Below are 230,686 nucleotides of genomic sequence, written 5' to 3'. Positions count from 1 at the left end.
CAAAACAGTTATTTCCGGCATGATTCCAACACGTCCGGCATAGGCATGGAACCCAAATCCACGGTTTACATAAATATATCGTTTGCCTTTTTCGTATAATCCTGCCCATTGTTTGTAGATGTATTGGATAGGGCTCCATTTGACAACATCAGGAATTTCGATACCAAACTGCATGCCGTGCGTGTGTCCGGCAAGCATCAGATGATAGTTATTCGGGTGGGTGTTCACTTCAGCGTCCCAATGCGACGGGTCGTGGCTGAGCAATACTTTAAAATCTTTCCCGGACAAACCTTCCGATGCTTTTTGTAAATCTCCGGCTTTCTTGAAATTCAATCCCCAGTTTTCGACTCCGACCAAAGCGATTTGCTGTCCGTTTTTTTCTATCCGTACATTTTGGTTCAGCAATAAATTGAAATCAATATTTTGGTGCTGATTTTTAATGGCTACAAAATTAGCCTCTTTTTCTGCCTCGCTGTTAAATTTGATATATTCTCCGTAATCGTGATTGCCTAATATGGAATATTTTCCAAACTGCGGGGTTTTGATATTTTTGAGTTCTTCTGTCCACGGATTGACCTCTTCAGCAACGCTGTTGACCAAATCTCCGGTAAAAACAAACAAATCATAATCTTGCTGATTAATCAAATCAATGCCATAAGCGATTTTTTCTTTATCGTCGAAACTACCACAATGCAAATCGGAAATCTGCAATATTTTAAACCCATCAAAAGCATCGGGTAAATCATCAAAATATACCGGCTGTTTAATCACGTGAAAGTTGTATTTGCCTTTGACCATTCCGTACAGAATCGAAAAAAACGGAATTGCTGCCAGACCCAAAGCTACTTGTGTAACAAATTTTCTGCGTCCCGGAAGCTGTGTTTGCTGAGCAGGGCGCCTTATTTTATGCCACAATGCCTTTATTCCCCGGAAAACATCTTGTATCAGAAAAATAATCGTAATCAACAATTTCGGAAAAAAAACAAACATCAATACGCCCATAAGAAACATAGAATAATGCGTTTGTCCTGTGTGCCGGTCATAGTTCAGGAAAAAATAAGCAACGTAAATTATAAACGAGAAATTGATTATCAGATAAGTGATAACTGCTTTTTTATTACGCATTAATGTTTTCACAAAAACGTAAGTGTACCATTCCACGATTACCAATGAAATCAATAAAAGAATTACGCTCATAGACTTTTTTTGACAAAATTACTTGTTTTCCAACACAATGACTTGTTGATTTGTTTTATTTAACAGTTAGGTAAGAGTTAAAAAAAGCTATTGGCTAATCACTATGGTTTTGCGTAATTCACGATAATTTCCGTCTAATTTCGTTGAGTTTCATCAGGGCTTCGACCGGTGTCAGTGTGTTGATATCCAGACTCATCACATCTTCTTTGATTTCTTCCATCAACGGGTCGTCTAAAGTAAAAAAGCTGAGTTGAACGTCTTCTTCCGGAACTTTCGTATGGGTTTTACTGTCGTTATTTTTTTCTAAACTGTTTAATATTTTTTCTGCTTTTGACACGACAAGCTGCGGCATTCCTGCCATTTTTGCCACGTGAATTCCAAAGCTGTGAGCACTTCCGCCCGGTACGAGTTTACGAAGAAACAAAACCGTATCTTTCAGTTCCTTTACCGATACATTAAAATTTTTGATTCTTTCAAATCGAGATTGCATATCGTTGAGCTCATGATAATGCGTAGCAAAAAGTGTTTTCGGTCTGGACGGGTGTTCATGCAGATATTCTGCAATCGCCCAGGCAATCGAAATTCCGTCGTAAGTGGAAGTTCCGCGACCGATTTCGTCCAATAAAACCAAACTTCGGTCGGAAAGGTTATTCAAAATAGAAGCTGTTTCATTCATTTCGACCATAAAAGTTGATTCACCCATCGAGATATTATCCGAGGCTCCTACACGGGTAAAAATCTTATCCACAACACCCATTCTCACGCTTTTTGCCGGAACAAACGAACCCATCTGAGCCATTAGCACAATCAAAGCTGTCTGACGCAAAATAGCCGATTTACCCGACATATTGGGTCCGGTAATCATAATAATCTGCTGGCTTTCGTTATCCAGATACACATCGTTAGCAATAAACGGTGTATCGGCAGCGAGCTGTTTTTCAATTACAGGGTGGCGACCATCTTTGATATTAAGTCCAAAATCATCTTTGAATTCCGGTTTCACATATTGATTATCTATCGCTATTCGGGCAAATGATTGCAGGCAATCCAGCTGGGCAATAATCATCGCATTAAACTGTACCGGCTGAATATACTGGGCACTCCACATCAAAAACTGTTCATAAACCTCCTGTTCGATCTGCTGAATGCGTTCCTCGGCACCGAGAATTTTGGCTTCGTAAGCCTTGAGTTCTTCAGTAATATATCTCTCAGCATTAACGAGTGTCTGCTTCCGAATCCAGCCTTCAGGCACTTTGTCTTTGTGGGTATTTCGCACTTCGATATAATAACCGAAAACATTATTAAAAGAAATTTTTAACGACGGAATACCTGTTTTTTCGGATTCACGCTGAGCAAGTTCGTCCAAAAAGCCTTTTCCTTCCCGGGATATTTTCCGGAGTTCATCTAACTCTTCATGTACACCTGTGGCAATGGCATTTCCTTTTTGTACAGCAACCGGTGCATCGGTATGTATGGTTGTTGCAATTTTTTCACGTAGCAAATCACAGGAATGCAAACGGTCGCCCAGAGATTTCAATGCTTCATTGTCTGATTCCAAAGCCAGATTTTTTATCGGAATAATGGCATTCAGCGAATCTTTGAGATAAATGAATTCTCTCGGATTGATTTTTCCCGTTGCCAGCTTGGATATCAATCTTTCCAAATCGGAAATCTGTTTGATTTGGTATTGAATTTTGGTCAAAAGTTCATTATCATTCAGCAAATATGCCACAATATCCTGCCTTTGTTTGATTTGCTTAATATCTTTTAACGGCAGTGCCAGCCAACGTTTGAGCAATCGCCCTCCCATTGGCGAAAGCGTCTGGTCGATAATATCCAGTAATGTAATGGCGTTGTGATGCGGACTGTTATATAACTCCAGGTTCCGCACCGTGAATCTATCCATCCAAACATAGGCATCTTCGGCAATACGCTGGATATTGGAAATATGCTGAATGCGGCTGTGCTGTGTTTCCGACAAATAATGCAACACAGCTCCGGCAGCAATTACTCCTTCCGGCAAATCTTCTACACCAAAGCCTTTGAGTGATTTGGTTTCAAAATGTTGGGTAAGATTGTCATAGGCAAAATCCTGCTTGAACACCCAATCGTCTAACAAAAATAGATTATAGTCGCCTTTGAATGTGCTTAAAAAATCTTTCTTATGGTTTTTCTGCACGAGGATTTCACTCGGGTTGAAATTCTGCAAGAGTTTGTCAATATATTCCTCATCGCCTTGAGCCAGTAAAAACTCGCCCGTAGATACGTCTAAAAAAGAAATCCCGATTTGTTTTTTGCCAAAATGTAATGCAGATAAAAAGTTGTTGCTTTTCGATTGTAAAACTTCATCATTGAGTGCCACACCGGGCGTTACCAACTCTGTTACTCCCCTTTTTACAATAGTTTTTGTTTTTTTCGGGTCTTCCAGCTGGTCACAAATCGCTACCCGTAAGCCTGCTTTGACCAATTTCGGCAGATAAACATTCAATGCGTGGTGCGGAAAGCCTGCCAATTCGATTTCGCTTGAGCTTCCTGCTCCTCTTTTTGTCAATGTGATGTCCAGAATGTTAGCTGTACGCACGGCATCTTCACCAAATGTCTCGTAAAAATCACCTACCCGAAACAATAAACAAGCGTCTGGATATTTCGCTTTTATCTGGTTATATTGTTTCATCAAAGGGGTTTCCTTTGTTTCTGTTTTACTGGATTTAGCTTTTGCACACATAGACTTCAACTTGACCAACAAAGATAGAAAAAGTTTGGGTATATCAAGCCGTGAAGCATATTAACAGCCAATAAAAAAACCTGCAAAGTTTAGATACAACAATCGCAGGTTGACAATATTAGTTTCATTTAACCACCTATTTATCAAACAGTTTCTTCCAACTCGCTATAGTGTTGCGGCTCATATTAAAATGATTTGCCACTTCGGTGTTCTTGAGCTTATGTTTCTTCTGGTATTCTAATATTTCTAAAATTGTGGATTTATCATACGAACGATATTTTTGATCCATTTCTTTCATTTCTCTGGATTTTTTTTCAAAAATCAGCTCATCTAATTCTAATACATCAAAAAAAGTTAATTGATCTTTCTCTAATATTCTTTTGCATTTTTTTTTCTTATGTGGGTATTTTCTATTAATAATATCACTATAAATATTCTTATAATTAGGTGTCATATTTTTTTATGTTTTTTGACCCATTTATACAAAGTCGTTCTAGGAATATTATATTTTTTAGTGATTTCACTTATTGTCATTTCTTCTTTCTCAACAAGTTCCAAAATGAATTCAACTATTTCTGTTGTATAGAGGTTTTTCCTGAATTGCGGAATGGGTGATTTTTGAGTAGGTGATTTCTTTTCATTTGTTGAGGCCGATGGTGCATATAATAATAGATGCTGAGAATAAATTCTAAAAAAATCGTATTCCAAAAGTTTGCTCCAAAGCAAAAGTTGCTCAGAGTCAATACTCTTTTTGTGATAAACTTCATGTACTTTTTCAACAGAAATTTTCAAAAATTGAGTAATACGATCCATCTCTACCTGCCTGTCTTTTACTAGTTCTTCAATTAGTTTTCCTATATGAATGTTTTTATATCGAAATTCCACTTTCTGCTTTATTAATTCATTAAGAGAGAAAAGGAGGCTACTTCTTTAATAAATAGTTTTCTTTTCTCTCTTAAGATTACAACTCCACTACAATGAATTCAGATCTTCTGTTTGCTTGATGTGCTTCTTCACTACAGTTTACACCATCGGCACATTCATTGATTAGCTCGCGTTCGCCATAGCCTTTGGCTGTTAACCTGCTCGCATCAATGCCCTGGTCGATGAGCCATTGACGGGTCGATTTAGCACGACGCTCTGACAAACGGTCGTTGTATGCATGTGAGGCTCTGCTGTCGGTATGCGAACGAATATCAATCTTCATCGCTGGATATTCTTCCAGCACAGCTAGTATTTTGGTCAGCTCCTCTGCCGCGTCAGGGCGGATGTTAGACTTGTCTAAATCAAAATATATCGGGTTGAGATCAAACTTCTCGAACAAATCATCGCCTAACTCTACTTTTACTTTTGCTGGCTCCAGAGCAATTTCCAATTGTGTTACGCCACCGATTTCTTCTTGCAATGTTACACCGGCTTCGCTCGTCTGATAGTTCTCTGCCGAGGCTTGGACACGGTAGAAGATACCGCACTCCTCATCGGTCAGTATAGTCATGTAGTTGACTCCTGACTGGGTAGCTTCGTTGGTCAAATTGCGGTGACCGTCAAACAAGCTGATTAAGGACCCTTCAATTACTGCTCCTGTTTCGGCATCGACTACTTTCACTTCCAGATTTTGTAAACATTCCAACAATAAGGCACGGGTTTCCGTAAAACGGTAGATGTCGTCATTACCTTGACCTTCTGGGCGGTTGCTACTGAAAAAACCTTGCTGGGTGTCGGTATCAATCATATAAGCAAAATCGTCCCAGTTGGAGTTGACAGGCTCGCCTACATTCTGGATGTCTGTCCAGGTGCCGTCTGCTTTGATTTTTGTCGCAAAGACATCTAAGCCTCCCAAGCCCGGACGTCCGTCTGAGGAAAAATACAAGGTATTATCTGCCGACATGAATGGAAATGTTTCACGTCCTTCGGTGTTGATGTTGGCTCCAAGGTTTTGTGGCGTACCAAATCCATCTGCCGTGATGGCTACTTTCCACAAATCTGAACCGCCGAATCCGCCCGGACGGTCGCTGGCAAAATACAACTCCGTTTCTTCTGCATTGAGCATCGGGTGGGCTGTACTGAACTCATCACTGTTGATAGCCAACTCTTCTACATTTGTCCATTTGCCTTTGTCGTTTTTCGTGGCACGGTATATCTTCAGCAGGGTGCTGCGGTTTCTGTCATAGCCACGGCTACCGTCGTAGTTGTTACGCGTAAAGTACATCGTGTTACCGTCTTTGGTTAGCACAGGCGTGGATTCGTTGACCTTACTGTTTATCTTACTACTGAATTTCCTGGCATTGGACAGCGTACCATCTTCGTTGATGTCTGCCGCAAAGATGCTCGTGTGATAATCGCCTGTCCACGTATGGATTCGCTTGGCGAAGTTACCCGTATCTCTTGCTGTGGCAAACAACAACTGGTTATTGTAGATCGTACTGCCGTAATCCGAACTCTCGCTATTCACCTCTATAAGATTGACGTTATGGTAACGTCCGGAATTAGCCCGGATTTCCTCCATATAATCTTTCTGCTCTTTTATCAGCATAGTTCTTCTGCCGGATACTGTGCTGGCATAGCGATTGAAATATTCGTCTGATTTGCTGCTTTCGCCTACGTTTTTCAGCGTTTCCGCATAGCGGTAGTAATATTCCGCATCAATAGGCTCACTGCTGTGGTCTTCAAACAATCTGGTGTACCATTTATTCGCCTGATCATACTTCCCGTTGAAGTAATACGAATTGGCTAACTTACGGTAAATATCTGCATTGCCCTTGCCTTTCTCAGCTATGCGTTCGTATATTCTTATCGCATCGATATAGGCGTATTGCTCATAAGAATCTTCGGCGCTCTGCAACCCGCTTTGTGCTATCGATGACATGCCGGTCATGCAAAAAAACATAAGGGCTATTTGTGTAGTTATCTTTTTCATCTCTATCAGGTTTTTTTTAGAAGAAGCGTGGGGAGTTCATACGCTTGTGTCGGTTAAACAATTCAAATCGAACAAATAGCTCGTGGGATCCATGGTTGTAATGGCGTAGTGCCTGTACATCGTTGTCGTAGGCATAACCTATCATCAAACCATCGGTAATCTGGAAGGCTGCCAAAGCACTCCACGCTGCGTCCAGGCGGTAAGCTCCCCCAAGGGTCAGCTTGTCGAAAAGCAGGAAGTTACCTGTCAAATCTACCTGAACCGGAGCGCCTTCTACTGCCTTGATTAAAAATGCAGGTTTGAACTTCAGGTTAGGGTTTACATCAAAAACATAACCTCCGATTAAGTGAAAGTGCATTTTCTGACGCATCATACTATAACTCGTGTTACGCTCGTTGTCGTTGTACCTGTCTGTGGTTAGGAAATTCGGTATCGAAAAGCCTAAATAAGCCTTGTCGCTGTGGTAGTAAACACCCGCTCCGAAGTTTGGCGTAAACTGGTTGTTGATTTGTCCGGACAAATTCGGGTCGTCTTCGTTGAATCTTCTCAATAGCTCATAGTCCACACTGAGCAGGTTGGCTGACCCTTTGATTCCAAACGATAACTTGTGGTTGTTATCCCCACCAAAGTCTAACGTATAGGATACATCTACCGACAAGGTGTTTTCGTCCATAATCCCCAAACGGTCATTGATAAGGGATACGCCGAGTCCTAATTTAGAATTCTTTATCGGCGTATTCACCGACAAGGTGTTCGTAACCGGGGCCCTGTCCAAGCCAACCCATTGCGTACGGTGCAGACCGAAAATGCTCATCGCTCCGCGACTGCCCGCATAAGCCGGGTTGATATTTACCGTATTGTACATATAGTTCGTATATTGCGGGTCTTGCTGGGCATGCAACTGCATACTTCCCAACATGAATGCTCCCAGCAATAAATGTGTGATATTTAGTCTTATTTTCATCATTCCTGCGGATATTAGTTGTTTTCTAAATGTAGGGAGCCGGCTTTTCTGATTCTCCGTGCCTGGCCGCTATTGTTTTCATACGTGTACTCTACGATATAATAGTAGGTACCTGTCGGTAATTTCTCTCCGTTTTTGAACGTTTTTACACCTTCTGCATAACCGGAAAAGTGGTTGCCACGGCTGTCGTAGTTCGTCGTATGATAAACCTCACGGCCCCAACGGTTGAATATCGTTACAGTGTTATCAGGGTAATCTGTGATATTTTCGATATAGAAATAATCATTTTTACCGTCGCCGTCTGGAGAAACCCCGTCATAAATAACCACATCGCCCGGATTAACCCAGTCTCCTTTTACTTTTCCTAAAGTAAATACGCCATATTTGTCAATTTGTGTCGGGGTGGTAACCGTTTTCTCTACGGGGTTTACCGTTCCGCCTTCATTCAACCACATTTGCGTGTCTTCGTCCCAGCGAACGATACGTAACTCTCTCGGGTCGCCATACATGTTGAACGGTGTAGTCCGCTCGTCCCATGACAAGGTCAGAATTAATGTACCATCGGTGTTTTGAGAGGGATTAACAATCCAGTATTCCGCATCATCAATTAACTCTATTACGCCAGCTTTTTGGGCATGGTTATAGCTGTTGTTGCTATTTTCCAGAAAATATTCTCCCGTATAGTAGCTCTCTTGCACATTACCGCTAACTGCTGCCACTGAAGATATGCCCGCAAAACGGTAGTAACCGCCTTTGCCTATCGGGTAAATGAAGTTTTCTTCACCTTCCTTATCCACCTGACCCATGGCATGGCTATCATCAGAGGTGTTCTCGTGAACCGCTCCCCGAAGGAAGGTAAAAACACCACCTTCGTTCTTGTTCACGAACACAACGCCTTCGTAGAAATCTACCAGATTATTCACCAAGATCTCATTGGTCAGGTTGAAAGAATAATCTCCTCCTGCCTTGTTGAACAACACATTGGAAAAATCACTCGGCGCTGAACCCGATATGTTCTGAACACTATTACTTTTTCCTTCAAATATCACATAACCCGTAGCAGAATCAACACTGTGGGCAAAAATACCTTCATTGTTATAATCATCGTAAAAGTAAAAATCCCCATCGTTCAATACCCGACCTGTAGATCGGTTATCAAAATCAAAATAAGTCGATACTTCCGTGCTTGGACGTACTGAAAGGTTACCCGTATTTACCGTCTGGGAAGTCGTAATGATTGGAATCCCTAAAAATAGGTATAGTATCTTTTTTTTCATCTCTTTTTTGTTTTAGTGATTAGGTATTATCCAATTACCTATTGCTTGAATTGCTAATTATTTTTTATCCAGCCACCTTCAGTGATCCTGTTCCTGCACTGCTTGCATAGCCCTGAACTTCAATATTTGTCAGCTCAACACCAAGACAATTGGTTAGGAGGATATTCACGTCGACAAATTCGCCGTCGTTATTGTACACTCGGGTGACAGCATCGATCCAATCCTCGTAAAAAGGATATTTCCGGGAGAGCGGACATATAGTGTACCGCTACCACTGGCCTTCGCCGTGGGCGAGATCCAGATATTGCGGCTGTAGACATATACCTCCCCGTCGATCTCCCAATCTGCATCCGACCCCAGATACGGGCTCTCCGAGTAAACAAACTTATAGTGCCCGAACCAATATACTCTGAGCCGTTACTTGCCTCATAACTACCTGATCCGGTTCGTGACATAACACAGGATCCAGAAAAAAGTAGTGCTATTATCGCAATTAATTTCTTCATATATTTCATTATTCGAGTTCCCTGTAGCATCGCATGAATTTATACTAACTGCATCGAATTATTTACCCTTTCAGGTTCGGGTCATTGTTTTAAACGATATTAACAAACACACTCGTTTCAATCCGCTACTCCTCCATTCGATTTTTCAAGTCCAAAGAATATCGCTCCTTCCTATTGTTTACCACTCGGCAAAGATGGATTACTTATAGTATTACAAAATTTAACATCTACTTTTATAGTTGTGGTAGCAGATCTATAAATATCTTGACCAAAAGGTCCACCGTTTGTATTAAATCCTTTTATAGAATAATTCACAGAAGCAATCCCTGTATAGCCTTTTACAGGAGTAAAAACTACTTGCCCATTACTAGAATTATAAGTCCAAGTACCTACATTAGGTTGTGTGTAAGAAGTAGAGGTTCCTACTTGGTTTCCTAATTCATTTTCAAATCTAAAACTATTAAAATCAATGTATGTATTTGTATTTCCTCCTTCAGGAGTACCTGTTAATGCACCATTATAAACAATATCATTCACAAATGGTTGAATTGTCACAGAAGGATGATAATTTACACACATAGACATTTCATCATCTTCCATTTCGGGTAAATACGGAATACTTACTTCTAAATCACGTATTATATGGGTTTGTGAAGCACCACCTGTAGAAGCTGCAAATCCTATTTTAAAAGAGTCGGGAACAGAAGCATTTAAGGTATGAGTGCTTTCTGCATAAGGCCCCCCGCTTTGCTCTGTACTTCCTGAAGTATTTCCATTTGCATTTTCCGTATAGGTAAATGATGTTCTGTAATGATAGTTATCAATAACCGTAGTTATTGTTGTTCCGTGTTGTATACGCACGGTCACTCTAAAACCACCATCAATATGAGGCAATAACGTAATAAATGCTTTTCTATAGTTAGCGGCTCCTTCTGTAGTTGCCAAACTTCCTGGTCGTAAATCAAATGCATTTCCACTACCTATTGAAGTTAATGCAGAATATCCCCCACCTGTAGCATTTAACACAGCTCCCAAATTTCCACTAGAAGCATGTTTTGTAGATCGGGTAATCAAAACCGGGTATCCGGAAAAACCTACCCCTCTTATACCCCCTCCAGATAAACCTGTAGGATGCATGGCACCTCTTAATGTTATGTGACTATTTGTAGCCCACGACATATTGATACCGTTTACTCTGGAATCTCCTTGATATCTACGCCCTTTGAAATTTCCAAATTCATCTAACCCAATTCCTAAATACCCTCCTGATAAACCAGACGCCCTTGCTGAAGTTGGTGAATATGTCCGATTATAAGAATATCCTAAACCAGCACCTCTCGCTCCAATATTAAGTGGTACTGAAGCATCATACAAAAACACGGAAAGCCCATCTCCATAAGATCCATCAAATGTAGTACCCCCAAACATTGAATACTCAAACTCTATCTCTATACCATTAGTAGAATTAAATGATACCCCGTCTAATGCTACCGCACCAAATTGTGAAGTAGTGTTTGTTAATCGTAAACCATCGTTTGTAAACGCTGCACTATTCGTTCCTGCGTTAGGACGCACAATTCCTGTTGGCTGTATAGTGCTTCGGAAAGATATATTATATGGAAAACGGGTTATATCTTGTGCATATAATGATACACTGTTAAAAAGAAAGGCTATCAAAACTGCAAAAATTGTGTTGCAATACCCTTTCTTTACTATTTTAACCAGATTTTTCATTAGTCTCTTACTTTAAATACGATGTTCATAAATGTCTTCGGTGTCACGACGGCATCGGATTTTACGCTGTATGTTAATACTCCTTCAGTAGAAACTGCTACATTTTGAAAAACATCTGTATCAAAATAAGTTATGAAATAATCCAATTCATCTGCCGGTATCGTTGGTATAGTCGAAGCGTTGTTACTTCTAGCCTGACCTACCCCTCCTGTAAAACCAAACTGCTCGGTATATGATGCATACAAATCAATGGTCTGCGTGCCTGTAAGCAATATTCCTGTAGAAGTGTTATGTGTAGGTATTTCTACCGACGGCATATAGAAAAATTTAGGCATGGCTGCTTTGACTAAATCCGAAACATCTGCCCAAGAAAGCTGAGCTGTTTCCGCTGCCGGATTTACTCCGTTAGTTATTAACACCTGGCCAGGCTGACCATTGTCTCTTGGAAATATGTAATCTCCTACATTGTTTCCAACTGTGCTATTATCTCTATATCTGAACCTAACACCTGTCGTGCCTATATCCATCACAGTGTTCTCATTGCCTGCATCTCTTGTTTCAAACATCAAGTTTGAAGAACTACCAGCAATGGAGGAATAATTGACCCCGTTTCTTGATGCTATTAAAGAGAAGTCTGCCTCATTTGTGTCATCCGCTGCAGTTGAAATGGTTGAAGCATATTGACCAGATACAGAGCTCAATATTGACCCTCCGAAAGAAGAGACAGATAGTGCATCATATTCCGTTGCTGACAAAATATCATCATTATTGGATACATACATTAACGCTCCATTGAATCCATTTATATTAGTTTCCATTCCCACATATTCACCTCCATTTTCTATTTGTGTTTTGAAATCTCCTTTTACTTCTAATTGCTTTTCCGAAACGGCATCAGCATCCGTAAAGCCAACAGCTACTTTACCTTGTTGGTAGATGTCGTCGGTATTGTCGGTAGCTTCGTTTGAAGTGTTTTGGATTTTCCAAGGTTCAGTCACTGTTACCAATTCGCTCAGGTCTTTCCATTCCAAGTGTCTGCCGACAAAAGCTGTCCCTGTAGTAGCTCCACCCACTAAGACCTGACCTTCTGTTGGTGTATTTTTTGGAAATGTATAGCTTCCGTAACCTGTAACACCAGAATGGTTGAATATTATCCCTGTTTTTGGGCGGACATGCAAATTCATCTGTACATTATCTCCTTCTACTGTTTGCCTGGTCTGGATAGCCCCATCTACATCATCGGTCCAGGTAAGACCTCCAACATTAACGTATTTGCCATCAGAAGTTTCACTCGCTAGACCTACAACCCCCCCACTTCCACTTGGAATATTCGCCGCTGTTATTATCGCAGCCTTATCCTGGGCACCGGTTTTATCCATAGTTATGAAAGTGGCGTTGTTCTTGTTTACCCCAAGAAATGAAAAATGATTTGCCGCTGATAAATCTTCGTTATCCGTAACATACATCAAATTCTCTTTTGTAGAGGGATCTAAGCCCGACATTGCAGTCTGAAAACCGTAGATATAGTCATCGGTATCGACAAATTCGGTCTTTACGTCTCCTTTTACTTCAAACTGCTTATCAGAAACAGCATCTTCATCCGTAAAACCTACGGCGACTCTACCTTGCTGGTAGATATCGTCGGTATTGGCGGTGGCTTCGTTTGAAGTGTTTTGCACAAACCAAGGTTCGGTTTTAGCATCTGCACCAGTGGCTACGCGTACCCATTTGGTACCATCATTGTAATAATACCCTGGGGTTACGGCAGTTGCTCCTGTACCTGCTGTGGCAGTATTATAAATAGTCATACCCTCTACGTGGGCTGTAAGCGGTGCGAAATTATCTGTTGCCGTGAGCTCCAATCGTGGCAATAAAAGTCCTCTGTTAGTACTTTCGATTTCCAAGACCGCGTTTTGATTCATAATCAAATTGTTGTCGCCTACTTTTTGTTCAACGACCTGTGCTGTAGCTACGGTTGTACCTGCAACGGTAAGCACCATTAATGTTGCTATATTTCGAGTTATTTTTTTCATAACTTTAATCTTTTATTTATATTATTTCAGTAGAATTCTCTCCCGACCCTTCCTCTCCCCGGCCCTCTCCTTTGGAGAGGGAGCTCGTTCCGTTAGGGGTTGTAGGGGTTAGAAGTTGTTTTACAATTTTTTCAATAACTGTATTAGTTTATTCTATGCCAGTTTGTCCCGTCGCTTTGAATGGTTATCGTCGCTTGTGTATTAAACTGGGTAAAGCTCATAGCTCCGTCTTGAATCGTTTGTGAAAGCGTTACCATCTGACCGCCGCCATTTGTTTTACGCAAAACGATTATTCTACCGTCATTTGCTGCTGCTGCCGGAATTGTGATTGTAACCGGGTTCACAGCGGTATCGATGATTACCGTATTCACGCCATCTGCCAAAGTATGGTTGTTGTTAATTGACACCAAATCGTTGATGGCTTTTTTGTAATAAGCACCACCGTCTGCTCCTACTGTGATTTCGTTATCTGCATCGGTGCTAACTACATTAGCAGTACTTTCCTCGCCTTCTTCATCTGTGTATGTAATGACACCTGTAGTATTGTCCTGAACCAATGTAGTTACCGTTTCGTTGGTTTCAACGATATGTTGGATATATTCCTCAATAGTCGTATATTCCTCTCCTTCAATAGTAACTGGTCCGCCGTTTACAATCTCTTCAAACTGGTTGATTACACTTGCCGGTACATCTACAGTAGTAATTGTTCCGTCTTCTGACGTATAAGTATAAGTTCCGTCAGCGTTGTCAACTAAGGTGGTTACACTTTCGTTGGTTTCAACGATATGTTGGATGTACTCCTCAATAGTCGTGTATTCCTCTCCTTCAATAGTAACTGGTCCGCCGTTTACAATCTCTTCAAACTGGTTGATTACACTTGCCGGTACATCTACAGTAGTTACTGTTCCGTCTTCTGACGTATAAGTATAAGTTCCGTCAGCATTGTCAACCAAGGTGGTTACACTTTCGTTGGTTTCAACGATATGTTGGATATATTCCTCAATAGTTGTGTATTCCTCTCCTTCAATAGTAACTGGTCCGCCGTTTACAATCTCTTCAAACTGGTTGATTACACTTGCCGGTACATCTACAGTAGTNTTTCATTATTTGCAAAATCCGAACATTCCTAACACAACAAACGGTATTGAAGGGTACTTTAGTCATCTCAAAAACCACTTGGATTTACACAGGGGTTTAACCATTAAAAACAGGATAAATTTCATTAAATGGTATGTTTTCTTTTCTAACGAAAAGTGAGTTTTTTTAGCCATTCTGCTTACCAAAGAATGTAAAAAAGGACGACTTTGAAGGTCGTCCTCATTCTTAGTATAAGCATTAATCTTATTGCTGGTTGGTTGCTCTCCAGCAGCGCCAACTTCCTCTTCAGATTAACTGGCGGAATATAACAACTATTTTGATAAAATCCACCAACTATTTTTCAGTACATTACCATTTTTTTTATATATCAAACCCAATATTTACGCCCAATTTCATCGAAATCAGTTTTTGTAATTTCAGTTGTAAATCCGGAATGGCTACCGACGATATTACTTCATCTGTAAACGCATACATCAACAACGCTTTGGCTTCTTTTTTCGGGATTCCGCGTTGCTGCATATAAAACATTGCTGATTCGTCTAACTGACCAATGGTGCATCCGTGTGAACATTTCACATCATCAGCAAAAATTTCTAATTGCGGTTTGGTGTTTAATGTAGCTTTATCGGTTAACAAAATATTATTGTTCTGCTGGAAAGCATCAGTTTTTTGAGCAATTTTATTTACGTAAATCTTACCGTTGAAAACCCCGGTAGAGCGTTCGTCATAAATTCCTTTATAGTTCTGATGCGATTCGCAATTTGGTTCTTCATGATTAACCAACGTATAATGATCTACATGTTGCTTTTCGCCAATAATGGTGATTCCTTTTAACGTAGAATCGATGCGTTCACCTTTTTGATAGAAGTTCAAGTTGTTTCTCGTGATATTTCCACCAAAAGAAAAAGTATGAACCGATACTCTGCTTTCCTGTTTTTGTTCAATATAAGTGTTATCAACCAAATTGGTAGTCAGCAAATCGTTTTGTAATTTGTAATAATCAACAATGGCACGTTTTGCAGCATAAATTTCGGTTACACTGTTGGTAAACATTGCTGTATCTGTTAGCGACTGGTGACGCTCAATGATTTGAACGTGTGCGTTTTCGCCTACGATTACCAAGTTTCTCGGCTGAACAAAGTTTGATGACGTTCCGGTTGTAAAATACAAAATCTCGATTGGTTTTTGTACTACCGTTGATTTCGGAATGTTGATATACGCTCCTTCAAAAGCATATGCCGTATTTAAATTAGTTAAACTGTCTTCTTTGTTGGCTACCTGGTTAAAATAGGTGTCAATAACCATTTTGTATTTAGGTTTTGTTAATGCCGACGACATTAAACAAACATCAAGTCCATCGTGCGTGGTTGACGACAAATGTGATGAAAACACTCCGTTGATGAAAACCACTTTATAGGTATCTACATCGTTCAGGAAGTACTTTTGAACGTCTTTCCATTCTACGTCCGATTCGTTTTTAGGCAGAATGTTGTAGTCGGTTGCCAAAACAGCATTCAGCGAAGTATATTTCCATGCTTCTTCTTTTTTGGTCGGAAAACCTTTATTTTCAAACACTTTCAAGGCATCGGTACGTACATCGTGCAAAGCAGCGTTAATGTCTACTTTTTGTTCAAATGCCAAAAAAGATGATAGTAATTTTTCTTTTAATTCCATTGTTATTTGGTTTAAAGTCTAAAGTTTAAAGTTTAAAAGTTGAGAACTTTGAACGTTAAACCTGAAACTTTTCAAACTAATTTTATTTAACCCAATCGTATCCTTTTTCTTCTAATTCCAGAGCGAGCTCTTTACCGCCTGTTTTCACGATTTTTCCGTCGTGAAGTACGTGTACGAAATCAGGAACGATATAATCCAATAAACGCTGATAGTGTGTAATTACAATAACTGCGTTGTTTTCGTTTTTCAGCTTATTGACGCCGTTTGCCACAATACGCAACGCGTCGATATCCAAACCTGAATCGGTTTCGTCCAAGATAGCTACTTTTGGATTCAGCATTGCCATCTGGAAGATTTCGTTACGTTTTTTCTCTCCACCCGAAAAACCTTCGTTTAACGAACGGGACAAGAATTTGCGGTCAATTTCCAACAATTCAGATTTTTCTTTGATCAACTTCAGCATTTCGTTAGCAGGCATTTCTTCCTGTCCGTTAGCTTTGCGAGTTTCGTTAATAGCCGTTTTGATAAAATTGGTTACCGATACACCTGGAATTTCTACGGGATACTGAAACGACATGAAGATGCCTTTATGTGCTCGTTCTTCAGGTGCCAAATCGCCTAAATCTTCTCCCTCCAAAACGATTTCGCCTTCTGTAACTTCAAAGTTTTCGTTACCGGCAATAACCGATGACAAGGTAGATTTTCCGGCTCCGTTTGGTCCCATAATTGCGTGAACCTCTCCTGCTTTTACTTCAAGATTGATTCCTTTTAATATTTCTTTGTCCTCAACAGAGGCGTGTAGATTTTTTATGTTTAACATGTTTTGACAATTAGATGATTTGAAAATTTTTCAATTTGAAAATGTGTCTTAAATCTTAATTATTTTAGTAATTGGTTGAATTTGAGTTTTTAAATGAGAACAATCAGGGTAGCTTTTGCTAAAATGACATAAGTCTAACCAATAAATTGTCTCTTCAATTTCTTTTGCCGCAATTTTAAATTTATGAATGAAATCTTTTTTACTTTCTGCATTTTGGGCTTCGCGTACATTAGTTCCTATGGAGGTTCCTGATTTTAATAATTGATTCGCAATCACAAATCGTTTATTGGCTTCCAAAGTTTCGCAATAATTAATTATTTCTAATGCAAAATCAAAAGTTAGCTTAACAATTATATTTTCCGAACCCTTCATTTACAAATTTTCAAATTAAATCATTCTCAAATTAATTTACCCCACGCTTCCTTCCAATGAAATCTCTAACAATTTCTTGGCTTCTACGGCAAATTCCATTGGTAGTTTATCTAAAACTTCGCGTGAAAATCCGTTTACGATTAAGGCAATTGCCGTTTCTGTCGGAATTCCCCGTTGGTTGCAGTAGAAGATTTGATCTTCTCCGATTTTACTTGTCGTGGCTTCGTGTTCTAATTTCGCTGATGAATTTTTTGATTCGATGTATGGAAACGTGTGTGCTCCGCATTCATTACCCATCAACAAAGAATCACACTGTGAAAAGTTACGTGCATTTTCGGCTCTTGCACCAATCTGTACTAGTCCGCGGTAAGAATTCTGTGATTTTCCTGCTGAAATTCCTTTGGAAATAATGGTTGATTTGGTGTTTTTACCCAAATGAACCATTTTCGTTCCTGTATCGGCTTGCTGAAAATTATTGGTTACGGCAATCGAATAAAATTCGCCTACTGAATTGTCGCCTTTCAGGATACAAGATGGATATTTCCAGGTAACTGCCGAACCTGTTTCCACCTGTGTCCACGAGATTTTGGCATTTTTTTCTGCTAAACCACGCTTGGTTACAAAGTTAAAAACACCTCCTTTTCCTTCTTTATCGCCTGGAAACCAGTTTTGAACGGTCGAATATTTAATCTCGGCATCGTTCATCGCAATTAATTCCACCACAGCGGCGTGCAGTTGGTTTTCATCACGACTTGGTGCGGTACAGCCCTCTAAATAAGAAACATACGAACCTTCGTCGGCAATTAACAAAGTACGCTCAAATTGACCTGTACCTGCCTGATTGATGCGGAAATAGGTTGATAATTCCATTGGGCAGCGAACACCTTTTGGAATATAACAGAACGAACCGTCTGAAAAAACAGCCGAGTTTAATGCGGCGTAGAAATTATCCGTTCTCGGAACAACCGTTCCTATGTATTTTTTTACCAGTTCCGGGTGTTCTTTAATCGCTTCGGAAATCGAACAGAAAATGATGCCTTTTTCGTTCAGCGTTTCTTTAAAGGTGGTCGCAACGGAAATGGAATCCACCACAATATCCATTGCTACATTGTTCAAACGCTTTTGTTCTTCCACGGAAATCCCCAACTTTTTATACATTTCCAAAAGTTCCGGGTCAACATCGTCCAATGATTTTTTGGAATCCGCTTTTTTAGGTGCCGAATAATAGGATATTGCCTGAAAATCAGGTTTTTCATAATGTACGTTTGCCCATTCCGGCTCGGTCATTTCTTTCCAAACGCGAAAAGCCTCCAAACGCCATTCGGTCATCCATTCTGGCTCTCCTTTCTTTTGAGAAATCGCACGAACTATATCTTCATTCAGACCCACGGGAAATGTTTCAGATTCTAAATCAGTATAAAATCCGTATTCATATTCTTTATTTTCTAATTCGACTTTTAAGTCGTCTTCGGTGTATTTGCTCATATCTTTTCTATTTAAAAAATCTAAAAATCTAAAAAATCAAAAGTATGCCGTCACGACATTTTATTTTGCTTTTCCAAGTTTTTTAAATACTTAATATAACTTCCTAATTGTTTTGAAATCTCTAAAATATCATTTCTGTGATTATGAAAATTTTCTTCATTAATATAATCTATCTGTTGTAAAAAATTAAGCATATTTCTACATTCACCTGCGGAACCTTTGGAAAAATATAAAAATCTAATTAATTCTTTTTTTGTTTCTCTTTCAAATCCCTCTGCAATATTATTTGATATTGACAATGCAGCTCTTTGTAATTGATCTTTTAAGCCAAAGTCTTTAGCTATATGCTCATTTGTTAGTGTAAGATTGTACACTTTAATCCCAAATTGTAAGGCTTTTTGATAGACCTCCATTTCTTCAAATGAACTGTATTTTGCCATAATTTGTTTAATGAACAAAAAATTGATTTATTAACTTCATCACTTTTTTTGATTATTTAGATATTTCTTTTTTTAGATTAATTACAAAGAAAATGATTCCCCACAACCACAGGTTCTCGCAGCGTTTGGGTTGTTAAAAACGAACCCTTTTCCGTTTAATCCTCCGGAATATTCCAAAATTGTTCCTACTAAATAGAGAAAACTTTTTTTGTCCACAACGATTTTTACGCCGTTGTCTTCAAACATTTTATCGCTTTCGTTGGTCTGATTGTCAAATTTCAATTCGTATTCCAAACCGGAACATCCTCCGCTTTTCACGCCTACTCTGATAAAGTCTGTTTCAGGATTAAAACCGTCATCTTCCATCATCATTTGGGCTCTTTTAGCTGCTGATTCTGATACTTTTATCATGCTTATACAATTTACCCTGCAAAGGTACCAATAATTTATTAATTTTGAACTCTTGCAGGGTAAAGAAAGTAGGCTTTAACTTATGTATAACTTTTGAGATTAGTCGAGAAATTCGATATTGGAATCTACTAACTTTTTGATGGGTATCATAATCACAGTGCCATCTGTTTTTTTGATTTTGGCATTGATATTATCGATAGAAATGACGTTACCTTCGATGTTTTCGCTGGTAATTCGGACTTTTCTGTCGCTGCTGAGGTTTTTTCTCAGGTAATAAGCAAACATGATTTCTTTTACCACGTCTTTAGCACCAAGCCCGAATGCCAAGGCAATTGCTGCGACAAATCCACCGATGATTACGCTGATATTGCTTGTAATGAGTGTGGTGTCTATGCCTGCCTGATTGAGTCCCATCAGTACAAAAAAGAGAATCAATCCTGTTACAATGACGTTTATTAATATAGTTATTGCACTAGTGTTTTCAACAAATGACAGGGCGGTCGTCATTTTTTGTTTTATCCAGTTGGCGATGAACACGCCGGCAAGTATAATCAGCACGCCGCTTGCTAATTTTGGTAAATATGCCAATAATTCATTGACCATATTGGTCACGCCGTTCATACCGAACAAATCGGCACCGATGATAACAAAAATTAAAAATAAAAAGGCTTTGAATAGCACCAGTATGATGTTGCCGACTTTGATTTGTATATTGTTCTTCCTCAGAAAATCAATTTTTTCGTACATGTGGTCAAGTTTCTCAACCTTTGAAAGTTTGATGATTTTCTTGGCGAAAAGAACCAAAATTTTGAATAAGAAATAGCAAATTATCAGATACACGAGCAGCAACAGGCAGTCCCATGCGAAATCTTTGAGTTTGATGAGCCATTCGTTGATTGTTGATGTTGAATTGGCTAAATGTTCTTGGTAAAGTTCTTCCATAGCGTGTAATTATTTATTGTTTTTTTTATTTTCTTTCGGATTATCTCTGAAAAAACTGAGTGCTGAATCGGGAAGATTCACAAAGAATAGTTCCGAAAGGTCTAAAGTCAGTTTGATGATATTGATATCATCAAGCACCTTTTCCTTCAGATAAGCCGGCAACTCTTTTTCTTCAATTACTTTTTTGAATGGATTTTCCATAATTATCTTAGCTCTAAAACTCTTTTCTTTGCCCTTTGCAATCTCATTTTCACAGCACTTTCTTTGATGTCCAGCATCTCAGCAATATCTTTTACAGACATATCGTCTTTGTATTTCATGAGCAGAATAGCCTTGTCTTCAAGGGCTAATTTGTTCAGAATTTCCTGCAATTTGGCATAGTTAATCTCGAACAGTTCACTGTCGCTTATTTCTTCTTCTTCGAAAGATTGCCCGATATTCTCGACGTCTTCATATAAATCTTTGTTTTCTTCCGGTTTTCTTCTGTTTTGTTTGACGTGATTCAAGCAATAATGATAGACGACAGAATAAATCCATGTTGACAGTTTAGATTGATTTTTGAAGGTCTTCAGGTTCAGGTAGATTTTGATAAAAATATCATGTGTCAAATCCTGAGCTTCTTCTTCGGAGCCGACAAAAGCATAACTTTGGTTGTAAACAAAGGAAGCATACCTGTCGTACAAAATGGCAAAAAGCCGGTCGTCTTTGGTAGCTAAAATTCTCTCTACCAAATCATTATCAGACAAATCTTCCTCGATGTGATTGCTCATTGACTAACGTCGAATTTTTCTTTTGTGCAAATATATAAAAAATATATGGAACAGCTATAGGTTTGTAAATCAGTGTTTTTGCTTTTTTGTAATCAAAGACCAGATGATTGATACTACCAAAACGGAACCGATAATTGCCAGAGAAATTGTCGATTCAAAGTGGTAAAACGGCATGATAATCATTTTTATCCCAATGAATACCAGAATTACAGCCAGCCCGTAATGTAGTTTAGAGAATAAATCCATAGAATTTGCCAAAAGGAAATACATAGAACGTAATCCTAAAATCGCAAATATGTTGGAAGTATATAAAATAAAAGGGTCGTCCGGGGCAATGGCGAATATTGCCGGAATACTGTCCACGGCAAATACTAAATCAGTAATTTCGATTACTGCCAAAGCCACAAACATCGGTGTTACCATTTTCACACCGTTTTGTACCGTGAAAAATTTACTTCCGTCAAACGAATTGCTCACTTTGAAGAATTTATTGACCAACCGAACGCCAATATTTTTTGACATATCGACTTCTTCCTCTTTTTCAGGCATTCCGGATTTGACACCCGCAAATAAAAGAAAAATACCGAAAATGAATAAAACTACATTGAGCTGACGAGGGTCGCCGGCAGAATCAACACCCAGAAAAGGCAAAGTAACATAGGTGTGTTTAATCAATTCAACCCCGGCAAAAATAAATATTGCACGGAAAAACAAAGCTCCTAAAATTCCCCAAAACAGCACTTTATGCTGATAATCTTTCGGGATTTTGAAAAACTTAAAAACCAGAATAAACACGAAAAGGTTGTCGACCGAAAGTGCTTTTTCTATCCAGTAAGCTGCCTGATATTTCGAGAAATTATCTGTGATGCCATACGGTTTGTCCAGAATCCACCAGACCACGCCGCTGAATACCATCGACAAGGAAATCCAAACCAAAGTCCAGACGAGAGCTTCTTTGTTAGAAATTGTGTGGTTTTTTTTGTTGAAAACACCCAAATCCAGCAACAGCATAATGATTACTGCAATGCCAAATCCCCATATCAGCCAAGGGTGGTTAATCATGTGGTCTTCCGGAAGATTATTCATAGTTAGTTGAGTTTATCAGTCAGTTTTTTGAATACTTTTTTTGGTTCTTTGTTGTTGTACAAAATGTCGTAAACTGCATTAATAATCGGTGTTTTGGCTCCGAGTTTTTCATTCATCAGATAGGCACTTTTGGTGGCATAATATCCTTCGGCAACCATGTTCATTTCCATTTGTGCCGATTTAACGGTATATCCTTTACCGACCATATTTCCGAACATTCTGTTTCGTGAAAAAAGCGAATAGCCGGTAACGAGCAAATCGCCCAGGTATTCCGAACCGGTAATTGTTCTTTTCATTTTGTGTACTTTTTTGATGAATTTCTTCATCTCGCGAATGGCGTTGCTCATCAGCACGGCCTGAAAATTATCGCCATAGCCCAATCCGTGTGCCATTCCGCAAGCCACGGCATAAATATTTTTCAGCATAGAAGTGTATTCCACGCCCAATACATCATCGGTGGTTTTGACTTTGATGTAATGACTTTTCAAGCAATCGGCAATTTGTTGTGCGTTGGTTTCGCTGGCACTCGCAATAGTCAGATAAGAAAGTCTTTCCAATGCCACTTCTTCGGCATGACAAGGCCCGGCGATAACGGCTATTTGTTCTCTGTCCAGCTGATAAGTCTGGCAAAAGTGTTCCCCGACAATTAAACCGGTTTCGGGAATAATTCCTTTAACAGCCGACACAACTATTTTGTCGGAAATGTCTGCTGTCAGTTTGTCTAATTCTCTCGACAAAAACGCTGAAGGAATCGCGAATATCACAAAATCGGCATATTCGACGGCTTCGTTAATATTGTTGGTCAGGAATAGCTGTTCGACATCAAACTCTACTGAACTTAGATAATTCGGGTTATGTGCATTTTCTCTGATTTCTTCAAGGGCGACTTCATTACGCATATACCACGCTATCTGCTCTTGGTTTTCGCAAAGCATTTTTGCGATAGCCGTTGCCCAGCTTCCTCCTCCGATTACTGCAAATTTTGGTTTATTGTGGGTCATCTTTGTAATGATTAATAGACAAAAGTAACTATTTTAATACAGAATGATAAAAAAATATTTTTTATCGAGGATTCTTAACGGTAAAATAAGTTATGGTCAATGTATTCCCAAACCTTTTTGTTCAGCATCGGACGGATGTTTTTTCCTTCTTTGATGCTGTTGCGGATAAAGGTGGAAGAAATTTCTACAATCGGGGCATCAACTTTTCGGATATTCGGGTGACCGACCAGTTCTTCCGGAATAGTTGTTGAGGTTAATCTGGGATAAACAACTATTTGATAATCAGAAAGAATTGTCTGGTAATTTTTCCATTTGTTGAGTGTGTTCAGGTTGTCCTCGCCCATGATTAGGGTAAACTCGTGATTCGGAAATTTTTCCGATAAATGAATCAACGTACGTGTGGTGTAATTGGGTTGGGGCAGACTAAATTCGACATCTGACGGTTTGATTTTTTCATAAGACTCCGTTGCCAGAAAAGCCATTTCCAACCGATGATAATCGGGCAGTAAACTGCTTTTTTGCTTGTGTGGATTGTGCGGAGTAATAACCAGCCAGATTTCGTCCAAACCACCATATTCCGCTATGTGATTGGCTATAATCAAATGTCCGACGTGAATCGGGTTGAATGTGCCGAAAAACAAACCTATCTTTTTCATGATTTATGAATAAAGTCCAATACCAGCTGATAAACTTCTTGTTTGGTTTTTTCCAGATCATTGTTTTCTATAACCACATCGAATAATTTTGCTTTTGACAATTCTTCTTCGGCTTTTGCCAAACGCATTTGTATTTTTTCTTCCGATTCGGTTTTTCGGCTACGCAAACGTTGCTCCAATATCTCTTTGGACGGCGGTTTAACAAAAACAGCCAAAGTCTGTTCCGGAAATTGTCGTTTGATATTCAATCCGCCAATCACGTCGATGTCAAATATAACGTGCTTGCCTTGTTGCCAGATTCGATATAATTCCGATTTTAATGTACCGTAAAAATTATCTTTATATACTTCTTCATATTCCAGAAATTCTTCTTTATGAATATGATTCTTAAAGTCATCTATTGACAGAAAATAGTAATCTTTTCCGTGAACTTCTTCACCTCTCGCTTCGCGAGATGTCGCCGAAACAGAAAAATCCAGATTCAAATCGGGTTGATGCAAAAGATGCTTGACTAAAGTGGTTTTGCCTGAGCCCGATGGTGCCGAAAAAACGATTAATTTACCTGCGTTTTCCATTACAAAATATTAAGTACCTGTTCTTTGATTTTCTCGAGTTCTTCTTTCATTTGCACAACCAACTTTTGCATCGGGGCGTGGTTCGATTTGGAACCGATGGTGTTTATTTCGCGACCCATTTCTTGGGAAATAAAGCCTAATTTTCGTCCGTTTGACTGGTTGTCGTTAAGTGTTTCTGTGAAATAATCTAAGTGTTTGTTCAGGCGAACCTCTTCTTCGTTGATGTCTAATTTTTCGATATAAAAAACGATTTCCTGAGCAAATCGGGTTTCGTCTACGGTTTGTTTCAACTCTTCCAGTCCGTTCATTAAACGTTCTTTGACGGCTTTAGTCCGTTCGTCTTTGAGGGAAGAAATTTCGTTCAATTTTTGTCTGATTGTTCCTACATTGTTCGCCATGTCTTGCTGTAAATGAGCACCTTCTGAAGCTCTGAATTCATTGATGTGAACCAATGCTTCTGAAGTAGTTTTTATGATTTCCTGCCATTCGGTTTCGTCGATTTCTGCTTTTTCGGTTTTTAAAGCATCGGGCATTCTTACCGCCATTTTCATCAATTCGGTTTCGTCGGCATCGGGTAAGATGTCTTTCATCTGACGAATGTAATCTTTAACAATCGGAGGGTTGAGCGTAGTGTTGTTTTGCTCTATAACATTCTCGATATAAAGAGAATAGTCTATTTTTCCTCTTTGTAGGCTATCCGATAGTAATTTTCGTAATTCGAGCTCTTTTTCCCGATACACTTGCGGAAGTCTGACATTCAAATCCAACGATTTGCTGTTGAGTGATTTTATTTCGACAATAATTTTTTTGTTTGACAACTGGTTAACCGCCTTGCCAAAACCGGTCATGGAATAAATCATATAAAATTGTATATAAAAGGCAAATTTACGAAAATAACGGAAACGTATGATGAATTGATGAAAAGAGGTTTGTGTTTATGTATTTTTATTCAGCACAGGAAACAATAAGAAAGAAATTCCTCCGGCAATGACCAAAATGATGGTTTGTGATGTCCACAGAATCCAGCCAAATGTTGTTCCGGCAGTTTCCGCAATGCCATATAGTAGCAGAATTTCGGCAATCATCAAAGGAAAAGCACCCAGACCTCCGTTGGTAAATGAAACCGCCAGACTACCGACCACAAAAGTGACTAATATAACGCCTAGTGATAAATCGGCAGTGGCTTCAAGAGCTTTTGTGCCGAAATAAAAAGTCGCTACATAGGCTCCCCAAATAATCAGTGTGTGCAACAAAAACGGACCTCTGTTGGGCATTTTAAACAAGCTGAGTAAACCTTCTATCAGACCCTTTGCTTTTTGTTTTATGGTTACAAAAAACCGGGATTTGGAATAGTAAACCAAGCTAAAAAAACCAATCATGATAACGGCAAAAAGAGTCCCGGCTATCAATAATTTTTCAAAAGGAATAAGCTGTTCCAGAAAACCATACAACTGTTGAAATTGTAATAATAAAACCAACCCTACCATCAACAACAAACAAACCAAATCTACCAATCTTTCGGATATGATACTGCCGAAACCTTTGTCAAACGGTACTTTCTCATACTTTTGCAAAAGTACGGCACGTGATATTTCGCCTGAACGGGGAATGGTAAAATTCAGCAGATATGATACCGAAACAGCCATTAGTCGGTTATAGCCTTTCGGGTTATAGCCCATGTGGTTTAGTGGATATTTCCAGCGGTAAGCTCTTGAAAATAAAGAAACGATTGTGAACAACCCTGACAATGAAATGTATGTCCAGTCGGCTTGTTTGAGGTGATTTTTCATCTCGTCGAGTTGCTCAGGAGTAAATTTATTGTAGGCGTATATAACCAAAAAAACTCCCAGCAAAAGCGGGAGCAGGGTGGTAAATATTTTTTTTACCTTTTTCAATTATTTCAAAGAGTTATTTTCTTCATTCGGGAAAATAACCCATGGCTTGAATTCTTTTGCTGCTTCAAAATCCATCAAGGCATAGCTGATAATGATGATAACATCGTCTTTTTGCACGCGACGTGCGGCAGGCCCGTTTAGTGTGATTTCGCCACTATCTTTCGGCCCCGGAATAATGTATGTTTCAAAACGTTCGCCATTGTTGATGTTTACAATAGTTACTTTTTCGCCCTCAATCATATTGGCGGCTTCCATCAAAGCAATATCTATGGTAATACTGCCGATATAGTTCAAATCGGCACCTGTTACTTTAACCCGGTGGATTTTTGATTTTAAAACTTCTATTTGCATGGGGCAAAGGTATAAATTATTAAATTAATTAGTGACAAGGCAATAGCCAAAAGTTGGTTTGCACAATCTTTAATTCGCTAATTGCCTTAAACAAAAGCAAGATTATCAATCAACCTCACATTCTCAATATGAGCCACAATAAATCCGCGGTATTTTTTGCCGGATTGTTTTGTTTTGGCAGATTGCAACGTGTCTTCATCGGCAATTTCAAAATATTCCAATGTCAGACTCGGGTGGTTCTCAAACTGTTTTTCTACAAATGTTTTTATCTCGTCAATGCTTTTTCGTTCAAAATTTTCTTGTGCCTGCAATAATGTCTGATGGATAAAAGCAGCTTCATTTTTTGCTTTTTCAGACAACCGTTCGTTGCGTGAACTCATCGCCAAACCGTTTTCTTCACGGAAAATCGGACAGCCGACAATAATTACAGAAAACCCTTTCTTTTCGACCATTTTACGGATAATTTGCAGTTGCTGAAAATCCTTTTCGCCGAAATATGCCCGGTTTGGGTTAACGATTTCAAAGAGTTTGCCCACAATTGTCCCCACGCCATCAAAGTGTCCGGGGCGGTTGGCACCTTCCATTTCACTTTCCAATCCGTCAAATTCGTGATTTTCGGATTGAATGTTTTCGTCATAAATATCTTCGGCAGATGGGGTGTAAACAATTATTTTGTCTTCAAAAACTTTCAGCAGTTCCAAATCACGCTCCAATGTACGCGGATATTTTTTCAAATCTTCGGCATTGTCAAACTGCGTAGGGTTCACAAAAATACTGACCACCACATAATCATTTTCTTCAAAAGCGCGATGTATCAAAGACAGATGTCCGCGGTGCAAAGCCCCCATTGTAGGTACTAAACCAACCTGTAATGAGCTGTATTTTAGCTCATTGATTCGGGCAGATAATAATTTTTTTGTTTCAAAAATCTCCATGCAAAAATCCTTAATATCGGCAAAATTAGCATTTTAGACAAAAAAGTGGTTATTTTTTTGTATTTTTGCATGTTTTTATTTCAATAAATGAATATCGTATGATGATGAAAGATAAGAGGATATTATATGTATCGTCTGAAGTAGTACCCTATTTGCCGGAAAATGAAGTTTCCAAATCGTCTTTTGACTTACCCAAGATGATTAATGATATTGGCGGGCAGATACGGATTTTTATGCCACGCTATGGCAATGTTAATGAACGAAGACACCAGTTGCATGAAGTGATTCGTTTGTCTGGAATGAATCTGGTGGTCAACGACATGGATATGCCTTTGATTATCAAGGTGGCGTCTATTCCGAAAGAAAGAATTCAGGTGTATTTTATAGATAATGATGAATATTTCAAACGCAAATCAACTTTTGTTGATGAAGACAACAAGCTGTTTGACGACAATGACGAGCGGGCGATATTTTTTACGAAAGGCGTTATCGAAACGGTGAAAAAACTCAACTGGGTGCCCGATGTTATTCATGTTCATGGCTGGCTAGCTTCGTTGGTGCCGATGTACATGAAAAAATATTACAAAGACGAAAATATCTTTGAAGATACCAAGATCGTAACGTCGATTTATAACGATACGTTTGAAGGTGGATTGACAGAAAATATGTTTGACAAAGTAGCGTATGACGGTTTTGATAAAGCCGATTTGGATAAACTTAAAGAGCCGACTTTTGTCAACCTGATGAAAAATGCTATTGACTATTCAGATGCGGTGTTTGTAGGGTCGGAAAATATCGGTTCAGATTTAACAGAATATATAGAGAGTTCAAAGAAACCTTTTATACCTTTCCTCCCAAAAGAAAAACGGTCAGAGGGTTATCTGGAATTTTATAAAAAAGAGGTTTTATAAATAAATATGAGAAAAAAATCTTTATTTACAGCAATGACTGTCATGGCAGGTTTGTTGTTTGTTTCGTGCGAAAAAGACGCGGTTGAGTTGAATTCCAATGTTTTTGGGGACGACCCATTTGGATTTAAAAAATACGAATCTGAAACAGTAGATACAAAAATCGTATCTACACAGCAGGTAAGCACGCTTAATTTACCGGTCAATACTTTTGGTGTTTTTGACCACGCTGTTTTCGGCAAAACGAAAGCTCATTTTGTTTCTCAGGTTGAGTTGATGAGCGGTGCGTTGTCTGATATTGGCGAAAATCCGGTGTTGGATTCCGTATATGTATATCTGCCATATAACAGCAAGCTTGATGTGACCGATTCCAACGGAAATTCTTCCTATACACTTAATAATATATATGGGGAAGGTTCGTTTGATTTGGCGGTTTATGAAAACGGTTATTTCCTGAGAAACCAAAATCCGGGCAATGATTTTGAAGACCAGCAATATTATTCTGACCAGTTCAGTTTATTTACTCAGAATAAAAAAGGAGTGAACGGAACAGGAAGACTGAATGATGCCGCAGATACCGAACAAAATACCGAATTTGTGGTCAGCGATGACGAAATCAAACTTTACAAAGAAAATGAAGAAGGCGAACAAGTTGTTAGCGAAAGAAAAAAACCAGGTATCTGGCTGGACTTGAACAAAGAATATTTCCAACAAAGGTTTTTTGACAGTAACGAATACAAAACTATCAGCAATAACAACCGTTTGAAAGAATTTTTCAGAGGATTGTTGTTTACCGTCGAGAATGAAGGAACAGCTAATCTGATGATGCAACTGGATTTGTCGCAGGCAGAAATGGTTTTTGTATATCATCAGGATACTAATGACGGCGAGAGAGAACGAAAAACGATGGCTTTTGCTTTGGGTTACTCTACAGCGTCCGGAAATACAAGAAATAACAATACAGTTAATCTTTTTGAAAACACACCGACAACCGATTATACAAACGCATTGTCGGGAGCAAGCCAGCAACTTTGGCTGAAAGGTAATGAAGGTTCTCTGGCAGAAATCACTTTGCTCAGCCAATCAGAAATTGAACATATTAAATCACAGGATTGGTTGATTAACCAGGCAGTTTTGACGGTGTATGTTGACGGAGAGATTATGCAAAATCAGGAAGATTACAGTCCGAGTCGTTTATATTTATATGATTTGACCAACAATAAACCTTTGGTAGATTATACCAATGACCAAACGACTTTGCCTTATAAGAATATTTATAATGGATTTTTTGACTCATCTGAAGAACCGAATAAATACAGATTCAGAATTACCGACTATATCGTAGATTTAATCAGTAAAGATTCGACCAATTTTAAACTCGGGCTGGCAGTTGCCAACGACATCAGCAATTCGAGTTTCAAATTACTGAAAAACCCTGTTGCGGAAACGGAAAAAGTACCTGCATCTATGGTGTCTTTTCCTTTCGGAACAGTTTTGTATAATGGCGATGACAGCCATGGATCAAACAGAATGAAATTAGAAATTTTTTATACCCAAAAACAAAACTGATTATGTGTGGAATAGTTGGATATATAGGTACTCGAAAAGCCTATCCTGTTATATTGAAAGGCTTAAAGAGATTGGAGTACAGAGGCTACGACAGTGCAGGAATTGTACTGTATGACGGACACAATTTTATACATGAAAAAACAGCTGGAAAAGTAGCTGATTTAGAGACCAAATCTCAGGACGAGCTTAAAGACAGTAAGAGCACAATGGGTATCGGACATACGCGTTGGGCAACACACGGCGTGCCGAATGATGTGAACTCACACCCGCATTTTTCCAATTCAGGAAATTTAGTTATTGTCCATAACGGAATTATAGAAAACTACGAATCACTCAGAACAGAACTGACCACCAGAGGATATACTTTTCAGTCCGAAACCGATACTGAGGTTTTGGTCAATCTGATTGAAGATATTCAGAAAAGCAAAAACATTAAATTAGGTAAAGCAGTTCAGATTGCTTTGAATCAGGTTATTGGTGCGTATGCAATTTGTGTGATGGACCTCAAAAAACCCAACGAAATAGTTGCGGCTCGCTTAGGAAGTCCGTTAGCAGTAGGAATTGGCGATGGCGAATTTTTCATTGCTTCCGACGCAACACCTTTTATTGAATATACCAATAATGCGGTGTATCTGGAAGATGAAGAAATGGCGATTGTAAGATTGCACAAGCCGCTGAAAATAAGAAAAATAAGAGACGATAAAGAAGTAAGTCCGTATGTTCAGGAATTACAACTTAATCTCGAACAAATAGAAAAAGGAGGTTACGACCACTTTATGCTCAAAGAGATTTATGAACAACCACAAGCTATCAAAGATACTTTCAGAGGTCGTTTGCATAGTGATAAAGGAATGATTCGCATGGCGGGTATTGAGGATAATCTTAATCGGTTTCTGAATGCCAAACGTATTATTATTGCCGCATGCGGAACTTCATGGCACGCAGGTTTGGTTGCTGAATATATGATTGAAGAATTCGCTCGGATTCCGGTTGAGGTAGAATATGCCTCCGAATTCCGATACAGAAATCCTATCATCAACGCCGATGATGTGGTTATTTCCATCTCACAGTCCGGGGAAACAGCAGATACTTTGGCAGCGATTAAACTGGCAAAAGAAAAAGGAGCTTTCGTATTTGGCGTTTGTAATGTGGTGGGTTCGTCCATTGCCAGAGAAACTGATGCCGGAGCATATACCCATGCGGGACCGGAAATCGGAGTGGCATCGACCAAAGCGTTTACTACCCAAATAACCGTATTGTCGCTGATTGCATTACGATTGGCACATGCCAAAGGAACCATTTCCCAATCAGATTATCTCAGACATTTAGTTGAGCTGGAAGCTATTCCGGAAAAAGTGGAAGAAGCACTCAAAGAAGACCAGAAAATCATGGATATATCGACCATCTACAAAGACGCAAGCAATTGTTTGTTTCTTGGTAGAGGAGTGAATTTCCCGGTAGCTTTGGAAGGAGCATTGAAGCTGAAAGAAATATCTTACATTCATGCAGAAGGTTATCCGGCGGCAGAGATGAAGCACGGACCGATTGCTTTGATTGACGAAAATATGCCGGTGATTGTTGTGGCGCCACAACAGCAACACTATGAAAAAATTGTCAGCAATATTCAAGAAATAAAAGCCAGAAGCGGAAAGATAATCGCTATCGTAACCAAAGGCGACAAACAAGTTAAGGAAATGGCGGACCACGTCATTGAAATTCCGGACAGCGTTGAAGCGTTTACCTCAATTTTGGCAACAATTCCGTTACAGTTACTGTCCTATCACATCGCATTGATGCGAGGTGCGAATGTTGACCAGCCAAGAAACTTAGCGAAAGCAGTTACGGTGGAGTAAAGTAACCATTCAGACAGAATAAAAATTGTAAATTGCCTGAAAAATACTTTCAGGCAATTTTTGTTTTATGAAAAAATTAATGTAACCCGTAATGCATTATAAAAAGCCACAGATACACGGATTTTTCTTGTTTACTGATTATAGATGGTTACTAATCATCGAATGCTTTGCGTTCAATATCTGTAAAAATTATTTTCTTGCAGGTATTTACCTATCTGTGCATCTGTGGTGTAAAATAAATCATTAATTATCAATGAGTTATTTTTTTGATAGATAATGTACTACAGGTTAATGTAATTAGCGACTAATTTAATGTTGTAATTACTACCATGTTTATAAGGATTAATTTACCACAAAGACTACTCCGAAGAAATCAAAAATTCTTTTTTCACAGAAATTTTTAATAACGCTTTAAAATTCAGAGAAAAAAACTATCTTTGCACTCGGAAAAGCTATAGGCTGATTCACGAATAGATAATAAGCTGTTAATTAAATACATACGCAATGTCTAAAGTTACTGGAAAAGTTGCACAAGTTATCGGGCCGGTTGTGGACGTAGCATTCGATACGACACAAGCCGAGTTGCCAAAAATCTATGATTCATTAGAAATCACAAAAGCAGATGGTACTATTTTAGTACTTGAAGTTCAATCCCATATCGGTGAAGACACTGTGAGAACCATTTCGATGGATTCTACCGACGGTTTGAGCCGCGGGTATGAGGTGGTTTCTAAAGGGACACCAATTCAAATGCCTGTCGGTAAAGAGGTTTTCGGACGCTTGTTTAACGTAGTAGGCGAGCCGATTGACGGAATGGAAGCCCTTCCGAAAGACGGGAAAAACGGATTACCAATCCACCGTCCGGCACCAAAATTTGAAAACTTATCCACTTCAACAGAAGTTTTATATACTGGTATCAAAGTAATCGACTTGATTGAGCCTTATGCAAAAGGAGGTAAAATTGGTCTTTTCGGAGGTGCGGGTGTAGGAAAAACCGTATTGATTCAGGAATTGATTAACAACATCGCCAAAGGTCACGGAGGTTTGTCTGTATTTGCCGGAGTAGGAGAGCGTACTCGTGAGGGTAATGACTTGTTGAGAGAGATGTTGGAGTCAGGAATTATCAAATACGGAGATGATTTCATGCACTCTATGGAAGAAGGCGGCTGGGATTTGTCTAAAGTAGATAAAGAAGGAATGTTGGATTCCAAAGCGACTTTCGTATTCGGACAGATGAACGAACCACCAGGAGCACGTGCACGTGTAGCTTTGTCAGGGTTGACCATTGCTGAGTATTTCCGTGACGGAGCAGGCGACGGACAAGGTAAAGACGTACTTTTCTTCGTTGATAACATTTTCCGTTTTACACAAGCAGGTTCTGAGGTATCGGCATTGTTAGGGCGTATGCCTTCTGCGGTAGGGTATCAGCCTACGTTAGCAACCGAAATGGGTGCGATGCAAGAGCGTATTACATCAACCAAAACAGGTTCAATTACTTCCGTACAGGCGGTATATGTACCTGCAGATGACTTAACGGATCCGGCACCGGCAACAACATTTGCCCACTTGGACGCTACTACCGTATTGTCACGTAAAATTGCGGAGTTGGGTATCTATCCTGCAGTTGACCCGTTAGATTCAACTTCTCGTATTCTAACACCTGAAACTTTAGGAAAAGAGCATTATGCTTGTGCACAACGTGTAAAAGAAATCCTACAGAAATATAAAGAATTACAAGATATTATTGCGATTTTGGGTATGGAAGAATTATCTGAAGAAGATAAGCTGTCAGTATCCAGAGCTCGTCGTGTACAACGTTTCTTGTCACAACCGTTCCACGTAGCTGAACAATTTACCGGTATTCCTGGAGTATTGGTAGATATCAAAGAAACCATTAAAGGCTTCAATATGATTATGGACGGAGAGTTAGACCATTTGCCAGAGGCAGCGTTTAACTTGAAAGGAACTATCGAAGAGGTAATCGAAGCCGGAGAGAAAATGTTGGCTGAGGCTTAATCTAAAAACCAGTTATTATGTTATTAGAAATCGTTTCGCCCGAGGCAACATTATTCAAAGGACAGGTAGATGCCGTATCGGTACCCGGAGTGGACGGAGAGTTTCAAATGCTCAACAACCACGCAGCCATTGTTTCTATGTTGACAAAAGGAAACATCAGAATCGTAGGGAAAAACCTAAAGTTTGACGAAAAGTTTGCCAACCGGTTTGAAAAACTGTCAGACCAGGAATATTACCTGCCGATTGAAACCGGAACAATAGAGCTGAAAGATAACCGAATCAATATCTTAGCAAGCTAAGTTAAGTATAATCAATACAAAATCCGACTTATTATTAGGTCGGATTTTTTTGTGTTTGTTTCCGTATATCAATTAAAGTTTATTCCGACGAAAGAGAAATATCTGCTGTAACACTAAATCTTAAACAAAAAAATTAATCGACCTTCTTTATCCTCAGTCCCATAATCTGCGGCATTCCGGTAGGCGTAATAATATGGTGGAATTTGGCATTGGAATTAATATCAAAAGTGCCAAAATCTTTGGTAATGCAAAGGCAAATTTCATCATCTCTGCGGAGTGTTGCATTAAACGGACGGATAGGAAACCCTGCGGCTACATCAAAATTGCCATAACGGTACGTATAAGCCGTTTCAGAAAGGATTTTTTCCGAAGGAGTATTCAGGTTTTTAACCACCGAAAAACGGAGTTGTAAGCTATCATTTCTGGTAGCGTGTGACCCCAGATTAATATTCACAAACGCATTGATTTCGTATAATCCGTCTTGCTGAGTGAGAATTTTATGTTCGTCAAACCGGATAATTTTATTGTAAACAATATCCCGGTCGGTAAAAGAAACACATTGCCGGTTGGTTTCCGAAAAGCTGAGCGGCATACTTCGGTTGATTCGTGCATAGAAAACCGGTTCCTGAGCCGACATTTCGCCAAATATCATAAGTATCATCAAGCTAAAAAAAGTCCGTATTCCCATCTTCTACACTGATTAATCTGATTTTAAAAGAAAACGACACACAATCATCTGTTTTTTTAGGGCAGCCGATATGGGCATAAAATAAATGTGTGTTGATATATCCGCTGCTGATTGCCGGAGCAATAATATCTCCTTGTTCCAGATAAACGATAGTCGGCAGGATGTAAACAGCGGTGTATTCGCCCTGATTAGTTTTGTCGAAAGTATAGCGGGTTGCCGCCATATATTGTTGTTTGCCGTCACGGATATGCACCAATCCGAAATTAATTCCGCCCCGGTTATCTTTGATAGATGCTGTGTCGGGATTGAAATTAAAAAAAGCTTCCGTTTCATAATAACCGCTGAACGGAATGATAAAATGCCGGGTGTTTTCGTCAATATCAAAAAGGGAGTTGTGCTTAAAATCTGCCCGGTTTACCATCATGTACTGAAATTGAGTATGATGTCCCGGTCTGAGTTTGAAAGATTGCTTGTCGGAAGTTTCATAAACAAAAGACTGTGCGGTTGCGTTTATAATAAAGAAAAAGGAAAATAAAACAGGCAAAATCCTCATGACAAATCAAGATTTATTCGCCAGCTGACCGCAGGCGGCATCAATATCTTTTCCTCGCGAACGTCGCACTTTCACAACAATTCCGGCTTCTTCCAAAGCTCGGATATAATTCTCAATCGCTTGTTCATCGGCTTGCTGAAAATCGCCGTCGTCAATAGCGTTGTATTCAATCAGGTTTACTTTACACGGAACGTGCTTGCAGAATTTTACCAGGGCTTTGATAGATTTTTCATCATCATTAATCCCTTTCCAAACCACATATTCATAAGTGATTTTGTTTCGGGTTTTCTGATACCAGTATTGTAGTGCGTCCCGAAGTTCTGTAAGCGGAAAATTGGTGGTAAAAGGCATGATTTTGTTACGAATTTCTTCCACTGCCGAATGCAGCGACACTGCCAGCTTGAATTTTACACCGTCGTCAGCCATTTTTCGGACCATTTTAGATACGCCGGAAGTAGAGATAGTAATCCGTTTCGGGGACATGCCCAAACCTTCATCAGAAGTGATTTTTTCTACAGCTTGCAGCACATTATTATAATTCATCAGCGGTTCGCCCATACCCATAAATACGATATTTGAAAGTGGGCGGTCGTGATACAAACGGCTTTGTTTGTCGATGGTTACCACCTGGTCGTAGATTTCGTCCGGCGATAAATTCCGCATTCGTTTCAGCCGGGCTGTGGCACAAAACTCACAGTTCAGGCTGCACCCAACCTGGCTGGACACACAAGCCGTTGTCCGGGTTGCTGTCGGAATCAATACCGATTCAACAACTAAACCATCGTGTAATTTTACTGCGTTTTTTACCGTTCCGTCAGCACTTTGTTGCATATTATCCACCATGATGTGGTTAATCACAAAATGTTGATTGAGCATTTCTCGTGCAGACAGAGAAAGATTGGTCATGTCGTCAAAAGAATGTGCTCCTTTTTTCCACAACCATTCATACACCTGATTACCCCGGAATGCTTTGTCGCCGTTGGAAACAAAAAAATCACGAATATCATCTTTGCTCAGTTTACGTATGTCTTTCTTCTCAGCTATCATTTTGCAAAGTTATTAAATAAATGTGGAATGTTTCGGCTTTCTTTTATTGTAGGGAAATTGAATATTTAAACTTAATCAGAGACGAAACTAAAAACTTATCAAAAAACTAAAGGCTCTACGAAATTTCATAAAGCCTTAGTTTTTTTGAAAACAAATGTTGTTTTATCTTCTGCCCATATAAATCATAATATAGTAAAGCAATGTTCCGATAGAAGAAATTGCAGCGACTAAATAGGTTCTTGCTGCCCATTTGAGCGAATCTTTTGCTCCAGCAAATTCTTCCTGAGAAACCATATTTTTGGTTTGCAGCCATTTTAACGCTCTGTTGCTGGCATCATATTCAACCGGCAGAGTAACTACAGAAAACAAGGTAGTTAACCCGAAAAGAATGATTCCAATGAGTAATAACTGTGGAAATGTCTGCAATAACAAGATTCCTCCGATTAATACAAACGGCATAAATCTGGAAGAAACACTAACTATCGGTACTAATTTACTTCGCATTTGCAACCAGCTGTAGGCTGTGGCATGCTGCACAGCGTGTCCCACTTCGTGAGCGGCAACGGCTGCGGCTGCGGCATTTCGCTGATTGTAAACAGCTTCACTCAGATTTACCGTTTTGTTTGCCGGATTGTAATGGTCGGTAAGTCTCCCTGGTGTCGAAATTACTTTTACATCGTAAATACCGTGGTCGTGAAGCATTTTGGTTGCAATTTCTGCACCACTCATTCCGTTTCTTAAATGTACTTTAGAGTATTTTTCAAATTTGGTTTGCAGCCGGTGTCCAACAAACCAACTTGCTCCCATAATTATTACCATTAAAATAATATACATAATTTCTTTGTTTTTGAGTTTAGTTAGAATCTATCAAATTTAAGACCAAAAGTCATAAGTATGACAAAATTTCTTATCTGAGATAACTTTAAACAGTTTTTTAATAGTGACCAACGTGGCTTTTGACAAAAAACCTGCGAGAAAGTACATGGTACAACTCCCGCAGGTTTTTTTACGCTTTGCTATTTTTTACTTCCTGCTTAGAGTTTCTTTTTCACTTCCACTTCATGGAAAGCTTCTATCGTATCTCCAATCTGGATATCGTTATAATTTTTAATCTGCATACCGCAATCATATCCTTTCGCAACTTCTTTTACGTCGTCTTTGAAACGTTTCAATGCAGCGAGTTCTCCGGTGTAAATAACGATTCCTTCGCGGATTAACCTGATTCTGGAATTTCTGAAAATCTTTCCGTCCATAACCATACACCCGGCAATCGTACCCACTTTCGATATTTTGAAAGTTTCACGGATTTCAGCAGTACCGGTAACTTCTTCTTTGAGTTCCGGCGAAAGCATACCTTCCATGGCATCTTTTACATCGTCGATAGCGTCATAGATGATAGAATAGGTTTTGATATCGATTTCTTCCTTGTCTGCCAATGCTTTGGTACTTGCCATTGGTCTCACGTTGAAACCAATGATAATCGCGTCAGAGGCAGATGCTAGTAACACGTCCGATTCGGTAATTGCTCCCACGCCTTTGTGGATAATATTAACTTGTATCTCTTCTGTGGACAGTTTAGAGAATGAATCGGATAACGCCTCAACAGAACCGTCCACATCTCCTTTAAGGATAATGTTAAGTTCTTTGAAATCTCCCAATGCAATTCGACGACCGATTTCTGCCAAAGTAACGTGTTTCTGCGTTCGGACAGATTGTTCACGCAACAACTGCGTTCTTTTCGCCGCAATTTGTTTGGCTTCTCTTTCGTCTTCAAAAACATTGAATTTATCTCCGGCTGCCGGTGCCCCGTCCAATCCGAGAATAGAAATCGGGATTGACGGACCTGCTTCTTTCACGCTATTACCGCGTTCGTCGTGCATTGCCCGTACTTTACCGTGATTTTTACCGGCTAATATATAATCGCCGACACGCAAAGTTCCGCCTTGTACCAAAACAGTGGAAACATACCCGCGACCTTTGTCAAGATAAGCTTCTACTACTGTTCCGGAAGCAGATTTATCCGGGTTGGCTTTGAGCTCAAGCATTTCTGCTTCGAGCAATACTTTTTCTAATAATTCATTAACTCCCTGCCCGAATTTTGCTGAAATATCATGTGATTGGTAGGAACCTCCCCAACTTTCTACCAAGAAATTCATCGAAGCTAATTTTTCTTTGATTTTATCCGGGTTTGCTGTTGGTTTATCCACCTTGTTAATGGCAAATACAATCGGCACACCTGCTGCCTGAGCATGTGAAATTGCTTCTTTGGTTTGCGGCATGATGTCGTCGTCGGCAGCTACCACAATGATAGCGATATCAGTTACCTGAGTACCTCTGGCACGCATCGCAGTAAATGCCTCGTGACCTGGTGTATCTAAGAAAGTAATTCGTTGCCCGCCGTCCAGAACTACGCTATATGCACCGATGTGTTGCGTGATTCCTCCTGATTCGCCGGCAATTACGTTAGCCTTACGGATATAATCCAAAAGGGACGTTTTACCGTGGTCAACATGTCCCATTACTGTTACAATCGGAGCTCTCGGAACCAGACTTGCCGGGTCATCTTCTTCTTCAACCATAGCTTCCTCAATATCAGAAGTGGTAAATTCTACTTCGTAGCCGAATTCATCAGCAACGATTGTCAGCGTTTCTGCATCAAGTCGCTGGTTCATGGTTACCATGATTCCTAAAGACATACAAGCCGCAATTACCTGTGTGATAGGTACATTCATCATAGTAGCTACTTCACTTACAGTAACAAACTCGGTTACTTTCAGCACTTTGTTGTCTTCTTCTGCCCGGGCTTCTTCCTCTTTTTTACGATGAAGTTCTCGTTTATCTTTTCTGTATTTTGCCGCTTTGGATTTATTTTGCTTACCTTGAAGTCTTTCCAGCGTTTCTTTAATCTGGTTTTTAACTTCTTCTTCTGTAGGCTCTACTTTCGGAGCAGCTTTTTTCGGACGGGCGTTTTTACCCTTATTATTATTGTTGTTTCTCTTGTTATTGTTGTTGCCGGTTGCATTTTTGTCTGCAGGAGTATCTTTAACAATCCTCTTGCGTTTTTTGTTGCGTTTTTTGTCCGCACTGTCTGACGCCGAATTAGTTTCTTTTTTCTTTTTCGGTTTGTTGAATTGGGAAAGGTCTATGGTTTGCCCGGTAAATGTGGTACCGGACAGTTTTTGGTATTGCGTTTTGATAACAGCCGGCTCTTCCTCTGATTTTTCTTGTTTTTCAGTAGTTTGAGGTTTAGCATTTTCCTCTTTTTGAGGCTGTTTATCTTCTTTCGGTTTAGGTGCTGACTTAGGTTGAGGCGATTTTTTTTCCTCTTTTTGTACCGGTACAGATTTGGTGTTCTTCTCTGTTTTTTCGGTCTTTTTGCTTTCGGAAGTTTTCTTGTTTTCTTCGGCTTTTTCTTTGTTGTCACCCAAATCTATTTTACCAACAGGTTTGATGGTGTCAATTTTTGTTGCTTTGGCTTTAATAACCTCTTCTTCCTCACGCTTTTTGGCAGCAGCTTCCTCTTCGCGTTTTTTGGCTTCTTCTTTTTTACGTTTTTCCTCCAGCTCTTTTTCTCTTTCCAAACGTATGGCTTCTTTCTCTTTTTTCTTTTCTTCGCTCACTTCCAAAGAAGCTTCTTTTTTGTTTTTATCTGTAGAGAACTCCTTATTAAGAGCATCGAGTTCCTCTTGTGAAATCTTGGCGTTTGGAGACGCCTCGATTTCATGACCTTTGGATTTCAGAAAATCCACGGCCCTGTCAAGAGAAATATTAAGTTCTCTCAGCACTTTGTTAATTCTTATAGATCTTTTGTCAGACATATATCCTTTCCCTTTATTTTATTTTTGTTTTTAATCTTCGTCTTCAAACTCGGCTTTCAGAATTTCAACGATTTCACGAATGGTTTCTATTTCCAAATCGGTTCTTCTTTCTAATTCTTCTATCGAGTTTTTCAGTACGCTTTTGGCTGTATCCAACCCTATTTTTTCAAATTCTTCGATAATCCATGGTTCGATTTCGTCAGAGAATTCTTTCAATTCAACGTCGTCTTCCAAAACTTGTGAACCATCTCTGATTACGTCTATCTCATATCCGGTAAGCATGCTTGCCAGACGAATGTTTTGCCCGCCTCGTCCGATAGCTTTTGATACTTCATCTACATCAAGGAAAACTTCCGCTTTCTTCTCGTCTTCATATATCTTTACATTGTTTACTTTTGCTGGACTCAATGCTCTGGATATGTACAATGACTGATTGGTTGTGAAGTTAATCACATCGATATTCTCGTTGCCCAATTCTCTTACGATACCGTGAATCCGGCTTCCTTTCATTCCCACACATGCACCTACCGGGTCAATGTTGTCACTGTAACTATCTACGGCAACTTTGGCTTTTTCGCCCGGAATTCTCGCGGCTTTTTTGATGGTAATCAATCCGTCTGCAATTTCCGGAATTTCCTGCTCAAACAATCTTTCAAGGAACAATGTTGATGTTCTGCTCATGATAATCTGAGGTTTGTTGCCTTTAAGCTCAACCGATTCAATAATTCCACGAACCTGCTCGCCTTTTTTATAGAAATCGGAAGGAATTTGTTTGTCTTTCGGTAAAATGATTTCGTTGCCTTCGTCGTCCATCAGAATCACGGCTTTGTGTCGGATATGATGTACTTCGGCAGAATAAATTTCATCAATCAAATCTTTAAACTGTTTGTAAAGATTTGTGCTGTCATGCTCATGAATCTTCGTAATCAGGTTTTGTCGAAGTGCCAAAATCGCTCTTCGCCCTAAATCAGTAAGTTTAACTGGTTCAGATACTTCTTCTCCTACCTCAAAGTCAGGTTCAATTTTCTGAGCTTCTTTCAAAGCAATTTCCGAATTGTCATCTTCCACTTCTCCGTTTTCCACCACGATTCTGTTGCGCCAGATTTCCATATCTCCCTTGTCAGGATTGATGATAATGTCGAAGTTTTCGTCTGTCCCGAATCTCTTTTTCAGGGCGTTTCTGAAAACGTCTTCCATGATAGCCATCAGCGTAATTCTGTCGATGTGTTTAATCTCTTTAAATTCAGAGAAAGATTCTATTAGCTCTATATTTTCCATGACATGTTTTTTAAAATGATATTACCACAACTGCTTTTTCTATATCTTCAAAATTAAATTTTTCTGTTCGGTTTACGGTTGTTTTTCCTTTTCCGATTTCTTTTGGTTCTCTGGATTTCCATTCGATTTCGATGGTATTTTCCTGAACGTCAATTAATTTTCCTGCAAATTTACCATTCTGCGTTTGTATTTCCAGTGTTCTGCCTAAGTTTTTTTTGTATTGTCTTGGCAATTTTAACGGAGATAATGCCCCGGCAGAGGTTACTTCGAGCGAAAAATCGTGTTCTTCTCTATCAAGCTGATGCTCCACCGCACGGCTGATTGTGATGCAATCGTCGAGCGTAACACTGTTGTCTCCGTCGATGACAACGGTAATATTGTCTTCGGGAGTGATAGAAAGGTCTATTAAAAACAGCTCGGGAGACTTCTCAAAAGCCTCGTCCAGCAGTTCTTTTACTCTGTTTAATAAACTCATATTGCTATAAAAAGAGGGGACTCTTCCGTCCCCTCACATTTTAATTTTGGGCAAATATACGAATTTTTTATGCAAATCATTTAAAAATGACTATATTTATCGTCGTAATCATATATGAAACTTATTAAATACCGTATTTATGAAAAAAATATTAGTCCCAACAGATTTTTCTGAGCAAGCCGGCAGAGCACTAAAAACGGCAGCAAACATTGCAAAAAAGACAGGCAGCGAACTCATTTTGTTACATATTATCGACCTGCCTCAGGAGGCTATGGACGCTGTACAACCCGGATTTGATGTGCCTGAAATTATCTTTTTCAAAAACAGTGCCGAGGCAAGATTGTCTCAAACTTCGCTGTCTCCGGAACTAAACGGTTTGTCTGTTTCTCAGATATTGAGGCTCGGAAGAACATTTGATTTGGTCAATGAAGTGGCGATATCTAACGATGTAGATTTAATCGTGATGGGGTCGCACGGAGCCAGCGGTTTCAAGGAAGTGTTTATCGGGTCAAATACGGAAAAAGTGGTAAGAACATCTGAAATTCCTGTTTTGGTTATCAAAAATGAAGAAACCCATACATTTTTTGAAAATGTTGTTTTCGCTATTGATTTGGGTGCAGAAGTAAAAGAATCTACTAAAAAGATGATAAATTTCTTTACATCTAATGAGATAAAACCTAGCTTTTTGTATGTGAATACGCCGAATAACTTTAAATCTACACATGTGGCGAAGGAAATGGCGGAAGAATATATCCAGCAGCTCAATATTGCGAAATACGAATTTGCGATTTACAACGATACCGATATCGAAAAAGGAATTTTGAATTATGCCGACAGCATCAATGCGGATTTAATCGCTATGGGCACACACGGACGAACTGGTTTTGCCCGCTTGCTGAACGGAAGTATCAGTGAAGATTTGGTCAACCATTCTTCCAAGTCGGTATTGACTTTTAAATTATAATCTTTTTCTTTTCTGATGACTAAATAAAAGGTCTGAAAAGTAATATTTTGCGACAAAGTCACAAAGTTCACAAGTAAAATCTCTGTGTTCTCTGTGACTTTGTGTTATTTTACAAATTCGGCTTGTTTTTAATCTGCATACGCAAAACAATCTGCAACGTGGTCATTGACCAAACCGACTGCCTGCATATAAGCATAAACCGTTGTAGAGCCCATGAATTTGAAGCCTCTTTTTTTGAGGTCTTTCGCAATCTGGTCAGATAAAGTGGTTTTGGCGGGAATTTCGCTCAACGATTTGAATCTGTTTTTTATGGGAGTATGATTTACATATTTCCACAGATAATCAGAAAAGCTACCGAACTCATCTTGAATTTCGATGAATTTTTGGGCGTTGTTGATGGCAGCTTCAATTTTTCCACGATGACGAATAATGCCCGCATTGTTGACCAACTCTTCTGTTTTTGAATCATCATATTTTGCGATTTTTTTATAATCAAATTGGTCAAATGCTTTTCTGAAATTTTCTCGTTTTCGTAAAATTGTTATCCAACTCAATCCTGCTTGGAACGATTCCAGAACCATAAATTCAAACAATACATTATCGTCAAAAACAGGTTTTCCCCATTCGTTATCGTGATAGTCAGTATAAAGCTGATCGCTCGCCGGAGCCCAGCCACAACGTGTTTTTTTCATACAATTTTGTGGTTTAAAGAAAAAGCCGAATATCAATCCGGCTTATTATAAAAATTATTTTTGCTGTAATTTGGCTTCCATGCTCAAGGTTGCGTGCGGAACCAGTTTCAATCGTTCTTTTTCGATGAGTTTTCCAGTTACGCGACAAATACCATAGGTTTTATTTTCGATTCGGATTAAAGCATTTTTTAAATCACGAATGAATTTTTCCTGACGGATTGCCAAAGCTGAGTTGGCTTCTTTCGACATAGTTTCACTTCCTTCTTCAAAAGCTTTGAAGGTAGGAGAGGTGTCGTCTGTGCCGTTGTTGGAGTCGTTGGTGTAAGCACTTTTTATCAGCTCTAAATCTGTTTGTGCTTTCTCTATTTTTTGTAATATCAGCTCTTTAAATTCTGCCAAATCAGTATCTGAATAGCGTACTTTAGTGTTTTCTGTTTCTGTCATAATGATCAAATTTTTTGCACTGCAATCAGTGTAGTTAAATTATCAAATTCAATACTTGTACTGTTTTCTATCTCTGTAACAAACGAAATGTTTTCCGTTAGCGTTTCTGCTTTAATATATGTCTCATTTGCCTGTACGGCATCTTCTATTTCAGATTGTGAAACAAGGGTAACATTTACTTTGTCGGTCACTTCAAAACCGGAATCTTTCCTGATGTTCTGAATGCGATTTACCAACTCTCGGGCAATACCTTCTTTTTTCAAACTATCCGTTATGGTAATGTCTAAAGCTACGGTAATTCCGTTTGCATTAGCCACTAACCAACCTTCTATGTCCTGCGAAGAAATCTCTACGTCTTCGAGGTTTAATATAATACTTTTTCCTGAAACATCAACGGTTATTTCACCATTTTTTTCCAGCTCATTAATTTGTTCCTGTCCGAAAGACTGAATGGTTTTGGCTATCAATCCCATTTCTTTTCCGAAGCGAGGACCTAATGTTTTGAAATTAGGCTTGATTTGCTTAACCAAGATATCTGAGGCATCGTCGAGCAACTCTACTTCTTTGACGTTGACTTCTGCTTTGATTAAATCTTCAACCAGCTTAATTTCAGTTCGTTGCTTTTCATCTAATACCGGAATGATGATTTTTTGCAACGGCTGACGTACTTTAATCATTTCCCGTTTACGCAATGATAATACGAGCGAAGAAATGGTTTGTGCCTTTTGCATTCGGCTTTCCAAATCTTTATCTGCTCGGTTTTCATCGTAGGTTGGAAAATCGGCCAAATGTACAGATTCAAATTGTTCTTTCTGTGTTACTTGTGTTAAATCTTTATAAAGTTTGTCCATAAAAAACGGAGCAACCGGTGCTGATAATTTTGCTACGGTTTCCAGACAGGTGTAAAGTGTCTGATAGGCAGCGATTTTATCTTGTCCGTATTCGCCTTTCCAGAAACGTCTTCTGCATAGGCGAACGTACCAGTTCGACAGATTTTCCTGCACAAAATCAGAAATGGCTCTCGTTGCACGGGTTGGTTCGTAAGCAGCAAAACTTTCATCAACTTCTTTGGTCAATGTGTTGAGTTCAGACAATATCCAGCGGTCTATTTCCGGTCGGTCTGTCAACGGAATTTCTTCTTCACTGTACGTGAATCCGTCAATATTGGCATACAGGGCAAAGAAAGAATAAGTGTTGTACAAAGTGCCGAAAAACTTACGACGAACTTCTGTAATTCCTTCTAAATCAAATTTTAAGTTATCCCACGGATTGGCATTGCTAATCATATACCAGCGTGTTGCGTCCGGACCGTGTTCGCCTAACGTTTCAAACGGATCGATAGCGTTGCCCAAACGCTTGGACATTTTGTGTCCGTTTTTGTCCAGAACCAAACCGTTGGAAACCACATTTTTATATGCTTTCGTATCGAAAACCAAAGTGGCAATCGCATGAAGTGTATAGAACCAACCTCTGGTCTGGTCAACACCTTCGGCGATAAAATCTGCCGGATAAGCCAGGTTTTTATCTATAAGCTCTTTGTTTTCAAAAGGATAATGCCATTGTGCATAAGGCATCGAACCGGAATCAAACCATACGTCGATGAGATCCGTTTCTCTTTTCATCGGTTTGGCTGACGGAGAAACCAATATGATTTCATCTACCACATTTTTGTGTAAATCGATGCAGTCGTAGTTTTCTTCCGACATATCACCGATAACGAAATCAGCAAACGGATTGATTTTCTGATGACCTGCCCGGATAGATTTTTCGATTTCCTGAATCAATTCTTCTGCCGAACCGATGACGATTTCTTCGTTTTTATCTTCCGTACGCCAGATAGGTAGAGGGATTCCCCAATATCTCGAGCGGGACAAATTCCAGTCGTTCGCATTTTGCAGCCAGTTGCCGAAACGCCCTTCGCCGGTAGCTTTAGGTTTCCAGTTGATTTCCTGATTGAGTTCAAACATTCGTTCTTTAACTGCTGTAACTTTGATGAACCACGAATCCAGTGGATAATACAAAATTGGTTTGTCTGTCCGCCAGCAATGCGGATAGCTGTGTGTATATTTTTCTACTTTAAATGCCAATCCTTTTTCTTTCAGGCTGATAGCGATTTCAACATCTACCGATTTTTCCGGGGTATCGCTTTCGTCATAATATTCATTCTTGACATATTTGCCAGCTAAATCGCCCATTTGCGAAACGAACCTTCCTTGCAAATCTACTAACGGAACAGGGTTTCCTTCGTTGTTCAAAACAAGCATTGGCGGCACACCGGCATCTTTGGCAACCTTGGCATCGTCTGCCCCGAACGTAGGAGCGGTGTGTACAATACCAGTACCATCTTCGGTGGTTACGAAATCGCCCGGAATTACCTGAAAGGCATTTTCTGCATTTTCATACGGTTGTGCATAAGGTAGTAACTGTTCATATCTGGTGCCGATAAGCTCTGAACCGGTAAAGGTTTTCATTACCCAATATGGTATGGTTTTGTCGCCGACTTTGTAAGCGGAAATTCCGTCCAAATCTTTTACCTCTACATATTTTCCTGACAATTGTTTGCCGATAAGCGGTTTTGCCAGGATAATATTAATCGGTTCAAAAGTATATTGGTTGTAGGTTTTTACTAAAGCATATTCTATTTTTGGCCCGACAGTCAAAGCGGTATTGCTCGGCAGTGTCCACGGTGTTGTTGTCCATGCTATAAAATGAATGATTCCTAAACCTTGCAAAAATTTAGGTAGGGTGTTTTCGACAGCTCTGAACTGGGCAACAATCGAGGTGTCTGACACATCGCGGTAGGAGCCGGGTTGGTTGACCTCGTGTGAAGACAATCCGGTTCCTGCTTTGGGCGAATAAGGCTGAATTGTATAGCCTTTGTACATATAGCCTTTGTCATAAATTTGCTTGAGCAGCCACCAAACCGATTCCATATATTTTGGTTTGTAGGTAATATAGGGGTCGTTCATATCTACCCAATAACCCATTTTTTCGGTCAGGTCGTTCCACAAATCGGTATATCTCATCACGGTTTTTTTACAAGCCTCGTTGTATTCGGCGATGGAGATTTTCGTTCCGATATCTTCTTTGGTAATGCCAAGCTCTTTTTCTGTGCCAAGTTCTACGGGCAAACCGTGGGTGTCCCAGCCGGCTTTTCGTTTTACCTGAAAGCCTTTTTGGGTTTTATAACGACAAAAAATATCTTTAATTGCACGAGCCATTACGTGATGAATACCGGGCTTTCCGTTGGCAGATGGAGGTCCTTCGAAAAAGACAAAAGGCTGATTTCCTTCTTTTTCGCTGATGGATTTCTCGAATATATTGTTGTTTTTCCAGAATGCCAGTGTTTCCGAAGCTACTGCCGGCAAGTCTAATCCTTTGTATTCATTAAATTTCTGACTCATGATGATGATTTTCTAATCGAACTGCGAATTTACACAAAAAAGCAAAAAATTAATAATCAGAGCTTGTTTAAAATTTATCTAATAATTTGTTTATGCTTCTTTTTGGTCATAACTGCGTTAAATTTTAAAACGATAGCTCTGCTATCCTTTAAAAATTTGCCTTGTTCTGCCTCAAAAATAACCTATAAACATTTTTACAATACAAATTTAAACAGGCTCTCAATTTGATAGATTATGTTTTTTCAATAAAAAATCCCTGCCGGAATGCCGGCAGGGATTTGTATCTACAAGCTATTATTGCTTATTTACCTCCTTTGGCTACTTTGGCTGCTTCTTGAGCGGCTTTCATTGCAGCACGTGACATTCTTACCTGAGCAACAACAGTGTTGTCTGCGTGTAAAAGTTTGAAATTGTCGGCTTCTACTTCTGTAACATACAATTTGTTACCCATATCTAAATTGGATACGTTTACTTCAACAAAATCAGGAAGGTTAGAAGGTAATGCACGAACTTTCAGTTTACGTTGGTTTAATCTTAACACACCACCTGCCAATACACCTTTCGCTGTTCCGCTGATTTTTACAGGAACCTCCATAGTGATTTCTTTGTCTTGGTGCAATTGGAAGAAGTCGATGTGCAAGATACGGTCAGATACCGGGTGGAATTGAATGTCTTGCAAGACAGCATCAACAGTCTGACTTCCTAAATCAATAGCAACAGTGTGCACGTTTGGAGTGTAAACCAAATTTCTGAATGATTTTTCTTCAGCTGTAAAATGCACTGGCTTGTCTCCTCCGTATATCACGCAAGGTACCAATCCAGCATTACGTGCGGCTTTAGTCGCTGACTTACCTACGCTTTCTCTTTCTTGTCCTTTAATTGAAATTGATTTCATTTTAAAATATATAAAAATTAATAAAAAGTTACATAATAAATTTGTTGCTGATTGAGGTGTTGTTGTGTACCATGTGCATCACATCGGCAAACAATTCGGCACAGCTAATCACGCGAATTTTTTCGCTGGGTTGTTTCAACGGGATAGAATCGGTCACGATTAACTCCGTCAAAGCAGATTTTTCTATTTTCTCATAGGCATTGCCCGACAAAATAGCGTGAGTACAAATTGCCCGTACGCTCAACGCTCCGCGTTCCATCATCACATCGGCTGCTTTGGCTAATGTGCCTCCGGTGTCAATCATATCGTCCACTAATATGACGTGTCTTCCTTGTACATCGCCAATGAGTTCCATGGTGTCAATCACATTAGCTTTTTTGCGTTGTTTGTAACAAACTACTACTTCAGAACTCAAGTATTTGGAATAGGCATAAGCTCTTTTTGAGCCACCCATATCCGGCGAGGCAATCGTCAGATTTTCCAGATTCAATGACTGAACATACGGCAAGAAAATAGTAGATGCAAACAAATGATCTACTGGTTTCTCGAAAAATCCCTGGATTTGATCGGCGTGTAAATCCATGGTCATTACACGAGTTGCTCCGGCTGTTTCCAACATTTTAGCAACCAATTTAGCTCCTATCGGAACACGTGGTTTGTCTTTCCGGTCCTGTCTTGCCCACCCAAAATAAGGAATTACTGCGGTAATATGTCTGGCAGATGCTCTTTTGGCAGCGTCCAGCATCAACAACAATTCCATTAAATTGTCTGCACTCGGGAATGTAGAACATACAATAAATACCCTTAATCCCCTGATAGACTCCTCAAACGAAGGCTGAAATTCGCCGTCGCTGTAGTGTGACAAAGTCACTTCACCTAAAGGTACACCGTACTTTTTGGCAATTTCTTCTGCTAAACCTAAGCTGCCTGAACAGGCAAATATCTTGGCTTCTGGTTTACGTGGAGTCATGGTTGATTTTTGGTTTTTCTTGTTCGACAATTAACGTGGGGCAAATTTAGAAATATTTTTTTGTAATAAACTTCTTTTTTTAAAAAAAGTATTTATATTTGCACTCACAATTGCACACCGTATGCCTGAGTGGCGGAATTGGTAGACGCGCACGACTCAAACTCGTGTTCTTCGGAGTGCGGGTTCGATTCCCGCCTCAGGTACTAGACAGGAAAAGTGATTAAAATGATCATTTTTCCTGTTTTTATTTTTATGTAATTCGTTGTTTATTTGGAAGATACGGGCAAAGACAGAATTAATTCGAGCGGTTCGATATTGCGTTCCGTCAAATTCTAATTTTTCTGGAAATATCGAACCAATTAAAGTTCGTTTCTTCTCAATATCACCATTAGTATAGAGGCTTGATATGTTTTGAACAATATCTAAAGCCTTATTCAGTTTACGTTGAATATCTTGTTCGCTTGGATTAGATGTATTGTTTTTGGATAATTGTTCTTCTAATTTTTCAATCTTCTGTTTGTATTCCTTTTTTAGTTCTAAATATTCATCATCATCCATAATATTAGAAAGTAACTTCTCTCTTGCAACAGATAGTTTTTCGTTCAATTTATCTATTTCTTTAGCAATTCTCCTTTTATCCATTTGAGGATTTTCTTTTATGAATTGATTGTAGTTTAGAAGAACCATTTTTTTGAGAATATCTTTATTACCTTCATTTAAACCAAATTGAATAAGTCCTTCTTCAAAAATTTGGTTAGCTTTTTTGGCTCTTTGACGAAAACCGCAGGATGCAATACAATGATAATAGTAGTAACGGGTATTTCTCCCTTTAGATGCACTTCCTGTCAAATTGCGTCCACATTCGGGACAGACCAAGTAACCACGGAGCGGTAAATTTACATCCGAGAGAACTTTAGTATTATAGACACTTTGACGTTTATTTCCGTCCAATATCTGTTGAACTTTATCAAATAACTCTTCACTTATCAAGGCTTCGTGTTGTCCTTTAACAATGGTGGCTTCTTCATCGCCGTATTTAGGTATAAATACTTTCCCACAATATACGGGATTTCGTACCGCTACGTGAAACGCATTTCTACTTACTATTTTCTTTCCTGCACGTGAAATTTTCTGTCTGATTTGATCCGGAGCATATATACCTTTAGCTATTTCATCAAACGCCAAACGCATGGTTGATGCTTCCGGTTCTTTTATGGCAATGTATTTACTTCCATCTTCACGACTTCGATTAATATATCCAAATGGAGCATTTCCCATAACCCGCCCTTCTTTTTTTGCTCTACGCATACCATAGAAAGTGTTCAATGCTCTTCTATCGTTCTCTACTTCCGGTGCAGCTAGATAAATTGCCAGCATCATTTTATTTTCAGGAATCGAAAGGTCTAAAGGTTGTTCTACAGCTTGCGGATCAACTCCTAATTTTGTGAGGGTATTAATCATCTGATAGGCATCTCCTGCGTTACGGCTAAAGCGATCCCATTTAGTAAAAAGAACAAGATTTGTTTTGGAGCTTTTCTTTTTCAGTGAGGTAAGTAATTTTACCCATTCCGGTCGGTTAAATGATTTTGCTGAATGATCTTCATAAATTATTTGTCCCACCCTAATATTATGAGAGGAACAATACCTTCTTAGTCGTTCCTCCTGATCTCTTTGGGAATATCCTTTGTCTGCTTGCTCATCGGTAGAAACTCTGACGTATAAATCTGCTATTTTCATTGGTATAATATTGATTAGTTCGTGAATTTGAGAAGGATTAGCAATTTACAAATAATTCACTCGCCATCAAAACACTCTGACAAAATAAGTTCTGTTAAGAGATATAAAAAATCAAGAATCTTTTCGGTTTCCTCTTTGCTTACATTTATCCCATTATTATGCAGAATCTGCATAGCTTCATCAATCGGAATTTTCCTTATTTCTCGCCTCTCCATCATTTACTTCTTTTTGTTGTTCCAACTAAATTAGTGGAGTAAACGAGGAGGGCTACTGATGTTGCAGTCAAAGGTAGCATTTGGCGTTCAGATGCTAAATTGTATATTTAAAGTGTACAAAAAAAGAACAAAAACACAGCAAAGGTAAGGCGGAGACCCACCGCACCGCCCACCAAAAGCTTACGGCATAATGGCAGGGCAAAGAGCGGCTTCGCGGAGTTGTTGTGTTGCCCTGCCACCCTTCGGGACTTATTCCGTTTCCTTTCGGTTTTTCCACCTGTCCGCCTTGATGGAACGGCTTTCTTTTTTTTCTGTTTTGAAAACAATTTTAAGGAGAAGAAACGTACTTACTTAAATTCCTACGTATCTACATATATCACTTTTCTTTTTCTCATTTTAGATTTTCGTAGCCTTTAATTTTTTTCATCTACGTGTGGCTTCATTTGGCGTTCAAAGGTAGTATTTGGCGTGTTATCGTATGTCAATTATTTCATAAACAAGACTTTAATTTGTAAATAGAATTTCAGCAAACAAAATACAGCAACAATGAGAATATTTAAGGAACATACTAATGTTTTGAAAAAAGCAAGCGGGAGTTGGGCAGAGCCCTACTCGCTTGCCTCTTTACTGGCGTTGCAGAGGGTTTTAGTATACCACAGGTATACTTGTAGTCTTTCAGACTACATATAACAAGGAAAACGGTATACCGTAGGGTATATCAGTATTTAGAAGATAAGATATTATGAAGCAGCGAGATACCAACAGTATCCGTTATCCCAAAGAAACGGACGAAAAGATAGAGAAACTGGCTAAAAGTTTTAGACGTAGCAAAAAGGAACTTTTTTGCCAGATGGTGGATTATTTTTACCGTAGTAAAAAAGATCCAGCAGACCCTGATGATGAAATACTGAAACGAGAACTTTCTTCAGGCGTCAACCGTATTTTATCTTTTATTCGTCAACAGGAAAAAGACTTTCTTCTTCCATTGTTTACGGATTCCGGTATCTTGAAGAAAGCTTCTTTAAAACAAAAAGAACTTTTGGAAGGAATAGGCAGACATCTTTTAATAGAAAGTGAACAAACAGCCGTACTTACCAAAAGAAGTGAACAGGTTATAAACGGATTGAAACATCTGATTTCAAAACAAAAAGAGAAAGAACTGCTCAAAGAACAGTTTGGCAGATTACTGGATTATTATATTACCCAACGGGAAGATATGGGCTGGACTACATCCAATGTGAAAAAAGAAGAACTTATCGTTCACGTAAAACAATCACTCAAAAATCTGTAAGATTATGTACATTAATATAACGGATTCTGAAACAGGAAACAATAAAGGAAGTTCAGGACAACTGGTAAACTATCTGGAAAAAGAAAATCGTACAGCATTTGAAGAAAAAATAGAAAATGAATTATGGTTTAATAACGTGAACAGAGATATTACCCCGCAGGAAGTACGGGTAAAAATTGACAACAATGTAGCCAAATTAAGCAGAACCGATGCAAAGTTTTTTCTGATAAATCAGTCCCAGCCAAAAAGAAATTATTTATCTCAAAGAACAGTTTGGAGAAAAAGGTGCAGAGGAAGAATTAAAAAAATACGCTTCTTCTGTAATGGATACCTATGCCCGTAATTTTAAACGTCCCGGTATAGAAAGTGGTAAAGATTTGTTATGGTACGGCAAATTGGAACGTTATCGTTATCATCATCATACCGATGAAGAAGTAAAAAAAGGAATTGCTCAGGTGGGACAACCGAAAGAAGGAGAGCAAATGCACATACAGATTATTGTCAGCCGTAAGGATATTACAAACAAAATCAAGCTTAGCCCGATGAATAATTCACGAGGCAAAAATGAGAAACATTCTGCTAAATTAGGACAATTCAATCGCATAGCATTCAAAGAATCAGGCGAACTGCTTTTTGATCAAATGGTTGATTTTGACCGAATGTTAAAAGATTCTATGAATTATGCACTGACGATGAAAAACGGTAATGCAGAACAAAAAAGAGCTATTCATTTGTTGAATCAGCTTGAAAACAAACTGATTGATGCAGACCAGCAAAATGCTCTTGATACAGCAAAGGATATTTACCGAAATAACCATTCGGATTTGGAACAACTCATTGACAGCATTGGTAATTCTGCGGTAAGCATTTTGGGTGCTTTACTTAATTCTGAGCCATTGATGTACGAAAATTCAGAAGAACAGCTTCCTCATTATAAGAAGAAGAAAAAGAGAAAAAGACGTCCGCCGGGAATATAAATTCTTGGAGAGAAATCTTTTAAAAATAATTTAACTCATACATTACCTTGATTAAACTCGAAGTATCGGAAACATCAAACTCCAACTGCATTTTTGCAATCCGTTTTTGTATAGCACTTTTGGAAAGACCTATAATATCGGTAAGTTCATTGATTTTAAAGCCTTTTGAAAGGTACATTAAAATTTCGATATTGGTTTCACTTAATAAAGGTAATTTACTTGTTACAAATTTTATGGCTTGTTTAGCTCGTTCACTAAAATAAGTGCTACTATCGGAAGAATACACTATTGATTTAAAAATTTCTATTGTAAGATCCTCTTTAACAATTAAGGCAGAAGGATTAACTTTTTTGTACATAGAATAAAGCTCGATAAACTCAGTATGTGCAGTAATTAAAATGATTTTGCAGTTTGGATTTTCCTTTTTTAATAACAATGCACAATCAACTCCGGAATGCAATTTTTTTTCTGAGTAAGCTGGTAAGTTGTGGTCTATTATAGCCACATCGAAAACAAAGCCTTTATTAACTAAATTATAGACATCTTGACAAGTTTGAGCCTTATGAATAGTATTGTTGCTCTCGTTTAAGATCGAAGAATACCCTTTTAGAGTCATTATATGATCATCAACGAGTAAAATATTCATATCCATTTTATATGTTTTACTTAGAAGGCACAATTTATAAAAAAGATATTAAAGCACCTTGTGAAAATTAACATTTTTGCTACCTAAGGTGTTGTATGATGCTTTAAAAGCTTGTTAAGTTGCAACAAATTTTTTTGTGTGTATTATTCTTTTGTTATAGTTGGAGATCAATGCGTTAAGGGCATGGATGTGAAAAGAATTACCGAGTTTTTTCCTAATTATTTCTGTGCAGGTATTTTTCCTAACAATACAGATGCTTTAGAAGCTATTGTAAAAGTCAAGCCTCAGTTAGTTTTTTTTAATACTTCAGTAAAACCAAATAGTAATATTACTATTGAAGTGCTTGCAGAATCTTTTGAATACCTGCCTTTGATTCCTTATATAATTGTGTTAAGCCCAACAAATGTTTTTGCTCTCAATTCTATCCAAAATGGAATGTCGGATTATATTACAGAATCTAATTTCCATACGCTTGGTAAATGCTTATCAAAATTTGAAAAGTACATACCGACTATTCCGCAAAAATCAATATGTATTAAATCTTATAGTGATTATAGATTCTTGAACTATACTGATATCGTCTATGTTAAAGCTGATAACAATACCACCGATTTTAAATTAATAAATGGATCGATTGTTACAGCATATAAGACATTAAAATATTTTGAGCTGTCTCTTCCTCCTTATTTCATAAGAATCCATAAAAGTTATATTGTTAATATTTATTTTATTTCTAGGATACATTTTAGTAAATCTAGGTGTTACTTAAACTTTAACGAGGAACTTCCTTTTTCTAATAATTATCGCAATTCAGTAGAACATATTCTCTATTTAAACCTAATTGGTAACTGAAAATAAAAATAGCTGTTTCCAAAATGACTTATTTCACCCTTTACATTCCTTACAATCCTCACAGACTAGCCTCATTGACTAAACAGCTCCTTTAATATTTCTAAGAGCACTTGGTATTCAGTTACTTTGTCTTGTCTTTAAAGCAAAATTAAGAAAGAGATCTTTTTAGGAATGAGATATAAACAGTGTCTTTTTCCAAAGTAAAAAAACCTGCCGAAGCTGCAGATAGGCGGGCTATTCATTAACATTTAATTTATTAAAAAATGAAAAAGCAATTTTTTGTAATGGCATTACTATGTCTGTCTGCAACCACTTTTATTTCTTGTTCAAATGATGATGATACAGAAGAAATAAATAGGCAAGATCAGTATCAAACAAAATCAACATCTTCTACAGAAACCGGAATAGGCGAAACAAATCCTGGAAATGGAGATGATGACGATGATAATGATAAAGATTTAGGAGGAATCAAGTTTCCAAATCCTAAAAAATAAATTAAGAAAGCGGTTTCTTTACAAACCGCTTTTCTAATATTATATTTGTTGAAATTCTAGTTGGTCAATGAGTATAAATCAATATTTTTTGTTTGCTTTCTGTGTGCTTTTTTTCTCTTGTGAAAAACCACAGGCAGTCGGTAATTCTGCTTCCAAAAATTTAGGAATACAATACGTAGATAGTATTTACAATGTAAGGCTGCAAACACCTAATGATTCTTTAGGCAGAGAAAAACTTTTAGAAGTAGCCAGTGAATACGAAAATAGAGGGTTATTTATAGAATCAAAACAGGCGTTAGAAGAAATTTTTAAGAGAGCAACAAAAAAGAAAGATACCTTACATCAGGCAAAAGTTTATTGGTATTTGGGGAATGTTTATGATAACCAACAAAAATTAGATAGTGCATTTTTATGCTATACCAAAGCAGAAAAACTGTATAACCTTACAAAAAAAGATAGCTTAAACTGGGGGCGTATGATTTCGTATAAAGCAGGAATTTTGTATAATATGGGGATTTCCGCTGAGAGCGAAGTACAAACCATACGTGCTCTTAATATCTTAAATAAATCAAGAAATACCAGACTAATTTATGAAGCTACTTTAAGAATGGCATTAAACCTAAAGAATCTTAAAGAATATGACGAAGCTTTAAACTATTACGACAAAATACCCGGCTTATTGAATCGGCTTGAAAATGAAAAATATAATTCGAATAGAATAGAAAGATCATGGCTGTCTTATTATAATAACATGGGCAATTTTTATATTGAAACCAATAATTATTTAAAAGCAAAAGAGTATCTTGATATGGCACTCTCACAAGAATATGTAGAAAGTTATCCGAAGCTACATGCTATGCTACTTAATAACTATGCAAAAAACAGCATATACTCTTCAAGTCAGAACCAAGAAATTATCGATTCTTTACTGAGTACTTCGTTGAAGATACGAGAAGAAATAGATCACAAACAAGGAATAATTGGCAGTAAAATTATTATCGGCGAATATTTCCTAACTCAACAGGATACTTTACATGCTTTGAAAAATTTTAACGAAGCCTACATTTTGTCTATTAAATACCACAGTAATTATGATCTTTTACAAAGTTTAGAACTCTTGTCAGTAAATGATAAAGAAAACAAAATTCTATATACGGAAAAATATCATAAAGTAAAGGACAGTTTGTATGAGTTGGAAAAAGCTACCCGAAATAAATTTGCACGAATTGCTTACGAAACCGATGAAGTAGAAGAACAAAACACCATACTCAGTAAAAGAAATAGTTATTTATTTGCAGGTGTACTGTTTATTTCTCTTTTCACCATATTAATATTTATAGTGCTTCGACTTAAAATCAAGAATAAAGAATTGATGTATCAACAAAAAGAACAAAACAATATACAACAGATACAGGAACTTTTATTACAACAACAAACTATTACCGTAGAAACCAAAGCACGTGAACAGGATCGTATTGCAAAAGATTTACACGACGGTGTTTTAAACCGTCTTTTTACCACACGTATTAATCTGGAAGAGTTGAAAACAGATAATCCATTGAAAAAAAAACGACTGATTGAAGAATTGCAAAAAACAGAATCACAGATAAGAGAAGTCTCTCACAATTTACACAAGAACCTTTTCTCACAACAGCAGGACTTTTCATTAGTCTTAGAAAATCTGGTGCTAACTCAGAAAAACCCCTTTGGCACTGTTTTTAATTGCTCTATAAATAAAAAAATAAAATGGGAACGCTTTAATATCAAAGAAAAAACAAACATTTATCTGATTATTCAGGAACTGCTGCAAAACGTAAACAAACACAGTAAAGCACAAAAATGTTTTGTTTTTGTTTTAGAAAAAGAAAATTCATTACTTGTCCGTGTACACGATGACGGCATTGGCTTTAAAAAGAATCAAGAAAAAACAGGTTTAGGACTTAACAGTATAAAAGACCGTTTATCTGAGTTAAAGGGAAAAATAGAAATTAAAACTGAAAAAGGAACTACGGTAATTTCAGTACAAATACCTATTGTTTAGCCCTCAAAGATTGATTAAAATTATTTTATAAATCTTTTTACAAACGATCTAATGTGTTGTCTCTAAGTTGTTCTACTTCTTTTGCTTTAAAAGCTTTTCCAGAAAAGGTATATCTTACAGAAAGACCAACATTTCTTACATCATTATAAGTAATCGAACTGTAAGAATAGTTGTCTAATAACGTTTTTATTCCTTGTTTACTTGATTTAAAAATATCGTTTGCGTATAGTATAAAATTGAAATTATTTATTTTTTTCGAGAAACTTGTATTTACAATTTGAGATTGACGATGTTCTATTAAACCATCTTTATAAGAAGAATTAAAATTATAATATAATGTAAACATATAATTTTTACCTAAATCAACCACATTTTGAATTCCTAATGAAACTATTGGAGAGCTTTTTTTTATATCGTAAGCATCGTCGATTAATTTTGGTAATGTAAAATATAAAGTTGGGCGAATGTTCCATTTTCCATTCAACAAATGATTATTATATTCTACTCCTGTATTTAAAAAATAAACCTGATCAAAATTTTTGTATGTCGTAAGAATAATTCCATTTTCCTCTTCCATAAAAGAAGATATGAAATTATTAATATAGCTACCGGATAATGAAAAAACAAATTTATTTAGCATCAATTCATAATTCAGGCTATATTGTAGGGCAGGTACTATATCTTGGTCTCCAGCTGACTGTGTTATATCTTCGTTCAGACTGCGAAAAGGATTTATATAAGCATAGTTCGGACGAGATATTTGCTTTCTCACAGCAATCGATTGATAGGTATTTTCATTATTCCAGTAATAACCTGCATTAAATAATAAGTTGGTATAGTTTTGTTTATCCTCTAATCTTTTATCTAACATATTGTTTTCAAAGGCATAGTCCGAAAATGTACTTTCTGTTCTAATGCCAGCTATGATGGATTTTCTTTCACTAATCTGATAGGAGTGATTGATGTAAAGTGATAATACTTTCTCATTGTAATAAAAAGGAGCGTTTATATTTGTATCCTGTGTAAAAGCCTTATTTTTATTTTTTTGTTCAATTGAATGAAATCGTGTTCCAAAATCGGTAACACCTAATACAGATGTAAGGTTCAAATCTGCAAATCCGATAATAATAGGTGTTTTATTTTCCACTTGTTGTTGCTGATTAATTCCATATTCTGTAGCATAAAAATTGGTTTCGGATGTATTAATAATTTGGTAACTGCCCGTTTTCAAAATTAATTTATCTGATAGATTTGATTTCCAGATTTGAGAAAGTCTAAGAAAATCGGAATTTGTTTTGCCCCCTGAGTTTCGATGTGAAAAGTCGGCAACCATCGCCCCATCATTATCAATATTTCCGTTGGTGTATAAACTTGTAAAATAGAAATTGTTTTTTTTGTCTAATGCATAAACCAAATTCAACTGTAAATTATGGGAGCGTGAAATATAATCATTTTTTAATGTATACTTCTGAATTCCGTTGGCAGTAGTATATATTTCCGTATCTGCATTTGACGAAAGGGTACTATATCCAAAGTTGTAATTTGTGTAAAAGTATAATTTTTTGAAATTTTGAGAATAATTGATGTTAGTATACGAAAAAGGATTTGTTTTAAACCCTGCATTTTCATTAATACCAAAACGATATTGCTGTTCTCTATTTTTTAAAATAATATTAACCACTGCTCCCACAGCCGAATCATACATCGAGCCGGGATTTGTTGTTAATTCTATTTTACTAACCGTATCCGGATTTAGACTACGGAGGTAATTTTCGAGATCTTCACCATTGAGCTCTGTTCGGATACCATCTATTTCTACGATAGCTGTTTTCCCATTTATTTTTAATGACTGATTATCGAAAGTTTGTAATAGAGGGATGTTTTTCAGACCTTCCCACGTATCAGCGAACTGATTAAAATTTGTTCCTTCTAAATTAACTTCATATTTACCTGCTCTTTGTTTTAGCTGTATTTTTCGTTTGAACTCAATAACAAGCTCTTCTAGAATGTCTTCTTCCAAATTTTCTACAGCGGTTGATAGGCTGTCTTTCTCAGTTTTTGTAATAGAATTATTTTGAGCAAAAATATTAACAAAGAATAATAAGAATGGAAGTAATATAATTTTTTTCATTAATCTTGAATTTTGTTTTTATCTTCAAAATAAAAGTTGGTAATGTTCCAAACAATCATAATGGCAGAAAAGAAATATAGATTTAAAAATAGTGCAATGAAAAAATGCATAAGAATGGTCAAATATAACCATATTTTTCTCGTTTTCCTTAAATTAATAAAAAAAGGATACAGAAGCTCAATAATAATAATAATCCATCCTGAAATAACAAATATCCAAGGAAACTGCCCTAAATAATTAATGCTTTCTATAAAAGGATTTTCAAAACTGGGCAAGTGCAATGCTTTCCAAATAGATTCTCCGTTTCTCCAATTGTAACCAGAAAGTTTTTCAATACCAGAAACACCATATGCCCAACAGAGATGGATTTGCATTAATCTTCTAAAAGGGGTTAGGTTTCCCGCTTTATTGAAATTTTTAAATACTTTCCTTCTTAAAGAGTAATAGTCATCAGATGGAAGTAAAACAAGATAAAAAAGAGACATAGAGCAAAAGAAATCTACTCCATATGTATAAAAGTAACTGCTTTTTATCAATCCTATTTGAAGAAATAAAAGTAAAAAAGCACTAAGTCTTGAAAAGAATCCTACTATAATTAATATACAAAGAATACAGAATATACTGTAGTATAGTACTTCAGAAGAGGCTACTGATATATTTAAGATATTACTGAAGAAATAAACAATATTATCATAGTAAAAAACATTACTAGTTAGATTATAAGTTTGAATATCGGTTGGTAATGTTTTATCAATACCATATAAATTACTGAAATCTGAGCCTAAAGAGAGCAAGTGAATTAAAAGAATTATTCCGACAGAAATTCTCAGAAAAATTAGGAACTCTGGGTTTTGCACAGAATTTCCAAAGAAAAATTGGTAAATTTTTTTCATTTTGAGACAGTAGTGCTTTCTATTTCGTATAACTTGGGTTGAAGATCAGGGTAATTTTTTAAGAATGGATAATGATATAAAAACACCTTAGTATTGACAGAATCATATTTATTGGTTTTGTCATTGAGATAATGCCTATTCATTTGCTTAAGCACAACTTTAAAAAATTGAATTTTTAAAGAATCAATTTTATCACCATATTGATTTTGTGTGGGAGCTATATTTTCAAGTTTCTTTTCTTCTATTGTCAATTTATCCATAAAAATATCATTAACCCCTCTAAAACGAATTTTTCCTTCTCTGGTTTTTAGATAATCACTTGGCAATTTTGTTTTTCCTTTACCATCTTTATATAAAGAGTTTACTATTACAATATCACTCTTTACATTTGGTGAAAAAAAACCGTAGCCGGTGTCTAACCCCGTATATGTTAAGAAAGTTTCATAAATTCTCACACCATATACAGATGCAATTATAGAGTCAATCCAAAAGACACCTTTTTTTTCGTTAAAGGACAGATAGCTAGTGTATGCTGTAGAGAATGAAACAAAAATAAAAGAAAACATTATTACAAAAATTATAAATATTTGAATACATCTATTTATACTTATCAATAATATCTTGTATTTTTTTCTCATCATCTTTGGAAATTTTTTTACGTGAAGTAGTTGTCACGAAGGTTGTAAAACTACCCTTGCTTTTTTTCTTTTTAATAAATTTAAAACCTTTTGCATCTTTAACAGATATTTTTTTTATTTCGTCAATTTGTTTCTTATTTAATTTGCCGATAATATCATGTAATTCGATTTTTTTTTGGAGATTCGAAAAAGAGCAAAGAGTTAATAAAAAGAATAAACCTATTAATAGAAATAAATTCTTCATGTATATTTATAATTAGTAGTAAGTAGCCACTATGTAGCTACTTACTAATTATTTTACAATTACGAATATTTCTCAACTAAACTATTCAGTGAACTAAATACACCAGTTGGAGAAATAATAACATCATCTTTTTTGTCAGTAAAATCTTTAGAATCTTTAATAGAATCCCTTGTAAGCACATTTAAACTAGATGAATATATGCTTTTGTCGATTACTTGTTTCACTGAAGTAAAGGAAGTTGAACTATTTACTCCATGCACATCTGCCGCAACAATTGAGGCTTCATTGAAGTCTTTAACAAGAATTTCTAATTCTTGTACATTAGTTTTGTTTTGAAAAATTGATAAAGCTACCAAGGGAAGCACAATCAATGCTGGTAATAAAACTTTTTTCATGATATAAAATTTTAAATTAAAAATGTTAATGATATTTGTTTATTATGTTTTTAAGTGTAATATCAATAGAGAACTCTGGCTCTATTGTAGTGCTTGTTTGGTTTATATGAGTTGAAACTCTCTTTACTTCTTTCATGTGTATATAAGTCACTCTGTTTAAATTTACCGATATAACTTCTTTTTTCTCTATATATGAAATGAACTCTGAAGTGCCAATGACTGATAGTTTATGAAAATCAATCTTTCCTGCTTCTACAGAGGGACTATTTAAGTTACTCATCGCAAAGGTACTGTTGTAGCCCATTATCATTATGGTTAGTAATACAGATAAACCTATCTTTTCTTTGTGTTTTTTCATATCTTTATATTGTTTAATTTATTTCTTTACTCGGATTTAAAGCTTATATTTAAAGCAATATTTTAGCAACACCTTATTTATATCGCGTTATAAAGACAAAGGAACATATTTAATTTCAGCGAGAGGTGTACCTCAAGTATCGTTTCTGTTAAAGTTTGCGTGTTTTCGATAGATCTATTTTTAACAATTTCAACACTTTAAGTATCGTGTGTTTTCTTGTAAAAGTTTAAATTTTGCACTTAAATATGATATACAGAGAAAAAGAAATACACACCTAATACGTTTATGATTTTAACGATAACCAGATTCTATATTAAATCTGGTTATCATTTTTGTGATTTAGTATTGAAACGAGTAGATGTGTAATTGGGTAGAGACAAACAGTATTTAAAGAAGAAAAATTAAAAAAGCTAAGCATTAAAACCTTTCAATAATTATATATGGATTATCTACATTGGTTTTCATGTTCCTGATAGTAGTTGGCAAATTGTGGTTTCCATATCAAGAAAGTTGTTATTTCAAATATATTTGTAAATTTAGATTTCTTTTAATATAGATAAAGAACCCTTGATTTATGAAAATAAAATTTTTACAGGCCTTTAATGGAGACTCTATTTGGGTTTCATTTCTGGAAAATGAAACTCCACGAAATATAATCATAGATGGTGGTACTGGAGATACGTATGAAAATAAATTAAGAAGAAAAGGAGATTTATTTAATGCTATTGAATATATCCGAAATAATAAACAAAGTATAGACCTTTTAGTTCTTACTCATTTTGATGACGATCATATCGGCGGAATTTTGAGATGGCTGAATAAAGACAAAGAGTCTTCTAATCTTATTAAAAAGGTTTGGTTTAACTCAGGAAAGGAAATAGCTAAGAAGTTTGAAAGCGATGAAAACAAAGATTTGGATATTGAAATCGTTGACGGAGCCGACGATTTTCATACAAGTCCTAAACAAGGAATTAAATTTGAAAAATATCTTAGAGATAATAATTTATGGGAAGGGGAAATTATTGAACAAGGTTCAGAATATGATTTATTTGGCTTAAAATTCAAAATTTTGTCGCCAAACAACGAGAAGCTCGATAAGCTTTTAAAGCTGTATGAAAAACAAGAGGATTATTTTACAAGTGGTGATGAATATGATTTCGAGATTTCTTTGAAAGATTTTATTGATGAAGAAAGTCAACTCGGTTTTAGATTTAAGGAGGATACAAGTGTTGCAAATGGAAGTTCTATTGCTTTTATAATGGAATATGACAACAAAAGTTTTCTATTCTTAGCTGATGCTCATCCTTCAGTAATAATCGAAGGCTTGAACAAGTTCGGTTATAATAAGGATAATCCGTTACATGTAGAATTAATGAAGGTTTCTCATCACGGAAGTATGTACAATACTGACAAAGAGCTTTTGGAAATTGTAAAAACGGATAATTATCTAATAAGTTCAAATGCAACTAAACATGGATTACCAAATAAAAGAACAATAGCTAGAATTATCAATAATAATCCTAATGCTATAATACGCTTTAATTATGATTTAACAGATAGAGTTTTCTTAGAAGAAGATTGGAATGACTTCTCTATATTTAAAGCTAAAGCAACTAATGAATTTATTTATCAATGGACGAAAACGATTTAAAAAGATATACAGTCATTTTAGGCGGTGGTAGTGGTGTTTTGTTTCAACCTTTGGATGAAAACAAAACCTATATACTCACTGCTAAACATATTTTATATAAAGATATAAAAAACGAAAGAGGCCAAAAGACTGGTGAAGAGTTAATTGCAAAAATCAACTTTAGTTATTCCAATGATCAAAGTAATACAATAGAGTTTGAAATAAAGAAAGGAGAAAATTATTTTGAACACGATAATGCTGATGCTGCGATATTAGTTTTGGAAGAGGGTTTAGGTTTTGATCAAATTTTTATTGACGAAAGAACAACTGGTTTTGATGGTTTTAACTTAACAGGTTATCCTAACAGTAAACGCAACGCAGATGATAAATATGATAAACAAATAATAAGAGACTTAAACAGTTATACCGATAGTCTAATCGCATTAAGGCTAGTTGTTAATCATTTAGATCACGAGCAAATCACTGGGTTTTCAGGAGGAGGAATCATTAAAACTAATGGTGATAGTTTATTATTAGCAGGAATTCAAAGCAAAACACCAAATGATCCATGTAATGGAGAAATACAAGTTGTGCCAATAAAAAGATTTGAAGAAATAGTTGATGGTAATAATTTATCAAAATTACTACCTAGTTATTTATCAAATATTGAACTACTAATAAATTCAATAATCAGCTATAATGAAACTCTACCTGCTTTAAAACCCAAATTACAAGTTGCTATTAGAAAACAATTCGCACAAGTTAAATGCGAATTAAATAGTATTTATTCGAGTAATTATATAAAAAATTCATCAACGTCGATAGGAGGTATAAAAAGTAAACGTTTTTGGACTTCATTTCTCGAATATGCTTTAATAATTAGTCTTCTTGAAGTAAATGGTTTCGATGAAGATGTTTTAGCTAAAATGAATATAACTAAGAAATTTATATTTTCTGACTCTTCTAAAGATATATATGATTTGTATAGCGAGGTACTACTGTTTGCATCTGAAAATATTAGTGATAACTGTCAAGTTTTATTAGCGACTAATCAAACTCCAAATTCTCCAAATAGAAGAAGAATGCCAGCTAGTGAAGTTAATCTTAATGTGGGTAGTGTAGTAGATACCGAAACTATTGATAGGGTACAAACAAGCTCAAAAATAAAGGAGATAATACACTTAAAAGCGATTGAGTTTGATTGTATTAATTCAAATGAAAATGCTTTAAATAAATTCTCGATACAACAATTTGAAGATATTTTAACCGAAATTAAACGACTTGTATATGAATTTTTCAACAATTGAAATAAATAAACTAGACTTTGAAATTGAAAATTGTAAAGTCTATCACTATAGAAACGAGGATAACTTCAGAATAAATATTTTTTTTCTTGAAGCTAACAGCGATGTAATAAATGAAAATTGGAAACGATTTTCAAATATGGTCGCAGCCAATTATCAAACATCAGAATATATGTCAAATAGGGAGTTTGATAAATGGAATTTTTATATCATTTACATCTCAAAAGACGATGTTTCTAAAGAACTCAAAAACAAAATTGAGAATGATAAATTTTCAAGTAGAAAAATTGTTGAAGATTTATTTGATAAAGAATTTAATGATAAAGAGGCAAATCAATTAATCGTAAAACACATTACAAATACTGATTTAGAAGATATTTTAAGCCAAACTCAAAATAAGATTCAGGAAGAATATAAACCTGTTAATACTGGATTATGGAAACTGGTTCATAAAGACATTTCGTTTGGAAGAGACACAGAATTACAGAAACAAATCGTTGAACAAATAATTCGACTTAATGATGAAAATTAAAGAAGTTCAAATCTCAAATTTCAGAGCCTTTAATGATGTAAATTGCTCTACGTTTAATTTCGTTAATAACAAAAACGAAATATCAGATTTAATATCCATTTATGCTCCGAACGGATTTGGAAAAACATCTTTTTATGATGCAGTAGAATGGGGCGTTACAGGTAAAATAGAGCGATTTGATTTAGTAGGGGATTTTGATAAAACTAGAAAAGAAAACAAAAAGGGAGGAAACAAAAATATACTTCAACATATCGGATCTACTGAAAATGGATTTGTTAATGTAATTACTGAAAAAGATACGTTTGCAGAAAAAATTACAAATACAGAATATAATCACAAAAAAGAACCTAAAAACAAATTCTTCAGAGATGTTGTACTATCTCAGGAAATGATTGATAATTTTCTAAAAGAACAAACAGCAGAGGAACGATATAATAAATTCGTTGAATCTTATCCTGAGATTACAAAATATAACAATACGTATAAAAACCTTGGAACCCTATTGAATTATAGTATCCAAGAAATTAAAAGATTAGAAAAAGACATTAAGAAAAATAAAGATAGTCAACTTGAAATAGATTTTGAATTAGAATTTAAAAAATTTGACCAAATTAATGAAGCTATTCAATTTCTTAGGATAAATCAGGAAACAATAGATTTGATCGAAAAAGAAACTTTTGATAATACATTGTATGATATTTTAACCAGTCAGGTTAAGTCTAAATTAGTTTCATTACAGTTAGAATTAGAAGCCAAAAAGATAAGAATTGGAAATATCCAAATTGCTAGAAATGGAGACGAAAGCAATAATAATAACGGAGGTGTCCTTACCTATATAGAGAACAAAAAGAAATTAGCAAATTTTGATTTAAGAATCAAAGAGATAAAAAATATTATTTCTTTAATTGAGAATAAGGAGAAAATTCAAGCAGAAAATAATAGTTTAAAAGAAAAGTTGTCAAGAGAACAAAATACTCATATTGGCTTCCTCTCTATCGAAAAAAAGTTAGACACATATATTTTTCTTCACAAAGAAATAACCAAACACAAAAAACGAATTGCTGACTTAAATGAAAACAATTTAAAAGTTGAAACAGAAAGTACTACTTTTAGGGAAAGTATTAATCGTTCTCAAAATGAAATGGCTCAACAGCAAGAGTCTCTGAAACAGTACCAAAGCATAATAAATGAATTACCTAACCAAAAAAGCAAATTAGAATTAGCCAAGAAGAATGTAGAATCTTTCCGGAAAGGAGTTACAGAAGTGTCTAATTCTATCACTGTAAAACAGAATAAATTAAACGAATTACAACAAGTACAAAATCAATTCAATTACTATGAAAATTATATTGAAAATGATTTAGGACTTTTATTGGAACTAAATGAGTTTAAGGATCAAAAGACAGAAATAGAGGAGCAAATTAAATCAACAAACAAAATAAATATTCAAAAAAATGAACTGGTTAAAATTGAAAATAAAATAAATGCTCAAAATCAGTTTAATAATGAACTAAAAGAATATGTTAAACGTGGATTAGATATTATTTCACAAGATAACTCTACTGATTGTCCTTTGTGTAGTCAAAAATATGAATCATTTGAAGAGTTATCAAGCCGTATTGTTGGAAATAAAATTTTTGATGAACAGTTGAAAGAAAGTTTATCAAATAAAATCGGTATTGAAGACAAAATTACTAAATTAAATGAGGAAATACATTTAAGAAAAGAAAAACTAAAAAAGCACCTTGATGAACTAAAACGCCCCTTCAAAACAGAATTTACAAAGATTGAGAAAGAAATTCAAAATTTATCTTTACAAAAAGATGAAAAAATCAAGGAACTAAATAGTGTTCAGTCAAATTACAATGAAGCTATTTTATTCTTTAACAATGAATCTGATATTGATGTCTTTGAAAAAAAGATAAAAAAGCAAATTGAAAATTTAAAATTCCGTATCAATGAACTAAATAAAACAATTAGTGCAAGCACATCTAAAATAAATGAGAATAACGCTCAATTAAAAACTAATAATGAGAATACTGAAATTATAAAAGAAGCTGTAAACGAATTAAAATCTGCGAAGGAGTATAATGAAGTAATTGTTTTTTTTAGTCAGACATTAAACTCTAATGAAGTTAATAAAGTACTTTTTGAAACTGAAAAACAAAAATTAGAATGGGTAATTAATAACTTAAAAAACAATATAGAGGAAAAGCAAAAAAAATTAAATGAGTTTGAAAGTAAACTGTCAAGCTATACGCTTTCTAAAGAAGATTATCTCACTAAACTAAAAGAACTGGACGATCTTAAATTATTGACATCAAATATTTTTGAAAATTTCGAAAATTTCATCAGAACGGAATTCGGAATTAATTTAAAAGACAAAAATAAACAACAAATAGATGCTGACTTTGATGCACTAATTGAACAAGAAAAAAACAATCAAGATATTATTGAAAATAAGGTAAAGCAGTACAAAGTTATTGAAGCCTTGAAAGAAGATTGCTTAAAGGTTTCTGTTTCTAAGAAAATTGAAATCGAAATAGATAAATTAAAAAAGAGTTTAGAAGAGTTAAAAATTGCAAGTGAAAAATTAGACCAAGAAAAGAATAGTCTTGAAATATATTTAGAAAAAACTATTGATGAATTTTTTTATACAGATTTAATTAACACTATATATAAGAAAATAGACCCACATCCTGATTATGAATCTATTGAATTTAAATGTGAGTTTGGAGAAAGTAAGCCAAGATTACAAATTTTCACAATAAAAAAGAACAACAAAGGAAAAGAAATAAAGTCTATTCCAGCATTATATTTTAGCACGGCACAAATTAATATTTTGAGTCTGAGCATATTTCTAGCAAGAGCATTAAAAGCAAAAAATATAGAGACGGGAGAATCTGTTGACTGTATTTTCATAGATGATCCTATTCAATCTATGGACAGCATAAATATTTTATCATTCATTGACTTGTTTAGAGGGATAATGACTTCTTTAGGTAAACAATTGATTGTATCAACCCACGAGGAAAATTTCCATTTGTTGTTACAAAAGAAAATCCCTAAAGAATTATTTAAATCTAAATTCATAGAGTTTGAGACTTTTGGAAAATTAAAAGTTAGCAGTTAAAAGTTGTCAACATGGAAAGCTTTAACCTATATCGCGAAGCAAAAGATCAGTATGAGAAATTAATCCCGGAAAAAAATGACGGATTGATTCTCTTGTCTCTTTATACCAAGTATAAGGATAAAGATTTTTCGGAAGAAAACATTATTTCAATTATAAATAAGATCTTTAGAGATCAGGGTAATAATGAGCGTTCTCGCACAGAATACAACAGAAACAATACTATAATTTTAAGATTACAGGAATCTTTCTTGTGGCGTAATGAAACGAAAAGAACCTATCAATTTAAAAAGTACGGATTGGAGCTTTGTCAAAATATTGAAAAACGTCTCATAGAAAAATATAATCCTGCAAAAATAAAGAGGTTTTTTGACGAATTACATAAAAGCCTCACAGAATATATTGAAGGAGAAAAAGACTTCAACGAGTGGATTGAAGATCATTTTGATATACGAATGCCTGAGCTTATTTCTCAAATTGAAATATTAGATCAACAGGTAATCGAGTCTGTTACGGACTTCAAAATCAATATTAAATCAGAAGACCAAAGTATTCTTGATATTTTAAAAGAAATCGAAATTCGTCTTGAAGTAATAAAAGAACAAGCATCTGAACTCAAAAACGCATTTCAGATATCGTATGATATTGATGAATTACTGACTGATATTCTTCAAAAGGCTGATAGTTACAACTATATTGAGAATATTCAAAAGGTTCAAAAATTCCACGATAATTCCCGAAGTCAATTAGAGCAGGTAAGCAAGAGAATTGAAAAAATAAAACCTAGGATAAGAGAATTTATTTATGATTTTAATAAGCAAGATTTTGACAGAAAAACCAATAAATTTATTCACTATCTTTTGGAAAAATCTTTTGTCAAAAAAGAAAAAAGTACGAAAAAAATTCAATTTCCGAATGATCTTTCTGGATTAAAGGTAAAATCCATAGAGCATTCTCTCACATTCAATATTATTCCAATTAGAGAGATAAGTCCTAAATTACCTGTTGAAATTATTAAGAGGAGTATCGATATTCCTAAAAGAAAAGAGTTACTGGATAAGACGCTCAAATGGAAACAAGATAAAGAAAGAATAATGTATTGGACAAATTTGGCATTTCAGGAACTGGAAGAAAAAGGTTCGCTAGTTTTTACACCATTGTTTTTTAAAATTGTAGATACAGACCGATTGGCAATTGCTGTTAAAACAGCACATAGTGTTTTGAGGAAAAGTACAAAATCCAAACAGCGATACAAGGTAGAAATTAAACAAGAGCCCGTTAATTATACTGTAAATAAAAGAATATCATTATGGCAGATGACAATTCAGAAAAAGTAGAAAAATATGGTTTTCTTTATGAAAAGAAGGCATTGAGTGTTTTTGCTAAACTGGATTATACGCTCAGAAGTGGTATTCATATTCAACGAGAATATCCTTTGGATGCAAATTTATTTCGTTTCTTAAATGAGAATGCAAATTTTGAGTCTTTGAAAAATTATTATAAAGACTTTTTCAATCTTAACCTAAGAAAAGACGGAAATGAATTCAATCAGTATTATTACTTGGATCTAAATGAAGACGGAAAAAGTAATGTTCCTTCTGATAGCAGAGACTATTTGAAAAATGAATTTATTATTGTTGGTATGCTTTTTCTGAAAATGTACAAATTAGATGGTAATATTGAACTTGATAGTATATCTGAATTTATAAGTCTTCTTTATGAAGAATACGAAGAAGAGAAAAATGCTTTGAGAAAATTAATTAATGATAACTCTTCGGATAAAGGTTCTGATTTAAATGATCAACGATTTGAAGATGTAGTAAAAAAATCATTTATCAAGTTTGGAGAGTTAGGTTGGTTAATGTGGGATGATGAAAATGAAAAGTACAAATTTAAAATAATGCCCTCTTTTGAAAGGTTACGAGCAGCATATCAGCCTCAAATAGAAACAATAGATAACCTGATTAAAGAAGTGAAAGATGCAGAATAATTTTCCTCGTATATATAGTTTATCTACCATAGGTATTAAACAACATTTTAATGCTGATTACTTATTTCATCCTTACAGAACGGATTTTAGTGGAGAAAGTGGAAGTGGAAAAAGTATGATCGCAGATATGATTCAATTAATTTTAGTTAGTTCAAGTGAATTTAAATCTGCAACAGATGGTAATAAGGATAGAGATGTAAAAGGGATGCTTTTAGCTTCCACAGGAAAATTATCTTTAAGAGGTTATGTCTTTCTAAACGTTGAAATTAGGCCAAAAAAGTACATTGTAATTGGGGTATATATCGAAAGTACAAGTAACGTTGCCGAAATGTTTATCATACAAAACGGATATGATTGGGAAGAGCTAACACCTCTAAATATGCCGATTTTCACAAAAGATTTGATTATAAATGACAAAGTAGATACACTAAATAATCTTTGTGAAAAAATTGATTTTGCAAGGATGAAATCTTTCAAGAGAAGAAACTATCATCAAGTTCTTTATAATAATGAAATTCTCTCATTAGATTTAACAAAAGATGAAACATTAAAAACCTATGCTAATATATTGAGATCTTTCTCAAGAGGTAAAGGCTTTAAAACAGAGTCTGAAAATCTAAAAAAATTCCTTTTTGGTGATGATGAGCAAAATATCATTATGGAAAAATATAGAGAGGAAGTAGGTAATATTAGTAACGATTTTCACGAACATAAAAGATATCAGGAAGAGATTGATTTAATAAATAAAAAACAATCTTCTCTAAAAAATGCCCTCGATAAAAGTAAAATATACAAATCTACTTATTCTGAATTCCTATTCAAACGATATAATTATTGGAATACTTTAAAGAGAAAAACAGTAGTGGAACAACAAAAGGCAGTAGAGGAATTAGAAAATAAAAAGGTTGAACTTAAGTTTGTTGAAAATCAGATTAAAAAGTTCAAGATAAAAGACTTAGAGGAACTTTTAGACAAAAAGAAAACCATCGCAAATCTTGCTTATAAAGATAGTTATAAAGAGGAAATAGAAAGTAAGTACTTCAATATCAAACAATATCAAACATCTGTAGAAACAGTTGATAATTGGTTGACATTAAATGACAATCAATTAGAGAAAGTTAAAGAGTGGTATAGATTTCAAACCAAAGAAAATGAGAATAAAAGGAATTTATTAGCTTTTATAAATTACCTCAAAGACAATAGTCTTATTAATGATTTTGATACCTCAAATTGGCTGATTGACTTTGAGAAAGCGAATGAAAATTTCCCTATAGAAATTGAAAAACTTGAAAAAGAAATAATTGAGCTTGAATCATTATCAAAGTTTTCAGATTTAAATAATCCAGAATCTCTCGTAAGATGGGCTACTGAAAATTTGAACTTTCCTATATCCCACACAATAGAAAGTATCTTAATCTATTTTCAGAAATATGGTAAAGCAAAACCTTCGGAACAAAATGCTAATAGATATGTTCCGTTTCCGGAAAAATTATTTGAAAATATAGAATCTAAAGTAAAAGATAAAAAAGATCATCACGGATTTTGGTTAAATCTTGATGGAGTATATGAATACATAGAATATTCACCTAACCATTTTTTAAATGTAGCTAATGTAGAATCCCTCATAAAACCATTATCGGAAATCAAAGAAGGGGTCGGAAAGAAATTAAATGCATTAAATAAAGAAAAAAGCAGTAAAGAAAAGTATAAAGAAATATTATTCAAGTTTAATAATCTTCAGGAAAACATAGATTTATACAAAAGAAAAGAGGAACTTATTTCTTTTAATATTGAGGAAAGTTTAGATGTTTCCGAAAGTAAATTTGAGCAATTTATTCAATTATATCTTGATAAAGACAATATTTTAAATCAATTCAATTTGATTCAAAAAGAATATGAAGATTTTTTGAGTATAAAAACAGTCATAGAAGAATGTAATAAAAGAATCCAAAAACTGGAAACGGATTTATTTAGTAATAAAGAAAATATTGATATAGAGTCTATTGAAAAAGAAATCTTACTTCAGAATAAAGAACTAGCTACACAACAAAATGATTTACAAAAATTAATAAATAAATTTGTTTTTGATGAGACCTTGTTGCAGAAAAAATATTTGGGCAATCAGAGTTTATTAAAAGGCAAGTATGAATTAGAAAAAGAGTGCCGGGAAATCAGTGATGATATCCAACAAAAGGAAAACACAATAAGTATATCTAATCAGGAATTAACTGAAACAGAACAAACATTTGAACAACTGTTTAAACATCAACCGGAATACGATGAAAATACTGAAGAGTTTTCTAATCCTGAAAATGGAGGTTTCAACTCCTTAAAAAATAAAGCAGACCGTTCAAAAATTGATTATGAAGTTGTAGTTAGGAAAATACTTGAAGAGATGAATTTACCATATGATGAATCTATTTCTATTGGAAAGCTAGCGAATTTAATACTTCCGACTGTTTTTCCTACATCTGTAGTTGATGAGGACTTAATTTCATCTAATATTGCAGATAGGTTAAGTAAACTTACACAGGACATTCAGGAAATCGGTTCAAGAAAAATTGAAATATTAGGCAGTATTTTTAATGAGGTATATAAAGTTTACACCAGCTACCTCACAAAAATTAATGAAATTGATGCCTTTTTAAAAAAGAAAAATAAAATTATTACAGGAGGAAACAGAGCATCATTAACATCAAAAAAATCAATTTATTATCCTGATAGTTGGCTTGGAAATTTCAGAAAACAATTAAATACCCAAATAAATAATACAGGTTTATTCAGTGAGCTTCGGGAAGAAATAGACATAAATAAAATGATGATAAAAGCTTTTCAGCAACTTGGAGGAAGTACTAAAGTTGAACCTGAAGACTTAATGAATCCAAAATCGTATTTCGATTTAGAATTTGATTTAAAACTTGAAAATGACGAGATTAATTCAGGAAGTAACGGACAAACTTATGCTGCAAATGCTTTGTTATGCTTAGCCAGATTATCTCTGATTGAAGAAAAAGGAAAAAAAGGATTAAAAATAATGCCAATAGATGAAGCTGAGGGGCTAGGCAGCAATTATAATATGTTACACGAATTAGCAAAAAAAGAACAATACCAGGTAGTAACAATGGCAATAGAAACAGCAGGCGAAATTACTGATGATGGACAGTACATTTACATTATGAATGATAATAACTTGGCAAATATAGATACTTATGTCCCTCCGCTTGGAATCTTTTCAAATGAAGTTATTCAAGATATTGATGAATACATAAATACGAAGCCGGACAATGAATAAAAATATCACTTGGAAAGAGTTAAAGGCACTTGATGATTTGTATCATTTGAAAAAGACCAAAGCAAATATTCAAGATCATCCTTATATAAAGTATTTACTAGAAGAAAAATGTATTCTTGATAAAAAGCTGGACAATACTAAAGTTATTATTTCTACAGATGGTTTTGAGGAATTCTACGAAAAAACGTTTAAATTACCATACGATGAGGCTAAGAGTTTTCTAATCGAAAGTGACATTGAGCCTAGTGCCAAAAAGAGTTTTACACTTGAAGATATTAAAACCTTAATGCTTATTGCCGAAAATAAAACGGAGTTAAAAAATAATCCAACCAATATAGAAGATTTTTCCAATGAGTTTTTTGATACTTCAAAATACTTGAAGAATAAGACAAGTTTAAGAAATGCAGTATTCAAAGTTTTAGATATCACGGAGTTTCCATTAGATAAGAAAGAGAATCAATGGAGGCTAGTTGTTGACTATTCCCATCCTAAAGCAATTGTATTATGTGAAAACAGATCCTTTTTAAAACAACCTTGGATAGCTAAGAATGCTAAAGTTAAGTTGTGGCATGTTGGAGGAAACAATATCAAGATAATTGACGATATAGATGAAATGGAACTTTCCAAGCCAATTTATTACTCTTGTGATTGGGATTTAGCAGGACTACAAATTTATTCAAGAATAAAGGCAAAACTTAGGAATAGAAATAAAGACATTTCTCTGTTATACCCTAACGAACCCCATAAAAAAATAAGCACATATATAGATTATCATTATAGCCATTGGGATTTGTCAAAAAAACTATCAGGATTGTCGATAGATTTATTTTCAAAGAGAGAACTAGTTCTTATTAATGATCTAATTCAAAGCGAAAAGTGGATAGAAGAAGAATCATTTGATTTATTAGCAATGTTAAAATTAAGCTCTCTGTAATAAAATAGACAAAAATAAAACTATAGGTCACCCTTAAAAAGATGTACTAATCTATCCAAATCTTCAATAAAATATTTCGATATTTGGTCAGAATTGGGTACAAAAAAAACGTTTATGTTTCATAAACGTTTTTTCTTTTTAGAAATAAACTGAAATCATTTCTTATCCGTAATATATATTTCAGTTAGCTCATCGTCTGATTTGAAGCTAATATTGTAACCGGTTTGCTCTGTTATTTTTACCGGAGGCATACTTTGCACTTCAAAATCGGTGTTGTTGAGTTGTTCTTTAGGTTTGTATCCTCGATTCATTTCCGTTGATTTCGCGATATGATATTCATTATTTTCAACTTTGGCGACCTTAAACCAGCCAAAACGAATTTCTGCACCTAAAGGATTCCCTTTTTCCTTATATATCTCATACCTGCCAAAGTAGATGTCGCCTTTAGCTGGAGTTTTTTCCATAGCTACTGCCTGTTCGGATTTAGGTAGGGGAGGTTTCGTGCTGTCATAGATAATGAAGATAAATAACCCGATAAAAAACGCCAGAAAAATCCAACCGACAATAGTAAATTTGAAAATAAAAGGAGGTTTGGGGGCTTCTGCTACTTTTTGTTTTTCAAATACTTTCATTTCAGAAGTCCAATGACGACGTCCGATTTTCTTTTGTTCAGTATCGTCCCAAAATTCTCCACCGGCTTTTTTGGCGTAAATAGTAAAAAATGCGGTACGCACTTTGTTTCTAAAAACTCTCAATATCATCGGGTTATGCGGATTTTTTGGATTTCGCATTTTTTCCGGACGATGAACAGCTTGTTCTATCTGACTGATTGCATAAAACATATATTGTGTTGTTTGTGTTTTCGGAAGATAAAGAAAAATTAATCAATGGTTACTTTAAACTTACTTTCAGTCAAGGTAACAATGCTTAAGGTATTTTCGCCCTCAGATATAAGAAATACCAGCCCTAATAAAATATACTTTCCCATAATGGCACTTTTAGTTTAACACAATACTAAAATTATGCCAACAGGCAGGAACCTATATTTTACCGGGTTGATAGTTAATGTACGTTAATTTAGTTGTAGGTATTTTCAACATTATGTAGAGGCTACTCAATCACAGAAACCCGCACAGTATTAACCATTCCTTTTTCTCTGATAGGCATCGAAGCCAGATTAATGGAATAATCCCCTTCTTTTACGTAATTGTTTGCTTTGGCAATTTGATTAATATCTTCGATAGTTACGTCGGTACTTTCATATTTGTCATAATAAAAAGCCGTTACACCCCATAACAGATTCAGCTGAGTGAGCATATGTTTGTTGGAAGTGAAAGCCAGAATATGAGCATTCGGTCGCCATGCAGATATCTGAAAGGCTGTATAACCTGAATTCGTCAGGGTGTGGATTGTTTTTGCCTCAATATCATTTGCCATAATTGCCGCATGATAACAAACCGATTTGGTAATGAATCGTTTGGTTCTTACTTTTGGGTCGATTACCTCAAGGTTGATTAATTCAGAATCTTCCACACTCAGGATAATCTGGCTCATTTTTTCAATGACTTCCACCGGATAATTACCAACAGAGGTTTCTCCGGACAGCATCACTGCGTCGGCACCGTCCATGACAGAATTGGCGACATCGTTTACCTCGGCACGTGTCGGCGTGAGGCTCGTAATCATGGTTTCCATCATCTGCGTGGCGATGATAACCGGAATTCTCGCTGTTTTTGCCCTGCGAACCAAATGTTTCTGGATAAGTGGTACTTCTTGTGCGGGAATTTCCACTCCGAGGTCACCGCGTGCAACCATTAATCCGTCACAATGACGAATAAGTTCGTCGATGTTTTTTACTGCTTCGGGTTTTTCTATTTTGGCGATTACCGGAATTTTGTAATCAGAGTGTGTTTTGATAAGGTCATTTAAATCCTGTAAATCCTGCGGGGTGCGGACAAACGAGAGTGCAATCCAATCCACATTCAGTTGAATAGCGAACTGGGCGTCTTTGATGTCTTTTTCGGTAAGTGCCGGAAGTGAAACGTTCGTATTAGGTAGGTTTACGCCTTTTTTTGAACGTAGCGGGCCGCCTTGTATAACTTGTGCTCTCACTTCAGAAACTCCATCTGTTTCGATGATTTTAAAAATCAGTTTTCCGTCGTCCAAGAGGATATTTTCTCCTGCTTTTACGTCGTTGGCAAAAGTTTTGTAATTCATATAAACGCGTTCGGCCGTACCGAGAAATTCTTCCTCGGTTGAGGCAAAGGTAATTGTGTCGCCTTCTTTCAGCACCACTTCGTCTTTCATTACGCCGACTCTGAGTTTAGGGCCTTGCAAATCTGCCAGAATACTGGTGTTATAATGATATTTTTCATTGAGTTCCCGAATGATTTTTACTTTATCTTCGATGTCAAAATAATCGGCATGAGAAAAGTTTATCCGAAATACATCTACTCCGGTTTTAATCATTTTGTGAATAACTTCTTCAGAGCTGCATGCAGGTCCGAGTGTAGCAATTATTTTAGTTTTTTTTCGTAATTTCATAGTTCCTTATGGTCTTAAAAATATAATCTTTCAATATGTTCTTGTTTAAGATTTTCCCAGTCAGCAAGATAAACAGCCGAAACCTGAGGAATGTTTTCTATATGTGTAATCAGGTTTTCGGTATCAAAAAAATCATCGGTTTCTTCAATAACTAACAGGTAATCAAATCGTTTCAGTTCAGGAATTAAAAAAGAAGTCAGCTCTATGTTTTCTTCCATTTGCGAAAACAAATCGTTAGTTGATGTTGTTTCGGCTTTTTTTTCACTGCTTGTCGAGTGATTATCTATGAGTCGCCATGTCAGATAATTGTCTTCATCTTCGTATAAATAATGACCGAATCGGCTTTCTATTTGCTTGTTGTTCAGTGAAATATCTTTTTTCTCTTTGCAGAGTTGGAGGTGCAGATTGGTGTTGATGAAAAAGGCAAGGCGGTAATCTTCCAGATTGGATTGAATGGCCAATAATGTTTTTTCATCTGAATAACTGTCTGCTAAATTTAGCTTGATAATGTTTTTTGCTTTTTGACCTTCCATTTCTCTACAAATTTACGATATATATTACAGAGAGAAAATTTTTAGTAAGATTGATTACTTTTTGTTAACAGAGCTTTTGCTTTTTTGTAATGAATAGTAGGCTCTTTTTGCTGCCTGTTCTTCTGCTTTTTTCTTACTGGTAGCTCGACCTTTGGCGATTATTTTTTCGTCGTAATGTAACTTTACTACAAAATGCTTGTTTTCCTCTTTAGATTTTTCTTCCTGGACATCAAACAAAAAATACTTTTTTCTCTTTTGGCAATGCTCAATAAAAATGCTTTTGTAGCTGATTATTTTATTTTCCAAATCTTCCAAAGGTTCTATCGGCTGAATCAGTTTTTTATATACAAATTTCTTCGTGAAGTCAAACCCCTTTTCGGTGTACATGGCACCAATCAGCGATTCAAAAATATTCCCGTAAATATTTTCCCCGAAATCTTTTACATTCACATTACATTTCAGTAAGGATAACAAGTTCAGGTCTTTACCTATTTTATTCAGGTTGTTCCGGCTGACGATTTTAGATCGCATTTTGGTCAGATAACCTTCTGCCTGGTTAGGTGCGTTCTGATGTAAATAGGACGCAGCCACCAATCCGAGTACCGCATCGCCCAGATACTCCAGTCGTTCATAGTTGACGGTGTGCCCGTTTCCGTTGGTTTTTCCAGCAGAACTATGTGTGAAAGCCTCCTCATATATTTCGATACGAGTAGGTTTATAACCCACAATCCGGCTTAATTTTTCATAAAAAATCCCGTCTTTATGAGCACGGGATTTTTTTGGTAATATGTTTGGAAACCATTTCATAAGGATTCTACAAATCTACTTTTTTCATTAATACACAAGCATTGTGACCGCCAAATCCGAAAGTGTTGCTCATTACGACTTTCATATCGCGTTTTTGAGCCTTGTTGAATGTAAAATTCAGTTTCGGGTCGATGTTTTCATCATCTGTAAAGTGATTGATAGTCGGCGGAACAATTCCGTGTTTGATAGATAAAATACAGGAAATCGCCTCAATAGCACCTGTTGCACCCAGCAAATGTCCGGTCATTGATTTGGTAGAGTTGAGGTTCATTGTATAAGCGTGTTCTCCAAAAACCTCTAAAATAGCTTTGGATTCCGCAATATCTCCAAGCGGAGTTGATGTTCCGTGCATATTCACACCGTCCACGTCTGATGGTTTTAAACCAGCATCTCTTAAACAGTTTAGCATCACATTTTTCGCACCTAACCCTTCCGGATGTGGAGCTGTGATGTGATGTGCATCAGCAGACATACCGCCACCGCCGATTTCACAGTAGATTTTCGCTCCGCGTGCCACGGCGTGTTCGTACTCTTCCAGAACCAAAGCACCGGCACCTTCGCCCAGTACAAATCCGTCGCGGCCTTTGTCCATAGGTCTTGATGCGGTTTTCGGGTCATCGTTTCTTGTAGATAAAGCGTGCATGGCGTTGAAACCACCGATTCCGGCAATGGTAACTGCAGCTTCTGAACCACCGGTAACGATAACGTCTGCATGTCCTAAGCGGATATAGTTGAACGCATCGATAATGGCGTTGGTAGATGAAGCACAAGCGGAAACCGTAGTGAAATTAGGTCCTCGTAAACCGTATTTCATAGAGATTAATCCTCCAGCAATATCGGCAATCATTTTCGGAATAAAAAACGGATTGAATTTCGGTGTACCATCTCCCTGATTGAAGTTGGTTACTTCGTCCTGAAATGTTTGTAATCCGCCAATTCCCGAACCCCAAATTACACCGGCTTTATCTTTGTCTAATTTATCCAGATTAAAGTTTGCATCTTCCATGGCCTCAGTAGCTGTGACGACGGCATATTGCGTAAATTTGTCCATTTTTCGGGCTTCTTTACGGTCAATAAAATTCTGAGGGTCAAAATTTTTGACCTCACATGCGAACTGAGTTTTAAAGTTGGAGGCATCGAAATGAGTGATTGGAGCTGCTCCGCTCACGCCATTTATCAAACCATTCCAATATTCTTCCAGATTATTCCCTATTGGAGTTAGAGCTCCTAATCCAGTAACAACGACTCTCCTTAGCTTCATATAAATTCGGTATAATTTCAGATTTAAAAAACAAAACCCAGTGTTTCTCTTAACGAAAACATTGGGTTGCCAAACACAGCTCGTACTGTGTTGTAAATCAATTTTTTGGTCCGTTTCTTAGAATAAATAACACCACGTGGCTTTGATTCAAAAACCACGTGATGTTTGGTTTATTATTTCTTAGCCTCCTCGATGTAAGAGATAGCTTGACCAACTGTAGCAATGTTTTCAGCTTGATCGTCCGGAATTTGGATATCAAATTCTTTTTCGAACTCCATAATTAGCTCAACAGTGTCTAATGAATCAGCTCCCAAATCGTTAGTGAAGCTTGCTTCAGCTACAACTTCGCTTTCGTCAACACCTAACTTGTCAACGATAATCGCTTTTACTCTTGATGCAATGTCTGACATAATTTCTTTCTTTTTTTAAGTTTAATTGTTGTGGCAAAAATATAAAACTTTAGTTTAAAACCACAATTTTAATTGTTTTTGTATCTGCGAATTTAAAAAAATAATTTAGAAATAGATACTTTTGTGAAAAATATTTCCTCAAACAGGAGGTTATTTATAGATAGAAAACCCATGAAAGAAGTAGTTTTACTGGCTTCCGGCTCCGGAAGCAATGCTGAAAATATTGTTGACTATTTCCGAAAAAAAAATATTTCGGTTCAGTTTCATATTATCACAAATAAGAAGGACGCTTTTGTTCTGGAACGGGCAAAAAGGCTCAATGTTCCTGCCGAAGTGATTACCAAAAAGCAAAATGATGAGGGGATTTTACATGAAAGAATCCAAGAATTGAATCCTGATTTGATTGTTCTGGCAGGTTATCTTTTGTTGTTTCCGGCATCAATCATTAAGGAATTTCCGAATAAAATCATCAATATCCACCCGGCGTTACTACCAAAATATGGCGGAAAAGGTATGTACGGCGGTTTTGTGCACGAAGCGGTGGTTGCCAATAAAGAAACCAAAACGGGAATTACGATTCATTATGTAAGCGAGCATTATGATGAGGGGGCGACGATTTTTCAGGCAACGACGAATGTTGAAGAAAAAGATTCGCCGGAAGACGTGGCAAACAAAGTACACCAATTGGAATATGAACATTTTCCTAAAGTGATTGAACAACTTTTAGAGAAAATCAATTAATGCAGTCACCCGAAATCCTTTTATATACTGATGGTTCATCACGCGGAAATCCCGGCCCGGGCGGATACGGTGTTATTCTGCATCTGAACAACACGAACTATTACAAAGAATTGTCGCAGGGTTACCGGAAAACGACCAATAACCGTATGGAATTGCTGGCGGTTATCGTTGGGTTGGAAGCTTTGACCAAAGAAAATCTTTCTGTTCTGGTGGTTTCCGATTCCAAATATGTAGTAGATTCCGTTGACAAAGGCTGGGTTTTTGGCTGGGAAAAGAAAGGATTCGCCGGAAAGAAAAATCCTGATTTATGGAAACGGTTTCTGAAAATTTACCGCAAACACCAGGTTAAATTTCGATGGATAAAAGGACACAACAACCACCCGATGAACGAACGTTGTGATTTCCTGGCTGTGGAAGCCTCAAAAAAAAGTAAATTGCTGATTGATGAATGGTATGAAGAAAATGATGTTTGATTCAAGTTTCAGGTTAACTGCGACTGAAAACTATTGCCTTTTGCCTCTTTACTATTTCTCTTTACTCCAAATTATTGATAAACTCTGAAGGAGAGCAATCTTTTACTTTTTTAAACATTGCCGTGAACTTACTGTGAGATGAATAACCACCAATTTCTGCCAGATAACTGATTTTGTACTGGCGGTATTTTGGTTCTTCCTCTAGAAGCTGGGTAATGTGATTAATTCTTAATTCATTAATATAGGTAGTGAAATCTTTGCCATAAGTCTCTCTTAGTATGTGTGTTATATATTTGGTGTTGGTTTCAAACTGATTGGCGAGTAAAGTTGCCGATATTTTTGGGTTTAGATATTCCTGATTTTCCTCAAAAGTTTTGATATGTTCCAAAATCCGTTGTTGTGTGCTGTCAGATATTTGGAGAGTATTGTATTTAATGTTTGCAGATTCAGTATTTTGCCCGACTTCCGGGGTGGTCATTCTTTTCTTTTTAGTTCTTTTTTGATAAAAAACCCAACCTATTATAGACACAAGGGCAAGTGTAGAAATTAGATAATATATCAATGTATGGGATTGCTCTTGTTGGCTGTTGTCTAATTCTTTAGTAACGGAATTAATAGTCTTTGCATTACAAATTGATATAATTTGTGCAACGCTATCAACCTTTTTTTTATAATATCTTAGACTATCAACATTTCCAACCTCTATATAATAGTCGACCATATTTTTGTATAATTCACTATTAATAAGTGTTGTTCTGTATTCTGTCGGGCTATTCAGTGCAAGATAGTAATGTTTTTGGGTATCGGTATAATTTTTCTTTTTAAAATAAACTTCTCCTTTTAAGGTATAAATATAATTAAGCAATATCTTGGCATTAAGTTGCTTGCTGTCATTCACTAGATGGGATGCGCTATTTAGATAGTATAGGGCTGAATCAGGGTTGTTTAATTCGATGTAAAGAGATCCAATATATTGATAATTAGAAGCTATGGAATAAGTCTTTTGATCTATATCCTGTATTTTCTTAGCCCAATCGGTACTGGTTTGCATATAAGATATTGCTTCTAAATAATTGTTATTGGAGACAGCGTAGAGAGCCATTTCCTTATAAGCATTTTTATTAAAGCGAAAGAGTTCATCTGTTTTAGGGGCTTTTTGGGCAACCTCTATAGCTTTTGAGAGTTTAACATGACCTCGTTCGAGCATGTTTGACGTCTTATATTCTGATGAAAGAAAACTAAGAAATTTCGCTTGCCACAGATATAAATTTTCTTTTTCAGCTTCTTTTTGTGCGTTTTCCGCCGTTTCAATGGCCATAGAGCGTTCTCCGTTCAACTTATACAAGTTAGCGACAATTAATAAAGCTTGCATTCTTTGTGTTGGTACAAGTTCTTTATCTTCTAGTAAGGTGTTAACTTCAACTAAAATATTCTTTGTATCGGCGTTTTTATATTTTTCGGGAGTAGTCACCTCTAAATATAAATGATTAAGCCTTTCAGAAACCGATTGAGCATGGCTTGAAAGCGAAAAAAAAAGGATGATTGTAATTTTTAGCAATAGTTTCATTCCCTATCTGAGCATATATTGTTGTATAGATTAGACAACAAATCTGGAATAAGGTCACTTATTTTTTTAATTTTTTTTCAAAAAAAAACAACTTTTTTGGTTAGGATGTTTTTAGAAACTATTTTTTATTTTCGGAATATGAACATAATAATAGTGTAAGTCGCTGATTACCAACGTTTATTTTTTCGGAATATAAACAACGTTTACGTAAAACAAAACGATAAAAACTGGGTGGTACAATTAACTTTGTTGCAGGTTGTAAAGCTATAACTAAATAAGTGACAACCGGTTTTAACTAAAATTTTAAATTAATACAGTTGATTATGAAAAGAAGATTACTAGCCGCGGCTGTTCTCATGAGTGCATGGGGAGCTTACAGTCAGGTAGGGATAGGCACTTTAACGCCTGATTCATCCTCACAATTGGATGTTACTGCCAGTGACAAAGGGGTTTTGCTTCCTCGTGTTGCTTTAGAATCGACCACAGATGCTGTTACCATTGCCAATGGTAATGTTAATAGTTTATTGGTGTTTAATACCAACACACAAAACGATATTACGCCGGGCTATTATTATTGGTATGACAACAAATGGATGCGTATTGTAAATGAGGAGGATGTTGCTGGTTTAGATACCAATACTACCAACGTTTCCTTAACTGTTGTTGGAGGCGAATTGGTGTTGACAGATAGCGAAGGTAACGAAGTAACCATTCCTTTGTCTGAAATCAATATTCCAACAACTCTTGTTCAAAATCCTGATGGTACCTATACTTATACCAACGAAGAAGGCACCACGGTAACGATTGATGCGACTGAGAACATAATCAACAATATCGAAAACATCTTGAACAATACGGAAGTGTTGAACGAATTAATCGAAGTGTTAGGAGATACTTATGTGGGAGGAAATGTTTACTACGACGGTGACCAGTTCACATATATCGATGAGAGTGGAGAAACCCATACCATCAACTTCGAAGAAATTGTTCAGGCGAATGAAAGTGTAACCACATTAGTTGACAATGCTGACGGAACTTATACTTATACGTCAGAAGACGGCACAATTACTACTGTAGATGTACCGGCATCTGTGGTAAACCAATTTGAAGAGATTGTAAACGGCGGACCAGTTACTATTGAAGGAGAGGAATACACAACTATCGAGGAATATATCCAACATATCGTTGAAACCAACGAAAGTGTAACCACATTAGTTGACAACGCTGACGGAACTTATACTTATACGTCAGAAGATGGAACAGTAACTACGGTTGACGTTCCAGCATCTGTGGTAAACCAATTCGAAGAGATTGTAAACTCAGGACCAGTTACTATTGACGGCGAAGAGTACACAACTATCGAGGAATATATCCAACATATCGTTGAAACCAACGAAAGTGTAACCACATTAGTTGACAACGCTGACGGAACTTATACTTATACGTCAGAAGATGGAACAGTAACTACGGTTGACGTTCCAGCATCTGTGGTAAACCAATTCGAAGAGATTGTAAACTCAGGACCAGTTACTATTGACGGCGAAGAGTACACAACTATCGAGGAATATATCCAACATATCGTTGAAACCAACGAAAGTGTAACCACATTAGTTGACAACGCTGACGGAACTTATACTTATACGTCAGAAGACGGAACAGTAACTACGGTTGACGTTCCAGCCTCTGTGGTAAACCAGTTNATGTTAACAATATAAGCCATTAGTGAAAAGGCATAAGCCAATAGCTAATGGGGGGTAAAAAGCTAATGCCTTATGGCTAATGCCTCTTGCCTGAAAAGCTTAAGGTGGTTATAGCATCGGGGCTCACCTCTTCCCATTCCGAACAGAGAAGTTAAGCCCGATTGCGCAGATGGTACTGCAATACCATGCGGGAGAGTATGTCGCCGCCTTGTTTTAGTGAAGCCTGTCTTGAAAAAGACAGGCTTTCTTTTTTTATAAGAACGGCGTGTCCCTTCGGTCGATTGCTTCGCCAATTCGCAAGCTCGGGTCGCCGCCTTGTTTTAAAAGTCCTTTACAGAAATGTAAAGGACTTTTTGTTTATCTTTGAAATAGATAAATAACTATTTGTGATGATTACTTTGAAAATTATGCCAAATTCAACTAAATTTATACCCTTTAATATTTGGTTTGAAAACAGCGTTAAAAAATACTTTTGATTTCTATCTTGATGCAAGCATACACGTTGCTGTGGCTACTTCTGCATTAGTTTTAATGACTTATTATTTTATAGCAATAATGGTCGATTGGAATGTGTTATCATTGGTTTTTTTCGGAACAATTTTCAGCTATAATTTTATCAAATATTTTGCTTTGTACCGAAATAAATCAAAATATTCAAATAAGGAAAAAACAATAGTGTTGCTAACGATTGTAGCTGGAATTGTTCTAACAGTCAATTTTTTCCTATTGGAGTGGAAAACACAACTTGTTACGTTAGTTTTTGGGTTATTAAGTATTTTCTACGCCGTACCAATTAGTAAACGAAAACAGAATCTTAGAAATATATCAGGAATTAAAATTTATATCGTAGCATTGTGCTGGGCTGGGTGCACACTTTTACTGCCTTTGTATCAGGCTGGGATTTTGCTGTCTTCAGACATGTTTTTTAAATTTTTACAACGATTTTTGCTTACGCTCATATTAATTTTAATTTTTGAAATTAATGACTTGAAATATGATGATATTCGATTGAAAACCGTTCCTCAATCTATCGGTATTTTGCATACTAAATATTTGATTTATTTATTATTAATCCCATTTTATGTACTGGAGTTTTTCAAACAAGGAAATTACCCGAGTCAATGGATTATCAACTTGATATTAATAACGGTAATTACATTATTTACACATTATGCTTCTCCACATAAAAGTAAGTACTATACCTTGTTTTGGGTAGAAAGTGTACCGATTTTATGGTTGTTCTTAGTCAAATTATTAGGATAATAAAATACTTGTATCTTTGTGTATAGCATAAAATGGCACAGATGAAATGTTTTTATATTTATAATAATCCATAAATGAATCTAAATATGTAATCGCTCCCTCAATTTTTTCATTTTTTCTATTCCTTTTTCCATTGTTTTAAAATCATATATTAAAATAGAAACCAGAAGTATTATCGGAATCAGCAATACGTTTTCGTGATAATCAATTGTGACAAACGCACTTAACATCGCTCCTGAAATAAACGAGATAACTACAGCTAAATTGAGTAGTAAGGAGCGTAATACAAAAATTTTATTTCCTTTTCTCAAAAGCATTTTGCCAAATCCGATACCGATGTCTGTAACCATTCCTGTGAGATGCGTAGTGCGGACTACTTTTCCGCTTACTACTGAAACAATCCCGTTCTGAATTCCCATAGCATAAAGTAAGATGAGAATTTGTTTAGCTTGCTGGTTAAGATCCAGGTGAATTAAAAAACACCACAATAGCAGACCAATCTCAATAATAATTGGTAATGTATAAGAGAGTTTCGGTTTTCTTTCCTCAAAAAAGCCGGTAATAACCGAAGAGGTGAATGACCCAAGTCCGAAAGCAGCTATCCAAAGTGCTAATTTTAGTACAGCAGTCCATTTAGATTGCTCAAGCCAAAGAGCAAATTCCCCTACGTGACCCGTAATATTAGTCGTAAAAATGCCCAAGCTGAGAAAACCAAAAACATTGACAACTCCTGCCGCAAATGCAAATAATATGGCTAAAAATAAATTATGTTTAAAAGTTCGTCTAAAACCTTTAGATTGTAACATGATAAAAATTTTCTTTACAAAGATACGAAACCATCTATCTTGATTTATCGTTTAAACTTATAAATAGTAAAGCATTTTTGATATTGACCGAATAATCTTTACAACGTATTTACTTGTATAAAAACGCAACATTTTTCGTACTTTTGAAACTTCATAAAAAAACAAAACGATGTTACAATTAGTTCAAAACCTTACAGGAAAAGCCGTTGTTTATATTGTCAACGGACAAGCTGTTATTGATAATCAGTTACCAAATTATATTCAGGAAGCTTTTACCAGCTTTAAAAATTCAGACAAAAAAGAAGATTTTGTAAAAATTGGCGAAAGTGTTTATTTCTTTGTCAAGGAAGACGAAGATTTGGAAAAAATGCGTGTGTTCGGATTTAATATCCGTCAGAAATTAGACAAAAAAACCAATGCAATTACCATTGCAGGAAACGGCGAAACAACTCTCGCATTGGCAGAAGGACTGGCGTTGTCCAATTATCAGTTTTTGAAATACTATAAAGATGCCGACGAACGTGAATATGCTTTGGAACATATTTATCTGTTCGGAGACATTTCCGAAAGTCGAATCAGCCGAATGAATAATACCATCAAAGCCGTTTTCTGGGCACGTGATATGGTCAACGAACCGGTTAATTATTTAGATGCTATTCAGTTAGGGAAAGAAATTATCGAAATCGGTAACGAAGCTGGTTTTACCGTCGAAGTTTTTGACAAATCCACGATTGAAGCCCTAAAAATGGGTGGATTATTAGCAGTAAACAAAGGTTCACTTACTCCGCCGACATTTACCATTATGGAATACAAACCGGAAAATCCGACCAATCAAAAACCAATTGTCCTGGTAGGAAAAGGTGTGGTTTATGATACCGGTGGATTGTCACTAAAACCGACGCAAGGCTCGATGGACGTGATGAAATCGGATATGGGGGGAGCCGCGATGATGGCAGGAACGATTTATGCAGCGGCACTCAACAAACTCAATGTTCATATTATCGGATTGATTCCGGCAACGGATAACCGCCCTGGGCAGGAGGCATACACGCCCGGCGATGTGATTCGAATGTATGACGGAACGACGGTGGAAGTCCTGAACACCGATGCGGAAGGGCGTATGATTTTGGCAGATGCGATTGCTTATGCAGATAAATTTCAGCCCGAATTGATTATCAATGCGGCTACATTGACCGGTGCGGCTTTGGTTGCGGCCGGAACAAGAGCCGCTTGTTTGATGAGTAATGCTGATGAAAAAATCAACCAGAAATTACTTGTAGCAGGCGAAAAAGTTTACGAACGCATGGTACAGTTGCCGTTGTGGGAAGATTATAAAGAACAGTTGAAATCATCAGTAGCTGATTTGAAAAACATCGGCGGACGTTATGCCGGAACGATTACTGCCGGTAAATTCTTAGAGCATTTTGCCAAGCAACCTTTCGTGCATATCGATATTGCCGGACCGGCATTTACCGAATCCCCGGAAAATTACAAAGGTTTGGGCGGAACCGGAACAGGTATCCGTGCGTTAATCGAATTTTTTGAAAGTTAGGATTTTATAAGGATTAGAAATAAGCCACTAATTACACGAATGAATTTGTGTTGTTTGTGGCTTATTTTTTTGAAGAATTAATAAAAATCTATTCTCGTATTCTATAATCCTATTTAGTCTTTCCATTTGCCAACGGAAATAGTATCTTTGTATCACAAAACAGCAATAGTAATGAATTATTTTTCTTCTGATTTTAAATTAGGTATTTTAGGCGGAGGGCAGTTAGGCAAAATGATGCTGACCGAAACCCGAAAATTTGATATACAAACTTATGTGGTTGATCCAAGTGCCGAAGCACCTTGCCAGTTTGGTGCGACCAAGTTTTTTCAGGGTTCACTGACCGATTATCAAACAGTTATCGATTTGGGCAATCAGGTAGATGTTTTAACCATCGAAATTGAAAACGTAAATCTGGATGCTTTGGAAACCTTGGAAAACCAAGGTAAAAAAGTATATCCGTCACCCAAAACCTTACGCCTGATTAAAAACAAAGGAAAACAAAAACAGTTTTATAAGGATAATAATCTTCCGACTGCTGATTTTCAATTGTTTGAGAGTACTTCAAATCTCAAATCTCAAATCTCGAATCTTACAATGCCTTTCGTTTGGAAAGCAACCGAAGGCGGTTATGACGGAAATGGTGTAAAAGTTATTCGCAAAATTGAAGATTTAAACAATCTACCTGAAACTGAATGTATTGCCGAAATCATGATTCCGTTTAAAAATGAATTAGCGGTTATCGTAGCACGTTCGGCATCGGGCGAAATCAAAACCTATCCGGTGGTAGAAATGGAATTTCACCCCGAAGCCAATCAGGTGGAGTATGTAATTTGTCCGGCGAGAATTGATGAAGCTGTGTCAAATAAAGCACGAGAAATTGCCTTGAAAGTTTCCGAAAGTTTTAATCATGTGGGGCTGTTGGCTGTTGAAATGTTTCAAACCGAAGATGATGAAATTTTAGTTAATGAAGTAGCTCCGCGTCCGCACAACTCTGGTCATTATTCGATTGAAGCAAGTTACACTTCACAGTTTGAACAACACATTCGTGCCATTTTAGATTTACCTTTGGGAAATACCGACAGTAAAGTTGCCGGAATTATGGTAAATCTGGTGGGTGAAGAAGGCTTTTCGGGACAAGTAGTTTATGAAAATATCGAAAAAATTATGGCGATTGATGGCGTAACTCCACATATCTACGGAAAAAGAGAAACCCGCCCGTTCCGAAAAATGGGACACGTTACCATTGTAAATGCTGATATGACCGAAGCACGTAAAGTGGCACAAGAGGTTAAGGAAACGATTAGAGTGATTAGTAAATAATTCTTAATCACTTGTTTTTTTGTAACTTTGATATAAATAACTTTCACTATGAATACTTCTGAATTAAAACTCGACATCATTCAAAAAATAACCGAATTAAAAGAAGTTCGGGTTATTGAAGAAATTAAAAAGCTTTTGGACTTTGAGCTTAATGATATTTATGAGCTATCAGAAAGTCAAAAAAACAGAGTGGCGGAAGCCAGGGAAGAATATACTAATGGAAATTTTTTAAACGAAGAAGAAGCTGATAAGGAAATTGACCAATGGCTCAACGAAAAATAATTTGGACAAAATCGGCACAATCTGAAAGGAAAGAAATATTGATTTATTGGAACAATAAAAATCAATCCAAAGCATACAGCAAAAAGCTGAATAAATTATTTTCTGAACGGGTAAAGCTTCTTTCTGAGCATCCAAAAATCGGACGATTATCAAATAACGGAACCACCAGAATAACCATTGTACGAGATTATTTGATTTTTTACGAATTTACCACAACCGAATTAATAATTTTATCTGTTTGGGATACAAGAAGAGATGAAAAAAATATCGAATTTGATTACACCTCTTAATCACAAAAATATATAAACAAAAAAATGAAAGTAGCAGTAGTAATGGGCAGTATTTCGGATATGCCGGTAATGCAAAATGCCATAGACATATTAAACGAATTTGGTGTAGAAACACATATTGATATTGTATCTGCACACAGAACACCTGAAAAATTGGTTGATTTTTCTACCAACGCACATAAAAACGGTATCAATGTTATCATTGCCGGAGCGGGTGGTGCGGCACATTTACCGGGAATGGTAGCCTCTATGAGTCCGCTTCCTGTGATTGGTGTACCGGTAAAATCAAGCAATTCTATTGACGGCTGGGATTCTGTTTTGTCGATTCTGCAAATGCCAGGCGGTGTTCCTGTGGCAACGGTAGCATTAAACGGAGCGAAAAATGCCGGTTTGTTGGCTGTACAGATACTGGCAAGTCAAAACGCAGAACTTCTTGATAAAATGATTGCCTACAAACAAGGATTGAAAGAAACGGTTTTAAAAGCGGCAGAAGATTTGAAGAAATAGTAAAAGAGGAAAAATATTTTCCTCTTTTTTTTGTCAAAAAATTTGTTGTTCTTATAAATTCAAATAACTTTGTATTTCAAAGTATATAAAAATGAATACAAAAGCTTCTGAAGATTTAGCACACATAAAAGAGATGATGGAACGCTCGTCCCGATTTATTTCACTGAGTGGTTTGTCGGGAGTAGGTGCAGGAATTGTTGGTTTATTGACAGGAATTACTGCAATATATTTGACGAAAGATTACTTTTTGGGGTTTGAACCTAATCAAATAAAGATTTATAATTTTGATATGCTATCTAAACTAATAGGTTTAGGGATCTTAGCCTTGGTATTAGCACTTTTCTTCGGTTGTTTTTTTACCATTAGAAAAAGTCAAAAATTAGGCTTGCAGGTTTGGACTTCCACAACCAAAAAAGTATTAATCCAATTAGCCATTCCGCTTGCAGTGGGAGGTATCTTTGTTTTGGCATTACTGCAATATGGTTTATACGGATTAATTGCCGGAACTACTTTGATTTTCTACGGATTGGCTTTGATAAATGCAGAAAAATATACCTTTTCTGATATTAAATATCTGGGATTGTTGGAAATAGCATTAGGTTGCCTGTCTTTGTTCTGGATTGGAAAAGGATTGATTTTCTGGACGATAGGTTTTGGAGTTTTACATATAATTTACGGGGTTATTTTGCACCGAAAATACAAGTAAAATGAGTATTATCAGCGGATTAAATAAAGATTTTGAAAGCAGAGTCCGGTTGGGAATGATGTCTGTTTTGATGGTCAATGATTGGGTGGACTTTACCGAAATGAAAAGTCTTTTGCAGGTAACCGACGGTAATCTGGCAAGTCACTCTGCATCGCTGGAAAAGAATGAATATATTGAAGTAAAGAAAGAATTTGTTGGTAAAAAACCGAGAACTTCTTACCGGATTACAGAAAAAGGAAAAAAAGCTTTTCAGGAGCATCTTGTTTTTCTGGAAAAGATGATGAGGCAGTAAATGTCTTATTTTTTTACTAATTAACTTTGAATTACAAAGTACTTTAAATTTTATAAATATGAAAAAACAAGTTTTAATTTTTGTCAGCACATTTTTGTTTGTTGTATTGTTTTACAATCAGGGAATTGGGATAAACCTTTCTGTTTTTGCTTTGGCATTACTCGGGTTGAGTTTTGTTCAAAAACCAGAGTTACTTCAAGACCGCAAAGCTCTCATCTTGGCATTGTGCGTGGTGTTGAGCTGTTTGTCCAATGCGTGGTTGTTTACTTTTACGACTTTTTTGGCGGTTGTTTTGTCGTCCTTTGTTTTTCGATATTATACTGTTGAGCCTGAGCTAAGACTGCTTATTCAGGCGGTTGTGTATTGTACCAATTGGTTTGCATTTATTGTTCAGGTGTTTCAGATAGACGATTGGTTTCAGTACAATAAATCGAAACAGAAAAATACTTTTTCCAAAATATTTTCCTATTTAATTCTTCCGTTTTTGATTTTATCGGTCTTTTTCGCAATCTACCTGACTTCAAGCGATACTTTATTCGGTTGGTATCAACGGTATGAACTTGATATTGATGCAGTCATTATTCTGATTGCTCTGTTGGGATTTTATTTCAGCTTTGTGTTCTGGAATACAAAGATTTACGAACCTTTTAAAACGCTAAACCGCAGTCTTCAATTTCATTTCACGGCATCACAAAAAGAAAACTTAAAACCTACATTTGAATTTCTGGAAATCGGTTTTGAGAAAAGAAGCGGAATGATTACACTGGTTTGCCTCAACATAATGTTGTTTTTCTTTATCATTGTTTTTAATATTGAGCATTTTCAGACAATTCCGCAACATTTTTCGGAATACAGCTCGCGTATCCACGAACAGATTAATTCACTGATTGGTTCGATTGTTCTGGCAATGCTCGTTCTTTTGTTTTATTTCAAAGGAGCTTTGAACTTTATCAAAAACAATAAAACATTGGTGCTTTTATCCAAATTATGGTTGATACTAAACGGAATCTTAATTCTTTCTGCCATCATTCAAAACACCATTTATATAGATGCTTTAGGTTTGACGTATAAGCGATTGGGTGTCTATCTTTTTCTGATTTTATGTGGTTTTGGATTGTTTTATTCTTACCGGAAAATTCATTTTCAACAAACCAATTTTTATCTGGTGGATAAAATGTCGTGGATACTTTTTTATTCTTTGGTTGTCTGTTCGCTTTTTAATTGGGGAAATATCATCACAAAATACAACCTGACAAAAGAGAATGTGGATTTTTCTTATTTACTACACTTAAGAGGAAATGAAAAAACGCTGTTGAAATATTATCAGCCGGAAGAATTGGATTCGCAATGGTTGAAAGAACACATTGAACGAAAACAAAATGAAAAATTTCTCTCGTCTGAATTGTATTATAAAACGATTTCTTTAAAATAAGCTTTATGAAAAACAGACCAATTTCTAATATTATTGCAATTATATCAACATTGGGAATTTTGTGCTGGATAATAACCGATTTTTATGGGGGAATGTTGCTCTATTTCTTTTCGTACGGACTATTTATCCTTCCGATAGTCGTACTTTTTGTTATTTCTTTTATTGATACAATTGTTTCGGTAATAAAACGTGGAATAAAGAATAATAGGATAAAAGTGATTTTTCACGGAACTCTTTTGTTAATGATTGTTTTGTTTAATGTTTTTCAGTCTGATATTTTCAAATCTCCGAGAATACTAACCGCTACATTAAAAGACGATTTATTTCATTACACGTTGATATTCAGAGAAAATGGAACTGTTGAGAATGAAGTAAACGGAATATTTGGTTTTCAGGAAACATTTAAAGGAAAATATCACATCGAAGGCGATACGATTATTTTTCTTAAAGTGCCTTATGACAATGACTTTATTCCCGAGCAGCTTTTAATTGACAGAGAACAAAATGCAATCTTTATGTATAAAGATGAAAGCGGTAATTTCAGCAGAAAAAAAGAATGGCTTAATCATTTAGAAATCCATTAGAAATGTTTTTTCTACTCATCAATCCATTGTTTTGTAAAACTTATAATTCTTCTATTATCATTTTCATCATACACGGTTTCTGCAAATATATCATCTAACGGTTTGAGTTCCTGCAATGAAAAATCTACTCGAAAAAGTTCATAACGAATAGTATCTATTCCCTGAATATTTCTACCGTTGTATGATTTTGATAAGTAGTAAGTTTTTTCATCATTATAATAATACAATTCCATGTCGAAGCCTGTTCGAAACCTTCCAAAAACAAATGATTTCTTTGACTTTGTATGATATATTACCTGATAATTAACCCCGCAACCTAACCCTGTACAAGGATAAAAAAGAGCTTTAAATAGAATAAAATCATAATCTTTATAATATTGAATATCAGAAATCATATTTGAATAATCAGCTTGAATTTTTTCACTTTCAACGCAGTTTTGTGTAAACATATCTTGAACTGAAATAGTATCATTATTGATAAATATTTTTAGTGGTTCATCTAATGCAGAAAACGTAATCATAAATCCTTCAAAAGAAACAGTGTCACTTTCGACACGAATCCGATAAGTTGGTGTAATTATTTTACTGTTTACATCTTCTTCAAAAGTTGAAAAAGCAAAACTCAATTCTTCATCAGCATAATGTACAGTATCGGACACAACCTTCTCCGATTTATCCTTGTTACAACTCAAGCACAATAACAAGCTTATCAAAACCGGTAAAAAATAATTTTTCATATAACATATTTCTGATTAATGTAATCATTTGTTTTTAAAGTAGTAAGATTAATTCTTGTTTATGCAAGTCTTTTTAATCTCGTTATAATCTCTTGTAATTAAATCAATTACATCTCTATCATTTGTCAAATTCATTGCCATATTGCATAATGTTAATGCTTCTTCGCAGTTTCCTAAAAAATGATTTAGATTAGCTTGTTGCATGATATAAAAAACCTCTTCCATTTCTGTTTTTTCGATATTTGAGGCTCTCATTATGGTTTGATAAGCGAGTTCGTATTCTTTTTTGTTTACATATAATGTAGATAAATTTATATAACCATTAAAAAACAAAGAATCTACTGCAATAACTTTTTTAAAATATTCTTCAGACAAAGAAAAGTTATTAAGATATGAGTAGGTTATTCCTAACCCTTCTAATACAAGCTTATTCTCTGGCTCAGACTTTTCAAGCTCTAATAGAATTTCTAACCCTTTTTGATGTTTTTCTTGAAAATTTAGTTCTTTACTTTTCTCATATAATTGATAATTATCCATATTTCTAAATAGACTATCAGACGTACTTTGATATATAGTTCTGTCTTTTATTCCTATATCCGATATTTCTTTATTACTATTACAAGAAATAGCTGAAAATACCAATAAAATAATTATTATATTTCTTAATCGCATAAAAATACATTTAGAAAACAAATGTAGCTTTTATTTTTTTGTGCACCAAATACGACGAAACGGACAGGAGACCCTAATTTTCAAAACAATTCCAGCTCATATAATTTTTAACTTTTTATTTGCATTTGTAAAAAAATGTTGTACATTTGACTTATCAACTTAAAAGAAGACGCCTATAAAAGAACAATACTTTTAAAATTACATAACGACTAAAAGTATTGATTATGAAAAAAAATGAATCTACTGATGCAGTATTGGTCAGGCAATATGTGCATGGAGATGAGCAGGCGTTGGCACAACTCATAGACAGACATCAAGTTAAAATTTACAGTTTTATTTTTTCAAAAGTACGTGACAGAGACCTTACGGAAGATATTTTTCAGGACACTTTTATCAAGGTTATTCACACGCTGAAAAAAGGAAAATATAACGAAGAAGGGAAATTCGTTTCGTGGGTGGTTCGCATTGCTCACAATCTGATAATTGACTACTACAGGAAAAGCAACAAGATGCAGATGCAGCGTGAAAACGAGGAATTTTCTATATTCAGGTATATGGAAGACAATTCACCTTCGGTAGAGGACGCTCTGGCACAGTTGCAAGCCAAAAAAGAAATCTGCGGATTGCTGGAGTTATTACCCGACGACCAGCAGGAGGTGGTCAAACTACGGATATTTGAAGATTTAAGTTTTAAAGAAATCGCTGAGCAAACCGGCGTGAGTATCAACACGGCATTAGGCAGAATGCGGTATGCGGTCTTGAATATGCGAAAAATTTTAGAACAAAAAACAATAATTACAGAATAGCACACAATATTCTTTCTGTCAATGGCGTTATTATATAAATAACCCAAACTAAAATAATATGACAGAAAATTACACATTAAGAAAAGAGAAAGAATTAAAACCCAAAAAAGCGACCATTCAGATGATTCTCAATTATTCAAAATCATATAAAGTGGTCAAAAATAAAGGTTTTTGTTTCGGAATGAATGTAAACTGAAGAACGTCTTTGACGTTCTTTTTTTATTTACGAGCGTACCAAGCATCAATAACCGATTTTCTACCGACAGTTTTGGTAATGACATCATTGTCGAGATTCCAGCCGCGAGCAGGCGAAAACTCCCTGGCGTAATAGATAATTTGCAGATGCAGCTTGTTCCATAATTCTTTCGGAAACAGTCTTTTTGCATCTTTTTCGGTTTGTACAACGCTTTTTCCGTTGCTCAGATTCCAACGATACATCAGTCGATGAATATGTGTATCAACAGGAAATGCAGGAATGTCAAAAGCCTGTGACATCACTACGCTGGCGGTTTTATGCCCGACTGCAGGCAGTTCTTCCAATGCAGGAAAACTGTTCGGAACCTGTCCGTTGTATTTCTCAATCAGGATTTTACTCAACCCGTAAATTCCTTTGGATTTCATCGGCGAAAGTCCGCACGGGCGAATAATATCCGCAATTTCCTCCACAGACAATTTAACCATATCATAAGGGTTATCAGCAACAGAAAAAAGAGCTGGTGTGATTTTATTGACCCGTTCGTCGGTGCATTGGGCAGAAAGCAAAACTGCAATCAGCAGGGTGTAAGCATCTTTGTGATTAAGCGGAATAGGCGGATTCGGATATAATTCTTCCAGGGTGTCAATAATAAAATTGATGCGTTCAGATTTTTTCATGCCGATAATTAATAATAACTTTGATTGAGAATTCAAAAGTAGTAAATATTTATGACGACATTAAAAACAGGCGACAAAGCACCAGATTTTTCAGGAATAGACCAAAATGGAAAAGAAATTGCGTTGAAAGATTTCAAAGGCAAAAAAATAGTGTTATTCTTTTATCCGAAAGCCTCCACGCCGGGGTGTACGGCAGAAGCCTGTAATTTGCAGGACAATATACAACGATTTGAAAAACAAGGTTATCAGTTAATCGGTGTGAGTGCCGATTCACAAAAACGTCAGGCGAATTTTGCCGAAAAAAATAAACTCAGCTATCCGTTAATTGCCGATGAAGACAAGACGATTATTGAGGCATACGGTGTTTGGGGACCAAAGAAATTTATGGGCAGAGAATATGATGGTATCCACAGAACGACTTTTATTATTGACGAAAAAGGAATAATTGAGAACATCATAACCAAAGTCAAAACCAAAGATCATACGAATCAGATTTTGTAATGAAAAATCCGCTTTTTAAGCGGATTTTTTTAGATTTTAATGTAGTTCACTTCGTCTTCATACGAGCGAACTGCACCGTTTTCTAAAGTAACCAACAAACGACCTTCGTCGGTCCAACGGGCATTTCGTACTTCTTCACCGATGAAAATTTCTAATTCTCTGCCGTTCTCATCAATGATGTACAGCATTTGACCATCAATTCTGAAGTTATCCGATTTTCTAAAGTTTTCTGTAAATTCCATAATCTAATGTTTACGTAAAAATAGTAAACTTCGTTTAATAATTCATCAAGATGTAAATATTTTATTTGTGATGAATATAGTTTTTTTATGATATAATTTTCGATATAAATTAAAACTAATAAAAAGTTCCCTATTTGGGAATTATTATTTATCTTTGTATTCATAAATCAGAAAAGCATTGAGAGTAATTTCAAAAAAGATATTACGAGAATTTTGGGAAAAGCACAACGATTGCGAACAGCAGTTAAAATCCTGGTATCGAGAAGCAGAAAATGCAACTTGGCAAAATATAAATGAACTAAAATCAGATTATCCGAGTGCAAGTGTTCTGAAAAACAACAGAATATGTTTTGATATAAAAGGAAACAAATACAGGTTGATAGTCAGAATAAATTATGACTATCAAATGGTTTGGGTACGATTTGTAGGAACACACGGAGATTATGACAAAATTGATGCAAACACAATTTAAATCAGACAACAATGAAACTAAAACCTATAAAAACAGAAAACGATTATATTCAGGCTTTGGAAAGACTTGAACAAATTTTTGAAGCCAAAAAAGGAACAAAAGAGGGAGATGAATTGGAAATCTTGGGAATATTAATTGAAAAATACGAAAACGAAAATTTTCCTATTGAAATGCCCGACCCTATTGAGGCAATCAAATTCAGAATGGAACAATTAAATTATACCCAAAATGATTTGGCAGATTTAATCGGACTAAAAAGCAGAGCAAGTGAAATTCTGAACAGAAAAAGAAAATTATCTCTCGAAATGATTAGAAAATTGAGCTCAAAACTCGGAATTCCATCAGAAATATTGATACAATCGTATTAGTACTAAACTAATTCCTAAATCCTAATTCACTTAATCCTAAATAAAAATGTCAGACGATAAGAAAGTAATTTTTTCGATGTCGAAAGTAAGCAAGACTTATTCTTCGACCAATAAGCAGGTATTAAAAGATATTTATTTGAGCTTTTTTTACGGAGCTAAAATTGGAATTCTCGGGTTGAATGGCTCGGGAAAATCTTCCCTTTTGAAAATCATCGCAGGAGTTGATAAGAACTATCAGGGAGATGTGGTTTTTGCACCAAATTATACGGTTGGTTACTTGGAACAAGAGCCTCAACTGGACGAAAACAAAACCGTTATCGAAATCGTTCGTGAGGGAGTAGCTGAAACAATGGTTGTTCTGGACGAGTTCAACAAAATCAACGATATGTTCGGACTTCCGGAAGTCTATGAAGATGCAGACAAAATGCAAAAACTGATGGACAGACAAGCTGAACTTCAGGACAAAATCGATGCTTTGGGAGCTTGGGAAATTGACAATAAATTGGAAGTTGCGATGGACGCACTCCGTACTCCCGACCCTGACACGCCAATTAAGGTGCTTTCGGGAGGGGAAAGACGTAGGGTTGCTCTTTGTCGATTACTTTTGCAACAGCCTGATGTCTTGTTACTTGATGAGCCAACCAACCACCTTGATGCAGAAAGTGTACATTGGTTAGAGCAACATTTGAAAGAATATAAAGGAACTATCATTGCGGTAACTCACGATAGATATTTCCTGGATAACGTAGCAGGTTGGATTTTGGAATTAGACCGAGGAGAGGGAATTCCTTGGAAAGGGAACTATTCTTCATGGTTGGACCAAAAGTCAAAACGCTTGGAAATGGAAGAAAAAACGGCTTCTAAACGTAGAAAAACCTTAGAACGAGAGCTGGATTGGGTACGACAAGGGGCAAAAGGACGACAAACCAAACAAAAAGCTCGTTTACAAAACTATGACCGATTATTAAACGAAGACCAAAAACAATTAGAAGAAAAATTAGAGCTGTATATTCCGAATGGACCACGTTTGGGGACGAACGTAATCGAGGCAGTTGGAGTATCAAAAGGATATGGAGATAAATTGCTTTATGAAAATCTGAATTTCAAACTGCCACAGGCAGGAATTGTCGGAATTATCGGACCAAACGGAGCAGGAAAAACCACCATTTTCCGAATGATTATGGGAGAGGAAACTCCCGATAAAGGAGAGTTCCAAGTTGGAGATACTGTAAAAATCGCTTATGTTGACCAAACTCACAAAAACATTGACCCTGAAAAATCCATTTGGGAAAACTTCTCTGACGGACAGGAACTAATTATGATGGGAGGAAGACAAGTGAATTCGAGAGCTTATTTGAGTCGTTTTAACTTTGGAGGAAGCGACCAAAACAAAAAAGTTTCCACACTTTCGGGAGGAGAGCGAAACAGATTACATTTGGCAATGACTCTCAAAGAAGAAGGAAATGTGCTTTTACTCGATGAGCCTACCAACGATTTGGATATCAATACACTACGTGCATTAGAGGAAGGTTTGGAAAACTTTGCAGGTTGTGCTGTGGTAATTTCCCACGATAGATGGTTTTTGGACAGAATTTGTACGCATATTTTAGCTTTTGAGGGAAATTCTGAAGTGTATTTCTTTGAAGGAGGATTCTCTGATTATGAAGAAAACCGCAAAAAACGCTTGGGAGATTTGATACCAACAAGAATCAAATACAAAAAACTGATTCGATAATTCAGTAATCAGTGACCAGTTTACAGTTAGCAGTTTGACTCTTTAACCAATCTAATGGTAAAATTATGCCTGATAAGAACGAAATCGAAAGATGAAAACAAATCAAAAAAGAATTAAGAGAGAAAGCAAGACTTGAATTTGAGAAAAGCCTTCCTATTTCTCGTGAAATTTTTCAAGAATTATTTGATTTTATTGATGAAAGACTTTCAGAAAATGGTTGTGATGACACATTAAAAATCACTAAATAATTTTTGGAAGAACACAATATTCAAAATATTGAAGACATAGAAAAATGGCTTCAAAAAAATGGTAGCTATTGTGATTGCGAAGTCATCTATAATGTAGAAGAAATGTTTAAGGACGATTCAATCCTTTAAGTTTACACAAAACTTTAATTACAAAATAGGAAACCTGTCAAATTTATATTTTGACAGGTTTTTACTTTTAACTAATCACTTTTTCCTAATCAACCAAACTTCTAATACCACCTCTTTTTATTCTTTTTGGAATTATTTGATTTTCTTGAATTGTTGTTTTTGTTTTTATTCCGGAAATCTTTTTTCGGAGGATTTTGGTTTGGACGTTCCTCTTTTTGAACAGCATTATCCCAAGGAAACGGATTATCCTCAACCACCTTAATCTTTTTACGGATTAATTTTTCAATATCCTGTAAATAGATTTTTTCGTCTCTTCCACAAAACGAAATGGCTATTCCTTCGTTTCCTGCCCGCCCTGTTCTTCCAATTCTGTGAACGTAAGTTTCGGAAACATTCGGTAATTCATAATTGATGACATAAGGCAACAAATCAATATCAATACCTCGTGAAGCAACATCTGTTGCTACCAAAATGTCAACTTCCTTGTTTTTAAAATTATTTAATGCTCTTTGTCTTGCATTTTGCGATTTATCCCCGTGAATTGCCTCTGCCGAAATGTTATTTTTTTGGAGGAATTTCGCAACATTATTTGCACCTCCTTTGGTTCGGGTAAAAATCAGCACATTTTTCAGATTTTCGGTCTGAATAATATGAAGTAATAATTTGCGTTTGTTTTCTTTTTCGACCAAATATACTTTTTGCTTAACGATATCCGAAGCACTCGAAACGGGTGCGACCGAAACATATTTCGGGTTTTTCAGAAAAGTATCTGCCAACTCACGAATTGCCATGGGCATAGTAGCCGAAAATAAAAGTGTCTGTCTGTTTTCGGGAGTGAGTTTGATGACTTTTTTGACGTCATTGATGAATCCCATATCCAACATTTGGTCTGCTTCGTCCAAAACTAAATGGTGCAAATGGTTTAAATCAATAAATCCTTGTTTGTGTAAATCCAGCAATCGTCCGGGAGTAGCGACAAGCACGTCCATTCCTTGCTTTAATTTCTCTACTTGAGGAACTTGTGAAACCCCGCCGAAAATCACTAAAGTCTTGATTTTGGTATATTTTGCATAATTGTCAAAATTTTCGGCTATTTGAATAGCCAATTCGCGGGTAGGTGTCAAAACTAATGTCCGAATCCGTTTTGTCCGTTTGGAATTACTGACTAATCTATGCAGATAATTGATAATCGGAATGGCAAAAGCCGCCGTTTTCCCTGTTCCCGTTTGTGCTGTTCCTACTAAATCTTTTTCGTCTAAAATTATCGGAATAGCCTGTTGCTGAATGGGAGTTGGGTTTTTGTAACCAATATCGTTAATAGCTTCCTGTAAATTTCGTATTAGGTTGAAGTCTTTGAATTCCATATATCTTTTGTAAGGTGCAAAGATACGGATTTTATGTGTTTGCTATGGATTAAAAAAATAATTGTACATTTGCTGATACATACCTCTATAGGGTTTTAGCAAAAATTAATAGGGAATCAAGTTAAATTCTTGAGCTGTACCCGCAACTGTAAGCTATAAAACTCATTTATAATATAACCACTGGAGTAAAACCGGGAAGGGATAAATGAGATGCAAGCCAGGAGACCTGCCCATAGAGACAAGAATTAATCTTCGGGAATAAAGATTATGCGATAATTGGAAAAGACTATTTTGTTAGAAATAGTGTGTTTATATTATACGTAATCGCCACAGGAAGATTGTTCTTTTTGTGGTTTTTTTATGTAAAATTTTAAACACTATAATTATGAGAAAAAATTATTTTTTGGCTTTAGGCTTATTGTTTTCTGCGTTTACGATGCAGGCTCAAACCGAATATGTGGACGGCATATTGGTATTGAATGAAGGAGGTATGGGAACATCACAAGGTTCTGTATCATATATTAATGCAGGCGGACAAGTAACCAACAATATTTTTCAAGTTGCCAACGAAGTAAATGAGTTGGGCGATGTCGCTCAGGGAATGGTTTCTGACGGAGAGGTAACTTTGATTATGTTAAACGGTTCTAGTAAAGTAGAAGTTGTTGATGCAAAAACATTTGTTTCACTTGTTACGATAGATGAAGGCGTTATTTTACCTCGATATGCAGTCATTCACGAAGGAAAGGCTTATGTTACTTGCTGGGGAAATGATGATACAGGGGCTTATCTGGCAGTAATTGATATGGAAAGTTATGAGGTTGAAAACACAATTTCTCTGTCTTCGGGAGTAGAACAAATCTATGAAAAAGACAACAAATTGTATGTGCTTCACATGGGAGGTTTTAATACCAACAATATTATGTCTGTATATGATATAGCAACCGAAACCATTGAGGAAGTAGAAGTCGGGAACTCGCCCTCTGAATTGGTTTTTCATGGTAATTATGCATATATAATCAGTATGGGACAATCATGGGCAGAGCCGCCGTTGCTACCAGGATTTAACCGTGTCGATTTATCTACTTTGGTAGTAGAAAATGTTGAGGAACTAGATGGTAATGATTCCTATAAATTTATTGCTAAATACGAAGATACTTTCTACATCAAAGTATCAGCAGATGTTTACACATTTGATGCGACTATGCTCACATTAAGTGATGAACCGGTTATCGAAACAGATATTACGACCTGGGGTGGAGCTTACGGTATGTCGATAGTTGACGATAAACTCTATTTGGCAGATGCTAAAAATTATGTGTCAGACGGCGATGTATTGGTATATTCATTAGATGGTGTTCTGGAAAATACATTTACGGTAGGAAACCTTCCTAACAACATTTATGCTTCAGCATCATCTGCCACAAATAGCGAAAAATACGGCAAAGAATCGATTAAACTATATCCGAATCCGGCGACTAACCGGGTTTTTCTGACTACCGAAAACAATGCACACATTCAAATATTTGATTTGTTAGGCAAAGAATTAATCAATACGACTTATCAATCACACGGAATAGACATCAGCGGGTTGTCGGCTGGAACATATTTAATGAATATACAAAACGATAATCAATCCCAGACTATCAGATTCGTGAAGAAATAATGAAAAAAATTCTTTCGTTAATATTATTCGGAGGTTGTGTATGTTCCTATGCACAACCTTTTCCGCCTCAGGCAGGTGAGGAGGGAAGCACCGCCATTCATAAGGATAGTAGTTTGTTTGTAGCTTGGGCAACCGAAATTGAGTTACAGAGAGGTTACCAAAATATTAGCAATCCGGGCTTGGGCTATGCTTCTGCAGGCGAACCGGAATATGCTTTGGGCTATCCAGACGGAAAAGTAGTAAGTTTGGGCGACGGCGGCGAGGCTATCCTGATGTTTAATCCTCCGATAGCAGACAAGACTGGTTTTGACTTTGCAGTTTTTGAAAATAGCCCGGCAGGTTATTTGGAATTAGCTGTGGTAGAAATCAGTTCAGATGGAGTGAATTATTTCAGATTTCCAGCAATAAGCATGACACAAACCGATGTACAATTAGGGACATTTGAAACGCCTATAGCTACCGATTTACATAATCTTGCAGGAAAATACATCGGCGATTACGGCACACCGTTTGATATCAGTGATATAAACAATTCGTCTTTGCTGGACAAATCACAGATTCGTTACGTAAAGATTACAGATGTGGTCGGAAGTATAGATGAAAATTACGGCACGCCCGACTCTAATGGGAATATGATTAACGATTCTTATCCGACACCATTTATTTCCGGAGGTTTTGATTTACAGGGTGTTGGTGTCATCAGCCAAGGTGTGCCAAGCGGTTTGGAAAGTGATGTTTTAAACCATCTGAATATTTATCCGAATCCGTTTGATAATCAGATTTTTGTAGAAGGAACAGACAAAACAGATTTGCAGATTACGATTTATAATATGAGGGGAAAAATTTGTCTGCAAACTTCAAATAATAAGATAGATACCTCAGGATTACCGGCAGGGGTGTATATGTTACGATTAGAAGCAGAAGGAAAACAGTTGTTCCAAAAAATGATAAAGTAGAATATAGCTTTTTCCATTTTATATTTGCTAAATTTGTAGTAAGAATTTAAAAAGATATTACAATGAAATGGTTACAGAATTTTGCTATACTTTCCTTTTTGTCAGTAGGATTGATAGCTTGTGGGGAAAAAACAAATCAAGAAACGGACGCTGTTGCTGAAAACGATGCACCGAAAACTGAGCAAACAGAAGAAAAAAATGATGCTTTGCAAGGCGAGTTAGCCAAAGCCGATTTTGAAATCGAAGGAATGTCTTGTGCAATGGGTTGTGCGGCAACTATCGAGAAAAAATTAGCCGCATTGGACGGTGTGAAAGAAGCCAAAGTTGATTTTGAAACCAAAAAAGCTGAGGTTATTTACGACGATGCCAAGCAAAACGAAGAAACACTTCAGGCAACGGTAGAAAAAGTTGCCGGCGGAGAAACTTACAAAGTAAAAAATATCCATACTGAAAAAGCAGCGGAAGTTTAATAATTTGTTTAAAGTTTAAGGCTGAAAGTTTTAAGGTTAACTACCTGAATAAAAATATTTAAACGCAATATTTGTCATTGACTTCGATGAATCTTAAGATATTATTTTAATGTGTTAAGATTCTTTCAGAGTGAACAGCAAGCCATTAAAACTAATTGTGGATATTCTACAAATGAAAAAAAATATTCAGTCAAACAAAAACCTCGAAAGGATCAATCTTTCGAGGTTTTTTTATGATGAGTTTTTTTTTAATCTGAAAAAAATTAAACTTTCATAATTTCTTCTTCTTTACTGCTCAGAACTTCATCTACTTTTTGCACGTAAGAATCCGTTAATTTCTGAATATCATCTTCGGCAGCTTTGCAAATGTCTTCCGCAAGTCCGTTTTTTTCTTCTTTTTTGATGTCATTATTTGCATCTTTACGGGCATTCCGGATACTGATTTTAGCATCTTCAGCTTCAGATTTAGCCTGTTTTACCAGGTCTTTACGTCTTTCTTCAGTCAAAACAGGAATATTAATAATAACAGCCTCGCCGTTATTCATCGGGTTCAAACCTAAATTTGCCAACATAATTGCTTTTTCGATAGGTTGTAACATGTTTTTTTCCCAAGGTGTTACAGTTAATGTTCTAGCATCAGGTGCACTCACGTTTGCCACCTGCGAAAGCGGTGTAGCCGAACCGTAATAATCCACAAAAACACTGCCGAGCATTTGTGGCGATGCTTTTCCGGCTCTGATGTTCAACAATGATTTTTGCAAATGGTCAATAGCTCCCAGCATCGACTCTTTTGCTTGTTCTTTTATTAAATTAATTTCTTCTGTCATGATTTTATTTATTTAGTAAACTGTTGTACCAATTGTTTCTCCTTTACATACTTTGAGCAGATTTCCTTGTTTGTTCATGTCAAAAACAACAATAGGTAATTTGTTTTCCTGACTGAGCGTGAAAGCAGTAGTATCCATCACATTAAGTCCTTTTTTCAGCACTTCACTGAAGGTAATCAAATCAAATTTGGTTGCTGAACTGTCTTTTTCCGGGTCGGCGGTATAAACGCCATCAACTCTTGTTCCTTTCAGGATAACATCGGCATTCACTTCGATTCCTCTGAGCACGGCCGCCGTATCTGTAGTAAAATAAGGATTTCCTGTTCCTGCTCCGAATATGACGATACGACCTTTTTCCAGATGTCTTACTGCTCTTCTTTTGATATAAGGTTCGGCAACGGCTTCAATTTTCAAGGCAGTTTGCAAACGGGTAAGCAAACCGATGCTCTCTAATGCACCTTGCAAAGCCATACCGTTAATTACTGTTGCCAGCATACCCATATAATCGCCTTGTACGCGGTCCATGCCCTCACTGGCTCCGGCAACACCCCTGAAAATATTTCCTCCTCCGATAACAATAGCGATTTCTATGCCTTGTTCGTGTATTTTTCTAATTTCTTCGGCATATTCTGCCAAACGTTTCGGGTCGATACCATATTGATTTTCACCCATCAGGGCTTCGCCGCTTAATTTCAGAAGTATTCGTTTGTATTTCATCTTGAGGAAAAATTTATTTGCAAATATACCATTTTTGCGATTGTTTGAAAATAAATTAACCCCAAGCACAGCAATATTTTTCCTGATTTGCTCAAATGAGGAAAAAACTGTATTTTTGAGCAAGGATAACAGCGGTTTTGAGTGTTATCTCTGTTATTGCCTAAAACGAAAAAACAGACAGATGAAAAAAATAGGATTTATCCTGTTCATATTGCTTACAGTCAATATTGGTTTTGCCCAGTCAGATGAAGACGAGAATAAAGAAGAAAGAACCGTTTTGGTTGATGACCCTTTTTACCGGGAAGACCATTTTTATGTAGGCGTTTCACACAGTATTTTGCAGGATAAGCCCAAAGGGTTTGTCCAAAGGTCGTTTTCGCCCAATATCGTTTTTGGTTTTCTGAGAGATATTCCGGTTAATGAGCAACGCAATTGGGCAATCGCTCCGGGAGTAGGTCTTTCCTATCAGTCTATCCGGTCTAATTTTGCCACTCTTTCGCATGAAAACAATGACTATGAAATCGTGGAAGATTATGACAAAAACCGACTTAGTGCTTGGTATATCGATATTCCTTTAGAATTCAGGTGGCGGACTTCAACTATGTATTCACATAAATTCTGGCGGATATATCTCGGGGTAAAATATAGTTATTTGGTTTACAACCAGTCAAATTACAAAGGATATTACGGAAATATTGAAATTAAAAATAACCCTGATTTGAATAAATCTCTTTTCGGTGTGTATATTTCCGGCGGATTTAATACGTGGAATGCTTATGTTTATTACGGATTTTCGCCTGTTTATAAAGAAAATAACCATGCACAGCGATTGCGATATCTGAATGTGGGGCTGATGTTTTATATTTTGTAAACTACATCAGTTATTCTTTTTCTTTAATATCCACACCATAAATCTGAGCAAAAGCCTGAAAAACATCTTCCGCTTCTTGTAGCCTCACTGCAATGTGGAAAATGCAATTGAGTTCCATTTGCTGTTGAATAACATTGACATTTTTTTCTTTGATGACACGCATTACTTTGTTCAAATCTTTGTATTCACATTGAACGATATACTCGGCATCAATCGTTTTTTCTATGATTTCAGATGCTTCGAGAGCTAGTTGTGCTGAGGTTTTATATGATTGAATTAATCCGCCTACGCCTAATTTCACTCCGCCAAAATAACGAACTACAACTACTAAAATATCAGTTACGTCAAACGATTGAATTTGTCCGTAAATAGGCATTCCTGCACTGTTACTCGGTTCGCCGTCGTCGTTAGCTCTGAAATAAATGTTTTTTCCGGTTCCGGTCTGGAAGGCATAGCACCAATGGCGGGCAGAATAATGTTGTTTTTTGACTTGCTCCAAAATTGTTTTTACTTCATCTTCATTTTTGACTGGAAAAGCGTAGCCGAAAAACTTACTGTTTTTTTCTTTGAAAAGTGTTTCTTCGCCCGGATTATCTATAGTTTTGTAGGTATCTTTCATTTAACTTTTAAAGTTTTTTTGTTTAAGGTTGGGATTTTACGTCCAAAATTTCAAACTTCAAATAAAAAATTTCAAATTAGTCAATGTTTTCTGTTTTTCAAAGATTATGATATAAATTTAAACAGGCTCTTAATGATGTTCGTAAAAATGTAAACAATCTTTTTCAATTAAAACTGATTTTGTCTTTTGAAAATTGGTTAATACCGGGGCTAAAATTCCCTGTTCTACAATTACAGATGTTTCAAAAACTCGTGCCTCGTCCCAAATTCCGGCATCAATGAATGATTGTAAAGTCTGCCTGCCACCTTCAACAATAACCGATTGAATGTTGTTTTGATAGCAAAAATCACAGATTTCCTGAACGGTATTTTCAAACGGAATGAACTGGTCTTTTACCGTTTTCTTGATTTTCGTAAACCGATACGTTGGAGCTTCCTGATTTAAAATCTGATACGAATCGTCGATTTCATTTTGTGTATCGATAAACAATCGAATAGGTTTTTTTCCTTGCCAATCACGAGTTGTCAAACTTGGATTATCGTCTAAAACTGTTTGTTTTCCTACCAGAATTGTCATTTCTTCGCTACGCCATTTGTGCGTTAATTGGCGGGAATAAGCATTGGAAAGCCAAACCGGTTTGTTCTCATCTTTAGTGAGCGGAGCAATAAAACCGTCGGCAGATTGTGCCCATTTAAGCACAATATACGGACGTTTTTTCAGATGAAATGTAAAAAAACGTTGGTGCGATTGCTGACATTCTTTTTCCAAAACACCGGTAATGACTTCAATTCCGTTTTCTTTGAGCAACTGAATGCCTTTCCCGGAAACTTCCACAAAAGGGTCGATGCACCCGATAACCACTTTTGCTATTTTTTTCTCGATGATAAGATGGGCACACGGCGGTGTTTTTCCGAAATGACTGCAAGGTTCCAGCGTGACATACAGCGTACTTTCTTTTAGCAATTCTTGATTTTTTACAGAATTTATCGCATTTACCTCAGCATGCGAGCCACCATAAGGCGAAGTATATCCCTCACCGATTATTACATCATTGCAGACAATGACCGCACCCACCGACGGATTGGGCATAGCATTTACCCGACCGATTTTTGCCAGTTGAAGTGCCCGATACATATATAATTGATCAGATGACATATTCGTTTTTTACAAAAATACTAAGATTATTCCGGATAGGACTTTTTGCCGACTATTACAAAAAGAAAAACAGTACAAATATTACACTTGTACTGTTTTCTTATGAAGTTTCTTGTTACTATTCCTGGTAAGTAACGGAAATTGTTCCTTGTTCAGCACCTGATAGATTGATAGTTTTTGGGAATAAATTACCTTCAACAGCGTAGTTACTATAAGATAAATTTAATGTTTCACCATCTCCATCTGTAAGGGAGCTAATCAAATTTTGGCTTTTGCTCAATGGAAAAATATTGAAATAGGTATAAACCCAACCAGCTGTTTTTACATTTTTATTCATAGCTAAATCAGAATTGTATGTAATTTCAATACTACCTTCTGACTGTACAGTAATATTAACTAAATTACCGTTTTCATATTCGTAAAAAGAAGCAGTAGCACCTCCTACATTACTTAGATCTCCATTTGAAGTGATGTTCAAATTATCTATTTTTTCCGAATTATCTGAGTCGTCTTTTATTACTATTTTCACTGTTGTCGAAGTTGGATAACTAATGATATATTCAACTTTATCATTACTTCCTACAAATGATTCCACAGCTTTGGTTACACGTCCGCCACTATAAGTAAAATCATAAGTATAACCATCCAAATCGGTAAATTTGGTTAGGTAATTGTTATTGTCGTAAACAAAATATTCTTTACCATCGGCTCCGTGATCCATTATTGTTGGAACCATAGTATCAGCTGGGTTGCTTCCGCCTCCACCATTGTCATCGCTTGAACAAGATTGAAATGCCAAAGTACCTGCTGCCATTACAGCGATCAAAACTAATTTTTTCATAGATTTAATTTTTTATTAATGATTAATTAAAGAGCAAAAATAAGTAAAAATATCGTTCGCAGATATAAAATATTCATAAAGGTTTTTTTAACATGCACCATTACAAGCCAATCGATATGCTTTCTGATTGTTGTATATTTGCTGATAATTTGTCAATATTTACGAATGACACTAAACGATTATAAAAACTTTTTTGAGCAACAGTTAAACGGACTTTACGATGAGGAAGAACGTAAAGCTTTATTGGCTGTTGTTATGGACGAAGTTTTGAATTATTCCCGAGCCGATATGGTTCTGAAAAAAGATGAAGAACTGTTGCCGGAGATTCAGATACATCTGACAGAAGTTGTTACGCAATTGCAAAAGGAAATTCCTGTTCAATATATCTTTGGAAAAGCACATTTTTATGGGTATGAATTTAAGGTTAGTCCGGCGACATTGATTCCGAGAAGGGAAACCGAAGAATTGGTTGAATGGATTTTGGAAGCGATGAACCGCCAACCTCAAAAAAAATGGACAGTTTTGGACATTGGTACAGGTTCGGGCTGTATTCCGATAACGATAAAAAAAGAATTTTCTCTGGCAGAGGTTTCCGCTATAGATATTTCGCCCGAAGCCCTATCTATAGCTGAAGAAAATGCACATAATTTAAATGTAAAGATTCGTTTTATTCAACAAAATATCTTGGAAACAAAGACTTTGGATAAATACGACATCATTATTTCCAATCCGCCTTATGTTCGTCATTTGGAAAAAGCGGAAATGAAAAATAACGTATTACGACATGAACCGCATTTGGCATTGTTTGTAGAAAACGAAGACCCGTTGATTTTTTACCGTAAAATCATGCAGTTAGCCAAAGAAAGTCTGACCGAAAACGGCGTATTGTTTTTTGAAATCAACCAATATTTAGGAAATGAAATGACTGAATTGGTTTCGGAATATTTCGATAATGTAATTTTGAAAAAAGATTTGCAGGGAAATGACCGAATGATGAAAATATTCTGAGTAAAGCAAAAAAAGAGAAACCTTAAACTAAGACTTCTCTTTTATAAAATATGAAAAAACTAAAAACTATTCAACAGTAATATATTTGAATTCACCGTTTGTTACTAGCTGTGCAGTTGGATAAGGTACTCCTTGTTCCAACTCTAAACCATAAGGAGGAACTAATTCAAACTCGAAATTTCCTTCTATTTGTCGAGCATTTTCGTTGATTTCTGTGATGGTAATCGAACCGCGATTTAACTCAAAAATTTGGTCATCAGGAATATCCTGATTAGTATATTGTGTGCTATAATCCCAGTCCCATTCATCTCCCGCGTAGTTTAATCTGGCAGAAGAATATCCTGAATCCTCGGGAGAGAAATTACTGTAATAGGTACCATAATTTCCTTTTTCCGCTCCGCTGGCAATGATTCTAAAGCTAATGTTTCTGAAATCGTTATGCTCATCTTTGATGTTGACGTCAATAGTGAGAGAGCCATTACCAGACACAGAAGTGCTTATTTCATTGCCTTTGGCAACTCTCGTCACGCCATTTAAATCAAAACGAAGTATCTGCTCCCCCTGCTTGTAATCATTTTTTACTTCTTCGTCAATCGGCTCATTATCACAAGCAACAAACCCCGCTGACAGCAGGACAAAACTTAATATATATGAAATTTTTCTCATAGAAAGAGTGTTAATTTTTTCCAAATATAAAATTATTTTTTTGATTATTCCAAATCACTCGAATAATTTATGATTTTTTTATTTTAGATTGGGTTCTGTATAGTAAAATAACACCAACGATAAAAAACAGTACTAAAAATAATATGGCATTCTGCACTTTGCCAGTAATTTGTGTAATTAATCCGTAAATACTCATACCGATGATGATACCTATTTTTTCCGTAACATCATAAAAGCTGAAATAAGAAGTTGTATCGCCAGTCTCGGGGAGGAGTTTTGAGTAGGTCGAGCGGGATAGTGATTGAATACCTCCCATTACCAACCCGACCAATCCGGCAGCAATATAAAAATCGGTGGGCGTAACGACAAAATATGCGTCAATACATATTCCTACCCAAAGAATATTGATGATAATCAACGTGGGCATATTACCGATTTTTTGCGAAACTCTTGATGTGAGTAACGCTCCGGCAACAGCAATAATTTGTATAAGTAATATGCTGACAATTAATCCTATAACTCTTTCTGGATCTGAACCCCAGGCAACTTCTTTTTCGCCGAAATATGCTGCGATAATCATCACGGTTTGCACCGCCATACTATACACGAAGAAAGCTGTCAGATAAGATTTGATAATCGGCTGTTTGGCTACTTTTTTCATTACCCGTGAGATTTCTTTCAATCCAAGTAAGAAGACGCTACCTTTGAGTTTATTGCTGTTTCTGAAGTCAGGTAGCCGTCGATAAGAAATCTGGCTGAAACCAATCCACCATAAACCGACCATAACAAAGCTATATCGCATGGCTGTCAGCTCGTTATCAAAGCCAAACCATTCATGTTGAAGTATCATAACCAGATTGATAATAAGCAAGATAACACTACCGATATAGCCTAAAGCATAACCTTTGGCACTGATTCTGTCTTGTTGTTCTGCCAAAGCAATGTCCGGCAAATAAGAATTGTAAAAAACCAGACTTCCCCAAAAACCGATTAATGCCAATGAATAAAACAGCAATCCCAACCAAATATTTTCTAAACTAAAGAAATACAAAAGCATACAGGAAACCGCTCCGATATAACAGAACAGTTTCAGGAAAAACTTTTTATTTCCCAAATAATCTGCTACGCCCGAAAGTATAGGCGATAATAAAGCAACTACGGCAAAACTGAGAGCGGTAATATAACTAATAATGGATTCGCTCGGCACGTCTATGCCAAACATCAAGTAGCTATCTGTGTCTTTTAAGCGAAATAATGCACCATAAAAAAGTGGAAAAATAGATGAAGAAATGACCAAGGCATACACTGAATTTGCCCAATCGTAAAAAGCCCAGCCGTTGAGCACTTTGGTGTCTCCTTTTTGGAAATTTTTCATATTGTATAGATCGTAAAGTCTAAAGTCATAAAGGTAAACAGGCTCTTAACTTATTCATACTTTATGACTTTTTACTATCTTATTCCGAGTTTTTTTGCTTCACTTTTTGCTTCCGGAATAAATTTTTTGATATTGTTTATACGCGTATTGTGGCTCGGGTGTGTGCTCAAAAATTCCGGTGTTCCGCTACCGCCTGTCTGGCTACTCATTCTTTGCCAGAAATCAATTGCATCTCCCGGGTCGTATCCGGCAACTGCCATAAGGATTAATCCCAAACGATCGGCTTCTGACTCATGTGAACGACCGTAAGCTAACATTCCCATATTAGACGTTAGCCCGTAAGCCAAGGCGATACCTTGTTGTGTCAATGCGGAACTTTCAGAAGTGGCCATTCCAACAAGTACACCACCTGCAGATTGTGCCATTGCACCTTGCACGCGATGTTTTCCATGGCTTAGCAAGGCATGTGCTACTTCGTGTCCCATCACAGTTGCCAAGCCTGTTTCATTTTTGGTAATGGGCATAATTCCAGTAAAAACTGCAATTTGTCCGCCTGGCATACACCATGCGTTTGCTTGGTCATTTTGTATTAAATTATAATCCCATTTGTAATTTTTTAACCGGTCTTCCATACCCTTGGAACGCATCCATTTGATGGCAGCATTTTTAATCTTGCTTCCTACTCTGTCCACCATTTGGGCTTGGGCTGTCCCGGTTACCACTTTACTTTCTTTAAGAAAATCAGTGTATTGGGTGTAAGCCATCGGAATGAGGTAACTATCCTCGTCTATTACGCTAAATTGTTTTTTTCCGGTTAGCGGATTGGTAGCACAGGCAACCAATAATAATCCGGCTGATGCTAATAAAATGGTTTTAATTTTCATCTTTATTTTTATTTCAAAAATAATAGGTTTTCTGATGATTTCAAAATATAGGGAAATAAAAACCTGTCAATTTTTCAAAACTGACAGGTTTGGTAATGTTGTGTATATCGTTACAATTTACTGTAAGTGGCAACAACTTGCTGGTTTTCATTTAATAGTTCTATTTGTTTGCCGTCTGTGCGGAAACTTTTTACCGTACTGAAAGGAACGCTGAATAATTCCCATTCGCAGTACATTCTCGTTGCCCGGAATAAACCAAACTCCAATTGGTTGCCGGTTTGGGTGTATTCGCCCGACATTCCGTTGCAGCCGTCGGAAGTACCGGCATAGCCGTCATTGAATTTCAAAGCGATGTGTTCACTTTGCATTTGTTCAGGTTTCACGAACTTTCTGTCCCCGACAGATTCCAGCTTCCATTCTGAACCTTCCAGTGAAAAATCTTTAATCATCGTAGTTTCGTTTTTGTTTTTTCCGTTTAAGCATTTGCATGAGGTAAATCCTACGCTCATTAAGCCGATGAATGCTATTGTCAAAATTTTTTTAGTCATGGTGTGAGTAGTTTTTGTGATTAATTATTTTTTTAGGCTAAACCCATAGGCAACTCTCAGTCCTAATTGGTCTAAATCATTATTCAAATAGTTTTCATAGCGTATGCTCACGTCGATGTACCGGTTGGCGAAACCAATAGACGGTGACAACAAAGCACTCGTGTCAAAATTAGATGTGCCGACCGCCCCGCCAGCCTCTGCCATCAAATAGATGTTTTGGCTTACGAAAGCCTTGAAACCGGCTTTTACAGGAACAAACCCAGCATCTTTTTCATCTGCAAACAGATGAGAGTAACCGGAAGTGAACGTTAATGAAGTTTTTCTCGAAAGGTCATATTGCAGACGAATGTCGCCACCCAACCCGAAGTTATAATCAGAGTTGGTGTCAAACCCACCGCTCAGCCCGAGTCCTAACCGGAAACCCCTCGGATAATCTGATGATTTTGTTTGAGCAAATGAAGCTGTTACGAACAACGAAACCAATATGGATAACAATACTTTTTTCATATTTACTTTAGTTTTTTCATAAATAACTTCAATTTATATGCCAAAGGTATAAAAATGTTTTTAGCTGAGATAATCTGATGTATCTTTGCCGAAAATTTTTTACCTCATGAATCTGTCGGTATATTTTCGGGAATTCAGCTATAACATCAGATTGGCTTATCCTATCATCGTTGCGATGTTGGGGCATACGCTCGTTGGTGTAATCGATAATATCATGGTGGGCAGGATAGGGGCGACTGAGCTGGCTGCAGCATCGTTGGCGAATAGTTTTGTGTTTATTGCACTGGCAACAGGAGTAGGTTTTTCGACTGCGATAACGCCATTGATTGCCACCACCGATGCCGAACGAAACGACAAGGAAGGACAGCGTATTTTCTTGAATGGTCTGATAATGTGTGCATTTTTAGGAATAATTCTGTTCAGTGTATTATTCTCGCTTAAACCATTGATAAACGTTATGGAACAACCTGAAGAAGTGACCCGTATGGCAAAACCTTTTCTTGATATTGTCGGGTTTTCTTTGGTTCCGGCAATTGCTTTTCAGGGACTTAAACAATTTTCAGACGGTAAATCCTTTACCCGCTATTCGATGTATGCCACATTAATTGCGAATATTTTTAATGTGATTTTTAATTACTGCCTGATTTATGGTGTGTGGTTTTTCCCCGAAATGGGGTATATGGGCGTGGCATACGGCACGCTTCTCTCACGGATAATCATGTTGATTTATTTGTATTTTGCGTTGAAAAGCAATGTTGCTTTATCGCCGTTCATCAATCGTTTGACGCTGAAAGATTTTTCATGGGAAAAATGTAAAGATATATTTAAAATCGGTGTACCTTCCGGAATGCAATCACTTTTTGAAGTAGGTTTGTTTACAGGGGCGGTGTGGCTTACCGGAATGATTGGCACGGCAGCACAGGCAGCCAATCAAATTGCCTTGTCCATGGCATCGCTGGTGTTTATGTTCGTGTCGGGGCTCAGCGTGGCAGCTATGATTAGAGTTGGTAATCAAGTCGGGTTGAAAGATTATAAGAAGATGAAAATTGTCGCCGGGTCAATCATGCTGATGTCTGTTATCTTGAATGCATTTTTTGCTATATTGTTTTTTATTTTCCATAAGCAGATACCGCTATTATTCATTAATGCCGACCACGAATTGCAGGGCGATTTGAGTGCCGAAGTGATACATATTGCAGGAAAACTCATTATTATTGCAGGACTTTTCCAGATTTCTGATGGTATTCAGGTAACGATTTTAGGCTCACTAAGAGGCTTACGGGACGTAACCATACCGATGATTTTGACTTTCGTTTCTTATTGGCTGGTTGGTTACAGCATTTGTATTTATTTAGGTTTATATACTGATTTGGGAGCAATAGGTATCTGGTTAGGATTATTAGCTGGGTTAACTGTCGCTGCCATTGCACTCTATTACCGATTCCAATATATGTCTAACAGATTAATTCAAAACACATAAATATCATGAATTTACCACAATTTGTTTTAGCTGATAACAGCAATTTTCCAGATGCTATATTTGTTATTCATTTGGATTACCCCAGATTTATCATCAATCTTGAGGACGGCGATTTGACCTTTTTGGAACCGGTCGATGAAAGTGATGAAAATGAACTGGAAGAAGAAATGGAACATTTGATTGACCAGGCACAGGCTTTTTATGATAAAGAAATCAGTTTTTACGAAGAACAGGATATTTAGAGCCTGTTTAGAGTTGGAATAACTGAAAGTTTTAAATTAATCGCATAACTTGCATTCTGTAGGAATCTCTGTAAATACTACAGAGATTCCTATGGAATGATAAATATGATACTTCAATTTTTTAGCAGCTAAGCTAAGACAGAGAGTGGTTTCTACGCTAAGTATATTCTTTGAGCCTTTGTGACCAAATATTACTTTTTGGAATTGATTACTACAAAAACGATTTCGCATTTTTGACTTTTTGTTTGGTCAAAGCCAAATCTACTACTTCCCTCATGTTTTCTACATAATAGAAAGTCAATCCTTTCAGGTATTCTGGTTTGATTTCGCCAATATCGCGTTGGTTTTCTTTGCAAAGAATAATCTCTTTGATATTAGCACGTTTGGCAGCCAGAATTTTTTCTTTGATTCCGCCTACCGGTAATACTTTTCCTCTTAACGTGATTTCGCCTGTCATAGCGATATTTTTCTTTACTTTTCTTTGTGTAAATGTTGATAACATTGAGGTCAGCATAGCAATGCCGGCACTTGGTCCGTCTTTTGGTGTGGCACCTTCCGGCACGTGAACGTGAATTTTATATTTTTCAAATATCTCATCATCTAACCCGAGTTCGCCTGCATTGGCTTTGATATATTCCAAAGCAATGGTTGCAGATTCTTTCATTACATTACCCAGATTTCCGGTCATAGACAAGCCTCCTTTACCTTTTGAAAGTATCGATTCGATATACAGAATGTCGCCGCCTACTCTTGTCCATGCCAAGCCGGTAACTACTCCGGCTGTTTCATTATTTTCGTATAAATCATGATGAAATTTCGGTTTGCCCAGTATTTCGATGATTTCTTCGCTGCTCAGTTTATTTTTTACTTCTTCGCCCATAACAACCGATTTCGCAATACCCCGAACCAGATTAGCAATTTGTTTTTCCAACCTTCTCACACCGGATTCTCTGGTGTAGCGGGTAATGATAAACTCCAGTTCTTTTTTCGACAATGTGAGGGATTTTGCATCTAATCCGTGTTCTTTCAATTGTTTAGGTAGTAAATGTTTGCGAGCAATTTCGATTTTTTCTTCAATGGTGTAGCCATTCATTTCGATGATTTCCATACGGTCGAGCAAAGCAGGCTGAATGGTATTCAGGCTATTTGAAGTGGCGATAAACATCACTTTAGACAAATCGTATCCCATTTCGAGGAAATTGTCATAAAACTCATGATTTTGTTCAGGGTCCAACACTTCGAGCATCGCTGATGACGGGTCGCCGTGATTGGAGTGTGACAATTTGTCGATTTCATCTAATAAGAAAACAGGATTGGACGTTTTAGCTTTTTTAATCGATTGGATAATCCGTCCGGGCATCGCCCCGATATACGTTTTTCTGTGACCTCTGATTTCGGCTTCGTCACGCAATCCACCCAGTGAAATACGAACGTATTCTCTGCCTAAAGCCTTGGCTATAGATTTTCCGATAGACGTTTTTCCTACTCCCGGCGGACCATACAAGCACAATATCGGGGCTTTCATGTCATTTCTGAGTTTTAGCACAGCCATGTGTTCGATAACTCTTTTTTTGACATCTTCCAGTCCGTAGTGGTCTTTGTTTAATACTTTCTGAGCATTGTTCAGGTCAAATTTATCTTTGCTGTATTCATTCCAAGGCAATTCTAATAGCAATTCGAGATAATTCCGTTGGATAGCAAATTCAGCAACTTGTGGATTCATTCGTTGTAATTTCGATAATTCTTTGTCGAAATGCTCAGCGATTTTCTCGTCCCACTTTTTGGCTTTGGCTTTTTTTCGCATATCCTCAATTTCCTGCTCATGCGAAAATCCGCCCAATTCTTCCTGAATAGTTTTGATTTGCTGATGCAGAAAATATTCTTTTTGCTGCTGGTCTAAATCCATTCTTACCTTGGACTGAATGTCGTTTTTCAGATTGAGTTTTTGAAGCTCAAGATTGAGTTTCTGCAAAGTAATCAATGCTCTCTCTTTCAAATCGTCCATTTCCAGGATTTGCTGTTTTTCTTCGACGGGCAACTGAATGTTGGAAGAAACAAAATTGACAAGGAAAGAACTGCTTTCGATATTTTTAATAGCAAAAGACGCTTCGGTCGGAATGTTCGGATTTTCTGTAATGATTTCCAGTGAAGTATCTTTGATGCCGTCAATAATTGCTTTGAATTCAGCATCGTCAGCTATTGGACGACTTTCCGGCAAAGATTTTATTTTTGCTTTGAGAAAAGGTGTTTCCTGCGTGAGGTGGTCAATCTCAAAACGTTTTTTACCCTGTAAAATGATAGTTGTATTTCCGTCAGGTAATTTCAACGTTTTCAGAATCTGAGCGACTGTTCCGATTTTATGTATATCGTTAATTCCCGGGTCTTCCGTTTCTTCATTGATTTGAGCGACTACGCCCAAAACCTTATTTCCGGAATTGGCATATTTGATTAATTCGATAGATTTATCTCTTCCGGCTGTAATGGGAATAACCACGCCCGGAAACATGACCATATTTCTGAGTGGTAATATAGGAAGTTCGTCCGGCAATGTTTCTTTATTCATTTCTTCCTCGTCTTCGGGCGAAAGTAACGGAATAAATTCTGCATCGGGATCTAAATCCTGTAAAGATATTTCGGCTAATGATATTAATTTCTGTTTTGTCATATTTTTAATGTCAGTTTGTCAGTTTTTGTAATAGCTGTAATCAGTTTGTTTGCTGATAAATGTTTATATTGTTGATGTACAGTATTTTATGTTTTTACCTTGCTTCGGCGGTTTATAATAGGTCAATCATTATGCCAACTTTTAAACAGATTTCTTTATCATGATATTAACATCGATATATATCATAATGTATAATTTAGCGACCTGAGTTAATAAACTTGAAAAAATAGGTTGTAACATAATAAGATAAGTATTAAATTTGCATTTGCTTTTGTTGTGTAAATATGGCAAGGGCACAAAAAATCATTATATGAAGAAATACGCACTCGTAATTGGTTTCGCATGGGTTTTGGTTGGTTGTTCCACTTATCAGAAGGCGGTAAAGTCTGATGATGTTGAGCATCAGCTGGCTATTGCTAATCAATTGTTCGAAGAAGGAAATTTTAGCAAAGCTGCTAATTTGTACGAATTAATTGAGAAAAAAGAAGGCTGGAAACCTGAGCGGGAAGAGATGTTCGTGAATTATGTTACGGCACTCAATGAGCGAAAAAAATACGAACTGGTAGCTCCGGTAACGAACAAATTTAATATGCTTTTTCCAAGCAGTACCTTCAGAGAACAGATGTTGTATATGAATGCAATGGCTTTGTATAACCAATCTGAAAGCTATTCGACCGACCAGCATATTACGCACGAAGCCATAGAAAAATTTAATGAGTTTACCAGAAGTTTTCCGAATTCGTCCTTATATATGGACGCCCAGAAAATGAAGTATGAGCTCAATACCAGGCTGGAGAAAAAAGCCTATGAAAACGCCAAACTATACAATACTATCGGTGAATATACCAGAGATTACAACGCAGCCATCGTTGCTCTAGATAATTTTCTGAGAGATTATCCTTCAGGCGAATATAAAGAAGATGCCTTGTACTACAAATTTGATTCGGCATACAAACTGGCAATAAACAGTGTGTACGGAAAAATGCAGGAAAGGCTGAATAAGGCAGTTACTTATTATAACCAGCTGATTGCCTACGATGACAATACAAAATACAAAGAACAGGCTGACAGACAGCTACAAAGAATAGAAAAAGAACTGACTCAATTTACAAAATCAAAATAGAAAAATGGATTTAAAAAACACCAAAGCAGCAAACAATACAATCACGTATAACAAGGCTGAAATCGAGGCACCTGCGGGAAATATCTACAGAGCGATAAACATCATTTCTAAAAGAGCTACACAAATCGGTGTGGAAATCAAAAAAGAGCTGGTGGGAAAATTAGATGAATTTGCTACATACAACGATAGCTTAGAAGAAGTTTTTGAAAACAAAGAGCAAATCGAAGTATCTAAATTTTACGAAAGATTACCTAAACCTCAGGCATTAGCCATAGAAGAGTGGTTGCAAGGAAAAATTACCTACACCGAAGTAGATAACAAATAATCAATGAATTCTCTGAGCGGAAAACATATTGTACTTGGCGTTACTGCCGGAATCGCTGCCTACAAAACAGCGTATTTGGTCAGATTGTTGGTCAAGTCTGGTGCTGAAGTTCAGGTGGTTATGACCCCTGATGCCGCCGAGTTTGTCACTCCGCTCACGCTTTCAACTTTATCTAAAAAACCGGTGTATGTTGATTTGATTCATCGCTCAGCATCGACTGTAAGCTGGAACAACCATGTCGAAATCGCTCAATGGGCTGATTTACTGATTATCGCTCCGGCAACTGCCAACACTATGGCGAAAATGGTCAACGGACAATGTGATAATCTATTGATGGCTGTATATATGTCAGCAAAAACCCCGGTAATGTTTGCTCCGGCAATGGATTTGGATATGTATCAGCATCCGTCCACGAAAAACAATATTTCCCGGTTACAATCGTTCGGAAATATACTTATTCCTGCCGAATCAGGCGAACTGGCATCAGGTTTGACAGGCGAGGGCAGAATGGCTGAACCGGAAACGATATTCCGCCATATTGAAAACCATTTTTGTGCCGGTAAACCATTGAGCGGAAAAAAAATAACAATTACTGCCGGACCAACATACGAACCCATTGACCCCGTACGTTTTATAGGAAATCATTCGAGCGGAAAAATGGGATTTGAACTGGCTGAAGCAGCCGCAGAGAGAGGGGCAGAAGTAACCTTGGTTAGCGGACCGACAAATTTGCAACCCGAAAATACTTCTATTCATTGGGTAAGGGTGCAGACGGCTCAGGAAATGTTTGATGCCTGTGAAAAAACATTTGCTACAACAGATGTTTTTATTGCATCGGCAGCAGTTGCAGATTACAAACCAAAACATAAAGCCGAGCAGAAAATCAAAAAATCAGCTGGTACTATGCAGATTGAATTAGAAAAAAATCCGGATATACTGGCAACTTTAGGGCAGCAAAAAACACATCAGTTAGTGATTGGATTTGCACTGGAAACCGAGAATGAGTTGGAAAATGCCCAACAAAAATTACAGAAGAAAAATGCAGACTTAATCGTTTTAAATTCGCTGAATGATTCCGGAGCAGGTTTTGGCACAGATACCAACAAAGTAACTTTTGTTTTTAAAAATAAACAAGCCGAATCATTGCCATTGATGTCAAAAACGAAAGTAGCAGAAGCAATAATTGAACAAATAATTACTCATTATGAATAAGTTAGTGTACATTTTCCTGACATTTTTTTTAGCTGTTTACACCATGCAGGCACAAGAGTTGAATTGTACAGTAACCATTAATACCGAGAGTATTCAGACCAATGACCGCCGTATATTCAACACTTTGGAAAGTGCTGTTACCAATTTCATGAACAATACGCAGTGGACAAACCAAAACTACAACTTCAACGAAAAAATTAATTGCAGTATCATCATTTTTATTCAGGAACAGAATAACAATGATTTTAAAGCCATGTTGCAGGTTATTTCTTCACGACCTGTTTACAATTCTGATTACAATTCGCCAGTATTTAACTGGAAAGACGAAAGATTTAATTTTACTTACATCGAAAATGAACCGCTGAATTACAATCCGAACGCTTATCAATCGGAATTGGTATCAGTTTTGTCGTTTTATGCCAATATGATTGTCGGATTAGATGCCGACACATTTTCTTTAAATCGGGGAAATCAGTCTTATGCAGCAGCACAAAGCATTCTGAGTGCGGCTCAGCAGCAAGGCGGTTCGGGCTGGCAACAAGCCGACGGACGCAGTAGCCGTTATTTTCTGATTACCGAGTTGCTGAATAGTTCCTATTCGAATTACCGCAAAGCCTTGTATGAATATCATCGCGAAGGCATGGATCAAATGGCAGAAAACCCGCTTGCCGCCAAACAAGGTGTGCAAAAATCTATAGAAACATTGGCACAAATTCACAATATGCGTCCGAATGCTTTATTGACCAGAGTGTTTTTTGATGCCAAGGCAGACGAAATATTCTCTGTTTTTCTTGCAGGTCCCGATTATGACGTGCAATCGGTCAGAGAAACGCTCAATCGTATTTATCCGCAGGCGAATGCCAAATGGAATAGTTTCTAATTGATATGCTCACACATTTATCTATTCAGAATTTTACGTTGATTGAAAAATCGGAGGTAGATTTCGGTCAGGGTTTCTCAATAATTACAGGAGAAACCGGTGCCGGAAAATCTATTTTGCTCGATGCTTTACAGCTCGTTATGGGGCGGCGTGCCGATTTGGGAGTAATCCGTGATGTTGATAATAAATGTGTCATTGAAGCGGTTTTTCATATTCCGGAATATGATTTAAAACCTTTTTTCGAGCAAAATGAACTTGAATATGAGGAAGAAACTATTATCCGGAGAGAGATTTTGTCGTCCGGAAAATCGAGAGCATTTGTGAATGATTCGCCGGTAAAGCTACCGGTTTTGCAACTATTGGCGGAACAGCTGATTGATATTCATTCGCAACACCAGACAACGGCTTTGTATGAAGAAAGTTATTTGTTGGATTTGCTGGATATCTTCGGACAGATTTCCGAAGAAAAAGAAACTTACCAGGCAGATTTTACCACTTATAAATCTTTGGGCAAAGCGTTGAATCAAAAAACAGAAAAACTCAACAACTTGCTGCAAACCAAAGATTATAATACATTTTTGTTGCAAGAACTTCAGGAAGCTGACCTGAAAGATGGCGAGCAGGAAGAACTGGAAGAGCAATTGCAACAACTGCAAAATGTAGAACAGATTCAGGAATCGTTGGCGAAAACTTATGCGGTTTTAAATGAAGACGGATACGGCATTTTACAACGATTGAATGAAGCGAAACAAAGCTTGCAGAAACTGACCGGAATCAGTGAAAAATATCAACAGTTATTCGACCGTTTAAACAGTGTGGATATTGAGTTGAAAGATTTGTCTGATGAAGTGGAAAGTGAGGCTCAGCAAGTGCAGCACGAACCGGATACATTAGAATTTATTACCGGAAAGCTGCAACAAATTTACCGTTTGCAACAGAAACATCAGGTCAAAACCGTATCAGAACTTTTGGCTATTCGAGACCGATTGAATCAGGAGGTTTTTGAGGTAGAGGATATTGAATTTGAAATTAGTCAGCTGGAAGAACAACAGCAGTTGTTGAAACAAAAATTACGTAAGCAAGCCGACGAAATACACCAAAAACGAAAAAAAACGATTCCGCAATTAACCCGGAATATTGAAGAAACGCTCAGACCTTTGGGTATGCCGAATGCACATTTTGTTTTTAATCTGATTCCGTTGAAAGATTTTTCAGCTTCCGGAACTGATCAGCTTGAAGTGTTGTTTTCTGCTAATAAAGGAATTCAGGCTGCACCATTGAAAAAATCGGCTTCGGGTGGCGAAATGTCCAGAATTATGCTGGCACTGAAAGCTATTCTGGCTCAGTATGTGAGCTTACCGACTTTAATCTTTGACGAAATAGATACCGGAGTTTCCGGCGAAATAGCTGCCCGAATGGCAGAAATTATGCAAGAAATCGGTAAGAACCGACAGGTTATCAGCATTACCCATTTGCCGCAAGTGGCAGCTAAAGGAATGCAACATTACAAAGTCCGTAAGCAGCAAGACGGGGAAAAAGCGGTTTCGGATATCGTATTGCTCAACCAAGCGGAAAGGGTAGAGGAAATCGCTTCGATGCTTTCGGGTGGAGAAATTTCCAAATCGGCATTATCCCATGCAAAAAGTCTTTTGGGAGTGTAGTGTTTTTTTCGAAATTAATTTACTCTTGTATGAATAATATAGTCAAATAGCTATAATTTGACATAATTAAAGATTAGAATTCCGAAAAATTCCTCCTTGTAATGTATCCGTTAGAAATTCTATTCCTCAATATCGATCTCTTTAATATCTTCAATTCTGTGGTAAGTTCCGACGGGCGTCATTGTGGAATCCTGTTCGCAAAAATTCGGGAATGTTCCGGTCAGGTTGTCAAAAAACACATGAGCTTCTTCCATAGTAAACAGCACTTTGAGTTTGCCTGACAAGCTGTCTGAAAGTTTGGATAAATCTGTTTCCAGGGCTTTTTCTTTAGTGAAATGGCTGAGAATGTTTTTGTTACAAACGATGCTGTCGTTGGAGTCATACAGTGAAAATCCAAGTTGTAGAATATCTTCTTTAGATGTTTTGGTAATCAACAACTTGCGATGTTTTTGCAATGTATCGCCCAGAATGTATTCGCCCAAAAAGCTTTCGGCTGAAACGGGCGGTGTGATTTTGAATATATATTGTTCAGCTAATCGTCCTTTAACCTCTTTCAAATCAGAACCTACACGAAGTATCGTGTGACCGTTTTTCAGCTTATAAAACAATTTTTCCCGGTCAAATTCAGCTGTAAATATAGAATCATTTCTTGTCCACGTACCTATTTTCAACTCAGGCAGCCTGTTTTTGTTTTTATAATAAAAATATCGTGAAATTGTACTGTCTCTGTGAATTTTGATATACGTTTCTATCCCTTCACAATCCGGGCAGGGGAGAACACCGGCATAAATATTATTGTATATACTGTCCATCACTTCCGGTGCGATATGGACTTCCACCTGAGGTTTTTTCTCACATGAGGTTAGAAAAAACACACCTAAAAATGCGGTAAGAATAGCGTATCTCATTATAATCAGCAAATTAATATTACAGTTCCTCAAACAAATGTACATAAAGAATTGCGAATTTAAAAGCAACGAAATAACTTTACGCATTTTAAAATAAAAGTTATCTTTGCCCAATGCAACACAATGTACTTATTTTAGATTTCGGTTCGCAATATACACAGCTTATTGCCCGAAGAGTCAGAGAGTTAAATATTTTCTGCGAGATATTACCCTACAACCAGATTCCTGAAAGTTTAGACGAATTTCAGGCTGTGATTTTGTCCGGAAGTCCATATTCGGTACGTTCCGAAGACGCTTTGCACCCGGATTTGTCTCAAATAAAAGGAAAAAAACCTTTGCTGGCAGTTTGTTATGGAGCACAATATATCGCTCATAATTTTGGAGGAGAAGTTGCTCCGTCGAACACGCGTGAATATGGTCGGGCTAATCTTGCCTATATCGACAATTCCGATTCGCTGTTCAAAGATATTCCGACCGGAAGCCAGGTGTGGATGAGCCACAGCGACACGATAAAAACCTTGCCTCGGCATGCAATAAAACTGGCAAGTACCAAAGAAGTTGACAATGCTGCCTATAGAATTTCGGGAGAAGAAACTTATGCTATTCAGTTCCACCCGGAAGTATATCACTCCACAGATGGGGCGACTTTATTGAAAAACTTTTTGGTAGATATAGCCAAAGTAAACCAGGATTTTACACCGAATGCTTTTGTGGAAGATACCGTTAAGGAATTAAAAGAAAAACTGCAGGACGACAAAGTAGTCTTGGGGCTTTCCGGAGGAGTAGATTCTACGGTGGCAGCAGTATTGCTGCATCAGGCAATCGGGGAAAATCTGCATTGTATCTTTGTGAACAACGGATTGTTGCGGAAAAATGAATTTGCTAATGTGCTCGACCAGTACAAAGGAATGGGGTTAAATGTCAAAGGAGTAGATGCTTCCGACCGTTTTTTGGACGCATTGGCAGGAGTCGATGACCCGGAAGCCAAACGAAAAATAATCGGACGGGTTTTTGTGGAAGTTTTTGACGACGAATCCAAAAAGATAGAAAACGCCAAATGGCTGGGACAAGGAACTATTTATCCGGACGTGATAGAGTCTATCTCAGTAAAAGGACCTTCTGCAACGATAAAATCTCATCACAACGTGGGCGGATTACCTGATTTCATGAAATTGCAAGTTGTAGAACCTTTACGTATGCTTTTCAAAGACGAAGTGAGGAGAGTGGGAGCGTCGTTAGGGATTGATGCCGAACTGTTGGGCAGACACCCGTTTCCGGGACCTGGTTTGGCAATCCGTATTTTAGGCGACATCACACCCGAAAAAGTAAATATTCTTCAGGAAGTCGATGCTATTTTTATCAACGGACTGAAAGAAAAAGGTTTGTATGACGATGTGTGGCAGGCGGGAGCTATTCTTTTGCCGGTTAATTCGGTTGGTGTGATGGGCGATGAGCGTACATACGAAAAAGTTGTGGCATTGAGAGCTGTGCAATCAACTGACGGAATGACGGCTGATTGGGTACATTTGCCGTATGAATTTTTGATGGAAATTTCCAACCAAATCATCAATAAAGTGAAAGGAGTGAACAGAGTTGTGTATGATATCAGCTCTAAGCCGCCTGCAACGATTGAGTGGGAATAATAATATTTGAAAAGCTGTTTTTACAAAAAACAGCTTTTTTCATAGATACTCTAAAAGAAAAAGAGCTGAGAAAAAGATTTCCCAACTCTTTTAAAACAAACCCAAAACTATTTTCTTTTTTTCGTAGCTGTATAATTAGACAACGTTTTGAGAAAAAAGTCACTTTTTTTCTTCACTTTTTTTAAATAAAAATTTTTATCGAAGAAAAAATAAGGTGTAAATTATTGAAAATCAGCAGCTTTGTTTCTTTGTGTTCTTTTTTATTTTTTTGTGTTCATTTCAATTTTAGGAAAAGACCACGATTTGATTACAGCCATTAGTCGTATGGAGATAACCGTTCCTGCCGTAAGTAAGTATATAATATCTTGATTAACAGAAAAATGTCTTAGAATAAAAAATATGATTCCGCCCGAAATACAGGCTGTGGCATAAATTTCTTTTCGGAAAATAACCGGAATTTCATTACACAAAATATCTCGTAAAACCCCTCCGAAACAAGCCGAAACCGTTCCTAATGCAATACAAACAAACGGGTGCAGATGAAACATCAATCCTTTTTCTATACCGATAATGGTAAACAAACCGATTCCAATCGTATCAAACAAAAACAAAGATGTCCGCAAGATTTTTAATTTGTTGCGAAAAATAATGGCAGCCATCGCACTGAAAAATATGACGTATGATGAGGTTAAGCTACGTATCCACGTGACGGGTGTATCGCCGATAAGCAAATCACGGATAGTCCCGCCACCAACAGAAGTCACGAAAGCGATAATCAGTACACCGAAAAAATCCATGCGTTTGCGTATGGCTGCCAAAGCACCCGAAATAGCAAAGGCGATAGTGCCTAAAATATCGACTATTAAAAAAACGTCTATGTTGCTCATTGTTGTGTCAGGTATTGGTAATCGTTGATAATTGTGCTGATGAATTTCTGCCGGTTTTCATACGGATTTTTCAGTTTTAATACTTCTTCAATTTTTCCCACGAGCTTTTTCTCTAATTGAATATCGTTGTCTGTCAGTGCTTTGTGATAACTTTGGCTGATTATTCGCATATCGTTATCCGAAAATCGCAATACCTGCTGAAACTGAGGTTGATATTCCTGTAGATTACTCAAAAAGTTCAGATTCAAAACAAATTTATTTTTCAGGCTCACTACCGCCGTTCCGGAAACCGTATCGCCCAGACGTTGATTTTTACCACTGAAAATAATTGCCATTACAGCAATTACTCCTTGAAAAATAACGATTTCAACCACCCGGAACAGCCACCGAACCAGATAATCACCAAATGATGCCTGATAACCATCAATTTTAATTACCCTGATTTTCATGATTCTTTTGCCGATTGTTTGCCCGCTCATCAGGCTTTCACACACCAATGTATAAAAAATTATAGGCGAAAATATAATGAACGACACCGTCATGCTTTCCCACGAATCGAAATAATTGAATCGAATTCCTATCAATCCTATCACATAGGATATCGCCCAATAATAGGCAATTTTGATAATCATATCAATCACAAAAGCGACAATCCTTTCACCGAGCGAGGCTGTCACAAAATTAATATTCACATTTTGTGAGGTATTGATGGATAATTCATTCATAATTTTTAATTTAGCCGTCTATGAGAGAGGTCGCTTTTATCAAACAAAACAGAGATAAATGGGTTGAGTACGAAAAGGTTATTTCGGGCGGTGTGAAAAAAACACCCGACGAAATGGCCGATATGTATGTGCAACTTATCAATGATTTGTCTTTTGCACAAACGTACTACCCAAAAAGCAAACTCACAAAATACTTAAACTTTTTATCTGCACAAATTTATCAAAAGGTATATAAAACAAAGCGTTATGACCAAAATAAATTTGCCCGTTTTTTCAAATCCGATGTACCGCTGACGGTTTATGCTCATCGGAAGTATGTATATTTTGCTTTTGCGGTTTTCTTTATTTTCGTAGGTATAGGCGTGATTTCGGCTGCCTATGACGATACGTTTGTCCGGCTGATTATGGGCGACTATTACGTAAATACGACGCTCGAAAATATCAAAAACGGCGATCCGATGGCGGTGTATCAAAGCAGTTCAAACTGGGGCAGTGCGGGTGGAATCACGTTAAATAACTTATATGTCGGTTTGCGTTGTTATCTGTACGGAATTGCAGGTGGTATCGGCACGTTACTGTTTGTGATTTACAATGCGATTATGCTTGGTTCGTTCCAGTATTTCTTTTATGAAGAAGGAGTTTTTATGGAAAGTGTACGCGGAATCTGGCTACACGGTTCGATGGAAATTTTTGCCATCGTTATCGAATCGGCGGCGGGATTTATCCTCGGAGCGAGCATTCTTTTCCCGAAAACTTATTCGCGGTTGAATTCATTTAAAATCGGTTTCAAAAACAGTTTTAAAATATATATCAGCACTATTCCGTTTACGATTTTTGCCGGAATTATCGAAGGTTATATCACGCGTTATGCCCAGGCAATGCCCAATATATTGAATTATTTGATTATCTTCGGAACGCTGGGGCTGATTAGCTATTATTATCTTATTTATCCTAAAAAAGTATATCAAAAACTTAATAAACATGTTTGAATTATTTAAAAAGAGAGATTTCGGTGAATTGTTCAACGATACATTTGGTTTTTTTAAATTGAAATGGAAAAATTATTTTGGTAATTATCTGAAAATCAATTTTCTGATATTGGTTGTCTTTATGGTTCTTGGCTATATTCTGTCAAAGTTTTATATGGACGCTGTTTTCGGAAGTTTAAACAATCCGAACCAGTTCGGGAATCAGATTGGTGATTATTATATGGATAATATCGAATGGCTGATTTTTACCGGTTTAGGTATGCTCGTGGTAGCAATAATTCTTTCGGTAATTCAAATGGCATACCCGGTTTTTTATCTTCGCTTATTAGAAAAAAATACTGATTATAAACCGAAATCGGGCGAAATATCTTTGCTGATAAGACAAAATTTCGGCAGAGTGTTAATGTTTTGTTTCGCTACTTTTTTCGTGGTTGGGACGATGCTTGTAATTGCAGCTACCATTGCGACATTTCTAATAATTATTATCATCGGATTTTTACTTATTCTATTGTTGATACCCTATTTCAATGCGTTGATTTATTTGTCGTTATTTCATTATCTCGACAAAAAATTGGGCTATTTCGAGGCTTTGGGTTTTGCTTTTAATACCCTGCACAATAATTTCTGGAAAATTGTTGGCTGTAATTTGATTCTTTATTTTATCATTCAATTGATAAGTACTGTTATTGCTATGATTCCGTATATAATTATTTTTATCATTGGTTTTGTCGTTATGTCTGATTCCGGCTCGGCAGAAGATACGATGTGGGTTATTTATGCAGTCGGTGCTTTATATGCTGTGTCAATAGCGGTAAGTATGCTGCTTAGCAATGTGATTGTTGTTAATTTTGGTTTGATATATTATGGCGAAATGGAAAAAAGAGAAAGTGTTTTTGCTAAATCAGAAATAGACCGAATCGGCTTAGATGAATAACCATTGGTTTTACATATTGTTCTTCAGCGTATTTTCTGTTTATGCCCAAACACATTCAGACACCATCACTGATGGCGTAGAGCCGGTTGTGGAAATCGTGACACAAGGAGAAGCCTATTCCGAGAGCAAGTTTATCCCATTAGACTCACTGCAAAAAAACACTTTGCCGTTGGCTCAGAAAAAATTCAGTCCGGGTTATAAAGACCAATACACCGGTACGGATTTTATCTATTCCTACGAACGATTGTCTGAAAAATCAATATGGGACAGATTCCTGGATTTTCTTCGTAGCCTTTTCAATACCAATCCGTCGTGGGAATCGGTAGATTTTGTTACACAGATTCTTAAGATTTCGGCATACATTATTATTGTTGTGCTTATCGCATTTCTCGTTCGATATATTATTTTGAATGATATTCATCTGATATTCCGCAAAAAACCGAAAGAACTGGTGGAAGTTTATGACCTTGACAAAGACATTCACGAAATAGATTTTGACCAGCTCATCGAAGATGCTGTTTCCCGTGAGCAATATCGTTCCGCCGTACGGTATCATTTTTTGCGTTTGCTCAAAATCATGTCTGAAAAGCAAATTATCGAATGGAATCCGGATAAAACCAACCGGGAATATTTGCACGAAATTTCTAATCCGACACTTAAAAAAGAGTTCGATTATCTCGCTTATGTTTATGAAAATATCTGGTATGGCGAATTTGACATCGACCAAACCGGTTTTGAGAGAATCCGTCAGCAGTTTAATCACGCAATTCAACAACATCTGTCATGAAATCATCTGTAAAATATATCGTGTATTTTGTGATAGGTCTGGCACTTGTCCTGCTGGTTCAGGTGTTGATTCCCAAACCGATTGACTGGTCGAAAACATTCAAGACTTCAGATAAAATTCCGTACGGATTGTATATTCTGAACAAAGAAATATCATCAATTATCAGTCCGGCAGAAATTGAAAAATATGATAAAACGCCTTATGAATATTACAATCAGGAGCTGGATACGGTCAATTTCAGCAAAGAAACCTGGTTGCTGATTGAAGATAAAAATAGCGACCCGGAATCGTTTCAGAAAATCAGAAATGCCGTTGAACAAGGACACGATGTTTTTTTGCTCACCGATGAAAGTTTGAGTTATAGTTATTATATAGTTGATTCTTTAGGATTATCTATGGATTATGAAAGAATCAATACGGTAAAACTGGTTAATCCGCATCTGAATACTTCCAATTTTACATTGGAAACAATGGGAAATGTACTTCGCGTAAAAGATTCTGCCGGAATTGAAATTCTGGGTGTGGCGAATGACACCAAGCCGAATTTTATCCGAAAGAAAATCGGGAAAGGACATTTGTATATCGGCACAAACGCTTTGATGCTGACCAATTACCATTTGCTCGAAAGCAACAATCATCTTTATGCTGAAAGTATGTTGAGTTATATCGACAGCGAAAAAGTGATTTGGTTTGATAAAAATATCCAACTGAATGCCGAAAACACCAATATTCTGCGGTTTATCCTTGGCAACAAATCATTGCGTTGGGCTTGGTATTTTATGCTGATTGGCATACTTTTATTTATATTTTTCAACAGCAAACGAAAACAAAGGATTATTCCGATAATCAAACCAGAAGAAAATCACTCGGTGGAATTTGCCAAAACCATTGCCAATTTGTATTATCTGGAAAAAAATCACAGTGATTTGATTCATAAAATGATTATTTATCTGCTGGAATATGTACGAACGGAATTACGCATTGATACCCGGAAATTAGACGAACAGTTTATTAAAAATCTAAGTCAGAAAACAGGCAGCAAAACTGAAGATGTTGAACATTTGGTCACATTGATTGAGCAATACAAAACACAAAATAAAAAAGCAACCGAGCAGGACGTGATAAACTTACACGCCGCTATCGAAAAAATAACAGGAAAATGACAGAAAATCAAAACCCCGAAAACGAAAATCTATCTTTTGAAAACAGAATAGATTTATCCAATTTGAAAGAAAAAACGATTTTAATTAAACAGGAAATCGGTAAAGTCATCGTAGGGCAGGGGCAAATGATTGAGCTGCTTTTGGTCGGTCTATTATCCAAAGGTCACGTATTGATTGAAGGTGTGCCGGGCGTTGCCAAAACCATCACAGCAAAATTGCTGTCGAGAACGATTGACACCGGATTCAGTCGAATCCAGTTTACACCCGATTTGATGCCGTCCGATATTTTAGGAACATCGGTCTATAACAGCAAAATCAATGATTTTGAATTCAAATCCGGACCGATATTTTCCAATTTCGTACTGATTGACGAGATAAACCGAGCTCCGGCGAAAACACAAGCTGCCCTTTTTGAAGTCATGGAGGAACGACAAGTAACCATCGATGCACAGCGTTATCAAATGCAGGAGCCGTTTGTGGTTATCGCGACGCAAAACCCTATCGAACAGGAAGGAACATACCAGTTGCCCGAAGCCCAGCTCGACCGGTTTTTGTTTAAAATTACCGTTGATTATCCGACTCTGGAGCAGGAAATCAATATTTTGATGAAAGAACACGAACTGTTGGATAAGGACAAAATTGCTGATGTGAACGCGGTTATTTCCGCAGAAGAAATCATCGCATTCCAGAAAGTAGTCAAACATATTATTATCGAAAATCATTTGATTGAATACATCGCGAATATCGTGTATGCTACCCGAAACAATCCATTACTGTATATGGGAGCTTCGCCACGAGCGTCGATTGCGTTGCTCAATGCAGCCAAATCGTATGCAGCAATTTCAGGCAGAGATTTCGTTACGCCTGATGATATTCAATCGGTGGCTGTGCCAGTGTTGCAGCATCGTATCATCGTTTCGCCCGACAAAGAAATGGAAGGTGTGACTTCCAGAGAAATCATTAACCAGATTGTTCAATCTATCGAAATTCCAAGATAATTTTCTGTGAAAAATCTCTACACGACAAATCTGTTTTATTACTGCATCGGAGCAATTGCGGTGCTGTTTGTGCTGTCGTTTTTCTTCGCATGGCTGTATCCGGTTGTGTGGATTATCGCCGGACTTTTCTTCGTGCTTTGTTTCACAGATATTTTCCTGCTTTTCGGTCAGAAAAAAGGAATTACTGCCCGTCGTGAATTGGGCGATAAACTATCGAATGGCGATGAGAATTTTATTCAACTTCAGGTAGAGAGCAGATATAAATTTAAAACAAAAATAACGGTTATAGACGAAATACCTTTTCAGTTTCAGATGCGGAATTTTTCTGTTCAGTTTGATTTGGAAGCTCAGTCGGCGACCGAAAAAATATACAGTGTCCGCCCGACAGAAAGAGGCGTTTATACATTTGGTTTTCTGAATATTTATGTTTCGTCAAAGCTGCATTTATTCCAAAAAAGATACCGTTTTGATAACCAAAAAGAAGTACCGACTTATCCGTCTTTTATTCAGATGCGGAAATATGAGCTGATGGCAATTCACGATAAACTACATCTGCACGGATTGAAAAAAATCCGCCGAATCGGGCACACCACAGAATTTGAACATATCAAAGATTATGTGCAGGGCGACGATATTCGCACGATTAACTGGAAAGCTACTGCCAAACGAAGTCAGTTGATGGTTAATCAATATCAGGACGAAAAATCTCAGAATGTATATCTTGTTATTGACAAAGGCAGGGTAATGAAAATGCCATTTAACGGACTTACATTACTCGATTATGCCATTAATGCCAGTCTGGCGATGGGAAATGTCGTCATCAAGAAAGCGGATAAAGCCGGATTGTTTACTTTTTCCAAAAAAGTTGATACCAAACTCAAAGCTGATAGAAAACCGGTTCAGGTACAGCGTTTTATGGAATCGTTATATCAAGTTACAACTGATTTTAAAGAATCAGATTACGAAAAATTACTGATACAGGTTAAACAGCATGTCCGTCAACGAAGTTTGATTATTTTGTTTACCAATTTTGAAACCCTCGACGGGCTGAATCGTCAGTTGCCTTATCTGCGAAGTATTGCCAAATTGCATTTGCTGACGGTGGTGTTTTTTAAAAATTCGGAACTGGACGAACTGGTTTATTCCAAACCAAAAAACACACAGGAAATTTATGATAAAGTAATTGCTGAAAAGCTCAATGCCGACAAAGAGCTTATCGTTAAGGAGCTCAGAAAATACGGAATTTACTCTGTGTTAACACGACCAGAAAATCTGACTATCGACGTGATTAATAAATATCTGGAATTTAAAGCAAGAGGATTATTATAATGGAAAAGCATATCAGTAGTGTTCAGAATTCCTGGGTAAAAAAGCTCATTCAGATACAGGAAAAATCCAGAGAAAGAAAAAAGAGCGGTCTTTTTTTGGTAGAAGGCGTACGAGAAGTATCCATTGCCCTCAAAGCCGGGTATGAAATAGAAAGTCTGATTTATTGCCCTGAACTGACGGATAACCAAAGTACGGACATTATTTTTTCGCAAATTAATGACAATCAAAGGATTTCTGTGACTAAAGAGGTTTATCAAAAACTGGCTTATCGCGAAAAAACGGAAGGTATTATTGCGGTGGTTTATGCCAAGAAACATGATTTAAGCACATTGAATTTACCCGAAAATCCGCTTATCCTGGTAGCTGAATCCATAGAGAAACCCGGAAATATCGGAGCTTTGTTACGCACTGCCGATGCAGCTGCTGTCGATGCCGTGATACTTGCCGATCCCAAAACCGATTTGTATAACCCGAATGTTATCCGTTCGAGCGTCGGAGGTGTTTTTACCAATCAGATTGCTGCGGGAACATCAGAAGAGGTAATTGATTACCTGAAAGAAAAAAATATTCGGATATTCAGTGCCATTTTGCAGGAAGCCGTCGATTACAGCACACAAGATTACAAACAAGGCTCTGCAATTGTTGTCGGCACAGAAGCGACGGGGCTTTCAGACATTTGGCGAAAACATTCCACACAAAACATTATCGTACCGATGGAAGGTGTTATCGACTCAATGAATGTGTCGGTAGCAGCATCTGTTTTAATCTTTGAAGCAAAAAGACAACGAAGATAATTTTTTATTTTATTGAAAACTTTAATATATTTACACAAAACTCAGAGTAATATGAAGAAAATACACAAAACAGTACTGTCATTATTCCTATTGGCTTTTGCCGGTACATTACAGTCTAATGCTCAGATTATCACAGGAAAAGAGCGTTTTATAGGGAACTATCCATGGAAAGCCACTTTGAGCGTAAACATGATGGATTTGAACTTTAACGCCGACGAAAGTCCGGAAGGGGCGTCAATGGTGTCTATGTTTGTACCATCTAAGTTGGCTATTGCGAGAGAAATCGGAGCAAATTTCAGCGTGGAAATGTCTTTTTCAATGAATCAGGCAAAAATTGGCGATTATTCCAACGGCGAATTGCTTGATAATGATGTTGATGTCATTACCGGAGATGTATCAGCGATTTACAGCCTCGGAGGTGGATTCAAGATTCCTTATGTTGACCCATATCTGAAAGCCGGAGTCGGTTATTTGGGGTATGACAATCAAAACCTGACTGCAGTGAGCGGGGGTGCCGGATTGAATTTTTATCTGGTAGATTTTGGTATTGGTAAAGATTACAGATACCCTTCTGAAAAATGGTACAGCCGTTTCGGAATCAATGTAGAAGCAGTGTACCGAGAAAACATCACGAATGATAATGCAGGTACACACATGCAGTATTCGGCAGGTGTTTTCTATCTTTTTTAGTAGATAACGTATCTCAGAAAATACTTTCAGCCACTATAACACTGATAAATTGGTGGAATTAGTGGCTGATTCTCTTATTGCTTGAAAAACAATCTAATTTGACAATATTTCAATTATTCAAAAAAGTTGCTTCTTACGTAAAGCCCTACAAATGGCTGGTTATCGCAACGCTTGTGCTGACGGTAATCGGGTCGTTTATGGCTCAGGTAAACGCTCATATTCTGAGGTTTACCGTAGATGAAGTCAATATATTGGTAACCGAAGGCAAAACACTTTCGGACGGAAAAAACCTATTGATTCTGATTACTGTTATTCTTCTTTCCAAAGAATTAATTTATGCTCTGATTCAATTCGGACAGAAGTTTTTCGGAGAAAAATTACGTATATATATTTCAAGGGATTTTGCTCAAATGATAGTAGAAAAAATCCTGACTTATAAACTCGCTTTTTATACCTCTACTGAAAACGAAAGCGGGAAATTACAAACCCGGATTGATATGGGAATTTCAAGTCTGACAAGGCTTGTTCAGAATTTCTTTATCGATATTCTTCCGCTTTTTGCCAATTCAATTGTGGCTTTGATTTTTATGTTTTCGGCTAATTTCTATATCGGGTTAGTGAGTTTGTGTATTGTTCCGCTTTATTTTTTTGTGAGTCAGGCTCAGGCTAAAAAATTAGGTGGATTTCGCCGAAGAATGCGAACGTACAGAGAAACCAAAAGTGCAGGAATTATCGGGCTTATCGAATCCATAACCGTTATCAAATCATTCGTCAGAGAACCGCTCGAAGCTGAAAAACACAAGCAGATTCAGTACGATATGACCGAAAACCAAATGCAGACCCGAAAGCTGAGTTTTGTGTTCGAAAGTATCAAAAGTTTTCTGGAGCAAATCGGAATCGTTGTTATTATCATCTTAACAGCATATTTTGTTTTGGACGGATCGATGAGCATCGGGGCGATTATGTTTCACATTATGTTGTTCAACAATGTTTCTGCCCCTATCCGTCAGTTGCACAGAATTTATGATGAAGTCAATGACGCACTGATTTATTCGGAAGGATTTTTCGATATTTTAGATGCCGACCAGGAAAAAGAGCCGTCAGGAAATTATAAACCTGAAAAAATAACCGGACTTATCGAAGTCAAAAATGTAGATTTTGAATATCCGAACGGAACAAAAGCTTTGCATGATGTTTCACTTGTTGTACCGCCAAATAAAATCACTGCTTTGGTCGGATTGAGCGGAGCAGGAAAAAGTACGGTTATCAATCTTTTGGATAAATTCTACTATCCGAAATCGGGAACTATCACACTTGACGGTGTGGATTTACAGGAATACGACACCGAATATTTACGTAAAAACATTGGATTGGTTTTACAGAAAAACCATATTTTCAAAGGAACAATTTCGGAAAATATCCTTTACGGAAATCCTAATGCCACTCAAGAAGAAGTCGTTGAAGCGGCTAAAAAAGCCTACATTCACGAACAGATTATGGACTTGCCAAACGAATATGATTCTCAGGCAAATCTGCTTTCGGGCGGGCAGCAGCAACGAATTGCCATAGCAAGATTATTCCTTAAAAATCCGCCGATTATTTTCCTTGACGAACCGACCGCAAGTCTTGATGCAATTGCCACCGAGCAAATCAAAAAGAGCCTTGATGCTATCAAAAAAGACCGGACAGTAATCATTATTTCTCATAGTATTTCTCAGATTATTGATGCTGAAAACGTAGTGGTTCTCGAAAAAGGAAAAGTGATGGAACAAGGAACTCACAAAGAACTCTATGATAACAAATCTACCTACTACGAAATTTTTAATGCTATGGCAAACAGTTTGAACATCGACAAGATTTCTAAGACTATAGGAGAGGATTAAATTTTTTTTTTACTTCTTTTTAAGAGAGTACTTTTAGTATGATAAGAGGTTTATAAATACTATTTTAACTAAAAAAATAAATAGGAAAAAACTTTGAGTTGTAATATATTTGACAGAGTAAACAACTTATCAAAACTTTATCGACTTATGGATTATTATAAAGTAGAAAATCTGGAACAATATTTCAAAATGTATAACAAGTCTGTCCGCGAACCGAAAAAGTTTTGGGAACGCATTGCAGACGAGAATTTTACCTGGTACCAAAAGTGGGATAAAGTTCTGGAATATGATATGTCAAAAGCGGATATCAAATGGTTTAAAAACGCCAAACTAAATATAACCAAAAACTGTATTGACCGGCATCTGAACAAAAAAGGCGATAAAACAGCAATTATTTTTGAGCCGAACGACCCAAAGGAAAAAGCACAATATATCAGCTATAATGACTTGTATGAAAGAGTTTGCAAAATGGCAAACGTACTTAAAGAGCAAGGTGTTAAAAAAGGCGATAGAGTTTGTATTTATCTTCCGATGATTCCGGAATTAGCTATTTCATTGTTGGCCTGTGCCAGAATTGGAGCAGTTCATTCTGTAATTTTTGCTGGTTTTTCAGCTTCTGCAATCAGTTCAAGAATTAATGGTTGCGGTGCTAAGTTTTTGATTACTTCCGATGGTTCATACAGAGGAAATAAAAACATTGATTTGAAAGGGATTGTAGATGAAGCTTTGCAGGAAACACCCGATATAGAAACCGTTTTGGTAGTAAAAAGAACCCATGCCGACATTTCGATGACGGAAGGTCGAGATAAATGGTTGCAACCTTTGTTGGACAAAGCTTCTGCTAATAATGTTGCTGAAATTATGGATGCCGAAGATCCTTTGTTTATTCTTTACACTTCTGGTTCTACCGGAAATCCGAAAGGAATGGTGCACACGACTGCCGGATATATGGTCTATACAGCTTATACCTTCAAAAATGGTTTCCGTTACGAAGACAATGATGTTTATTGGTGTACTGCCGATATTGGTTGGATTACCGGGCATTCCTATATCGTTTACGGACCTTTGCTGAATGGAGCGACAACCGTTTTGTTTGAAGGAATTCCTAATTATCCGGATCCCGGACGTTTTTGGGAAACGATTGAAAAACATAAGGTTTCTCAATTTTACACAGCTCCAACGGCCATTCGTTCTTTATCAAAAGAAAGTATTGATTGGGTAAGCAAATACGATTTGTCCTCGCTAAAAGTTTTGGGATCGGTAGGTGAACCGATTAATGAAGAGGCTTGGCACTGGTACAATCACCACATAGGCAACAAACGTTGCCCGATTACAGATACCTGGTGGCAAACCGAAACAGGTGGAATCATGATTGCCCCATTACCTTTTGTAACACCGACAAAGCCTACCTATGCCACACTTCCGTTTCCTGGGATTCAACCGGTGTTGATGGACGAAAAACGAAACGAAATTGAAGGCAATCAGGCAGAAGGAAGTTTATGTATTAAGTTTCCCTGGCCGGGAATGGCAAGAACAATCTGGGGTGACCACCAAAGATTTGTTGATACTTATTTTTCGGCTTTTCCAGGGAAATATTTTACGGGCGATGGTGCTTTACGTGATGAAGTTGGGTATTACAGGATTACAGGGAGGGTTGATGATGTGGTTATCGTTTCCGGACACAATCTCGGGACAGCACCTATAGAAGATGCAATTAATGAACACCCAGCTGTGGCAGAATCAGCGATTGTTGGTTATCCGCACGATATTAAAGGAAATGCCCTATACGGATTTATCACTTTAAAAGAAACTGGAAAAACCAGAGATCAAACGAACTTGCGTAACGAGATTAATCAACATATTGCAACTCATATCGGACCAATCGCAAAACTCGACAAAATTCAGTTTGTGGCTGGATTACCAAAAACGCGTTCCGGAAAAATTATGCGTAGGATTCTACGTAAAATAGCAGAAGGCAATTTTTCTGACTTTGGTGACACTTCAACCTTACTGAATCCGGAAAGCATTGATTTGATTAAAGACGAAAGAATTGATTAATCGTATAATATGAACTTTATGACTGTATATTGTATTCGCGGTGATACAATATACAGTTTTTATTATAAAGAAAATGTAAATAAATGAATATCAAGTTATTGGTGGTAGGGAAAACAGATGATAAAAACCTGCAGGCACTTATTGAAGAATATGTAAAAAGGGTATCATTTTATGTAAAGTTTGATGTTGAGATTATTCCGGATATAAAAAATGCCAAAAACCTGAGTGTCATTCAGCAGAAAGAGAAGGAGGGAAGTTTGATTTTATCAAAGGTTTCGCCGAGCGATTGGCTGATTTTACTCGATGAAAAAGGTAAGAGTTTTTCCAGCACACAGTTTGCCGATTTTTTACAAAAACGAATGAACAGCGGAATTAAAAATTTGTTTTTTGTGATAGGTGGTCCTTATGGTTTTTCTGATGAAGTATATGCCAAAGCCAACGGAAAAATCTCATTGTCTTCTATGACATTTTCGCACCAGATGGTTCGGTTATTTTTTATAGAGCAACTCTACAGAGGCTATACGATTTTACGTAATGAACCTTATCATCATGAGTGATGTTGAGGTTTAGTTCAAAATCATATTTTTATGGGGCGGTGTTTATTGTATTTCTGCACTCAATCCGGCATCAAGTAATCCGGTACACATAGGTTCCAACTCATCAAACGAACCTGTTTTTACGCCACATTTTCCTTTGTAATGCACCAGCATGGCACATTGTTCTGCCTGAATGAGGTCATGTTGGCAAATGCGAATCAACGTGTCGATAACGTGGTCAAAAGTATTTACATCATCGTTGAAAAGAATCAGCTCTTTATGGTCGGTAAGCAATTCTTCTATGGCGACTTCTTCTCTTGTTTTTTCTATTGTGCTCATCTCTTTATTTTTTTTGAAAGTGTAAAGCAACCCAATTATTTTTCTCCATATTATCTACAAAAATCAAGCCATTGACTTCTGCTTCTGACTTTATAGCAGCAATATCTTCGGTATAAAATCCACTGAAAAGTATGTCTGAATTTGGTTTCATCGTTTGGACATATTTCTTCATATCTGCCAATAAAATATTCCGGTTGATATTCGCAATGACCAAATCATATTTCGGCTCGGTGGTTAATACACTGGCATCGCCTTCAAGTACAGTGATGTTCCGGATGTTGTTTTTCTGAATATTTTCTAATGAATTTTCATAGCACCAACGATCAATATCAACAGCGTCGGCTTCTTTTGCACCTCTCATCATCGCCAAAATTGCCAGAATAGCTGTTCCACAACCCATATCCAAAACGGATTTGTCTTTGATATTTAATTTCAGCAAGTACTTCATCATCAGATAAGTCGTTTCATGATGACCGGTGCCAAAGCTCATTTTAGGCTCAATAACAATCTCATATTCAGCATTTTTTGGGCTGTGAAAAGGAGCTCTCACATAACAGATTCCGTCCACGTCAATCGGCGAAAAGTTTTTTTCCCATTCCTCATTCCAGTTAACCTGAGTGATTGTTTCAGAAGTATAATCAATTTCAAATTCTGATGATTGCATAACCTGCACGTCATCTAAAATCTGAGCATGGTCAAATTGAGATTGGATATAAGCGATAAGACCTGTTTCAGTTTCTTCAAAACTTTCAAATTCTTTTTCGCTTAATTCTGCCAGCAATATATCTGTTCCAGGCTGTTTCGGACTGACGTTAAACCGGTAGGCGGTGTATTGATATTCCATTTACAATAGCTTAATGATTTGGTAACATTAAAAATGTATTGACATGCAAAGATAAGAATAGATTTGCGGCAAATATTAACTTAGTATGAAAAAAGTATTATTATTCGTGTTGTTATCATTACCTGCGTTGGTTTGGTCGCAGGAAAAAACAGGTAAAGAGTTGCAATATGATGAAGAGTTCAAATTATCTGCCCTGCCTTATTACAATTATGGTAAAGGATTGGGAATGACCTCGGCAGACAGCTTGTTTCAGCTGAATATTCGTTTTAGAATGCAAAACCGTATTACTTATTATGATTATGAAGATGACAATCAGGATTCAGAATATGAGGCACAAATCAGGAGATTGCGTTTGCGTTTGGACGGATATGTCGGAAACCCAAAATTTCAATACGCATTACAGCTATCTTTCAGTCCGGGCGATGTTGGTGGAGCCCTGAAAGATGGTCAGAATATCAATATTATCAGAGATGCAACAGTAGGGTATAGCCCAAACGAAAAATGGGCTTTCATTTTCGGGCAAACTAAGCTACCCGGCAACCGTCAGCGAGTTAACTCTTCAGGTGCTTTGCAAATGACCGATCGGTCAATTAATAATGCTCGATTTAACATAGATCGTGATTTTGGCGTTCAAGCGTATTATATGAATGAATTTCAGGATAAATTTTCATGGAACATAAAAACAGCTATTAGTAGCGGAAAAGGCAGAAACTGGAGCGGGAAAAACAACAATGTTGCTTTGACCGGAAAAGTAGAACTTTACCCATTTGGTGTTTTTACTAAAGGAGGAGAATATTTTGAAGGAGATGTTAAACGCGAAGCTACACCAAAACTGATGCTTTCGGGGGTGTATCACCAAAACAATAAAAGTATGAGTTCACAAGGAACTTTAGGAACAGCTTTGTACGAGCCAACTACACTGAAATCTATGATGTTTGATGCTATTCTGAAATATAACGGCTGGGCAGGAATGGTTGCTTATATGCAAAGAGATGCTTCGAATCCGATTACGGAAGGAATTGACGAAAGTGGTAATTATAGTCAGGCTATGGTTTATGCAGGTCATGGTATGGACTACCAGCTGAGTTATATTTTTCCAAAGGATTATGAAGTAATTGGTCGTTTCTCAACACAAAAAATGAAAGATGAATTGTTTCAGGCCAATATGCCAAACCAAAATCAATATAGCATTGGTTTAACTAAATATATTTGGGAGCACGCTTTCAAAATTCAAACAGAATTTACTTTAGATAAATTAAAATTCCAGGACGGAACTACCCAAAATAACTGGTATGTGCGTTTTCAGATAGAAATTGGAATATAATAATCGTATTATTAAAACAAAAAAACGAGCATTACGCTCGTTTTTTTTATACTGTTCTGTTCATTAGTTCAAGTGAGAAATCCCGGAGTTCTTTTTTGTAATTATCAGAGATAGCCAACTTGTCCAATATGTCGATAGCTTTGTCGGTATATTTTCTGATTTCAGTTTGTATGTCTTCTGTAGCTTTGGTGTTTTCGAAGATAAGCTTGACTTGCTTAATTTTTTCTTCGCCGTTGTTGGCTGTAGTTGAAAACCATTCTGTCAATTCTTTTTGTTCATCGTTGTTGCCTTTTTTCATCGCTTTCAGATACAAGAAAGTTTTTTTATTTTCCAAAATATCACCACCAACCTGCTTTCCGAAAGTTTCTGTATCACCAAAAGCGTCCAAATAATCATCTTGCAACTGAAAAGCGATACCTAAATATCTGCCAAAATCATAGATGTCTTGTCGGTTTTTGCTGGAAGCTTCCGCAACGATAGCACCCATTTCCAAAGCTGCACCAACCAATACCGCGGTTTTATAATCAATCATCTGAATATATTCATCAATCGAAACATCATTTCTGGTTTCAAAATTGATATCTAATTGCTGTCCTTCACAAACTTGTAAAGCGGTTTTGCTGAATAATTTTGCTAATTCCCTGAAAATGAAAGGTTCGTAGTTTTCAAAATATTGATAGGCCAAAATCAACATCGCATCGCCGGATAAAATCCCGGTATTGGTATCCCATCTGTGATGTACCGTTTCTTTTCCGCGTCTTAATGGAGCTTCGTCCATAATATCATCATGAATCAGTGAAAAATTGTGAAACAGTTCGATGGCTGTAGCGGCATAAATTGCCTTTTGATGTGCTGCACCGAATATTTCGGCAGCAAAAAGCGTAAGCACCGGTCTGATTTGTTTTCCGCCCAAACTTAATATATACCGAATTGGTTGATACAGCTCGTCGGGCTTTTTGTCAATTTCGATGGATTCAATATAATCGGCAATAATAGATTTGTAGTCTGAAATGGTATTCATAAATGGACACTTATTATTACTGCAAATGTAAACTAATTTTTAACAGTAAAATAATTTTTTAAAAAACTTTGGAAACTTTTTTGGTATTTAAAGTTTCCGTTGTAATTTTGCCTCGAAATTTTTTGAAGAAATGAAAGAGACAATATTAAAAAAATCAATTGAATTATTTATTGACAAAGGCTTTAAGGCAGTTACGATGGATGATATTGCGATGGAACTAGGGATTTCAAAAAAAACAATTTATCAGCATTTTCCATCAAAAAAAGAATTGATTAAATCGACTGTGGATTATGTTTATGATTCATCGATGAATAAAATGAAGTGTATTGTTGGTAAATGTGAAACACCGATTCACGAACATTTTGAAATGAAAAACTGTATCAAAGAATTGCTGGGGCATAATGTTAATCCGGCAACAATTTTCCAGTTTAAAAAATACTATCCAAGGCTGTCGGAACGCATAGAAAAACGACGATATGAAGATCTGGATTTTACGATTTTGAGAAATTTACGAGAAGGCGTGGAACAAGGGTTATACCGCAAAGAAATTGACATTGAATTTATCGCACAAGCGTTTTTCTCAGCAACGACTTCGTTTTTCAAAAATGAAGAATTTATAAACAAAAATACTCAGTCTATTGATGATTTGGAATTCAAATTTACCGAATATCATTTGCGGGGTATCGTAACCCCTAAGGGATTAAAAGTTTTAGAACAATTATTAAACAAAACCAAATAAATAAATCTAATCAATGAAAAAGTTCACTTATGTTTTGACAGTCGCTTTGTTTGCCATAACAATGCAGGCACAAAACACCTTGACTTTGAGCGAAGCAGTTAATTATGCTTTGCAAAATAAGAACGAAGCGGTCAAAGCCCGTCTGGACGTTGAAAACAGCGAGTACCAGATACAGGAAGTTCGTGCAAGTGCTTTACCACAAATCAATATTGATGGAGGGTTGACCTACAATGCTATTCTTCAGGAAACCGCAATGGATTTTATGGGAGAAAGCATGGTAATTGCAATGGGAAGACCTTGGCAATCAACAGCAGTAGTATCTCTTAACCAGCAATTGTTCAATCAGGCCGTGTTTACGGGATTGAAAGCAGCTAAGACAACACGTGAGTTTTATATGATAAATGCACAACTCACCGAAGAGCAGGTTGTTGAAAAGGTGGCGAATAGCTACTATGAAGTGTATAAAACCAAATCGCAGCTCAAAACCATTAACAGAACTATTGATAACACAACAAGAGTACGTGATGTTATTAGCAGCTTGTTTGATAATGGATTAGCCAAAAAAATAGATTTGGACAGAACCAATGTTACATTAAATAATTTGCATAGCTCTCGTCAGCAGTTGATTAATGCGTTGGAGTTACAAGAAAATGCATTGAAATATTTAATCGGAATGGACATCAGCACCCCGATTGCATTGCCAGAGAATACATTTGAAGTAACACATCATGTTTTGGTTGATGAAAATATCAATATCGAAAACAGAACCGAAATTCAATTGTTGGAAAAACAAAGCGAGTTATTGGCTTTGAATAAAAAAGCCACAGAAGCACAAGGACTACCAAGTTTAAGCCTGAATGCTAACTATGGTTACTTAGGAATCGGAGATGAATTTCCGTGGTTTCAATCCTATCCGGGAGCTTATTGGTCTGATTATGCTTCAGTTGGGGTTAGTCTTAGAATTCCGATTTTTAATGGTGGTGTGGTTCGTGCAAAAACACGACAAGCACAGATCCAAATTGACAAATTGGAAGCCGACAAACGTGATACCCGATTAGCATTAGATTTAGATTTACGCAATGCCGTTACTCAGTTAAATAATTCTTTAATTAGTCTTAACACGCAAAACGAGAATGTGAATTTAGCCAAAGAAGTATTGGACAATGTAGAAAACAATTATAAAGTCGGTCTGGCTTCATTAACCGATTTATTAGATGCAGAAACATCGTATGCCGACGCACAAAACAATCAGACCAATGCGTTATTAGACTATAAATTAGCGGAAATACAATTAATTAAAGCAAAAGGAGAATTACAAACATTAACCGAAGAATAAAAATCAAATTATGAAAAAAATAATTATATCAGGCATATTTATCGTGGCTGCATTAGCCGGAATTATGTATATGTTGAACAAACATAAAGCCGAAAACAAAGCACAAACTGACGTTGTAGCACAAAAAAACAGTTTTGTTGCTGTGCGTACCGCAACCGCTGACTTTAGAGAAATTAACGGTCAGTACATCGCCAACGGAACATTTGCCCCGAAACAGGAAGTGAAAATTTCTGCAGAAACTCCGGGATTGGTTACTCGTGTTTTGGTTGATGAAGGTTCACGCGTAAGTGCAGGTCAAACTTTGGCAGTTATCAAAGCCGACCAGCAAAACGTAAATGTTGCCAACGCTCAGGCGGTTTATAACAATGCAGAAGCAGAAGTTGCCCGTTTTGAAAGTGCTTATGCAACAGGTGGTGTAACCAAACAACAGTTAGACCAGGTTAAATTACAGATGGAAAACGCTAAAAACAATCTTCGCAGTGCACAAATTTCAGCAGGCGATGTCAATGTTAAAGCGTCTTTTTCCGGTATTGTAAACAAGAGAAATATTGAACCGGGATCGTATGTAAACCCGGGAATGGAATTATTTGAAGTGGTAAACGTTTCTACATTAAAATTAAAAGTTAATGTAGATGAAAAAAATGTAGGTACTTTGAAAATAGGACAATCTGTGATGGTAAAATCACCCGTTTTGGCTGAAACAGAATTTACCGGAAAAATATCTTTCATTGCACCAAAAGCTGATGCAAGTTTGAATTTCCCAGTTGAATTGGAAATTGCGAACACTTCATCTAATGAGCTGAAAGCCGGAATGTATGGAAATGCCTATTTTGGTGACAGCCAGATGACGAATGTTTTATTGGTTCCGCGTGCTGCGTTTGTAGGAAGTGTAAGTTCTAACCAAATTTTTGTCCACAAAGATGGTAAAGCAGTTTTAACTAAAGTAGTTTCCGGAAGAACATTCGGCGAGTATGTTGAGATTGTTTCCGGGCTTGAAAAAGGAGCTGAAGTAATTGTTTCCGGACAAATTAATCTTACCGACGGTGCTGCCGTAGAAATCATTAAATAAAAATTGCTTTAAGCTGTAAGCCATAAGTATTTAGCTTATCGCCTAAAGCTTATTGCCTAAAGCCAAATATCAATGAAAATATCAGAAATATCTATAAAAAGACCTAGTGTTATCATCGTAATGTTTGCGTTGATGCTCCTGGGAGGGATAGCGTCTTATTTCAGTTTGGGCTATGAACTTATACCTAAATTTGACATAAACGTGATTACTGTACAAACGGTTTATCCGGGAGCGGCCCCTTCTGAAGTAGAAACTTCAGTAACCAAAGTAATTGAGGATGCAGTTTCATCGCTTGAAAACGTGAAGAAAATCGAATCCAAATCAATGGAAAGTGTTTCGGTGGTAATGATTACGCTCAATACAGGTGCAGATGTCAATTTCCTGTTGACTGATGCCCAACGGAAAATCAATGCTGTCGTAAACGATTTGCCAGACGATGTAGAAACACCATCACTCGACAAATTCTCTTTGGACGATGTACCGATTATGAACCTTTCGGTAACATCAAACCTTACCGAAAAAGAATTATACGACTTATTAGACCAAAAAATCCAACCGATTTTCTCTCGAGTTAACGGAGTTGCAAAAGTGGATTTGATTGGTGGTGAGGAGCGAGAAATACAAGTGAGTGTTAATCCGGAAAGGTTAGCCGGTTATGGATTGACCATTAGCCAGGTTCAACAACTCATCGCAGCCTCCAATATGGATTTCCCTACAGGTAATATTAAAACACAGAATAACCAGACAACAATTCGCCTTTCGGGTAAATTCACCTCATTAGAACAAATGCGTAATTTACCGATTACAACACCAAGCGGAGCCCAGATTAGATTGAGCGATATTGCCGATGTGCAGGATGGAATCAAAGACATTGAAAAAATTGCCCGTATCGACCAGGAAAATACGATATTAATGCAGGTGTTTAAACAATCTGACGCCAATGCAGTATCAGTTTCTGATATGGTGAAAAAAACAATCGAGACCATTCAGAAAGATTACCAAGCACAGAATGTAAAAGTTACTATTGCGTCGGATTCTACTGATTATACAATTAGTTCAGCTAATCACGTAATGGTCGATTTAGGAATAGCCGTTGTATTGGTAGCCTTCATTATGCTGTTCTTCCTGCACAGCTTGCGTGACGCCGGTATTGCTACATTGGCTATTCCGTTGTCTCTAATTGGTACATTTATTGGGTTACTGCTATTTGGATATACCCTAAACTTAATGACTTTATTAGGCTTGTCATTAGTAGTTGGTATTTTGGTGGATGATGCCATTGTGGTAATTGAAAATATTCACCGTCATATGGAAATGGGCAAAAACAAAGTACGTGCTGCTTATGACGGAGCGAAAGAAATCGGGTTTACTGTAACAGCGATTACTTTAGTAATCGTAGTAGTGTTTTTACCTATTGCTATGTCTTCCGGATTGGTTTCCGATATTTTAAGACAATTCTGCATTACGGTAGTTGTAGCTACATTATTGTCTTTACTTGTGTCATTTACATTAGTCCCTTGGTTGTACTCTCGTTTTGGTAAGTTATCACATATCAGTAAACATTCACTTTTCGGAAGGATATTATACGGTTTCGAAGCTGGATTAACCAAACTTACCAACGGAATTTCCGGCATTTTAGAATGGTCGTTAAAAAGACGTAGAAATAAAGTTATTTCTTTGTTAGTGACATTAATTTTGTTTTTTGCTTCGATAGGATTGGCTGTTGGCGGATACATAGGAGGGAGTTTCTTTCCGGAAAATGATAAGGGCGAGTTTTATATTCAGTTTGAATTGGAAAAAGATGCATCTATCGAACAAACCAATATACTAACACAGAAAGCAGAGGCTTATCTGTCACAAAAACCGGAAATCGAAAAAACGATTACTACAGTAGGGCAGGCTTCTGATGGAATGATGAATGCCGGTGGAACAAAATATAAATCGGAAATTCAAATCTATCTTGATGAAGAGTTTACCAAAACAGAACCTACCAAGGTGTATGCAGCAAAATTAAAACGTGAAATGGAGAACGTTTTGATTGGTGCTAAAGTTAAAACCGTAAGCATAGGATTGATGGGAGCAGAGCAGGCACCATTGATGCTGACAGTAATCGCATCTTCACAGGAAGACGCCTTGGAATATGCAAGAAAAGCTGCTGATTTGCTGGAAAAAATTCCAGGCTCAAACGAAGTGCGGTTAACTTCGGAAGATGGTAATCCGGAAGTTGTTGTACAATTAGACCGTGATAAAATGAATACCTTAGGGCTGAACGTTGCTACCGTAGGTATGACAATGCAAACCGCTTTTGCTGGTAATACCGATGTGAAATACCGTGCAGGAGATACAGAATACGACATCAATATCCGTTATGACGAAATTGGACGCGGAACAATGGACGACGTAAAAAACCTGAAATTTATCAATTCACAAGGTCAGACGATTACTTTGGAGCAGTTTGCTGATATTTCTTACGGGTCAGGACCAACATTGTTGGAACGTCGTGATAAGTCACCAGCAGTTTCAGTGCAAGCACAGGTCGTGGGTAAATCAGAAGGAACTATTGCTGCTGAATGGGAAGCAGAGTTTTCTAAATTAGAGCTGAAACCAGGCGTTGCTTTCGTATGGGGAGGAAACAAAGAAAACCAAGACGAAGGTTTCGGTACTTTAGGAATCGCCTTGTTGGCATCTATTCTCTTGGTATATGCAGTAATGGTCATTCTCTATGATAGTTTTTCGAAACCGTTTATCATTTTGTTTTCTATTCCGTTGTCATTCATTGGGGCGTTGTTATTACTTGCATTAACAAACCAAACGTTGAATATCTTTACCATTTTAGGTATCATTATGTTGATTGGTTTGGTGGCGAAAAACGCAATTATGCTCGTGGATTTTGCCAATCATAGAATAGAATCCGGTCACAGCGTGTACGATGCATTGATAGCAGCGAACCATGCACGTTTTCGTCCGATTTTGATGACCACTATTGCAATGGTTATCGGAATGATTCCGATTGCAATGGCACAAGGAGACGGGGCAGATGTGAACCGAGGCTTGGCTATTGTAATTATCGGAGGGCTGATTTCATCACTATTCCTGACGCTAATTATTGTGCCGGTAGTTTACTCAATCTTTGATGGTATCGGACGCCGAATTAGAAGAGGTAAAGAGAAAGCTGACTATGCAGAATTAATGACTGCCGACTATGAAGAAAACGAAAATTTTGTAGATGAAATGGCGGTTGATAATAATGAAAATGATAAAGAATAAATTGCTATCTATTTAGGTTTAATCAGTTGTTAAAAAGCCGGCTTTTAAAGCCGGCTTTTTTGTCTTTGATAGTCCGTTATAAAAAGAAATAACCTGTATTGTAAATAAGAACAACCACGATATAAAGAAGAATAGAAAACAAATACTTTTTTGCTCTATATAATTTTAACTGAAATAAAAAAACACAGAAAATAATTATAACCTTGGCAATATCCTGAGAAATAATATTAATCATAAAATTCTCCGGAACAATTGGAATGTTCATATTCATTTTAGTTTGAATAGCTTTTATAATTTTTCCCAAAGCCAACAAAATGCTGAAAATCAAAAAAATAATATTTAATATTTTGAGATAGTTCATTTCCTGTAAGCAAAAAAAACTCGAGATGCACAACCTCTATATTGTACATTCCGAGCTTCTTATCTTTGTTGTTTTTTCTTATTTTTTTGGGACTAAGCCATATTATGAAAAACATTTTGGACATCATCGTCTTCTTCGATTTTTTCCAGAAGTTTTTCTACATCAGCTTGTTGTTCTTCGTTAAGTTCTTTGGTTACTTGTGCAATTCTGTCAAATCCTGAAGAAAGTATTTCTATGTTTCTTTCTTCCAGTTCTTTTTGTATTGCACCAAAACTGCCGAAAGGAGCATAGATGTGAATACCGTCTTCGTCTCTGAAAACTTCTTCTACACCTAAATCAATCAATTCTAACTCAAATTCTTCCAAATCAATACTGTCATCGGTAGGAATGGTAAAATTACAATTATGGTCAAACATAAATTCCACAGAACCTTGTGTGCCTAAAGTACCGTTACACTTGTTAAAATAAGAGCGAATGTTGGCAACTGTTCTGTTATTGTTGTCAGTCGCAGTTTCGATAAGCACTGCGATTCCGTGCGGAGCATAGCCTTCAAATAAGACCTCTTTATAGTTTGCTGTATCTTTGTCTGTGGCTCTTTTTATTGCACGTTCCACGTTGTCTTTCGGCATATTTGCCGCTTTGGCATTTTGTATTACGGCACGCAGACGGGCATTTGTTTCGGGACTAGGTCCACCTTCTTTAACCGCCATTACGATGTCTTTTCCGATTCTCGTAAACGTTTTCGCCATTGCCGACCAACGTTTCATCTTACGTGCTTTTCTGAATTCAAATGCTCTTCCCATAGTTTGATATATATTTTGTCGAGCAAAATTACTAACAATTTATTTTTTTTGAAAGCTTAGAGCCTGTTTAAATTTGTATTGTAAAAATGTTTATAATCTGATTTCGATTAATATTTTAAAAAAAAGATAGGATAAAACAAGAAATAGCTGTGTTTTAATAATCAAACTAAGGTTACATATAAAACTTCCTGATATGATTTAATTTAGATATCGTACCGGTATTGAATGTTGAGGCAAGAACTTTTCTGTACTTGAATAAAAACAGCAGCAATTTTATATTCATAGAACCACTAACCCGTTTTTCGACAAGGTCATATAATTCCTCAAAAAAAGCTCTGTGCTGAAGGTCCGGAACGGTTAAGAAATCTTTTATTTTGTTTTGTAACAATATTATTTTTTCAAGTTTTGTGTTACCTTCCCAATTTTTACTTGAATTATTATTGTGTTTACGAAATAGCGTTGTGACTTCTTCGAGTACACAAACACTTTTTTTGTTAGTAGCCACAAACCCCAGCCAGGCATCATAAGTGCTGTGCGGAGGTATCGGAAAAGCGATTTTAGCCAACTCTCGTTTGAATAACATAGAGTGTCCCAGGAATATATTAAATAAAGTCAGGATTCGCGGGTCGTCTTTATCATAATGACGTGAACGCTTATCAAAACTGGTTTGATTGAGGCTGTTCCCATTCTCGTCAATCTTTGAAGAGATAGATTGAACGAGCAAATCATCATTAATCCTTATTTTGTTTAAAAGTAATTCGAGCTTGTTTGGAAGCCAGATATCATCTTGGTCGGATATGGAAATATACTCGCCTTTACAAAGCGAAATGGCATATTCAAAATTTTTGCTGTACCCTTTGTTTTCGCTATTACGAAATACCTTGATATACGGAAATTTAAGTGCATATTCCTGCAAAATAGCCAAAGTATTATCAGAAGAACAATCATCTACCGCTATAATTTCTATATTTTCATAGGTTTGGTTAACAATTGAATCTAATTGTTCCGATAAATATTTTTCGCCATTGTAGGTACATAGTGCAATAGAAACCAATGGGTAATTCATCATTTTTCTTGCAAATATACATTAATATCAATAAGCAAAAATATATCTTTGCAAGGAAATAAACTGATTATGACAAAAATTTCGGGAGTAATTATTACTTTTAATGAAGAAAAATTCATTGAAAATTGCTTAAAATCTATTACGGGTGTAGTAGATGAAATTGTTGTTGTAGATTCGTTTTCGACCGACAGAACCAAAGAAATCTGCCTGCAATATGGAGTCCGTTTTATCGAAAACAAATTCATCGGATTTACAGACCAGAAGAATTTTGCCAACGACCAGGCTCAATATGACTATATTCTTTCATTAGATGCAGACGAAGCCCTTTCGGAAGAGCTGAAAAAATCAATTTTGGAAGCGAAAAACAATTTCGTTCACGACGGCTATTCATTCAACCGATTGAATAACTATTGCGGCAAATGGATAAAGCATTCCAATTGGTATCCGGATAATAAAATCAGGCTTTTCAACAGGCATAAAGCCCGGTGGAAAGGAGAAAATAACCTGCACGAAATTATCGTTTTAGACGAACCGAAAAGCAAAGAAAACCTTAATGGCGATTTGTTGCATTGGGCCTATGATTCTATCGATGAACATTATCAGAAAGTACGCAGTTATACGAATATTGCTGCCCAGAATTCATTCAAAAGAAAGCCGAATAAAAAAATCGGTTTTTCGAAAATAGTAATAAATCCGTTTTGGAAGTTTTTTAAAAACTATTTCATCAAAAAAGGCTTTCTGGACGGTTACCAAGGTTTTGTAATTTGCTGTTTTGCTTCGTTTGGTACATTTCTTAAATATGTAAAAATAAAAGAATTACAACAAAAAAATAACCGATGAAAATAGCTTTTTTTAATTCGATCGTATTTTGGGGAGGCGGCGAAAAATGGCATTATGAAACTGCAGTCAGTTTTGCTAAAATGAATCATCAGGTTTATTTTTTCGGAAACCCGAAAGGAAAAATTCACGAAAAGCTGCAATCTCATCATGATATTCGTTTTGTTCCGGTTAATCTGTCTAATTTAAGTTTTCTGAATCCGTTTAAAATCAATCGATTGGCGAAAATTCTAAAAAAAGAGCAAATAGAAGTTATCATCATCAATCATCCGGGCGATTTGAAAATTGCGGCAAACGCAGCACATAAAGCTGGCGTTAAACGCATTATTTATCGTCGGGGTTCAGCAATTCCTGTCAAAAATAAATTTTTGAACCGGTATATTTTCAAAAATTGGGTAACCGATATTTTAGCCAATTCTCAGGCAACAAAAGTAACTATCCTGCAAAACAATCCGGATTTATTTCCGAAAGAAAAAATAAAAGTAATATACAATCACATTGATGTTCAGGAGTTTTTAAGCAGGGAAAGTTCTCCGAAAATTACCAGAAATAACGACGAAATCATTATTGGTAATTTAGGTCGATTGTCCTATCAGAAAAATCAAAAATTTCTGATTGATTTGTCTAAAAAATTAAGCCAACAGCATATCAATCATAAAATTTATATCGGTGGAACAGGCGAGTTGGAAGCCGAACTCAAACAGTATAACAAAGAACAAAATACCGAAGAAAACGTGATTTTTACTGGTTTTGAAACCAACGTAAAAAATTTTCTATCAGGAATTGATGTGTTTTTTCTTTCTTCAATTTGGGAAGGATTTGGATATGTTCTGGCAGAAGCCAACCTGTGCGAAAAACCTTGTATTGCCTTTAATACCAACAGTATGCCTGAGCTGGTTATTGACAATAAAAACGGATTTTTGATTACGCCAAATGATTTGGACGAGGCGGTCGAAAAAATTAAATTATTTGCTCAAAATCCTCAACTTATTACTGAATATGGAGCCTACGGAAAAGAATTTGTTCTACATAATTTTTCTAAAGAAGTGATAATTCAACAGTTGAAGGAGTATATTTTAGAATCGCCGTCAACATAGTTTGTTTTTACCCGTCTTTTTCGTAGATTGCCTTAATTTTTAATCAGCAGATTTATGCACTTATTGTACCTTATTTTCGGAAATCATTACCACAATTATTTACAGGCTTATGCTTCAATCAGTTCATTTAAAACAAATTGTAAAGAGCTGAAAACCATAAATATAATCACAGACCACCCGGTTTGGTTTGAAGCCATAAAAAGCGATATTAACATCATTCCGCTTTCAGCCGAACAATTGCGGGAGTGGAAAGGCGAGCACAATTATTTCTGGCGGGCGAAAATAAAAGCAATCGAAACTTTGAGTAAAATGTATAAAAATGAACCTATTGTTTATTTAGATACCGACACTTTTTTGTATAATGATAAAAGTAAAATCGCCGATACGCTCTCACAAAATAAAGCATTGATGCACTTAAACGAAGGTGCGATAAAAAACGATTCGAGCAAAACAGTGAAAAAAATGCACCGGCAGATTACCGTTCTTTCCGGTTCGCCTGTGGAAAATCTGGCAGATTATGATATGTGGAATGCCGGAGTAGTCGCCAGTCCGAACACCAAAGATAGTCAGGAATTTGAGCTGGCTCTTTCCGTTTGTGATTTTCTGTGTGAAAATAAAGTTACCGATAGATTATTGGAGCAATTCAGTTTGTCGGTTGCTCTCAAACATACTTATGGACTGGAAGAAAGCTCAGATTGTATCGCTCATTACTGGTCAAATAAAGACGAATGGAATCAATATTGGAATGAATTGTTTTTGTCGAATATTTTCAGAGGATCTGATTTGACTCAATTTGTCAGTGAATTTGACAAACAGGATTTCTCTAAAATGCCACCAATTTTAAAGATTTCAAAAAACACTAAAAAACGGCTCATCAAATGGGTTGAAAAGAAATTTCCGGATAAAGAAGTAGTTTATTTGAAGGGATAATAATTTGTTTAAAGTTTTTTTGTTTAAGGTTCTGAGTTTTACTTTTAAACAAAAAAACTTTAAACTTTATATCTACCGACTCGATTTTCGTCGTTTTATTTCCTTTTCAATCAGGTCGAGTTCCCGGTTGGTTTGTCCGGCAACAGAAGTGTTTTCTTCAGCACGGCGAATCAGGTAAGGCATTACGTCAAACACCGGACCAAAAGGTAGATATTTAGCTACGTTGTAACCATTTTTAGCCAGATTATAGCTGATATTATCGCTCATTCCGTATAATTGCCCGAACCAAACACGGTCGTCATCAGGCGAAATACCGTTTTGCTGCATGATATTCATAATCATATAAGTGCTTTCCTCGTTGTGCGTACCGGCAAACAAAGCCATTTTGTTATGGATATTTTCCAGCATATAAGTCACACTGTTGTTGAAAGTTGCATCGGTTTGTGATTTGGTGGCACAAATCGGCGAAGGATAACCTTTCTCCGAAGCACGTTCACGCTCGATTTCCATATAAGCACCTCTAACCACTTTCATGCCAATGTGAAAACCTTCCTCAATCGCAATCTGATGAATTTTTTTGAGGTAATCCAAGCGGTCCCAGCGATAGGTTTGAGCCGTGTTATAAACAATTACTTTGTTTTTATTGTATTTACGCATCATGTCCAACACCAAATCATCGGCAGCATCTTGCATCCAGCTATGTTCGGCGTCAATCAGCAACTTTACATCATTTTCAAAAGCAATGCGACAGATGTTGTCAAAGCGTTGTATGACACGATTCCATTCTTTTTCTTCTTCGGCAGAAAGTGTTTGGTTTTCACCGACTTTTACATACAAATCAAAACGCCCTACACCAGTTGGTTTGAAAACAGCAAACGGAATCGCTTGTCGTTCTTTCGCAAAATAAATCGTTTTGATGGTCATTCTTTCGGCAGCATCAAATTGTTCTTCTGTTTCTTTGCCCTCCACAGAATAATCCAATACAGACGAAACGCCGCCTTTTACATACATTTTATCCACGACTTTCAAACAATCATCTTCGTTTTCGCCTCCACAAAAATGGTCAAAAACAGTAGAACGAATCAATCCTTTAACCGGAAGTTTGGTTTTGATGGCAAAATGAGTCAGTGACGTCCCGATTTTCACCATAGACGGATTACTAATCATTTTAAACAAAAACTGAGCTCTTCTGAGTTCTTTGTCTGATTTTAAGGCAAAAGCGACCTCGGTGTTATCAAAAAGCTTTTCCATTTTACGAATAATAAGAATTGCAAATATAGGTACTTCCTGATTTTTTAATTTATTTTTGTAGGAAAATATTTTTATGAAGATTAATTCGTTACAGAACAGTTCAATTATCTTTGGTGCTGATTTTTATGAATCGCTGTCGCAATATATTGAAAATCAAAACTATTCTTCGTTGTTTATTCTCACAGATACTAATACTTACGAATATTGTCTGCCTGATTTTTTGGGAAATTTAGCCACAGATAAACCTATCGAAATTATTCAAACGGAAGCGGGCGAGGAGCATAAAAATATTGAAACCTGTACCGGAATCTGGCAAACGATGACAGAGTTGGGTGCCGACCGGAAATCGTTATTGATTACGCTCGGAGGTGGTATGATTACTGATTTGGGCGGATTCGTAGCGGCAACTTTCAAGCGAGGCATTGATTGTGTGAACGTTCCGACTTCTTTGTTGGCGATGGTTGATGCGTCGGTTGGCGGAAAAACGGGTATTGATTTGAACGGTTACAAAAATGAAATCGGCGTTTTTTGCTTTCCGAAACTGGTCGGGATTGATACTGATTTTTTAGCTACTTTACCTCGTGAAGAATGGTTATCGGGCTGGGCAGAAATGCTCAAACACGGACTGATTGCCGATTATAATTATTGGCGACAATTGTCGGATTTGAGTAACGTCAGCGAAATGGATATCGGACAGCTGATTTATCGTTCTGTCGAAATAAAAAATCAGATAGTTATTGAAGACTTTAAAGAACAGCATATCCGGAAAACATTGAACTTCGGGCATACTGTCGGGCATGCTTTTGAAAGTTATTGCCTGAATCACAATCAAACGGTTAAACATGGCTTTGCCATTGCAGAAGGTATGATTGTTGAGGCTTATTTGTCGTGGAAAAAAAATCTCATCTCGGAAGAATATTTGCATGAAATTCACGCAAAAATAAGAGCGATTTATCCAAAAATAGATTTTACTATCACACAGAAAGAAGCTATTCTTGATTTGATGAAACACGATAAAAAAAATATTGATGGAAAAATGTATTTTGTTTTGCTAAACGGAAAATCGAAATCGGCTTATAATCAGTTGATTACTTATGATGAAGTTAATGAAGCTATAAATTTTTATATTCAAAGTCAATAAATCATCAGATTATGATTTTGAATAATAATATTTTATACATTTGCCTTTCGTAATGGTTTAATTAAAAATTAATTTTCGCCAGGTTGGCATGCAGCGTGCTGATGAAAAAATACATCAAATATATCAATATACTCGTGGATTTGATTCTGCGTATAAGTGTCAGAAAGACACAAAAACTCACTATTGCTTACGCAAATATCAGGGTTTGAATAATATTTCTACATACAGATTTTAGTCTAATTAGAAATTTATTATTTAAACTTTTGCATCATGAACGTAAAATATATCGATTTAATCAATCAAACTTTTTATTTTCCACAAGAGGAGTTCACTTTGGATAAAGACCGCTTGCTTTTTCACAATATTGATTTGATGAAACTGGTTGAGCAATATGGTACTCCGTTGAAATTCACATATTTGCCCCAAATTTCCAACAATATCAGCAAAGCCAAAACATGGTTTCGCAAAGCGATGGAAAAGCACAAATACGAAGGTAAATACCATTATTGCTATTGCACCAAAAGTTCACATTTCAAATACGTGATGGACGAAGCTTTCAAAAATGATATTCACGTCGAAACATCATCGGCTTTTGATATCAATATTGTTGAGCAGTTACTGAAAGAAAAAACCATCAGTAAAAAAACTTATGTGATTTGCAACGGGTTCAAACGTGATTTGTATATCGAAAATATCGCTCGGTTGATGAATAACGGTCACAAAAACACCATTCCGATTATTGATAATTATGAAGAGTTGGATTTGTTGTCAGCGGCTATTGACGGGGATTTTAACGTCGGGATTCGTATTGCATCGGAAGAAGAACCGAAATTTGAATTTTATACTTCGCGATTAGGTATCGGTTACAAAAATATAGTGCCTTTTTACCGTAAAAACATTCAGGAAAACCCGAAAGTGAAGCTCAAAATGCTGCACTTTTTCATCAATACCGGTATCCGTGACACAGCATATTACTGGAATGAATTACTCAAATGTCTTAAAGTATATATTGCTCTTAAAAAAGAATGTCCGACGCTCGACAGCCTGAATATCGGCGGCGGTTTTCCTATTAAAAATTCGTTGGCATTCAACTATGATTACGAATATATGGTAGATGAAATCATCAACCAAATCAAAATTGCCTGTGATGACGCCGAGGTTGATGTACCGGATATTTTTACGGAATTCGGTAGTTTTACTGTAGGCGAAAGCGGCGGAGCGATATACAAAGTGTTGCAGCAAAAACAGCAAAACGACCGGGAAAAATGGAATATGATAGATTCTTCCTTTATCACAACCTTGCCCGATACGTGGGCAATCAACAAAAGGTTTGTGATGCTGGCAGTAAATCGCTGGACCGAAACTTATGAACGGGTTTTATTAGGTGGATTAACTTGTGATTCTGATGATTACTACAATTCAGAGCAAAATCTGAATGCGATATATCTCCCAAAATATAATAAGGAAAAACCGTTGTATATCGGGTTTTTCAATACCGGAGCATATCAGGAAACCATCAGCGGGCAAGGAGGAATCCACCATTGTTTGATTCCGCAACCAAAACACATTTTGATTGACAGAGATAAAAACGGCATTGTGGCCACCGAAGTTTTTTCAGAGCAGCAAAGTGCCGACGACGTGATGAAAATTCTGGGATATAATAAGTAATTAGCAAATTCGCGGATTTGCAAAATAAACAATTAAACAAACTTTAAACAAAAAATATATGAAAGGACCAATTTCTCAGTTTATAGAAAAAAATTACCTGCACTTCAACGCAGCGGCTTTGGTTGATGCAGCAAAAGGATATGAAAAACATCTTAACGAAGGTGGCAAAATGCTGATTTCCTTGGCAGGAGCGATGAGTACTGCCGAATTAGGGATTTCGCTCGCAGAGATGATTCGTCAGGACAAAGTAGCGATTATTTCCTGTACCGGAGCTAACCTGGAAGAAGATATCATGAATCTGGTAGCACATTCTCACTACAAACGCGTACCGAATTACCGTGACTTATCGCCGAAGGAAGAATGGGAATTGCTGGAAAATCATTATAACAGAGTAACCGATACCTGTATTCCGGAAGAAGAGGCTTTCAGAAGATTGCAACAGCATATTTTCAAAATCTGGAAAGATGCCGAAAATGAAGGAAAAAGATATTTTCCGCACGAATATATGTATCAAATGCTAAAATCGGGTGTGTTGGAGCAATACTACGAAATTGACCCTAAAAACTCATGGATGCTGGCGGCAGCTGAAAAAAACATTCCGATTGTGGTTCCGGGTTGGGAAGATTCAACGATGGGTAACATTTTTGCCTCTTATGTGATTAAAGGAGAATTACAGGCATCAACAATGAAATCAGGAATTGAATATATGGCATTTTTGGCCGACTGGTACACTAAAAATTCAGATGGAAAAGGAATTGGATTTTTCCAGATAGGCGGAGGAATAGCCGGAGATTTCCCGATTTGCGTAGTGCCGATGCTGTATCAGGATTTGGAAATGGAAAATATTCCGTTCTGGAGTTATTTCTGTCAGATATCTGATTCGACTACTTCCTATGGTTCTTATTCCGGAGCAGTGCCGAATGAAAAAATCACTTGGGGAAAACTGGATATTGATACGCCAAAATTTATCGTAGAATCTGACGCAACGATTGTTGCACCGTTGATTTTTGCCTATGTTTTAGGACAGTAAAAAAAATGAAAAAAAATCCGAAATTCTACTTGGAAATTTAATCAAGCATAGTATTTTTGGGACACAACAAAAGTATCCAAATAATGAAACGAGTTATAGTTGATTACGCCAAATTGACCAATGAAATTTTAACACTGTTAGTGGAAAAATTCCCCGACGGATATGATGACACAGACATTATCCGGTTTAAAAATGCCAAAAACGAAACCGTTGAGGCAGTAGAAGTTAGGACCGAAGATACGATTTATCTGGTTAAAGTGAGTACCAAATTAGCCGACCGTATTGAGAATTATGATGAAGACGACGACGAATTGGTTGACGTGGACGATATCCCGAATGATGATTTGGAAATAGCAACAGGCGATAAGCAATCAAAGCCTAAGAAAACGAAGAATGAAGATGACGAAGACTTTGATGATGATGACTTTGATGATGAAGATGACGACTTCTAAACCCATAAAAAAACGGTTCTTTTTAGAACCGTTTTTTTATGGGTTAATCACAACTCACATTGTGATATTCAAACTCTACTTCATCTTTATCTTCGATATCAGCACAGTTTCCATCTCTGCTTCCTTGATAATCTATGGTGTAATTACCTTCGTTGTCATAAACTTTTTTGAAAATTTCGCAATGGCATTTGTCTTCTGATTCACAACCTACCAGAAAGAAAACACCCAATAATCCCATTGATAATACTATTTTTTTCATCTTTTATTTTTTTTGTTTAATGAGTTTGCATCATAAATCATACCAAATTCGCAACATCTTCCCGAAGTTTGCTTTTGGCTAATGTAATCAGAGCCTGAGAGTTATTTATTTTTAGTAAATTACTCTGCAAATCATAAGCACTGTTACTTTCTATGCTCAAAGTGGTTTTGAGAATATCTTGTATAACTGCGTTTTTGGCTGCATCAACTACCGACCAGGCTTCTTTGGATACATATAATTCCTGCGAGGCATTAAAATCAAATTCCTGCTCGATATTTTTAATCAGAAAATCGGCATAGTCTTTTTTCTCGGTAGATACAGGCTGCACACGGCTTACCAGTTTAGCAACAGCTATCCGGTCAATCAGAATCATCAATCGCTCATACGCCTGAAGCGTTTGCGGTGTAGCTTTTTTCTGAACTGTTGCATTTATCTGCTGACCCAGTTGTTGTTTGAGTTGTTTTCTTTTTGCTTCTTCGAGAGTAATATTCTTTCTGTTGATAAAATAGTACATCACGACTACTGCTATCAAGGCTGCAAGCGACCACAAAACCGTTGTTATATCCATTTTTACTTTTTGGTTTAAACAAAGATAAAGAAAAACCGCCTCTAAAAAGCAATTAATTTAAGAGCCTGTTTAAATTTGTATTGTAAAAATGTTTATAGGTTATTTTTGAGGCAGAACAAGGCAAATTTTCAAAGGATAGCAGAGCTATCGTTTTAAAATTTAACGCGGTTATGACCAAAAAGAAGCATAAACAAATTATTAGATAAATTTTAAACAGGCTCTTAATATAACAAACAAAAGCATCTGCGGGGTTTTTAAAACTTCACAGATGCTTTTTGGTTAATGTGATTTTAAACAGCTTTAGATCCCTATAGAAAAATGTGGAAAAATCTACTCGATTTATTTGTGCCTAATCATTGTGCCGGCTGTGACGGAACGCTGTTGGAGGGCGAACGCATTTTATGTATGTCATGTTACCATACTTTAGATTTTATTCCGGTTGGCGAATGCGGAAATCATGAACTTATTAGGCAACAATTTTTCGGGAAAGTTGCGGTTAAAGAGGCTTGCGGATTGTTGTATTACGACAAGGACAAAGGAATAACTCAAAATATAATTAAAAATCTCAAATACAGAGGAAGGGAAGATATTGGTGATTTTCTGGCAGAGCTTTCGTGGCAGAGCTTCAAAGATACGCCTTTGTTCAATGAAATTGATTTTTTGTGTTGTGTGCCGCTGCATCATCGGAAATTAAAACAACGAGGCTATAATCAGTTGCATCGGTTTGGAAAGAAAATCAGTCAATTATCAGGAATACCATTTCGGACAGATTTACTGAAGCGTAATTTTTATGAAAAATCGCAAACCCGAAAAAATATTTTCAGCAGGAGTATGGGCAAAAAAGATAAATTTATTCTTCGCCCCAACCTGATTAGTCCAGACGCCAATCTGTTACTGATAGATGATGTGATAACCACCGGTTCAACCATGGAGCAAGTGATAAAAGCCATTCGCCGGCACCAAACTGGTAATGTGAATGTGCTTTGTATGGCATCGACTTATAATACGTAGAGTTGTTTAAAAATTATCAGATGAATTTTTGCAGGTTTACAGCCAATCCGTTTTTATTCTTTAATTTTACGTCAAATTTTCCGGATATGAAACACAGTCGATTTGTTTTCCTTTTTGTTATTGTTGTGCTTTGCCTGTTTTCGGGCTGTGCCAAGCGTGGATATATTACCGGCGGTCCTATCGACAGTTTGCCTCCGGTGGTGTTGAAAAGCAATCCCAACAATTATTCTATCCATTTTGATGCCAAAGAAATTCAAATTTATTTTGATGAATATGTAAAGCTGGAAAACGTTAACCAAAACCTGATTATATCCCCGCCTTTAAACCAAACGCCTGAAATATTGCCGATGGGATTTGCTTCCAAAATGATTACAGTAAAAATTCATGATACATTAAAAACTAACACCACTTACAATTTCAATTTCGGACAAAGTATTGTGGATAATAACGAAGGCAATCCTCTGGGAGATTTTTCCTATGTTTTTTCAACCGGTGATTATATTGATTCATTGAAAATCAGCGGAAGTATTCAGGATGCTTACAGTAAAAACACAGAGAAAAATGTGAAAATCATGCTTTATCCGGCAGAGAATTTCAACGATTCGACGGTGTATAAAGAGAAACCTTTGTATGTGGGCAATACGCTGGAAAAAACCACTTTTGAACTGAAGAATCTTAAAGAAGGCGACTACCGGATTCTCGCTTTGCAGGATAAGAATAACAATTATCTGTTTGACCCGAAAACCGATAAAATAGGATTTGTTGAAGAAACGGTTTATCTCCCGCAGGAGGAAGAATTGTTGTATCAGCTGTCGTTGTTCAGGGAAGAAAAAGCGATGAATGCTTATCGACCTACAATGATTTCACAGAATAAATGGTTGGTGCCGTTTGAAGGTAATCCGAAAGATGTTGATTTGCAGGTTATTGCTGACGGAAACCCGATAGATGCCTATATCCAGAAAGTGAAAAATGCAGATTCACTGCACGTTTTTACGCCATTGGTAGCTTATGATTCGCTGCAATTTAATTTTAACGGAAAAGAAGATTATAATAAGGAATTTACCGTTAAGCCAAGAAAACTAAACGCCATTGATTCCCTGGCTGTGAATATGTCAAAGACTGGTACAATCGGGTTCAGAGACAGCATTCAGCTTACTGTGACCACACCGCTTGTGCAAATTGACTCGACCAAATTTATTTTGATAAACAAAGATTCGGCATCGATTCCGGTTACGCTCAATTACGATTCGCTGTACTTTAATTTGTATGTTGATTTTGCCAAAGCGGAAAATGAAAATTATCAGTTGGAGATTTTGCCGGGTGCAATGCGGGATATTTATGACAAAACGAACGATTCTTTGCTGTATAAATTCAAAACCACGGCACATGCCGACTACGGAAATATGACGCTTAATATCGTTAATCCAGAACAACGGTTTCCGTTGATTGTTCAGTTGCTTGATGACAAGGAAAATATTCTATATGTAAATTATCTTAGCGAAGGCAGCCAGACTAATTTTGCGTTACTTCCGCCAAAAATGTACTTTGTCCGTGTAATCATTGACGAAAATGAAAACGGAAAATGGGACACAGGAAATTATTTGCTCAAAAAACAGCCGGAAGAAGTTTTTTATGAAACCGAACCAATCGATGTGCGGGCAAACTGGGAACTAAACGAAACTTTTACATTGGAATAACCCTTGTGACTTTGTGGTTCAAAAAAACATTTAACCCAAGATTTCCCCATCTGTAATCACGATTTTCCGGTCTGCCATATTAGCTAAATCCTCGTTATGCGTGATAATCACGAAGGTTTGATTAAAATCTTTACGGAGTTTGAAGAACAGTTCATGCAAGTTTTCAGCACCTTTTGTATCCAGATTTCCGGAAGGTTCATCAGCAAAAATAATCGCCGGATTATTGATTAATGCTCTGGCAACGGCAACCCTTTGCTGTTCGCCGCCCGAAAGTTCTGACGGAAAATGATCGGCTCGATGCGATAATCCCAAATAATCCAACAATTCCAAAGCACGTTGCTGTGCCTGTTTATGACTTGTTTTGGCTATCATTGCCGGAATACAAATGTTTTCCAAAGCATTGAACTCGGGTAATAATTGATGAAACTGAAAGATAAAACCTAAGTTCAGATTTCTGAATTTGGATAAGTTTTTATCTTTTAATTTCAAAACATCTGTACCGTTGATGATTAAAGATGCAGAATTGTTGAGGTCAGGTTTGTCCAACGTTCCCAAAATCTGAAGCAGAGTCGTTTTGCCCGCACCCGATGCTCCGACAATAGATACGACTTCCCCTTTTTTGATATTCAGGTTGATATTGTTCAGCACACGCAAATCGTCAAAATGCTTGCTGATATTTCGAGCTTCAATAATCATGCTTTTCCGGATTTTGATACAAAATAACTAATTTTTTGTTATATTTACTGCATATCGCCCAAGAATAATTATCTTCGGGGCTTTAATTCAACGCTTACCAAATTAACATGAAAAATATTTATCGTCTGTTTTTGTTGCTCTGCCCGTTGTTGGCGACCGCACAAGTTAAACCGTCTCAGGAATATCTGACGCACCTCAAAGCAGCAAAATCACATGGAGTAGCTCACATCAAAACTAAAAAACAATTAGACCGGTTGGTTGCCAATAAAAAGCTGGTTCATGTCAAGCAGCGTGGCTATGGTTACAGAGTTGATAAATTAACGCACAGTTACAGTTATTTAATTCCAAAAGGCAAAAAAGTGCTGGACGATATTGCCAGAAGTTTTGTGCAGGAAACCGGACAAAATTTCTTTGTAGTAACCTCTCTTACTCGTACAGAGGAAAAGCAAAAACTGCTCAGGCGAAGTAATATCAACGCGTCGTCTAACGAAAGTGCCCACACATTCGGAGCATCTTTTGATATTTCTTATGTGAGGTTTAACCATAAAAGAGGAAGAAATACAAAGTTGGAAAACGCTTTGGAAAGAGTGTTGAAACAATACCAAAAACAAGGTAAAATTTACTTTGTGAAAGAGCGGAAGGTAAATTGTTTTCATATTGTAGTAAGATAGATTATAAAAATTATGAAAAAAACAATATTAATTACCGGAGGAGCCGGGTTTATCGGTTCGCATTTGGTTAAACATTTCGTACACAAATACCCGGATTATCTCATCATTAACCTGGATAAGCTGACGTATGCCGGAAATCTGGAAAACCTTCAGTCGGTGGAAAAATATCCGAATTATCGTTTTGTTCAGGCAGATATTGTTGATATGACACAGGTTCAGCAGGTTTTCAAAAAATATAATCCCGATACGGTTATTCATCTGGCAGCCGAATCACATGTGGACAGGTCGATTCATCAGCCTGCGGATTTTGCCCTGACGAACGTTATCGGAACAGTCAATTTACTTAATGCCGCTAGAGAAACATGGCAGAATGAATATCAGAATAAGCTGTTTTATCAGGTTTCCACAGATGAGGTTTATGGTACCTTGGGCGAAGAAGGGCTGTTTACAGAGCAAACGCCTTATCAGCCACATTCCCCATATTCGGCATCAAAAGCAGGAGCCGACCATTTTGTGAAGGCTTATCATGACACCTACGGAATGCCCGTCGTAATTAGTAATTGCTCAAATAATTACGGAACATATCAGTTTCCCGAAAAATTGATTCCGCTGTGTATTCTGAATATATTGAACCGAAAGGAAATTCCGGTTTATGGTAACGGAAAAAACGTCAGAGATTGGCTTTTTGTGGGCGACCACGCAGAGGCGATAGATTTGATTTGCCATCAGGGTAGAGTAGGAGAAACCTATAATGTCGGAGGAAATAATGAACAGACGAACCTCAATTTGGTTAAAGAAATAGCTGCATTGATGGACAAAAAAACAGGAAGAACACCCGGCGAAAGTGAAAGTTTGATTCGTTTTGTCAAAGACCGCCCCGGACACGATTTTCGTTATGCGATTGATTCTTCCAAGTTACAAAACGAACTGGGCTGGAAACCTACAATGAGTTTCCGAGAAGGTTTGAGCCAGACTATTGACTGGTATCTGGATAATGAAAACTGGGTAAAGCATGTAGTTTCCGGCGAATATCAACATTATTATCAAAAACAATATTTAACCAAATGAAACTAACCGAAACCGGATTGGACGGATGTTGGGTTATAGAGCCTAAAGTGTTTGAAGATAACCGCGGACATTTTTTTGAAAGTTTCAATGAAGATACTTTCCGGAAACTGACCCGAACATCAACTTGTTTTGTACAGGACAATCAGTCGTTATCTGCTTATGGCGTGATTCGCGGGTTGCATGCCCAACACGGAAAATATGCTCAGGCAAAACTGGTTCGCGTCGTTCGAGGAAGCGTTTTGGACGTGGCGGTTGATGTACGGGGAAATTCGCCCACTTTCGGACAGCATTTTTCGATAGAACTGAGCGAATCCAACCGAAAACAACTGTTTGTTCCTAAAGGTTTTTTGCATGGTTTTTCTGTATTGTCAGACGAGGCAGTTTTTTTGTATAAATGTGACGAATACTATCGTCCGGAGCAGGAATATGGCATTTGCTTTAACGATGCCGATTTGCAAATCGATTGGAAAATCCCGGTTGATAAGCAAATTGTCAGTGATAAAGACAAGCAATTACCGACTTTTAAAGAAGTTTTTACATCGTTATGAAAATATTGGTTATCGGAAAATTCGGTCAGTTGGCATCTTGTTTGCAGGAGGAGAGTGTGCAATACGCTCATAATCAGTTTTTTTTTCTCGACAGAAATGAATTTCCGCTGGACGATGTAAAAAGAATTCCGCAGCAATTAGATAAAATCTTTCCGGATATCATCATTAATACGGCGGCTTATACACAAGTAGATAAGGCTGAAACAGAACAGGAAACAGCCGATTTAATCAATCATCAGTCGGTAGCTGAAATAGCGAAATGGTGTGGGCAAAATCACAAAAAGCTGGTGCAAATATCTACCGATTATGTTTTTGACGGTACTTCCCGCAAACCCATAACAGAAAGTGAACAAACGCATGCAATCAATGTTTATGGAAAAACAAAACTGCTTGCTGAACAGGCTGTTATCGAGTCAGGAGCAGATTTTATGATTGTTCGCACGTCGTGGTTGTACAGTGCATTCGGACATAATTTTGTACAGACAATGTGCCGGTTAATGACAGAAAAATCAGAGATTAACGTGGTTAATGACCAATATGGTAGTCCGACTAACGCACACGATTTAGCTAAACATTTATTGCATATTTTATTAACGGAAAAATGGCAGTCAGGTATTTTTCATTACACCAATTCTGGTGTGGCTACCTGGTTTGATTTCGCCATGGAAATCAAGCGATTAATGAATGCTGATACAGCAGTTAATCCGGTCGATTCGAGTGCATTTCCGACTACGGCAATTCGTCCGGAATATTCGGTGTTGTGTAACCGGAAAATTCAGGAAACTTTTGGAATTGAAATTGAAGACTGGCGAAATAGTTTGCATCGCTTTTTCCAAAATAAAGTTAAAAAATAATCAGTCGGCTTTTTTTGCTTATTTTTGACTCAAAATAGCAGATTTTGAAATTATTACTTTCTATATTATTACTGGTTTTTGGCATTCAGCTGGGCTGGACGCAAAATGCAGGTCAGCAGTCAGGTACTTCCATTGAAATTATTCATGCCGATTATACCGAACGTAACGAAAGCACTTTGCCAGGGGCTTTGGTGTTGACCGGAAATGTTCAGGCGTTGCACGACAGCGTGTATATTTATTGTAACAAAGCTTATTTTTTTCAGGCAGATAATTACCTTAAACTGTTTGGCGACGTGAGAATGATACAGAATGACACTTTGCAGATGGACAGTAAGTATGCCGAATATAACGGCAAGGAGCAAATTGCTTATGCTTCCGGAAATGTCGTGATGCGTTCGCCCAATTCTCAACTGACTTCCGAGAAGGTGTATTACGACCGCAGAAACGGGGTGGCATATTATGATAATCATGCTAATATCATCAACCGCGACAACACGCTGACGAGTAAAGAAGGGAAATACATTATTGCTGAGGAAAAGTACGAGTTTCGTTCGCATGTGGTGCTGACCAATCCTGAGACGAAGATAGTTACTGAATATCTTGATTTTTATGAGGCACCGGGGCACGCTTATTTACTCGGACCGTCCACTATCGAAAATAAAGAGTCTTTCATTTACACCGAAAATGGTTTTTATGACACCCGGCTTGACATCGGTAAATTATTGGACAATTCTTATGTGTTGAGTGACAACAAACGCATTGACGGCGACGATATTTACTATGACAAAAACAACAATTACACCCGGGCAATCAACCATGTGAAAGTGACTGATACCATAAATAATATGATTGCTACCAGTCATTTTGCGGAAATTTATCAATTTTCGGACGGTCACGATTCGGTGTATATCACGAAAAAACCACTGATAAAAATGCTGGCAGAAGATGATTCTACCTATTTTCACGCCAAGGAAATATTTATTACCGGAAAAGAAAAAGAGCGGGTAATGTGGGGGTATTCCGATGCCAGAATGTTCAGAGATCCTGATATGAGTGCCAAGGCAGATTCAATTCATTTTCAGCAAAAACTGGGATTGACCAAACTTCTCGGAAAACCGGTTTTGTTCAGAGGAGAAAGTCAGATAACCGGACAGGTTATGCATTTGATTAATGACACGCTTACCGAAAAAATGGATTCTGTCAAAGTGCTCAAAGACGCTTTTCTGATTCAGCGAGATACTTTGGGAACTGGTTACAATCAGGCAAAAGGGATTAATTTGTACGGAAAATTTATTGATGACGAACTTCGGCAGATTGATTTAATCCAAAATGCGGAAATGATATATTATATTTATGACGAAGATGATATACTGACCGGAATAGATAAAGGAATTTGTTCACAAATACGGTTAGAACTCGAAGACAACCAGATTGTTACAGCAACACGAATGATTAACCCGAAAGGAGAAACGTATCCGCCAGAGGAATTCCCGAAAAACGCCCGGTTATTCCCCGGCTTCAAATGGAGAGGAGAGGAACGGATTATGAGTGTAGAAGATATTTTTCCGGAAGAGGAAAATATATTAGAAGAAACTTTGCCGGAAGAATCAGAGCAACCAAAGGAAATAAAACTACAGGAAGAAACAATTGATTATCAGAAGAATAATAAAGAAGAGCCTGTGAATAAAATTCGTACGGAATAATAGTGTTTTTCTCTGATAAATGCTTACTTTTGAATAAACTTAACAAATTAAACAGATGAAAATATTAAAAAAAATCATTATCGCATTGCTGATAATTATTGCAATTCCTTTGATTATTGCATTGTTTTTGCCGAAAGAATTTGAAAGCGAAGGTCAGATAGTTATTAACAAACCTAAACAGGAAGTGTTTGATTACATTAAATATGTGAAAAATCAGGATAATTTTGGTAAGTGGCAACTTTCAGACCCTGATATGCAAACGACTTCAGAAGGAACCGACGGAACGGTTGGTTTTAAATATAGCTGGAACAGTGAAAAACTTGGTAAAGGAGCACAGGTTATCACTAATATTGTTGAAGGAGAAAGAATGGAATCAGATATGTTCTTTTTAGACTTTAACGATGATGCCAATAAATCATATATTTCTGTTGAAGAAAAATCAAAAGACGAAACCCTTGTGAAATGGGGGATTAAAGGTAAAACGCCTTATCCGTGGAATTTAATGAGTCTTTTTTACAGCATGAATTCAGACTTTGAGGAAGGACTGAAAAACCTTAAAGAAATTTTGGAAAATCAGGAAAGCAAAACTGATGAAAAAGCGTTTGTATTGGATTATTATAGTAAAACGCTGGATAATCTTTATCAAAGTGTTGTCGGCTTGAACAAAGAACAGTTACATTTTCGACCTGCTGCGGAATCATGGAGCATCAGTCAGTGTTTAGAGCATATTATTATTACTGAAAATATGATTTTCGGCATGATAAAAGAAAATATGCAAAAACCTGTCAATCCGGAGTTGAGAGAGAAAATCCAGTTTTCTGATGAAGAAATCCTGAAAATGGTAACCGACAGAAGCGAGAAATATAAAGCTCCGGAAGCATTGGTTACTGAAGGAAAATTTGACGATGCAGAAACAGCTTTGAGAGAGTTGAAAGACCAAAGAAAAGAGATGCTTTCATTCATAAAAAGTGTTCCGATGGAAGAATTAAGAAATCGGGTAAACGAATCGCCGTCCGGGTTTAGTGATGCTTATCAATCACTTCTTTTCCTTGCCGGGCATACAGCAAGACATACTTTGCAAATTGAGGGAATAAAAGAAAGTTCAAATTTTCCTGAATGATACAGGATTTGATTTTTATGTTTTGGCACTAAAGTCAATGGGCGAATGCCGTGAACATAAACAATACTTGATATAAAATCATCTGATTCGTTGTTGAATTTTATACGAAAAGATACAACACAATCAAATAAAACTCAGTTGCACAATTTTTAAAATTTCTGTAACTGAGTTTTTGAATTTAACCGCTGTAAATATTTGATTAAATCAATCAAGCGTGACGAATAACCGATTTCGTTGTCGTACCAACCCACGACTTTAACCATTCTGCCAAGGACGGAAGTCAGCTGTGCGTCAAACAGGCAGGAATGTGTATTATTCACAATATCAATTGAAACAATGGGGTCTTCGGTGTATTCCAAAATACCTTTCAGCTTATTTTCCGAAGCCTTTTTAAAAGCAAAATTAATTTCCTCAACCGTTACTTCCCGGTTGACATAACAAGTGATGTCAGTCAGTGACCCGTCCGGAACCGGCACACGGATTCCGCCACCGCCGATTTTACCCTCATATTCCGGAAAAATTTTAGTCAGGGCTTTGGCAGCACCAGTAGTTGTGGGAATAATGGATTGTGCTGCCGCACGGGCACGTCGCAAATCTTTGTGCGGAGCATCATGCAGATTTTGGTCGGTTGTGTAGGAGTGAACCGTTGTGATAAAAGCATTATCCAAGCCACAAAGCTCTTTGATAACAGCAATCATCGGAGCGGCATTGTTGGTAGTACAGCTCGCATTGGAAACGATTTTATCGTCTTTGTCGATTATATTTTCGTTTACGCCGAGCACTACCGTTTTGATTTTGTTGTCTTCAGGAGGAACAGATAGAATTACTCTTTTTGCACCGTTGTTAATATGATTTTGAAGTAATTCAGTCGTTTTGTGTTTTCCGGTTGCTTCAATTACAAAATCAATTCCAAAAGGTTCCCAATTTAATTTTGTGATGTCTTTTTCGTGCAGAAACACAATTTTGGTGTTATTTACAGACAAATGATTTTCATCAAATGAAATATCTTCGTTTAATTTCCCATGAACGCTGTCGTATTTTAATAGATGTGCCATGGTAGCAGTATCTGTCAAATCATTAATAGCAACAACGTCGATTTGCGAATGATTAATCAGCAAACGGAAAAGATTCCGACCGATGCGTCCGAATCCGTTAATGGCGATTTTTATTTTGTTTTCAGGTTTCAAAGTTCCTGTTGTTTTATGAATTTAAAAAATCCTTGAATTTCTTATGCGTAAGCAATTTGTATAAAAACAATATTCCTCCAATAATTTCTACAAATGTTCCGATTGTTAAAAGGTTATTTCCATTAACCGGACCAATTTCCAAATGAGTTATTTTTAAAATTGCACCGAAAAATGTCAGCAATAAGCCAATGGCTAAAATAATTAAAGTATGTTTTGTTTTCATTAAATGTTTAATTTAGAACGTCATTAATTCTCGACTCCACTCGAACTGACATTTGGACATTAAGACCTTCGACTTTATGACCTTTTTGGACTTACAAAATATGCTTCTGTGCTTTGTACGACGAACGAACCAACGCACCGCTTTCCACATGGCGGAAACCTAAATCCAACCCGATTTCTTCATACTTTTTGAACTGGTCGGGAGTAATAAATTCTTTCACAGGCAAGTGTTTTTTACTTGGTTGTAAATATTGCCCGATAGTAATCACGTCCAACCCAACATTTCGCAGGTCGTGCATCGTTTCGATAACTTCCTCTTCGGTTTCGCCCAACCCTAACATGATTCCCGATTTGGTGCGGTTAGCCCCATTAGCTTTCAGATAACGCAACACTTCCAGGCTTCGGTCGTATTTTGCCTGAATACGAACTTCGCGGGTCAGTCGGCGAACGGTTTCCATATTGTGAGAAATCACTTCCGGAGCTACTTCCAGAATGCGGTCGATATTACGCTCTATTCCTTGAAAATCAGGAATTAATGTTTCCATAGTCGTTCCGGGACTCATTCTGCGAACGGCCTTGACGGTTTCTGCCCAGATGATTGAACCACCGTCTTTTAAATCATCACGGTCAACAGAAGTTAAAACTGCGTGTTTGATATTCATCAGTTTGATAGAACGAGCCACTTTTTCAGGTTCGTCCCATTCCACTGTTTCCGGACGCCCGGTTTTTACCCCGCAGAAACCACACGAACGTGTACAGATATTTCCGAGAATCATAAAGGTTGCTGTTCCTTCGCCCCAGCATTCACCCATATTTGGGCAGCTACCCGAAGTACAAATTGTGTTGAGTTTGTATTTATCAACCAACCCTCGCAATTCCGTATATTTTTTGCCGGTAGGAAGTTTAACCCGAATCCATTTCGGTTTGTTTCTCGTTGTGTTGTTTTGTTCTATGGTAGTGCTCATTTCCTTATCAAATCAGAGTACAAATATACGGATAATTTTGCGTTGCACGAGCATTAATTTCATGCAGAATTAAATCTGAATTTTTGTAAGGTTACTGTGAATATGTTACTTTTGCTACAAATTTTTTACCATGGAAAACATCAAAATGACGCCGGCAGAAAGGTATGTGATACAACCGGTAAGTCGGTTTATTAGTAAATCAACAACTGGTGGAATCGTTTTATTTGTAGCAGCTTTGATTGCCATATTTTTTGCTAATTCGCCCTGGGCGGAAGATTATGCACATTTTTGGCATCAGCATGTAGTGATTGCTTTCGGGGATTATAAGTTAGATATGACTTTGCATCACTGGATTAATGACGGATTGATGGCAATATTTTTCTTCGTGGTGGGGCTGGAACTGAAACGTGAACTGACCAATGGCGAGCTGGCATCGCCTAAAAAAGCTGCGTTACCGATTATTGCCGCAATAGGCGGAATGGCTTTTCCTGCAATTATTTATTTGTTTTTCGCTGGAGGTACTGATGCTGCACATGGATGGGGAATTCCGATGGCGACAGACATTGCTTTTGCATTGGGAGTGATGTATATGCTGGGCGACAAAGTACCGACGCCGCTCAAGGTTTTCCTTACGGCTCTGGCGATTGTTGATGATTTAGGGGCAGTGCTGGTCATTGCGTTATTCTATACTTCACAGTTGAACCTTACCTTTTTATTTATCGGAATTACGTTATTTATATTATTGCTTATTTTTAATCGTTTAGGATTTAAAAACCCATTATTTTATGCGATTATCGGGATAGCTGGCGTTTGGTTGGCTTTTCTGTTGTCGGGTGTACACGCTACGATTGCAGCAGTATTGGCAGCGTTTGCTATTCCTGCCAATGCCCGTGTGAACGAACGAACTTTTACCAAAGAACTCGTTCATTTGAAAGAGAAATTCTTGTCTATTGACCCTGATGACAAACAACCTGATTTAACCGATAAACAAATTCATATTGTAGAGGATATACGAGCCGTTGCCAAAGATGCTATTCCGCCGTCGCAGCGATTGGAACACGGAATGCACAATCTGGTTACTTTTTTCGTGATGCCGGTTTTTGCTCTTTGTAATGCTGCTATTCCTATTTCTTTTGCAGGCGGGTTGAGTGCCGTTACTCTTGGGGTTGCTTTCGGATTATTGATTGGAAAAGTGATAGGTGTTTCGGTGCTTTCTGCACTTTTAATCAAGCTAAAAGTAGTTACTGCTCCAAAAGGAACAACTATGCGAAAATTATTCGGAGTAGGTTTTCTGGCGGCTATTGGATTTACGATGTCTTTGTTTATTACCGAATTGGCTTTTGATGTAAAAATACACCCGGAATTCCCCGACCAGGCTAAAATGGGGATTATTCTCGCCTCGGTAGTTGGTGGAATTATCGGATATTTGCTGCTGAATACAAAGTCTAAGGATTAGAGGAAAGAGAAAAGGTTTGTTCTGTTCGCAAGCTCGAGTCCTACGGAAATCAAAGATTCGACGAAGTCAATGACAAACATAACGATAATTTTAAAATATTATTGATTTACAGTGCTTTGTTCGTATGAATTTAAGTAACGACTTCTGAATTTTTAACCATAAGTTTACAAAGAAAACTTTGTGTTCTCCGTGTCTTTGTGGTTCTTTATCTATTGATATTATAAAATCAAATTCCCGGAAGATGCACTACTTTTTTGGTATCAAAAAAATCTTCTTTAAAAAAATCTGACAAAGCAAATTCCTTTGCTTGCTTAAAAGGTTTTAATTCTTCAGACAAATCGCCGCCTTTGAGGTATAAAATTCCGTTAGCGAGCTCATGCCTGTTCTTCTTTTTGACTTTTCCTTTTACCCACGAAACAAAATCAGGCATATTGGTTACCGCCCGGCTTACAATAAAATCAAAAGATTGCCCGACTTGCTGAGCCCGACGTTGGTCTGCCTTAATGTTTTTTAGCTCTAAACTGTCAATGACTTCATTAACTACCTTGATTTTTTTGCCAATAGCATCAACAGCATAAAAAGAAGTTTCCGGAAACATAATAGCCAGCGGAATTGCCGGAAAACCGCCGCCTGTACCCACATCAAGCACACTGGATTGCGGCAAAAACGGCTGTATCTTGGCAATGCCCAGCGAATGCAATACGTGGCGGATATACAGCTCATCAATATCCTTACGCGAAATTACATTGATTTTGGCATTCCAATCTTCGTACAATTCCTGCAGCATTGAAAACTGCTTGATTTGCTGCTCATTCAAATCGGGGAAATAGGCTAAAATACGTTCCATGAATAAAATTTTGACAAAAGTAATCATTTTTAATGTTAATGTGTCAATTAGGAAAATTAGCGAATGATAATTGTAACAAAGTGATAAAGTGACGAGGTAACGAAGTGATGAAGTAACAAAGTAACGACTGAGACAGCTAATGGCTCTTGGCTATTGCCTCTTGGCTAATCATCAAGTTTCCATTACTAAAAGCTACAAGCTAATTGCTGAGAGTTAAGAATATTTATTACCTTTGGACGGTTAGAAACAACATTATGAATACAACTTATTTATCAGACAGAATTAATCAGCTGAGCGTGTCGCAAACTCTTGCGATGGCTGCCAAAGCGAGAGAATTAAAATCACAGGGAATTGACGTTATCAGTCTTAGTTTGGGCGAACCGGATTTTCAAACACCGGATTTCATCAAAGAAGCAGCCAAGCAAGCGATTGACGAAAACTGGACACACTATCCGCCCGTTGATGGTTATCCGGAACTCAAACAAGCCATTATCAATAAATTTCAACGTGATAACGGAATCAGCTATCAGTTAGATGAAATTGTTGTTTCGACAGGAGCAAAGCAGTCTTTGTATAATATTGCCCAAAGTATGATTAATCCCGGAGACGAAGTGATTTTACCTGCACCTTATTGGGTAAGTTATTACGAAATCATTAAGCTCTCGGGCGGAGTACCGATTGAAATTCCTACCGATATTTCTACCGATTTTAAAATAACGCCGGAACAGCTGGAAAAAGCGATTACGCCAAAAACGAAAATGCTGTGGTACAGTTCGCCATGTAATCCGTCAGGTTCGGTGTACAGCCGGCAAGAATTGGAAGCATTGGCGGAAGTGTTGAAGAAGCACTCCGGAGTTTTCGTGGTTTCTGACGAGATTTATGAGCATATCAATTTTACCGGAGATTATTGTAGTATGGCTGCGATTGACGGCATGAAAGACCGGACAGTTACCGTTAATGGTATTGCCAAAGCATTTGCTATGACCGGCTGGCGTATCGGTTACATCGGAGCACCGGCGTGGATAGCCAAAGCTTGTGTAAAATTGCAGGGACAAGTGACCAGCGGAGCCAATTCTATTACGCAGCGTGCGACTATTGCAGCGGTAGAGGCTAATCCGGAGGTGTTGCAGTATATGGTAACAGCTTTTAAGAAAAGACGCGATTTGGTCGTTGATTTAATTCGCAAAATACCACATTTTAATATTAATATTCCTGAAGGAGCATTTTATGTTTTTCCGGACGTTTCCTACTATTTTGGTAAAGAACTTAACGGTGTGATAATAAACAATGCTACTGACTTTTCGATGTATTTGCTGGAAAAAGCCCACGTGGCAGTAGTTACCGGCGAAGCATTCGGAAATCCGGATTGTATCCGGTTGTCTTATGCAACGAGTGAAGAACAACTCACAGAGGCATTTGAGCGTATCAGAAAGGTATTGGTAATTGGATAATTGTCGATTAGCTAATGAGAGTAATTGAGGTAATACTAAAGGCTAAAAGCCAATAGCTCTTAATTATAAAAAAATAAAGATGAACTGGATTTTATTGATTCTTGGCGGATTGTTTGAAGTACTTTTTACTTTTTGTATCGGTAAAGCCAAAGAAGCTTCGGGCATAGAAATGTGGTTGTGGTATCTTGGTTTTATCGTTAGCGTATCTGTGAGTATGGGGTTGCTGATAAAAGCCAGCCAAACCCTGCCGTTGGGTACAGCCTATGCCGTCTGGAGCGGTATTGGAGCTGTAGGAACAGTGCTGGTTGGGATTTTCTTTTTCAAAGAATCAGTAGATTTCTGGCGGTTGTTTTTTATTTTTACGCTGATTGCTTCCATCGTCGGACTGAAAGTGGTTTCGAATTAGTACAGAGCCAATAGCTAAAAGACAAAAGTTGTGGTTTTCTACGAACCGCAGTAAACCTTAAACAAAAAACTACCTCGCCGGTCTCAGATTATCGCTATATGTGATTTTATAGGGTTTGTCTTTGTCTGGATTGCCTTTCATTACATAAATAAACTTGTGTTTGCCCGCCATTTCCGGGCTGATGTAAATTGTTTTCCGAGAACCTTTATCGTAAATTTCGGTTTCTTTGGTGTTCAGAATACGCATGTTTTTAGCCAAACCGGTGTTTTTATCAGTAACCACCAGTCCTTTGAATAACACGCCGTCTTCGTTTTTAACAGTAATTTCTTCGCTGTTAAAACCTTGCGTGAAAAATAAAATAGAATATTTTTTGTCCGTAGCCCGGTAACCGTTTAGGAATTCATCTCTGGTTTTGTCCGAAACCGTCCTGAAATCATTGCGAACCTGTTCGGTATAGAAGATTTCTCTATCCGATTTTTCTTCCGTTTTGTCCACGGTTTCCGTCTTGCCGTCAGATTGTACAGCCACTTTTTTGCTTTTGCAACTTGCCAAAACAAATAACAACGAGGTAAATATTAAAATTTTTCTCATAAGTCAGGTTATTTATCTGTCATTCATACCATCAAAGGGTTGAATATTCTGTATTTTTGTTGCAATTTACGAAATTTATAACAATTGATAAAATAAATCAGCTTATCAAAAGAATATGATTGATTATGATGTGATTATTGTTGGGGGAGGAGCGTCCGGATTTTTTACGGCGATAAACATGGCAGAGCAAAATGCTGCGTTAAAAATACTTATTCTCGAAAAAAATAAGGAAGTTTTGTCTAAAGTAAAGATCTCCGGTGGCGGACGGTGCAATGTTACCCACGCGTGTTTTGTACCCGGAGTTTTGGTCAAATATTACCCGCGGGGCGAACGGGAACTTCGCGGACCTTTTCATGCCTTTTCTACAGGAGATATGATGGAGTGGCTGGAAAAAAAAGGCGTGGAGCTGAAAATTGAGGGCGACGGACGGGTTTTTCCGGTGTCGGATAATTCACAAACGATTATCAATTGTTTTTTGCGTGAAGCCGAAAATCTGGGAGTAGAAATTAAAACTTCTTGTGGAGTTAAATTAATAGAAAAATTTGATAATCAATGGATTGTTCAAACATCAGAAAAAGAATTAAAAACCAATAACCTGGTCGTTGCGTCGGGCAGTAGTCCGCAAATATGGAAAATGATGAAAGCCGTCGGGCATACGATTGTTCCGCCTGTGCCGTCATTGTTTACGTTTAATATTCCGGACAAAAAACTACATCAGCTGATGGGAAATTCTGTTTCGCCGGTCGTTTTAAAAATTAAAAACAGCAAACTGACTGCTGAGGGAGCTTTGCTAATCACACATTGGGGACTCAGCGGACCCGCGATTTTGCGGTTGTCGGCTTGGGGTGCCCGCGAATTGGCAACATGCGATTATCGGTTTACTTTGCAGGTTAATTGGCTGAACGGAAATCATTTTGATGAGGTTTTGACAGTTTTGCAAACATTTAAAAATCAGCACCCGAAAAAAGCTATCGGCACAAAGTCGCCATTTGATTTTACCCAAAGAGTCTGGAAATACCTGATTGAATCCGCAGAAATAAATCCGGAAAAAATTTGGACGGAAATCGCTAAAAAACAATTGGTTAATTTGACCAATCAACTGATTCAAACTGAATATGAAGTGAACGGAAAAAGTACTTTTAAAGACGAATTTGTAACTGCCGGAGGCATCGATTTAAAAGAAGTGAATTTTAAAACAATGGAGAGCAAATTGCATAATAATTTGTATTTTACGGGCGAAATTTTAAACATAGATGCCATTACAGGAGGCTTTAATTTTCAGAATGCTTGGACAACGGGCTATTTGGCGGCACAAGCCATTGCTGAGAAAAGATAAAAGCCGCACCGTCAGTTCGAGTGACATTTTGTAACGTAGTGAAAAAAATGTTGTATCGAGAACTATTGAGCTGGAGTTTTCGCCTTTATTGAGGCTTCTCGATACACTCCACTTCGTTCCGTTACTCGAAGTGACGAAGTTTGCGTGCCGTCAGTTCGAGTGACATTTTGTAACGCAGTGGAAAAATGTTATATCGAGAACTATTATTGTTTTTAATAAAGTAATTAAAATAATATGAAAACATCATTTGTTTATATGCTTTTATGTGCGGACGACACTTATTATACAGGTGTTACAGAAAATGTATATAAGCGTTTTGATGAACATCAAGAAGGTAAATATTTTGGTTCCTATACTTACAACCGCCGCCCTGTACAATTGGTTTATTTTTGTATGTTTACAGACATTGAACAAGCAATAATGTATGAGAAGAAGATAAAAAAGTGGTCAAAAGCTAAAAAAGAAGCTTTAATTGAAGGAAGGTATCAAGACTTACCGAATTTAGCAAAAAAGAATTTTAAAAAATAAGGAGATATGAAAAGAACTTCTCGATATACTCCACTTCGTTCCGTTACTCGAAGTGACGAAGTTTGCGTGCCGTCAGTTCGAGTGACATTTTGTAACGCAGTGGAAAAATGTTATATCGAGAACTATTGAACAGGATTTTTTCGCCTTAATTGAGGCTTCTCGATACACTCCACTTTGTTCCGTTACTCGAAGTGACGTTAAGAGGGTAAAAGATTATCAAGCATAAAGTTATATATTATGAACATGTTAAATAGCTATAAAATAAATAATTACAAGACATTAAACAAAAAAGGATCATTCACCTTTTCTGCACCGAGTAACATTGCCTTGGTTAAATATTGGGGAAAGAAAAACAACCAAATTCCGGCAAATCCGTCGTTGAGCTTTACGCTGAACCATTGCAAAACCATTACCACTTTGCATTTTGAACCTAAATCTGAAAAAGGTATTTCGTTTGATTTATTGTTTGAAGGGAAACCAAAAGAATCGTTCCGACCAAAAATTCAGAAATACTTTGAACGTATTCAGGATTTGTGTCCGTATGTTTTGGATTATCATTTTACGATTGATACGCAAAATACTTTTCCGCACAGCTCGGGAATTGCGTCGTCAGCTTCAGGAATGGCAGCGTTGTCGGCAAATATCATCGCTTTGGAGCGGTTGGTAAATCCGAATCAGTCTGAAGAATATTACGAACAGAAAACCTCGTTGCTGGCACGTTTAGGCTCGGGAAGTGCGTGCCGGAGCATCAAAGGAAACATAGTGGTTTGGGGCGAAACAGCAAGTATCGAAAACAGTTCTGACTTATTTGGTGTGGAATTTCCTTATGAAGTACACGATGTTTTTCAAAATTATCAAGACAGTATTTTGTTGGTCGATAAAGGCGAAAAACAAGTGTCGAGCACCGTTGGTCATGAACTGATGCACAACCACCCATTTGCAGAACAGCGTTTTGCACAGGCTCACGACAATATTGCTAAGTTGAAAACGATTTTAAAATCGGGTGATTTACAGCAGTTTATTGCTTTGGTGGAAAGTGAAGCTTTAACCTTACATGCCATGATGATGACCTCGATGCCGTATTTTATTTTAATGAAACCCAATACGTTGGAAATCATTAATCAAATCTGGAAGTTTAGAGAAACAACAAATATTCCGGTATGTTTTACCTTAGATGCCGGGGCAAATGTGCATGTACTTTATCCGAATAAATATAAAGAAGAAATTCAAAATTTTATTGAAAATGAATTAGCGAAACATTGCCAAAACAATCAGTTTATTCATGATGAAATGGGGTTTGGGGTGGAAAAGTTATAAAAACAGCTTCCTGTAAGGTCTTTTTTAAATCTTGTAGGTAGGGAATATTGAACCAAATTTGTTGGGTGAAATTAAAAACTGACTGAGTTCTCCGTCAGTTCGAGTGATTTTTCGTAGTTCCCGATGGTTTCTATCGTGACGGACGAAGAAAAATCGTATCGAGAACTAAATAAATGGCTTCTCGATACAAATTTTCCTCCACTGCGTTACAGAAATTTTACTCGAAGTGACGATTAAAGTGAGTAGTTAAAGCAACTAAAAAATAAAATTATGAAAACCGAAAAATGCACCCATTGCCACAAGCCGATTGTATGTAAGGTTGATGATATTTCAAACTGCGATTGCCAGAAAGTGGAATTACTGGACGAAACCGTTCAGTTTCTCTATGAAAAAACGCAGCACGATTGTTTGTGCAACGACTGTTTAAAAAAGTTTGACGAACTGACCAGATTTTCATTAGAAAACAAGTTTCCGAAACGACCTACAGAAATGGTTGAAGGACTGCATTTTTATATGGAAAATGGCTATTTTGTTTTTACCGAATTGTATCATTATTTAAAAGGACGTTGTTGTAAAAATGGTTGCCGCCATTGTGTTTACGGGATTCATAAAAATTCCTGAAAAGATTTCAATAAAAAAACACAGATTTAAAATCTGTGTTAATCTATATTTTATGGCTAAATCGTTTATTCTTTACTTTTTTGCTCTTTGTTGAAATAGACCAAATAGTAATACATCTGTTTTTCCTCGTCCCAGCCTTTTTCGATAAATTTTTCGGCAGTTTCCGGATTGATAAAATCAAGTTTAATCTGTACGTTTGTGTCTAACTGAATCACATTTTTTATCTTTTTTCGAACGTCACTCACAGCATGATTGGCAATCGGAAAATTAGACACGTCTTCGATGGAATATTTGTTTCCACGATCGGTTTTGTAACTTTTAAATTCAGCCTGTAAATCCGGATTTTCAATTACTTCATTCATGAAATTTGTTTCTTCAAACTCATCGTTTTTAGCAAAATAATTCACAGAACGATTCATGAACATCACTTCTTCTTTTTTGTCTTCGGCAGGTAAGACCACATCTTTGGCGAAATCTTGTACAAATTTGAGATATTTTTTCGTCATGAAATTCTCGTCCTGGAAAATATCTACATTCAAAAAGTTTTCCAACCAGTACCGTGCATCATATCTGTTTTGGTCCACTGATAAAATTTTGTAACCCTCTTCTTTCTGATGATTGAAAATAATACAGCCTTTGTCCAGTTTGCTGAGGTTTACACCTTGTTGCAAAAGCATTTCCAGGTTGTTTTCTTTTTCTTCAAATTGCAGAAAATCAGTTTTCAGCTCACTTTTGAAAATCGCAACAGCATCGGTTTTCTGGTTGTCAATATACAAGTTCGACAGATAGGTCACATACACCTCGCCGTTTTTAATATGCGGGTGGTTGGATTGTTCGTACAGGTGCTTGGTAATTTTTCTCGAAACTTCATGTGCCGAATCCGGATTATTGAAAATCTCACTAACGTAATTGTACATTTCGTTGTAATCCAAATCTACATCGTGGGCAAACTGATAGTAGTTTTCTTCTTTATCTCTGAACGGTTTAAAAAAATATTCCTTCAGTAAAGGTGTGATTTCATCGGTCAGTTTGTATGGATTTTCAGACAAAAATAATTCCTCATTTTTGCTTTTGTTTCCTACACGATGAATGGAAAGTGTTTCTATCTGGGTGTTGTATAAATTAATCATTGTATGAAAAAGTAAAATTAATATTCGTCATCGTATTCAAAATCATTGAATTCGTCATCGTCATCGAAAATGTCAAAATCTTCCTCGTCGTCATCAAAATTGTTATCGAATTCCAGATTTACTTCGTTGCCTGCCGGCACTTCCCCGAAAGAATACAAAAGAGCCGGAAGTTCTTTCTCGTCACTTTCGCCGATTTCTTCAATCTGAGCAAGTTCTACAAAGAAAGTCCACATATTAAACGGATCGTAGATGTGCAAAATCCGGGTTTGATTTTCGTCCAATAAATCTTTAATCTGAAAATCTGCCATAATTTTTTGTTGCCCGGGCTCTTCTCCCATATCAAACAAAGGAATTTCTTCATTTTGCGACCAATCGTCATCACTGGTATAGAACGAACCACCTTCCGAACCGTCAAACCCGAATGCGTTCACGATGGCGTTGTGCAAATCTTCAAGGCTGTCGGTACTCAATATGGCAATGTCTCTGAAAACATCTTTCTCGTTGTCTAATATAACTCTGAATTTGTAAACCATTTTGCTGTATATTTTTCTATGGCAAATTTAGAATTTAAAAACGATTTAGGGTAGTTTTTAATTTCGGTATTTTTTGTTATGGGAATGGTTGTTTCAAGTTGGAATTTCAGACCCAAAATTTCAAATGATTGATTGTTTTTGTGGAGCCGGAGGGAATCGAACCCTCGTCCAAACGAGCAATCAAAGAGCTTTCTACACGTTTAGTTTTTGTTTGAATTTTCGTCAGGGCAACTTGATCAAAAACAACCGCTGCCTGCTTAGCTTCTTAGAATTTCGATGTGTATCCGAAGCACTAACACATCTAGATTTACTTTTACGGTTCCCCTTGACAAAACGCCGCAAATCAGGGCTTTTTAGGAGAATTTAGCTTTCCTGTCTAACAGGACGAGGCTTGTTCCTACTATACTTCGGAAATTAAGCAGCTAAAGCGTAATTATCTTCGCCGTTTAAAAAAGTCGAAACATGATATTTACGAGCTGTGTATCAGCGCTCGACGTGCTTACTTTTTAATTCCACCCGCTGTCAAAACCGGTCGGCCCCAAAAGTAGAGTGCAAATTTACGAAAAAATCTATAATTTGTAAAATGATTTAGATAATTAGTTGATTGATGATTTTTGGAGAGAATTTCAAATTTCAAATTGATTCAATTAAGGTGCTAAACGTTCTATCTTCCAGTTCATATCTTCCAAAGTATATCGAATGCGGTCGTGCAAGCGGTTCGGACGACCTTGCCAAAACTCAATAACCATTGGTCGCACCAAAAAACCACCCCAATGCTCTGGTCGGGAAACCGGTTGATTTTGGTGTTTTCGTTCCAATTCGTTTAACTTTTGTTCGAGATATTCGTAATTAGGAATAACCTGACTTTGCGGCGAAACGACTGCTCCGAGCTTACTGCCTTCGGGTCGGGAATCAAAATAATTATCCGATTGAACCGCAGAAGTTTTTTCTGCAATTCCTTTTATGATTACCTGCCGCTCGGATGTCGGCCAGAAAAAAGAGATACAAACTTTGGGATTAGCGAGTAAAGCCTTACCTTTTTCGGAATCGTAATTGGTATAAAAAACAAATCCGTTTTCGTCGTAATGTTTGAGTAAAACTATTCTCGATTTCGGGAAACCGTCCAGCCCAATGGTGGAAACGGTCATGGCATTGACTTCTTCAATACCGCCCATTGCTTCCACTTCATAAAACCATTTCCGGAACTGCATCATCGGATTTTCGTCCACAGATGATTCGGTTAATTGGTTTTTTTCATAGGATTTCCGGTAGTTGCTTAAATCGTTATTCATCATTTAAAATTCAAATATTTTTCCGTCGTCTGCAAGTAAAACCTTATCGAAAACGGTTTTAGCTTCTTCTTCAAAAACACTGATGTCAGGATATCTGGTTGAATAATGCCCTAGAATCAATTTCTTTACATCGGACAACTTAGCTATAGTAGCAGCTTCTTTGGCAGTACTGTGTTTGGTGTATTCGGTCTTGGGTTTGTCGTGTTCTAAAAAAGTGCTTTCGTGATACAAAACATCAGCCTCTTTGATTATCGGAATGATAGATTCTTCATACATTGTGTCGGAACAGTAGGCATACCTGAATGGTTTTTTCGGTGGATAAGTCAGTTCTTCATTAGAAATAACAGTGCCGTCTTCGAGGGTATGGTCTTCGCCGTTTTTGATTTTGTTATAATAAACAACGTGAATGTCGAGTTCTTCCAGTCGTTGAATATTCAGTTTTTTCTGTGTGATTTTTTCCACGAACAAATATCCGTTAGTGTAAATCCGGTGGTTCAGCGGAATGGTATATACCTGTACTTTATTGTCCTCAAAAATCAGTTCGCTCGATTTTGAGGTCAATTCGTGAAAATACAGTTTATATTGTGTATATGAATTGGATAATTTAAGTTGTAAAAGCATAGCTTCTTTAATGCCTTTCGGACCATAAATATGCAAATCATTTTGCCTGCCCAATAAGCCAAAGCTTGAAATTAACCCGATTAATCCATAAAAATGGTCGCCGTGCAAATGCGAAATAAAAATTTGATTGATTCTCGAAAATTTGATTTTGTTTCTTCTGAGCTGAACTTGAGTGCCTTCCCCACAATCAATAAGATACATGGAATTGTTGAACTCTACTACCTGTGAGGTAGGGTTGGTGAAAGTTCTCGGTGTAGCGGCATAACAACCCAAAATAGTCAGCTTCATGGCAGTGTATTTAAAACCCCAAATCGCGTTCGATTTCTTCCATTTCAATCACATCATGAGCTTCCTGCAAGGTGGGAACAATAATAATATCGTCTTCCAAATCATCAATATCAGCATGGTTCATGACCAAAACAAAAGATTTTTTGTTGTTCCGGTGTTTTTCGCTTAACGAATCAAACAGCTGAACATCAGATGTATTTTCTCCTGATAAATCAATAATGAGGTTCTTGTCTTTAAACTGAGCATATTCCGCAGTTAATTTGTCTAAAAAATCAGTCACGGCTTCACTAGCTTGGGTAATGATAACGGTATGTCCTTTTTCTTTAACTTTCATGTTTTTTGTTTAAATATACGAAAATTATTGAATTTTCGATGCCAAAAGATAAATAACAGCCATTCTCACAGCCACGCCGTTTTCCACTTGTTCCAAAATCACTGATTGTTTGGAGTCGGCAACATCTGAAGTGATTTCCACACCCCGATTGATTGGTCCCGGGTGCATCACGATGATTTCTTTGTTCAGCGAGTCGAGCAAATCTTTATCCAAACCGTATTGTTGAGTATATTCTCTTGTGGACGGAAAATAGTTTACGTCTAAACGTTCATTTTGAATTCTCAGCATATTAGCAACATCGCACCATTCCAATGCTTTTCGTAGATTAGGTTCGTATTTGACACCTAAATTTTCGATGTGTTTAGGAATCAGTGTTTTCGGTCCGCAAACCCGGACTTCGGCACCTTGCTTTTGCAGAGCAAAAATATTAGACAAAGCTACTCTCGAATGTAGAATATCGCCAACAATCACGATTTTTTTACCTCCGATTTCGCCCAGTTTTTCCCGGATAGTAAAACTATCGAGCAAGGCTTGTGTAGGGTGTTCGTGTGCACCGTCGCCGGCATTGATGATTCTTGCATCTACATTTTGTGAAAGAAAATAAGCTGCACCGGGGTTGCTGTGCCGCATCACAACCATATCTACTTTCATAGACAGGATATTATTGACGGTGTCTATCAGCGTTTCTCCTTTTTTTACAGATGATTGTGCCGCCGAAAAACTGATAGTATCGGCAGATAATCTTTTCTCTGCCAGCTCAAAAGATAATTTTGTTCGTGTGCTGTTTTCGAAAAATATATTGGCAATGGTAATATCTCTCAGTGACGGAACTTTTTTTATCGGACGATTAATGACTTCTTTGAAGTGTTCAGCGGTTTCGAAAATCAATTCGATATCGTCTTTAGTGATATATTTGATGCCTAATAAGTGATTTACGCTTAGTGTTTTCATCAGGAAAAATTATGTCGGATTATCATCTACTAATAAAACTTGGTCGGTGTCGGCGTCAATGTCTTTCCATTGTACTTTCACTTTTTCGTTGGCAATAGCATCTACCTGGCGACCTCTGTAATCGGGTTGGATAGGTAAATGCCGGCTGAATCGTCGGTCGATTAAAACCAGCAGTTCTATGTCTGCCGGTCTGCCAAACGATTGTATAGCGGTTAATGCCGAGCGGATACTTCGTCCGGTGTATAAAACATCGTCGATAAAAATTACTTTTTTATCTTCTACCAAAAAGTTGATATGTGTTTTGTTGGCTTCAAGCGGTTTTTCGGTGCGACGGAAATCGTCACGAAAAAATGTAATGTCTAAAAAGCCTAATTCGATGTGGGAAATCTGATATTCTTTTTCCAGTATCTGAGCAATCCGTTCTGCCAGAAAACGACCTCTGGGCTGCAGCCCTATCAGGACGGTTTGCGAAAAATCCAAATGTTTTTCAACCAGCTGGCATGCCAGACGGTGAAGTATGATATCTACATCTTTAGCGGTAAGTAACACTTTCGAATGCATAGTAGAAATATGATTATGCCGTAAAATTACAATATTATCCGGATATCTGAGTTGAAGAACAGATAAAAACATAAAAAAACCGCTTCTCGTTTGAAGCGGTTGATTATAGAAATAAATAAATTATTGTCTGGTATAAGTAACTGTTATATCTGTTCCCCCCATCATGTAAACATAAGGATACTTCAACTTCAAGGTGTTTTCAGTAGATTCAACTACAATTCTAGGAACTTCTTCTCCTTCAATTATTACGGTTTCTTCATTCCACTCTCCGTTGATAAGATTTTCCTCGCAAATGTCTTCTTCGTTTTTAGTTTCAGTATTCAGGATAGCAGAATTATTTTCGCTAATAGTCAAAACATCTACTTCACATCCTCCTGTGATAGTTGAAAAATCATGTGTGTATTCTTGCTGGTTGTCTGGTCTAATGTAGGAATATTCTTTTGCTTCCCAAGTTCCAATCATTTGGTTTTGATCTCCTGAGTTATCGTCACTATCACAAGCAACAAAACCTAACCCTGCCATTACTAAAGCCGAAGCTAAAACTATTTTTCTCATTATTGAATTATGTTTTAATTGATGATGCAAACTTAGTAATTTAGATTGAATAAATATAAGGAAAAAGAATTAATTTTCGAGAAATGAAAAAAATGGGTATATTTGAGAACTTTATACCAAGATTTTAATATTTGTATGCCTATGAAATTTGGAATTATACGAGAAGGAAAAGTGCCTCCTGACAGACGGGTGGTATTTTCTCCACAGGAATTATTGAATTTTAAAACACAGTTTCCGCAAGCCGGTTTTAAGGTTGAACCCTCAGAAATAAGGGTTTTCAAAGACGAAGAGTATGCCGGTTTGGGGTTTGAAATTAACGATGATTTGTCTGACTGTGATGTGTTATTGGGCGTAAAAGAAGTGCCGATTGATAAGCTAATTCCGAATAAAACCTATTTTTTCTTTTCGCATACCATCAAAAAGCAACCTTATAATAAAAAGCTGCTACAAGCATGTTTACAGAAAAATATCCGTCTGATTGACCACGAAACTTTAGTCGATGAAAACGGAAACCGACTGATTGGTTTCGGGCGATATGCCGGAATTGTCGGTGCGTACAATACATTTCGCACTTTCGGGGAACAGTTTGATTTGTTTCACATTCAAAAAGCGGAAAACCTACATACGCAACAAGATTTGATTGACCGGCTTAAAAAGCTGAATTTACCACCAATTAAAGTTTTATTGACAGGAAAAGGAAAAGTTGGTCATGGTGCCAGAGAAATGCTGGACGGAATGAAAATGAAGGAAGTGTCGGAAGAAGATTTTCTTAGCAAAACGTATAGCCACCCGGTTTATACTCATGTCGATTATGATAAATATTATCGCCGTTCAGACGGGAACCCTGTTGTCAAACAAGAATTTAGAGAGCACCCTGAATGGTTTGAATCCGATTTTGAAAAATACAGCCAGGTTGCCGATATTTTCATTGCCGGGCATTTTTATAAAGAAGATTCACCTTATATATTAACGAGAGAAATGCTGAAATCGTCCAAAAATAAAATAAAGGTGGTGGGCGATATTTCCTGTGATATTGACGGTCCGGTTGCTTGCACAATTCGGCCATCGACCATTGCCGAACCTTTTTATGGTTACAATCCGAAAACGCATCAGGAGGTTGCTTTGTCGCACCCCGAGGCAATCGGCGTGATGGCGGTAGATAACCTGCCTTGCGAACTGCCTAAAGATGCGAGCGAAGGTTTTGGAAAAGTTTTTCTAGAACGCATTATTCCAGCGTTTTTTAACGATGATGCAGACGGCGTTTTACAACGAGCGACAATATGCCAAAACGGCCAGTTAACAGAAAGATTTAATTACTTAAAAGATTACGCAGCAGACTAACTATGAACAGAATTACGCAACTTCTCGGTATAAAATATCCCATTATTCAGGGCGGAATGATTTGGAATAGTGGCTATAAATTGGCTTCGGCAGTAAGTAATAATGGCGGTTTGGGATTAATCGGAGCAGGGTCGATGTATCCTGATGTATTCAGAGAACACGTCCAAAAATGTAAAAAAGCTACAGACAAACCTTTTGGGGTAAATGTACCTATGCTTTATCCGAATATTGAAGAAATCATGGACATTATTGTGGAAGAAGGTGTGAAAATCGTTTTTACTTCTGCCGGAAATCCTAAAACATGGACACCTTTTCTAAAAGAACATGGAATCACGGTTGTGCATGTGGTCAGTTCGTCCAAGTTTGCACTCAAGGCTCAGGAAGCCGGAGTGGACGCTGTTGTTGCAGAAGGTTTTGAAGCTGGTGGACACAATGGGCGAGAAGAAACAACTACGTTTACACTTATTCCGATGGTTAAATCCCGGATTGATATTCCGTTGATTGCTGCTGGAGGAATTGCTACCGGAAAAGGAATGCTCGCAGCAATGATTTTAGGTGCAGATGGCGTACAGATGGGAACCCGATTTGCCATGACCGAAGAAAGCTCGTCACACGAAAATTTCAAACAATTACTAACGCAGGTAGGAGAAGGCGACACCATAGTTACGCTAAAAGAGCTGGCACCGGTACGGTTAATCAAAAATGAATTTTATCAGCAAGTGCAGCAAGCCTATCAAAACTGTGCTTCGGCAGAAGAACTCAAAGAAGTTTTGGGCAGAGCGAGAGCCAAACGCGGAATGTTTGAAGGCGATTTGAAAGAAGGCGAATTGGAAATCGGGCAAATATCCGGATTAATTCACGAAATCAAACCCGTTGCAGAAGTGATGGAGGAAATTGTGAAGGAATTTAATGAGTCTGTTAATCAACGAATTGAACTTTAATTTGTATGAAACTACAACAAATCATTTCGGTTTTGGAGCAAATGTCTCCGATTGCTTATGCAGAAGATTTTGACAATGTCGGGTTATTAGTCGGTAATCCCAATCAGGATATAAACGGAATTCTCGTTTGCCACGATGCCCTTGAAAATGTAATTGACGAAGCTGTCAATAAAAAATGCAATTTGGTAGTCTGTTTTCACCCGATTTTGTTTTCAGGATTGAAGAAAATCACAGGAAAATCCTACGTTGAAAGAGCTGTTATCAAAGCCATTAAAAATGATATTGCGATTTATTCCGTTCATACGGCTTTGGACAATCACAAAAACGGAGTGAACAAAATTATGTGCGATGCCCTCGGAATTAAAAACCCGAAAATGCTTGTCGAAAAAGAGAATTTCATTTACAAGCTCGTAACCTATACTCCGATTGACAATGCCAATCAGGTGCGGAATGCTCTTTTTGAGGCAGGTGCGGGAAACATCGGGAATTACGATAATTGCAGTTTTAATTCCAACGGAAAAGGAACATATAGAGGAAATGAAGACAGCAATCCTGTAGTCGGAGAAAAACACGAATTTGTCGAGGCAGAAGAAATCAAAATCGAAGTTACATTTGAAAAACACCTGCAAAATAAAATCCTGAAAGCACTTTTTGAAAGTCATAAATACGAAGAAGTCGCTTACGAAATCTACAAAACAGAGAACAAACACCAAAATATCGGGCTCGGAATGATTGGAGAATTAGAAACCGAACAAAACGAAAAAGATTTCCTTTTATTCGTAAAACAAAAAATGGAAACGGGTATTGTCCGTCATTCGGAATTCCTGAATAAAAAAGTGAAAAAAGTCGCTGTTTTGGGAGGTTCGGGAGCTTTTTCTATTGGCTCGGCTGTTGCCAAAGGGGCAGACGTTTTGATTACTTCTGACCTGAAATACCACGATTTTTTCCAAGCCGAAAACAAGATTTTATTAGCCGATATCGGACATTTTGAAAGTGAGAGGTTTACAAAAAATTATATTTATGATTATCTTACAAAAAAAATGCCTACTTTTGCGGTAATTTTATCAGAAATAAATACCAATCCGGTTAACTACTTATAGACAAAGTATGGCGAAAAAAGCACAAACAGTAACTGTAGAGGATAAGTTGAGAGCCTTGTATGATTTACAACTCATTGATTCTAAAATAGATGAAATCAGAAATATGAGAGGCGAACTTCCTTTGGAAGTAGAGGACTTGAAAGACGAAATGATGGGACTAACAACTCGTTTAGAAAAATTGAACGAGGAGCTAAACTCTATCGAGGAGCAAATCAAGCAGAAAAAAAATGACATCGAAACGTACAAAGCAGCTATCAAGAAGTATAGCGAGCAACAAAAAGATGTCCGAAACAACAGAGAATTTAACTCTTTGGCGAAAGAAATTGAATTTCAGGAGTTAGAGATTGAACTGGCAGAGAAAAACATCAAAGAGTTTGGTGTCAGTGTTGAATTCAAGAAAAAATCTATTGAGGAAACAAGTGGGAAAATAGCTTTCAAAAAAGAACACTTGACCCACAAAGAAAGTGAACTTAACAATATCTTGGCTGAAACGGAAAAAGAGGAGGAATTCTTACTGAAAAAATCCGAAGAGTTTACCAAGAAAATTGATGATAGATTGCTACAAGCCTACCAGCGAATCCGAAAAGGAGTGAGAAACGGTATGGCTGTTGTATCTATTGAGCGAGGAGCTGCCAGCGGTTCTTTCTTCACTATTCCACCACAGGTTCAGGTGGAAATCGCAACCCGTAAAAAAATTATGGTTGACGAGCACAGCGGAAGAATATTAGTAGATGTTGCTTTGGCAGAGGAAGAAAAAGAGAAAATAGATAAGCTCATCAGCAAAATAAAATAATTGTTTAAGCCTCTGAAAAAGAGGCTTTTTTTTATGTTTAAAAAAATTCGTTACTTTTTACTGACCAAATCTGTAGGTTTTGGGTTGAATTTACTTTCATTGATTCAACCGAAAAAATCTGCACGGATTGCCTATCGCTTATTTTCGCATCCGCGTAAAGGAAAAAGGGAAGTATTACCTGATTTTCTGGCAGATGCACAACAAAATCCCATAAACATTGACGGAAAAAATGTTCAAATTTATGAATGGAAAAACGAAGGCGAAAAAGTGTTTCTTATTCACGGCTGGGAAAGTAATGCTTATCGTTGGATTGGTTTGATTCAGTTTTTGAGAAAGAAAAAATATCACATTATTACTATCGACGCTCCGGCACAGGGAATGAGTGATGGTTACGAACTGAACCCGATTATGTATAGCCAGGCGATTGACAAAGTTTGTCAGATTTATCAACCGAAATATCTCATTGGTCATTCATTTGGTGGGTTTACTTCGCTTTACTACCAAAGCATATATCAAAATGAGCAAATTGCCAAAATGGTTATTATGGGAAGTCCGAACAAATTTGAAGGATTGCTGAAAAACTATAAAAATCTGCTTGGGCTGAGCAATCGGTCATACCGAAAATTTCTCGAAGTTTTCAAAACAGATTTTGGTATCGACATAACTATCTATTCCGCCGAAGAATTTATTACGAAAATCCGGCAGCCGATTCTTTGGATTCATGATGAAACCGATACAGTTGTGACATATAGTAACGCAGTTGAAATCAATAAAATATATCCGGAAATACAGATGTTCACTACTAAAAACGTCGGGCATAGTTTGTATAATCAATCTGTTTATGTACAGATTTATCAATTTGTTTCTGTTTAGTATAGAATTTTAAAGCCTGTAAATTCTGAAAATCAACATCATTCGAAAATAATTTTCAGCAGTCAGAACGAAGTTGTGCCTTTACTTTTATGTGGTTAAATAATTAATATAGATTTACTTACTTTTAATACTAATGTCTCTTGGCTTTTGCCTCTTTACCTTACTTACTTTTATTGTAGTATATTGAGGATTTTTGTACTAAATTTACACCATGCAAGAAACAAAACGAATCAATAAATATTTGTCTGAAACAGGGTATTGCTCTCGCCGTCAAGCCGACACTTTGGTTAGTGAAAACCGAGTGACAATCAATGGAAAACCGGCAGAAATGGGTGCTCAGGTCAGCGACCAAGACGTTATCGAAGTGGACGGAAAACCAATCCGGAAACGGCAAAATGATTTTGTTTATCTCGCATTTAACAAACCTGTCGGCATTGAGTGTACGACCAACACAAAGGTCAAAGATAATGTGGTGGATTATATCAATTACCCGGAAAGAATTTTCCCTATCGGAAGACTGGACAAGGATTCGGAAGGATTATTGCTGCTGACCAACGACGGGGATATTGTGAATAAAATACTGAGAGCGAGGAATAATCACGAAAAAGAATATATCGTCAAGGTTGATAAACCTGTGAACGATCGTTTTATTACACGAATGAGTCTGGGTGTACCGATTCTTGACACGATGACCAAAAAGTGCAAAGTGGAAAAAATCAATGCTTACACATTCAAAATTGTATTGACGCAAGGGCTTAACCGCCAGATACGGCGAATGTGTGAGCACCTGGGTTATGAAGTTAAAGCACTTAAAAGAGTGAGAATTATTAATATAGCTTTAGATGTTCCGCTGGGTAAATACCGGAAATTATCAGACAAAGAAATGAATGAACTCAACCGACTGATTAGTGATTCCAGCAAAACGGAAGAGGTGAATTAGTCACCATTGTTTGATAAATTTTTAAAATAATGAGGTAAATGCGATATTATTATTACATTTGTCAGAATAAAATTTAAAATCTTATTATTATGAACATCAAACGCTTTTTTCTGGCGACTACATTAACACTTGGATTATCATTCGCTGCTCATGCTCAGTCTTCACATCTTCACGGAACAGATTTCTGGAGCCGCGTTTCATTAGAAGCTGGTTATGGTTTTAACACACCGTTATCGCCTAAACCAACAGGAGAAAAATCTTCTGATTATGGTAGCTTTGTGAGTTTTCACGCCGGTGCGAGATACCAATTAGATGATTTCTGGTCACTACGAGGAACTTATGAAATGAATAAATTTGAGCATAAAGATGACAGCGATTTAGGTTTGACGTTTCATAAACTGGCATTAGAGGCAGTATATGATATTTCTGCGGCAACAGGTTCGGTATCAGATTTCAGAGTAGATGCCCATGCCGGTTTAGGTTTGGGACTTGGAAAAAGCAATACGCTTAGCAATGATAAAGTGGGGTCTGTACAACTTGGTGTGATGCCTAAATATGTATTGACAGAGAACTGGTCGGTGTTTTTGGACGCGACATATATTCTTAACCTAAGTCAGGATTATGGTTTTAACGGAAAGCCGGTAAATGGTTCAGAAAATTCGGCAAGCATTATTACGACAAGAATTGGAGTAATGTATTCGTTCTAAGTGATAAATGAATAAACCCAAAAACCGGCTCAATTGAGCCGGTTTTTTTTATTAAAGGCTGTCCTTTTTTATACATTTTATCATTGTTTTCCTGTTACTCCTATTTTTAAAGATGCTTCTCTATTACCGCACGAATTCTTTCGTGTGGTATTTCTCTCCCATTATTTCCAACCACCTTTCATAAGGTATGGGGTTTTCCAATTTTAAAGAATCTGAATGTAACTCCCAGTCCCTTTTCCTTAAATGTTTTTCGCTTTCTTTGATAAACATCAAATCTACTTTTTTATCTCCGCGAGAAACCATAATGACTCCTTCATTAATCAATACAACCTTAAACTGAAAACGAAAGTTATAATAAAATATACTATCTTCAGTTACTTTCCATTTTTTTATTTCTGTAGTATCTTTTTCGTGTTTTTTACCATATCTGTCCCACTTAAAATTTTTATATGTTCCATCAGGCATAAACTTGACATAATTATAATATCAACTAATGTCACTTCGAGTGAGATTTCTGTAACGAAGTGGAAGAAATTTTGTATCGAGAAGTCTTTTTATTTAGTTCTCGATACAAAATCTTTCAGATTTTTACTCGAACTGACGAATTTTTGTCCAAATGCACAACAGGTTATATCTTAAAATATCTATGTGATTTATTTATTATTTCGTGGTTTTTGTTATCAATAAAGTTTAAACCACTTCTTTAAAAAAATAGAAACACAAAGTATAAACTAGTTCAAAATTAAGTTTGTACTATGTTATGATATTAATGTTTGAAATAATTGATTTTTTATTCTTATCTTTATGCTCGAAATACACGGGGTGCCGATTAAGGCTGAGATTATACCCGATAACCTGATTTGGATAATGCCAACGTAGGGATGTATGAAAGATTTTCATCTTCATTGCACGTATCTGATTAGTCCAAATCAATGATCTTAAAATCAATGATTATGAAAATTGAAAAAAGCAATTCCCAGCTTGTTCCTCAAAAAATGACCAATTGGCAAGGTCGTGAAGAGTGGTTTTTTAATAGAGAATACACTGATACTTACGAGGAATATTATGAAGGACCATACAAAAGAGCTGAAGTATGGCAGAAAAAAATCCTGGAAAACCTTATAGTAAAAGACCAAAGGGTCAAAACCCTGTTAGAATTTGGATGTGGCACTACACGCTTTACCCGTTGGTGGAAAGATATAGGTATAGAAGCTACTGGAGGCGATATTTCACCTTTTATGTTATCGCAGGCTTTGCACCGATTTGACGGAGACTTAGTTATGGCCGATTCACACTATTTGCCTTTCAAAAATAACAGTTTCGATGCCATGGCGTTTATTACCACCTTTGAGTATTACAAAAATCCGATTCAGGTCATACAAGAAGCGGCACGGGTCGCCCGATACGGAATTGTTTTTGGTATGATGAACAGAAATACTCCCAAGCTTATCCGAAGACGAACGCAACAGGCATTCGGTAGAAACAATTTCTATACAACGGCTACATTTTACACACCGAAAAAGTTAATTGAACTGATACATCAGGCGTTGCCAAACCATAAATTTACTATAGAGTGGCGGACTACAGGCTTACCTAAATGGTTTCCTGTACAAGAGTGGAATCTACCGTTAGGAGATTTCTTTGGGCTTTATGTAAAATTTGAAAACAAAGAATAATGAACCGACAAATAGGAAAAATAGATGATGATTTTTTTGCTCGGATTTTTCAAGATCAATTTGGGGAACAAAACAGAGAAGTATGCGTAATGCCTCAATTCGGAGTAGATGTTTCCATAATCAACTTATCAGAACAATGGGATTTAGCAGTAGCTAGTGATCCTTTATCTTTAATTTCACAATTAGGTTTACAGGAATCCGCATGGCTTTCTGTTCAGCTTACTGCTAATGATATTGCAACGACAGGTTTTGCTCCACAATTTGGACAATTCGTTCTTAACCTTCCACTTTATTTATCACATGATGATCTAACGACTTATTGGAAATATATACATTTGTATTGTAAGGATATTGGACTTACCATTACCGGTGGTCATACTGGTTTTACAGAAGGACAAAATTCTACTATTGCGGGCAGTTCTACTTTTTTTACTAAAGCATTAAAAGGCGATTTTTTAACTACTAAAAATGCAAAAAAAGGAGATAAGATTTTAGTCACCAAAAATTGTGCTCTTTCAACAACTGCAATTTTAGCTATGAGCTTTCCGGAAACAGTTAAAAATAAAATTGGTATAGAAAAACACGAAAAAGCCTGTCAATCTTTTTATCAAACATCTGTATTAAAAGATGCTCTTATAGCTGTTGATAATGGGAATAAAAAATATATCAACGCTATGCACGATGTTACTGAAGGAGGAGTTTTGGGAGCAATTTACGAATTAGCCAAAGCTTCAGGAAATGGAGCAATGATTGAAGATGATAAACTTCCTGTTACTTCCGTTCAAAAAGCTGTTTGTGAGTTGTTTTCGCTAAATCCTTCAGAATGTATTGGAGCGGGAGCAATGATTATAAGCTGTAAAGAAGAAGGAGTCGATAAGGTTATCAGTGATTTGAAAAAAGAGGGAATTCCCTGCACAGAAGTTGGAGAACTAACTGATAAATCTTCTGGTTTTTATTTAATAAAAAAACAAAAAAAAGTTTCTTGGAATTATCAAACAAATGACCCTTATTGGGTAGCCTTTTATAATGCCATAAAAGCAGGTTGGAAATGAATTCATCAGTAAATAACAAAAAACAGAAAAGTATCTATCTTGTCTTGAACCCGCAAATGCAGGAAGATTTATTGATAGAGAGATTAAACCTCATTATAGATAAAGGGATTTCATATATCCAAATCTGGGATAATTTTATGAAAGGACAGGATATTGGAAAAATGATTACAGAAATTCATTCAATAAGTAGTGCACATCAGGTTCCTTTGCTAATCAATAACCATTGGAAATATCTTCGTGATTTTCCATTAGATGGGGTACATTTTGATAGTTTACCAGTAAACTTAACCGAAATCAAGCAAAACATAAATAAAGACTTCATTATAGGTGTAACTTGTGGTAATGACTTATCTGTTATTGAGCAGGCAGTTGAACAAAATGTAGATTATATATCTTTTTGTTCTTTATTTCCTTCTCTTAGTGCGAGAAATTGCGAAATTGTAGAGTTGAAAAATATAAAAAAAGCACGTCAAATATTTAAAAAATCAATATTCTTAAGTGGTGGAATTGTACCTGAAAACATCTGCAAACTTGCCGATCTTGATTATGATGGAATTGCCCTTATCTCAGGGCTGATGAGTGTAGAAACTCCACAAACTATAATAGAAGAATATAAGAAACGATTAAACAAAATAAAATGAGATACGAAACGATTGAGAAATTATGCTGTCCTTTTGACAAGGCAGATTTAAACTTAAGAGCTATTACAGTTGCTGAAAAAAACGTTATAGAAGGATTGCTTATTTGCCAAAAATGTAATAGAGTTTATATTATTGTTTCGGGAATTCCTATTATGAATCCGGACGAATACAGAGATTTTAAGTTGGAACAAGCGATGATGGATAAGTGGAATACTTATCTTCAAGAAAAAGGAGAAGCTCCTTTGTTAATTATGGAAGATATAGAAAAATGTACTAATGAATTAGCTTAATATTATCTAACCCGTTGTGCATTATGAATTAAAAAAGAAAAAAGTTGTTCATTTGATTGAAAATCAGTAAATTGTTTTAACCGCAAAACATTTACAATGAACAACTTAAATGCAAGTTACGAAAGAATTTTGGAAGTATTGAGAAAAAAATCAAAAGATAATCTTGTGTCTTATCAAAGACGAGCACCTAAATTGAAGGATTTAGAGTTGATAAGTCTTGCATTAACTGCTGATTTTATGGGTATTGACAGTGAGAATCATCTTTTTCGCCAAAGAAATATTAATCATTTAAAAGTTTCAATCATTTAAAATGAAAGTTCCTTTCGTAAACCCTCCAAATCAAGAGGCTTAGTGTACATCACAATCGTTCCATCTGCATTATATTCCCACTGGTCTTGAGGTCTGTCCCAATACAATTCCACGCCGTTGCCGTCCGGGTCATTGAGGTATAATGCTTCTGATACACCATGGTCGCTAGCCCCGGTCATCGGATATTGGGCAAGACGCAAACGCTCAAAAATTGCAGCCAGATCTTTTCTTGTCGGGTACACCACAGCCGTATGATATAAACCAACGCTATTGACCGGAGCTGGTGGTAAATCTTTGCTGTGCCAGGTATTTAAACCAATATGATGATGATAACCTCCTGCAGATATAAATGCTGCCTGGTCGCCATACATCGTAGTTACTTCAAATCCTAACAAATCTCTGTAAAACCCCAGAGATTTGTTAAGATCGGCTACTTTAAGATGAACATGTCCTATGCATGTTTGAGCCGGTATTTTATAGTTTTCCATACGTTTTTTTAAGGTGTTTACTAATAATTTCAACGGATTAACTCACTTTTTTAAGCCTTATCGTTCGGCTCTTATACATTTTATTTCTCTTTGATATATTCTCCATCGACTTTTATAAGTACTTCATTGCTGATTAAAGCTTCTGGGAATTTCGTGCCGACTTCAAAATCTAAACGATTTAATTTTCCTGTAATCTGAAATCCTGCAATCTCATTACCGCTTTGAGCGTCTGTAATGGTACCACGATACCATAAATCCATTGTAACTGCTTTGGTCACACCACGCATGGTCAGGTTTCCTTTTAGTTTGTAACGATTTTTTACGTTTGTTTTTTCTACTGAAGTACTTTTAAAAGTCATCTTTGGAAAATTTTCAACATCGAAAAAATCGGCACTTCTCAAATGGTCATCACGCATTTTAATTTCTGTATCAATAGAATTTACATCTACAGACAGTTCAAAAACACCATCGCTGAAATCTGCTTTTGTAGCCGTTACACTGGATTCGAAAGCATTAAACAAACCTTCCACATCCGAAATAGTATTGTGCACAGTTGAGAAGGTTACTTTGGCGTGAGCCGGATCTACTTTCCAAGTAGTTTGAGCAAATATAGATGTGCTCATAAATAGAAAACCTATTAATAAGGTAAATAACTGGGTTGATTGTTTTAAATTTTTCATGGTTCTTGGTTTTAATTAGTATTAAATTTAATTGTTATTTACTAGATAGCAAATGTTTGTCTGTTAATATTTTTATTGGGGTACTTTATACTTTCTCTAATAATGCTAAATCTGTCAGACCTATTATTAAAATACGTTAATCCCATTGATTGTGAGTGGATAATGCATATTTTTCACCACCTGTAAAAATCAATCCTAAGCCTCCGAATAAGAATAAAGCGATGCCTTCGTGTAGCCAAGCACCTGATTTCCCGAGGGCAAATAATGGGTCTATATGTGCCATCAAAAAGGCAACTACCATTACACCTGTGTAGGCTACCGCTGCCAAACGCGTTCTGAAACCGACAATCAGCAACAGGGCAGCGAGGGTTTCGCCCAGATGTACTCCATAAGCCAGAAAGCCGGGAAGTCCTACTTCTGCCAGCATTCCTTTGATGCCATCTACTCCGTTAATCAATTTGTGAATGCCGTGTAGTAACATCAATATTCCTAATGTTAAGCGAAAAATCAATAATCCTACGTCTATATTTCTTTTCATTTTCTTGAATTTATAATTTTAATATGCTGCTGTAAAACGTTCTTGGTGGTGTTTTGGCTCTTGTACTTCGTCTAATAAAACCACGGCTACATCTTCCGGCGAAAGCTTAGAAATATTATTTTCATCAAAAACAGGATAATCTTTCCCTAAGCGATATTTACCGGTTCTTCCTTCGGTTATGCCGGGGTGCATTTCGATAGCCGGACTAAAAAACGCCCAATCCAAGGTTGTTTCTTCTTTCAAAGCATTCAGATAATCTCTTGCGGCTGTTGCTCCGGGTTTGATTTCTGCCGGGAAATCCGGAGAATCTACCAATTGCTGATTTTCATTGGCATACAAACTACCTGCACCACCCACTACAATCATTCTTTGCACACCGGCTTGTTTTGCCGCTTGCTGAATGGATTTTGCACCCGAGAGGAAATCATCGTATAGATTAGGGTTCGTCCAACCCGCATTGAACGCACTGATGACCACATCTTGATTTTTCAAGACTTCCGAAAGCTGGTTTACATTGTTCACGTCCACAGATACTTTGTTGACGTTTTCAGCCGAAATGTTTTCTGTTTTTCTGGCGATGGCTGTTACCTCCAAACCTCTGTTAAGGGCTTCATTTACTAATTTTGAACCTACAAATCCTGTGGCTCCGATAATGGCTACTTTCATACTTTTATTTATTTAATTTGTAATAACTTTTGTTACATTTATAGGTAAAAAAATTTATTTGAACTGCTCTATGAAATTTTTCAAAGATTTATTTTTCAAATGATTGACAACGATTTCATCTGTTTGGTTAAACAATTTTTCCAATTCTGTATTTATCTCTTTTCCGATCGGGCATTTAGTATTTGTACAAGTATTTTTCTTACCCAATACATTGGAATTTTTCACAGCATTAAAAATATCTGCCATTGAAATTTCACAACTCGATACTTGTAGCATCGTACCGCCTTCTTTTCCTTTTTTACTTTGCACCCAACCTTTTTTATGCAAAACAGCAAGCTCTTTCCGAACAATAACCGGATTGATGTTAATGCTTTCGGCAATCCATTCCGAACTCATCCATTGGTCGGGATATTTCGCTAATATTGTAAGGATATGAATGATGGTTGCAAATCTTGTGTTGTTCATAATGGCACAAAGGTAAGAACAATTTTTAAATGTAACAAATTTTATTACATTTATTTTTTAACTCATTATATTTTCTAAAATATACTGTCACTAACTTCGGAGTATTACCTAATGTCATAATATCATGAATACAATTTTTGAACGATTGTTTTACGTAAATGGTAAGCTCTTTTCCTCAAAAGTTGCCTGGCTAATATTTCTACTTCAGTTAATGTAATAATCCGATATCTGCAGATAATCAAAAACTAATGAAGCAAAAAGGCGGTATAATTAGTACTAATTGATTATTTTTGCAATAACTTTCTAAGATTGATAAAAAACAATAAAACAGTACGATTATGAATACATCTTTAGACATTAAAATCACGAAAACAGCTACCTCAAAAATAGAACAATGTGATTTTGATAATCTAAAATTCGGAGCTCAGTTTACAGATCATATGCTGGTTTGTGAATATGAGAATGGCAGGTGGAGCGAGCCTGAAATAAAACCTTATGCACCAGTTACTTTAGACCCGTCAGCGAGAATATTCCACTACGGACAGGCGATTTTTGAAGGAATGAAAGCTTATAAAGATGAACAAAACCAGGTATGGTTGTTCAGACCCGATGAAAATTTCCGACGGTTTAATAAATCTGCTGTTCGGCTGGCAATGCCCGAAATCAGTGAGGAAATATTTATCGGCGGACTCAAAGCTTTAGTCAGAACTGATGAACAATGGGTTAAAAAAGGGTTAGGCAATTCGTTGTATATCAGACCATTTATGATTGCTACTCAAAGTGGTGTTATCGCCAGTCCGTCTGAGAAATTTTTATTCTGCATCATTCTTTCGCCAGCAAAATCTTATTATTCCGGCAAAATCAAAGTAAAAATAGCTGATTATTACAGCCGTGCTGCCAATGGTGGAATCGGAGCGGCTAAGGCAGCGGGGAATTACGCCGCACAGTTTTATCCGACCCGATTGGCTCAGGAAGAAGGTTACAATCAGGTTATCTGGACTGATGACGCCACGCATACCAAACTGGAAGAAGCCGGTACAATGAATGTGTTTTTCCGTATAGATGACACTTTGCACACTGCCCCGGTTTCAGACAGAATTCTGGACGGTGTTACTCGGAAAAGTCTGATTGATTTGGCTAAGCATTTGGGTATCAATGTGAAAGTAGAACCGGTAGAAGTAGAGCGTATTCTAGAAGCTGCTAAAAATGGTAGTCTGAAAGAGATTTTCGGGGCAGGTACTGCCGCAGTAATTAATCAGGTAGAAGGATTTGCTTATAAAAATGATTATTATCAGTTACCCGAAATGGCAGATGAAGATGCTTTTGCCCTTCAGCTCAAAGAAGGTTTAACTCGAATCCAGAATAAATTGTCTGACGATGTATTCGGCTGGACAGTTCAAGTATAATTAATAAATCTGCCTGGCGATTTTGTCTTGTCGGGCAGTCTTTTTTCTATGTTTACAACGGGTAGAATTGTTTTTTCCTTATTGTTTGTGATTGTATTTATAGCGGTAGTTGCCTATATGTACCGTAAAGATTTGAAAATACATCAGATTTACTATAAAAATACCAAATGGATTTTAATAGCTATTTTTTCCTTTATCGGTATATTATTTTTGATAAAAATGTGGCTGAAACAATAAAAAATGTTACTTTTGGGATAAAAAGTTTATGAAAACCCTAAAGTATGTTTTATTATTGCTGCTTCTGACAGCAGTTTCTATTACCGTTTTTGTAGCTACACAAGACGGCAGGTTTTCCATTGAAAATGAAAGAGAAATAGAATTACCTAAAAGTACCGTTTTCAATTATATCGCCGATTTGAAGAATTGGGATACCTGGCATACCGATAATAAGCAGAAAAGCGTAGTCGATTCAGTATCCAGAGGAATAGGAGGGGTGTTGCAGTATGGCGATATAAAAGTTTATACCCGAAAATATTTTCCGAATGACAGCCTTACTTTTACCTTGGAAAATCACCCGGGAATAACCGAATATCAATTTAAATTTATAGATAATAATGACGGCGGAAGTAAAGTTAAACTACGAACTTCCGGCGAAATGGATTTTTTGACCAAACTGAAAGTGCTTTTCAGAGGCAAAGAAACTATTTTGGGTGAATACAACAGAAAAGCATTGAACGACATCAATTATTTTCTGACCAGAGAATTATCTACTTTTTCTGTGCAAAATGTTGGTTTGGTACATTTGCCTGAAACTTTTTATATCAAAAAATATGTTGAATCAGATTTGAATAATCTCGGAATGAGTATTTTCGGAGCTATCGAGAGTTTGCAAAAATTTGTGAAGGATAACCCGGATATCAAAGTCAAAGACAACCCGTTTTCGATTTTTTCGGAAGTAGATTTTATTTCCGGAAAATTGTCGTATGAAGTGTGTTTACCGATAACAGAAGAAATTTATACCTCAGACGGAAGTGATATCATTAGTGGAAAACAAGCAGCAACCTATGGGTATAAAACGATTATGGTGGGCGATTATTCACACAGCGACAAAGCCTGGGCAGAAAACGCACAAGCGGTGGAAGAATATGGTTTAACGCCACACCCGACAATCAAATCTATCTCGGTATATAACACGTCTATTTTGGACACACAAAAACCGTCGGAGTGGGTAACGGAAATCATCACGCCGGTTAACGAAACTGTTTTACCTGAAAAAGTGAACCGCGATACTGCTGTTATTCCTCAGTAACTTTTTCAATTTTGATTAATTCCTGATAATTTTTGTTCAGTCGTTTGAGCAGCCAACCGTACAAAAGTCGGTAGAATACCCAAATAATACCGGTAATTACTCCGATGAAAATCAACAGGAAGAAAATCATAATCGTGTTTACCAACCAGTTGACAGGAGTAAATCCAGCCTGATTTTGTATAGAAATACCGATAATTCCACCAACAATCATGTTGATGAGCACGAATATAATATTGAAAGCGATGTATCTTTTGACCAGTTTGTTGGTGGTAAGAATGCTTTCGGTCAGGTTTTTGGTATTGTCGGTTACGGAAACCGCCCGATACAATCGGAAAAAACGAACCATAAAATAAATAATTACCGGGTAGAAGACGAAGTAAGAAACGTATTCAACAGTATAAATTAACGCATGATTTTTTTCGCCAAAATCCTGTGCCAGCTTTTCGCTAAAATCGGAATAGCTGGACAGTATATTCAGTCCCAACCAAAATATAAATTCCAAAATGCTGATAATCAGAATCCATTTCAAGGTAGATGACGACCGTTTCTGAATCATTTCTCTCAATTCATCGGTCTTTATTTTCGGATATTCGGTTTTGTTCCAATATTTTCTTAGTAAATCTAACTCTTCCATCACATTGTCTATATTACGGATTTACAATCTTCTTTAATTTTGTTTTTACTCTGTTCATTTTCACGCGGGCATTAACCTCCGAAATACCAAGTGTTTCAGATATTTCGGCATAATCTTTTTCTTCCAGATACATATACACCAAAGCTTTTTCAATATCGTTCAACTGATGAATTGCCTGATACAGAATTTTGAGTTGCTGTTCTTCCTCATCGTTGTAATCATCATATTTCAGCTTAAAAGAATGCAATTCCAGTTCGGTAGTTTTTACCTCTTTTTTTGATTTTCTGAAAAGTGAAATGGCGGTGTTCAGTGCAACACGGTAAGCCCAAGTTGAAAACTTAGAATCGCCCCTGAAATTGGGATAAGCATGCCAAAGCTGGATAGAAATTTCCTGAAACAAATCTTTATGAGCATCTTCATCAGACGTATAAATCCGACAAATCTTATGGATAATATTCTGATTTTTATCCAACAATACCAAGAATTCTGCTTCGGTTTCCGGTGCCATATTGTATGAGTAACAAAATTGAGGTAAAAGTTACAGCTTTTGTCTCAAAAATAAAAAGTTTCCATATACCGGAAACTTTTTATTGATTTTATTTTTTGAACTACTACTCATTCAAAGTCATTAAAAACTCTTCGTTGGTAGTAGTTTTTCTTATTTTGTCATGGATAAGATTCATGGCTTCGAGAGGGTTCATGTCAGCAATATGATTGCGGATAATCCACATTCTCTGGGCAATAGCCGGGTCGAGCAAAATGTCGTCTCTTCGTGTGCTGGAAGATACCAAATCCACCGCCGGGAAGATGCGTTTGTTTGCCAATTTTCGGTCGAGTTGCAGCTCCATATTACCGGTTCCTTTAAACTCTTCAAAAATCACTTCGTCCATTTTTGAGCCGGTATCAATCAGAGCCGTGGCGATGATACTCAGTGAACCGCCATTTTCGATATTTCTTGCTGCACCAAAAAATCGTTTAGGTTTTTGCAAAGCATTGGCATCAACACCACCGGAAAGCACTTTTCCGGACGCGGGTTGAACGGTGTTATACGCACGAGCCAACCGTGTGATAGAATCGAGCAGAATAACCACATCATGACCACATTCTACCAATCTTTTGGCTTTTTCCAATACGATATTCGCCAGTTTAACGTGCTTGTCGGCAGGCTCGTCAAAAGTAGAAGCAACCACCTCGCCACGTACGCTACGTTGCATATCTGTTACTTCTTCCGGGCGTTCGTCAATCAACAAAACGATAAGATAAACCTCCGGGTGATTAGACGCGATTGTGTTAGCAATGTCTTTGAGTAACATGGTTTTACCTGTTTTAGGCTGAGCCACAATCATTCCGCGTTGTCCTTTTCCGATTGGAGCAAAAAGGTCGATAATCCGGGTAGAAACCGAAGATTTTCCTGAAGATAAATCAAACTTTTCCTGCGGGAATAATGGGGTCAGGTGCTCAAATGCAATTCGGTCTCTGACATCGCCGGGATTGTGTCCGTTGATTTTGGTAACCCGAATTAAAGGGAAAAACTTTTCGCCTTCTTTCGGCGGGCGGACGATTCCTTTTACGGTATCGCCTGTTTTAAGACCGAACAAACGGATTTGTGACTGAGAAAGATAAATATCGTCCGGAGAAGAAAAATAACCATAATCTGATGAACGCAAAAAACCGTATCCATCGGGCATGATTTCCAACACACCTTCGGTTTCTATGATGCCTTCAAATTCATAATCCGGCTCACGAAAATTCTTTTTATTATTATTGTTTTTGTGGTGTTTGTTGTTGTTTTGATTTTCGCCGTAGTGTTTTTCCTTTTTCTCAGGTTTATTGGCTTTTACAGGTGGGTTTTCTGTATTTTTGGAATTGTCGTTCTGGTCAGGCGTTTCGTTTTCTGTTTTCTTAGCTTTAGCAGAAGTATCTTCGTTTGTAGCGATTCTCTTTCTTTTTGATTTTCCCGAATTTTGATTTTCCGGTTCTGCCTCGGGGCTACTGTTTTGGCTGTCAAGAATGGCTTGAATTAAGTTGCCTTTTCTCATGTATTTGTACCCTTTGATAGCTAATTTATTAGCAATTTCTTGAAGCTCAACGAGTTTCTTTTGTTCTAATGATTCGAACATAATTATGTTTTAATGTAAAAAAGATATATTTATTTCTGAAATTCTGAAATGAAAGATTCGCAATCATGAAGTATCTCGCGACTTTTCACGTGCAATATTACAATAAATTTTCTTATATACAATAGCTTTGTTCTAAAAAGAAAGTTTAAATTTGCCCGACAAATAACACTTTTTTTATGATACAACGCATACAATCGGTTTATTTACTATTGGTTTTCGTGATTTCGGGCGTGCTTTCGCTGTTTATTCCGTTATGGAAAAACATGGACGGCGTGGATTTTTATGCGGCTCAAAATCAATGGTATGTTATTTTGTTCGGCTTGTCTGCCGCTTTAAGTATCTTTTCTCTATTAGGCTATAAGAAAAGACAAACTCAATTTGTATATAATAGAATAAATATATTATTAAACTTTATTTTAATAGGATTATTCGTGTATCAGACGCTAAATCTATCCGGAGAAACGACAGTTTCAGAGAAGGGTATTGGGATGTTCCTCCCGCTTGTTTCTATCATTTTGTTAGCCTTGGCCAACAAAGCCATCAAAAGGGACGAGAATCTCGTAAAATCTGCTGATAGAATACGATAAACCTATCATCTTAGTTAATTTAGTGCGTTAAAAAGCCGGCGATTTCAGCCGGCTTTTTGTTTTTTTATGCGATATGAATTTTCTTTCCGACTATTGTGCAAAATTACTACCTTTGCAGAGCAAAATATCAAATTAAATATGATTCACAAAAATATTAAACTCTTAGTTGTTGCTGTATTAGTAGGATTGGCAGTGTGGCAGTTTACCGAGCGACACATCGGAAACGGAATTTTTATCCTTATTCTTTCTCTGATTGTATTGCTGTTCTATTTTAAAAATGAAATTTTAATCATGACGCTGTTCAAATTGAGAAAACAAGACATGGACGGTGCTAAAAAAATGCTTGATAAAATCAAAAATCCGCAAGGAGCATTGTTGCAAAAACAAGAAGGTTATTACAACTATCTCAACGGAATTGTGGTATCGCAAACGAATCTGACACAAGCGGAAAAGTTCTTTAAAAGAGCTATTGAATTGGGCTTGAACCAGAGGGAAGATTTAGCCGTGGCAAAGTTGCAGCTCGCAGGTATTGCCATGACCAGAAGGAGAAAGGTGGAAGCGACCCGTTTGTTGAACGAAGCACAGAAATTAGACCGTAAAAATATGCTGAAAGACCAGGTCAAGATGATGAAACAACAGATGAAAAAGATTTAATAATTACGATAAATCAAAAACGGGTTTTTTACGAAACTCGTTTTTTTTATGATTAAAAAAATATATTTTGGGACAAATATCATTATTTTTGTAATAATGAATGATTAAAGTTTTTTAGTACACGACAAAAAACACAAATATCTCATTTATAAATTATTGTTAATCTACCACAGATGCACAGATGATTTTTTTTGTTTAAAATGGATTAAAATTCCACAGATTTTATTGAATGCACAGCATTCAATATTCGTGAAATTATTATTTGAAAAAAATTATTTTTGAAATTTATATCTGTGCATCTGTGGCTAACAATTAAATCTTTATCTTTCTGGTATTTATAAATTTTGTCGTGTACTAATTTAAATTTTGTAAAGTTCAAAGTTGGGCTGATTTCCGAAAGTTGAAAAACGATTGAATAATTTAAAATTTTGAACGTGAAATTTCAACTTTAGTGGTGCACACTTTAAACAAAAGAAACTTTAAACTTTAAATAAACTTATAAATAAAGTATATGAAATACCTTCATTTGATATTGGTTTTTACCTTGTTTGTTGCTTGCGAAAAAAGTAAAGATTTGGTAGGAGAAGTGCTTGATATTGAGAAAGAAACCCTTCCTTCGATAAAAGTTACTCAGCAAGAGCTACAATGGACGACACAAAACCTTGTTGATTTTTATAAAAATCAGGATAATAACACTTTATGGAATTCCCGCGATAAGCGGAGCGAACTGCTTGACGCATTGATGTCTGCTCAGAAGGACGGACTTAATCTAGAAAGTTATCCGATTACGGAATTATTTAATTTTAATTTAAGCTACAATCAGTTGGGAGCTGAAAAAAGAGCTGAGGCTGATTTGTTGTACACCAAAACGTTTTTAAAGCTCGCCAAACATTTGGCAGAAGGAAGAATTAATCCGAAGAAATTTTACGGCGATTGGGAAGCTTACAAGAAAAATATAAATTATGAGGAAGTTTTGCTTTCTGCAATTTCAGATAATACTGTAGAAGAAGCGCTGGAGCAAATCACGCCCAAAAACAGCTATTATAAAGGGTTGAAAGAGGCGTATGCGGAATATAACCAACTTATAAAAAAAGACACCATTCGTCCGATAAAATCATCAGAACAGTCAAAAATTGTCTATCAACTGGCGTTGTTTGGCGATTATCAATCAGATAATAAAGATGTTTCTTCAGAAGAATTAACTGAGGCTGTAAAGCAGTTTCAGCAAAGAAACGATCTTGCTCAAACAGGAAAAATTGATGAAAACACTTTAAAAAAATTAAACATTCCGGTTAAGGATTTGACTAAAAAGATATTGGTTAATCTGGAGCGGGCAAGATGGATTCCTGATGATTTGGGCGACAAATATGTGCTGGTAAATATTCCTGAAGCCCGGTTATATTTGATTAATGACGGAAAAATAACAGACAAGCACACCGTTGTTGTCGGTAAACCCGAACGCAGAACGCCGGTATTGTCATCGCAGTTCAGCCAGTTGGTTATCAACCCGACGTGGACAGTTCCGCCGACGATTCTTAAAAAAGATTTGACGCCAAATGCTTCGCAGGACAGCACTTATTTTTCGAGAAACAATATGATTATCTATGATAATAAAGGAAAAGAAGTCAGTCCGGAAGATTGGGACGCCGAAAATGCCAAGCAATACAGGTATGTGCAACAGCCCGGAGGAAGCAACTCTCTGGGATTGATTAAATTTGATTTTCCGAATAATCACATGGTATATCTGCATGATACCAATAGCAAATATTTGTTTGACCGAAAAAACAGAGCATTGAGTTCGGGTTGCGTGCGTGTACAAAACCCTTTTGACCTCGCTGATCATATTCTGAAGCTGGAAAATGACCCGAAAACCAAAGAAGATTTGTTAGAATTGGTGGAAAAAGAAAAAACGAAGTTTTTGCCGTTAAAAAAGCAGGTAGGCGTACATCAGTTATACTGGACGGCGTGGAAAGACCAAAACGGACAAATGCAATTCAGACAAGATGTTTATGACTTTGATGACGGTTTGTATGAGAAAATAAATTTGTGATTAGGCAAGAGGCAAAAGCCAAGAGTTTTCAGTCGTCACTTTGTTACTTCGTTACGGCTATCAAAACTTGAAACAAAAACGAGCAACATTCATCAACATATTGACTTATCTCGACAAAGGAGGAATCTCAAAAACCGGCATGAACCTGCGAACTGAACGCAGTAAAAAGACTTGTAAAGTTTTATCTTACAGGTCTTTTTTGTTTAAATCAACAATGTATAATTATAAATGTTAAATTTTTCCTCAACCATTTTGTATAATAAAATATAATTTCTATATTTGATACCATAAACTTTAAAAAAACAATATCATGATTAAAAATTTATTTTTTGCAGCAACAGCATTTGTTGCTATTTCGATGAGTGCTAATGCACAGTCGGTAACTTGGACTCAAGACCAGATTGCGGAAACAGCAGATGGAGTAACTTTAGCGGATGATGGTGCATATAATATTTATCCAGGCGGTATGTTAGAAGGGACTCTTACTGCTGTTGAAATTACAGCAACAAAAGTGTCAGGAACTACTCCGGCAGGTGAACTGGGTATTTATATAACTCCAGATAGTGGGTTTGCACTGGGAGGTTTATTATATGCAGGGGGTAGTAGTAATGCAGCTATACAAGCAGAACAATGGTATTCTTGGCCAAATGATGATGGAACTACTATTTCAGGTACAATTACTCTTGATACGCCTATTGAGTTTACAGCGACGACTTATGTTCGTTTAGTAAATTTATATCTTCAAGAAACTGAAGCTACATGGGATGATGTTACTGTAACTCTTTATGGAGTTTCTGAGTTTAGTGGAGATTATTGTCAAAGCTTTGCAGCCGGTCCTTGGACTGATTTTAATAATCCAGAGAATGACTGGGGTGGAGGAGCTCCTACAGAAGAGGGACAAACGCATGAAATTACAGAGTTTGAGGTTTTTGCTTCAGAATCTTATGTTATAGACGGATTTATTGCAGGTAACGAATATACTTTTAGTATTTGTAATGGAGCTGGAGCTGGAAGTTGGGATGTAGATTTTACTGTTTTCTCCCCAAGTGGAGAGGTGGTAGCTTATGGAGTAGATGATGATAGCCCTTGTTCTATAACATGGGTAGCTACAGAAGATGGAACTTATCGAATTGGAATTAGCGAAGCAGGAAATTGCGGAGTTCCAAATGCTATTGATAATGGATATCCGGCAATAACTAACAATGGTGTAGCATCTACCGAAAACTTCGCTAAGTTAGGCTTAAATGTATTCCCTAATCCGGTAAGTGATATTGTAAACATCACTTCACCAGAGGCAAACATTGAGGCAGTAACTATCACTGACCTAAACGGAAGAACTGTAAAATCAATCAACTTCAACAATGTGGCAGAAACTACTGTTGACGCATCTGATTTAGCAAGTGGTATTTACTTAATGAACATTACAGCTAACGGTACTGTGGCAACACAGAAAATCGTTAAAAAATAATAAAGGATTAAATTTACTCATAATAGATTTTAATTATTCATTATTTTATAAACCGCTCCGAAAGGAGCGGTTTTTTTCTTATTAATTGCTTATTCGCGAATTTGCAGATAAACAAATAAGCAAATTAGCATATAAGCGGATTAGCGAATAAGCAAATAAACGAATGCCCCTTACATAACAATTTCATCAAAAAAATAATTTTTATTTATTCTAAATAATAAATAAATTATTATATATTTGCAGGGAATTTATTAAGAATAAATCTAAATAATGAATTTCTGTAAAACGATATACATCAGCTCACTCTTTGGTTTGGTAACGTTTACTGCACGTGCCCAACAAGATTCTCTGGCTGTTGACTTAGATGAAGAATTGGAAGAATTAGTCATTACCGGTCAATATAACCCTCAGGCGGTTAACAAATCTATTTATGAAGTACGCGTAATTTCCCGTGAACAAATTGACCGTTTGGCGGGTAACAACTTAGCCGATGTGCTTAACCGCAGCCTGAATATCAATGTGACGCCAAGTGCCGGAACGGGTAAATCCCGAATGGGAATGTTTGGTTTCTCTTCGTCTTATTTCAAAATATTAGTCGATAATATCCCGTTGGTTAATGATGAAGATTTCGGAAGTAATGCCGATTTAACTCAAATCAATCTAGACGATATCGAGCGCATCGAAATTGTTGAAGGAGCAATGGGCGTTGATTACGGAGCCAATGCCTCGGCAGGAATCGTTAACATCATTACCAAAAAAAGAATGCTGCACCGTTGGGAAATCACACCGATGATTCAAGAAGAAACCATTGGCGATGAATATAACTTTAATACCAAAGGGCGACATATTCAGGCATTAAAAGTGGCTCATCAGCTTACGGATAAAATCTATATAGACGTTTCTTATAACCGTAATGATTTCAAAGGTCATTTTGACGGCAGAAAAGGAGAAAAACATATGCTCGACGACGGTTTGCGAGGTTATGAATGGTTGCCGAAACTCACACAAAACCTCAAAGGATTGATGTCATACCGGGGCGATAACGTAGATGTGTTCTTCAAATCAGAATACTTTAACGAAAACTTGAGTCGCCACAGAGAGAAGGTTTTTGAAAATTATGACCCGAGAACCGGAACTTTTCAACCATATTCTAATGACGAAAGATATATTACCGAACGTTTCTTTAACCATTTGAATGCGTCGGGCATGGCAAAAGACTGGTTCAGATATGATATCTCATTATCCTATCAGGAGCAAACCCGAAACCTCGAGAAATACCGCTATTACATCAAAAAGGACGAAGAGGCAAATATGGAAAAAACGGAATACGAAAGCCGAAAAGTATGGTACTCTAAAGGAACGTTTTCCAATATCATCAAGCGGGATAATTTTGATTTTCAGGTAGGCTATGAAATCAGTAACATTAAAGGTTACACTTCTCCTTTGGCGAAAGAATTAGACAATATGGCGGTGGAACGAAATACCGGGAGTTATGATTTTTTCGGTTCCGCAGAATGGCAGCTTAGCCATAGATTTTCTTTGCGTCCGGGTTACCGTTTGATGTCTTCCAATTATTTTAGCCCGGCACACGCCTATAGCCTGAGTGCAAGATATGAATTGCCAAAAGGCTTTGAACTTCGGGCTGTGCTTGGAAATTCACCACGAATACCGAGTTTTGACGAAATGTTTACCGAACTCAGGGATGTTAATCACGACGTGAGTGGAAACCCTGATTTGAAACCTGAAAACGGACAATCTGTGTCTTTGCATCTTAAAAAGAATTACGACATAGAAGATGGTTGGATTACTAATCGTTTGTCTGCTGGTTATAAGAAAGTTAGTGATAAAATAGACTTGATTATTTTCAAAAATGAGGAAAACAGGCTGGCATACCGTTTTGAAAATTTTGATATGTTCAAGGTGCTTAATTTGACTTATGAAAGTAGCATTGTCTGGAAAAACTGGGATGCTAATTTAGGAATCACTTTTTACGGTAATTCAGTGACCTTACAAGACGAGGAAAAATCCGGAGATTATCTCTATAAAACTGATGTTACTGCCAATATCGGTTATACCATTCCGAAAAGCCAAACTACATTTTATTTGTCTTATAAGCTCAACGGTAGAGAACAGCAATATGCTGAAAGATTTGATGAAAATATGAGTCTTTATTACGAAAAAGGAGAAAGAGAAGCCTTTCAGTTATTGGATTTTACCGTCAGACAAAAATTATTAGACAATAGGTTGGAAATCACAGCCGGAGCCAAAAACATTTTGAATGTTGGTCAAGTACGCTCCAGTGTGGAGGCTGCGGGGGCTCACACAGATGCAGGAACGACTATTCTGCTCGGATATGGTCGCCATTATTTCATGAAAGTATTGTATAAATTTAAATTCGATTAACGATGAAATTAACAAAGATAACCGGAATATTAGCCCTTTTCCTATTAATCTTAGGCTGCGAAAAAGAGGAAACTTTCGAACAGGAGCCTTTTGTGGTGGCTTTTCTCGAACAGTCTGTTGATTATTCATCAATTCCGGACACCAAAAATATTGAATTGGTTTTCTCAGAAGTACCGGCAACCGACGGCTCGGTTACTATTGAAATTAATGCGTCTAATGCAGAATATGGTGTTGATTTTGAAACTCTTCCGGAGGCTAATAATTCGCAGTTTGAATTACCTTTTCACGCAGGTGAACAACAGTTGTCATTTGTTTTTAAAAATTTGATTTATCCGTTTGATCGGGAAAATAAAAATATAGAATTCCGTATTTCATCTATACAATATGACGGATATACCAGCATACAAGGGTATTCCAACTGTTTAATTTCTTTTGATACATCTTTGGGTGGAATTCTTGAGCCAAACACAGGCGGACCAAATGAACAAAATGCTGTTTTTGTTGATTTAAGTACCGGAACAATGGCAGAAGTGCAAAGAGATATGTGGGATTTAAGTTTTTATTGTGGAGAGGAAAACCGCGTTGCAATTAACGGTACAGTTTATATGGCAGCCGGAATCATTGATGAAACCAACCTGAATGCGGTAAACAGCCAAACAGTTGCCGATTACCAGCAAGAAGTAGCCATCGGAACTTTTGACCCGGCAAACGAGAACTTTATCGACGCACCAAACGGACATATTAATCAGACAGCTATTGCCGAAATTTCTGAAAATGATGAAGATAACAAAGTGTATCTCGTTAATATGGGCTATGAAGTAGGTACAAATCAACCGCCGGTGGGCAGTGTGGAAGTAGTAGGAGATAGTCGTGGTTGGAAGAAAATCAGAATATTGAAAAAACCTCAGGGATATTTATTACAGTATGCCGACTTGGACGATACTTCTTTTCAGGAAGTTGAAATAACAAAAAGTCCGGAATATAATTTTGTACATTATAGTATGGTAACACATCAGGAAGTGAGTGTTGAACCTAAAAAAGACCAGTGGGATATTGCTTTTACAGTATATACTAATATCAACGAAGGAGCAGGTTCTTATGGTTTCTCAGATTTTGTGATTCACAACCTGAAAGCCGGCGTTCAGGCTTATGCTTTGAGCGGTAACGGAGATTTAAACTATCAGAATTTTCAGTTAGCCAATGTTGATGACAGCCAGTTCGTGAACGACCAGCGTGTGATTGGAGCCAGCTGGCGAGATGTCCTTTCAGGTGCCATGTTTGACACAATGTATTATATCCTCAAGGATTTAGACGGAAATTATTATAAAATAAAAATGTTAGCCTTTAAAAAAGACAGCGGAGAAAGAGGTTACCCTAAATTTGAGTATCAACTTTTAAATTAATTATATATCATGAGAAAATCAATACTTTCTTTAGCATCGCTAATGATGCTATCAGCAACAGTCTCAGCCCAGCAGGTTGAGGGAGAGGTAACTATGGGAGCGAATTATGTTAATAACGTATTCTACAACCTCGAAACACAAGATGAACATGTTGTTGCCAACAACGTTTGGGATTTGGCTTTTTACAGAGATAATGCCATGGACACGGGAATCAAAATTAATGAGGCAAAAGGTTGGGCTTTATATGAAGCCGGTCAGATTACTGATTACGCAACTATTGACGTTGCTGATGCAGCCAGTTGGTCACAACTTTTTAACCCTTCAACAGATTATACCAAAGGGGCTTTCGACCAAGGTTCGGCAGATTATGGTTGGGGAAATTACGAGCCTAATCATCACGTTTCCGGTGCAGTAGCTTTTGTAATGAAAAAAGGTGCTGAAGGAGAAGAAGAATATGTTAAAATTAAAGTAGAAGACTATTTCGGAGCTTATACATTCACTTATGCTGAATGGAACGGAACTACATGGGGTGAAGATGTGGAAGAAGTTGTAGAAAATGGAAGTGCCGACAGTTACTTCAATTTTTACGCATTTGACACACAAGATGTAGTAGCTGTTGAACCAAGTAAAGCAGAGTGGGATTTGTTGTTTACCAAATATACAGATACTTATGTTCATGGAGAGATGACAACACCAAACCAAGTTGTTACAGGAGTGTTGTCTAATCCAAACATAAAAATAGCTAAAACTACCGAAGCCGAAGCTAACGTTGCAGATTTGTCAGGAGATATGAACGTAATCGGAGCGGCCGACTGGAAATACCTTGATGGTTGGTCTTGGGCAGTAGATTCAGACATTAATTATTTCATCAAAAGAAATAATGCAGATGTAGTATATAAAGTTAATTTCACAGAGTTTGAAGGTCAAAGCACCGGTGTGGTTCGTTTTATGATTGACAACGAAGCAACATTATCTGTAGAGCAGGTAGCAGAAGGCGTTTCTTTCAACGTGTATCCGAACCCGACTACAGATAAAAGAGTTCAGGTTGTTTATGATATTACAGCAACCAACGCTGCACAAAATGAGATTACAATCTATGCGTTGAATGGGGCAGTAGTATATAGAGCCGGAGCAGAATCTCAAACCGGATTTTACACCCAAACATTGGATTTAAGACAATTGACAGCTGGAGTTTATATTCTTGAATTCAAATCAGGAAATCAAGCCAGCACTAAGAAAATAGTTCTGAAATAGGACTATCGTTTGTTTAGTAGTATTTTTGTTGTGAAAGCCTCCCGATAGCTCGGGAGGTTTTTTTTGTGAATTTTTTATAACCTTTTTACAGACCAGTGAAAAACTAATATGGTTGAACAATATTTTAAACTAACATTATAAACCTTATCTTTGTCTAAAGAAATCAGCAAACTTATGTCCGGAAATACTTTTGGTAAAAAATTTTCCCTGACCACTTTCGGGGAATCTCACGGGGAGGCAATCGGAGGTATCATTGACGGTTGTCCGTCAAATATCGAGTTGGATTTGAACGAGATACAGCACGAGCTAAATCGCCGTAAACCCGGACAATCCAATATTGTTACCCAACGGAAAGAATCAGATACCGTACAATTTTTATCCGGAATTTTTGAAGGCAAAACCACCGGAACGCCTATCGGTTTTATCATTCCGAATGAAAATCAAAAATCTAAAGATTATGGACATTTAGCTGACCATTTCCGCCCAAGTCATGCCGACTATACTTATCAGAAAAAATACGGCATAAGAGATTATCGGGGAGGAGGTAGGAGCTCGGCTCGCGAAACCGCTTGCAGGGTGGTTGCCGGAGCTATTGCCAAGCAAATTATTCAGCCGATCAAGATTACAGCATTTGTGTCATCTATCGGAAATATTTCGTTGAAAAAGACTTATAAAGAATTGGATTTTAACCAGATAGAAACCAATGCCGTGCGTTGTCCGGATGCTGAATTTGCCGTTCAAATGGAAGAATTGATTAAAACGACACGAAAACAAGGAGATACATTAGGGGGTATTATTACCTGTGTAGTACAAAACGTTCCGGCGGGACTGGGAAATCCTGTCTTTGACCGTCTGGAAGCCGATTTGGCAAAAGCCATGCTGTCAATTAATGCAACCAAAGGTTTTGAAATTGGTAGCGGATTTTCCGGTACGCAGATGAAAGGCAGTCAGCACAACGATTATTTTAATCCGGACGGAAGTACAAAAACAAATTTTTCCGGCGGTGTGCAAGGCGGTATTTCCAATGGTATGGATATTTATTTTAATGTCGCATTTAAACCGGTTGCCACATTGATGCAACCACAGGAAATGTTGTCGGAATCAGGTGAAATAATCACCGTTGATGGCAAAGGAAGGCACGATGTGTGCGTGGTGCCGAGAGCCGTCCCGATTGTTGAGGCTATGACGGCTTTGGTGCTGGCAGATTTTATACTTTAATAGCTTTAAAAATCTCAATCAAAACATTCCATTAATAATAAATCACCTTCCCGATAGCTGATTTCTACCATTCCGTCGGTGGCTACTTCATTGCTTGAACCGCTTCGGTAACCCAATGTCAAAGATTCGTCATGAAGTGAATAAACCAGATTTTTTGTGGTAATTCCGGAAACCGTACCAATAGGAATCAGTGAAATGGGTGTACCTTCCGGATACCATTTTTTGAAAATCGCCGGGCATAAAAACACTTTGGAATAATCATCAAGCAAAACTACCCGAAGTTTATTTTTGACCTGTACCATATTGGTCAGGTTGCTGAATGTGTGGTCGGTTCTTCTACCGGTTGCCCAAACCACGTTTACAGCCGGAAAATTATGGTCAATCAGGTATTGGTAAGCTTTGTCTAAATCAGTCGAATCCTGGTCATCAACTTTAATAACCTTTATTGGCGGATATTGCATATTTTCATACTTTTTATGGTCGAAATCACGGTCAAAATCACCAATTAAAACATCAATTTTAATTCCCAGTTCCAAAACACGCTCAACAGCACTATCCAAAACCACAATGTGAGGCGACCATTCCAGCAACTGATTGAGCAAATCCATGCTGCAGGCTTCGCCATTAGCAATAATTAAGGCAGGTTCCTGGTCGTCCCGAACAATATGATGTGATGACATAAAAAGGTATTGTTTGCCATCAAAATTAATAAAAACAACTAACTAATTAAGTAATTTTGGTTGATAAAATGCTAAAAAAATCTTATATTTATGGGTTCAGAGTAGTTATTTATTGCTGTATAAATAATATCTATTGAAGAAAGAATAATGATACTTAAAAACTATATAAATTTGACAAACCTTAAAATATAAAAAAGATGGAAGAAAAAAAATCAAAACTTACCAGACAAACAGGAGCTCCGGTTCCTGATAATCAAAATGTACAAACAGCAGGACCGAATGGACCTATGCTGATGCAGGATTTTTGGTTTTTGGAAAAAATGGCAAACTTCGATAGGGAAGTAATTCCGGAAAGAAGAATGCACGCAAAAGGTTCGGGGGCTTTCGGAACTTTTACCGTAACCCACGATATTACGCCATATACCAAAGCGGAAATTTTTAACGAAATCGGGAAGAAAACTGAAATGTTTGCTCGTTTTTCTACCGTTGCGGGAGAAAGAGGGGCTGCCGATGCCGAAAGGGATATTCGTGGTTTTGCCTTAAAATTTTATACCAATGAGGGAATCTGGGATTTGGTTGGAAATAATACACCTGTTTTCTTTTTCCGCGACCCGATGAAATTTCCCGACCTGAATCACGCAGTTAAACGCGATCCGAGAACCAATATGCGAAGTGCTAACAATAACTGGGATTTCTGGACGCTTTTGCCTGAAGCATTGCATCAAATTACAATTGTTATGAGTGACCGTGGTATTCCGAAAGGTTACCGGCACATGCACGGATTCGGAAGTCATACGTATAGTTTTATCAACAATGAAAATGTACGTCATTGGGTAAAATTTCATTTTGTGTCTCAACAAGGAATCGAAAATCTTTCTGATGAAGAAGCGGCAAAAGTAGTAGGACAAGACAGAGAGTCTTCTCAACGTGATTTATACGACGCGATTGAAAGAGGAGATTTTCCTAAATGGAAAATGTTCGTGCAGATTATGACCGAAGAACAAGCGAAAACCTATCGCTTTCACCCATTTGATTTGACAAAAGTATGGTCGAAAAAAGATTTTCCGTTAATTCCGGTAGGCGAATTTGAGCTCAACAGAAATCCGGATAATTATTTTCAGGACGTGGAACAAGCGGCATTCAATCCGACAAATATTGTTCCGGGAATTGGTTTCTCGCCAGATAAAATGTTGCAGGGAAGATTGTTCTCTTATGGCGATGCACAACGCTACCGATTGGGAGTGAATCACTATCAGATTCCGGTAAACAAACCAAAATGTCCGTATCACGCTTATCACAGAGATGGAGCAATGCGCGTGGACGGAAACTATGGTTCGGCGATTCACTATGAACCAAATAGTTTTGGAGAATGGCAGGAAAACCCATCGGCAAAAGAACCGCCGTTGGAAATGGAAGGAACGGCTTACGCTCACAATTTCAGAGATTATGACGAGGATTACTATACACAACCGGGCGATTTATTCCGAATTATCAAAGCGGACGGAAAAGCCGATTTGTTATTCCAAAATACTGCGGCTCAGGTAGGTGGTGCCGAGAAATTTATTCAGATACGGCATATCCGGAATTGTTACAAAGCCGATCCTGAATACGGTACAGGAGTGGCTAATGCTTTGGGCTTGACGATGGAAGAAGTCGATAATTTTGATATGACGCCTTACGACCGTTATGCGCCAAAACCGGGGAAGTAGTAATTTAATAAAAATAAAAAAAAGCCTGTAAATTGAATTTTACAGGCTTCTTAGTTCAAAATAGGAAATAATTAAAACTGTTCTCTTCCTGCAAAGTGGAAAGCAGCTTCAATTTCAGCATTTTCGTCTGAATCAGAACCATGAACAGCATTCTCTCCGATTGATTTTGCATATTTTTTTCTGATTGTTCCTTCAGCTGCTTCCGCTGGATTGGTTGCACCAATCAACGTACGGAAATCTTCTACAGCATTGTCTTTCTCCAGGATAGCGGCAACAATCGGTCCTCTTGACATGAATTCAACCAATTCTCCATAGAAAGGACGTTCGGCGTGAACGGCGTAGAATTTCTGTGCATCAGCAACCGTTAGTTGTGTTAATTTCATTGCCACGATTCTGAAACCACCTTCAGTAATCATATTTAAAATCCCGCCAATGTGACCTGCTTCAACAGCATCAGGCTTAATCATCGTAAATGTTCTGTTTCCTGCCATTTTAATTTGTTTAAATTTTTTGCAAAATTACTGCTTTTTGCTAAAACTTACGCATAATTATCACATTTAATTTTGATGATTCATTTCACAACAAATCTTTTATTTTGTTCATCAAATTGGATTTCGCTTGTATCAAAAAAGGAATCAAAAACTTTTTCCTGCATCAGTTTTTCTGCTGTATTATGAAAAACCTGACTCGCGGTAAGTACAATCAGTTCATCACTGAGTTGTATGGCTAAATCTAAATCGTGGGTGGAATAAATGATTGTTTTTCCTAATTCAGTAAATTTTTTTACCAGTTTCTGGAATTGGATTTTATTGTAAAAATCCAAATGTGTCGTTGGCTCGTCCATTAATATGAGCGGCGTGTCTTGGGCAATCGCTCTGGCAATAAAAACTTTCTGTTTTTGTCCGTCACTCAGTTCGTTAATATTTTTGTCTGCCCAATTCCGGATTCCGGTTACTTCCATGGCACTCCGGATTTTTTCTTCATCTTCTTTGTTCAATGCACCCAGCCAGTTGGTGTATGGCTGCCTGCCCAAACTGACCAATTCTTTGATAGTAATATTTTGGTAAACGGCGGTTTCCGTCAAAACTACAGCACAGATTTTTGCCCAATCGACCGGAGTAAATGCTGTTGTATTCTGGTTTTCGATTTTGAAATTTCCTGAAACAGGAGGGAGCAAACCGGAAAATGTTTTAAGCAAAGTCGATTTTCCGATACCGTTTGTGCCGACCAGAGCAATGAGTTTTCCATAACCAATTTGCAGATTAATATTACTCAGAATAGGCGAATAATCGTTGTTTTTTTTATATCCTATGGTTAGATTATTTGTTTCGATTAACATTTTTTGATGAAATAATTTGTGATATAAGATAATTTTATTATTTTTAACAAAACATTAAAACCAATATTATGAACAAATTAACTTGTAACGCAGGGTTCTTCTTAGCTTTGGTGTTTGTTGCATCTTCATTTTTATCTTCCTGTAAAGATAATCATTCTGAAAAAAAGGAAACGGTTTTAGCTGAAACTTCATCAGATTTTTCTCCGAAAGACGTGGAATTATTTATTTACCTCTACCAATTTACCAATTTTGATGCGAAAGCATTGCAGGTATGGACAGAAAAATCAGAAGACGATAGGCTGAAAACCTATGCACAAAAACAGTTGGAAATCACGCAAAAAAACAAAGCCCGATTGGAGGCAGTTGCTTCCGAAAACGGAATCAAGTTGCCTGCTGAATTTTCGCCGGAATATGAACGCGAAATCTACAAATATTCTACCGGAGGTCGGGGTGAATATGACAAGGTTTTTATCCGTAACTATTTAAGTGTGTGTGAGAAATTCAACGATTCGGTAAATAACATCATACTTCATTACCCAAATGAAGACATCAAACAACTGTCACAAGCGTCTTATAGCGATATGAGTGCCAGGATAATGGAAATAATTGAGATGAATAAAAAAGATTTGTAACTAAATAGACGAAATTAGTCTTTTGAATAATTTTTCCATTCCGGTAGTGGCTTTTTCAGCAATAGTTTCCACCGATATGGTCGTGAGGTGTATGTAGGCTGGTTTTGGGTCAATATAAAAAATATTTTCGGCTTTGGTTGCGTATTGTATCAACCCGGCTGCGGGATAAACCTGCATTGATGTTCCGATAACAATCACAATATCTGCCTGGCTGATGAGGTCTGTGGCACGGTCAAATTCCGGAACGGTTTCACCGAACCAAACGATGTGCGGACGCATCAAATAACCGTCCGGGCAAAGGTTATTCATATTGATATCTGAATGCCATTCGACAACATAATTTTCATTTTTACTGCTTCTGGCTTTTAGCAACTCGCCATGCAGATGCAGTACGTTTTTGTTTCCGGCTCTTTCGTGCAAATCGTCCACATTTTGCGTAATAATGTTGATAGGATAATATTGCTCCAAATCAGCAAGTAATTGGTGTGCCAAATTGGGTTGTACTTCCAATAACTGACGACGGCGAAGATTATAAAAATTCAAAACCAATTCCGGATTTTTGGTAAAGCCTTCCGGACTGGCGACTTCCGTAATATCGTGTCCTTCCCATAATCCATCGGCATCTCTGAATGTTTTTATACCACTTTCGGCACTGATACCAGCTCCTGACAAAACGACTATTTTTTTCATATTAACCGGACTTTGTATCTTTGGCATTATTTTTAAAATTATGATATATAATAATATGTTCCAAGATACGGAATATCTGGCTTATCTGGAAACTTTTTTGACGGCTAACCGAAAGGAGCGTTTTCTGGAAGTTTTGCAAAACCGAACGAGACATTTTACCATCGCGGTTGAAGATGTTTATCAGTTACATAATACCAGTGCGGTAATGCGTAGCTGCGAGGTTTTCGGTATTCAGGATTTACACGTTATCGAAGAGCGATTTGGTAAGAGAATAGATAAAGAAATAGCGATGGGAGCAGAAAAATGGGTAGATATTCATCGCTATCAGAACAATATTTCATGTATAGAGAAACTAAGGGAACAAGGTTTTCAGATTGTGGCAACTTCGCCACACATACAAGCCGGTTTTTTAGCAGATTTTGATATTACAAAACCGTCGGCTATCTTTTTTGGTACAGAAAAAACAGGGCTTTCGGAAGATATTTTGCAACAGGCAGATGCTTATATTAAAATACCAATGGTCGGATTTACCGAGAGTTTGAATATATCTGTTTCGGCAGCAATCGTGATTCAGGATATTACAGAAAGGTTGAGAAAATCAGGAATTAACTGGCAGTTGACAGAAAACGAAATTCTGGAAAAACGGATTGATTGGAGTCGGAAATCAATTAAAGATATTGATTTTATTACTGGGCGGTTTTATAATCAATAAAAAAGCTGTTTCTTCATTGTGAAGAAACAGCTTTTTTACTAAAAATTATTTTTATTCAAACGTGTTAAAAGTAACATTCAGCCTTCCTGAATTAAAAATTTGTCCGGCTTTGGTTTCGTTAGCAGGAATTGTTGTTCCCAGTACGTCTGTACCCACTATTCCTTTTGCAACGGCATTGTGAACGAAATCTTCTATTTCGCTTCCTCCGCCATAGAATGGTGTGCTGTTTTTCTGAGCGTATTCCAAGCCGTCTTCAACAATATAAACGATATATTTCAACTCTTCATTATAATCCTGATTAAACTTAAAAGATACATTTACGGTTCCTGTTCCTTCGGTTACATCTAAATCAGAATCAATTCTGATTCCGACAGGCGAAGATTCCTGTACCAAATCAAGAGCTTGTTGTACATCGTATGCCTGTCCGTCTCTTTTCCACATTTCCTGGCGGTTTAGCGGCGAAAAAGGGTAAGAGGCAAATTCAGGAGTTGGGTGCACTTTATCGGCTAATATCCCGTGTAATTGCTTTTCATAAGGTTTAAAAACAAAAGGGTCGCTACCTCCGTCATCATTGTGTAAAGCAACGGCTATAAATTTATCGTGATGCTCAGGTTCTAATTCTTCCTCAATCGTGTGAGTAACACGTGGGCAGTTCACACACCAGGCTCCTGTGAAATCTTCGATTAAAACACGGTGTTTGAAATTTTCACCAACCATTTCATAATCTTGCTCAACACCTGCCTCCGCTTGCTGTACGTTAATAACACTGCCCTCACCGTCGAAAACGGCTACAACTACCCGGGTAACCCTGTTTTCACCACCGATAGAAACGACAGAGTCATCTACCAGTTCATTACAGGAAGATAATAACGAAACCAAAGTTATTGATGCCAGTAAAAAAGTTTTTTTCATAATTTTAAAGCTATATTTGCTGTTCATAAATTTAATTCGACTAATTTATTATTTAATTTTTGAACTGAAAAATATTTTTTTTGAAATAAACTTCATAAGTTTGTTAAACTAAAATTAAAGAAATTATGATGAGAGTATTATCAATTATTGCATTTGTGTGTTTCAGTCTGTCTGTTTCGGCACAGAGTAAGTTACCGAATGTAACGTTGAAAGACCTTAAAGGAAAGTCTGTAAACATCGCACAATATGGAAAATCAGACAAGCCGGTTATCGTGAGTTTTTGGGCGACATGGTGTGGACCTTGTTTAAAAGAACTGGAAGCCATCAATAAAGTTTATGACAAATGGCAAAAAGAAACAGGCGTTGAGTTGGTGGCTGTTTCAATCGACGATTCAAGAACCCGCTCAAGAGTAAAACCGTTGGTTAACGGGAAAGCGTGGGATTACACCGTTTTATTAGATGAAAATCAGGAATTGAAAAGAGCAATGAATGTTATCAATCCACCTTATACAGTAGTTGTATATAAAGGTCAGATTGTTTATTCACATACCGGATACACACCAGGAACGGAAAACGAATTGTATAAAGAGTTAAAAAAAGCTATTGGAAAGTAAGCAATGAAAAATTACAATAAGTTTCTGATAGTCGCTTTATCTTTGATGGGATATACAGCGGCAGCCCAGATTAACGTAGGGATAGAATCCAATTCTCAATATTACATAGAGGATGCTCAGATAAAAATAAAAGACCAGGAAACGAAAGACAACCCGTTTCGTTCCAATAATTATGTAAAGATTGATTACTTCAAAGGAAAATTTGAAGCCGGTTTGCAAATGGAAGGCTATTTGCCGTATGCCATTCTTAATTATTCTCCAAATCTTGAAGGTGTCAATGTTGGTACCGTTTACGCCAGATATAATGATTATGAAAATGGTATCGATGTAACAGTCGGTCATTTTTATGAGCAGTTTGGTAGCGGATTGGTTCTACGTTCGTGGGAAGACAGAGCTTTGGGAATCAATAATGCTATTTTTGGTGGTCGCGTAAAATACAGCCCGCATTCTTCCACACAAATTACTTTGTTGGGCGGAAAGCAACGTATCGGTATGGGATTTGACCTGTCAGACGGAATGATTTACGGGGCTGATACTGAGGTTGATTTAGCCAATCTTATGGACAAAGATTATTCGTTGAAATTCGGTGCAAGTTTCGTCGGACGTCATCAGGAGCTGGACAATTACCCCGAAGTTGAACCCAACACCAACATGTTATCAACCCGTTTGGAATATGCCGGCGATAAATTCCTGATAGGAGGGGAGTATGTCTATAAAACTGAAGATATTGTTTCCACGCCAGAAGGATTGTATCCGCAATATAAAAAAGGCGGAAATGCCATTTTGTTGAATTTAGGTTATAACACATCTGGGTTTGGTGTAAATATCAATTTACGTCGAATGGAAAACATGGATTTTTATTCCGAACGACAGCTACAAGGAAATACATTCAATTACGGAATGATTAACTATGTACCCGCATTGACAAAACAATATGATTTTGCTTTACAAAACATTTATGTTTACCAGGCTCAAGGAAAATATGATATATTCAATTTGCAGAAATTAGGTGAGATAGGCGGACAGTTTGATGTTTTCTATGAAGCGAAAGAAGGTACATTTTTTGGCGGTAAATATGGAGCTAATTTCATTTTGAACGGTTCCTATTGGGCAGGTTTGGAAGCAGAAGAGCAAGACGACCGAAGTCTTAAATCAACAGGTTTCTTTAACGACGGACAGAAATATTATTCTGATTTAGGTTTGGAATACCGCAGAAAATGGTCTGAGCGTTTTACTTCCATTTTTATGTATGTTAACCAATATTACAATCAAGGTTATCTCGAAGAAAAAAATAACGGATTTGTAAAAGCAAATACTGCTGCGGTTGAAGGATTATATTTTCTTAAACCGACCAGTTCTATTCGGTTAGAACTGCAACATCAGTGGGCAGATGCCTATCACAAGAACTGGGCAGGTGCTACTCTGGAATATGCACCCAACAGCAACTGGTCGTTTTTTGCCTTTGATATTTACAACTACGGAAACGATAAGAACAGTAAGCGAATTCATTATTTTACTTACGGACTCAGCTACACTAAAGGTCGTACCCGAGTAGCGGGAAGTTATGGTCGTCAGCGAGGCGGATTGATATGCGTCGGTGGAGTTTGTAGAGAAGTTCCTGAGGCTAATGGATTTACCTTAAATATCACAACCAATTTTTAAAATCAAATCGGCCTCCAGGTCGATTTTTTTATGATGAAAAAATATAATTTTTGTGCAGGTCCGGCTCCTCTTAGCCCGGAAGTTTATCAAAAGGCTGCCGAAGCATTGGAAAACTTCAATGATACCGGTTTGTCTATTTTGGAAATCTCACACCGTAGTGATGCTTTTTTATCCATTTTAGCAGATTGTAACAAATGGGTGCTCGAACTGCTCTCGCTTGAAAATAAAGGTTACCAGGTGCTTTTTCTGCAAGGAAGTGCCAGTATGGAATTTGCTCGGGTACCTTTGAATCTTCTGAAAACCCAGGCAGGATATATAGACACCGGAGTATGGGCTCAAAAGGCAATTAATGAAGCCCGGAAAGTAGGTCAGGTAAAAATTGTAGCCTCAAGTGAAGATAAAAATTACAGTTATATTCCTCAAGGGTATCATTTGCCGGAACAAATAGATTATCTGCATTGTACTAGCAACAATACGATCTACGGCACACAAATGAATAATTTTCCTGACACGAATGCACCTTTGGTTTGCGATATGAGTTCCGATATCTTTTCCCGAAAGCTCGATTTCAGTCAGTTTGGATTGATTTATGCCGGAGCTCAGAAGAATATCAGCACTTCGGGGTTGTCGGTAGTGATTATTCATGAAAGTTTGTTGTCTGAAAACGTTAATATTCCTAATGTTCTTAGCTATAAACAGCATTTTCAGCACAATGGCTTGTATCACACTCCGCCGGTTTTTGCTGTATATCTTACATGGCTGAATCTGCAATGGTTAATACAGCAGGGCGGAGTAGAGGCAATGGAAAAAATTAACAGACAAAAAGCAGCCATGCTTTATCAGGAAATTGACAATAATTATCTGTTTTTTGGTACGGCTCAAAAGCAAGACCGCTCTTTAATGAATGTATGTTTTCGTTTAGTAGATGAAAATCTATCAACTCAGTTTGACCGGTTTATTGAAAGCAAAAACATTACCGGAATTCAAGGGCATCGTTATGTTGGTGGTTATCGAGTATCACTCTATAATGCAGTTACCTTATCTGATGTGGAATATTTGATAACGTGTTTGAAAGAATTTGCAACAGAGCAAAGTTAAATTCTAAAGAAAAACACCCCCGGAAGAATTTCTTTCGGGGGTGTTTTTTATATAAAAGGAGGAACAGGTTTATCCTAAGCTAACGCGTTTAAAACCTGTGATTTCCACGTTAAATTCTTTTACGTATTCGCCTACTTTTTTGCTTTCATCTTTGATGAAGTTTTGGTCAAGCAGTGCTTTTTCCTGGTCTAAAGTAGTATTGTCGGAGATAAACCGCTGAATTTTTCCGGGAATGATTTTATCCCATATTTGCTCAGGTTTACCTTCGGCTTTCAATTCTGCTTTAGCATCTTCTTCAGCTTGTTTGATTACTTCGTCAGTNATGTTTTCTTTTCTAACGAAAAGTGAGTTTTTTTAGCCATTCTGCTTACCAAAGAATGTAAAAAAGGACGACTTTGAAGGTCGTCCTCATTCTTAGTATAAGCATTAATCTTATTGCTGGTTGGTTGCTCTCCAGCAGCGCCAACTTCCTCTTCAGATTAACTGGCGGAATATAACAACTATTTTGATAAAATCCACCAACTATTTTTCAGTACATTACCTAAAATATATTTAAGGTTGTATTTTTTGTAAACAAAAAATGTAAATTTTTCTTCTGATAAAGTAATGAAGAATTATTTCAGCTAGAAGAAGATGATTAATTATTCTCTAACCCTCGTATATGTTGCACTGATGTAATCAATCGTTTCTTTCATCAGGTCTTTAAGGATGGGTTCGTCAATGTCTGCGAGTTTTTTGATGTAGATACAAGCTTTTCCTTTTGTGAACTTTCCCAATCCTTCCAACAAGTGTTCGTGTTCTGCCAAACCGGTAAAAGCATACAATGAAATGGCTGATTTCCTTGGCGAAAACCCCAGAATCGGGGCGCTGCCTTCGTGTCCGCTTGCGTATTTGTAATGATAATTTCCGAAACCGATAATGCTTGGTCCCCACATTCGTGCTGATTCGCCTGAAATCTCCTCCATTAGCTGAA

Annotated in this window: 228 protein-coding genes, 1 tRNA gene, 1 rRNA gene, 1 other RNA gene, 3 pseudogenes and 2 riboswitches (2 of these 236 cut by a window edge); of the genes and pseudogenes, 120 read left to right on the top strand and 114 right to left on the bottom strand. The window is 36.9% G+C overall.

Annotation, left to right across the window (positions count from 1 at the left end; all coding sequences use genetic code 11):
• The 27 genes from CDL10_RS03070 to panC form a co-directional block, all read right to left on the bottom strand.
• On the bottom strand, positions 1-1,197 hold the 5' portion of the coding sequence (locus CDL10_RS03070) for a metallophosphoesterase (protein ID WP_100677180.1). 30 nt of this gene lie to the left of the window's left edge; 1,197 of the gene's 1,227 nt are visible here — the first part of the coding sequence; its start codon is at positions 1,195-1,197; its stop codon lies beyond the left edge, outside the window.
• A gap of 118 nt (positions 1,198-1,315) precedes the next feature.
• Positions 1,316-3,922, bottom strand: coding sequence for a DNA mismatch repair protein MutS (mutS, locus tag CDL10_RS03065; RefSeq protein WP_100677179.1), 2,607 nt, complete (start codon positions 3,920-3,922; stop codon positions 1,316-1,318).
• Positions 3,923-4,058: 136 nt separating this feature from the next.
• Positions 4,059-4,376: a transposase gene (locus CDL10_RS03060; protein ID WP_100677178.1), complete on the bottom strand. Its 318-nt coding sequence runs from the start codon at positions 4,374-4,376 to the stop codon at positions 4,059-4,061.
• Positions 4,373-4,807, bottom strand: coding sequence for a transposase (locus tag CDL10_RS03055; protein ID WP_100677177.1), 435 nt, complete (start codon positions 4,805-4,807; stop codon positions 4,373-4,375). Before CDL10_RS03055 ends, CDL10_RS03060 begins: the two co-directional genes overlap by 4 nt.
• Positions 4,808-4,883: 76 nt before the next feature.
• Positions 4,884-6,839, bottom strand: a complete 1,956-nt coding sequence (locus CDL10_RS03050) for an OmpA family protein (protein WP_243389278.1) — start codon at positions 6,837-6,839, stop codon at positions 4,884-4,886.
• A gap of 16 nt (positions 6,840-6,855) precedes the next feature.
• Positions 6,856-7,803: a PorP/SprF family type IX secretion system membrane protein gene (locus CDL10_RS03045; protein WP_100677176.1), complete on the bottom strand. Its 948-nt coding sequence runs from the start codon at positions 7,801-7,803 to the stop codon at positions 6,856-6,858.
• A gap of 14 nt (positions 7,804-7,817) precedes the next feature.
• Positions 7,818-9,080: a gliding motility-associated C-terminal domain-containing protein gene (locus CDL10_RS03040; RefSeq protein WP_100677175.1), complete on the bottom strand. Its 1,263-nt coding sequence runs from the start codon at positions 9,078-9,080 to the stop codon at positions 7,818-7,820.
• A gap of 677 nt (positions 9,081-9,757) precedes the next feature.
• Positions 9,758-11,320: a hypothetical protein gene (locus CDL10_RS03035; RefSeq protein ID WP_100677174.1), complete on the bottom strand. Its 1,563-nt coding sequence runs from the start codon at positions 11,318-11,320 to the stop codon at positions 9,758-9,760.
• A complete protein-coding gene (locus tag CDL10_RS03030; protein WP_133119448.1) occupies positions 11,320-13,353 on the bottom strand; it encodes a hypothetical protein in 2,034 nt (677 codons plus the stop codon). Before CDL10_RS03030 ends, CDL10_RS03035 begins: the two co-directional genes overlap by 1 nt.
• A 143-nt stretch (positions 13,354-13,496) precedes the next feature.
• Complete coding sequence (locus tag CDL10_RS03025) at positions 13,497-14,306, bottom strand: hypothetical protein (protein ID WP_100677172.1); 810 nt, start codon at positions 14,304-14,306, stop codon at positions 13,497-13,499.
• Positions 14,307-14,811: 505 nt separating this feature from the next.
• A complete protein-coding gene (gene sufD / locus CDL10_RS03015) occupies positions 14,812-16,125 on the bottom strand; it encodes a Fe-S cluster assembly protein SufD (protein WP_100677171.1) in 1,314 nt (437 codons plus the stop codon).
• 82 nt (positions 16,126-16,207) lie between these two features.
• Positions 16,208-16,945, bottom strand: a complete 738-nt coding sequence (gene sufC / locus CDL10_RS03010; protein WP_100677170.1) for a Fe-S cluster assembly ATPase SufC — start codon at positions 16,943-16,945, stop codon at positions 16,208-16,210.
• Positions 16,946-16,993: 48 nt separating this feature from the next.
• Positions 16,994-17,317 (bottom strand): four helix bundle protein, encoded by a 324-nt coding sequence (locus CDL10_RS03005; protein WP_100677169.1) that lies wholly within the window; start codon positions 17,315-17,317, stop codon positions 16,994-16,996.
• Positions 17,318-17,353: 36 nt separating this feature from the next.
• Positions 17,354-18,802 carry a Fe-S cluster assembly protein SufB gene (sufB, locus tag CDL10_RS03000; RefSeq protein ID WP_100677168.1) on the bottom strand — a complete coding sequence of 483 codons (1,449 nt, stop codon included), beginning with the start codon at positions 18,800-18,802 and terminating at the stop codon, positions 17,354-17,356.
• Positions 18,803-18,852: 50 nt separating this feature from the next.
• The gene (locus CDL10_RS02995) at positions 18,853-19,242 is read right to left on the bottom strand and encodes a four helix bundle protein (RefSeq protein WP_100677167.1); all 390 of its coding nucleotides are present in this window, start codon (positions 19,240-19,242) and stop codon (positions 18,853-18,855) included.
• 81 nt (positions 19,243-19,323) lie between these two features.
• Positions 19,324-19,653 carry a HesB/IscA family protein gene (locus tag CDL10_RS02990; RefSeq protein ID WP_100677166.1) on the bottom strand — a complete coding sequence of 110 codons (330 nt, stop codon included), beginning with the start codon at positions 19,651-19,653 and terminating at the stop codon, positions 19,324-19,326.
• Positions 19,654-19,752: 99 nt separating this feature from the next.
• Entirely contained in the window at positions 19,753-20,595 is an 843-nt protein-coding gene (locus CDL10_RS02985) for a mechanosensitive ion channel family protein (RefSeq protein WP_100677165.1), read from the bottom strand.
• Between the two features lie 9 nt (positions 20,596-20,604).
• On the bottom strand, positions 20,605-20,796 hold the full coding sequence (locus CDL10_RS02980) for a hypothetical protein (protein WP_100677164.1): 192 nt from the start codon (positions 20,794-20,796) through the stop codon (positions 20,605-20,607).
• A 2-nt stretch (positions 20,797-20,798) separates the two neighbouring features.
• A complete protein-coding gene (locus CDL10_RS02975) occupies positions 20,799-21,365 on the bottom strand; it encodes an RNA polymerase sigma factor (protein WP_100677163.1) in 567 nt (188 codons plus the stop codon).
• A 69-nt stretch (positions 21,366-21,434) separates the two neighbouring features.
• Entirely contained in the window at positions 21,435-22,451 is a 1,017-nt protein-coding gene (locus tag CDL10_RS02970; RefSeq protein WP_100677162.1) for a TerC family protein, read from the bottom strand.
• Between the two features lie 2 nt (positions 22,452-22,453).
• Positions 22,454-23,452, bottom strand: coding sequence for an NAD(P)H-dependent glycerol-3-phosphate dehydrogenase (locus CDL10_RS02965; protein ID WP_100677161.1), 999 nt, complete (start codon positions 23,450-23,452; stop codon positions 22,454-22,456).
• Positions 23,453-23,526: 74 nt separating this feature from the next.
• Positions 23,527-24,108, bottom strand: coding sequence for a nicotinate (nicotinamide) nucleotide adenylyltransferase (gene nadD / locus CDL10_RS02960; RefSeq protein ID WP_100677160.1), 582 nt, complete (start codon positions 24,106-24,108; stop codon positions 23,527-23,529).
• Positions 24,105-24,683, bottom strand: a complete 579-nt coding sequence (gmk, locus tag CDL10_RS02955; protein WP_100677159.1) for a guanylate kinase — start codon at positions 24,681-24,683, stop codon at positions 24,105-24,107. Before gmk ends, nadD begins: the two co-directional genes overlap by 4 nt.
• A complete protein-coding gene (locus CDL10_RS02950) occupies positions 24,683-25,543 on the bottom strand; it encodes a YicC/YloC family endoribonuclease (RefSeq protein WP_100677158.1) in 861 nt (286 codons plus the stop codon). The genes gmk and CDL10_RS02950 overlap by 1 nt, the downstream gene beginning before the upstream one ends.
• Before the next feature lie 75 nt (positions 25,544-25,618).
• Entirely contained in the window at positions 25,619-26,578 is a 960-nt protein-coding gene (locus CDL10_RS02945) for a lysylphosphatidylglycerol synthase transmembrane domain-containing protein (RefSeq protein ID WP_100677157.1), read from the bottom strand.
• Positions 26,579-26,929 carry an aspartate 1-decarboxylase gene (panD, locus tag CDL10_RS02940; RefSeq protein WP_100677156.1) on the bottom strand — a complete coding sequence of 117 codons (351 nt, stop codon included), beginning with the start codon at positions 26,927-26,929 and terminating at the stop codon, positions 26,579-26,581. It lies immediately after the preceding gene.
• An 86-nt stretch (positions 26,930-27,015) separates the two neighbouring features.
• Entirely contained in the window at positions 27,016-27,864 is an 849-nt protein-coding gene (gene panC / locus CDL10_RS02935; protein ID WP_100677155.1) for a pantoate--beta-alanine ligase, read from the bottom strand.
• 104 nt (positions 27,865-27,968) lie between these two features.
• On the opposite strand from panC, the gene CDL10_RS02930 reads away from it, so the two are divergent.
• The 5 genes from CDL10_RS02930 to CDL10_RS02910 all read left to right on the top strand — a co-directional run bounded on the left by CDL10_RS02930 (position 27,969) and on the right by CDL10_RS02910 (position 34,509).
• Positions 27,969-28,775 carry a glycogen/starch synthase gene (locus CDL10_RS02930; RefSeq protein WP_100678615.1) on the top strand — a complete coding sequence of 269 codons (807 nt, stop codon included), beginning with the start codon at positions 27,969-27,971 and terminating at the stop codon, positions 28,773-28,775.
• Between the two features lie 6 nt (positions 28,776-28,781).
• Entirely contained in the window at positions 28,782-30,341 is a 1,560-nt protein-coding gene (locus CDL10_RS02925) for a DUF4270 domain-containing protein (protein ID WP_100677154.1), read from the top strand.
• Between the two features lie 2 nt (positions 30,342-30,343).
• Positions 30,344-32,194, top strand: a complete 1,851-nt coding sequence (glmS, locus tag CDL10_RS02920; protein WP_100677153.1) for a glutamine--fructose-6-phosphate transaminase (isomerizing) — start codon at positions 30,344-30,346, stop codon at positions 32,192-32,194.
• Positions 32,195-32,698: 504 nt separating this feature from the next.
• Positions 32,699-34,210: a F0F1 ATP synthase subunit beta gene (gene atpD / locus CDL10_RS02915; protein ID WP_100677152.1), complete on the top strand. Its 1,512-nt coding sequence runs from the start codon at positions 32,699-32,701 to the stop codon at positions 34,208-34,210.
• Between the two features lie 17 nt (positions 34,211-34,227).
• A complete protein-coding gene (locus CDL10_RS02910) occupies positions 34,228-34,509 on the top strand; it encodes a hypothetical protein (protein ID WP_100677151.1) in 282 nt (93 codons plus the stop codon).
• Between the two features lie 133 nt (positions 34,510-34,642).
• On the opposite strand, the gene CDL10_RS02905 is transcribed toward CDL10_RS02910, so the two are convergent.
• The 7 genes from CDL10_RS02905 to rimP all read right to left on the bottom strand — a co-directional run bounded on the left by CDL10_RS02905 (position 34,643) and on the right by rimP (position 42,368).
• The gene (locus CDL10_RS02905; protein ID WP_165772973.1) at positions 34,643-35,197 is read right to left on the bottom strand and encodes a hypothetical protein; all 555 of its coding nucleotides are present in this window, start codon (positions 35,195-35,197) and stop codon (positions 34,643-34,645) included.
• Positions 35,175-35,750 (bottom strand): hypothetical protein, encoded by a 576-nt coding sequence (locus CDL10_RS02900; RefSeq protein ID WP_100677149.1) that lies wholly within the window; start codon positions 35,748-35,750, stop codon positions 35,175-35,177. The genes CDL10_RS02905 and CDL10_RS02900 overlap by 23 nt, the downstream gene beginning before the upstream one ends.
• A gap of 6 nt (positions 35,751-35,756) precedes the next feature.
• Positions 35,757-36,797 carry a 23S rRNA (adenine(2503)-C(2))-methyltransferase RlmN gene (gene rlmN, locus CDL10_RS02895; protein ID WP_100677148.1) on the bottom strand — a complete coding sequence of 347 codons (1,041 nt, stop codon included), beginning with the start codon at positions 36,795-36,797 and terminating at the stop codon, positions 35,757-35,759.
• 162 nt (positions 36,798-36,959) lie between these two features.
• Entirely contained in the window at positions 36,960-37,631 is a 672-nt protein-coding gene (locus CDL10_RS02890; RefSeq protein ID WP_100677147.1) for a zinc metallopeptidase, read from the bottom strand.
• 200 nt (positions 37,632-37,831) lie between these two features.
• Positions 37,832-40,615, bottom strand: coding sequence for a translation initiation factor IF-2 (gene infB, locus CDL10_RS02885; protein ID WP_100677146.1), 2,784 nt, complete (start codon positions 40,613-40,615; stop codon positions 37,832-37,834).
• Positions 40,616-40,645: 30 nt separating this feature from the next.
• Entirely contained in the window at positions 40,646-41,893 is a 1,248-nt protein-coding gene (gene nusA / locus CDL10_RS02880) for a transcription termination factor NusA (protein WP_100677145.1), read from the bottom strand.
• A 10-nt stretch (positions 41,894-41,903) separates the two neighbouring features.
• Positions 41,904-42,368, bottom strand: coding sequence for a ribosome assembly cofactor RimP (rimP, locus tag CDL10_RS02875; RefSeq protein ID WP_100677144.1), 465 nt, complete (start codon positions 42,366-42,368; stop codon positions 41,904-41,906).
• A 139-nt stretch (positions 42,369-42,507) separates the two neighbouring features.
• Between rimP and CDL10_RS02870 the strand changes: the two genes are divergently transcribed.
• Positions 42,508-43,332, top strand: a complete 825-nt coding sequence (locus tag CDL10_RS02870) for a universal stress protein (RefSeq protein ID WP_100677143.1) — start codon at positions 42,508-42,510, stop codon at positions 43,330-43,332.
• A gap of 128 nt (positions 43,333-43,460) precedes the next feature.
• On the opposite strand, the gene CDL10_RS02865 is transcribed toward CDL10_RS02870, so the two are convergent.
• The 5 genes from CDL10_RS02865 to CDL10_RS02845 form a co-directional block, all read right to left on the bottom strand.
• Positions 43,461-44,024 carry a DNA-3-methyladenine glycosylase I gene (locus CDL10_RS02865; RefSeq protein WP_100677142.1) on the bottom strand — a complete coding sequence of 188 codons (564 nt, stop codon included), beginning with the start codon at positions 44,022-44,024 and terminating at the stop codon, positions 43,461-43,463.
• 54 nt (positions 44,025-44,078) lie between these two features.
• A complete protein-coding gene (locus CDL10_RS02860; protein ID WP_100677141.1) occupies positions 44,079-44,468 on the bottom strand; it encodes a TraR/DksA family transcriptional regulator in 390 nt (129 codons plus the stop codon).
• 5 nt (positions 44,469-44,473) lie between these two features.
• Positions 44,474-47,872: an isoleucine--tRNA ligase gene (gene ileS / locus CDL10_RS02855; RefSeq protein ID WP_100677140.1), complete on the bottom strand. Its 3,399-nt coding sequence runs from the start codon at positions 47,870-47,872 to the stop codon at positions 44,474-44,476.
• Between the two features lie 301 nt (positions 47,873-48,173).
• Positions 48,174-48,767, bottom strand: coding sequence for a 50S ribosomal protein L25/general stress protein Ctc (locus CDL10_RS02850; RefSeq protein ID WP_100677139.1), 594 nt, complete (start codon positions 48,765-48,767; stop codon positions 48,174-48,176).
• A gap of 28 nt (positions 48,768-48,795) precedes the next feature.
• Positions 48,796-49,737, bottom strand: coding sequence for a ribose-phosphate pyrophosphokinase (locus CDL10_RS02845; protein ID WP_100678614.1), 942 nt, complete (start codon positions 49,735-49,737; stop codon positions 48,796-48,798).
• Between the two features lie 123 nt (positions 49,738-49,860).
• Here CDL10_RS02845 and CDL10_RS02840 point away from each other — a divergent pair.
• Positions 49,861-49,940 (top strand) — tRNA-Leu (locus tag CDL10_RS02840).
• Here the strand turns inward: CDL10_RS02840 and CDL10_RS02835 are convergent.
• Both CDL10_RS02835 and CDL10_RS11395 read right to left on the bottom strand, forming a co-directional pair.
• Positions 49,894-51,474 carry a recombinase family protein gene (locus tag CDL10_RS02835; protein ID WP_100678613.1) on the bottom strand — a complete coding sequence of 527 codons (1,581 nt, stop codon included), beginning with the start codon at positions 51,472-51,474 and terminating at the stop codon, positions 49,894-49,896. The genes CDL10_RS02840 and CDL10_RS02835 overlap by 47 nt on opposite strands.
• Positions 51,475-51,530: 56 nt before the next feature.
• Positions 51,531-51,692, bottom strand: coding sequence for a hypothetical protein (locus CDL10_RS11395; protein WP_165772972.1), 162 nt, complete (start codon positions 51,690-51,692; stop codon positions 51,531-51,533).
• 739 nt (positions 51,693-52,431) lie between these two features.
• On the opposite strand from CDL10_RS11395, the gene CDL10_RS02830 reads away from it, so the two are divergent.
• Together CDL10_RS02830 and CDL10_RS02825 are read left to right on the top strand one after the other, a co-directional pair.
• Positions 52,432-52,980 carry a BfmA/BtgA family mobilization protein gene (locus CDL10_RS02830; RefSeq protein WP_100677138.1) on the top strand — a complete coding sequence of 183 codons (549 nt, stop codon included), beginning with the start codon at positions 52,432-52,434 and terminating at the stop codon, positions 52,978-52,980.
• Positions 52,981-52,984: 4 nt separating this feature from the next.
• Positions 52,985-53,957: pseudogene (locus CDL10_RS02825) on the top strand (DUF5712 family protein).
• Positions 53,958-53,976: 19 nt separating this feature from the next.
• On the opposite strand, the gene CDL10_RS02820 reads toward CDL10_RS02825, so the two are convergent.
• Entirely contained in the window at positions 53,977-54,609 is a 633-nt protein-coding gene (locus CDL10_RS02820) for a response regulator (protein ID WP_100677137.1), read from the bottom strand.
• Between the two features lie 132 nt (positions 54,610-54,741).
• Here CDL10_RS02820 and CDL10_RS02815 point away from each other — a divergent pair, with 132 nt between their 5' ends.
• The 3 genes from CDL10_RS02815 (at position 54,742) to CDL10_RS02805 (ending at position 57,990) form a co-directional block, all read left to right on the top strand.
• Entirely contained in the window at positions 54,742-55,455 is a 714-nt protein-coding gene (locus CDL10_RS02815) for a LytR/AlgR family response regulator transcription factor (protein WP_133119446.1), read from the top strand.
• A 263-nt stretch (positions 55,456-55,718) separates the two neighbouring features.
• Positions 55,719-55,949 carry a hypothetical protein gene (locus tag CDL10_RS02810; RefSeq protein WP_100677135.1) on the top strand — a complete coding sequence of 77 codons (231 nt, stop codon included), beginning with the start codon at positions 55,719-55,721 and terminating at the stop codon, positions 55,947-55,949.
• Positions 55,950-56,016: 67 nt separating this feature from the next.
• Entirely contained in the window at positions 56,017-57,990 is a 1,974-nt protein-coding gene (locus CDL10_RS02805; protein WP_100677134.1) for a tetratricopeptide repeat-containing sensor histidine kinase, read from the top strand.
• A 37-nt stretch (positions 57,991-58,027) separates the two neighbouring features.
• Here CDL10_RS02805 and CDL10_RS02800 read toward each other — a convergent pair whose 3' ends face one another.
• Genes CDL10_RS02800 through CDL10_RS02775 form a run of 6 tightly spaced genes read right to left on the bottom strand, consistent with a single transcriptional unit; the run spans position 58,028 to position 62,649 of the window.
• Positions 58,028-60,121, bottom strand: coding sequence for an outer membrane beta-barrel protein (locus CDL10_RS02800; RefSeq protein ID WP_100677133.1), 2,094 nt, complete (start codon positions 60,119-60,121; stop codon positions 58,028-58,030).
• Positions 60,121-61,014: an HTTM domain-containing protein gene (locus CDL10_RS11340; RefSeq protein WP_117615779.1), complete on the bottom strand. Its 894-nt coding sequence runs from the start codon at positions 61,012-61,014 to the stop codon at positions 60,121-60,123. Before CDL10_RS11340 ends, CDL10_RS02800 begins: the two co-directional genes overlap by 1 nt.
• Positions 61,011-61,655, bottom strand: a complete 645-nt coding sequence (locus tag CDL10_RS02790; RefSeq protein ID WP_133119445.1) for a hypothetical protein — start codon at positions 61,653-61,655, stop codon at positions 61,011-61,013. The genes CDL10_RS11340 and CDL10_RS02790 overlap by 4 nt, the downstream gene beginning before the upstream one ends.
• On the bottom strand, positions 61,612-61,896 hold the full coding sequence (locus CDL10_RS02785) for a hypothetical protein (protein WP_100677130.1): 285 nt from the start codon (positions 61,894-61,896) through the stop codon (positions 61,612-61,614). The genes CDL10_RS02790 and CDL10_RS02785 overlap by 44 nt, the downstream gene beginning before the upstream one ends.
• Positions 61,897-61,955: 59 nt before the next feature.
• Positions 61,956-62,291 carry a hypothetical protein gene (locus tag CDL10_RS02780; RefSeq protein ID WP_100677129.1) on the bottom strand — a complete coding sequence of 112 codons (336 nt, stop codon included), beginning with the start codon at positions 62,289-62,291 and terminating at the stop codon, positions 61,956-61,958.
• Between the two features lie 25 nt (positions 62,292-62,316).
• Complete coding sequence (locus tag CDL10_RS02775; protein WP_133119444.1) at positions 62,317-62,649, bottom strand: hypothetical protein; 333 nt, start codon at positions 62,647-62,649, stop codon at positions 62,317-62,319.
• 574 nt (positions 62,650-63,223) lie between these two features.
• Here CDL10_RS02775 and CDL10_RS02770 point away from each other — a divergent pair.
• The 8 genes from CDL10_RS02770 to CDL10_RS02735 are packed head-to-tail and all read left to right on the top strand — an operon-like array spanning position 63,224 to position 75,461.
• Entirely contained in the window at positions 63,224-64,300 is a 1,077-nt protein-coding gene (locus CDL10_RS02770; protein WP_100677127.1) for a ComEC/Rec2 family competence protein, read from the top strand.
• A complete protein-coding gene (locus CDL10_RS02765) occupies positions 64,282-65,586 on the top strand; it encodes an ABC-three component system protein (RefSeq protein WP_100677126.1) in 1,305 nt (434 codons plus the stop codon). The genes CDL10_RS02770 and CDL10_RS02765 overlap by 19 nt, the downstream gene beginning before the upstream one ends.
• Positions 65,567-66,115, top strand: a complete 549-nt coding sequence (locus tag CDL10_RS02760; protein ID WP_100677125.1) for an ABC-three component system middle component 1 — start codon at positions 65,567-65,569, stop codon at positions 66,113-66,115. Before CDL10_RS02765 ends, CDL10_RS02760 begins: the two co-directional genes overlap by 20 nt.
• Complete coding sequence (locus tag CDL10_RS02755) at positions 66,102-69,248, top strand: AAA family ATPase (RefSeq protein ID WP_133119443.1); 3,147 nt, start codon at positions 66,102-66,104, stop codon at positions 69,246-69,248. The genes CDL10_RS02760 and CDL10_RS02755 overlap by 14 nt, the downstream gene beginning before the upstream one ends.
• Positions 69,249-69,259: 11 nt before the next feature.
• Entirely contained in the window at positions 69,260-70,582 is a 1,323-nt protein-coding gene (locus CDL10_RS02750) for a hypothetical protein (RefSeq protein WP_100677123.1), read from the top strand.
• Entirely contained in the window at positions 70,555-71,235 is a 681-nt protein-coding gene (locus CDL10_RS02745) for a condensin complex protein MksE (protein WP_100677122.1), read from the top strand. The genes CDL10_RS02750 and CDL10_RS02745 overlap by 28 nt, the downstream gene beginning before the upstream one ends.
• Positions 71,225-74,527 (top strand): hypothetical protein, encoded by a 3,303-nt coding sequence (locus tag CDL10_RS02740; RefSeq protein ID WP_133119442.1) that lies wholly within the window; start codon positions 71,225-71,227, stop codon positions 74,525-74,527. Before CDL10_RS02745 ends, CDL10_RS02740 begins: the two co-directional genes overlap by 11 nt.
• Positions 74,520-75,461: a hypothetical protein gene (locus CDL10_RS02735; RefSeq protein WP_100677120.1), complete on the top strand. Its 942-nt coding sequence runs from the start codon at positions 74,520-74,522 to the stop codon at positions 75,459-75,461. The genes CDL10_RS02740 and CDL10_RS02735 overlap by 8 nt, the downstream gene beginning before the upstream one ends.
• A 155-nt stretch (positions 75,462-75,616) precedes the next feature.
• Here CDL10_RS02735 and CDL10_RS02730 read toward each other — a convergent pair whose 3' ends face one another.
• From CDL10_RS02730 to CDL10_RS02705, 6 genes are all read right to left on the bottom strand, one after another.
• Positions 75,617-76,303 carry a hypothetical protein gene (locus tag CDL10_RS02730; RefSeq protein ID WP_100677119.1) on the bottom strand — a complete coding sequence of 229 codons (687 nt, stop codon included), beginning with the start codon at positions 76,301-76,303 and terminating at the stop codon, positions 75,617-75,619.
• 268 nt (positions 76,304-76,571) lie between these two features.
• Positions 76,572-78,005: a pyruvate kinase gene (gene pyk, locus CDL10_RS02725; RefSeq protein WP_100677118.1), complete on the bottom strand. Its 1,434-nt coding sequence runs from the start codon at positions 78,003-78,005 to the stop codon at positions 76,572-76,574.
• A 14-nt stretch (positions 78,006-78,019) separates the two neighbouring features.
• A complete protein-coding gene (locus tag CDL10_RS02720; RefSeq protein WP_100677117.1) occupies positions 78,020-78,538 on the bottom strand; it encodes an IPExxxVDY family protein in 519 nt (172 codons plus the stop codon).
• 54 nt (positions 78,539-78,592) lie between these two features.
• Complete coding sequence (gene rnc, locus CDL10_RS02715; RefSeq protein WP_100677116.1) at positions 78,593-79,345, bottom strand: ribonuclease III; 753 nt, start codon at positions 79,343-79,345, stop codon at positions 78,593-78,595.
• A gap of 7 nt (positions 79,346-79,352) precedes the next feature.
• Complete coding sequence (gene fabF, locus CDL10_RS02710; RefSeq protein ID WP_100677115.1) at positions 79,353-80,606, bottom strand: beta-ketoacyl-ACP synthase II; 1,254 nt, start codon at positions 80,604-80,606, stop codon at positions 79,353-79,355.
• 173 nt (positions 80,607-80,779) lie between these two features.
• Positions 80,780-81,016: an acyl carrier protein gene (locus CDL10_RS02705; RefSeq protein ID WP_100677114.1), complete on the bottom strand. Its 237-nt coding sequence runs from the start codon at positions 81,014-81,016 to the stop codon at positions 80,780-80,782.
• A gap of 171 nt (positions 81,017-81,187) precedes the next feature.
• Here CDL10_RS02705 and purN point away from each other — a divergent pair, with 171 nt between their 5' ends.
• Positions 81,188-81,757: a phosphoribosylglycinamide formyltransferase gene (purN, locus tag CDL10_RS02700; RefSeq protein WP_100677113.1), complete on the top strand. Its 570-nt coding sequence runs from the start codon at positions 81,188-81,190 to the stop codon at positions 81,755-81,757.
• Entirely contained in the window at positions 81,757-82,230 is a 474-nt protein-coding gene (gene rnhA / locus CDL10_RS02695; protein ID WP_100677112.1) for a ribonuclease HI, read from the top strand. The genes purN and rnhA overlap by 1 nt, the downstream gene beginning before the upstream one ends.
• A gap of 61 nt (positions 82,231-82,291) precedes the next feature.
• Here rnhA and CDL10_RS02690 read toward each other — a convergent pair whose 3' ends face one another.
• The gene (locus CDL10_RS02690; protein WP_100677111.1) at positions 82,292-83,797 is read right to left on the bottom strand and encodes a helix-turn-helix domain-containing protein; all 1,506 of its coding nucleotides are present in this window, start codon (positions 83,795-83,797) and stop codon (positions 82,292-82,294) included.
• Positions 83,798-85,597: 1,800 nt separating this feature from the next.
• Here CDL10_RS02690 and rrf point away from each other — a divergent pair.
• A 5S ribosomal RNA gene (gene rrf, locus CDL10_RS02680) occupies positions 85,598-85,709 on the top strand.
• A 235-nt stretch (positions 85,710-85,944) separates the two neighbouring features.
• A complete protein-coding gene (locus CDL10_RS02675) occupies positions 85,945-86,760 on the top strand; it encodes a UbiA prenyltransferase family protein (protein ID WP_100677109.1) in 816 nt (271 codons plus the stop codon).
• A gap of 80 nt (positions 86,761-86,840) precedes the next feature.
• On the opposite strand, the gene CDL10_RS02670 is transcribed toward CDL10_RS02675, so the two are convergent.
• Positions 86,841-87,566 carry a YoaK family protein gene (locus tag CDL10_RS02670; protein WP_100677108.1) on the bottom strand — a complete coding sequence of 242 codons (726 nt, stop codon included), beginning with the start codon at positions 87,564-87,566 and terminating at the stop codon, positions 86,841-86,843.
• Between the two features lie 169 nt (positions 87,567-87,735).
• On the opposite strand from CDL10_RS02670, the gene CDL10_RS02665 reads away from it, so the two are divergent.
• From CDL10_RS02665 to CDL10_RS02625, 9 genes are all read left to right on the top strand, one after another.
• A complete protein-coding gene (locus CDL10_RS02665) occupies positions 87,736-89,118 on the top strand; it encodes a leucyl aminopeptidase family protein (RefSeq protein WP_100677107.1) in 1,383 nt (460 codons plus the stop codon).
• Between the two features lie 171 nt (positions 89,119-89,289).
• Positions 89,290-90,438: a 5-(carboxyamino)imidazole ribonucleotide synthase gene (locus tag CDL10_RS02660; RefSeq protein WP_100677106.1), complete on the top strand. Its 1,149-nt coding sequence runs from the start codon at positions 89,290-89,292 to the stop codon at positions 90,436-90,438.
• Between the two features lie 48 nt (positions 90,439-90,486).
• Positions 90,487-90,720: a hypothetical protein gene (locus tag CDL10_RS02655; RefSeq protein ID WP_100677105.1), complete on the top strand. Its 234-nt coding sequence runs from the start codon at positions 90,487-90,489 to the stop codon at positions 90,718-90,720.
• Positions 90,702-91,010, top strand: a complete 309-nt coding sequence (locus CDL10_RS02650; protein ID WP_100677104.1) for a type II toxin-antitoxin system RelE/ParE family toxin — start codon at positions 90,702-90,704, stop codon at positions 91,008-91,010. The genes CDL10_RS02655 and CDL10_RS02650 overlap by 19 nt, the downstream gene beginning before the upstream one ends.
• A 24-nt stretch (positions 91,011-91,034) precedes the next feature.
• Entirely contained in the window at positions 91,035-91,517 is a 483-nt protein-coding gene (gene purE, locus CDL10_RS02645; RefSeq protein ID WP_100677103.1) for a 5-(carboxyamino)imidazole ribonucleotide mutase, read from the top strand.
• A 91-nt stretch (positions 91,518-91,608) separates the two neighbouring features.
• On the top strand, positions 91,609-92,223 hold the full coding sequence (locus tag CDL10_RS02640; protein ID WP_100677102.1) for a hypothetical protein: 615 nt from the start codon (positions 91,609-91,611) through the stop codon (positions 92,221-92,223).
• 1 nt (position 92,224) lies between these two features.
• On the top strand, positions 92,225-92,515 hold the full coding sequence (locus tag CDL10_RS02635) for a winged helix-turn-helix domain-containing protein (protein ID WP_100677101.1): 291 nt from the start codon (positions 92,225-92,227) through the stop codon (positions 92,513-92,515).
• Positions 92,516-92,573: 58 nt separating this feature from the next.
• The gene (locus CDL10_RS02630) at positions 92,574-93,947 is read left to right on the top strand and encodes a DUF4153 domain-containing protein (protein WP_100677100.1); all 1,374 of its coding nucleotides are present in this window, start codon (positions 92,574-92,576) and stop codon (positions 93,945-93,947) included.
• Positions 93,948-93,952: 5 nt separating this feature from the next.
• Positions 93,953-94,531 carry a hypothetical protein gene (locus CDL10_RS02625; protein ID WP_207760134.1) on the top strand — a complete coding sequence of 193 codons (579 nt, stop codon included), beginning with the start codon at positions 93,953-93,955 and terminating at the stop codon, positions 94,529-94,531.
• Positions 94,532-94,542: 11 nt separating this feature from the next.
• On the opposite strand, the gene CDL10_RS02620 is transcribed toward CDL10_RS02625, so the two are convergent.
• Both CDL10_RS02620 and CDL10_RS02615 read right to left on the bottom strand, forming a co-directional pair.
• Entirely contained in the window at positions 94,543-95,268 is a 726-nt protein-coding gene (locus CDL10_RS02620; protein WP_100677099.1) for a hypothetical protein, read from the bottom strand.
• A 48-nt stretch (positions 95,269-95,316) separates the two neighbouring features.
• Positions 95,317-95,940, bottom strand: a complete 624-nt coding sequence (locus CDL10_RS02615; protein ID WP_100677098.1) for a tetratricopeptide repeat protein — start codon at positions 95,938-95,940, stop codon at positions 95,317-95,319.
• Positions 95,941-96,164: 224 nt separating this feature from the next.
• Between CDL10_RS02615 and CDL10_RS02610 the strand changes: the two genes are divergently transcribed.
• Both CDL10_RS02610 and CDL10_RS11390 read left to right on the top strand, forming a co-directional pair.
• Positions 96,165-96,746, top strand: coding sequence for an RNA polymerase sigma factor (locus CDL10_RS02610; protein WP_100677097.1), 582 nt, complete (start codon positions 96,165-96,167; stop codon positions 96,744-96,746).
• A gap of 58 nt (positions 96,747-96,804) precedes the next feature.
• Positions 96,805-96,942, top strand: coding sequence for a hypothetical protein (locus tag CDL10_RS11390; protein WP_165772970.1), 138 nt, complete (start codon positions 96,805-96,807; stop codon positions 96,940-96,942).
• A gap of 23 nt (positions 96,943-96,965) precedes the next feature.
• On the opposite strand, the gene CDL10_RS02605 is transcribed toward CDL10_RS11390, so the two are convergent.
• Positions 96,966-97,619: an endonuclease III domain-containing protein gene (locus CDL10_RS02605; RefSeq protein WP_100677096.1), complete on the bottom strand. Its 654-nt coding sequence runs from the start codon at positions 97,617-97,619 to the stop codon at positions 96,966-96,968.
• A 51-nt stretch (positions 97,620-97,670) separates the two neighbouring features.
• On the opposite strand from CDL10_RS02605, the gene bcp reads away from it, so the two are divergent.
• A complete protein-coding gene (gene bcp, locus CDL10_RS02600) occupies positions 97,671-98,120 on the top strand; it encodes a thioredoxin-dependent thiol peroxidase (RefSeq protein ID WP_100677095.1) in 450 nt (149 codons plus the stop codon).
• A 29-nt stretch (positions 98,121-98,149) separates the two neighbouring features.
• Here bcp and CDL10_RS02595 read toward each other — a convergent pair whose 3' ends face one another.
• Complete coding sequence (locus CDL10_RS02595) at positions 98,150-98,362, bottom strand: hypothetical protein (protein ID WP_100677094.1); 213 nt, start codon at positions 98,360-98,362, stop codon at positions 98,150-98,152.
• 178 nt (positions 98,363-98,540) lie between these two features.
• Here CDL10_RS02595 and CDL10_RS02590 point away from each other — a divergent pair, with 178 nt between their 5' ends.
• The 4 genes from CDL10_RS02590 (at position 98,541) to CDL10_RS11580 (ending at position 101,314) form a co-directional block, all read left to right on the top strand.
• On the top strand, positions 98,541-98,834 hold the full coding sequence (locus CDL10_RS02590; protein WP_100677093.1) for a type II toxin-antitoxin system HigB family toxin: 294 nt from the start codon (positions 98,541-98,543) through the stop codon (positions 98,832-98,834).
• An 11-nt stretch (positions 98,835-98,845) separates the two neighbouring features.
• Positions 98,846-99,202 (top strand): helix-turn-helix domain-containing protein, encoded by a 357-nt coding sequence (locus CDL10_RS02585; protein ID WP_100677092.1) that lies wholly within the window; start codon positions 98,846-98,848, stop codon positions 99,200-99,202.
• A gap of 46 nt (positions 99,203-99,248) precedes the next feature.
• Positions 99,249-100,937: an energy-dependent translational throttle protein EttA gene (gene ettA, locus CDL10_RS02580; RefSeq protein WP_100677091.1), complete on the top strand. Its 1,689-nt coding sequence runs from the start codon at positions 99,249-99,251 to the stop codon at positions 100,935-100,937.
• Between the two features lie 251 nt (positions 100,938-101,188).
• A complete protein-coding gene (locus CDL10_RS11580) occupies positions 101,189-101,314 on the top strand; it encodes a DUF2695 domain-containing protein (RefSeq protein WP_207760133.1) in 126 nt (41 codons plus the stop codon).
• A gap of 101 nt (positions 101,315-101,415) precedes the next feature.
• On the opposite strand, the gene CDL10_RS02570 is transcribed toward CDL10_RS11580, so the two are convergent.
• A complete protein-coding gene (locus CDL10_RS02570; RefSeq protein ID WP_100677090.1) occupies positions 101,416-102,678 on the bottom strand; it encodes a DEAD/DEAH box helicase in 1,263 nt (420 codons plus the stop codon).
• A 72-nt stretch (positions 102,679-102,750) separates the two neighbouring features.
• A riboswitch (cobalamin riboswitch) is annotated at positions 102,751-102,926 on the top strand.
• A gap of 137 nt (positions 102,927-103,063) precedes the next feature.
• Between CDL10_RS02570 and CDL10_RS02565 the strand changes: the two genes are divergently transcribed.
• The 3 genes from CDL10_RS02565 (at position 103,064) to CDL10_RS02555 (ending at position 105,767) form a co-directional block, all read left to right on the top strand.
• Positions 103,064-104,341, top strand: a complete 1,278-nt coding sequence (locus CDL10_RS02565; RefSeq protein ID WP_100677089.1) for a T9SS type A sorting domain-containing protein — start codon at positions 103,064-103,066, stop codon at positions 104,339-104,341.
• Positions 104,341-105,297, top strand: coding sequence for a T9SS type A sorting domain-containing protein (locus tag CDL10_RS02560; RefSeq protein WP_100677088.1), 957 nt, complete (start codon positions 104,341-104,343; stop codon positions 105,295-105,297). The genes CDL10_RS02565 and CDL10_RS02560 overlap by 1 nt, the downstream gene beginning before the upstream one ends.
• Positions 105,298-105,359: 62 nt before the next feature.
• The gene (locus CDL10_RS02555; protein ID WP_100677087.1) at positions 105,360-105,767 is read left to right on the top strand and encodes a heavy-metal-associated domain-containing protein; all 408 of its coding nucleotides are present in this window, start codon (positions 105,360-105,362) and stop codon (positions 105,765-105,767) included.
• 263 nt (positions 105,768-106,030) lie between these two features.
• On the opposite strand, the gene frr is transcribed toward CDL10_RS02555, so the two are convergent.
• The gene (frr, locus tag CDL10_RS02550; protein WP_100677086.1) at positions 106,031-106,594 is read right to left on the bottom strand and encodes a ribosome recycling factor; all 564 of its coding nucleotides are present in this window, start codon (positions 106,592-106,594) and stop codon (positions 106,031-106,033) included.
• Positions 106,595-106,606: 12 nt separating this feature from the next.
• Positions 106,607-107,311: a UMP kinase gene (pyrH, locus tag CDL10_RS02545; protein WP_100677085.1), complete on the bottom strand. Its 705-nt coding sequence runs from the start codon at positions 107,309-107,311 to the stop codon at positions 106,607-106,609.
• Between the two features lie 181 nt (positions 107,312-107,492).
• Here pyrH and CDL10_RS02540 point away from each other — a divergent pair, with 181 nt between their 5' ends.
• Positions 107,493-108,182: a porin family protein gene (locus tag CDL10_RS02540; protein WP_133119441.1), complete on the top strand. Its 690-nt coding sequence runs from the start codon at positions 107,493-107,495 to the stop codon at positions 108,180-108,182.
• A 10-nt stretch (positions 108,183-108,192) separates the two neighbouring features.
• Here CDL10_RS02540 and CDL10_RS02535 read toward each other — a convergent pair whose 3' ends face one another.
• The 3 genes from CDL10_RS02535 to CDL10_RS02525 all read right to left on the bottom strand — a co-directional run bounded on the left by CDL10_RS02535 (position 108,193) and on the right by CDL10_RS02525 (position 110,797).
• The gene (locus tag CDL10_RS02535) at positions 108,193-108,801 is read right to left on the bottom strand and encodes an IMPACT family protein (protein WP_100677083.1); all 609 of its coding nucleotides are present in this window, start codon (positions 108,799-108,801) and stop codon (positions 108,193-108,195) included.
• A gap of 129 nt (positions 108,802-108,930) precedes the next feature.
• Positions 108,931-109,956, bottom strand: coding sequence for a bifunctional diaminohydroxyphosphoribosylaminopyrimidine deaminase/5-amino-6-(5-phosphoribosylamino)uracil reductase RibD (ribD, locus tag CDL10_RS02530; RefSeq protein ID WP_100677082.1), 1,026 nt, complete (start codon positions 109,954-109,956; stop codon positions 108,931-108,933).
• A 118-nt stretch (positions 109,957-110,074) separates the two neighbouring features.
• Positions 110,075-110,797, bottom strand: coding sequence for a hypothetical protein (locus CDL10_RS02525; RefSeq protein WP_100677081.1), 723 nt, complete (start codon positions 110,795-110,797; stop codon positions 110,075-110,077).
• Positions 110,798-110,962: 165 nt separating this feature from the next.
• Between CDL10_RS02525 and prmC the strand changes: the two genes are divergently transcribed.
• Positions 110,963-111,805, top strand: a complete 843-nt coding sequence (prmC, locus tag CDL10_RS02520) for a peptide chain release factor N(5)-glutamine methyltransferase (RefSeq protein WP_100677080.1) — start codon at positions 110,963-110,965, stop codon at positions 111,803-111,805.
• Positions 111,806-111,871: 66 nt separating this feature from the next.
• On the opposite strand, the gene CDL10_RS02515 is transcribed toward prmC, so the two are convergent.
• From CDL10_RS02515 to CDL10_RS02495, 5 genes are all read right to left on the bottom strand, one after another.
• Entirely contained in the window at positions 111,872-112,471 is a 600-nt protein-coding gene (locus CDL10_RS02515; RefSeq protein WP_100677079.1) for a hypothetical protein, read from the bottom strand.
• Positions 112,472-112,538: 67 nt separating this feature from the next.
• The gene (locus tag CDL10_RS02510; RefSeq protein WP_100677078.1) at positions 112,539-113,846 is read right to left on the bottom strand and encodes an MFS transporter; all 1,308 of its coding nucleotides are present in this window, start codon (positions 113,844-113,846) and stop codon (positions 112,539-112,541) included.
• Positions 113,847-113,920: 74 nt separating this feature from the next.
• Positions 113,921-114,730, bottom strand: a complete 810-nt coding sequence (locus CDL10_RS02505; protein ID WP_100677077.1) for a M48 family metallopeptidase — start codon at positions 114,728-114,730, stop codon at positions 113,921-113,923.
• Positions 114,731-114,840: 110 nt separating this feature from the next.
• Positions 114,841-115,278: an META domain-containing protein gene (locus CDL10_RS02500; RefSeq protein ID WP_100677076.1), complete on the bottom strand. Its 438-nt coding sequence runs from the start codon at positions 115,276-115,278 to the stop codon at positions 114,841-114,843.
• A 24-nt stretch (positions 115,279-115,302) separates the two neighbouring features.
• Positions 115,303-115,785: a hypothetical protein gene (locus tag CDL10_RS02495; protein ID WP_100677075.1), complete on the bottom strand. Its 483-nt coding sequence runs from the start codon at positions 115,783-115,785 to the stop codon at positions 115,303-115,305.
• A 106-nt stretch (positions 115,786-115,891) separates the two neighbouring features.
• On the opposite strand from CDL10_RS02495, the gene CDL10_RS02490 reads away from it, so the two are divergent.
• Positions 115,892-117,265: an MATE family efflux transporter gene (locus CDL10_RS02490; RefSeq protein WP_100677074.1), complete on the top strand. Its 1,374-nt coding sequence runs from the start codon at positions 115,892-115,894 to the stop codon at positions 117,263-117,265.
• 5 nt (positions 117,266-117,270) lie between these two features.
• Complete coding sequence (locus tag CDL10_RS02485; RefSeq protein ID WP_100677073.1) at positions 117,271-117,507, top strand: hypothetical protein; 237 nt, start codon at positions 117,271-117,273, stop codon at positions 117,505-117,507.
• A 211-nt stretch (positions 117,508-117,718) separates the two neighbouring features.
• On the opposite strand, the gene lon is transcribed toward CDL10_RS02485, so the two are convergent.
• A complete protein-coding gene (gene lon / locus CDL10_RS02480; RefSeq protein ID WP_100677072.1) occupies positions 117,719-120,172 on the bottom strand; it encodes an endopeptidase La in 2,454 nt (817 codons plus the stop codon).
• A gap of 310 nt (positions 120,173-120,482) precedes the next feature.
• Here lon and CDL10_RS02475 point away from each other — a divergent pair, with 310 nt between their 5' ends.
• The 5 genes from CDL10_RS02475 to recN are packed head-to-tail and all read left to right on the top strand — an operon-like array spanning position 120,483 to position 125,373.
• Positions 120,483-121,295, top strand: a complete 813-nt coding sequence (locus tag CDL10_RS02475) for an outer membrane protein assembly factor BamD (protein WP_100677071.1) — start codon at positions 120,483-120,485, stop codon at positions 121,293-121,295.
• A gap of 4 nt (positions 121,296-121,299) precedes the next feature.
• The gene (locus CDL10_RS02470; protein ID WP_100677070.1) at positions 121,300-121,620 is read left to right on the top strand and encodes a DNA-directed RNA polymerase subunit omega; all 321 of its coding nucleotides are present in this window, start codon (positions 121,300-121,302) and stop codon (positions 121,618-121,620) included.
• 3 nt (positions 121,621-121,623) lie between these two features.
• Entirely contained in the window at positions 121,624-122,832 is a 1,209-nt protein-coding gene (coaBC, locus tag CDL10_RS02465; RefSeq protein WP_100677069.1) for a bifunctional phosphopantothenoylcysteine decarboxylase/phosphopantothenate--cysteine ligase CoaBC, read from the top strand.
• Positions 122,825-123,712, top strand: coding sequence for a type IX secretion system protein PorD (gene porD, locus CDL10_RS02460; protein WP_100677068.1), 888 nt, complete (start codon positions 122,825-122,827; stop codon positions 123,710-123,712). The genes coaBC and porD overlap by 8 nt, the downstream gene beginning before the upstream one ends.
• Positions 123,713-123,717: 5 nt before the next feature.
• Positions 123,718-125,373, top strand: coding sequence for a DNA repair protein RecN (gene recN / locus CDL10_RS02455; protein ID WP_100677067.1), 1,656 nt, complete (start codon positions 123,718-123,720; stop codon positions 125,371-125,373).
• A 119-nt stretch (positions 125,374-125,492) separates the two neighbouring features.
• On the opposite strand, the gene CDL10_RS02450 is transcribed toward recN, so the two are convergent.
• Positions 125,493-126,281: a copper resistance protein NlpE N-terminal domain-containing protein gene (locus tag CDL10_RS02450; RefSeq protein WP_165772969.1), complete on the bottom strand. Its 789-nt coding sequence runs from the start codon at positions 126,279-126,281 to the stop codon at positions 125,493-125,495.
• Between the two features lie 113 nt (positions 126,282-126,394).
• On the opposite strand from CDL10_RS02450, the gene guaA reads away from it, so the two are divergent.
• A complete protein-coding gene (gene guaA / locus CDL10_RS02445; RefSeq protein WP_100677065.1) occupies positions 126,395-127,924 on the top strand; it encodes a glutamine-hydrolyzing GMP synthase in 1,530 nt (509 codons plus the stop codon).
• Between the two features lie 260 nt (positions 127,925-128,184).
• Here the strand turns inward: guaA and CDL10_RS02440 are convergent, their stop codons facing one another.
• Together CDL10_RS02440 and CDL10_RS02435 are read right to left on the bottom strand one after the other, a co-directional pair.
• Positions 128,185-128,811 carry a trimeric intracellular cation channel family protein gene (locus CDL10_RS02440; protein ID WP_100677064.1) on the bottom strand — a complete coding sequence of 209 codons (627 nt, stop codon included), beginning with the start codon at positions 128,809-128,811 and terminating at the stop codon, positions 128,185-128,187.
• Positions 128,808-129,536: an RDD family protein gene (locus CDL10_RS02435; protein ID WP_100677063.1), complete on the bottom strand. Its 729-nt coding sequence runs from the start codon at positions 129,534-129,536 to the stop codon at positions 128,808-128,810. The genes CDL10_RS02440 and CDL10_RS02435 overlap by 4 nt, the downstream gene beginning before the upstream one ends.
• Before the next feature lie 20 nt (positions 129,537-129,556).
• Between CDL10_RS02435 and CDL10_RS02430 the strand changes: the two genes are divergently transcribed.
• The 11 genes from CDL10_RS02430 to rlmH all read left to right on the top strand — a co-directional run bounded on the left by CDL10_RS02430 (position 129,557) and on the right by rlmH (position 141,718).
• Positions 129,557-130,525: a stage II sporulation protein M gene (locus tag CDL10_RS02430; protein ID WP_100677062.1), complete on the top strand. Its 969-nt coding sequence runs from the start codon at positions 129,557-129,559 to the stop codon at positions 130,523-130,525.
• Entirely contained in the window at positions 130,518-131,459 is a 942-nt protein-coding gene (locus tag CDL10_RS02425) for a hypothetical protein (protein ID WP_100677061.1), read from the top strand. Before CDL10_RS02430 ends, CDL10_RS02425 begins: the two co-directional genes overlap by 8 nt.
• Positions 131,452-132,246, top strand: coding sequence for a DUF4129 domain-containing protein (locus CDL10_RS02420; protein ID WP_100677060.1), 795 nt, complete (start codon positions 131,452-131,454; stop codon positions 132,244-132,246). The genes CDL10_RS02425 and CDL10_RS02420 overlap by 8 nt, the downstream gene beginning before the upstream one ends.
• The gene (locus tag CDL10_RS02415; RefSeq protein WP_100677059.1) at positions 132,243-133,409 is read left to right on the top strand and encodes a DUF4350 domain-containing protein; all 1,167 of its coding nucleotides are present in this window, start codon (positions 132,243-132,245) and stop codon (positions 133,407-133,409) included. Before CDL10_RS02420 ends, CDL10_RS02415 begins: the two co-directional genes overlap by 4 nt.
• A complete protein-coding gene (locus tag CDL10_RS02410) occupies positions 133,406-134,407 on the top strand; it encodes an AAA family ATPase (RefSeq protein WP_100677058.1) in 1,002 nt (333 codons plus the stop codon). The genes CDL10_RS02415 and CDL10_RS02410 overlap by 4 nt, the downstream gene beginning before the upstream one ends.
• Before the next feature lie 6 nt (positions 134,408-134,413).
• Positions 134,414-135,736, top strand: coding sequence for a DUF58 domain-containing protein (locus CDL10_RS02405; RefSeq protein ID WP_100677057.1), 1,323 nt, complete (start codon positions 134,414-134,416; stop codon positions 135,734-135,736).
• Positions 135,736-136,530, top strand: a complete 795-nt coding sequence (locus tag CDL10_RS02400) for a TrmH family RNA methyltransferase (RefSeq protein ID WP_100677056.1) — start codon at positions 135,736-135,738, stop codon at positions 136,528-136,530. The genes CDL10_RS02405 and CDL10_RS02400 overlap by 1 nt, the downstream gene beginning before the upstream one ends.
• A gap of 51 nt (positions 136,531-136,581) precedes the next feature.
• Positions 136,582-137,220 carry a porin family protein gene (locus tag CDL10_RS02395; RefSeq protein ID WP_100677055.1) on the top strand — a complete coding sequence of 213 codons (639 nt, stop codon included), beginning with the start codon at positions 136,582-136,584 and terminating at the stop codon, positions 137,218-137,220.
• A 98-nt stretch (positions 137,221-137,318) separates the two neighbouring features.
• The gene (locus tag CDL10_RS02390) at positions 137,319-139,103 is read left to right on the top strand and encodes an ABC transporter ATP-binding protein (protein ID WP_100678611.1); all 1,785 of its coding nucleotides are present in this window, start codon (positions 137,319-137,321) and stop codon (positions 139,101-139,103) included.
• A gap of 147 nt (positions 139,104-139,250) precedes the next feature.
• Positions 139,251-141,161 carry an acetate--CoA ligase gene (gene acs / locus CDL10_RS02385; RefSeq protein WP_100677054.1) on the top strand — a complete coding sequence of 637 codons (1,911 nt, stop codon included), beginning with the start codon at positions 139,251-139,253 and terminating at the stop codon, positions 141,159-141,161.
• An 83-nt stretch (positions 141,162-141,244) separates the two neighbouring features.
• The gene (gene rlmH, locus CDL10_RS02380) at positions 141,245-141,718 is read left to right on the top strand and encodes a 23S rRNA (pseudouridine(1915)-N(3))-methyltransferase RlmH (protein WP_100677053.1); all 474 of its coding nucleotides are present in this window, start codon (positions 141,245-141,247) and stop codon (positions 141,716-141,718) included.
• A 42-nt stretch (positions 141,719-141,760) separates the two neighbouring features.
• Here the strand turns inward: rlmH and CDL10_RS02375 are convergent, their stop codons facing one another.
• The gene (locus CDL10_RS02375; protein WP_100678610.1) at positions 141,761-142,036 is read right to left on the bottom strand and encodes an ATP-dependent Clp protease adaptor ClpS; all 276 of its coding nucleotides are present in this window, start codon (positions 142,034-142,036) and stop codon (positions 141,761-141,763) included.
• 4 nt (positions 142,037-142,040) lie between these two features.
• On the bottom strand, positions 142,041-142,880 hold the full coding sequence (prmA, locus tag CDL10_RS02370) for a 50S ribosomal protein L11 methyltransferase (RefSeq protein ID WP_100677052.1): 840 nt from the start codon (positions 142,878-142,880) through the stop codon (positions 142,041-142,043).
• Positions 142,881-142,965: 85 nt separating this feature from the next.
• On the opposite strand from prmA, the gene CDL10_RS02365 reads away from it, so the two are divergent.
• Positions 142,966-144,204 (top strand): porin, encoded by a 1,239-nt coding sequence (locus CDL10_RS02365; RefSeq protein WP_100677051.1) that lies wholly within the window; start codon positions 142,966-142,968, stop codon positions 144,202-144,204.
• A 46-nt stretch (positions 144,205-144,250) separates the two neighbouring features.
• On the opposite strand, the gene CDL10_RS02360 is transcribed toward CDL10_RS02365, so the two are convergent.
• Positions 144,251-145,225, bottom strand: coding sequence for a polyprenyl synthetase family protein (locus tag CDL10_RS02360; RefSeq protein WP_100677050.1), 975 nt, complete (start codon positions 145,223-145,225; stop codon positions 144,251-144,253).
• 130 nt (positions 145,226-145,355) lie between these two features.
• Between CDL10_RS02360 and CDL10_RS02355 the strand changes: the two genes are divergently transcribed.
• The 4 genes from CDL10_RS02355 to CDL10_RS02340 all read left to right on the top strand — a co-directional run bounded on the left by CDL10_RS02355 (position 145,356) and on the right by CDL10_RS02340 (position 151,636).
• Entirely contained in the window at positions 145,356-145,964 is a 609-nt protein-coding gene (locus tag CDL10_RS02355; RefSeq protein ID WP_100677049.1) for a TetR/AcrR family transcriptional regulator, read from the top strand.
• Between the two features lie 13 nt (positions 145,965-145,977).
• Positions 145,978-147,300, top strand: coding sequence for a TolC family protein (locus tag CDL10_RS02350; RefSeq protein ID WP_100677048.1), 1,323 nt, complete (start codon positions 145,978-145,980; stop codon positions 147,298-147,300).
• 10 nt (positions 147,301-147,310) lie between these two features.
• Positions 147,311-148,369, top strand: a complete 1,059-nt coding sequence (locus CDL10_RS02345; protein WP_100677047.1) for an efflux RND transporter periplasmic adaptor subunit — start codon at positions 147,311-147,313, stop codon at positions 148,367-148,369.
• Positions 148,370-148,441: 72 nt separating this feature from the next.
• Entirely contained in the window at positions 148,442-151,636 is a 3,195-nt protein-coding gene (locus CDL10_RS02340; protein ID WP_100677046.1) for an efflux RND transporter permease subunit, read from the top strand.
• Between the two features lie 453 nt (positions 151,637-152,089).
• Here the strand turns inward: CDL10_RS02340 and CDL10_RS02330 are convergent, their stop codons facing one another.
• Both CDL10_RS02330 and CDL10_RS02325 read right to left on the bottom strand, forming a co-directional pair.
• A complete protein-coding gene (locus CDL10_RS02330; protein ID WP_100677044.1) occupies positions 152,090-152,800 on the bottom strand; it encodes a YebC/PmpR family DNA-binding transcriptional regulator in 711 nt (236 codons plus the stop codon).
• Between the two features lie 172 nt (positions 152,801-152,972).
• Positions 152,973-153,869 carry a glycosyltransferase family 2 protein gene (locus CDL10_RS02325; RefSeq protein ID WP_100677043.1) on the bottom strand — a complete coding sequence of 299 codons (897 nt, stop codon included), beginning with the start codon at positions 153,867-153,869 and terminating at the stop codon, positions 152,973-152,975.
• Positions 153,870-153,935: 66 nt separating this feature from the next.
• Here CDL10_RS02325 and CDL10_RS02320 point away from each other — a divergent pair, with 66 nt between their 5' ends.
• Genes CDL10_RS02320 through CDL10_RS02310 form a run of 3 tightly spaced genes read left to right on the top strand, consistent with a single transcriptional unit; the run spans position 153,936 to position 156,730 of the window.
• Positions 153,936-154,706 carry a glycosyltransferase family 2 protein gene (locus CDL10_RS02320; RefSeq protein ID WP_100677042.1) on the top strand — a complete coding sequence of 257 codons (771 nt, stop codon included), beginning with the start codon at positions 153,936-153,938 and terminating at the stop codon, positions 154,704-154,706.
• Positions 154,703-155,800 carry a glycosyltransferase gene (locus CDL10_RS02315; protein WP_100677041.1) on the top strand — a complete coding sequence of 366 codons (1,098 nt, stop codon included), beginning with the start codon at positions 154,703-154,705 and terminating at the stop codon, positions 155,798-155,800. Before CDL10_RS02320 ends, CDL10_RS02315 begins: the two co-directional genes overlap by 4 nt.
• A gap of 54 nt (positions 155,801-155,854) precedes the next feature.
• Positions 155,855-156,730, top strand: coding sequence for a hypothetical protein (locus tag CDL10_RS02310; protein ID WP_100677040.1), 876 nt, complete (start codon positions 155,855-155,857; stop codon positions 156,728-156,730).
• A gap of 72 nt (positions 156,731-156,802) precedes the next feature.
• Here CDL10_RS02310 and CDL10_RS02305 read toward each other — a convergent pair whose 3' ends face one another.
• Positions 156,803-157,981 carry a proline dehydrogenase family protein gene (locus tag CDL10_RS02305; RefSeq protein WP_100677039.1) on the bottom strand — a complete coding sequence of 393 codons (1,179 nt, stop codon included), beginning with the start codon at positions 157,979-157,981 and terminating at the stop codon, positions 156,803-156,805.
• A gap of 73 nt (positions 157,982-158,054) precedes the next feature.
• Between CDL10_RS02305 and aroB the strand changes: the two genes are divergently transcribed.
• From aroB to CDL10_RS02285, 4 genes are all read left to right on the top strand, one after another.
• Positions 158,055-159,122 (top strand): 3-dehydroquinate synthase, encoded by a 1,068-nt coding sequence (gene aroB, locus CDL10_RS02300; protein WP_100677038.1) that lies wholly within the window; start codon positions 158,055-158,057, stop codon positions 159,120-159,122.
• A gap of 270 nt (positions 159,123-159,392) precedes the next feature.
• A complete protein-coding gene (locus CDL10_RS02295) occupies positions 159,393-160,790 on the top strand; it encodes an arginine decarboxylase (protein ID WP_100677037.1) in 1,398 nt (465 codons plus the stop codon).
• A gap of 58 nt (positions 160,791-160,848) precedes the next feature.
• A complete protein-coding gene (locus CDL10_RS02290; protein ID WP_100677036.1) occupies positions 160,849-161,820 on the top strand; it encodes a deoxyhypusine synthase family protein in 972 nt (323 codons plus the stop codon).
• An 83-nt stretch (positions 161,821-161,903) separates the two neighbouring features.
• Entirely contained in the window at positions 161,904-162,272 is a 369-nt protein-coding gene (locus CDL10_RS02285; protein ID WP_100677035.1) for a DNA primase, read from the top strand.
• Between the two features lie 43 nt (positions 162,273-162,315).
• On the opposite strand, the gene CDL10_RS02280 is transcribed toward CDL10_RS02285, so the two are convergent.
• Both CDL10_RS02280 and CDL10_RS02275 read right to left on the bottom strand, forming a co-directional pair.
• Positions 162,316-162,531, bottom strand: coding sequence for a hypothetical protein (locus CDL10_RS02280; RefSeq protein ID WP_100677034.1), 216 nt, complete (start codon positions 162,529-162,531; stop codon positions 162,316-162,318).
• Positions 162,532-162,568: 37 nt separating this feature from the next.
• Positions 162,569-163,099: a DUF7935 family protein gene (locus CDL10_RS02275; RefSeq protein WP_100677033.1), complete on the bottom strand. Its 531-nt coding sequence runs from the start codon at positions 163,097-163,099 to the stop codon at positions 162,569-162,571.
• A 318-nt stretch (positions 163,100-163,417) separates the two neighbouring features.
• Between CDL10_RS02275 and CDL10_RS02270 the strand changes: the two genes are divergently transcribed.
• Both CDL10_RS02270 and CDL10_RS02265 read left to right on the top strand, forming a co-directional pair.
• The gene (locus CDL10_RS02270) at positions 163,418-164,110 is read left to right on the top strand and encodes a ComF family protein (RefSeq protein WP_100677032.1); all 693 of its coding nucleotides are present in this window, start codon (positions 163,418-163,420) and stop codon (positions 164,108-164,110) included.
• 20 nt (positions 164,111-164,130) lie between these two features.
• Positions 164,131-165,807, top strand: a complete 1,677-nt coding sequence (locus CDL10_RS02265; protein ID WP_133119439.1) for an Ig-like domain-containing protein — start codon at positions 164,131-164,133, stop codon at positions 165,805-165,807.
• A gap of 30 nt (positions 165,808-165,837) precedes the next feature.
• Here CDL10_RS02265 and CDL10_RS02260 read toward each other — a convergent pair whose 3' ends face one another.
• The gene (locus CDL10_RS02260; protein ID WP_100678609.1) at positions 165,838-166,500 is read right to left on the bottom strand and encodes an ABC transporter ATP-binding protein; all 663 of its coding nucleotides are present in this window, start codon (positions 166,498-166,500) and stop codon (positions 165,838-165,840) included.
• A gap of 110 nt (positions 166,501-166,610) precedes the next feature.
• Between CDL10_RS02260 and CDL10_RS02255 the strand changes: the two genes are divergently transcribed.
• Genes CDL10_RS02255 through CDL10_RS02230 form a run of 6 tightly spaced genes read left to right on the top strand, consistent with a single transcriptional unit; the run spans position 166,611 to position 172,467 of the window.
• Entirely contained in the window at positions 166,611-167,174 is a 564-nt protein-coding gene (locus CDL10_RS02255; RefSeq protein WP_100677030.1) for a DUF5715 family protein, read from the top strand.
• Between the two features lie 12 nt (positions 167,175-167,186).
• Positions 167,187-168,242, top strand: coding sequence for a dTDP-glucose 4,6-dehydratase (rfbB, locus tag CDL10_RS02250; protein ID WP_100677029.1), 1,056 nt, complete (start codon positions 167,187-167,189; stop codon positions 168,240-168,242).
• Positions 168,239-168,790 (top strand): dTDP-4-dehydrorhamnose 3,5-epimerase, encoded by a 552-nt coding sequence (gene rfbC, locus CDL10_RS02245; protein WP_100677028.1) that lies wholly within the window; start codon positions 168,239-168,241, stop codon positions 168,788-168,790. Before rfbB ends, rfbC begins: the two co-directional genes overlap by 4 nt.
• Positions 168,787-169,644, top strand: a complete 858-nt coding sequence (gene rfbD / locus CDL10_RS02240; RefSeq protein ID WP_100677027.1) for a dTDP-4-dehydrorhamnose reductase — start codon at positions 168,787-168,789, stop codon at positions 169,642-169,644. Before rfbC ends, rfbD begins: the two co-directional genes overlap by 4 nt.
• Before the next feature lie 44 nt (positions 169,645-169,688).
• The gene (locus CDL10_RS02235; RefSeq protein WP_165772968.1) at positions 169,689-171,347 is read left to right on the top strand and encodes an OstA-like protein; all 1,659 of its coding nucleotides are present in this window, start codon (positions 169,689-169,691) and stop codon (positions 171,345-171,347) included.
• 55 nt (positions 171,348-171,402) lie between these two features.
• Entirely contained in the window at positions 171,403-172,467 is a 1,065-nt protein-coding gene (locus CDL10_RS02230; protein ID WP_100677025.1) for a DinB family protein, read from the top strand.
• Positions 172,468-172,616: 149 nt separating this feature from the next.
• Here the strand turns inward: CDL10_RS02230 and gap are convergent, their stop codons facing one another.
• The 3 genes from gap to lipA form a co-directional block, all read right to left on the bottom strand.
• On the bottom strand, positions 172,617-173,654 hold the full coding sequence (gene gap / locus CDL10_RS02225; RefSeq protein ID WP_100677024.1) for a type I glyceraldehyde-3-phosphate dehydrogenase: 1,038 nt from the start codon (positions 173,652-173,654) through the stop codon (positions 172,617-172,619).
• Positions 173,655-173,667: 13 nt separating this feature from the next.
• Positions 173,668-173,877 carry a gliding motility protein GldL gene (locus CDL10_RS02220; protein ID WP_100677023.1) on the bottom strand — a complete coding sequence of 70 codons (210 nt, stop codon included), beginning with the start codon at positions 173,875-173,877 and terminating at the stop codon, positions 173,668-173,670.
• 91 nt (positions 173,878-173,968) lie between these two features.
• Complete coding sequence (lipA, locus tag CDL10_RS02215) at positions 173,969-174,841, bottom strand: lipoyl synthase (RefSeq protein WP_100677022.1); 873 nt, start codon at positions 174,839-174,841, stop codon at positions 173,969-173,971.
• A gap of 130 nt (positions 174,842-174,971) precedes the next feature.
• On the opposite strand from lipA, the gene nhaA reads away from it, so the two are divergent.
• Entirely contained in the window at positions 174,972-176,297 is a 1,326-nt protein-coding gene (gene nhaA / locus CDL10_RS02210; RefSeq protein WP_100677021.1) for a Na+/H+ antiporter NhaA, read from the top strand.
• 226 nt (positions 176,298-176,523) lie between these two features.
• Here the strand turns inward: nhaA and rsmG are convergent, their stop codons facing one another.
• A complete protein-coding gene (gene rsmG, locus CDL10_RS02205) occupies positions 176,524-177,144 on the bottom strand; it encodes a 16S rRNA (guanine(527)-N(7))-methyltransferase RsmG (RefSeq protein WP_100678608.1) in 621 nt (206 codons plus the stop codon).
• A 254-nt stretch (positions 177,145-177,398) separates the two neighbouring features.
• Between rsmG and CDL10_RS02200 the strand changes: the two genes are divergently transcribed.
• Positions 177,399-178,595 carry a pyridoxal phosphate-dependent aminotransferase gene (locus tag CDL10_RS02200; protein ID WP_100677020.1) on the top strand — a complete coding sequence of 399 codons (1,197 nt, stop codon included), beginning with the start codon at positions 177,399-177,401 and terminating at the stop codon, positions 178,593-178,595.
• A gap of 79 nt (positions 178,596-178,674) precedes the next feature.
• Entirely contained in the window at positions 178,675-179,001 is a 327-nt protein-coding gene (locus CDL10_RS02195; RefSeq protein ID WP_100677019.1) for a DMT family transporter, read from the top strand.
• 69 nt (positions 179,002-179,070) lie between these two features.
• On the opposite strand, the gene CDL10_RS02190 is transcribed toward CDL10_RS02195, so the two are convergent.
• Positions 179,071-179,592, bottom strand: a complete 522-nt coding sequence (locus tag CDL10_RS02190) for a hypothetical protein (RefSeq protein WP_100677018.1) — start codon at positions 179,590-179,592, stop codon at positions 179,071-179,073.
• Between the two features lie 115 nt (positions 179,593-179,707).
• Here CDL10_RS02190 and CDL10_RS02185 point away from each other — a divergent pair, with 115 nt between their 5' ends.
• From CDL10_RS02185 to CDL10_RS02170, 5 genes are all read left to right on the top strand, one after another.
• The gene (locus tag CDL10_RS02185) at positions 179,708-180,928 is read left to right on the top strand and encodes a BaiN/RdsA family NAD(P)/FAD-dependent oxidoreductase (RefSeq protein WP_100677017.1); all 1,221 of its coding nucleotides are present in this window, start codon (positions 179,708-179,710) and stop codon (positions 180,926-180,928) included.
• 234 nt (positions 180,929-181,162) lie between these two features.
• Entirely contained in the window at positions 181,163-181,456 is a 294-nt protein-coding gene (locus CDL10_RS02180; RefSeq protein WP_100677016.1) for a GIY-YIG nuclease family protein, read from the top strand.
• A 6-nt stretch (positions 181,457-181,462) separates the two neighbouring features.
• A complete protein-coding gene (locus CDL10_RS11550) occupies positions 181,463-181,585 on the top strand; it encodes a hypothetical protein (RefSeq protein WP_262483251.1) in 123 nt (40 codons plus the stop codon).
• Between the two features lie 108 nt (positions 181,586-181,693).
• Positions 181,694-182,773 (top strand): diphosphomevalonate/mevalonate 3,5-bisphosphate decarboxylase family protein, encoded by a 1,080-nt coding sequence (locus CDL10_RS02175; RefSeq protein WP_100677015.1) that lies wholly within the window; start codon positions 181,694-181,696, stop codon positions 182,771-182,773.
• A 270-nt stretch (positions 182,774-183,043) separates the two neighbouring features.
• Positions 183,044-183,394 (top strand): cysteine-rich CWC family protein, encoded by a 351-nt coding sequence (locus CDL10_RS02170; protein ID WP_100677014.1) that lies wholly within the window; start codon positions 183,044-183,046, stop codon positions 183,392-183,394.
• Between the two features lie 65 nt (positions 183,395-183,459).
• Here the strand turns inward: CDL10_RS02170 and CDL10_RS02165 are convergent, their stop codons facing one another.
• The 9 genes from CDL10_RS02165 to CDL10_RS02125 all read right to left on the bottom strand — a co-directional run bounded on the left by CDL10_RS02165 (position 183,460) and on the right by CDL10_RS02125 (position 189,626).
• Positions 183,460-184,524, bottom strand: a complete 1,065-nt coding sequence (locus CDL10_RS02165) for a nucleoid-associated protein (RefSeq protein ID WP_100677013.1) — start codon at positions 184,522-184,524, stop codon at positions 183,460-183,462.
• 17 nt (positions 184,525-184,541) lie between these two features.
• Positions 184,542-185,057: an IS1096 element passenger TnpR family protein gene (locus tag CDL10_RS02160; RefSeq protein ID WP_100677012.1), complete on the bottom strand. Its 516-nt coding sequence runs from the start codon at positions 185,055-185,057 to the stop codon at positions 184,542-184,544.
• 138 nt (positions 185,058-185,195) lie between these two features.
• Positions 185,196-185,597, bottom strand: a transfer-messenger RNA (tmRNA) gene (gene ssrA / locus CDL10_RS02155).
• A gap of 107 nt (positions 185,598-185,704) precedes the next feature.
• Positions 185,705-186,349 (bottom strand): pyridoxamine 5'-phosphate oxidase, encoded by a 645-nt coding sequence (gene pdxH, locus CDL10_RS02150; RefSeq protein ID WP_100678607.1) that lies wholly within the window; start codon positions 186,347-186,349, stop codon positions 185,705-185,707.
• A gap of 3 nt (positions 186,350-186,352) precedes the next feature.
• Positions 186,353-187,258 carry a ribonuclease Z gene (locus tag CDL10_RS02145; protein WP_100677011.1) on the bottom strand — a complete coding sequence of 302 codons (906 nt, stop codon included), beginning with the start codon at positions 187,256-187,258 and terminating at the stop codon, positions 186,353-186,355.
• A 10-nt stretch (positions 187,259-187,268) separates the two neighbouring features.
• Entirely contained in the window at positions 187,269-187,592 is a 324-nt protein-coding gene (locus CDL10_RS02140) for a ribonuclease Z (protein WP_100677010.1), read from the bottom strand.
• 24 nt (positions 187,593-187,616) lie between these two features.
• Positions 187,617-188,543: an aspartate carbamoyltransferase catalytic subunit gene (locus CDL10_RS02135; RefSeq protein ID WP_100677009.1), complete on the bottom strand. Its 927-nt coding sequence runs from the start codon at positions 188,541-188,543 to the stop codon at positions 187,617-187,619.
• A gap of 9 nt (positions 188,544-188,552) precedes the next feature.
• Complete coding sequence (pyrR, locus tag CDL10_RS02130; protein ID WP_100677008.1) at positions 188,553-189,104, bottom strand: bifunctional pyr operon transcriptional regulator/uracil phosphoribosyltransferase PyrR; 552 nt, start codon at positions 189,102-189,104, stop codon at positions 188,553-188,555.
• A 120-nt stretch (positions 189,105-189,224) separates the two neighbouring features.
• Positions 189,225-189,626 carry a hypothetical protein gene (locus tag CDL10_RS02125; protein ID WP_133119438.1) on the bottom strand — a complete coding sequence of 134 codons (402 nt, stop codon included), beginning with the start codon at positions 189,624-189,626 and terminating at the stop codon, positions 189,225-189,227.
• Between the two features lie 174 nt (positions 189,627-189,800).
• Between CDL10_RS02125 and CDL10_RS02120 the strand changes: the two genes are divergently transcribed.
• The 7 genes from CDL10_RS02120 (at position 189,801) to CDL10_RS02090 (ending at position 196,354) form a co-directional block, all read left to right on the top strand.
• On the top strand, positions 189,801-191,000 hold the full coding sequence (locus CDL10_RS02120) for an NAD(P)-dependent oxidoreductase (RefSeq protein ID WP_100677006.1): 1,200 nt from the start codon (positions 189,801-189,803) through the stop codon (positions 190,998-191,000).
• Positions 191,001-191,002: 2 nt separating this feature from the next.
• Complete coding sequence (locus CDL10_RS02115; RefSeq protein WP_100677005.1) at positions 191,003-191,941, top strand: NAD(P)H-dependent flavin oxidoreductase; 939 nt, start codon at positions 191,003-191,005, stop codon at positions 191,939-191,941.
• Positions 191,942-191,946: 5 nt separating this feature from the next.
• A complete protein-coding gene (locus CDL10_RS02110) occupies positions 191,947-193,041 on the top strand; it encodes a Nif3-like dinuclear metal center hexameric protein (RefSeq protein WP_100677004.1) in 1,095 nt (364 codons plus the stop codon).
• Between the two features lie 7 nt (positions 193,042-193,048).
• The gene (locus CDL10_RS02105; protein WP_100677003.1) at positions 193,049-193,834 is read left to right on the top strand and encodes a zinc ribbon domain-containing protein; all 786 of its coding nucleotides are present in this window, start codon (positions 193,049-193,051) and stop codon (positions 193,832-193,834) included.
• A 33-nt stretch (positions 193,835-193,867) separates the two neighbouring features.
• Positions 193,868-194,707: an alpha/beta hydrolase gene (locus tag CDL10_RS02100; protein WP_100677002.1), complete on the top strand. Its 840-nt coding sequence runs from the start codon at positions 193,868-193,870 to the stop codon at positions 194,705-194,707.
• 211 nt (positions 194,708-194,918) lie between these two features.
• Positions 194,919-195,647 (top strand): 23S rRNA pseudouridine(2604) synthase RluF, encoded by a 729-nt coding sequence (gene rluF / locus CDL10_RS02095; protein WP_100677001.1) that lies wholly within the window; start codon positions 194,919-194,921, stop codon positions 195,645-195,647.
• 89 nt (positions 195,648-195,736) lie between these two features.
• Positions 195,737-196,354 (top strand): outer membrane beta-barrel protein, encoded by a 618-nt coding sequence (locus tag CDL10_RS02090; protein WP_100677000.1) that lies wholly within the window; start codon positions 195,737-195,739, stop codon positions 196,352-196,354.
• Positions 196,355-196,477: 123 nt separating this feature from the next.
• Here CDL10_RS02090 and CDL10_RS02085 read toward each other — a convergent pair whose 3' ends face one another.
• Complete coding sequence (locus tag CDL10_RS02085; protein ID WP_100676999.1) at positions 196,478-196,819, bottom strand: hypothetical protein; 342 nt, start codon at positions 196,817-196,819, stop codon at positions 196,478-196,480.
• A gap of 343 nt (positions 196,820-197,162) precedes the next feature.
• Positions 197,163-197,253, top strand: a riboswitch (TPP riboswitch).
• 54 nt (positions 197,254-197,307) lie between these two features.
• Between CDL10_RS02085 and CDL10_RS02080 the strand changes: the two genes are divergently transcribed.
• From CDL10_RS02080 to CDL10_RS02060, 5 genes and pseudogenes are all read left to right on the top strand, one after another.
• Positions 197,308-198,030 (top strand): class I SAM-dependent methyltransferase, encoded by a 723-nt coding sequence (locus CDL10_RS02080; RefSeq protein WP_100678606.1) that lies wholly within the window; start codon positions 197,308-197,310, stop codon positions 198,028-198,030.
• Positions 198,030-199,082, top strand: a complete 1,053-nt coding sequence (locus CDL10_RS02075) for an AIR synthase family protein (protein ID WP_100676998.1) — start codon at positions 198,030-198,032, stop codon at positions 199,080-199,082. The genes CDL10_RS02080 and CDL10_RS02075 overlap by 1 nt, the downstream gene beginning before the upstream one ends.
• Entirely contained in the window at positions 199,079-199,723 is a 645-nt protein-coding gene (locus CDL10_RS02070) for a thiamine phosphate synthase (protein ID WP_100676997.1), read from the top strand. The genes CDL10_RS02075 and CDL10_RS02070 overlap by 4 nt, the downstream gene beginning before the upstream one ends.
• Entirely contained in the window at positions 199,720-200,013 is a 294-nt protein-coding gene (locus CDL10_RS02065; protein WP_100676996.1) for a Trm112 family protein, read from the top strand. The genes CDL10_RS02070 and CDL10_RS02065 overlap by 4 nt, the downstream gene beginning before the upstream one ends.
• 96 nt (positions 200,014-200,109) lie before the next feature.
• Positions 200,110-200,286 (top strand): annotated as a pseudogene (locus CDL10_RS02060) (IS982 family transposase); the annotation flags it as partial.
• Between the two features lie 32 nt (positions 200,287-200,318).
• On the opposite strand, the gene CDL10_RS02055 reads toward CDL10_RS02060, so the two are convergent.
• The 5 genes from CDL10_RS02055 to CDL10_RS02035 all read right to left on the bottom strand — a co-directional run bounded on the left by CDL10_RS02055 (position 200,319) and on the right by CDL10_RS02035 (position 203,159).
• On the bottom strand, positions 200,319-200,810 hold the full coding sequence (locus tag CDL10_RS02055; protein WP_100676994.1) for a VOC family protein: 492 nt from the start codon (positions 200,808-200,810) through the stop codon (positions 200,319-200,321).
• 80 nt (positions 200,811-200,890) lie between these two features.
• Positions 200,891-201,490 (bottom strand): YceI family protein, encoded by a 600-nt coding sequence (locus CDL10_RS02050; RefSeq protein ID WP_243389276.1) that lies wholly within the window; start codon positions 201,488-201,490, stop codon positions 200,891-200,893.
• 136 nt (positions 201,491-201,626) lie between these two features.
• Positions 201,627-202,028: a DoxX family protein gene (locus CDL10_RS02045; RefSeq protein WP_100676992.1), complete on the bottom strand. Its 402-nt coding sequence runs from the start codon at positions 202,026-202,028 to the stop codon at positions 201,627-201,629.
• 18 nt (positions 202,029-202,046) lie between these two features.
• Positions 202,047-202,694: an NAD(P)-dependent oxidoreductase gene (locus CDL10_RS02040; protein ID WP_100676991.1), complete on the bottom strand. Its 648-nt coding sequence runs from the start codon at positions 202,692-202,694 to the stop codon at positions 202,047-202,049.
• A gap of 54 nt (positions 202,695-202,748) precedes the next feature.
• Positions 202,749-203,159 (bottom strand): Rrf2 family transcriptional regulator, encoded by a 411-nt coding sequence (locus tag CDL10_RS02035; protein WP_100676990.1) that lies wholly within the window; start codon positions 203,157-203,159, stop codon positions 202,749-202,751.
• A gap of 338 nt (positions 203,160-203,497) precedes the next feature.
• Here CDL10_RS02035 and CDL10_RS02030 point away from each other — a divergent pair, with 338 nt between their 5' ends.
• Positions 203,498-204,565: a branched-chain amino acid aminotransferase gene (locus CDL10_RS02030; protein ID WP_100676989.1), complete on the top strand. Its 1,068-nt coding sequence runs from the start codon at positions 203,498-203,500 to the stop codon at positions 204,563-204,565.
• Positions 204,566-204,830: 265 nt separating this feature from the next.
• Positions 204,831-205,874: an SRPBCC family protein gene (locus CDL10_RS02020; RefSeq protein ID WP_100676987.1), complete on the top strand. Its 1,044-nt coding sequence runs from the start codon at positions 204,831-204,833 to the stop codon at positions 205,872-205,874.
• Here CDL10_RS02020 and CDL10_RS02015 read toward each other — a convergent pair.
• The 3 genes from CDL10_RS02015 to rho all read right to left on the bottom strand — a co-directional run bounded on the left by CDL10_RS02015 (position 205,861) and on the right by rho (position 208,628).
• Positions 205,861-206,508 carry a hypothetical protein gene (locus CDL10_RS02015; RefSeq protein WP_100676986.1) on the bottom strand — a complete coding sequence of 216 codons (648 nt, stop codon included), beginning with the start codon at positions 206,506-206,508 and terminating at the stop codon, positions 205,861-205,863. The two genes, CDL10_RS02020 and CDL10_RS02015, sit on opposite strands and share 14 nt — an antisense overlap.
• A 13-nt stretch (positions 206,509-206,521) precedes the next feature.
• A complete protein-coding gene (locus tag CDL10_RS02010) occupies positions 206,522-207,016 on the bottom strand; it encodes an RNA polymerase sigma factor (protein WP_100676985.1) in 495 nt (164 codons plus the stop codon).
• A gap of 103 nt (positions 207,017-207,119) precedes the next feature.
• A complete protein-coding gene (gene rho, locus CDL10_RS02005) occupies positions 207,120-208,628 on the bottom strand; it encodes a transcription termination factor Rho (protein WP_100676984.1) in 1,509 nt (502 codons plus the stop codon).
• A gap of 176 nt (positions 208,629-208,804) precedes the next feature.
• On the opposite strand from rho, the gene CDL10_RS02000 reads away from it, so the two are divergent.
• The 8 genes from CDL10_RS02000 (at position 208,805) to aroC (ending at position 219,665) form a co-directional block, all read left to right on the top strand.
• Positions 208,805-209,215 carry a DUF4293 domain-containing protein gene (locus CDL10_RS02000; protein WP_100676983.1) on the top strand — a complete coding sequence of 137 codons (411 nt, stop codon included), beginning with the start codon at positions 208,805-208,807 and terminating at the stop codon, positions 209,213-209,215.
• Positions 209,216-209,353: 138 nt separating this feature from the next.
• A complete protein-coding gene (locus tag CDL10_RS01995) occupies positions 209,354-209,869 on the top strand; it encodes a hypothetical protein (protein ID WP_100678605.1) in 516 nt (171 codons plus the stop codon).
• A 511-nt stretch (positions 209,870-210,380) separates the two neighbouring features.
• The gene (locus CDL10_RS01990; protein WP_100676982.1) at positions 210,381-211,919 is read left to right on the top strand and encodes a L,D-transpeptidase family protein; all 1,539 of its coding nucleotides are present in this window, start codon (positions 210,381-210,383) and stop codon (positions 211,917-211,919) included.
• Between the two features lie 310 nt (positions 211,920-212,229).
• Positions 212,230-213,387 carry a T9SS type A sorting domain-containing protein gene (locus CDL10_RS01985; RefSeq protein ID WP_100676981.1) on the top strand — a complete coding sequence of 386 codons (1,158 nt, stop codon included), beginning with the start codon at positions 212,230-212,232 and terminating at the stop codon, positions 213,385-213,387.
• Positions 213,388-213,657: 270 nt separating this feature from the next.
• Entirely contained in the window at positions 213,658-215,790 is a 2,133-nt protein-coding gene (locus CDL10_RS01980) for a TonB-dependent receptor plug domain-containing protein (RefSeq protein ID WP_100676980.1), read from the top strand.
• Between the two features lie 2 nt (positions 215,791-215,792).
• On the top strand, positions 215,793-217,193 hold the full coding sequence (locus tag CDL10_RS01975) for an HmuY family protein (protein WP_100676979.1): 1,401 nt from the start codon (positions 215,793-215,795) through the stop codon (positions 217,191-217,193).
• Between the two features lie 9 nt (positions 217,194-217,202).
• On the top strand, positions 217,203-218,447 hold the full coding sequence (locus CDL10_RS01970) for a T9SS type A sorting domain-containing protein (protein WP_100676978.1): 1,245 nt from the start codon (positions 217,203-217,205) through the stop codon (positions 218,445-218,447).
• A 174-nt stretch (positions 218,448-218,621) separates the two neighbouring features.
• Entirely contained in the window at positions 218,622-219,665 is a 1,044-nt protein-coding gene (aroC, locus tag CDL10_RS01965) for a chorismate synthase (RefSeq protein WP_100676977.1), read from the top strand.
• Between the two features lie 14 nt (positions 219,666-219,679).
• On the opposite strand, the gene CDL10_RS01960 is transcribed toward aroC, so the two are convergent.
• The gene (locus tag CDL10_RS01960) at positions 219,680-220,345 is read right to left on the bottom strand and encodes a thiamine diphosphokinase (protein ID WP_100676976.1); all 666 of its coding nucleotides are present in this window, start codon (positions 220,343-220,345) and stop codon (positions 219,680-219,682) included.
• Positions 220,346-220,542: 197 nt separating this feature from the next.
• Here CDL10_RS01960 and CDL10_RS01955 point away from each other — a divergent pair, with 197 nt between their 5' ends.
• A complete protein-coding gene (locus CDL10_RS01955; RefSeq protein ID WP_100676975.1) occupies positions 220,543-222,054 on the top strand; it encodes a catalase in 1,512 nt (503 codons plus the stop codon).
• A 71-nt stretch (positions 222,055-222,125) separates the two neighbouring features.
• Here CDL10_RS01955 and CDL10_RS01950 read toward each other — a convergent pair whose 3' ends face one another.
• Both CDL10_RS01950 and CDL10_RS01945 read right to left on the bottom strand, forming a co-directional pair.
• Positions 222,126-222,545: a nucleoside-diphosphate kinase gene (locus CDL10_RS01950; RefSeq protein WP_100676974.1), complete on the bottom strand. Its 420-nt coding sequence runs from the start codon at positions 222,543-222,545 to the stop codon at positions 222,126-222,128.
• 80 nt (positions 222,546-222,625) lie between these two features.
• Positions 222,626-223,393 (bottom strand): ABC transporter ATP-binding protein, encoded by a 768-nt coding sequence (locus tag CDL10_RS01945; protein WP_100676973.1) that lies wholly within the window; start codon positions 223,391-223,393, stop codon positions 222,626-222,628.
• Between the two features lie 68 nt (positions 223,394-223,461).
• Between CDL10_RS01945 and CDL10_RS01940 the strand changes: the two genes are divergently transcribed.
• On the top strand, positions 223,462-224,025 hold the full coding sequence (locus CDL10_RS01940) for a DUF4142 domain-containing protein (RefSeq protein ID WP_100676972.1): 564 nt from the start codon (positions 223,462-223,464) through the stop codon (positions 224,023-224,025).
• Here CDL10_RS01940 and CDL10_RS01935 read toward each other — a convergent pair whose 3' ends face one another.
• The gene (locus CDL10_RS01935) at positions 224,026-224,715 is read right to left on the bottom strand and encodes an SIR2 family NAD-dependent protein deacylase (protein WP_100676971.1); all 690 of its coding nucleotides are present in this window, start codon (positions 224,713-224,715) and stop codon (positions 224,026-224,028) included.
• Between the two features lie 37 nt (positions 224,716-224,752).
• Here CDL10_RS01935 and CDL10_RS01930 point away from each other — a divergent pair, with 37 nt between their 5' ends.
• Positions 224,753-225,427, top strand: coding sequence for a TrmH family RNA methyltransferase (locus CDL10_RS01930; RefSeq protein WP_165773012.1), 675 nt, complete (start codon positions 224,753-224,755; stop codon positions 225,425-225,427).
• Between the two features lie 51 nt (positions 225,428-225,478).
• Here CDL10_RS01930 and CDL10_RS01925 read toward each other — a convergent pair whose 3' ends face one another.
• The gene (locus tag CDL10_RS01925) at positions 225,479-226,339 is read right to left on the bottom strand and encodes an Omp28-related outer membrane protein (RefSeq protein WP_165772967.1); all 861 of its coding nucleotides are present in this window, start codon (positions 226,337-226,339) and stop codon (positions 225,479-225,481) included.
• 125 nt (positions 226,340-226,464) lie between these two features.
• Here CDL10_RS01925 and CDL10_RS01920 point away from each other — a divergent pair, with 125 nt between their 5' ends.
• From CDL10_RS01920 to serC, 3 genes are read left to right on the top strand one after another with little or no spacing between them, the layout of a single operon-like run.
• Positions 226,465-226,953: a TlpA family protein disulfide reductase gene (locus tag CDL10_RS01920; protein ID WP_317045727.1), complete on the top strand. Its 489-nt coding sequence runs from the start codon at positions 226,465-226,467 to the stop codon at positions 226,951-226,953.
• 3 nt (positions 226,954-226,956) lie between these two features.
• Positions 226,957-228,615, top strand: coding sequence for a DUF6029 family protein (locus tag CDL10_RS01915; RefSeq protein ID WP_100676968.1), 1,659 nt, complete (start codon positions 226,957-226,959; stop codon positions 228,613-228,615).
• 30 nt (positions 228,616-228,645) lie between these two features.
• The gene (gene serC / locus CDL10_RS01910) at positions 228,646-229,713 is read left to right on the top strand and encodes a 3-phosphoserine/phosphohydroxythreonine transaminase (RefSeq protein ID WP_100676967.1); all 1,068 of its coding nucleotides are present in this window, start codon (positions 228,646-228,648) and stop codon (positions 229,711-229,713) included.
• A gap of 69 nt (positions 229,714-229,782) precedes the next feature.
• Here the strand turns inward: serC and CDL10_RS01905 are convergent.
• Positions 229,783-230,055 (bottom strand): annotated as a pseudogene (locus tag CDL10_RS01905) (translation elongation factor Ts); the annotation flags it as partial.
• 299 nt (positions 230,056-230,354) lie between these two features.
• Positions 230,355-230,686 carry the 3' portion of a DUF1801 domain-containing protein gene (locus tag CDL10_RS01900; protein WP_100676966.1) on the bottom strand. It continues 97 nt past the right edge of the window, so 332 of the gene's 429 nt are visible here — the last part of the coding sequence; the start codon falls outside the window, past its right edge; the stop codon is at positions 230,355-230,357.

This window comes from Avrilella dinanensis (assembly GCF_002807015.1).
Taxonomy (GTDB): domain Bacteria; phylum Bacteroidota; class Bacteroidia; order Flavobacteriales; family Flavobacteriaceae; genus Flavobacterium; species Flavobacterium dinanensis.
This window is presented reverse-complemented; position numbering and strand designations above follow the sequence as displayed.

What these genes read in the sequence shown, in the direction of transcription:
- CDL10_RS02950 (WP_100677158.1), bottom strand. Translation starts at nt 25,543, where the DNA reads ATGATTTATTCCATGACCGGTTTTGGCAAGGCGGTTAACCAGTTGTCA.
- recN (WP_100677067.1), top strand. Translation starts at nt 123,718, where the DNA reads ATGCTCACACATTTATCTATTCAGAATTTTACGTTGATTGAAAAATCG.
- CDL10_RS02160 (WP_100677012.1), bottom strand. Translation starts at nt 185,057, where the DNA reads ATGGTTTACAAATTCAGAGTTATATTAGACAACGAGAAAGATGTTTTC.
- CDL10_RS01935 (WP_100676971.1), bottom strand. Translation starts at nt 224,715, where the DNA reads ATGAAAAAAATAGTCGTTTTGTCAGGAGCTGGTATCAGTGCCGAAAGT.
- CDL10_RS02850 (WP_100677139.1), bottom strand. Translation starts at nt 48,767, where the DNA reads ATGAAATCAATTTCAATTAAAGGACAAGAAAGAGAAAGCGTAGGTAAG.
- CDL10_RS02820 (WP_100677137.1), bottom strand. Translation starts at nt 54,609, where the DNA reads ATGGATATGAATATTTTACTCGTTGATGATCATATAATGACTCTAAAA.
- infB (WP_100677146.1), bottom strand. Translation starts at nt 40,615, where the DNA reads ATGTCTGACAAAAGATCTATAAGAATTAACAAAGTGCTGAGAGAACTT.
- CDL10_RS02315 (WP_100677041.1), top strand. Translation starts at nt 154,703, where the DNA reads ATGAAAATAGCTTTTTTTAATTCGATCGTATTTTGGGGAGGCGGCGAA.
- CDL10_RS02965 (WP_100677161.1), bottom strand. Translation starts at nt 23,452, where the DNA reads ATGACCCACAATAAACCAAAATTTGCAGTAATCGGAGGAGGAAGCTGG.
- CDL10_RS02020 (WP_100676987.1), top strand. Translation starts at nt 204,831, where the DNA reads ATGAAAACCCTAAAGTATGTTTTATTATTGCTGCTTCTGACAGCAGTT.
- CDL10_RS03060 (WP_100677178.1), bottom strand. Translation starts at nt 4,376, where the DNA reads ATGACACCTAATTATAAGAATATTTATAGTGATATTATTAATAGAAAA.
- CDL10_RS02865 (WP_100677142.1), bottom strand. Translation starts at nt 44,024, where the DNA reads ATGAAAAAAACACGTTGTGGCTGGGCTCCGGCGAGCGATCAGCTTTAT.
- CDL10_RS02000 (WP_100676983.1), top strand. Translation starts at nt 208,805, where the DNA reads ATGATACAACGCATACAATCGGTTTATTTACTATTGGTTTTCGTGATT.
- CDL10_RS02745 (WP_100677122.1), top strand. Translation starts at nt 70,555, where the DNA reads ATGGCAGATGACAATTCAGAAAAAGTAGAAAAATATGGTTTTCTTTAT.
- CDL10_RS02585 (WP_100677092.1), top strand. Translation starts at nt 98,846, where the DNA reads ATGAAACTAAAACCTATAAAAACAGAAAACGATTATATTCAGGCTTTG.
- CDL10_RS02730 (WP_100677119.1), bottom strand. Translation starts at nt 76,303, where the DNA reads ATGTTTTATGCAATCAGTCAGATAGAACAAGCTGTTCATCGTCCGGAA.
- nadD (WP_100677160.1), bottom strand. Translation starts at nt 24,108, where the DNA reads ATGAAAAAGATAGGTTTGTTTTTCGGCACATTCAACCCGATTCACGTC.
- CDL10_RS02505 (WP_100677077.1), bottom strand. Translation starts at nt 114,730, where the DNA reads ATGAAAATTAAAACCATTTTATTAGCATCAGCCGGATTATTATTGGTT.
- CDL10_RS02360 (WP_100677050.1), bottom strand. Translation starts at nt 145,225, where the DNA reads ATGAATACCATTTCAGACTACAAATCTATTATTGCCGATTATATTGAA.
- CDL10_RS01950 (WP_100676974.1), bottom strand. Translation starts at nt 222,545, where the DNA reads ATGGCAGGAAACAGAACATTTACGATGATTAAGCCTGATGCTGTTGAA.
- CDL10_RS01980 (WP_100676980.1), top strand. Translation starts at nt 213,658, where the DNA reads ATGAATTTCTGTAAAACGATATACATCAGCTCACTCTTTGGTTTGGTA.
- aroB (WP_100677038.1), top strand. Translation starts at nt 158,055, where the DNA reads ATGAAGATTAATTCGTTACAGAACAGTTCAATTATCTTTGGTGCTGAT.
- sufD (WP_100677171.1), bottom strand. Translation starts at nt 16,125, where the DNA reads ATGGAATTAAAAGAAAAATTACTATCATCTTTTTTGGCATTTGAACAA.
- CDL10_RS02195 (WP_100677019.1), top strand. Translation starts at nt 178,675, where the DNA reads ATGAACTGGATTTTATTGATTCTTGGCGGATTGTTTGAAGTACTTTTT.
- CDL10_RS02275 (WP_100677033.1), bottom strand. Translation starts at nt 163,099, where the DNA reads ATGGATATAACAACGGTTTTGTGGTCGCTTGCAGCCTTGATAGCAGTA.
- pyrH (WP_100677085.1), bottom strand. Translation starts at nt 107,311, where the DNA reads ATGAAATACAAACGAATACTTCTGAAATTAAGCGGCGAAGCCCTGATG.
- rluF (WP_100677001.1), top strand. Translation starts at nt 194,919, where the DNA reads ATGCAAGAAACAAAACGAATCAATAAATATTTGTCTGAAACAGGGTAT.
- rnc (WP_100677116.1), bottom strand. Translation starts at nt 79,345, where the DNA reads ATGAAATGGTTTCCAAACATATTACCAAAAAAATCCCGTGCTCATAAA.
- CDL10_RS02770 (WP_100677127.1), top strand. Translation starts at nt 63,224, where the DNA reads ATGAAAATAAAATTTTTACAGGCCTTTAATGGAGACTCTATTTGGGTT.
- CDL10_RS02340 (WP_100677046.1), top strand. Translation starts at nt 148,442, where the DNA reads ATGAAAATATCAGAAATATCTATAAAAAGACCTAGTGTTATCATCGTA.
- CDL10_RS02985 (WP_100677165.1), bottom strand. Translation starts at nt 20,595, where the DNA reads ATGGAAGAACTTTACCAAGAACATTTAGCCAATTCAACATCAACAATC.
- CDL10_RS02410 (WP_100677058.1), top strand. Translation starts at nt 133,406, where the DNA reads ATGACAGAAAATCAAAACCCCGAAAACGAAAATCTATCTTTTGAAAAC.
- CDL10_RS03005 (WP_100677169.1), bottom strand. Translation starts at nt 17,317, where the DNA reads ATGAAGGGTTCGGAAAATATAATTGTTAAGCTAACTTTTGATTTTGCA.
- mutS (WP_100677179.1), bottom strand. Translation starts at nt 3,922, where the DNA reads ATGTGTGCAAAAGCTAAATCCAGTAAAACAGAAACAAAGGAAACCCCT.
- rho (WP_100676984.1), bottom strand. Translation starts at nt 208,628, where the DNA reads ATGTTCGAATCATTAGAACAAAAGAAACTCGTTGAGCTTCAAGAAATT.
- CDL10_RS02665 (WP_100677107.1), top strand. Translation starts at nt 87,736, where the DNA reads ATGTTACAATTAGTTCAAAACCTTACAGGAAAAGCCGTTGTTTATATT.
- aroC (WP_100676977.1), top strand. Translation starts at nt 218,622, where the DNA reads ATGTCCGGAAATACTTTTGGTAAAAAATTTTCCCTGACCACTTTCGGG.
- CDL10_RS02990 (WP_100677166.1), bottom strand. Translation starts at nt 19,653, where the DNA reads ATGATAAAAGTATCAGAATCAGCAGCTAAAAGAGCCCAAATGATGATG.
- CDL10_RS02350 (WP_100677048.1), top strand. Translation starts at nt 145,978, where the DNA reads ATGAAAAAGTTCACTTATGTTTTGACAGTCGCTTTGTTTGCCATAACA.
- CDL10_RS02660 (WP_100677106.1), top strand. Translation starts at nt 89,290, where the DNA reads ATGAATTATTTTTCTTCTGATTTTAAATTAGGTATTTTAGGCGGAGGG.
- CDL10_RS02015 (WP_100676986.1), bottom strand. Translation starts at nt 206,508, where the DNA reads ATGGAAGAGTTAGATTTACTAAGAAAATATTGGAACAAAACCGAATAT.
- CDL10_RS02330 (WP_100677044.1), bottom strand. Translation starts at nt 152,800, where the DNA reads ATGGGAAGAGCATTTGAATTCAGAAAAGCACGTAAGATGAAACGTTGG.
- CDL10_RS02435 (WP_100677063.1), bottom strand. Translation starts at nt 129,536, where the DNA reads ATGAATGAATTATCCATCAATACCTCACAAAATGTGAATATTAATTTT.
- CDL10_RS02355 (WP_100677049.1), top strand. Translation starts at nt 145,356, where the DNA reads ATGAAAGAGACAATATTAAAAAAATCAATTGAATTATTTATTGACAAA.
- CDL10_RS02890 (WP_100677147.1), bottom strand. Translation starts at nt 37,631, where the DNA reads ATGTATATTATTTTAATGGTAATAATTATGGGAGCAAGTTGGTTTGTT.
- CDL10_RS01990 (WP_100676982.1), top strand. Translation starts at nt 210,381, where the DNA reads ATGAAATACCTTCATTTGATATTGGTTTTTACCTTGTTTGTTGCTTGC.
- CDL10_RS11550 (WP_262483251.1), top strand. Translation starts at nt 181,463, where the DNA reads ATGAAAAGAACTTCTCGATATACTCCACTTCGTTCCGTTACTCGAAGT.
- CDL10_RS02540 (WP_133119441.1), top strand. Translation starts at nt 107,493, where the DNA reads ATGAAAAAAATAGGATTTATCCTGTTCATATTGCTTACAGTCAATATT.
- CDL10_RS02925 (WP_100677154.1), top strand. Translation starts at nt 28,782, where the DNA reads ATGAGAAAAAAATCTTTATTTACAGCAATGACTGTCATGGCAGGTTTG.
- CDL10_RS02705 (WP_100677114.1), bottom strand. Translation starts at nt 81,016, where the DNA reads ATGTCAGACATTGCATCAAGAGTAAAAGCGATTATCGTTGACAAGTTA.
- CDL10_RS02995 (WP_100677167.1), bottom strand. Translation starts at nt 19,242, where the DNA reads ATGGCAAAATACAGTTCATTTGAAGAAATGGAGGTCTATCAAAAAGCC.
- CDL10_RS02470 (WP_100677070.1), top strand. Translation starts at nt 121,300, where the DNA reads ATGGATTTAAAAAACACCAAAGCAGCAAACAATACAATCACGTATAAC.
- CDL10_RS02980 (WP_100677164.1), bottom strand. Translation starts at nt 20,796, where the DNA reads ATGGAAAATCCATTCAAAAAAGTAATTGAAGAAAAAGAGTTGCCGGCT.
- ileS (WP_100677140.1), bottom strand. Translation starts at nt 47,872, where the DNA reads ATGAGTCAGAAATTTAATGAATACAAAGGATTAGACTTGCCGGCAGTA.
- CDL10_RS02080 (WP_100678606.1), top strand. Translation starts at nt 197,308, where the DNA reads ATGAAAATTGAAAAAAGCAATTCCCAGCTTGTTCCTCAAAAAATGACC.
- glmS (WP_100677153.1), top strand. Translation starts at nt 30,344, where the DNA reads ATGTGTGGAATAGTTGGATATATAGGTACTCGAAAAGCCTATCCTGTT.
- CDL10_RS02420 (WP_100677060.1), top strand. Translation starts at nt 131,452, where the DNA reads ATGAATAACCATTGGTTTTACATATTGTTCTTCAGCGTATTTTCTGTT.
- CDL10_RS02535 (WP_100677083.1), bottom strand. Translation starts at nt 108,801, where the DNA reads ATGAAAGATACCTACAAAACTATAGATAATCCGGGCGAAGAAACACTT.
- CDL10_RS02775 (WP_133119444.1), bottom strand. Translation starts at nt 62,649, where the DNA reads ATGAAAAAACACAAAGAAAAGATAGGTTTATCTGTATTACTAACCATA.
- CDL10_RS02485 (WP_100677073.1), top strand. Translation starts at nt 117,271, where the DNA reads ATGAATTTACCACAATTTGTTTTAGCTGATAACAGCAATTTTCCAGAT.
- purN (WP_100677113.1), top strand. Translation starts at nt 81,188, where the DNA reads ATGAAAGAAGTAGTTTTACTGGCTTCCGGCTCCGGAAGCAATGCTGAA.
- CDL10_RS02140 (WP_100677010.1), bottom strand. Translation starts at nt 187,592, where the DNA reads ATGAAAGTTAAAGAAAAAGGACATACCGTTATCATTACCCAAGCTAGT.
- CDL10_RS02975 (WP_100677163.1), bottom strand. Translation starts at nt 21,365, where the DNA reads ATGAGCAATCACATCGAGGAAGATTTGTCTGATAATGATTTGGTAGAG.
- CDL10_RS02805 (WP_100677134.1), top strand. Translation starts at nt 56,017, where the DNA reads ATGAGTATAAATCAATATTTTTTGTTTGCTTTCTGTGTGCTTTTTTTC.
- CDL10_RS02050 (WP_243389276.1), bottom strand. Translation starts at nt 201,490, where the DNA reads ATGAAAAATTTAAAACAATCAACCCAGTTATTTACCTTATTAATAGGT.
- bcp (WP_100677095.1), top strand. Translation starts at nt 97,671, where the DNA reads ATGACGACATTAAAAACAGGCGACAAAGCACCAGATTTTTCAGGAATA.
- CDL10_RS02290 (WP_100677036.1), top strand. Translation starts at nt 160,849, where the DNA reads ATGAAAGGACCAATTTCTCAGTTTATAGAAAAAAATTACCTGCACTTC.
- CDL10_RS02395 (WP_100677055.1), top strand. Translation starts at nt 136,582, where the DNA reads ATGAAGAAAATACACAAAACAGTACTGTCATTATTCCTATTGGCTTTT.
- CDL10_RS03050 (WP_243389278.1), bottom strand. Translation starts at nt 6,839, where the DNA reads ATGAAAAAGATAACTACACAAATAGCCCTTATGTTTTTTTGCATGACC.
- CDL10_RS02415 (WP_100677059.1), top strand. Translation starts at nt 132,243, where the DNA reads ATGAAATCATCTGTAAAATATATCGTGTATTTTGTGATAGGTCTGGCA.
- CDL10_RS02830 (WP_100677138.1), top strand. Translation starts at nt 52,432, where the DNA reads ATGAAGCAGCGAGATACCAACAGTATCCGTTATCCCAAAGAAACGGAC.
- CDL10_RS02145 (WP_100677011.1), bottom strand. Translation starts at nt 187,258, where the DNA reads ATGAAGCTGACTATTTTGGGTTGTTATGCCGCTACACCGAGAACTTTC.
- CDL10_RS02190 (WP_100677018.1), bottom strand. Translation starts at nt 179,592, where the DNA reads ATGAGAAAAATTTTAATATTTACCTCGTTGTTATTTGTTTTGGCAAGT.
- gmk (WP_100677159.1), bottom strand. Translation starts at nt 24,683, where the DNA reads ATGGAAAACGCAGGTAAATTAATCGTTTTTTCGGCACCATCGGGCTCA.
- CDL10_RS02860 (WP_100677141.1), bottom strand. Translation starts at nt 44,468, where the DNA reads ATGACAGAAACAGAAAACACTAAAGTACGCTATTCAGATACTGATTTG.
- CDL10_RS02615 (WP_100677098.1), bottom strand. Translation starts at nt 95,940, where the DNA reads ATGCGATTAAGAAATATAATAATTATTTTATTGGTATTTTCAGCTATT.
- CDL10_RS02640 (WP_100677102.1), top strand. Translation starts at nt 91,609, where the DNA reads ATGAATACAAAAGCTTCTGAAGATTTAGCACACATAAAAGAGATGATG.
- CDL10_RS02930 (WP_100678615.1), top strand. Translation starts at nt 27,969, where the DNA reads ATGAAAGATAAGAGGATATTATATGTATCGTCTGAAGTAGTACCCTAT.
- CDL10_RS02400 (WP_100677056.1), top strand. Translation starts at nt 135,736, where the DNA reads ATGGAAAAGCATATCAGTAGTGTTCAGAATTCCTGGGTAAAAAAGCTC.
- CDL10_RS02720 (WP_100677117.1), bottom strand. Translation starts at nt 78,538, where the DNA reads ATGGAAGGTCAAAAAGCAAAAAACATTATCAAGCTAAATTTAGCAGAC.
- CDL10_RS02790 (WP_133119445.1), bottom strand. Translation starts at nt 61,655, where the DNA reads ATGATGAGAAAAAAATACAAGATATTATTGATAAGTATAAATAGATGT.
- CDL10_RS02265 (WP_133119439.1), top strand. Translation starts at nt 164,131, where the DNA reads ATGAATTTTTGCAGGTTTACAGCCAATCCGTTTTTATTCTTTAATTTT.
- CDL10_RS02320 (WP_100677042.1), top strand. Translation starts at nt 153,936, where the DNA reads ATGACAAAAATTTCGGGAGTAATTATTACTTTTAATGAAGAAAAATTC.
- CDL10_RS01915 (WP_100676968.1), top strand. Translation starts at nt 226,957, where the DNA reads ATGAAAAATTACAATAAGTTTCTGATAGTCGCTTTATCTTTGATGGGA.
- coaBC (WP_100677069.1), top strand. Translation starts at nt 121,624, where the DNA reads ATGAATTCTCTGAGCGGAAAACATATTGTACTTGGCGTTACTGCCGGA.
- CDL10_RS02450 (WP_165772969.1), bottom strand. Translation starts at nt 126,281, where the DNA reads ATGAGATACGCTATTCTTACCGCATTTTTAGGTGTGTTTTTTCTAACC.
- CDL10_RS02835 (WP_100678613.1), bottom strand. Translation starts at nt 51,474, where the DNA reads ATGAAAATAGCAGATTTATACGTCAGAGTTTCTACCGATGAGCAAGCA.
- CDL10_RS03040 (WP_100677175.1), bottom strand. Translation starts at nt 9,080, where the DNA reads ATGAAAAAAAAGATACTATACCTATTTTTAGGGATTCCAATCATTACG.
- CDL10_RS02495 (WP_100677075.1), bottom strand. Translation starts at nt 115,785, where the DNA reads ATGAAAAAAGTATTGTTATCCATATTGGTTTCGTTGTTCGTAACAGCT.
- panC (WP_100677155.1), bottom strand. Translation starts at nt 27,864, where the DNA reads ATGGAGATTTTTGAAACAAAAAAATTATTATCTGCCCGAATCAATGAG.
- CDL10_RS01975 (WP_100676979.1), top strand. Translation starts at nt 215,793, where the DNA reads ATGAAATTAACAAAGATAACCGGAATATTAGCCCTTTTCCTATTAATC.
- CDL10_RS02090 (WP_100677000.1), top strand. Translation starts at nt 195,737, where the DNA reads ATGAACATCAAACGCTTTTTTCTGGCGACTACATTAACACTTGGATTA.
- CDL10_RS02845 (WP_100678614.1), bottom strand. Translation starts at nt 49,737, where the DNA reads ATGACTCCACGTAAACCAGAAGCCAAGATATTTGCCTGTTCAGGCAGC.
- CDL10_RS02105 (WP_100677003.1), top strand. Translation starts at nt 193,049, where the DNA reads ATGGCGAAAAAAGCACAAACAGTAACTGTAGAGGATAAGTTGAGAGCC.
- CDL10_RS02525 (WP_100677081.1), bottom strand. Translation starts at nt 110,797, where the DNA reads ATGAAAAAATTAGTTTTGATCGCTGTAATGGCAGCAGGTACTTTGGCA.
- CDL10_RS02280 (WP_100677034.1), bottom strand. Translation starts at nt 162,531, where the DNA reads ATGAAAAAAATAGTATTATCAATGGGATTATTGGGTGTTTTCTTTCTG.
- prmC (WP_100677080.1), top strand. Translation starts at nt 110,963, where the DNA reads ATGACACTAAACGATTATAAAAACTTTTTTGAGCAACAGTTAAACGGA.
- CDL10_RS02075 (WP_100676998.1), top strand. Translation starts at nt 198,030, where the DNA reads ATGAACCGACAAATAGGAAAAATAGATGATGATTTTTTTGCTCGGATT.
- acs (WP_100677054.1), top strand. Translation starts at nt 139,251, where the DNA reads ATGGATTATTATAAAGTAGAAAATCTGGAACAATATTTCAAAATGTAT.
- CDL10_RS02870 (WP_100677143.1), top strand. Translation starts at nt 42,508, where the DNA reads ATGAAAAAAATATTAGTCCCAACAGATTTTTCTGAGCAAGCCGGCAGA.
- CDL10_RS02185 (WP_100677017.1), top strand. Translation starts at nt 179,708, where the DNA reads ATGATTGATTATGATGTGATTATTGTTGGGGGAGGAGCGTCCGGATTT.
- CDL10_RS02735 (WP_100677120.1), top strand. Translation starts at nt 74,520, where the DNA reads ATGAATAAAAATATCACTTGGAAAGAGTTAAAGGCACTTGATGATTTG.
- nhaA (WP_100677021.1), top strand. Translation starts at nt 174,972, where the DNA reads ATGGAAAACATCAAAATGACGCCGGCAGAAAGGTATGTGATACAACCG.
- CDL10_RS02490 (WP_100677074.1), top strand. Translation starts at nt 115,892, where the DNA reads ATGAATCTGTCGGTATATTTTCGGGAATTCAGCTATAACATCAGATTG.
- rlmN (WP_100677148.1), bottom strand. Translation starts at nt 36,797, where the DNA reads ATGATAGCTGAGAAGAAAGACATACGTAAACTGAGCAAAGATGATATT.
- CDL10_RS11395 (WP_165772972.1), bottom strand. Translation starts at nt 51,692, where the DNA reads ATGATGGAGAGGCGAGAAATAAGGAAAATTCCGATTGATGAAGCTATG.
- CDL10_RS11390 (WP_165772970.1), top strand. Translation starts at nt 96,805, where the DNA reads ATGACAGAAAATTACACATTAAGAAAAGAGAAAGAATTAAAACCCAAA.
- CDL10_RS02045 (WP_100676992.1), bottom strand. Translation starts at nt 202,028, where the DNA reads ATGAAAAGAAATATAGACGTAGGATTATTGATTTTTCGCTTAACATTA.
- CDL10_RS02630 (WP_100677100.1), top strand. Translation starts at nt 92,574, where the DNA reads ATGAAAAAACAAGTTTTAATTTTTGTCAGCACATTTTTGTTTGTTGTA.
- CDL10_RS02610 (WP_100677097.1), top strand. Translation starts at nt 96,165, where the DNA reads ATGAAAAAAAATGAATCTACTGATGCAGTATTGGTCAGGCAATATGTG.
- CDL10_RS02655 (WP_100677105.1), top strand. Translation starts at nt 90,487, where the DNA reads ATGAATACTTCTGAATTAAAACTCGACATCATTCAAAAAATAACCGAA.
- CDL10_RS02750 (WP_100677123.1), top strand. Translation starts at nt 69,260, where the DNA reads ATGGAAAGCTTTAACCTATATCGCGAAGCAAAAGATCAGTATGAGAAA.
- CDL10_RS01970 (WP_100676978.1), top strand. Translation starts at nt 217,203, where the DNA reads ATGAGAAAATCAATACTTTCTTTAGCATCGCTAATGATGCTATCAGCA.
- CDL10_RS02055 (WP_100676994.1), bottom strand. Translation starts at nt 200,810, where the DNA reads ATGGAAAACTATAAAATACCGGCTCAAACATGCATAGGACATGTTCAT.
- CDL10_RS02755 (WP_133119443.1), top strand. Translation starts at nt 66,102, where the DNA reads ATGATGAAAATTAAAGAAGTTCAAATCTCAAATTTCAGAGCCTTTAAT.
- CDL10_RS01955 (WP_100676975.1), top strand. Translation starts at nt 220,543, where the DNA reads ATGGAAGAAAAAAAATCAAAACTTACCAGACAAACAGGAGCTCCGGTT.
- CDL10_RS02255 (WP_100677030.1), top strand. Translation starts at nt 166,611, where the DNA reads ATGAAAAATATTTATCGTCTGTTTTTGTTGCTCTGCCCGTTGTTGGCG.
- CDL10_RS02305 (WP_100677039.1), bottom strand. Translation starts at nt 157,981, where the DNA reads ATGGAAAAGCTTTTTGATAACACCGAGGTCGCTTTTGCCTTAAAATCA.
- atpD (WP_100677152.1), top strand. Translation starts at nt 32,699, where the DNA reads ATGTCTAAAGTTACTGGAAAAGTTGCACAAGTTATCGGGCCGGTTGTG.
- CDL10_RS02810 (WP_100677135.1), top strand. Translation starts at nt 55,719, where the DNA reads ATGAAAAAGCAATTTTTTGTAATGGCATTACTATGTCTGTCTGCAACC.
- CDL10_RS02115 (WP_100677005.1), top strand. Translation starts at nt 191,003, where the DNA reads ATGAACAGAATTACGCAACTTCTCGGTATAAAATATCCCATTATTCAG.
- CDL10_RS02970 (WP_100677162.1), bottom strand. Translation starts at nt 22,451, where the DNA reads ATGAATAATCTTCCGGAAGACCACATGATTAACCACCCTTGGCTGATA.
- rlmH (WP_100677053.1), top strand. Translation starts at nt 141,245, where the DNA reads ATGAATATCAAGTTATTGGTGGTAGGGAAAACAGATGATAAAAACCTG.
- CDL10_RS02030 (WP_100676989.1), top strand. Translation starts at nt 203,498, where the DNA reads ATGAATACATCTTTAGACATTAAAATCACGAAAACAGCTACCTCAAAA.
- CDL10_RS01920 (WP_317045727.1), top strand. Translation starts at nt 226,465, where the DNA reads ATGATGAGAGTATTATCAATTATTGCATTTGTGTGTTTCAGTCTGTCT.
- CDL10_RS02515 (WP_100677079.1), bottom strand. Translation starts at nt 112,471, where the DNA reads ATGAGAAAAATTTCATATATATTAAGTTTTGTCCTGCTGTCAGCGGGG.
- CDL10_RS02165 (WP_100677013.1), bottom strand. Translation starts at nt 184,524, where the DNA reads ATGATTAATTTATACAACACCCAGATAGAAACACTTTCCATTCATCGT.
- rimP (WP_100677144.1), bottom strand. Translation starts at nt 42,368, where the DNA reads ATGAGTTTATTAAACAGAGTAAAAGAACTGCTGGACGAGGCTTTTGAG.
- CDL10_RS02085 (WP_100676999.1), bottom strand. Translation starts at nt 196,819, where the DNA reads ATGCCTGATGGAACATATAAAAATTTTAAGTGGGACAGATATGGTAAA.
- CDL10_RS02345 (WP_100677047.1), top strand. Translation starts at nt 147,311, where the DNA reads ATGAAAAAAATAATTATATCAGGCATATTTATCGTGGCTGCATTAGCC.
- CDL10_RS02270 (WP_100677032.1), top strand. Translation starts at nt 163,418, where the DNA reads ATGTGGAAAAATCTACTCGATTTATTTGTGCCTAATCATTGTGCCGGC.
- CDL10_RS02475 (WP_100677071.1), top strand. Translation starts at nt 120,483, where the DNA reads ATGAAGAAATACGCACTCGTAATTGGTTTCGCATGGGTTTTGGTTGGT.
- CDL10_RS02900 (WP_100677149.1), bottom strand. Translation starts at nt 35,750, where the DNA reads ATGAGGATTTTGCCTGTTTTATTTTCCTTTTTCTTTATTATAAACGCA.
- CDL10_RS03045 (WP_100677176.1), bottom strand. Translation starts at nt 7,803, where the DNA reads ATGAAAATAAGACTAAATATCACACATTTATTGCTGGGAGCATTCATG.
- CDL10_RS02510 (WP_100677078.1), bottom strand. Translation starts at nt 113,846, where the DNA reads ATGAAAAATTTCCAAAAAGGAGACACCAAAGTGCTCAACGGCTGGGCT.
- prmA (WP_100677052.1), bottom strand. Translation starts at nt 142,880, where the DNA reads ATGGAATATCAATACACCGCCTACCGGTTTAACGTCAGTCCGAAACAG.
- CDL10_RS02010 (WP_100676985.1), bottom strand. Translation starts at nt 207,016, where the DNA reads ATGGCACCGGAAACCGAAGCAGAATTCTTGGTATTGTTGGATAAAAAT.
- CDL10_RS01960 (WP_100676976.1), bottom strand. Translation starts at nt 220,345, where the DNA reads ATGTCATCACATCATATTGTTCGGGACGACCAGGAACCTGCCTTAATT.
- CDL10_RS02295 (WP_100677037.1), top strand. Translation starts at nt 159,393, where the DNA reads ATGAACGTAAAATATATCGATTTAATCAATCAAACTTTTTATTTTCCA.
- CDL10_RS02285 (WP_100677035.1), top strand. Translation starts at nt 161,904, where the DNA reads ATGAAACGAGTTATAGTTGATTACGCCAAATTGACCAATGAAATTTTA.
- lon (WP_100677072.1), bottom strand. Translation starts at nt 120,172, where the DNA reads ATGACAAAACAGAAATTAATATCATTAGCCGAAATATCTTTACAGGAT.
- CDL10_RS02500 (WP_100677076.1), bottom strand. Translation starts at nt 115,278, where the DNA reads ATGACTAAAAAAATTTTGACAATAGCATTCATCGGCTTAATGAGCGTA.
- CDL10_RS01945 (WP_100676973.1), bottom strand. Translation starts at nt 223,393, where the DNA reads ATGTTAATCGAAACAAATAATCTAACCATAGGATATAAAAAAAACAAC.
- CDL10_RS02760 (WP_100677125.1), top strand. Translation starts at nt 65,567, where the DNA reads ATGAATTTTTCAACAATTGAAATAAATAAACTAGACTTTGAAATTGAA.
- pyrR (WP_100677008.1), bottom strand. Translation starts at nt 189,104, where the DNA reads ATGCATTCGAAAGTGTTACTTACCGCTAAAGATGTAGATATCATACTT.
- ettA (WP_100677091.1), top strand. Translation starts at nt 99,249, where the DNA reads ATGTCAGACGATAAGAAAGTAATTTTTTCGATGTCGAAAGTAAGCAAG.
- pyk (WP_100677118.1), bottom strand. Translation starts at nt 78,005, where the DNA reads ATGAAATTACGAAAAAAAACTAAAATAATTGCTACACTCGGACCTGCA.
- CDL10_RS02635 (WP_100677101.1), top strand. Translation starts at nt 92,225, where the DNA reads ATGAGTATTATCAGCGGATTAAATAAAGATTTTGAAAGCAGAGTCCGG.
- CDL10_RS02110 (WP_100677004.1), top strand. Translation starts at nt 191,947, where the DNA reads ATGAAACTACAACAAATCATTTCGGTTTTGGAGCAAATGTCTCCGATT.
- CDL10_RS02905 (WP_165772973.1), bottom strand. Translation starts at nt 35,197, where the DNA reads ATGGGAATACGGACTTTTTTTAGCTTGATGATACTTATGATATTTGGC.
- CDL10_RS02620 (WP_100677099.1), bottom strand. Translation starts at nt 95,268, where the DNA reads ATGAAAAATTATTTTTTACCGGTTTTGATAAGCTTGTTATTGTGCTTG.
- CDL10_RS02100 (WP_100677002.1), top strand. Translation starts at nt 193,868, where the DNA reads ATGTTTAAAAAAATTCGTTACTTTTTACTGACCAAATCTGTAGGTTTT.
- guaA (WP_100677065.1), top strand. Translation starts at nt 126,395, where the DNA reads ATGCAACACAATGTACTTATTTTAGATTTCGGTTCGCAATATACACAG.
- CDL10_RS03030 (WP_133119448.1), bottom strand. Translation starts at nt 13,353, where the DNA reads ATGAAAAAAATAACTCGAAATATAGCAACATTAATGGTGCTTACCGTT.
- CDL10_RS02605 (WP_100677096.1), bottom strand. Translation starts at nt 97,619, where the DNA reads ATGAAAAAATCTGAACGCATCAATTTTATTATTGACACCCTGGAAGAA.
- CDL10_RS11340 (WP_117615779.1), bottom strand. Translation starts at nt 61,014, where the DNA reads ATGAAAAAAATTTACCAATTTTTCTTTGGAAATTCTGTGCAAAACCCA.
- CDL10_RS02560 (WP_100677088.1), top strand. Translation starts at nt 104,341, where the DNA reads ATGAAAAAAATTCTTTCGTTAATATTATTCGGAGGTTGTGTATGTTCC.
- porD (WP_100677068.1), top strand. Translation starts at nt 122,825, where the DNA reads ATGAATAAGTTAGTGTACATTTTCCTGACATTTTTTTTAGCTGTTTAC.
- pdxH (WP_100678607.1), bottom strand. Translation starts at nt 186,349, where the DNA reads ATGAATAACGATTTAAGCAACTACCGGAAATCCTATGAAAAAAACCAA.
- CDL10_RS01925 (WP_165772967.1), bottom strand. Translation starts at nt 226,339, where the DNA reads ATGAAAAAAACTTTTTTACTGGCATCAATAACTTTGGTTTCGTTATTA.
- nusA (WP_100677145.1), bottom strand. Translation starts at nt 41,893, where the DNA reads ATGGAAAATATAGAGCTAATAGAATCTTTCTCTGAATTTAAAGAGATT.
- CDL10_RS02800 (WP_100677133.1), bottom strand. Translation starts at nt 60,121, where the DNA reads ATGAAAAAAATTATATTACTTCCATTCTTATTATTCTTTGTTAATATT.
- CDL10_RS02135 (WP_100677009.1), bottom strand. Translation starts at nt 188,543, where the DNA reads ATGAAAACACTAAGCGTAAATCACTTATTAGGCATCAAATATATCACT.
- CDL10_RS02690 (WP_100677111.1), bottom strand. Translation starts at nt 83,797, where the DNA reads ATGAAACTATTGCTAAAAATTACAATCATCCTTTTTTTTTCGCTTTCA.
- rfbB (WP_100677029.1), top strand. Translation starts at nt 167,187, where the DNA reads ATGAAAAAAACAATATTAATTACCGGAGGAGCCGGGTTTATCGGTTCG.
- CDL10_RS02180 (WP_100677016.1), top strand. Translation starts at nt 181,163, where the DNA reads ATGAAAACATCATTTGTTTATATGCTTTTATGTGCGGACGACACTTAT.
- frr (WP_100677086.1), bottom strand. Translation starts at nt 106,594, where the DNA reads ATGACAGAAGAAATTAATTTAATAAAAGAACAAGCAAAAGAGTCGATG.
- CDL10_RS02570 (WP_100677090.1), bottom strand. Translation starts at nt 102,678, where the DNA reads ATGGAATTCAAAGACTTCAACCTAATACGAAATTTACAGGAAGCTATT.
- CDL10_RS02040 (WP_100676991.1), bottom strand. Translation starts at nt 202,694, where the DNA reads ATGAAAGTAGCCATTATCGGAGCCACAGGATTTGTAGGTTCAAAATTA.
- rnhA (WP_100677112.1), top strand. Translation starts at nt 81,757, where the DNA reads ATGCAGTCACCCGAAATCCTTTTATATACTGATGGTTCATCACGCGGA.
- CDL10_RS02125 (WP_133119438.1), bottom strand. Translation starts at nt 189,626, where the DNA reads ATGGCAGGGTTAGGTTTTGTTGCTTGTGATAGTGACGATAACTCAGGA.
- CDL10_RS02425 (WP_100677061.1), top strand. Translation starts at nt 130,518, where the DNA reads ATGTTTGAATTATTTAAAAAGAGAGATTTCGGTGAATTGTTCAACGAT.
- CDL10_RS02325 (WP_100677043.1), bottom strand. Translation starts at nt 153,869, where the DNA reads ATGATGAATTACCCATTGGTTTCTATTGCACTATGTACCTACAATGGC.
- CDL10_RS02220 (WP_100677023.1), bottom strand. Translation starts at nt 173,877, where the DNA reads ATGAAAACAAAACATACTTTAATTATTTTAGCCATTGGCTTATTGCTG.
- CDL10_RS02430 (WP_100677062.1), top strand. Translation starts at nt 129,557, where the DNA reads ATGAGAGAGGTCGCTTTTATCAAACAAAACAGAGATAAATGGGTTGAG.
- CDL10_RS02170 (WP_100677014.1), top strand. Translation starts at nt 183,044, where the DNA reads ATGAAAACCGAAAAATGCACCCATTGCCACAAGCCGATTGTATGTAAG.
- sufB (WP_100677168.1), bottom strand. Translation starts at nt 18,802, where the DNA reads ATGAGCAAATACACCGAAGACGACTTAAAAGTCGAATTAGAAAATAAA.
- CDL10_RS02310 (WP_100677040.1), top strand. Translation starts at nt 155,855, where the DNA reads ATGCACTTATTGTACCTTATTTTCGGAAATCATTACCACAATTATTTA.
- serC (WP_100676967.1), top strand. Translation starts at nt 228,646, where the DNA reads ATGATGAAAAAATATAATTTTTGTGCAGGTCCGGCTCCTCTTAGCCCG.
- CDL10_RS02375 (WP_100678610.1), bottom strand. Translation starts at nt 142,036, where the DNA reads ATGAGCACAATAGAAAAAACAAGAGAAGAAGTCGCCATAGAAGAATTG.
- CDL10_RS02650 (WP_100677104.1), top strand. Translation starts at nt 90,702, where the DNA reads ATGGCTCAACGAAAAATAATTTGGACAAAATCGGCACAATCTGAAAGG.
- CDL10_RS02595 (WP_100677094.1), bottom strand. Translation starts at nt 98,362, where the DNA reads ATGGAATTTACAGAAAACTTTAGAAAATCGGATAACTTCAGAATTGAT.
- rfbC (WP_100677028.1), top strand. Translation starts at nt 168,239, where the DNA reads ATGAAACTAACCGAAACCGGATTGGACGGATGTTGGGTTATAGAGCCT.
- CDL10_RS02070 (WP_100676997.1), top strand. Translation starts at nt 199,079, where the DNA reads ATGAATTCATCAGTAAATAACAAAAAACAGAAAAGTATCTATCTTGTC.
- CDL10_RS02555 (WP_100677087.1), top strand. Translation starts at nt 105,360, where the DNA reads ATGAAATGGTTACAGAATTTTGCTATACTTTCCTTTTTGTCAGTAGGA.
- fabF (WP_100677115.1), bottom strand. Translation starts at nt 80,606, where the DNA reads ATGAAGCTAAGGAGAGTCGTTGTTACTGGATTAGGAGCTCTAACTCCA.
- CDL10_RS01940 (WP_100676972.1), top strand. Translation starts at nt 223,462, where the DNA reads ATGAACAAATTAACTTGTAACGCAGGGTTCTTCTTAGCTTTGGTGTTT.
- CDL10_RS02565 (WP_100677089.1), top strand. Translation starts at nt 103,064, where the DNA reads ATGAGAAAAAATTATTTTTTGGCTTTAGGCTTATTGTTTTCTGCGTTT.
- CDL10_RS02175 (WP_100677015.1), top strand. Translation starts at nt 181,694, where the DNA reads ATGAACATGTTAAATAGCTATAAAATAAATAATTACAAGACATTAAAC.
- purE (WP_100677103.1), top strand. Translation starts at nt 91,035, where the DNA reads ATGAAAGTAGCAGTAGTAATGGGCAGTATTTCGGATATGCCGGTAATG.
- panD (WP_100677156.1), bottom strand. Translation starts at nt 26,929, where the DNA reads ATGCAAATAGAAGTTTTAAAATCAAAAATCCACCGGGTTAAAGTAACA.
- CDL10_RS02035 (WP_100676990.1), bottom strand. Translation starts at nt 203,159, where the DNA reads ATGAACAACACAAGATTTGCAACCATCATTCATATCCTTACAATATTA.
- CDL10_RS02785 (WP_100677130.1), bottom strand. Translation starts at nt 61,896, where the DNA reads ATGAAGAATTTATTTCTATTAATAGGTTTATTCTTTTTATTAACTCTT.
- ribD (WP_100677082.1), bottom strand. Translation starts at nt 109,956, where the DNA reads ATGTCATCTGATCAATTATATATGTATCGGGCACTTCAACTGGCAAAA.
- CDL10_RS01995 (WP_100678605.1), top strand. Translation starts at nt 209,354, where the DNA reads ATGATTCACAAAAATATTAAACTCTTAGTTGTTGCTGTATTAGTAGGA.
- CDL10_RS02365 (WP_100677051.1), top strand. Translation starts at nt 142,966, where the DNA reads ATGAAAAAAGTATTATTATTCGTGTTGTTATCATTACCTGCGTTGGTT.
- lipA (WP_100677022.1), bottom strand. Translation starts at nt 174,841, where the DNA reads ATGAGCACTACCATAGAACAAAACAACACAACGAGAAACAAACCGAAA.
- sufC (WP_100677170.1), bottom strand. Translation starts at nt 16,945, where the DNA reads ATGTTAAACATAAAAAATCTACACGCCTCTGTTGAGGACAAAGAAATA.
- CDL10_RS02740 (WP_133119442.1), top strand. Translation starts at nt 71,225, where the DNA reads ATGCAGAATAATTTTCCTCGTATATATAGTTTATCTACCATAGGTATT.
- CDL10_RS03035 (WP_100677174.1), bottom strand. Translation starts at nt 11,320, where the DNA reads ATGAAAAATCTGGTTAAAATAGTAAAGAAAGGGTATTGCAACACAATT.
- CDL10_RS02780 (WP_100677129.1), bottom strand. Translation starts at nt 62,291, where the DNA reads ATGAAAAAAGTTTTATTACCAGCATTGATTGTGCTTCCCTTGGTAGCT.
- CDL10_RS01985 (WP_100676981.1), top strand. Translation starts at nt 212,230, where the DNA reads ATGATTAAAAATTTATTTTTTGCAGCAACAGCATTTGTTGCTATTTCG.
- rfbD (WP_100677027.1), top strand. Translation starts at nt 168,787, where the DNA reads ATGAAAATATTGGTTATCGGAAAATTCGGTCAGTTGGCATCTTGTTTG.
- rsmG (WP_100678608.1), bottom strand. Translation starts at nt 177,144, where the DNA reads ATGGAACGTATTTTAGCCTATTTCCCCGATTTGAATGAGCAGCAAATC.
- CDL10_RS02230 (WP_100677025.1), top strand. Translation starts at nt 171,403, where the DNA reads ATGAAAATATTAAAAAAAATCATTATCGCATTGCTGATAATTATTGCA.
- CDL10_RS02200 (WP_100677020.1), top strand. Translation starts at nt 177,399, where the DNA reads ATGAATACAACTTATTTATCAGACAGAATTAATCAGCTGAGCGTGTCG.
- CDL10_RS02765 (WP_100677126.1), top strand. Translation starts at nt 64,282, where the DNA reads ATGGACGAAAACGATTTAAAAAGATATACAGTCATTTTAGGCGGTGGT.
- CDL10_RS02065 (WP_100676996.1), top strand. Translation starts at nt 199,720, where the DNA reads ATGAGATACGAAACGATTGAGAAATTATGCTGTCCTTTTGACAAGGCA.
- CDL10_RS02910 (WP_100677151.1), top strand. Translation starts at nt 34,228, where the DNA reads ATGTTATTAGAAATCGTTTCGCCCGAGGCAACATTATTCAAAGGACAG.
- CDL10_RS02440 (WP_100677064.1), bottom strand. Translation starts at nt 128,811, where the DNA reads ATGAGCAACATAGACGTTTTTTTAATAGTCGATATTTTAGGCACTATC.
- CDL10_RS02670 (WP_100677108.1), bottom strand. Translation starts at nt 87,566, where the DNA reads ATGTTACAATCTAAAGGTTTTAGACGAACTTTTAAACATAATTTATTT.
- CDL10_RS02625 (WP_207760134.1), top strand. Translation starts at nt 93,953, where the DNA reads ATGAAAAACAGACCAATTTCTAATATTATTGCAATTATATCAACATTG.
- CDL10_RS02120 (WP_100677006.1), top strand. Translation starts at nt 189,801, where the DNA reads ATGAAATTTGGAATTATACGAGAAGGAAAAGTGCCTCCTGACAGACGG.